Origin of the sequence: Microbacterium sp. zg.Y1084, from assembly GCF_024623595.1 — a bacterium.
Taxonomy (GTDB): Bacteria; Actinomycetota; Actinomycetes; order Actinomycetales; family Microbacteriaceae; genus Microbacterium; species Microbacterium wangruii.
Genome location: NZ_JANJGV010000001.1, coordinates 57463 through 243150, shown reverse-complemented (window position 1 = coordinate 243150; position 185688 = coordinate 57463). Strand labels below are relative to the sequence as shown.

The following is a 185688-nucleotide window of genomic DNA, read 5'->3' as shown; positions in this document are numbered from 1 at the left end:
GGGGGGCTGGACCTCTGCTGGGCGTGCTTGGCCGGGGGGCCGCGGCCGGCCCCCCGCCCCCCCCGCGGCGGAAACCGTGCGGAGTTACTCGGCGGCCTTGTCGGCGGCGTCGGCCTCGGCGACCGGGGCCTCCTCGGCAGCAGGAGCCTCCTCGGCCGGAGCCTCGGCGGCGATCGCGTCGTGAGCCTCAGCGCCGGCCTTGTCCGCGTCGGACTCGGTGGCGATGGTCTCGACCTCGGCGACGTCGGTGACGACGGGGGTCTCGAGCAGCTCGCGCTCCCAGTCGGCCAGCGGCTCGGCGTCGGCAGCCTCACCGGCGGGCTGGTGACGCTGGATGAGGCCCTCAGCGGCGGCGTCGGCGATCACGCGGGTCAGCAGACCCACGGCGCGGATCGCGTCGTCGTTGCCGGGGATCGGGTACTGGAACTCGTCCGGGTCGGCGTTGGTGTCGAGGATGCCGATGACGGGGATGCCGAGCTTGCGGGCCTCGTCGATGGCGAGGTGCTCGCGCTTGGCGTCGACGACCCAGATCGCCGAGGGGGTCTTCTGCAGGTTGCGGATACCGCCCAGCGACTTGTGGAGCTTGTCCAGCTCGCGCTTCTTGAGCAGCAGCTCCTTCTTGGTGAAGCCGCTGTTGGCCGGGGTCTCGTAGTCGAGCTCCTCGAGTTCCTTCATGCGGGCGAGGCGCTTGGAGATGGTGCTGAAGTTGGTCAGCAGACCACCGAGCCAGCGCTGGTTCACGTAGGGCTGGCCGACGCGGGTCGCCTGCTCGGCGATGACTTCCTGCGCCTGCTTCTTGGTGCCGACGAAGAGGATGGTGCCGCCGTGCGCGACGGTCTCCTTCACGAATTCGTAGGCCTTGTCGATGTACCCGAGCGACTGCTGCAGGTCGATGATGTGGATGCCGCTGCGCTCGGTGAGGATGAAGCGCTTGACCTTCGGGTTCCACCGGCGGGTCTGGTGTCCGAAGTGCACGCCGCTGTCGAGCAGCTGGCGAATGGTGACGACGGCCATGGCCGTTCTCCTGTTCTCGGCGCAGTGCGCCGTTGTTTCGGTTGTCCACGCCTGGTCGAATGACCGGCGAGCCTGGTGCCCGGCGCACACCCGCCACCCGCTGATGCGGGAGGACCTGGGGTGTGGATGCCGCGTCGCGCCCGCCGGAGCGGGTGCAGTGCTGTGGGCACGCGGAGTCACCCCGCCGAAGCGGAGTGCGACCTCCATGCTATCAGTCACCGCCTTCTCCCCGGTGCGGAAGCCTGCGCGCGTTGTCCACGGACCGCCGGTGTGCCGGACCGCGTGCGGGACGCGGCGTGCACCATGGCGGAATGAACCGGACCAGACGCGCGTGGGCAGCGCACGCCGTGATCCTGCTCGCCCTGCTGGTCGGGTCGGGTGTGCCCGCACCGGGCGGCGCCCGGGCGCTCGAAGCGACGGCATCGCCGGCGATCGACTCCCCCCTCGAACGCGAGCTCCCCGGCGACGTGCCGTGGCTCTGGCCGCTCCCCGGCGCGGGCGTGACCGACCCGTTCCGCGCGCCCCCTCACCGCTACGGACCGGGTCACCGCGGCATGGATCTGGCGGGCGCGGTCGGCACGGCGGTGGTCTCCCCCGCCGATGGTGTCATCGCCTTCGCCGGGCCGGTCGCCGGCCGCACCCTGCTGACCGTCGACCACGGCTCCGGTTTCGTGACGACGCTGGAGCCGGTGGCACCGGTCGTCGCCGCCGGCCAGTCGGTCGTGCGCGGCGAGGTGCTGGGCACGATCACAACCGGCGGGCACACCCGGCGGGGCGAGGTGCACATCGGAGTGCGGCGCGATGGCGAGTACGTCAATCCGATGCTGCTGTTCGGCGACGTGCCGCGGGCGGTGCTGCTGCCCTGCTGTCAGTCGTCCCGCTCGATGCGGTTGCGGTCGCCCTCGTCGGCGACGGCATCCAGCTCGCCGGCCTCGACCTCGTTGTCGTTGCCCGCGATCACCACGGAGCCGATCGCGTCGCGCACGTCGACCGTGTTGCGGTCCCCGCGCACCGCGAGGTCGTCGACGGCGGTGGCCTCCACGTCGTTGTCCTGTCCGGCGATCGTGACCGAACCGACGTCACCCGCGTCCACCTCGTGCCGGTCGCCGGCGATGAGCAGCTCCCCCACGGTGGCGGTGGTGAGGTCCAGCTCGACATCGGTGCCCTCCACCGTCACCTGCGGGCACGACCCGGTCAGCACGCGGTCGCCGCCCGCCGAGACCGTCACGGCCGATCCGCCGCAGTCGTGGCCGGGAAGGGTGGTCGACGAGGGCGACGGGATCGCGGACGGCGTCGCCGGGACGGGGGCCGCGGGCGATGAGTCCGCCGGGGAGGTCGGGCGAACCGTCACGGCAGGGCGCGCGCCGTCGGCCGGCACCGGCGAGCACCCGCTGAAGGTGATCGCCATCGCGGCGGCGGCGAGGACGACGGAGGCTGTCAGACGGTGACGGGACATGGCTCAACGGTAGGCGGCGCGGTGAGACGTCGCCACACGACCCGTCGCGTCAGGCTCGGGGGTGCGCCAGACGATAGGCCGCGGTGAGACGTTCGCTCGAGACGTGGGTGTAGATCTGCGTCGTCCCGAGGCTCGCGTGGCCGAGCATCTCCTGCACCGCGCGCAGGTCCGCTCCCCCGTCCAGCAGGTGGGTCGCCGCCGAGTGGCGCAGGGCATGAGGCCCCACGGTCTCCGCGCCCACCAGGGGCGCGATCTCCCGCGCGACGACGTCGTACACCGCCCGCGGCCCGATGCGCGCCCCGCGGAGGCCGAGGAACACCGCCGGGGGCGGGGATTCGCCGCGAGCCGCGAGCGCGGGCCGCCCCCGCACCAGGTAGGCATCGAGAGCGCGCGCAGCGGGGGCGCCGTAGGGCACCACCCGGTCTTTCGAGCCTTTGCCCAGCACCCGAACGGTGGCGGCGGAACGGTCGAGGTCGCCGACGTCGATGCCGCACAGCTCCGACACCCGCAGTCCGGCTCCGTACAGCAGCTCCAGCACCGCCGCATCGCGCAGATCCCGGGGGTCTCCGGCGGCAGCACGGGCGTGCACGCCGTCGAGCACGTCGGCGAGACCGTCGGCCGCGGCGACGCGCGGCAGTGTGCGTCCCCGCTTCGGAGCGACCAGGCGCAGACTGGGGTCGGTCGGCAGGTGGCCGTACTCGACCGCCCATCCGAACAAGCCGCGAGCGGCGGCCGTGCGCCGGGCGAGGGTGGCACGTGCGTCGCCCCGGCGGGTCGCCGCCCACAGCCATTCCCGCAGGGCCTCGAGGTCCACCTCGGTCAGCGGGAGATCGCCGACGGAGGCGGTCATGTCCGCCAGGTCGGAACGATATGCCCGCACGGTGGCCTGCGACAGGCGGCGCACATCGACGAGGTGCCGCGTGTAGACCTCGACCGCCTCGGAGATGCGCATGTGTCCAGGATGCCGTCCGCATCGATCGTTGCGCCGCCGACCCTCCGATCACCGCCGCGTCACCACGAGCCGCCACCCGGCAGGTCCGTGCTGCGCCCGCCCGTGCAGGAGCAGCAGGCCGAGGCCCCGTTCGACCTGCGTGGTGCTCTGGCCGCACCTGCGCGCGATGTCGTCCACCGGCCGCCAGGCACGGGTGCTCAGCGCATCGCGCAGGGCGGTGGCCTCGTCGATCCACTCCTCCGCCCCCGGCAGCCGGTCGTCGTGCATGCCGAGCAGCTCGCGCACATCGTCCGCATCCGTGATGCAGCGGGCGTCGTACTCGCGCAGCAGGCGGTGGCACCCGGCCGAGGAGGGACTCGTCACCGGGCCGGGAACCGCGCCGAGCCCCCGACCGAGCGACGCCGCGTGCCCGGCCGTGTTGAGCGATCCGCTGCGGTGGCCCGCTTCGACGACGACCACCGCATCCGACAGCGCGGCGATGAGACGGTTGCGCGCCAAGAACCTCCACTTCGTCGGTGCCGCGCCGCAGGGCAGTTCACTGATCACCGCACCCGATCGGGCGACGCGGCGCAGCAGATCTTCGTGGCCGGACGGATAAGGGCGGTCCACTCCCCCGGCGAGGAAGGCGTCCGTGTGCCCACCAGCGGCGAGGGCGGCGCGGTGCGCGGCGCCGTCGATGCCGTAGGCGGCGCCGGAGACGATGCGCACCCCGTCCCCGGCGAGATCCGCCGCCAGCTCCATCGCGACGTGCTCGCCGTACGAGGTCGCGGCGCGCGCGCCGACGATCGCCACGGCCAGGCCCCGCTGCTCGGGGAGTGCGCCCCGCACCCACAGCGCCAGCGGCGCGTGGGGGCCGAGGTCGTCCATTCGGGCCGGCCACCGCGCGTCGCCGGGCACGACGAGACGGGCCGTCACGCGGCGCGCGGTGTCGAAGGCGGCCCTCAGCGGGCCGGGTGCGAGTCGCGGTCGCCAGCGGTCGAGCGCATCCTGCGCGCGGGCGGGATCGATCCCTGCGGCCGCCGCGATGCCCCGGGCGTCTCCGGTGACGACGGACCCCAGCGCGGCGGCCGCACCCACCTCGCCGACCAGCAGCCCGGCGTCGCCGTCGCCCGGCTCGCACAGCGCCGACCAGACGGCGCGCGCATAGCGCTCGACGACGACGCCGTCGTCGAGCTCGCCCGGCACGAGTCCGAGCAGCGCCGCACGAGCGGCGTTCGCGGAGAGAGGGAGGGTGGAGTTCACAGTGGGGTCGCCCCTTTCTTCAGATACAGCGCCCGGCCGATGTCGTCGATCTCGAGGCGGTCGCGCCCGGCCAGGTCAGCGTGCGTCCACGCCACACGCAGCACACGGTCGTACCCGCGCAGCGTGAGCGCGCCGCGGTGCAGGGCCGCGTCCAGCGGACGGCGCACCAGCGGCGGCGGCGCGCACGGACCCTGCCGCAGCCACGCCCCCGAGACCTCCGCATTGGTGCGCCAGGGCGTGGCGCGCAGTCGACCGGCCGCGAGGTGGCGGGCCGCCGCGACCCGTGCGCGCGCCTCTGCGGTCGTGATGCCGCGCTGCCCTGCGGCCTGCGTGTGCGCGACGGAGACGCGCCTCACCGACAGCTCGATGTCGATGCGGTCGCGGATCGGTCCGGACAGCCGACCGAGGTAACGGCGGATGCCGGCCGGCGGGCAGACGCAGTCGCCCCCGGGCACCCCGTAGGAGCCGCAGGGGCACGGGTTCGTCGCGAGGACGAGCTGGAATCGTGCGGGAAAGACCGCGCTCGCACCGGCCCGCTGAATCTGGATGACCCCGTTCTCCAGCGGCTCGCGCAGTGCGTCGAGGGCGCCGCCGGCGAACTCGCCCGCCTCATCGAGGAACAGCACGCCACCGCTGGCCCGCGCGATCGCCCCGGGACGGATCACACGGCTTCCCCCGCCGACGAGGGCGGCGACGCTGGCGGTGTGGTGCGGCGCCTCAAACGGCGGTGTGCGCTCCAGCCGCACGACCCCGGCACCACTGAGCGAGCGCACCGACGCCGCCTGAAGTGCCGCAGCGTCATCGAGGTCGGGCAGGATGCCGGGTAGCCGACGCGCCAGCATGGTCTTTCCCGCGCCCGGCGGCCCGCTCATCAGCACGTGGTGGCCACCGGCGGCGGCGAGCACGATCGCGTCGACCGCATCCCGCTGCCCGATCACCTCGGCCAGCTCGAGCACCGGCGCGGGCGCGTCGGCGGGTTCGGCGGCGCCGACCGGCACGAGGTCACGGTCTTCGACGTCGAGGCCGTGCCAGCGCAGCACCTGCAGCAGGCTGACAGCGCCGAGCACCTCCATCCCCTCGACCAGCTCCGCCTCGGCGCGGTTCGCGTGCGGCACGGCCACGCGGGTGATGCCGGCGCGCGCCGCGGCGAGCACGGCCGGCAGCACCCCGGGGACCGGTCGCAGCCGTCCGTCCAGCCCCAGCTCCCCGAGGTGCACGGTGGCCCGAAGCGATCGGGGGTCGAGGCTCTGTTCGGTGGCCAGCGCCGCGACGGCGATGGCCAGGTCGAACCCGGCGCCCTGCTTGGGCAGGCTCGCCGGTGAGAGGTTCACTGTGATCCGCCGCCGCGGCAGCTGCACGCCGCTGTTCTCGCAGGCATTGTGCACGCGCTGGTGCGCCTCACCGAGCGCCTTGTCCGGGAGTCCGATGATCTTGAAGTCCGGCGTCTGGCGTGACAGGTCGGCCTCGACCTCGACGAGTGCGCCGTCGAGCCCGGTGAGGGCGACGGACCAGGTGCGCGCGACGGTCATCGCAGGTCCTGCAGATGCTCGAGCACCGCCGTGGCCGGATCGTCCCCCGTGATCGCGATCACATCGAGTCGGAGCATCCGCCCCTGCACGACATCGGGATGGGCGGCCATCCACGCGTACGCCACCTGCCAGAGGCGCCGGCGCTTGCGTTCGTCCACCGCTTCCAACGGGTGCCCGAAGGCGTCGGAGCGCCGGGTCTTCACCTCGACGAGGATCAGCTCGCCGCCTCGGGCTGCGATCAGATCCAGCTCGCCCTGCGCGCACCGCCAGTTGCGGTCGAGCACCTGCCACCCGGCATCCTGCAGGTGCCGCGCCGCTCGCGCCTCACCCGCTCGCCCACGCTCGTCCTTGGCTGCCATGCAGCGATCGTGGCGCGCTGTGGCCGGCCGCGCGGGGGCGCATCGGCGCGCCGTGGACGCTCAGGTCCGATCGGCGCCTGAGGAGAAGGCGCCGGCCTCAGGAATCGAGCGAGAGCTCCTCGGGCAGGTGGAAGTCCCGCCGCGTCAGCTCCTCGACGTTGACGTCCTTGAATGTCAGCACACGCACCGACTTCACGAACCGGTCGGCGCGGTAGATGTCCCACACCCACACGTCGGTCATCGAGATCTCGAAGTAGAAGTCGTGCTCGGTGTCACGACGCACCACGTTCACCTCGTTGGCGAGGTAGAACCGGCGCTCGGTCTCGATGACGTACGCGAACTGCGACACGACATCGCGGTACTCGCGATACAGCGCCAGCTCAAGTTCGCGGTCGTAGTCCTCGAAGCCCTCGTCATCCATGGTGACTCCATCCTAGGCCCGGGTCAGAACAGCGTCGGCGCTTCCGCGATCGCCCACGACGCTCGGTGATGGGAGCTCAGGCCGATGGCACGGATCGCCTCCCGGTGTTCCAGGCTCGCGTAGCCCTTGTTGCGCGCCCACTGATAGTCCGGCCACTCGTCGTGGAGGGTCGTCATGTGCGCGTCGCGGGCCACCTTGGCGATGACGGATGCCGCGGCGGCGCTCGCACAGTCGCGGTCGGCCTTCACCACCGGTCGCACGTTCAGTCCGGTTCCCCCGGCGGGGGTGATGTAGTCGTGGTTGCCGTCGAGCAGCACCAGCGCCTCCTCTGCGACGACGCCGTGCGCGGTCAGCTGCGTGATGGCGCGCAGTGCCGCCAGGCCCAGGGCGCGGATGATGCCGACCTGGTCGACCTCGGCGGGACTGGCCCAGCCCACGGCCGAGGCCTGCACCCAGCCGGCGGCGCGCGCGGCGACGTCGGCACGGCGCGCGGCGGGCACGAGCTTGGAATCGCGCAGCCCCTCGGGGATGCGACGGCGGGCGCGCGCCGCATCCATCGCCACGGCACCGACGGCCACAGGACCGGCGAGGGCACCTCGGCCGACCTCGTCGCACGCGATCACCAGCGGGTGCTCGCGCAGCAGACGTCGCTCGAGGGTCAGTCGGGGCTCGACGACGGTCACGGCTCGGTCGACTCCGGATCAGAGCTCGGGATGCCGGCGAACACGTCGTGCTGGCCGTCGATCAGCCCGAGCCGGTCCAGCGGCCACGTGATGAGGAACGCCCGGCCGACGACGTTCTCGATCGGAACGAAACCCTTGCCGGGCTGGTCCACGTTGTACCGCGAGTCGCGGGAGTGGTCGCGGTTGTCGCCCAGCACCCAGAGAGATCCTTCGGGCACGACGACGTCGAACTCCACCACCTTCGGGGCGTTCTCGCCGGCGAGCAGATTCAGGTAGGGCTTCTCGTCGATCGGCACGCCGTTGACGGTCAGCTGCCCGAGCACGTTGCAGCACACCACCCTGTCTCCGGGAAGCCCGACGATGCGCTTGATCAGGTGATCCTTGCTATCGGGCGCAGAGAGGCCGATGAAGCCCATGGCAGCGTCCACCGCAGCCGCCAGCGGAGCGCGCTCCGGTTCCGGCGTGACGGGGAGCCAGCCGCCCGGGTCGCGGAAGACCACGACGTCGCCGCGGTCGTAGCCGCCGAACCGTGGCGACAGCTCATCGACCAGGATGCGGTCCTCGATCTGCAGCGTCTGCTGCATCGACCCCGACGGGATGTAGAACGAGCGGACGACGAAGGTCTTCACCAGGAACGACACGACGACCGCGATCAGCACGATGACGAGCACATCGCGCAGGAACGGCCACCATCCTCGGCGGCGATGCGCCGCAGGTTCCTGTGGCGGCACCATCTGCTCAGCCGTCATCGACATTCCTCTTCCGCCGCCCGCCGACCACGGGCGTTCGCGCGCTCAAGCGTCGCACATTCCACCTGGACCCGCGGTGTACGACGCGGGCGGAGACGACGGATGCCCCGGGCACGAGACCCAGGGCATCCGTCGTGAGAGCACGATCAGCGGTCGCGCTTCTCCTTGATCTTGGCCTTCTTGCCGCGGAGGTTGCGCAGGTAGTACAGCTTCGCGCGACGCACGTCACCACGGGTGACGACCTCGATGTGGTCGATCACCGGGCTGTGCACCGGGAAGGTGCGCTCCACGCCGACCTGGAAGCTGATCTTGCGGACGGTGAAGGTCTCGCGCACACCATCTCCCGAGCGACCGAGCACGACGCCCTGGAAGATCTGGATACGCGAGCGGTTTCCCTCGGTGATGTTGACGTGCACCTTGACGGTGTCACCGGGGCCGAACTGGGGGATGTCCGAGCGCAGGGATGCTGCGTCGACAGAGTCGAGGATCTGCATGATCGTCACTTCCTGCAGCCGCCACAGGTCGACCGCGAGATAGAGGAGTAAAAGAAAGTCGGTGCCCCGGGACCGACTGCGCGGTCCGCTCCCCTGAGGCAGAGACCTTCAGGGCACGAAGATCCATTCTGCCATGCCGCGACCCCCCGGCCAAACCATCAGACGCTCGGGGGCGTGCGCTTCTCCTCGATGACGACCACCTCGGGGGCCTCGGGCTCCACGCGCTCCTCCGGAGCAGGGATGAACGCGGCGCCGCCCTGGGTGCGCATCAGCGTGATGCGGGGGCCGCTCTCGGACCACAGCTGCCACAGCAGCAGCCAGAACAGACCGACCGCGAGGGCGGCGGAGCCGAACGCCTGGGCGATCCACGCCGGGCCGTACCAGCCGAGTGAGATCACCGACAGGTGCCAGAGGCCGAAGCCGAGCACGTCCCACCACGACACCGCCCGCTCCGCGCGCACCGTCCCCCGCGCCCGCACCAGCAGCATCAGGGCCAGTTCGACGAGGAAGACCGCGGGTACGGCGATGAACAGGGCCCACACGAAGGCGAAGCCGCCGGCATCGAAGACGCCCCAGCCGACCAGCAGCCACAGCGGCAGCACGAAGGCCGCAGGCAGCAGCCAGAGAAAGAACGCCCGTCGCAGCCACATGTCTCCGATGCTACGCCTGCCCCGCATGCCGGGCACCGTATGCGCCCGCGGCGTGCGCATCATCGGCGAGAATGGAAGACGACGGAAGGAAACCGATGATCGAGCTGCGCACACCCGCCGAGATCGACGCGATGCGCCCCGCCGGCCGATTCGTGGCGGAGGTGCTCACGACCCTGCGCGACGAGACGAAGGTGGGCACGAACCTGCTCGCGATCGACCGCCGCGCCCACGACATGATCCGCCGCGCCGGCGCGGAGTCCTGCTACATCGACTACCACCCCTCGTTCGGCGCCAGTCCATTCGGCAAGGTCATCTGCACCTCGGTCAACGACGCGGTGCTGCACGGTCTCCCCCACGACTACGCGCTGCGCGACGGCGATCTCGTGACGCTGGACTTCGCCGTCGCCGTCGACGGCTGGGTCGCCGATTCGGCCGTGTCGTTCGTGGTGGGCACGCCGCGCGACGAGGACCTCGCCCTCATCGACACCACCGAGCGGGCGCTGGATGCGGCGATCGCCGCCGCCACCGTCGGCAACCGGGTGGGCGACATCTCCCACGCCGTGGCCCAGGTCGCTCACGGCGACGGATATTCCATCAACACCGACTTCGGCGGGCACGGCGTCGGGCGCACCATGCACGGCGACCCCCACGTGCCCAATGACGGCAAGCCCGGTCGCGGCTATCCGCTGCGCCCCGGGCTCGTGCTCGCGCTGGAGCCCTGGTTCCTGCAGACCACCGACGAGCTCATCACCGACCCGGACGGCTGGACGCTGCGCAGCGTCGACGGTTCCCGAGGCGCGCACTCCGAGCACACCATCGCGGTCACCGCGGAGGGTCCGATCGTGCTGACTGACCGCTCCTTCCTCGGCGTCGACTGAGAGCGGACGCGCCGCGCCTCAGGCGGCGACCGCCATCCGTCCGTAGCCGAGTGCGATCAGCAGGCTGAGCGCGGCGAGCACGGCCGCGACGGGCACCATCGTGTAGCGCTCCGGCCGGCTGCGTGAGACGCCGTTCATCACGATCCCGACCGCGAAGTACGCCGTGATGACCCACATCGCGATGGTCGAGAACGTCGAGGGCACCACGTCGATCATGTCGACGCGGTCGAAGGCGATCACGACGATGACGGCGTAGATCACGATCGCCACGATGCTTCCCATGCGCAGCCGCGCCGGCAGGACCCGGTGCTGCCCGCCCCAGGCGAAGCGCCCGATCGGCGCGCCGAGCGCGAGTGCGAGCTGGAACAGGGCCAGCGCGGCCAGCACGATCGTCAGCGCAAGGGCGAAGGGCATTTCGCCACCCTAGCGGGGCGGCGGGTCGGACCCCGTCAGGCGAGCAGGTCCGGGCGCCGTTCGCGCGTGCGCTCAACCTGCTGCTCGTGCCGCCAGGCGGCGATGGCGCCGTGGTTGCCGCTGAGCAGGATCGGCGGGACGGTGCGCCCGCGCCATTCAGAGGGCTTGGTGTACGACGGGTACTCCAGCAGCCCGTCCTCGTGGGATTCCTCCACGAGGCTCTCGGGGTTGCCCACGACGCCGGGGATGAGCCGGCCGATGGCCTCGATCATGGCCATCGCGGCGACCTCGCCGCCGTTGAGCACGTAGTCGCCCAGGCTCACCAGCCGCACCTCGCCGAGGGTCGCCGCGTAGTCGAACACCCGCTCGTCGATGCCCTCGTAGCGTCCGCACCCGAACACCAGCTGCGGCTGCTGCGCGAATTCGCGGGCGGTGGCCTGCGTGAACCGCTCGCCGGCGGGCGAGGGGAAGACGAAGACGGGACGGATGCCGGCTTCGGCGGCCTCGGCGGCGATGGCATCCAGCGCCTCGCCCCACGGCTCGGGCTTCATGACCATGCCGGCGCCGCCCCCGTAGGGCGTGTCGTCGACGGTGCGGTGACGGTCGTGCGTGTGCTCGCGCAGGTCGTGCACGCGCACGTCGAGCAGTCCCGCGCCGCGGGCCTTCCCCAGAAGGGAGACCTCGAGCACGTCGAAGAACGCCGGGAAGATCGTGACGACGTCGATGCGCACGTCAGCCCTCGGAGCGCGGCGCCTCAGGAGCGTCCGCCTCGGGCGCGGCGATGTCGGCGACCGGCGCAGCGCCGGCGGCATCTGCGGCGGCGTCGACATCGGCGGCATCCGCCTCAGCGACGGTATCCGCGTCGGCGGGCTCGGGCTGCGCCTCGGGTTCGGCGGGCAGGTCCTCGAGCAGTCCGGCCGGCGGCGTGACGATGACGCGGCCGGCAGCGAGGTCGACCTCGGGGACGATCGCCTTGACGAAGGGGACGAGGATCTCGGCGTCGTCGGAGCCCGTGGGACGCACGATCAGCAGGTCCTGCGCGGGGAGGTGGTCCACGCGGACCACGCGACCGAAGACCTGGCCGTCGCGGACGACGTCGAGGCCGACGAGCTGATGGTCGTACCAGGCGTCGGGCTCGGGAGCCTCGTCGGTGTCGTCCTGGTCGATCCAGAGGATGGCCCGCACGAGGGTCTCCGCACCCTCGCGGTCCTCGACATCGTCGAAGAACACCACGGGGTGGGAGTTCATCCACCGGAACTCACGCACGGTGACGGTCTTGCCATGCCAGGGCGACGTCTCGGGCACCTGCAGCGTGAACTGCGCGCCGGGGACGAAGCGCCGGTCCGGGTCGTCGGTGTACAGCTCCAGCTTCAGCGCACCCTTGAGGCCGTGCGCCTTGACCAGGCGCCCGACCCGCAGCTGGGCACGCGGGGTCTTCGCAGCGGACACGTCAGTCATCCGCGACGTCTACCCGCACGCGGCGCCCGTCGGCCAGTGCCGACACGACGGTGCGCAGCGCTTTGGCCGTGCGTCCGCCGCGCCCGATGACGCGCCCCCGGTCATCCGGGTGCACGCGCACCTCCAGCACATCACCACGGGGCGAGGTGGAGGAATGGATCTTCACGTCGTCCGGGTGATCGACGATCCCCTTGACGACGTGCTCGAGCGCGGCGGCCAGCAACGGATTACTCTGCGTCGGTCGAGGCGGCCTCAGCCGACTCGTCGGACGCGGCGTCGGCGGCAGGCGCGTCGGCCTTCTTCTCCGCCTTCGGCTTGACGACGGACTTCTTCGCGGCGTCGATCTCGAACGGCGCCTTCGGCTCGGCCGTCTTCACGGTCGAAACGGCGTTCTTGTCGCCCTTGAAGGTGCCCCAGTCGCCGGTCAGCTTGAGGATCGCGGCGACCTGCTCGGTGGGCTGGGCGCCCACGGAGAGCCAGTACTGCGCGCGCTCGGAGTCGACCTCGATGAACGAGGGCTCCTCGGTCGGGTGGTACTTGCCGATCTCCTCGATGACGCGACCGTCACGCTTGGTGCGCGAGTCGGCGACGACGATGCGGTAGTACGGGGCACGGATCTTGCCGAGCCGCTTGAGACGGATCTTGACAGCCACAATTCTCCTGAATGTGTCGGAAGGATGAACGTCGCCTGGAGCGTGGGGTGCACACCCGGCAAAAGCTCTGAGGGTGGATCGTGGGCTGGATAGAGGGTCGAGCACACGGTCCGACCTTCTATTTTGCCAGATGCCGGGCCATGCCGCGAACCACCCTCCTGTGCGTGCCAGACTGTGCGCATGACGGTGCCCTTCGCGACATCCGCCCGCTCGTCCGTGGGACTGGAATGGGAGCTGATGCTCGCCGACGGCGAGACCGGCGACCTCGTCCCCCGCGCCCCGGAGGTGATCGCCGCCCTCGAGGAGTCGACAGCCCATGAGCGCTTCACGGTGACGGGCGAGCTGCTGACCAACACCCTCGAAGTGACCAGCGGCATCGGCAGCACGGTCGCCGCCGCCGTCGACGACATCGCCGACGCCATCGCGGCGGTGCGCAGCGTCACCGACCCCCTCGGACTGGAGCTGCTGTGCGCGGGCAGCCACCCCTTCGCGCAGTGGTACGACCAGGGCGTGACGGACAAGACCCGCTACAACACGCTCATCGAGCGCACGCAGTGGTGGGGGCGCAACATGATGATCTGGGGCATCCACGTGCACGTCGGCGTCGACCACGTCGACAAGGTGCTGCCGATCGTCAACGCCCTCGCGACCTACCTGCCGCACCTGCAGGCGCTGTCGGCGTCGAGCCCCTTCTGGGCAGGCGAATCCACCGGCTACGCCTCCAACCGCGCGCTGGTCTTCCAGCAGCTGCCGACCGCGGGCCTCCCCTGGCCCCTGCAGAACTGGGCGGAGTACGAGGCCTACCTCGACGACATGGTCGCCACGGGCGTCATGGCGGATGCCACCGAGGTGCGCTGGGACGTGCGCCCGGCGCCGCGCTGGGGAACCGTAGAGGTGCGCGCCTGCGACGGCATGTCGACCCTGCCGGAGCTCGCCGCCGTCGCCGCGCTGGTGCAGGTGCTGGTGGAGCACTTCTCCCGGGAGCTGGATGCCGGGCGCGAGCTGCCCATCCTGCAGCCGTGGTTCGTGCGCGAGAACAAGTGGCGCGCGGCCCGGTACGGCTTGGACGCTCGTCTGATCGTCGACCGCGAGGGCACCCAGGCGCCCGTCGCCGAGCACCTGCGCGAGACGCTGGACCGCCTCGCCGACATCGCCGTCGAGCTGAAATGCGCGCGGGAGTTCGCCGAAGTCGACACGATCCTCGCCGGCGGAGCGAGCTATGCCCGGCAGCTGACGGTGGCCGAGGCGGCCGATGGCGACCTGCGCGAGGTCGTGCAGCACCTCATCCGGGAGTTCCGCAACGGTCCGACCCTGCGCGAGCACCTGCGCCAGCTGCGCACCTGACGCGACCTCCCCCGGACACCGCCGCCGACGGCGGGGCGGGGGTACGCCGGCGCGCCGAGCCGAGCGGATGCCGCCGGTCGCGTTCGAGCGATCAGGCCTTGCCGAACAGCTTCTGGATCTCGGCGAGCTCCGCCTCGGTGGGCGGGGTCTGCGGCGCGCCCAGGCCGAAGCCCGATCCCGACGCGGCCGGGGCGGCCGCCGCCAGGCCCGCGGCCTCGGCGGCACGCTTGGCGGGGTTGCCCGAGCGAGGGACGTTGCGCTTCTTCGCGGCCTTGTTCCCGCGCTTGCTCGATGCGCCGGGCTTGCCGCCGACCGCGCCCATGCCGGGGATGTTGGGGACACCGCCGCGCGCGACGGTCTTCATCATCTTCGCGGCCTGCTCGAAGCGCTGCACGAGCTGGTTGACGTCGGTGACCGTCATGCCCGAACCCCGCGCGATGCGCAGGCGGCGGGAGCCGTTGAGCAGCTTGGGGTTGCGTCGCTCAGCGGGGGTCATCGAGCGGATGATGGCCTCGGTGCGGTCGATCTCGCGCTCGTCGAAGTCGTCGAGCTGTTGCTTCATCTGCCCCATGCCCGGGAGCATCCCGAGCATCTTCTTCATCGAGCCCATCTTCTTGAGCTGCTGCATCTGCTCGAGGAAGTCTTCGAGGGTGAAGGTCTCGGTCGCGAGCTTCTGCGCGACCTTCTGGGCCTCTTCCTCGTCGAACGCCTGCTGCGCCTGCTCGATCAGGGTGAGGATGTCACCGAGGTCGAGGATGCGGCTGGCCATGCGGTCGGGGTGGAAGGCCTCGAGGTCGTCCAGACCCTCACCGGTCGACGCGTAGATGATCGGGCGGCCGGTGACCGATGCGACCGACAGCGCGGCACCACCACGCGCGTCGCCGTCGAGCTTCGACAGCACGACACCCGTGAAGTCGACACCCTCCTGGAAGGCCTTGGCCGTGTTGACGGCGTCCTGACCGATCATCGCGTCGATGACGAACAGCACCTCGTCGGGGTCGGTCGCCTTGCGGATGTCGGAGGCCTGCTTCATCAGCTCGGCATCGACGCCCAGCCGTCCGGCGGTGTCGATGATGACCACGTCGTGCTGCTGGCGGCGGGCGGTCTCCACGCCGTCCCGGGCGACCTGCACGGGGTTGCCGACGCCGTTGCCCGGTTCGGGCGCGTAGATGGCGGCACCGGCCTGCTTCGCCACGACCTGCAGCTGGTTCACGGCGTTGGGGCGCTGGAGATCGGCGGCCACCAGCAGCGGCGTGTGGCCGTCCTTCTCGAGCTGCTTCGCCAGCTTGCCGGCGAACGTCGTCTTACCGGAGCCCTGGAGCCCCGCGAGCATGATGACCGTCGGCGGGTTCTTCGCGAACTGCAGGCGACGCTGCTGCCCGCCGAGGATCGCGACGAGCTCCTCGTTGACGATCTGCACGACCTGCTGCGCCGGATTCAGCGCGCGATTGACCTCGTCGCCGAGCGCCCGCTCACGCACCTTGGCGGTGAACTCCTTGACCACGGGCAGCGCGACGTCGGCATCCAGCAGCGCCCGGCGGATCTCGCGGACGGTCCCGTCGACATCGGCGGCGGTGAGCTTGCCTTTGGTGCGGAGGTTGCGGAAGGTCTCTGTGAGACGATCTGAGAGCGTGCCGAAGGTAGCCATGATTCCCCGATTCTACGCGGACGCGCGACCCACCCGCCGACCCTGCTAGGCGGTCGGCTCCTGGAAGAGGGTCAGCTGCAGTCCGGCGGGTGCGCGCAGCCGCGCGTTGACCGAGCGCCACGGCGTCACGCGGGCGGATGCCTGCAGCTGCGCCCCGGCACGGACGAGCGCGGATGCCGCGGCGTCGGCGTCGCCGACTTCGAGTCCGATCCGCAGCGGGTCACTGGGGGCATCGCCGTCGGTCTCGACGGCGTCGATGTACCCCACCTGCGCCGGGTTGGCCAGCTCCAGCGTGGCGCGGCCGGCGTCGAGGATCGCCACGCGCGCACCGCCCTCCGCGTCGTAGGCCGCCGCCTGCGGCATTCCGAGGGCATCCCGGTAGAACTCCAGCGCCTCGTCGAACCGTTCGGCCCGCACCACGAGTCGCAGCTGCCGCACCGGGCCCGCCGTGTCGGGCACCGCCGACAGCGCTGATTCCAGCAGCGGCGCGAGCGCCGCTCCCCCCGGCCCGTCGCCCGCCCACGCCCAGACAGCCGCGAAGACCGCGCCCGCGTAGGCGCTGCCGGTCACCTCGGCCTGCAGGGGCGCCCGGCCGTCGCCGACCAGCCTGTCCGTCACGGCCGTTCCCAGGCGCAGCTGACGCACGGCGCGCTCACGGTGCAGATCGGCAGCCAGCCCCATCGCGGCTTCGTGGATGATCGCCAGCGCGAGGTGATCGGGAGCGAAGTCGTCGCCGATCGCGGCCAGCGTCTCGCGCACCGCCGCACCCGCGCCGAGCGCTGCCGTCGCGGCATCCAGTCGTTCGTCCAGCCCCGACCAGAGCACGTCCGCCTTCGAGGCGAAGTAGTTGAAGAAGCTCGACCTGCTCACGCCGGCGCGCCTGGTGATGTCGGCGACCGACGTGGCGTCGTAACCCTGCTCCAGGAACAGCTCGCATGCCGCCTCGGCGAGAGTGTGGCGCGAGGAGGCTCTGGGTCTACCCACCCGGTTCATATGCTCAGCGTACGGATCTCTCCGCGCCGTCGCGCACGCGGTGCCGCCTGGGCTATTCGGCGCTGGTGACCGACTGCACGTGACCGTCGGATGCGAGGTTCACCAGCAGCACGTCGTCGGTGGCATCCGGATCGAGCGCGTACTCCAGCACGGCGAACGGATCGCTGCCGCCGTGCTCGTCGGCCAGGATCGTCATGCTCATCAGCTGCAGCGACCGGATGACGTCGACGTGGACGTCGCCGGAGATGTCGACGAGGTACTCCTCGATGTCCTCGCCCAGACGGTCCTGCTGCTGCAGGATGTACTCCGTCACCTCGCTGGTGCGATCGTCGAGCTCGGTGACCATCGCGTTGCGGGAAGTGAGGTCGATGCTCTCGAGCGCCGTGATCATGGCCGCGGCGATGTCGAGGGCAGCCGTCGACACGTCGTCCTGATCGGGCGCGGTGAGGTCCACCGTCACGACCTGGTCGGCGAACTCCACGTTCTCGGACCAGAAGATCGACCCGTCGGGGCCGGTCTCCAGGAGTCCGAAGTAGTCGTGCTCGATGGCCATGTGTCTATGAAACCAGTCCCGCCGGTGTGGCGATAGTGCGGCAACCCATGCCCGTCAGTCGACCAGCGAAGCGGCGAAGACGTGCGGGGTGAAACCGGTGAGGTCGTTGATGCCCTCGCCCTGCCCGAGGAGCTTGACGGGGATGCCGGTGCGCTCCTGCACCGCGAGGACGAATCCGCCCTTGGCGGACCCGTCGAGCTTGGTCAGCACGAGGCCGGTGACCCCGGCATGCTGCAGGAAGGCCTCCGCCTGCATGACACCGTTCTGGCCGGTGGTGGCATCCAGCACCAGCAGCACCTCGCTGATCGGCGCCTGCTTCTCGATGACGCGGCGGATCTTGGTGAGCTCATCCATCAGTCCGCCCTTGGTGTGCAGGCGTCCGGCGGTGTCCACCAGCACGATCTCGGTGCCGGTGCGCTTGGCGTACTCGATGGTCTGGAACGCGACGGAGGCCGGGTCCTGACCCTCCTGCTGCGGGCGCACGATCGCCGCTCCCCCGCGCTCGGCCCACGTGGCCAGCTGGTCGACGGCGGCGGCGCGGAAGGTGTCGGCTGCTCCGACGACGACGCTGCGACCGTAGCGCTGCAGGAACTTGGCGAACTTGCCGATCGTGGTGGTCTTTCCCACGCCGTTCACGCCGACGACCAGAACCACGGCGGGACGCTCGGTCAGCCGCAGCGTCGTGTCGAACTTCGCGAAGTGCTCCTCGAGCGTCTCCTTCAGCATGCGCTGCAGGTCGCGCGGATCCGTCGTGCGGTAGCGCTCGACCTTCTCCTGCAGCTCCTCGACGATGCGCTCGGTGATGTCGGGACCGAAGTCGGCGGTCAGCAGCGCGGTCTCGAGGTCCTCCCACGTGTTCTCATCGATCGTGGGCTTGACGAACATGCCGCGCAGGGCGCGGCCGAGCGACCAGGAGTTCTCCGCCATGGCTCCAGCCTAGGCCGACTGCGCGCTCTCCCTGTCCCGCACGCGCTGCCCGACCACCGCGGAGACGCCGTCCTGGCGCATCGACACGCCGTAGAGCGCGTCGGCGATCTCCATCGTGCGCTTCTGGTGGGTGATGACGATGAGCTGGCTGGATTCGCGCAGCTGCTCGAACACGCCCAGCAGGCGGCCGAGGTTGGCGTCGTCCAGCGCCGCCTCCACTTCGTCGAGGATGTAGAACGGGCTGGGACGGGCCTTGAAGATTGCGGTCAGCAGCGCCACGGCTGCGAGCGAGCGCTCCCCGCCGGACAGCAGCGACAGCCGTTCGATCTTCTTGCCCACCGGCCGAACGGTCACCTCGATCCCGGTGGTGAGCGGGTGCTCCGGATCGGTGAGGGCGATGTTGCCCGTCCCGCCGGGGAAGAGGATGGGGAACACCTCGCCGAACGCGGTGCGGGTGTCCTCGAACGCGGCGAGGAAGATCGTCTGCATCCGCTCGTCGAGCTCATCGATGATGGTCATCAGATCGGCCCGGGTCTGGGAGAGGTCGGCGAGCTGCTCGGTGAGGAACCGGTGGCGCTGCTCGAGCGCGGCGTACTCCTCCAGCGCCAGCGGGTTCACGCGCCCCAGCTGTCCGAGCTTGCGCTCGGCGTCCTGCAGACGGCGGCGCTGCGCGGCGCGGTCGTACGCCTCGACGCGCGCGTCATCGTCGGCCGTCGGCGCCGGAACGGGCTGATCGGGACCGTATTCCGAAATGAGAATGTTCTCGTCGAGTCCGAGTTCTGATGACACCCGCTCAAGCAGGCTCGTGACGTGCAGGCGCTTCTCGTGGATCTGCAGTTCGAGACCGTGCACGCTCTCGGTCAGCCCCGCGAGCCGTTCGCGCACGGTGGCCTCCTGCGCGCGCAGGTCAGCGAGTTCGGCGGTGACGGCCGTGCGCGCCGACTCGGCGGCGGCCAGCTCCACGCGGGCCTGCGACACCGAGCGGTCGACGGAGTCCAGCAGCGGCGGCAGCTGAGCGGCGACCTCGGCGGCGACGGCACGCTGCGCCCGGCGGATCACGGTGCGCCGCGCGGTCTCTTCCGCCGCCGCCCGCTCGCGCTCGCGCTGGCGCTCCAGCTGGACCACCTGCTGCTCCCCCGCCCGGATGCGCTCGCGGAGCGTCTCCACGTCCAGGCGCGCGCGCATCTCCGCCTCCCGCGCGTGCTCCAGTGCGGCGAGCATCTCCTCGCGCGCCGAGGCGTCGAGGATCGGCCGCGGCGTCTCGAGCGCCTGCTGCAGCGCTTCCTCGGCCGTGCGCACCCGCACCTCGGCTTCGGCCACGGCCGACTGCGCCGGGCGCAGACCCGCCTCGAGCCGCTCGCACTCGGCCACGGCGGCCTCGAGCCGCACCGTGGCACGGTTCACCTGCTCGGAATGGGCGGCCAGGGCCGCGTCGTGAGCGCGCAGCGTCTCGAGCGCGGTCTTGGTGCGATGACGCGCCGCCTCCAGTTCGCTCTTCGCATCGTGCAGGGCGTCGCGCAGCGAATCGGCGACCACCACGATTTCGCTGAGCCGGTCGACGGCGGCGTCTCGCTCGGCCGCGAGTTCCAGTCGCGAGCGACCGCCGCCGCTGCCGGCGCGCACTGTGTGGGCGGTGACGACTTCACCGGACCGCGTCACGACGGTGACCCCGGCGGGGATCGACGGCAGAGCCGCGGCGGCGTCGAGATCGTCGACGATGACCGCGGAGGCGAGGAGGCCGAGCACCCCCGCGGGTGCGGTGACCACCTCGGCGGCGGCGACCGTGCCGGGCAGGGAGACGGGGGTGGTCTCGGCATCCACCTCGGCGATCGCGATGTCGACCGTGCCGAGGTCGGATTCCCGCGCGACGCGCGCGACGGCGTACGCGTCACCGGCGCTGGTCGTCAGTACGCCTTCGGCCAGCGCCCCCAGCGCAGCGGCGATGGCCGCCTCGTACCCCGCGGTCACCTTGACCGCGTCGCCGACGAGGCCGACGATGCCCTCTCCCCCGCGCATGATCAGCTCCGCCGCGGCGTTGCGCACATCCAGGGCACGACCGAGGGCAGCCGTCTGCGCGGTCAGCGCCTCCACTTCCCGCTCGGCGGCGTGGAGACGTTCGCGGATGCCGGCGACAGCGGTCTCCGCATCGTGCGCGTCGCGCTGGGCGCGTTCATACAGGCCGGCGTACTCCGCCGACGAACCCTCGGGAACCAGATGGGGGTTCACGCCCTCGAGGGCCTGCGCCGCCTCCGCGCGGCGGGCCAGCGCTGCGTCGAGGGCTTTCTGCTGGCGCTCCACGGCGGCGCGGCCGGCTGCCAGACCGGAACGCGCGGCATCGGCGGCTCCCCGCAGCTTGGTCAACCGCATGTCGTGCTCGGATACCAGCGCGCTCTGCGCGGAGATGTCGGCGTCGAGGGCGTCGAGTTCGGCGCGGGCGCGGATCACGTCGCGCCCCGCGGCCGCTGCGGCATCCTGCGCCGCGCCCAGCCCTGCGGCGACCTCGTCGATCTCGGCACGGGCATCGTCGATGGTCGTCTGCGAGACCGTTGTGCGGTCGAACAGCGGCTCCTCGTCGCTCGAGAGGAGCGCCAGTCGTTGACCGGTCAGCGAATACAGTCCGCGCAGGCGCTCCTGCACCTGCTCGAGCGCGAAGGCGGTGCGGCGCGCGCGGTCGACGGACTCGGAGCGCTGCTCGGCCTCCAGCTTCTCGATGCGGGCACGCACCTGCTCGGCCTGGTCCTGCAGCACGAGACGCTCGGAGTGGCGCTCCTGCTCGCTGCGGGCGTGGTCGGCCAGCTGCGTGCGCAGGGTGACCAGGTCGTCCGCGAACAGGCGCGCCTTCGCGTCGCGCACGACCGCGGCGATGGTCGCGGCTTCGCGGGCGATCTCGGCCTGCTTGCCGAGCGGCTTCAGCTGGCGGCGCAGTTCACCGGCGAGATCCGACAGCCGGGTGAGGTTCGCCTCCATCGCGGCGAGCTTGCGCAGGGTCTTCTCTTTGCGCCGGCGGTGCTTGAGGATGCCGGCGGCCTCCTCGATGAAGCCGCGCCGTTCCTCGGGCGAGGCCTGCAGCACGGTGTCGAGACGGCCCTGCCCGACGATGACGTGCATCTCCCGCCCCAGGCCGGAATCGCTGAGCAGCTCCTGCACGTCCAGCAGGCGGCAGCTCTGGCCGTTGATGGCGTACTCGCTCGTGCCGTTGCGGAAGAGGGTGCGGCTGATCGTCACTTCGCTGTACTCGATCGGCAGGGCCCCGTCGGAGTTGTCGATGGTCAGCTGCACCTCGGCGCGGCCGAGCGGACCACGCGTGGCGGTGCCGGCGAAGATGACGTCTTCCATCTTGCCGCCGCGCAGGGTCTTCGCGCCCTGCTCCCCCATCACCCACGCGAGGGCGTCGACGACGTTGGACTTCCCCGACCCGTTGGGGCCGACGATGCAGGTGACCCCGGGTTCGAGGGCGAACGTCGTCGGCTGGGCGAACGACTTGAACCCTTTGAGCGTCAGGCTCTTCAGGTGCATGGGCACGCCCTCCGTCACGGGTTACCCCGCCCACGCTACCGTGACCCGGTCTTGACGTGCGCACCGGCACGCGCTAAGTTCCTTGATCGCGTCAGAAGTTGAGAGGAGGTTCCCACGTGTTTTACATCAGCAACCCAGCTTTGACCCCCGCGTTCACCGCGCCCGCGTCGCTGCGCTGCCCCATGGGAACCGCCGTCTCCTTCGGAGCCGGCTCCGCCGGCAGCACGCCGGCCGCCGCCTGACCTGAGCCTGCGACGACTCTGCCCTTCGGCAGATCTTTGTGCACTCCTCGGCCGCCCCATCTGCAGGGCCGCCACTCCCATCCCTCGTGCCCGGCACGATTCCGCCGCTGCCGCGGCCACCTCTCTCGGAGAAACCATGAACACCCTCACCGTCTCGCGTGCCGCCCGCGCGCTGGACACCGTACGAACGACAGATCGCCAGTCGCAACCCTCGCTGCCGGACCGCGTCGCCATGCGCGTGGCGCTGGCGCTGCTGCTGTGGAGCACCCGGCCCCGACGGTCGAAGCCCACCTTCCACGACCTCGTCCGACGCGAGCGTCTGCTCGCCGCCGCTGAGCGCGAACGCGCGTGGCTGCTGCTGAGCCACGTCACCTCCTCCCGTTGAACCTCTCTTCTCAGGCCCGTCACGACGGACCGGATCGGATCACCCCATGAGCACCCTTCTCGCCGATGTGCGGCTGCGGCCCCTCACCGTGCCGGCGTCGATGCACGCCGCGGATGCCGCAGACTTCGCCGCCATGGTCGACGTGCGCAACCGCGTGTACGAGCAGATCTCCGGACACGCGGATCACTCGATCACCGCGCCGGAGCTGCTGCCCAACTTCCAGGACACCGAGGACGAGGAGCGCTTCATGTGGCTCGTCGAGGCCGACGGTGCTCTGGTTGGCCGCGTCGGCGTCGACCTGCCCCGCGAACGGGGCTCACGCACCGCGTACTGGCTGATCGAGCTGCTGCGCGAGGCGTGGGGGCGCGGCATCGGATCGCACGCCTATGAGCTTGTCGAGCGCACCGCCCGCGAGCACGGGCGCACCGTGCTGCAGGCATGGGCCGAGCAGCCTGCGACCGGGGAGGGCGAGGTGCTCGCACCGCCCACCGGGTTCGGAGAGGTGCCGCTCGATCACATCGCACGGTTCTTCCTGCGCCACGGCTACACCCTCGAGCAGGTCGAGCGCGCGAGCGCCCTGGATCTGACGAGGCCACTGGACCGCGTCGAGCAGCTCCACGCCGAGGCGCAGGCCGCGGCGAAGGACTACCGCGTGGTGCAGTGGCACGCTCCGACACCGCCGGAGTTCGTCGAGGGCTACGCCTGGATGAAGTCGCGGATGTCCACGGATGTCCCCGCGGGCGCGTTGGAGTTCGATGAGGAGACGTGGGATGCCGCGCGCGTGGAGCGCCACGACCGTCGCTACCTCGACGGCGGCCGCGCCCTGCAGGTGACCGCCGCGCAGCACATCGCGACCGGCGAGCTGTGCGCGTTCAACGAACTGGTCATCGGTCAGGACCCCACCGCCGCGTCGCATCAGGAGGACACCCTCGTGCTGAAGGAGCACCGGGGGCACCGGCTCGGCATGCTCGTGAAGTGCGCAGGGCTGCTGTCGTGGCGGGGTCTCCACCCGCGGTCCCCGCGGGTGATGACCTACAACGCCGAGGAGAACCGTCCGATGCTCGACATCAACGAGGCGATCGGCTTCGTGCCGATCTCCTACGAAGGCGCCTGGAAGAAGACGCTGCAGGAGTGATGCCGCCCCGCGGCCGCGGACTCAGCTCCGCGGCCGCGGCGGCTTCTGGCAGCGCGGGCAGAAGTGGCTCGAGCGGTTGGTGAACGACACCCGCACGATCGCCGCACCGCACCGCGGGCACGGCTGCCCCGTGCGACCGTAGGCGTTGAGCGAGTGCGCGAAGTACCCCGCCTGGCCGTTGACGTTGACGTACTGGGCGTCGAAGCTCGTGCCCCCCTCGGCCAGCGCCTTCTCGAGCACGAAACGGATCTCGTGCAGCAGGCGGTTCGCCGTGCGCGATGACAGCGCCGTCGCGGGCGTCTCGGGGTGCACCCGCGCCGCCCACAGTGCCTCGTCGGCGTAGATGTTGCCGACGCCGCTGAGCACGGTCTGGTCCAGCAGCACCCGTTTGACCGCAGACGCCTTGCGGGCGAGCGTGCGTCGCAGCGCCGCGTCGTCGAAAGCCGGGTCCAGTGGATCGCGCGCGATGTGCGCCACCTGGGTCGGCACCTTGGCGGCATCCGTCCCCCACCCGCCGGGCGCGCCGTCCGGGGTGGGGATCAGCGGGTCGACGGCGAGGGATCCGAACGTGCGCTGGTCGGCGAAGACCACGGCCAGGTCGCCGTGCGTGGGGTGGGCGATATCGAGACGGATGCGCTCGTGCCGTTCGTGGGGCGCGCCGGGTTCGCGCAGCAGCAGCTGCCCGCTCATGCCGAGATGGGCGATCATCGCATCGGCATCACCCTCTAGCGGAAGCCAGAGGAACTTGCCCCGACGGGCCGCCGTGACGATGCGGCGTCCGAGCAGGGCGGCTTCGAACGAGGCGGCATCGCCGCGGTGGCGGGTGAGTGCACGGTCGTCGGCGACGGTGACCCCGGTGATCCGTGCACCGGTCACCGCGGGAGCCAGGCCCGCGCGGACCACCTCGACTTCTGGAAGCTCAGGCACGGGCGCTGAGCTCGCGCCACGCCGTGAGCGCGGCCGCCATCTCCGCCTGCTTCTTGCTGGTGCCGGACCCGGTCGCGCTGAGGTCTCCCACGGTGACGGTCGCCGTGAAGACGCGGTCGTGATCGGGACCGGACGCCTCGATGGCGTACACCGGCGGATCGAAGGAGTTGCGCGCGGCGAGCTCCTGAAGACTGGTCTTCGGATCCATCGCGGCGCCGTAGCGATCGGGGTCCTGCAGCAGCGGCTCGACCAGGCGCAGCACGAGGTCCGTCGCCGCTTCGGGTCCGGCGGAGATGTAGGTGGCGCCGATCACGGCTTCCATGGTGTCGGCGAGGATCGAGTCCTTGTCGCGACCGCCGGTCTGCTGCTCGCCCCGGCCCAGCAGGAGATGATCGCCGAGGCCGATGCCGCGGGCGACTTCCGCCAGAGCCACCGTCGACACCACGCTCGCCCGCCGCTTGGCGAGGGATCCCTCGTCGAGCTCGGGGTGCGCGGTGAACAGCCGCACGGTGACGGCCTGTCCCAGCACGGAGTCGCCCAGGAACTCGAGGCGCTCGTTGTGCGGGATGCCGCCGGCCTCGTACGCGTACGAGCGGTGGGTCAGTGCAAGCGACAGAAGCTCGGGGTCGATCTCGACCCCGAGCTTGTCGACGAGCGTTGCCCGCTCGCTGGTGACGTCCGTCACGTCATCCGCCGATCGCGGATCAGACGTCGGCGACCTTGCGGCCCTTGTACTCCAGGAACAGCTCGGTGCCCTGCGAGTCGGTGACGACCTTGGCCTGGTGGGGACGGCTGTAGACGACCTTGCCGTTCTCGATGGTCTTGACCAGCGCGGGGGCCTCGGCCTTCCACTGCGCACGGCGCGAGCGGGTGTTGGAACGCGAAACCTTGCGCTTCGGGGGGTTGCCTGCCATGGCTAGCTCTCTTCTGTGTTCTCGGCGCCGCGGTCATCCGCCGCGTCGTCGTGGGTAAAGGTCCTCAGGGCGGCCCAGCGCGGATCGACGGGTTCGCGAGGCTCATGCGACGCTTCCGCAGTCAGCCTCTCACCCGTGATCGGGTCGAGCCCGGGGCAGTCCGGCTGACACACCGGCTGGAACGGAAGCGACAGGACGATTGCGTCCCTGATCAGATCCTCCGTGTCGACATCGTCGCCCTGGAGCTCGAAATCAATCGCTTCCTCCCCAGGATAACCGAAGAGCTCCTGAAACTCGACTTCGACCGGCTGAGCGATGTCTCGGAGGCACCGGCCGCACACGCCGCGATAGGTGGTGTCGGCTGTGCCGGTGACGAGGATGCCCTCGTGGACGGACTCCAGGCGCACGTCCAGGTGGACGTTCTCGCCCTTCTCGACGGCGACGAGGGACTCGCCCCATCGCTGCGGTGCGGGTGCATCGACGACGAACTCGCGCATCTCCCCCGGTCGGCGCACGATGTCGCGCGCGGGGAACACGAAGGGGCCGCTCACATGCTTTTTCACCACGGTCGTCAATCGTACCCGCGTGACGGGCGGCAGGCGCGACCGGTCAGATGTCGCGGGCCCCCGTGTCGAGGAACCGCGCGACCGGTCCGGGGACGAAGGGGGCCACGTCTCCGCCGAGCGCGGCCACCTGGCGCACCAGCGAGCTGGAGACGAGGGCGTGCGCCGGGTCGGGCAGGAGGAAGACGGTCTCGATCCGCGCCAGGTGGCGGTTCACGATGGCCATCGGCGTCTCGTAGGCGACGTCGACCTGCGAGCGGATGCCCTTCACCAGCACTCCGGCGCCCACATCGGTCGCATAGTCCACGAGCAGTCCCATGCTCCAGCTGGCCACCACGACGTCGCCGGGAATCTCGGCCTCGGCGATGGACTGCTCAAGCAGGCTGAGGCGCTGCGCGATGGGGAGCATGGCTTCTTTGCCCGGGTTGTGCACCACGAGCACGTGCAGTTGGTCGTACAGCGCGGCGGCTCGCCGGATCACGTCGAGGTGACCGAGGGTGGGAGGGTCGAAGGAACCGGGAACAACGGCGATCCGAGGGTTCATGGATCCAGCGTATCGCCGCTCGGAAGCCGCTCCGTACGCCGGTCAGCTCTTGGCGAGGGCCGCGCGCTCCTGCTGCCCCAGACGGCGCTCGATCGCGGCGGCCAGGCCGGGGTGCGCCTGGAGCTGGGGATCCGCCGACAGCACCTTCTCGGCCTCCTGGCGGGCGACCGCGATGAGGTCGGCGTCGGTCACCACGCGCAGCAGGCGCAGCGACGAGCGCGCCCCCGACTGCAGGTCGCCCAGCACATCGCCCTCGCCGCGCAGCTCGAGGTCGACCTCGGCGAGTTCGAATCCGTCGGTCGTCGCGGCCACGGCCTCCACACGCTCACGCGCCGGAGTGCCGGCAGGCGCCTCGGTCACGAGCAGGCACAGGCCCGGCACCCCGCCTCGGCCGACGCGCCCGCGCAGCTGATGCAGCTGCGAGACGCCGAACCGATCGGCTTCGAGGATCACCATCGTCGAGGCGTTGGGCACGTCCACCCCCACCTCGATGACCGTCGTGGCCACCAGCACGTCGATCTCGCCGCGCGCGAAGGCCTGCATGACGGCGTCCTTCTCGTCTCCCGGCATGCGCCCGTGCAGGATCGACACCCGCAGGTCCGCGAAAGCGGGATGCCCGGCCAGCAGCTCCTGCACCTGCACGACTCCCCACCGGGTGCGCTCGGGTGCGCCGTCGGCCTCCGCCACGGGCTCGTCGGCGGTGTCGTCCTTGACGGCGGCCTCCGCGTCGATGGCGGCGCACACGACGAACGCCTGACGCCCGAGCGCGACTTCCTCGGCGATGCGCTCCCAGACCCTGGCGAACCAGCCGGGCTTCTCCGCCAGCGGTGCGACGAAAGTGGAGACGCCGGCGCGACCGGCCGGCATGGTGCGGATCGTGGAGACGTCGAGGTCGCCGAAGACGGTCATGGCCACCGTGCGCGGGATCGGGGTTGCGGTGAGCACGAGCACGTGCGGCGCCGTGCCCTTGGCCCGCAGCGTCTCGCGCTGCTCCACGCCGAAGCGGTGCTGCTCATCGACGACGACGAGTCCGAGGTCGGCGAAGGTGGTCGATGCGCTCAGCAGCGCGTGCGTGCCCACGATGATGCGCGCCTGACCGGACGCGGCGCGCAGCGCGGCCTTGCGGCGCTCGGCGGCGGGCATCTGGCCGGTGAGGAGCGTGGGCATCAGCTCCGGCGCCAGGCGGGGTCCGAGCATGCGTGCGATGGAACGCAGGTGCTGCGCCGCGAGCACCTCGGTGGGTGCGATGAGGGCGGCCTGACCGCCGGTCTCGGCGACCTGCAGCATGGCCCGCAGCGCCACCAGGGTCTTGCCCGAGCCCACTTCGCCCTGCACCAGCCGGTTCATCGGCCACGCGCCTTCGAGGTCGGCGGCGACGCGCTCCCCCACCGTCACCTGGTCGTCCGTCAGCGCGAACGGGAGCGCGGCGTCGAACTGCGCCAGCAGGCCGTCGGCGGCGGCGGGGCGCGATGTCGCCGCCAGCGCCCGCACCTCTGCGCGCTGCTGCAGGAGGGCCGCCTGCAGCACGAACGCCTCATGGGTGCGCAGCGTCTCCTGGGCCTGGCCGATCTGCTCGAAGGTCTCCGGGCAGTGGATGCGCTCCAGCGCGGTGCGGGCGTCGAGCAGGTCGCGGGCGATCCGGAACTCCTCCGGAAGCGGGTCGGGCACCTCGTCGAGCATGTCGAGCACGGTGTCGACGGTCTTCTTCACCTGCCAGCTCGCAACGGTGCCCGTCGCGGGGTAGATGGGCACCGGCTCGGTCGAGCGGGTCTGCGCGGTCACGCGGGCGACCGCTTCGTCCTCGAACAGCTGGTAGTCGGGGTGGGCGAACTGCTGCGCACCCCGGTAGATGCCCACCTTGCCGGAGAAGATCCCCCGGCGCCCCGGGGTGAGCTCGTTCAGACGCCAGGCCTGGTTGAAGAACGTCAGGGTCAGGGCGCCCTGGCCGTCGCTGATGACCACCTCGAGGATCGAGCCTCGGCGGTTGCGCATGCGCCGCTCGGTGGCGGAGCGCACCTCGGCGACGATCGTGACCTGCTCCCCCAGCGGCAGCGAGTCGATCGGGGTCAGCTCGCCGCGCTTGGCGTAGCGGCGCGGGTAGTGGACCAGCAGGTCGCCGACGGTCTGCATCCCGAACGCGCGCTCGAGCGCACCAGCGGTCTTGTCGCCGACCGCGGCGCGCAGACGCGTCTCGAGCGACACCATGAGGGAGATTCTAGGCGGCACGGCGGACACGCCCGGCGTTCGTGGAGGCGGCGCCGCCGTATCGTGGAACGGTGACCCGACGCACACTCGCCCGCATCTACTGGGCCCTCAGCCGTTGGCGCCTGGACACCGCACCGGCGCCGGAGCGTCCCGGCGTGCTCATCGGCGCCCCGCACACCTCCAACTGGGACTTCGTCATCATGCTCGCCATCGCGTGGCGCCTGGGCATCCCGGTGCGCTGGCTGGGCAAAGACAGCCTGTTCCGCGGCTGGCGCGGTCCGATCATGCGCCGGCTCGGCGGCATCCCCGTCGACCGCGACAACCCCGCCGGCCTCGTCGCGGACGTCGTCGCGCGCGTGCAGGCGGGCGAGGTCTTCGGCCTCGTCGTCACTCCGGAGGGCACGCGCGGGGCAGGAAACCACTGGAAGTCCGGGTTCTACCGGATCGCCCGCGAAGCCGGCCTGCCGGTGACCCTCGGCTACGTCGACCGCACCACCATGACCGCGGGTCTCGGCATCACGGTGGAGCTCACCGGCGACGTCCGCGCCGACATGGACCGCATTCGCGCCTTCTACGCCGACAAGTCCGGCCTGCGCCCTCATCTGCGCACCGAACCCCGACTGCGGGATGAGTCGTCGACGACGGTAGCGTGAGCGTGTGACTCGCATCATCGCCGGTGCCGCCGGCTCGCTGACGCTCGTGGTCCCCGACGCGGGCACCCGCCCGACCAGCGACCGCGTGCGCGAGGCGCTGTTCAGCTCGCTCGAAGCCGCCGATCTCGTGCGCGATGCCCGTGTGCTGGACCTGTACGCCGGTTCCGGGGCGCTGGGACTGGAGGCGCTCAGTCGCGGCGCGGGCTCGGTGGACCTCGTCGAGAAGTCGCCGCGCGCGGCGGCGACCGCCCAGCGCAACGCCGTCGCGGTGGCGAAGGCCGTGCGCGCGTCGTCTGCCGCCTGGCGGGTGCACCGCTCCTCGGCCGACGCGTTCCTGCGCACCGGCGGCGTGCCCTTCGACCTGGTGTTCCTCGACCCGCCGTACGACGTGGGCGAGGCGGAGCTCACGCAGACCCTCGCCCTGCTGGTTCCGCTGCTGGCCCCCGACGCGACCGTCGTGGTGGAGCGGGCGCGCCGCTCACCGCAGCCCACGCTCCCCGACGGGCTCGTCGCCACACGGGACAAGCGCTACGGCGACACCACGCTGTGGTGGGCGACCACCGCCTGACTCAGCCCGCCTGATGATCCCAGTCGCGATAGGGGTCCCACCCGCCGGGCCCGTCGTACGGCGCACCGTCGAGCTGCACCGCCGCCGCGCCCGCCTGCGCGACACCGCCGATGACGCGGAAGCCGCCGGGAAGGGGCGCCCCGGGCGGGAAGGTCGCCAACAGCGCATGGTCTTCGCCGCCCTCCAGCGCTGCGACGGGATCCGGGCCGAGCGCGGCGGATGACAGCACCAGGGTGACCCCGGATGCCGCGGCCAGCCGCCGCGCGTCCAGAGCCAGTCCGTCGGAGACGTCCATCATCGCCGTCGCACCCGCGGCGGCGGCCTGCGGGCCGAGCGCGATCGGCGGGTGCGGGCGCAGCTGCGCGTCGAGGGCGAGGAGTTCCCCCGCCGTGAGCGCGCTTCTGTCCACCGGCAGCGCAGCGCCCGCGTCGTCGCGGAAGCGGGAGAAGAGCAGTGCCAGACCCGCCGCGGCGTGTCCGGCATGGCCGGCGAGGGCGACGACATCGCCCGGGCGCGCGCCGCCACGGCGCACCGGCTCGACCCCGTCGAGCACGCCGACGGCGGTGACGGCGATGGTGAGGGTGTCCGAGATGGTGAGGTCGCCGCCCTCGACGGCGCACCCGGGCGCGAGCGCGTCGCACGCTTCGCGCAGACCCGCGGCGAGGTCGGTCACGAAGTCGACGGTGGTGTCTGCGGGCATCGCCAGGGCGACGAACAGCGCGGTCGGGCGCGCGCCCATCGCCGCGACGTCGGCGAGGTTCACTGCGGCCGCCTTGAAGCCGAGATCGACACCTCCCGACCACGCCAGACGGAAGTCCGGCCCCTGCACGAGCGTGTCGGTGGTCACGACCGCGCGGCCGCCGGGAACGGCGAGCACCGCGGCATCATCGCCGGGGCCGATGACTGCCCCCGACGAGCCGGCGAGCACCTTCAGCAGCGCCTGCAGCACCACGCTCTCCCCCACGTCTCCGACGGTTCCGCCTGGTGCACTGCTCACCCGTCCACCGTACGGGACGCTCCGGCGGCGTGACCCGAGGCCGGGCCCGCACGCGCGCTCGATTACGCTGGAGGGGTGTCCCGCCTCCGCCCTTCCGCCGCGCTCACGGCCGTCCTGGGGCTTCTCCTCCTCACCGGCTGCGGCACCTCGTCCGTGTCGCTCACCGCAGCCCCCGACGCGAACGACCCGCTGTGCGCGGAGGTGACCGTGCGGCTTCCCTCCACCGTCGACGGCGCCGACCGGCGCTGGACCGACGCGCAGGCGACCGCCGCGTGGGGCGATCCGACGGCTGTCATCCTCACCTGCGGCGTCACGCCGCCGGGACCCACCGAGGCCCGCTGCATCACCATCGGCGGCGTGGACTGGATCGTCGACGAGTCGCAGGCGCCGCGCTACCGCATCACGACGTACGGCCGCACTCCCGCGGTGGAGGTGTTCGTCGACAACGAGCAGGTCTCGCCGAACGAAGTGCTCTCGCGGTTCGCCCCGTACATCGTCGACACGCTCCCGCGTGAGCGGCAGTGCACCGAGACGGCCGAGCTGCTCAGCTGACCCGGTCGCCCGCCAGTTCGATCAGCTCGGTGATCAGCTCGGGATAGGTCATGCCCGACGCGATCCAGCAGCGTGGGAACATCGAGATCGGCGTGAACCCGGGCATGGTGTTCACCTCGTTCACGAAGAACTCGGTGCCGGTGTAGAAGAAGTCCACCCGCGCGAGCCCTTCCCCGCCCAGCGCCTCGAACGCGCGCGCCGCCACGCGCTGCATCTCGGCGAGCTCGCCCTCGTAGAGCTCTGCCGGGCAGACCAGGTCGACACCCGCGGCGTCGAGGTACTTCGCCTCGAAGTCGTAGAACGCGCGACCGGTGACGACGATCTCACCGGGCACGCTCACCCGCACGGGGCCACCGTCGCGCCCGGGCAGCACGCCGCATTCGACCTCGCGGCCCACCACCGCCTGCTCGATCAGGGCGGTGGAATCCTCCGCGAACGCCACCTCGAGGGCTGTGTCGAGCTCGTCCCAGCTCTCCACCTTCGACACTCCGACGCTGGAGCCGGCGCGGTTGGGCTTGACGAACACGGGAAGCCCCAGCGAGCGCACCTGAGGCATCCACCGGGAACGGTCACGGTCGTACTCGACGCGGCTCAGGTGACGCCAGGGAACGACCGGAACCCCGGCAGCCTGCAGCACGCTCTTGGTGACGTGCTTGTCCATGCCGATCGCGGACATCAGCACGCCCCCGCCGACGTAGGGAAGGCCCAGCAGCTCCAGCATCCCCTGGATCGTGCCGTCCTCGCCGAAGCGGCCGTGCAGGATCGGGAACACCACATCGACGTCGCCGAGGCTCTCCTCGGTGCCGTCCGGGCGCACCACCCGCAGCTCGCGGGACAGCGTGGAATCCGGCCACCGGATGCGGGTGCCGTTGTCGGCGACCACGGGCAGGGCGCCGTGGGTCAGGGTGAAGCGGTCGGGGTCGTCGTGCTCGAGCACGAACGCGCCGTCGTGCGTGATCCCGATCGGAATGACCCGGAAGCGGTCGCGGTCAATCGCCCGCAGCACTCCTCCCGCCGTTGCGCAGCTGATCGAGTGCTCGCTGGAGCGACCTCCAAAAAGCACCGCCACTGCCGGCTTGTCCATGCTGCGTCCTCTCGCCCTGGGGCTGATCGTCGTCGGTGGTGAGGTGGGGGGCGATGTCGCGCGGCTGCATCGTGCCGTCGAGCACCATCTTCACCTGTTCCACGATGGGCATCGGGATGCCCGCCTCGCGGGCCAGCTGCAGGACCGGCGCGACCGAGCCGAGACCCTCGGCCGTCTGATCCATCTGCCTGACCACGTCCTGGAAGCTGTACCCCTGGCCGAGCAGTCGCCCGGCGGTGTTGTTGCGGCTCAGCGGCGACTGGCACGTGGCGATGAGGTCGCCGAGCCCCGCCAGTCCCTGCAGCGTCTCGGGCTGCGCCCCCTGCGCCACCGCGAAGTCGGTCATCTCGACCAGTCCGCGCGTGATGATCGACGCCTTCGTGTTCTCGCCGTACCCCACGCCGTCGACGATGCCGATCGCCACGGCGATGAGGTTCTTCAGCACGCCGCCGAACTCGGTGCCGATGACATCGGTGTTCACGAACGTGCGGAAATAGCGGTTGCGGGCACGGCGGGCCACCGCGTCGGCGGTCTCCCGGCTGATGGAGGAGATGACGGCGGCCGTGGGCTGCTCACGGGCGATCTCGAGGGCGAGGTTGGGGCCGGATGCCACAGCGATGCGCATCGGGTCGCAGCGCAGCTCCTGCTCGATCACCTGGCTCATCCGCAGGCCCGTGCGCTTCTCGACGCCCTTCATCAGCGAAACGATCGGCACGTCGGTGCCCGCGACGAGCGGGCGCAGCGCCTTGAGGTTCGCGCGCGCCGTCTGGCTCGGGATCGACAGGTAGACCTGCGTCGCCCCGTCCAGCGCCTCGGCGAGGTGGTGCGTGGCCGACATGCTGCGGGGCAGGTTGATGCCGGGGAGGTACTGGCTGTTGCGCTTGGCCTCATCGATCTCATGCGCAAGCTCGGGCCGGCGCGCCCACATCACGACGTGGGCGCCGCCGTCGGCGAGGATCTTGCCGAAAGTGGTGCCCCAGCTGCCGGCGCCGATGACCGCGACGCGCGGCGCGGCATCCGTTCTACGACTCAAGGCGACCTGTCTCCTTCTGCCCGTGGATCGCCGGATCCCACCGTTCGGCGGGCGGGGTCTCCCCGCGCAGGCGCCCCTGGAGCTCGGCGATGTCGGACATCACGACGTCGGTCGCCTCGACGAGGGCGGTGTGCTGAGTCGCACGCCCGGCGTAGGCGCTGAGGTCGACGGGCGGGCCGACCAGGATGCGCACGCGCTTGCGCGGCGGCCAGAGGCTCAGCTTGCCGTACCGCGGCAGGATGCGCTGCACGCCCCAGGTGGCCATCGGGATCACGGGGAGCCCACCGGCCAGGGCCACCCGCACTGCGCCGGTCTTGCCGCGCATGGGCCACAGGTCGGGGTCTCGCGTGAGCGACCCCTCCGGGTACACGATCACGCCGTTGCCCTCGGAGATGAGCCGCTCGGCCGTCTCGATCGTCTGCTTGGCGGTGCTGGCGGAGCCTGCTCGCGAGACCGGGACCATACCGGTCGCGCGCAGCGCCCAGCCCAGCACCGGGACGCGGAAGAGTCCTTCCTTCACCATGAAGCGCGGCGCGCGGCCCAGTCGCCAGGTCGCGACGGCCACGACGACCGGGTCGAACTCGCTGTAGTGGTTCGGGGCGAGGACGTAGGCGCCTTCCATCGGGAGGTTCTCGCCTCCCTCGATCTCGATGCGCGCCATCAGCCCCGCGATGGGCACGACGACGCCCGCGAGCGGCCAGAAGACGCTGGGACGCGTCTTCTCCGGCGATGCGCGACGTGTACGGGCCACGGTCATCCGATGACGTCGAAGTCGGCGCCCAGCGCGCGCAGCTTGTCGAAGAGGTTCTCGTAGCCGCGCCGGATGATCCCGACGTTGTGCACGATCGACTCCCCCGAGGCGGTCAGGGCGGCGATGACGTGGCTGTAGCCCCCACGCAGATCGGGCACCACGATCTCGGCGCCGTGCAGGGGCGTCGGACCGGTGATGACCGCGGCCTGCTCCAGCGCCCGGCGCGGCACGCGACGGTACTCGCCTTCCAGCCCCTCGGGGTGCACGACGATGTCGGCGCCCATCTTCACCAGGGCGTCGGTGAACCCGAACCGGTTCTCGTACACCGTCTCGTGCACGACCGAAGTGCCCTCGGCCTGGGTGAGCGCCACGATGAGCGGCTGCTGCCAGTCGGTCATGAAGCCGGGGTGCACGTCGGTCTCGACCACGACGGGCTTGAGGGGTCCACCGCGGTAGAAGCGGATGCCCTCCTCGCCGATGTCGAACGCGCCGCCGGCCTTGCGGAAGATGTTGAGGAACGTCAGCATGTCCTGCTGCCGGGCGCCGCCGACGAAGATGTCGCCGTCGGTGGCCAGGGCGGCCGCCGCCCACGATGCGGCCTCGTTGCGGTCGAAGATGCAGCGGTGGTCGTAGCCGGTGAGCGTGTCGACGCCCTCGATGAAGATGACCCGGTTGGGCTCGTACGAGATGATGGCGCCCATCTTCTGCAGTACGCCGATGAGGTCCATGATCTCGGGCTCGATGGCGGCGTTGCGCAGCTCGGTGGTCCCCTTCGCACGCACAGCCGTCAGCAGCACCTGCTCGGTCGCGCCCACGCTCGGGTACGGCAGCTCGATGTCGGCTCCGTGCAGTCCGTCCGGAGCGGACAGGCGGATGCCGCTGGGCAGCTTCTCCACGACTGCGCCGAAGCGGCGCAGCGCGTCGAGGTGGAAGTTGATGGGACGGTCGCCGATACGGCATCCGCCGAGGTCCGGGATGAACGCCTGCCCCAGCAGGTGCAGCAGCGGCCCGCAGAAGAGGATCGGGATGCGCGAGGACCCGGCGTGCGCGTCGATCTCCTCGAAGTGCGCGGACTTCGCCGCACTCGGGTCGAGAACGAGACTGCCCGCCTCTTCGCCGTCCTCGACGCGCACCCCGTGCACCTCGAGGAGCGAGCGCACGACCTGCACATCGCTGATGTCCGGCACGTCGCGCAGGACGCTGACGCTCTCCCCGAGCAGGGCGGCGACCATCGCCTTCGTGGCGAGGTTCTTCGCCCCGGTCACGTCGACGCGTCCCACCAGCGCGCGTCCCCCGCGGATGGCGATCGTATCGCCGGTCACTGCCTGCAACTGTCCTTCCGACTCCTCTGTCGCCGACCGGTTCTCGCTGCGGAGTGACTTCATGCGGTGGACCTCACTTGGTAGCTACCGGACCGGAAGGGTCCGTGGGCGCCACGCCTCGCGGCGGGCTTCGAACTGTGCGATGGCTTCTTCGTCGCGCAGCGTCAGCCCGATGTCATCCAGACCTTCGAGCAGGCGCCATCTAGTGTAATCATCGATGTCGAACGCGAGCTCCAGGTCACCGATGGTGGCCGTTCGCGCCGTGAGATCGACGGTCATGGTCGCTCCGGGCTGCGCCTGGGCGACCGCCCAGATCGCCTCGATGCCCGCCTCGTCGATGACGCCCGTCACCAGTCCCTGCTTGCCCGCGTTGCCGCGGAAGATGTCGGCGAACCGCGGGCTGAGCACGACGCGGAACCCGTAGTCGCGCAGCGCCCAGACGGCGTGCTCGCGACTCGAACCGGTGCCGAAGTCGGGCCCGGCGACGAGGATCGATGCGCTGCGGTACGCGGGCTGGTTGAGCACGAAGTCGGGGTCCTGCCGCCAGCTGGAGAACAGCGCATCCTCGAAGCCGGTCTTCGTGACCCGCTTGAGGTAGACCGCGGGGATGATCTGGTCGGTGTCGACGGCGGAGCGCGTCAGCGGGGCGACGATACCGGTGTGGGTGGTGAACTTCTCCATGTCAGACCTCCACTGACTCGAACGCCGGCAGATCGCTGGGGCTCGCGAGGCGACCCAGCACGGCGGTGGCCGCGGCCACCAGGGGCGACACCAGGTGGGTGCGTCCGCCCTTGCCCTGCCGTCCCTCGAAGTTGCGGTTGCTGGTCGAGGCGCAGCGCTCGCCCGGAGCCAGCTGGTCGGGGTTCATGCCCAGGCACATCGAGCAGCCGGCGAAGCGCCACTCGGCGCCGAAATCGAGGAAGATCTGGTGCAGTCCCTCGGCCTCCGCTTCGAGCCGCACCCGTGCGGACCCGGGGACGACCATGACGCGCACTCCCTCGGCCTTCGTCCGGCCCTGCACGACCGAGGCGAACGCGCGCAGATCCTCGATGCGGCTGTTGGTGCAGGAGCCCATGAAGACGGCATCCACCGGCACCTCCTTGAGCGGAGTGCCGGGGACGAGGTCCATGTACTCCAGCGCACGGCGCGCGGCGGCCTGCTCGTTCGGGTCCGGGAAGTCCTCGGGCGCCGGAACGACGTCACTGAGCGACACGCCCTGACCAGGGTTGGTGCCCCAGGTCACGAACGGCTCGAGGGCATCGGCGTCGAGGAAGACCTCGGCGTCGTAGACGGCGCCCTCGTCGCTCGGGAGCGTGCGCCAGTAGGCGACCGCATCCTCCCAGTCCTGGCCGGTCGGAGCGTGCTGCCGGCCCTTCAGGTAGGCGAACGTCGTCTCGTCGGGAGCGACCATGCCGGCGCGGGCGCCCGCCTCGATCGACATGTTGCAGATCGTCATGCGGCCCTCCATGGAGAGGGAGCGGATCGCGCTGCCGCGGAACTCGAGCACGTAGCCCTGTCCCCCGTTGGTGCCGATCTTGGCGATGACGGCGAGGATGATGTCCTTCGCCGTGACGCCGGGCTTGAGCTCGCCCTCCACGGTGATCGCCATGGTCTTGAACGGCTTCAGCGGCAGCGTCTGGGTGGCCAGCACGTGCTCCACCTCGCTGGTGCCGATGCCGAACGCCATCGCGCCGAACGCGCCGTGGGTCGACGTGTGCGAGTCGCCGCAGACGACGGTGATGCCCGGCATGGTCAGCCCGAGCTGGGGACCCACCACGTGCACGATCCCCTGCTCCTTGTCGCCGAGCGGATGCAGTCGCACCCCGAACTCGGCGGCGTTGCGCCGCAGGGTCTCGATCTGGGTGCGGCTGGTGAGGTCGGCGATCGGCTTGTCGATGTCGAGCGTCGGGGTGTTGTGGTCCTCGGTGGCGATGGTGAGGTCGAGGCGGCGCACCGGGCGCCCCTCGGCGCGCAGACCGTCGAAGGCCTGCGGGCTCGTCACCTCGTGCACCAGGTGCAGGTCGATGTAGATGAGGTCGGGTCGACCGTCCTCGCCTTTGACCACGACGTGGTCGTCCCACACCTTCTCGGCCAGGGTGCGGGGGGTGTCGGGGATCGACGGGGCGGCTGTGCTCATGACTGCGCTGCTCTCCTTGCGAAGCGGATCAAGCCCACCATGGACTCCGCGACGAGGAAGGGCTCAGGACGAGGCCTCGTCGCGGCCGCTAAGGAGAAGGCGAGCGATCCGCACGGGGCCACATTAGCACCGTGCGGATCGCTCGCCGCGTCATGTGTCAGCGCTCCGTGCGCTCCGTGCGCTCGTCGGTCGTCGGGTCGGCCGGTTCCGCCGGCTCCTCGACCGTCGGCGGCGTGCGGTGCTCGGCCGCCACGGCGGCGGCGGCGTCGACGGGGGTCTCCGCCTTGCGCTCCCGCGACGACGCGATGAGGCTCGCGACGGTGGCGACGGTCATCGAGGCGACGATGACGCCCAGCGACATCCAGGTGGAGATGTCGGGCACCCACTCGATGTGCTCACCGCCGTTGATGAACGGGAGCTCGTTCTCGTGCATCGCGTGGAAGATGAGCTTGACCCCGATGAAGGCGAGGATGAACGCGATGCCGTAGTGCAGGTACTTCAAGCGGTCGAGCAGGCCGCCCAGCAGGAAGTACAGCTGGCGCAGGCCCATGAGGGCGAAGATGTTCGCGGTGAAGACGATGAACGGGTCCTGCGTGATGCCGAAGATCGCGGGGATCGAGTCCAGCGCGAAGAGCAGGTCGGTCATTCCGATCGCGACGAAGACGATGATCATGGGCGTGAAGATGCGCTTGCCGTCCACGACCGTGCGCACCTTGGCGCCGTCGTACTCGTCGCTGATGGCCACGCGCCGGCGGACCAGCCGCACGACGAAGCTCTCCTTCTTCTCCTCGTCATCGTGGTCGCCGCCCGGGAAGGCCTGCTTCCACGCGGTGTAGATGAGGAACGCGCCGAACAGGTAGAAGATCGGCAGGAACTGCTCGATGATCACCGCACCGAGCAGGATGAAGATGCCGCGCAGCACCAGCGCGATGATGATGCCGACCATCAGCACCTTCTGCTGGTACTGCCGCGGGACGGCGAACTGACCCATGATCAGCACGAAGACGAAGAGGTTGTCGATCGACAGGCTGTACTCGGTCAGCCAGCCGGCGACGAACTGCCCGGTGACATCGGGGCTTCCCGTGACGCCGAACAGGATGAATGCGAACACGATCGCCAGCGCGACGTAGAAGACGACCCAGAGGGTGGACTCCTTCGTCGAGGGGATGTGCGGCCGCTTGATGATCAGCAGCAGATCGGCGATGAGGATCGTGAGCAGCACGACGAACGCGCTGATCTCGAACCAAAGGGGGATCTCGAAGCCCATGGAAGCCTTTCGGAGGGTGCGGTGGATGCCGAAAGTCTCTCCCCCGCAGAATGCGGCGCGCACCCGGGGCCACTCGATCGGGGCCCGTGATGACGGAGGCGCGAGGACGGGATACTCCCTCTCGTTCGCACAAGGATACAGCCGTGTCGCATCCGGCATCCCCCATCTGAGACGATCGGCGCACGGCCGACACTGAACCGGTGAGAGACGAGAGGGTGCGCATGGGCGACGAACGCGACGACGCGGCGCTGGTGGCCGCCGCCGCAGGGGGGTCGGAAGAGGCGTTCCGCGCGCTCTACCGCGCCTATGTGCGGCCGGTGTACTGGCTCGCGCACGGCCTGGTGGGCAGTGTGGCCGACGCCGAAGACGTCACGCAGGAGACCTTCCTCACGGCCTGGCGCAAGCTCCCCGAGCTGCAGCTGGCCGGCGACTCGCTGCTGCCGTGGCTCGTGACGATCTGCCGCTTCCAGTGCGCGAACCGCGTGCGACGACTGCGTCGCGACCGCGAGCGTGCCGCCGGCACGGTCGACGAGACGCTTCCGGACACGGTCGACGTCACGGAGCTGGTGATCGGCCGCGACCTCGCCGAGCGCATCGTCGGCGCGGTGGCCGGGATGTCGGCGCTCGACCGGGAGATCTTCCGGCTCTGCGCTGCCGAGGGACACGCCTACCAGGCCGCGGCGCAGCAGCTGGGCGTCGGTCACGGCGTCGTGCGCAACCGTCTCTCCCGCATTCGCATGAGACTGCGGACCGAACTGGGAACGGAGAGCGCATGACCCCCACGACACCCCCCGGGACGGATGCCGCCCCGGGCCTGCCCACCCTGGATGACGCGACGGTGGCACGCATGGAGGAGGACCTGTTCGCGCGGATCCACGGCGAACCCCGCGTAGAGGCGGGCGTTCGCCCCGCCGCAGGCGGACGCACGGCCGCGCAGCGCCGGCGAAGCTGGCTGGTCGCCGGCGGAGCCGCGGCGGCCGTCGTGATCGTGGCCGCGGTGATCGCACCGGGCGTGACCGGTCTGCTGCGGGGCGACTCGGCCGCGGACAGCGGGGCGATCGACGGCGCCTGGTCGACGACGACCGAGAGCGATGCGGTCATGCCCGCTCCCGGTGCGGTCGACGACAGCGCGGAGGTCGCGCGCGACGACGCCGCCGGCGCCGCGGGCGAGGCCGCTCAGGGGCGCGAGGTGATCGCGACTGCCTCGGCGACGCTCGAGGTCGGCTCGGGCGCGAGGGCCGCCGCCGACGCGCTCGCGGCGATCTCCGCCGGGGCCGAGGCCTCCGGCGGCTTCGTGGAATCGCTCAGCGTGGGCCGCGCCGGTTCCGTCATGGAGTCCGACGGCGGGTACGTCGACGAGTACGGCGATGTCGCACGGTACTCCGACCCGTACCTGCCGGTCGTGTCGGACACCTGGATCACGGTGCGGGTGCCTGCGGCGGAGCTGACCGCCACGATGGAGGGCCTCGACGAGCTCGGCGAGGTCACGGCATCCCGCGTGTCGCGTCAGGACGTCACGACCGAGGCGGTGGACCTGCGCGCGCGGGTGGCATCCGCCGAGGCGTCGGTGGAGCGCCTCACCGCGCTGTTGACCGAGTCGGGGTCGCTGGCGGATCTGATCGCCGCGGAGGACGCGCTCGCCGAGCGCCAGGCGGAGCTGGAGTCGCTGCGGGGCCAGCTGGAATACCTCGACGCCCAGGTCTCGCTGTCGTCGCTGACGGTCAGCATCGTGACCCCCGCCGAGCGCGTCGAAGCCGACCCGGCGGGGTTCACCGACGGCGTGCTGGCGGGGTGGAACGGCCTCGTGGCCGCGCTGAACGGCCTCGTGCTCGCGCTGGGCTTCCTGCTGCCGTGGCTGGCCGTCATCGGGGTGGCCGCCGTCGCGGTGTGGCTCATCCGTCGCGCTGTGCTCCGCCGGCGTTCCCCCACCCCACCCTCCGCCGAGCGCTGAGCGCTGAGCGCTGAGCGCCGAGCGCCGAGCGCCGAGCGCCGAGCGCTGAGCGCTGAGCGCTGAGCGCTGAGCGCTGAGACAGCATCACGGTGCGCGGGGCGGGGCGGCGGTGGGCGTCGGGGCGTCGGAGGATGCCGGTATGCCGGAGGCGGGGGCGCGCAGGGCGCGGAGGGCGTAGAGGATCGTCGCGAGGTCGACCAGTTCCTGCACGAGTGCACCGACGACGGCGGGGATCACCCCCGTCATCGCGACGATCATCAGTGCGACGCTCAAGCCGATGCCGATCCAGATGGCGGTGAGCGCGACGCGCAGCGTGTGGCGGCCGATGACGACCGCCTCCGCCACGCGCGCCAGCGAGTCGACGGTGATGACCACGTCCGCGGCATCCCCCGCCGCCGTCGCGCCGCGCGCCCCCATCGCGACGCCGATGTCGGATGCCGCGAGCGCCGGGGCATCGTTGATGCCGTCGCCGACCATCATCGTCGGACGCGGGGTGAACGAGGCGACGAGGTGCACCTTCTCGGGCGGCAGCAGGTCGGCGTGCACCTCGTCGATCCCCAGCCGGTGCGCGATCGCCTCCGCGGTCGGCGCGGCGTCCCCCGTCAGCATCGCCACGCGCTCGATGCCGTGCGTGCGCAGCCACGCCACGACGTCGCGCGACTCCTCCCGTGCCGCGTCGGCGAGCAGCAGGGCGCCGGCGAACCGGCCGTCGACGGCGACGTACGCCGCCACCTGGCCGGGTTGCAGCTGCGGGCGCTCCACCGCCCCGGCGACGCCGGCCACGAACGCGGCCTTGCCCACGGCGACCTGGCGACCCGCCAGCACCGCGGACACGCCGTTGGTCGCGACCTCGCTGGCCTCCTGGGCGGGGAGCAGGGCCAGCCCGCGGGCGTCGGCGGCGGCGCGGATGCCCTCGGCGAGCACGTGCGAGGAGTACTGCTCCGCCGAAGCGGCCAGCTGCAGCACCTCGTCCGCGGTGAATCCCGGCGCCGGGAGCACGTCGACCAGCTCCGGGCGCCCCGCGGTGAGCGTGCCGGTCTTGTCGAAGCACACCGAGCGCACCCGGGCGAGCCGTTCGATCTGCGCCCCGCCCTTCACGATGATCCCGGACTTCGCGGCGCGCGACAGCCCGCCGAGGAACGCGATCGGCGCCGCCAGCAGCAGCGGGCACGGGGTCGCGAGCACCAGGACCTCTGCGAAGCGGGTCGAGTCGCCCGACAGCGCCCACGCGGTTCCCGCGAGCACCAGCGACACCGCGGTGAACGGCACGGCGAACCGGTCCGCGAGGCGCACGATGGGCGCCCGCGAGGTCTGCGCCGCCTCCACGAGCGCCACGATCTGCTGGTACTGACTGTCGGCGCTGCGCCGCACGGCCCGCAGCCGCACCGCCCGCGTGCCGTTGACGGCGCCGGAGTACACCTCCTCGCCGTCGGCACGGGTGACCGGAAGGCTCTCGCCGGTGAGCGAGGATTCGTCGAACGTGCCGGCATCCCCCACCACCACGCCGTCGACGGGGACGACCTCCGAGGGACGAACGACAAGCAGATCGCCGATCTCCACGTCGTCGACCGGGACGTCCCGTAGTTGCTCGCCATCGGTCCCGGCCGCGCCCGTGACGATGTGCGCCGTCCGCGGCGACCGGTCCAGCAGCGCCGTCAGGTCCCGCTGCGCGCGACGTGCGGCGAACTCCTCGAGCGCCTCGCCGCCGGAGAGCATCAGCACGATGATGAGCGAGGCGACGTACTCCCCCACCGCGAGGGTCGCCACCATGGCGACGACGGCGAGGATGTCCAGTCCCACGTGGCCCTGCAGCACGTCGCGCACCATGCGCACGAGGGTGAAGACGACGAAGGCGGCCACATAGACGGTCGCGACGACACGGGCCGCGCCGTCCGCGCCGCCCGCGGCCAGCGCCAGCACGACCCCGAGCGCCACGACGGAGAGCACGATCGCGCCGTACCGTCCCACCGTTCGCAACGTCATGCCGTCAGCATGCTCCGCGCGTGCACCGGCCGCCAGTGCGCACACCCGTGGAAAACCCGCGCGGGGAGGAGTCGCCTGCAGCCGGAGACGACAGAACCCCCCGGCGGTGACCGGGGGGTTCTGGGTGTTGTGACCCCAGCGGGATTCGAACCCGCGTTACCGCCGTGAGAGGGCGGCGTACTAGGCCGCTATACGATGGGGCCGTTTCGACAACCGTTAAAGTATGCCACGGACTGAATGTCCCGGCCAAATCGAGGCGCGCCCCGTTGCCCCCGGGCGTGTCGCACGGTTGACTGCCTGCATGCGAGTGACCAAGCACGAACACGCCTGCCTCCGCCTCGAGCGCGACGGGAAGACCCTCATCATCGACCCGGGCTCCTTCACGCTCCCCCTCACCGACGTGCGCGACCTCGTCGCGATCGTGCTGACGCACGAGCACCCCGACCACTGGACCCCCGACCACCTGGACCGGCTGCTGGCCGACGCTCCGGGAACGCCCATCCTGGCCCCGCAGGGGGTGGCGGCCGCCGCTCCGGGCTACGACATCACCGTCGTCTCCCCCGGCGACACCGTCACGGTCGAGCCGTTCCGCCTGACCTTCCACGGCGGCCGCCACGCGGTGATCCACGAGTCGATCCCGGTCATCGACAACGTGGGGGTGATGGTGGACGACGAGTTCTACTACCCGGGCGATTCGTACGCCGTGCCGAAGGGCGCCGACGTTCGGCTGCTGGCAGCGCCCGTCGGTGCGCCGTGGCTCAAGATCGGCGAGGCGATGGATTTCGTCCTGGCGGTGAAGCCGCACCGCGCCTTCGGCACGCACGACATGACCCTCTCCCGCATCGGTCTGCAGATGGGCCGCGCCCGACTGCAGTGGGCGACGGAGCAGGGTGGCGGCGAGTTCCTCGAGCTCGATCCAGGCGGCACCGCCGACCTGTGACAGCCACGGGCGGCTGACGCACCGCCCGTAGACGACGGATGCCGCGGGGTCTCCCCCGCGGCATCCGCATGTCCGGCGCGAGCCGGTGTCAGTGAGACATCACTGCGCGTCGAGATCCGTCTCCAGCAGCTGGACGAGCTCGTCCAGCGCCTGCTCGGCGCCGTCACCCTCTGCCTTCAGCGTCACGACGGTGCCGTGCGAGGCGCCCAGACCCATGAGCGACAGGATGCTGCCGGCGTTGAGGTCCGGTCCGCCCTCGACCGCGATGGTGACCGGGACGCTCTTCTCCTGCACCGCCTGCACGAAGAGCTTCGCGGGGCGGGCGTGCAGTCCGGAGCTGCTGGCGATCGTGGCCTGGCGTTCTGCCATGGGGTCCTCCTTGTGGGTGTCAAACGGTCGCCGGGACCCGGGCGGCAGGAGCAGCCTCGGCCTCGGCGTACTCCTTCGGCGCGACCCACTTCTTGAGGGCCACGACGATGAGCGCACTCACGACGGTACCTGCCGCCAGGGCGACCAGGAACCCCCAGATGGGGTCGATGGCGAAGAAGACGAAGATACCGCCGTGCGGGGCCCGCGACTCCACCGCGAAGAGCATGCTCAGGGCACCGGTGACGGCACCGCCGACCATCGTGGCGGGGATGACCCGCAGCGGGTCGGCCGCCGCGAACGGAATGGCTCCCTCGGAGATGAACGACGCGCCCAGCAGCCAGGCCGCCTTGCCGTTCTCCCGCTCGACCGGGGTGAACAGGTTGCGCGCCAGCACGGTCGACGCCAGCGCCATGGCCAGCGGCGGAACCATGCCCGCACACATCACGGCGGCCATGATCAGGTACGGCGTGGTGTTCGTCGCCGACGCGGTGCCGAGGCCGGCGACGGCGAACGCGTACGCCACCTTGTTCACCGGTCCGCCGAGGTCGAAGCACATCATGAGACCGACGATGACGCCCACCACCACGATGAGACCGGTGGCGGCGAGATCGTTGAGGCCGTTGGTCATCTGCTCCATCAGCCACGCGATCGGCCGGCCGAGGAACAGCACCATCAGTCCGGATGCCACGATCGAGCCGAGCAGCGGGATGATCACCACCGGCATGAGGCCGCGCAGCCAGCGCGGAGCGTCGAGACGCCCGAGCCACCACGCCACACCACCGGCGAGCAGACCGCCGACGATACCGCCGATGAAGCCCGCGTTCATGAGCACCGCCACCGCACCGGCGACGAAACCCGGCGCGATACCCGGCCGGTCGGCGATCGCGAAGGCGATGTAGCCGGCCAGCGCGGCGACGAGGAAGCTCATCGACGTGTTGCCGATCATGAAGAAGACCGAGCCCAGATACTGCCCGAGACCCCCCGCGGGAAGCTCCCACAGCGAGTTGGCGATGATCACGTTCGCCGCGTCGTTGCTGACCTCGTACCCGCCGAGGAGGAACCCGAGGGCCATCAGCAGACCGCCGCCGGCGACGAACGGGATCATGTAGCTGACGCCGGTCAGCAGCCACCGCTGGATGCTGGCGCCGGCGCCGGGGCGCTCGGCGGAGCCGCTGTCTGAGGAAGAGGAGGAGGCGGCGGCGCTCGAAACGCGGGAGGCGTTCGGATCCTTCGCCGCGGCGACGGCCTCTTCGATCATCTGCACCGGCTGCTCGATGCCGCGCTTCACGCCGGAGCGCACCACGGGCTTGCCGGCGAACCGCTGCGGCTCGCGCACGTCGACGTCGGTCGCGAAGATGACCGCGTCGGCGTTGTCGATGACGTCCTTGGGCAGTGCTTTGTAGCCGCTGGAGCCCTGCGGCTCGACGACGAGGTCGATGCCGGTCTTCTTTCCGGCGGCGCTGAGCGCGTCGGCCGCCATGAAGGTGTGGGCGATGCCTGTGGCGCACGCGGTGACCGCGACGATGCGGGCGGGCCGCCCGTCGACGGTGAGCTCGGGCGCGACACCGGAGTTCTGCGGGGCGGGGGGAACGGCGCCCTCCGCCTGGGGAGCGGTCGCCGGGGCGGCCGTCGACGACGCTGCTGCAGACGCGGCGACCGGTGTCGGCTCCTCAGCGGCCTCCTCCCCGATCGCACGACGCACGATGTGCACCACGTCCTCCGCGCTGGCGGCGGATCGCAGCGCCGAGGTGAAGTCCTCCTGCATCAGCGAACGGGCGAGCTTGGACAGCACGGCCAGGTGCGCCTCTGCCGCCCCTTCGGGCGCGGCGATGAGGAACACCAGATCGGCGGGACCGTCGGGGGCGCCGAACGGCACGCCCGGGTTCAGCCGGGCGAATGCCAGCGATGCCTGCGTCACCGCGGCGCTCTTGGCGTGCGGGATGGCGATGCCGCCGGGAAGCCCGGTCTCGTCCTTCTGCTCACGGGCCCACGCGTCGGCCGCGAGGGCGTCGGGGTCGGTCGCGCGTCCCTGCGCCGCGACACGCGCGGCGAGGGCTTGGATGACGGCGCGCTTGTCGTCGCCCAGCGGTTCGTCGAGGCTGACGAGGTCGGCGGTGATGGTATCGGTCATGATGACCTCCAAGGGTCGGAAGGTGGGTCAGTCGTCGATGGTCCGCACCGGCACCTCGCCGGTGGGAAGGTCGGAGGGCCGGGGCGCTTGCGTGCCCGGCAGGGAGGCGGCGGCGGCGCCGTAGCGGATCGAGCTGCGCAGCCGCTCGCCGGGTTCGGCGCCGCGGGAGTCGGCGATGAGATAGCCCGCCAGCGAGCTGTCGCCGGCGCCGACCGTGGAGTGCACGCGGATGCGCGGCGGCCGCCCCGCCCATGCCCCTTCGCCGGTGACGAGCACCGCACCGTCGCCGCCGAGCGTCACCAGCGCCGCGCCGACCCGCTCCGGGACCAGTCGCCGGGCGACCGGCAGCACGGCGGTGACGAGATCGGCCTCGGGGTCCAGGGCGATGCCGGCGAGGTCGGCGAGCTCGTGCTCGTTCGGCTTGATGAGATCGGGCCGACCGTGCGCCACGACCGCGGCCAGCGCCGGCCCCGAGGTGTCGACGGCGATGCGGGGTGCGGCATCAGCCCAGCGCCGCCGAACGGCGTCGATGACCTCCACGTAGAAGTCGTCGGGAACCCCGGGGGGAAGCGATCCCGCCAGCACGAGCCACTGCGCGCCCGCCGTGGCCTCGACGACCGCGTCGACCACGGCCGCGCGCTCGTCGTCACGGAGCGAGGCGCCGCGGAGGTTCACCTTGGTGGTCTCGCCCTCCGGGTCGGTGATCGTGATGTTCGCGCGGGCATGACCGACGACGGGCACCGTGACGACGGGGATCCCGGTGCCGTGGAGCGCGACCGCGAACGGGTCGTCGGCCGCCAGCGGCAGCAGCGCCAGAGTGGGCACATCGGATGCCGCGGCCACCCGCGAGACGTTGATGCCCTTGCCGCCGGCATCCTCCCGAGCGCCCCGTGCGACCTGCACGCCCCCGACCTCGAGCGGGGCGGCGAGCTCGACGGTGCGGTCCAATGAGGGATTGGCGGTGAGTGTGACGATCATGCGGTCCACACCTCCGTTCCCGCTTCCTCCAGCGCCGCGCCGAGCGCGGCGCCGGGGGTTCGGTCGGCTACGACCACGTCGATGTCGTCCAGACCGGCGAAGGCGACCAGCAGCTCGGCGTCGAACTTCTGGGCATCGCTGACGACGACCACGCGGCGCGCGCTCTGAACGATCGCCCGCTTGACGGCCGCCTCCTCGGGGTCGGGCGTGCTGAGCCCGAACCCGGCGGAGATCCCGTTGGTGCCGATGAAGGCGACATCGGGCCGCAGCCCTTCTACGGCGCGCACGGTGTGGGAACCGACAGCGGCCCCTGTCAGGCCGCGCACCCGACCGCCGATGACGGTGAGCGAGAGACGGGGTGAGCCGGCGAGCACGGCGGCGATGGTCATCGCGTGGGTGACGACCTCGGCGGTGCCGTCGGTCTCGGCCAGCCGGGTGGGCAGGAGAGCAGCCAGCGCGGCGGTGGTGGTGCCTGCGTCGAGGTAGATCGAGCCACGGAACCCGTCGCCCAGCACGTCGAGCGCGCGTTCCGCGATCTCCTGCTTCGCCGCACCTCGGACGGACGCCCGCTCGGCGAGTGACGGCTCGGCCAGGCTCATCCGCTCGCGGGCGACCGCGCCGCCGTGCACCCGCCGCAGGGCACCTGCCCGCTCGAGCTGGTCGAGGTCGCGCCGCACCGTCTCGGTGGTCACGCCGAAGCGCTCCGCGAGATCGACCACGGCGACACGGCCGTCCTGCGAGACCATTCGCTCGATGAGCTGGTGGCGTTCCATCGCGTACACGGCGGTCCTTTCGAGGGGCTGGCCACACGTTACAACACAACCACAGACAGTAACAAGAGCATCCATCTGTGTTTATGTGGGAGTTTGCTGGACATCTCTGGACGGCTCCGCACGGTCCCATCCGCGACACGCGGCGAGGTTTGTACATTTCCTCTAAGCAACTGAGTCCCGGCATCTGTGGAACTTAGTCCCAGCGTGCAGATCCTCACAGATGGAGTTCGCGTGCGACACCGCACTGCTACGTTCGGGCCACCCTTACGGGCGAACCAGTGTCGGTCGTCCTTCGTCCCGCCTGTCCTGCAGGCGCACACACCCGGAGTCTCAATGTCGAGAACCTCACAGCACACCCATGGCCTGGGGCTGCGCATCAGCGTCGCGGTCCTGGCCTTCCTCCTGGCCGCCATGACCGTGCTCTACCTCGTCACGGTCAACAAGCTCAGCGACGGCGCGATGCAGCTGGCATCCGGCGCATCGCAGGCCGACGACGGTTCGCGTCAGCTGAGCGAAGGCGCGACGACGCTTTCGCAGGGCGCGCGCACGCTGGCCGACGGCGCCTCAGAGCTCGATGCGGGTGCGGCCCGCGCCGCCGCCGGCGCGAAGTCGCTCGCCGACGGCGCGACCTCGGCGGCAGAGGGCGCCACGACCCTCGCCGACGGTGCGTCGTCGCTGTCGACCGGCGCCGCCACCGCCGCCTCCGGCGCCTCCCGAGTCGCCTCCGGTGCCGCGAACGCCGCGGCCGGGGCCGCTCGTCTGCAGGCAGGGGCCGGCGACGCCGCCGTCGGGGCGAACACCCTCGCCACGGGCGCGGACGACCTCGAGACGGGCGCCCAGCGCCTGTTCAACGGCGCGGCGGATGCCGTGGCCGGCAGCGAGGAACTGCAGGTGGGCGCGGCAGAGGCCGCAGTCGGAGCCGGAGACCTGGCAGCGAAGAGCAAGGACCTCGCCGCCGCCGTCGTCGGTGCCCAGTCCTATGCCCAGGGGATTCTGGACGTGTCGACCCCGCTCCGTGGCAACGTCGGCAGCGCGAAGACGCTCGCGAACGAGCTGGCCACGCTGCTCGCGGCCAGCCCGAGCGACCCGGCGGCCATCAACAGCACACTCACCGCCCTGCTCACCGAGATCGGGACCGCCGACGCACGAGCCACAGGCGTTGCGGGCACGGCACATCTCCTGGTCAACGGAGACTCGGCAACACGCTTCCCGGGCACGGCCGACCTCGCCCACATCGAGCGCGGTGCGCCCGCGCTGGCGACCGGCGCAGAGCGACTCTCGGTCGGCGCGGGTCGGGTCAGTGCGGGTGCGACGAAGCTGAACGCGGGAATCGACCAGCTGCACGCGGGTGCCGCCGCTCTGGCTACGGGGAGCGCGCGGGTCAGCGCCGGCGCGGACACTCTTGCGGCGGGCGTCCGCACCCTCGCCGACGGCGCCTCCGCCCTCGCTACCGGAACCGGCACCCTCGCCTCAGGCGCCGCAACGCTGGATGCCGGCACGCAGAACCTGTGGACGGGAGCCGATCGTCTGCTCGCCGGTGCAGGAAACCTTGCGACCGGCACGGACACGCTCGCCACGGGCGCAGGAAGCCTCGTCGAGGGCGTCACGACGCTTGCCGACGGTTCCACCGCGGTGGCGGACGGTGCCCAGTCGCTGGCGTCGGGCAGCGCCGAGCTCACCACCGGCGCGGGCGCACTCGCCGACGGCAACGGGCGGCTCGCCGCCGGCAGCGACGAGCTGCACGCCGGAGCCTCGGGCGCCGTGCCTGGCCTCATGCCCTGGGTGCTCGGCATCGGCCTGGCGGGCCTCGTCGCCCTCGGCTTCTGGGTCGGGCACCGCCTCACCTACCGCGGTCGCATGACCGCGACCGCGTAACCCGTCCCGGGGTGCCGGCCCGCATGCGCCGGCACCCCGGGAGGAGCTGACCGTCGACCGGCGGGTGCCCGATTCGGGGCGCCCGCCGGTCGACGTGCCGGCGGGGTCACCGCCCCCGGTCAGGGCTGCTCGAGCCACACCTCGACGGTGCCGTCCCGGGCAAGGAGGCGAGCGAACGAACCGTCGACAGATCCGTGGGCGGGGCCCGTCGGGCCTCTCCGCCCCAGCATCAGATCGACCGTCGGGTGCACCCGTCCGCGGCCGCATCCGAAGTCCACGAAGCCGTGCTCCCCGCCCACGATCAGGCACTCATCACCCCGGGAGCCGGTGAACGTGTAGACCTGCATTCCGCGATAGACCTCGTAGGCGACCAGATCCGTGCTGCGGCCGAACCCGAGGAAGTCGAGGATGCCGGTCTGCTCGATCTCCTCCGACATCTCGGCGTGCGCCCCGGGCAGGAGGACCGCGTCGGGACCCGGCGGCGTGAACTCGACCGACAGCCCGCCACCGATGAGCGCACAGCCGAGCACCGCGGCGGCTGCGATCCCTCCGCTCCGACGCGAAGGTCGCACGGAACGAGGCGCCGGCGCGCCCGCCGGCGGACCCGCCTCCTCTGCGGGCGCCTCGGCCGGGACGGGCGTCGGAGGTTCCTCCGCCCGCGGCTCACCGGGTGCGCGGGGCGGCGCCTCGAGTTCGCGCAGGCGCGCCAGGCCCGCGGCGTCTAGCGCTTCGGCGGCGGGACCATAGGCGCGCCGCTGGAGGGCGAGCAGCTCATCGGGCTCTTCGGGCAGCGTCGTCCGGGCGGGCACGTGCCCATTATGGCGGGTCGGCACCCACGGTGCAGAGGCCACGGGCACAGGTTGTACGTTTCTACGATCTCCCGTACGTTGGCAGCATGGATGACGACCCCGCGGACCTCCGCGACACGGTGACCGAGCTGATGGCGCGCGTGACGGCGCTGGAGGCGCGGCTGTCGCGACGAGACGAGCCCACCTCTCCCCCGCCCGATCCCGACAGCGCAGACGCCTTCTGGGCACTGCGCGGCGTTGAGGCCGAGCGCGCCGAGAATCCCTCTCTGGCCGACGGCATCGTCATGATCGTCGGGTCGCTGACCCTGCCCACCGGCGCCCCGGTCGCCTGGCAGCAGGGGGTCGCCACCGAAGGGCTGCTCGAGGCCGACTGGTCCGAGCATGCCGCCGCCTTGCAAGCGCTCGCGCACCCCGTGCGCCTGGAGCTGCTGCGCCGCATCCTCACCGGCACGACGACGACGGCGGAGCTCGCAGGCATCGACTCCCTCGGCACCACCGGCCAGCTGCACCACCACCTGCGTCAGCTCGTCTCCTCGGGATGGGTGCGCCAGAGCGGGCGCGGCAGCTACGAAGTGCCGGCGGCGCGCGTCGTGCCGCTGCTGTCGAGCCTGCTCGGGACCGGACGATGACCGCCGTCGGGCGTGCGCTGTATCGCGTGCGCGGACCGCTCTACTACGCCGCGGCACTGGTGCTGATCAGCGGCGTGGTGTGGGGTCTCCTCGTCGATGAGGGACCGGCCGATCGTGTCCGCCGCGCCCTCATGGGCATCGCGCTCGTGGTGGGCGTCGGGTGCGCCCTGCTGGCCTGGCTCGGCCCTCGCCTGCTGGTCGAGCAGTCCCCCCGCCGCGTGCGGGCACCCGTACGGGGCCGATGGGTCGCCGTCAACAGCCCCGCCTCCGCCGTCCCCAGCCACGGGGTGCGCGCATACGGCCAGGCGTATGCGATCGATCTCGTCTTCGACCCGCCCGAGCGGCCGCGGCCGGCATTCGGCGGCCCGCGGGCGATGCCCCCGGCATCGGACTACCCCGCCCTCGGCGAACCCGTGCACGCAATGATCGACGGGGTCGTCGTGCGGGCATCGGACTGGCGGCGCGACCACCGCGCCCGCGCGAACACCGCCGGGCTGGCGTACATGATCGCCGAAGGGATGCTGCGGGAGATCGGCGGCCCGGGATTCATCGTCGGCAACCACGTCACCATCCGAGGCGATGACGGCGTCTACGCACTCGTGGCCCACCTGCAGCAGGACTCGGTGACCGTTCGCCGGGGTGAGCGCGTGATCGCGGGGCAGCAGATCGGCCGCTGCGGAAACTCGGGCAACACGAGCGAGCCGCACGTGCACGCCCAGCTGATGGACCGCGCGTCGCTGTGGACCGCGCAAGGTGTGCCCCTCGCGTTCGCCGGCATCCACACCTCAGGCGCCTCGGAGCCGTTCGACGGTGTTCCCGCGAACGAGGAGTACCTGCTGGCGAGATGACGGCGTGAATCCGAAAGGGCGGTGCGCGACCGGCGCGCACCGCCCTTTCGGATTGTTCAGAGGGTCCACCTCCAGTCGTGCTGCCACACGCGGATCCGCTCATCGATGAACGTCTTCGATGGGAAGGGCAGCTTGAACTTCCAGATCTCGAGCTTTCCGAACACGCGCCCGGTGGCCCCGACCCCCATCTCCACGTGCAGGTCCACCATGCGGCCCGACGGCAGCATGTTGGTGTGGGTGAGCGTGCCCCGGGCGTCGGCTCGCGGCTTGAACTCCAGCTGCGGTCCGAGGTAGCCGTAGATCATCGAGCTGACCAGCACGGTGGGACCTGCGCTGAGCGACCCGCTCAGCTCAGCCGTGCCCGCAGCATCCACTCCGTCCACGATGGGCGAGAGCGTCTGCGAGCCGTGACGGGTGAGGTAGACGTACGAGTCGAGCCCCCGATAGCGGAAGCCCACTTCGTCCTGGCGCCGGAAGCCCACGTCCGTCACGTGCACGTTCGCCTGCAGGTCCACCTCCATGTCCACCGTCACGGTGATGGTGTTTTTGAAGACGACCGGCACCGGCCCGATCCACACCGTGAACTCACCGAGCGACACCTTGTCCAGCGGCTTGGCCAGCTGCAGCTTGCGCTTGACCGAGCCGTTCGCGGCGAGCTCGACGTCGACCGAGGTGTCCGCCACTGCGCTGACGGACAGCTCGCGCACGTCCACCCCCTTGGGGATGTACTTCCACTTGTACGAGACCCGGATGTCGACCACGGTGTGGATGTCGACCGTCAGGTCGAGCTCGACGTGCAGGAACGCCTCGAACAGCTGCGGGACGTTCTGCCTGATGACGCGCTCACGGACCGTGTCGATCTGCGCAGGCGTGTACTCGCCGGTCGACTGCACAACCACGTTGCCTGAGCCTGACCCGGAGCCCGCGATGATGTAGAACCCGGGGGTGGCCCGGTACCGCACCTTCTTGTCGCTCACGCCCTGCAACGGCGGGTCCTCGACCAGCACGCCGCCGCCCGAGGCGTCGTCGCGCACCTCGACGTCGAGCAGCTCGCCCGTCGCGGGGTCGGTCGCCGTCGCGGCGAGGGGCTCATCGAGCGCGGTCAGCGAGGGAGCGGTGTCCTCGGTCGCCGTCATGGGCGTGGTGGCGACGTGCTGCGCATCGAGGATGGCATCGACGATCTGCGCCGCCACGGTGGTGACGACCCACACGTCGTCGCGTCGTTCGATGCGCTGCACTTCACCCAGGAAGCCGTCCGTGAAACCGGGGGCGACCGGCGATACCAGGATGGCGCCGGGGAACACCTCCTCGGAGAGCTCGGCGAACTCGACGACGAACGGCTGCGCGGCGTTCGGGCGCGTCATGACGGGCACGCCGCTGTCGCCGGTGTTCACGATGAGCACGTCGGGGTGCACGGTGACGGTCGCGTCGCCCTCCACGATGGCGGAGATCCGCAGCGTCGCCGATGCGGCGTGCGAGGCCCCCGAGCGGTCGAAGACCGTGGCGGTGTAACGGTAGGTCCCATCCACGGGAGCACCGATCGTCGCCTCCCAGAGCAGGTCGCTCTCGCCCGCCGTAGCGGTGAGGTCGGCGTAGGTGATGAAGCCCCCGTCGGCGAGCTGGGAACGCTGCTCAGCGGTGATCGCCGGGGCATCGAGGATGTCGACCGCGATCTCGACCCGGTCGATCGCGGTGTCGCCCGGGGTGACCGTGCCGGCGAACGTGAAGAACCCGGTGGCGTTGAGGTCGACGCTCGCGTCGTCGGCGTGCGAGACGATGGCGATGGATGCCGCTTCGTCGCCCGCGGCGGGTTCGCCGAGGATCTCCCCCACCACGGTGACGGTGGCTGATGCGGCGCCGCGGCTCATGGTGAGCTGGGCCGGCGCGTCGGCGGGGATGAGCGCGAGCTGCGGGAGCGCACCGGCGCGCGGGTCGACCGCGATGCCGGCGGCTCGGCCGGAGACCCGGTCGCCGACCGAGATCGCCCCGAGCTTCGTGGCGGCCTCGGCCTGCACCAGCGCGACCGTGTAGGCCACGTCCGCACCGGGATCCACCTCCAGCGGCACGCCCACCCCGGCACGCACCGCGACCTGCTCCGACGAGCAGTCGCACACGACCTCGAGCCCGCCCGCGGTGCTGACGGAGTCATGGTCGTCGTCGGCATCCGGTACCCAGCCGAGCGCCCAGACGCCCAGCGCGGCCTCGCCGGCGGTGACGGACGCCGCCACCGAGCCGAGCAGGTCGGGGGTGGCGATCGTGGTGAACACCGACATGCCCGCCGGAAGGTCCATCGCGACGTCGTCGAACGTCAGGGTCGTCGCCTCGCTCAGACCCACGGAAACCGTCACGTACGCCGCGCGCACGTTGTCGGCGGGGATGCCGCCGATACCGGTGAGCGTGATGTGCGCGGGGTCCCCCGGCGTGATGACGCCGCCCCCGCCGCCCGTGCTCGCGTCCGCCAGGGCGACGGGACGGTCGAGTGTGACGGTCGAACCTGGAAGCCCCGGTGTGAGCAAGGTGTCGTCCTCGTCGTACACGGCGCCACGGCCGGAGACGCCGGCGATGAGCTCCACGCGCGCATCGACGGGCGTCGTCGCCCACAGCGGCGCCTCTCCGCCCGAGACACGTACCAGTGTCGTGGTGGAGCGAACGAGGCCGGGCTCCACGGACAGCACGGGGATCGAGTCGCCGGCGCCGCCGGTGAAGACCGTCACCGGATCGGTTCCTGCGGCCACGGTGATGCGCACGAGCGCGCCGGTGTGGCCGTGCACGCCCGCACCGAGCGCGACGCGCCCGGTGTCGTCGGTCGCCAGGGCCGATCCGAGCCCCAGAGCGGGCTCGACGGCGGGAAGCGTGCCGGTGTGGGCGGAGAAGACGACGGGGCCGACGCCCGTCGTCGCCGACGCCGGTGAGGCCGCGCCGCCGATGACGAGGGCGCCGGCGGCCGCGACGGCGAGAAGCCGCCTGATCGAGCGGGTGCGGGGAGCGCTCATGCCTGCGCCTCCCCTGTGCGGGCGCGGCGGGCACGGGCGACGAGGGTCGCCGCTCCGGCCGCGATGGCGCCGGCGCCGAGCGCCAGCCAGCCCAACGGCGCCTCGCCGCCGGTGCGCGCGAGGTCGCCCGTCGCGGCCGCCGGAGCGGCGCCGGAGGACCCTCCGTCTGCCGAACCGCCCCCGGAGCCGCCGTCGGTGGAGCCGCCCCCACCTCCGCCGCCCGAACCGCCGCCGTCGGCAGGCAGCTCGTGCCGGGTCTGGCCGATCACGGCTCCGGCGGCGTCGACGAACGTGAACGCCAGCGAAGCCGAGTCGGCCTGCGTGCTCACCTGAACCCCCACGCGCGCGGAGGCCACCGGCGTGATGACGGCGGACCGCCCGTACGGGGTGACGCCAAGGCTGAGCGGCGTGAGCGCGTCGTCATCGCGCCAGCGCAGCGCCAGTGCGGAGGTGGCCGCCGGCGCACCCTCCAGATCGACGATGATGCGCTCCGTCCCGGCGGGGACGGCGTCGACGACGATCTCGTCGACCGGCGCCGCAAGCGCGGCGGCCGGGGCGGCGACCGCGAGGCCGACCCCCAGCACGAGCGCGCTCGGCAGACAGATGTTGCGAGCCACGGTTCTCCTTTGCAGCGGTGAGGGACGACTGTGCCGATGCACTGCATCCAACTTTGGACTATACCCACTTTTAGCAACCGCTGCGTGGCAGGGACTCCGAGCACCGGACGTCCGCGCCGTGCTGACCATCCGCCCCCCTCGCGGCCCGACGACGTGCGGAGGCCGCGGCCACGGCACGTTGACGTGGCGAGGTGCAACGGACGGAGGCGGAGAAGCGGAGGCGCACTCGACACGGGCGTCACGAAGGAAAGCAAGAAGCCCGGTACTCCGCTAAGACGCGGATTCCCGGGCTTCTATTTCTTGCTGGGGTACCTGGACTCGAACCAAGAACAACGGAACCAGAAACCGCCGTGTTGCCAATTACACCATACCCCATCGGTGTGAAGTCGCCCTCGCACCGAAGATCAAGCATAGCCGATTCCGGACGCTCGCACGAACCGGCGGGGCGCCGGGCGTGGCGGTGACCGTCCGGCTCAGGCGCGGCGCTCGACCAGCGCGCCCAGGCGGCGGAGGGTCTCGGTCTTGCCCAGCAGCTCCATCGACTCGAACAGCGGCGGCGAGATGCGCCGGCCGCTGAGGGCGACGCGCAGCGGACCATAGGCGACGCGCGGCTTGAGTCCCAGGCCTTCGATGAGCGCCTCGGCCAGGGCCTCCTGCACGGCGGCGGCCGTGAACCCCGGCTCGGGCACGAGCTCGAGCGCGCCGACCGAGGCGACGAGCACCTCGTTCGCGTTGGCGGGAAGGCCGGCGACGGCATCCTCGTCGTAGGTGACGTCATCGGTGAAGAGGAAGCCGAGCAGTCCCGGCACCTCCCCCAGCAGCTGCACGCGCTCCTGCACGAGCGGGGCCGATGCCGTGATCATCTTCTGCTGCTCGGGCGTCGGCGGGTCGGAGACGACACCGGAACCCACGAGGTACGGCACAATGCGCGCAGCGAAGTCGTCAGCATCCAGCATGCGGATGTGGTCACCGTTGATCGACTCGGCCTTCTTCTGGTCGAACCGGGCCGGGTTGGGGTTGACGTCGGCGATGTCGAAGGCGGCGATGAACTCCTCGAGGGAGAACACATCGCGGTCGTGCGACAGCGACCAGCCCAGCAGCGCCAGGTAGTTCAGCAGCCCCTCGTGGATGAAGCCCTTCTCGCGCTGCAGGAACAGGTCGGCCTTCGGGTCGCGCTTGGAGAGCTTCTTGTTGCCCACCTCTCCCAGCACGAGCGGCATGTGGCCGAACCGGGGCACGAACGTCGTGACGCCGGCGTCGATGAGTGCGGCGTAGAGCGCCAGCTGACGGGCCGTCGAGGGCATGAGGTCCTCGCCGCGGATGACGTGGGTGATGCCCATGAGCGCGTCGTCGACCGGGTTGGTGAAGGTGTACAGCGGCTGTCCACCCGCCCGCACGACGACGAAGTCGGGGAACGACCCGGCGGGGAAGGTCACCTCGCCCCGGATGAGGTCGACGTAGGTGACGTCTTCGTCGGGCACGCGCAGGCGCCACGCCGGTTCGCGACCCTCGGCGCGGAAGGCCGCCTTCTGCTCGTCGGTGAGCGTGCGGTCGTAGTTGTCGTAGCCGAGCTGCTTGGCACGCCCGTTGGCCTCGTTGCGCGCGTCGATCTCCTCGGCCGTCGAATACGACTCGTACACGGCGCCCGCGTCGATGAGCTGCTGCAGCACCCCGGCGTAGATGTCGCCGCGCTGAGACTGCCGGTAGGGCGCGTGCGGGCCACCCTTCTCGACGCCCTCGTCCCAGTCGATCTCGAGCCAGGTGAGCGCGTCGACGAGCTGACGGTAGCTCTCCTCGCTGTCGCGGGCCGCGTCGGTGTCCTCCACCCGGAAGATCATCTTTCCGCCGGTGTGACGCGCGTAGCCCCAGTTGTACAGGGCGGTGCGCACCATGCCGACGTGCGGAAGACCGGTCGGCGAGGGGCAGAAGCGGACGCGGACGTCGGCGCCGGAAGCGGTCGTGGTCAGGGGGTGCGGTGCAGAGGACATCGCTGTCCATTCTAGGTGCGCGCCCTCGCCCGCCGCGGGTCACCGGTGTCGGGCGGGCTCAGCGGCGCCCGAGGGGCGCCAGCACGACTACCACCGCGACCGCCGCCAGCGCCACGAGGGCCAGCCCGCCGTAGCCGATCGCCCCGAGCACGGCGCCGGCGCCGATCGCGCCGGCGGCGCCCACGAGGTTCATCGCGAGGTCGCTGCGGCCCTGCCGCGCTGTGCGGTGCTGCTCGTCGCTGGCCTCGGTCAGCAATGCCGCTCCGGCCACGGTCGCCGCGCTCCATCCCAGCCCCAGCAGCACGAGGGCGACGGTCACGGCCACGGCCGAGTCCTGGCCGACCGCGGCCAGCAGCAAGGCGGCGGTCAGCAGGGCCTGCCCGACGAGCACCGTCGGCACCCGACCGAGCCGATCGGCGAGGATGCCGAAGACCGGCGACAGCGCGTACATGCCGGCCACGTGCAGGCTGATCGTGAATCCCACGACCGACAGGTCGGCGCCCTGATGCAGCAGGTGCACGGGAGTCATCGCCATGACGGCGACCATGACGCCGTGGCCGGCGGCGATGGCCGTGATCGCATAGCGGGCGGCGACGGGGCGGTCTGCGCGGGCGATGGCCCGCCCCGCCGTCGCGGGCTGCCGCGCCAGCCGCTGGGCCACCAGCAGCGGATCGGGGCGCAGCGCGACCAGATACAGCGCGATCCCCAGCGCCTGTGCCACCACGGTGAACACGTACGCACCGGTGAGCTGCGGCATCCCGAGCGCCGCGCCGACCGACTCGCCGGGACCGACCAGGTTGGGGCCGAGCACCGCACCGACGGTCGTCGCCCACACCACGAGGGACAGATCACGGCCGCGCGACGAGTCGGTGGCCAGGTCCGCGGCGGCGAAGCGCGACTGCAGGTTGGCCGCCTGGCCCGCGCCGATGAGGGCGAACGCGCACAGCAGCAGGGGGAAGAGCCCGATCGCGGCAGCGACCACCACCAGACCGACACCGACGAGGGCCACAGCCATGCCGCCCGCGAGCGCCGGCCGTCGCCCGTGCCGGTGCGCCAGCGCCGCCAGCGGCACCGCCAGAGCGGCGGCGCCGAGGGTCACCGCCGCCGTGGCGAGTCCCGACAGGGTCTCGTCACCCGACACCTCGGCCGCCAGCACGGCGCCGAGCGAGATGGTCGCGCCGAACGCGATGCCGCCGAGCACCTGGCCGGTCGCGAGCACGCCGACCGTGCGGCGCCGCAGCCGATCGAGGTCGAGGCCGCCAGGCGCCTGGGGTTCAGGCATCCCGTGCGGTGTTGCGCAGGATGCCGAGTCCCGAGATCTCCACCTCCACCACGTCGCCTGCGGCGAACGGGCCGACACCGGCCGGGGTGCCGGTGAGGACCACGTCACCGGGAAGCAGCGTGAAGGCCGCGGAGGCGTAGGCGATGACGTCGGCCACCGCGTGCACCATGTCGGCGATGGCGCCGTCCTGGCGCACCTCCCCGTTCAGGCGCGTCACCACGCGGGCGTCGCCGGTCGGGTCGAACTCGGTCTCGATCGCGGGGCCGAGCGGGCAGAACGTGTCGAAGCCTTTGGCGCGTGCCCACTGTCCGTCGGAGCGCTGCAGGTCGCGGGCGGTGACGTCGTTGGCGATCGTGTAGCCGAAGACGTAGTCCAGAGCGCGCTCGGCGGGGACGTTCTTGGCCACCCGTCCGATCACGGCGGCCAGCTCACCCTCGAAGTCGGTCTGCTGAGACTGCGCGGGACGCACGATCGTGTCGTCCGGTCCGATCACGGAGGTGTTCGGCTTGAAGAACAGCAGCGGCTCCGCCGGTGCCTCGCCGCCCATCTCTGCGGCGTGGTCGCGGTAGTTCTTGCCGACGCACACGATCTTCGAGCGCGGGATCACCGGCGCGAGCAACGTCACCTCCGCCAGCGGCACACGCTCGTCCGTGGTCTCGAAACCGACGAACAGCGGATCGCCGGCGAGCACGACGAGCTCGGGGCCGTCGACGATGCCGAAGGAGATGGTGTCCTGGTGACTGAAGCGCGCGATTCTCACGCCCTCAGCCTAGACGGGCGGCGCCGTCAGGCGTCGAGGCGCGTGAGCCACCCGTGGCGGTCGGGCGTGCGGCCGTACTGGATGTCGGTGAGCTCCTGGCGCAGCGACAGCGCGAGCTCGCCGGTGGGCTGCTCGTCGATGAAGTCCGCGCCCTTGAGCCACCCGATCGGGGCGACGACCGCTGCGGTCCCGCACGCGAACACCTCGACGATGTCGCCGGATGCCACGCCCTGACGCCATTCGTCGATCGGCACGTGACGGCCCTCGACCCGGTGGCCGCGGTCGGCCGCGAGCTGCAGCAGCGAGTCGCGCGTGATCCCCTCGAGGATCGACGGCGACTGCGGCGTGACGATCGTGCCGTCCTTGTAGACGAAGACGATGTTCATGCCGCCGAGCTCCTCGACGTTGCGGTCGGAGTCGAGGAAGACCACCTGGTCGCAGCCCTCCTCCACGGCCTGCGCCTGCGGCAGCAGGCTGGCGGCGTAGTTGCCGCCGGTCTTGGCCGCCCCGGTGCCACCCTTGCCGGCGCGCGCATAGTCCTCGCTCAGCCAGATCGACACCGGCTTCGCCCCGCCCTTGAAGTAGGAGGCCACCGGGCTCGCGATGACGTAGTAGGCGACCTTCGTGGCCGGGCGCACGCCGAGGAAGGCTTCCTTGGCGAACATGAACGGCCGCAGATACAGGCTCTGGTCATCGCCGGAGGGCACCCACGCCCCGTCGACGGCGATGAGCTCGCGCAACGACTGCAGGAAGTACTCGACCGGCAGCTCGGGCAGCGCCAGGCGCCGGGCGCTGCGCTGCAGACGCAGGGCGTTCTGCTCGGGACGGAAGGTGTGGATCGAGCCGTCGGCGTGACGGTAGGCCTTGATGCCCTCGAAGACCTCCTGGCCGTAGTGCAGCACCGCGGCAGCCGGGTCGAGCGAGATCGGGCCGTAGGGCTGCACGCGCGGCCGGTGCCAGCCGCCGCGCGCCGACCAGCAGATGTCGACCATATGGTCGGTGAAGACGGTGCCGAAGGACGGGTCCTGCAGGATCTGCTCGCGCTGGGCGGAGGTCTTGGCTGCGAGGTTGCGGGTGAGCGCGAACTCCAGGGGGGCGAGTCCGGCGTCGGGTTCGAGAAGGGTCATATCAGGTCCTGTCGCGTGGGGCGCTGCGGCGCCGGTCATCAGCGTACGCCCGACCTCAGACGAGGCGGGCGGCGATCGCGTCGCCGATCTGCGTGGTGGTGCGGGCACGGCCGTCGCGGGTGGCGATGTCGTCCTCGGCCGCGCGCACGACACGCTGCGCGGCGTCTCCCAGCCCGAGGTGGTCGAGCATCAGGGCGACGGAGAGGATCGCAGCGGTGGGGTCGGCCTTCTGCTGCCCGGCGATGTCGGGTGCCGAGCCGTGCACGGGCTCGAACATCGACGGAAAGGCCCCGTCGGGGTTGATGTTCCCCGAGGCCGCCAGGCCGATGCCGCCGGTGACGGCTCCCGCCAGATCGGTGAGGATGTCGCCGAAGAGGTTGTCGGTGACGATGACGTCGAAGCGATCAGGGTTCGTGACCAGGAAGATCGTCGCTGCGTCGACGTGAAGGTAGTCTACGTCCACCTCGGGGTGCTCCGCCGCCACCGCGTCGACGATGCGCTTCCACATGCCGCCGGCGTGCACGAGCACGTTGGTCTTGTGCACCAGGGTGAGGCGCTTGCGCCGACGCTCGGCCAGGTCGAACGCGTAGTGGACGACCCGCTCCACGCCATAGGCCGTGTTCACGCTCGTCTCGTTGGCGACCTCGTGCGCGGTGCCGGTGCGGATCGACCCGCCGTTGCCGACGTACGGACCCTCGGTGCCCTCGCGCACGACGACGAAATCGATGTCGCCCGGGTCCGCCAGGGGTCCGGCGGCGCCGGGATAGAGCTTCGAGGGGCGCAGGTTCACGTAGTGGTCCAGCGCGAAGCGCAGTTTCAGCAGCAGGCCGCGCTCGATGTTGGCATCCTTCAGTCGCGGATCGCCGGGCACTCCCCCGACCGCCCCGAGCAGGATCGCATCGTGCGCGGCGATGGCGGCGAGGTCCTCGTCGGTGAGCGTGTCACCCGTGGCGAGGTACCGGCCGGCGCCGAGCGAGAAGCGCGTCCGCTCGAACGTGACGCCGCTGCCGGCGGTGGCGGCGTCGAGCACCTTCTCCGCCTCGGCGACGACCTCCGGACCGATGCCGTCACCGGGGATGACGGCCAGGTTCACGACGCGCGACATGGCACTCCTTCACGTCAGGGCCGCGCCGGCAGGTCAGCGGTCGACGTGCTCGGGCGCGGGGCGGGATGTTCCCAGGGTAGTGGCCGCGACCACGGCGGCGACGACGACGAGCCCCGCGCCGATGAGCGAGGTCACCCCCACCCCCGCGTCGAAGGCGGCGGCCGCGGCATCGCTCAGAGCCTCGGCGACGGCAGGGCTGAGCCCCTGGGCGGCCGACACGGCGCCGGCGAGGGTCTCCCTGGCCGCGGCGGCGACGCCCTCGGACAGCCCGTCGGGCAGCACGATGCCGCCGCGGTACAGAGCGGTGAGGATGCCGCCCAGCACGGCCGTCCCGAGCACCGCGCCCAGCTCGTACGCGGTCTCCGACACGGCGCTGGCCGCACCGGCCTTGGCCGGAGGGACGCTCGCGAGGATGAGGTCGTTGGAGACCGTCTCGGCCGCGCCGATGCCGATCCCCAGCAGCACGAAGGCGAGGACGATCGGCTGCAGGGCGTCGGGGGCGGCCGTCAGGCCGACCGTGACATACCCGGCGACCGAGAACAGCAGCGCCACGCTCACCACCAGGCGGGCGTCGACTCTGCGGGCGATGGGGACGACCAGAAGTCCCGCGACGATCATGGCCGCCATTCCGGGCACCAGCGCGAGACCGGCATCCAGCGGCGACAGCCCGATGATCAGCTGCAGGTGCTGGGAGACGAAGAAGAGGAATCCGACGAGGGCGACGACGCTCAGCAGGTTCACCACCAGCGCCCCGCTGAAGGTGCCGCGGGAGAACAGCCGCATGTCGAGCATCGGCGAGGACGACCGCAGCTGCCGGCGCACGAACAGCACGCCGAACAGCACCCCGGCGAGCAGGAGCACGAGGGGCAGGACTCCCGCACCGTGCACCGCGAACTCCTTGATGGCGTAGACGATCGGCACCATCGTCGCCAGCGAGAGCGCGATGCTCAGCGGATCGATGCGGCCGGGGTGCGGGTCGCGGCTCTCGGGGACGAGCAGGGGCGCCAGCACCAGCAGCGGCACCAGCACGGGCACCGACATCAGGAAGACCGAGCCCCACCAGAAGTACTCGAGCAGGATGCCGCCGACGATCGGGCCCAGCGCCGCGCCGGCGGAGAACATCGACGCCCAGACGGCGATGGCGAAGCGCCGCTGGTTGCGGTCGGTGAAGATGCTGCGCAGGAGCGAGAGGGTCGACGGCATGAGCATGGCGCCGAAGACGCCCATGCCGGCGCGCGCTGCGATGAGCAGTCCGGCGGTGGGCGCGAAGGCGGCGATGGCCGACACCGCGGCGAACCCGGTGGCGCCGATCAGCAGCATCCGTCGCCGTCCGAATCGGTCGCCCAGCGTGCCCATGGTCACCAGCAGCCCTGCCAGCACGAGGGGATACGCGTCGATGATCCACAGCTGCTCGGCGCTGGTGGGCGCCAGGTCGCGGGCGATGTCGGGCAGCGCGAAGCTCAGCACCGTGTTGTCCACCGAGACCAGCAGCACGGGCAGCATCAGCACGACCAGCGCGGCCCAGCCGCGCCAGCCGACCCTGCGCCCCCGGCTGTCGGCGAGAGCGATCTCCTGAGTGAGTGTCATCATGTTTGTTTACCGTCCAGCCGGTATAGTAACAGGCGCCGACGGCGAGAGGACACCCGCATGAGCCGCCCACCCCGCGCCCGCGAGAGCGTGCTGGATGCATTCGAGACGCTGCTCATCGACGACGGCCCGCGCGCGGCGACCATGGAGGCGGCCGCGTCTGCGGCCGGGGTCTCCAAGGGCGGGCTGCTGTATCACTTCGCCTCGAAGGACGCCCTCGAAGCCGGTCTGCTGGAACGCATGGAGCAGCTGGCCCACGACGACGTGGCGCAGCTGGTCGCCGCACCTGAGGGCCCGGTGGCGGCGTTCCTGCGGTCGAGCATCATGGACGACTCGGCCCTCGATCGCGCGCTCATCGCCGGATCGAGGCTCGCGCAGGGCGGCTCCCCCGCCGCGACCGCCGCACTGCGGCGCGTGCGAGAGATGTGGGAGCAGGCGCTGCGCCCCCACACCCGCGACGAGACCACCCTGCAGCTCGTGCTGCTGGTCAGCGACGGCCTCTACTTCAACAATGCCCTCGGCGCCGGCGCCGTGCCCGGCCCGGTGCCGCGCGGCGACGACATGGACGCGCTCATCGCGCTCGTGGAGCGAGCCGTCGCCCCGTGACGATCAGGACTCGGTGATCTCGATCTGGCGGAACAGGTCGGCCTGGATCGCCGAGCTCACCGCGTCGAGCACGTCATCGCCGACGGGAGAGTCGACCGTCAGCACCGACAGCGCCTGACCACCGGCCGCGCGACGCGCGATCTGCATGCCGGCGATGTTGATGCCGGCCTCGCCGAACTTCTGCCCGTAGACCGCGACGATGCCGGGACGGTCGGTGTAGAGCATGACGATGTGGTGGCGCTCGATGGGCAGCTCGACGGCGTAGTCGTTGATGCCGACGAGCTTCTCGATCTGCTTGGTGCCGGTGAGTGTCCCCGAGACCGACAGCTGGGAGCCGTCGGAGAGGGCGCCGCGCAGCGTGATCACGTTGCGGTATTCGTCGGACTGGTCGTCCACGATCAGCCGCGCCTCGACCCCGCGCTGCTCGGCCAGCAGCGGGGCGTTGACGTACGACACGCTCTCGCTGACGACGTTGGTGAACACGCCCTTGAGCGCCGCGAGCTTGAGCACGCTGACGTCGTAGCCGCTGAGGTCGCCGTGCACCTCGACATCGAGGCTGGTCAGCGGCGAGTGGGCGAGGGCGCTGAAGATCTGCCCGAGCTTCTCGACCAGGGGGATGCCGGGACGCACGTACGGGTCGATGACGCCACCCGCGACGTTGACGGCGTCGGGCACGAGCTCGCCGCCCAGGGCGAGACGCACCGACTTCGCCACCGAGACGCCCGCCTTCTCCTGCGCCTCGTCGGTGGAGGCGCCCAGGTGAGGGGTCACCACCACGTTGGGCAGGTCCAGCAGGGCGTGGGCGGTTCCGCCTTCGACAGGCGGCTCGGTCGTGAAGACGTCGAGGCCGGCTCCGGCGATCTCCCCCGTCGTCAGGGCGGTGTGCAGCGCCTCCTCGTCGATCAGTCCGCCACGGGCGACGTTGACGATGTAGGCCGACGGCTTCATCAGGCGGAACTGCTCGGTGGAGATCATGCCCGTGGTCTCGGGGGTCTTGGGCATGTGGATCGTGATGAAGTCGCTCTGCTGCAGCAGGTCGTCGAGTGAGAGCAGCTGCACGCCCAGCTGCTGGGCGCGCGCACTCGTGACGTAGGGGTCGTAGGCCACCACGTTCATGCCGAACGCCTGCAGCCGCGCGGCGATGAGAGCGCCGATGCGGCCGAGGCCGATGATGCCGACGGTCTTCTCGAAGAGCTCGACGCCGGTGTAGGCGCTGCGCTTCCACTGTCCGGCCGCGAGCGAGGCGTGGGCGGCGGGGATGCGACGGGCCAGGCTCAGGATGTGCCCGATGGTGAGCTCGGCCGCGGAGACGATGTTGGAGGTCGGGGCGTTGACGACCATGACGCCGGCGGTGGTGGCGGTCTTGATGTCGACGTTGTCCAGGCCCACCCCTGCCCGGGCGATGACCTTCAGCTGCGGCGCGGCGGCGATCGCCTCGGCATCCATCTTCGTCGCCGAGCGGATGAGCACCGCGTGCGCGTCGGCGAGGGCCGGCAGCAGCTGCGCCCGGTCGGCCCCGTCGACGTGCCGCACGTCGAAGTCGGGCCCGAGGGCGTCGATCGTGGCGGGAGAGAGTTCTTCGGCGATGAGCACGACGGGCTGAGGCACGCTGGATCCTTCGGGGCGGCGGCACACGCCGAGCGCGTTCCGCGACTGAGGGGAAGCCCCGTCGCAGCCGGTGCACGGGGCCTGCTCAGCCTATCGCGCGGTCGCAGCGCGCCCTGACCGTGTGACGGCGTGCGACGGCCGGCGCGATGTGGCGACGTCAGGCGCCGTAGAGGGCGGGGGTGGCGGCGGCGTAGGCGAGCACATCGAGCCAGAAGACCGCGACGAAGGCCAGACCCGCCAGCATGACGGCGGTGAACGGCAGCGCCGGTCGGCGCCATCCCACCGCGAAGGCCGCGGCGAACACCAGCGGGGGGACGATCACGGGCAGCAGCAGCACGAACCAGCCGAGCCCGGTCAGGCCCGCCATGCCCCCTGCCTGCTGCAGCAGGAAGCCCAGCGCCGTCCAGAAGACGAAGGCGTAGAGCAGCAGGAACCCGCCGGCGATCACGGCGATGAGCCAGGTCGGCAGGGCGGTGCGCCGCGGGGCGGCCTCGGACACGGTCACAGGGTCACCCCCGCCAGCACGAAGGGCCACGGCACCAGCAGCACGGCGCCGGCGGCGAGCAGCACCATGCGCACCCACACGCGCGAGGCGCGGGTGAGGAGGAAGACGGTGCCGAACCAGATCGGCGGGGCGAGCACGGCCATCCAGAGCGTGATCTGGAAGGCGACGGGGTCGAGGAAGAGCTGGGCGACCAGTTGCAGCCGCGCACCGCCGAGGAGCCACCCGATCGACAGCAGCAGGTAGACGCCGGCGAACACCCCGACTCCGACGAGCGCCGCGTTGCTCATGCCGGGCGCGGCCGCGTCAGCGGTGTCGAGCAGACCCTCCGCGGCATCAGCGTCGGAGTCGGCGCCCACCTGCTCGCTGCCCTTGCCGACGGCGCGGTAGCCGTCGGGAAGCGCGGGGGCGGCGGGGCCGGGCGCAAGCGTCGGATCGTCGTCGCCCTCCCAGGAGAGCGCCTCGTCGTCGGTTCGGGCCATGCCCTCAGAGTAGCGTTCTTCGCCCCGCCGCTCCCCTGGTCGCCGTGCGACGCGCACCTCGATCCCTCGTGACGCGTGAGCGCGGTCAGACGCCGTCGCGGGCGCGTCGCAGCCACTGCTCGACGCCGGCGATGTGGGCGGTCGCGAGGGAGGTGGCCAGCTCGACGTCGTGGGCGGCGATCGCCGAGACGATGGCCGCGTGCTCGCGCAGCGTGCGCTCGACCGCGTCGGCCTCGGTCAACCCGCGCCAGACGCGGGCGCGGACGGTCTGGCTGGTGAGACTGTCGACGAGACTCGCGAGATAGCGGTTGCCCCCGAGCGCCACGATGGCCCCGTGGAATCGCAGATCGTGCGCGACGAGCGTCTGCACGTCGGTGTCGCTGGCGACGGTGCGCAGCTCCGCCTCGAGCGCGGCGATCTCGTCGTCGTCGGCCCGTTGCGCCGCAGCGCCGGTGGCGTGGGCTTCGAGGATGCGGCGCACCTGGAAGACCTCCAGCAGCGAATCGTCGTCGTGCATGTCCATGGCGAAGGACGTCGCCTCCAGCAGCAGCCGCGGTTCGAGGCTCGTGACATACGTCCCGTCGCCGCGTCGCACATCGAGCACCCGGATGACCTCCAGGGCCTTCACCGCCTCGCGCATCGAGTTGCGCGACAGCCCCAGCCGCTCGGCCAGCTCCTTCTCCGGCGGCAGCCGGTCACCCGGCGCCAGCTCGCCGGACACGATCATCGCCTTGATCTTCTCGATCGCCTCGTCGGTCACCGCCATGGCGCCATGCTAGGCGCAAAGACGCAGACATCCCATGTTCTGGCGCGGCTCGGCCAGAATGAAGAGGTGCGCATCCTCGACAGTCACCTGCATCTGTGGGACCCCGAACGCCTCGACTATCCCTGGCTGACGGGGCGACTGCTCGGACGTTTCGGAGTAGCGCAGTGGCAGGACGCGACGGCAGAGGCCAGCAGCGCCGAGCGCGCCGCCGTGTTCGTGCAGGCGGAGGCGGTCGCAGCGCAGAGCATCGATGAGGTCGACTGGGTCAGCGCGTCCGCCGCGGCGGCCGGTGTGCGGGGCATCGTCGCGCGGCTGACGATGGAGGATGCCGCCGCGGCCCGCCGTGAACTCGCGCTGCTGCGCGCGCGCCCGCTCGTGGTCGGCGTGCGCAGGCTCCTCCAGGGGGAGGAGGCCGGGTTCGCGACCTCGCGTGACTTCCTCGCCTCCGCCCGCGCCGTGGCCGATGCCGGGTACGTCTTCGATGCGTGCGTGCGCTCCGGGCAGCTGCGCGAGCTCGCTGCCCTGGCCGAAGCCGTGCCGTCGCTGACGATCGTCCTCGACCACCTCGGCAAGCCCGACGTGTCCGGCGCCCCCGCCCCGGCGTGGCGGGCGGATCTTCAGCGCCTGGCCGACCTGCCGCAGGTGTCGTGCAAGCTCTCGGGTCTGCCCGCCGAATCGCCGGAGGGCTGGACGTCGCTGCAGTTCACGCCGTTCCTCGACGCCGCCCTGGAGGCCTTCGGCCCGGAGCGCCTGCTCTTCGGAGGCGACTGGCCGGTGTCGTGGCCGTACGCGTCGTGGGAGCGGTTCGTGCGGGACTGGGCGACGTCCGCCGCCCCGTCCCACACCGCCGCGATCCTCTGGGACAACGCCCAGCGGACGTACCGCCTGCGCTGAGGCCTCAGGCCGGGCGCAGCCGGAGCGCCGACATGCCCCCGTCGACCTCGATGTACGTGCCCGTCGTCGAACCCGCCTGCGGGCCGACCAGGTAGCGCACCGCGGCGGCGACCTCGTCGGCGGTGACCAGCCGCCCGTGCGGCTGCCGCGCTTCGAGGGCGGCACGCTCCGCCGCAGGATCGTCGGCCGTGTCGAGCAGCCTGCCCACCCAGGGGGTGTCGGCCGTGCCGGGGTTGACGGCGTTCACCCGGATGCCCTCGCGCAGGTGGTCAGCGGCCATCGCGCGGGTCAGCGAGAGCACCGCGCCCTTCGAGGCGCTGTACAGGGCACGCTGCGGCAGTCCGGCCGTAGCGGCGATCGACGAGGTGTTGCACACCGCGGCGGCCGGCGAGCGGCGCAGCCACGGGAGCGCGGCGGAGGTGACCCGCGCGATCCCTGTGACGTTGACCGAGAGCACGCGCCCCCACTCCGCGTCGTCATTGGCGGCGATGTCGCCCTGCGCGCCGATCCCGGCGTTGTTGACCACGATGTCGATGCGACCGAAGCGCTCTCCCACCGCGCTGATCGCCGCCGTCACGCTGTCGCGGTCCGACACGTCGGCGGCGACGGCCAGGAAACGCTCGTCGGCGGCGGAGGGGTCGAGGTCGAGCACCGCCACCCGCGCGCCGCCGTCGTGCAGGTGCCGGGCGATGGCGGCACCGATCCCGGACGCGCCTCCCGTCACCACGGCCACCAACGAGTCCAGTTCGCGCGTCATCGCGTCGCCTCCCATGCCCGGAACGTCTGGCGCTGACGGCCGAGTCCCTCGATCTCCACCTCTACCACGTCTCCCGGTGCCAGATACGGGAATCGGCCGGACAGCGCCACCCCTTCCGGCGTGCCCGTGAGGACCAGATCACCGGGCTCGAGGGCGAGGTACTGCGAGAGATGCCAGATGATGTGCTCGACGGAGAAGATCATGTCGGCCGTCGTGGAGTCCTGCCGCGGCGCGCCGTTGACCCGGCTGCGCAGCCGCAGTCCGGTGTGGTCGACGTCGTCCGGGGTGACCAGCCACGGTCCCGTGGGGTTGAAGCCCGGCGCGCACTTGCCTTTGGACCACTGGCCTCCCGAGACCGCCATCTGGAAATCACGCTCGGAGACGTCGTTGGCCGTCACGAATCCCGCGATGTGGGCACGCGCCTGGGCCGGCGAGTCGAGATACGACGCACGCCGCCCGATCACGACGCCGAGCTCCACCTCCCAGTCGGTCTTGGTCGAGCCGCGCGGGATCTGCACGTCGTCGTCCGGGCCGACCACCGTGTTGGGCGTCTTCAGGAACATGATCGGGATCTCCGGCGGGGCCGAGCCGGACTCGGCCGCATGCGCGGCGTAGTTCATCCCGATGCAGACGACCGCGCTCGGTCGCGCGATCGGCGCCCCCACCCGCAGCTCCGAGACATCGCCGAGGTCGGGCAGCAGCTCCGCCGCCATCGCCTGCGCGGTGCGACCGACGGGGTCATCGGCGAGGAAGGCACCGTCGACATCGGAGGTGATCGGACGCAAGTCGAGGTGCCGATCTCCGTCGATCACGACGGGGATCTCTTGGCCGACGGGCCCGAGACGCGCGAACTTCATGTTTCTCCTGTCCTGCCGGACCGTGCAGCCCCTCGGCCGCCGCGGCATCCCGACGCGATTGACAGTATAAACATCGGATGTTTAGTGTGGGAGATCCACGACACCGTGGCGCGGAAACAAGGAGTGACAGTGACCCGCATCGTCGCGCTCGAAACGGCCGACATCCGTTTTCCCACCTCGCTGAGCCTCGACGGCTCGGATGCGATGAACCCCGACCCGGACTACTCGGCGGCGTATCTGCGAATCACGACCGACGCCGCGGACGACCTCGAGGGCCACGCGTTCGTGTTCACCATCGGGCGCGGCAACGACGTGCAGGTCGCAGCCGTCGACGCCCTCGCCGGACACCTGGTCGGCCGCGAGCTCGAACCGCTCCTCGCCGACATGGGCGCGACGAACCGCACCCTCATGGACGACTCGCAGCTGCGGTGGCTGGGGCCGGAGAAGGGCGTGATGCACATGGCGATCGGCGCCGTCATCAACGCCCTGTGGGATCTGAAGGCCAAGCGCGCGGGCCTGCCGCTCTGGCAGCTGCTGGCACGGATGACGCCCGAGGAGCTCGTCGACCTGGTCGACTTCCGCTACCTCACCAACGCCCTCACCCGCGAGGATGCGCTGGAGATCCTGCGCGCTGCGGTGCCGGGACGCGCCGCGCGGGAGGCGGAGCTGCTGGCGACGGGCTACCCCGCCTACACCACGACCCCCGGCTGGCTCGGCTACTCCGACGAGAAGCTGGCCCGTCTCTGCCGCGAGGCGCTGGCGGAGGGCTTCGGTCAGATCAAGCTCAAGGTCGGCGCCGACCTCGACGACGACATCCGGCGCATGCGCATCGCCCGCGAGGTGTGCGGTGAGGGCTTCCCCATCGCCGTCGACGCGAACCAGCGCTGGGAGGTCGCCGAGGCCATCGAATGGATGCGGGCGCTCGCCCCGTTCGACCCCGCGTGGATCGAGGAGCCGACGAGCCCCGACGACGTGCTCGGTCACGCCGAGATCGCCCGCGCGATCGCGCCGGTCCGGGTCGCGACCGGCGAGCACGCCCACAACCGGGTGATGTTCAAGCAGCTGCTGCAGGCCGAGGCCATCGCGGTGATGCAGATCGACGCCGTGCGCGTGGCCGGCGTCAACGAGAACATCGCGAACCTGCTGCTGGCGGCCCGCTTCGGCGTGCCCGTGTGCCCGCACGCCGGCGGCGTGGGTCTGTGCGAGGCCGTGCAGCACTTGTCGATGTTCGACTTCGTCGCCGTCAGCGCCACCCGGGAGGGTCGGATGATCGAATACGTCGACCACCTGCACGAGCACTTCACCGTCCCCACCGACGTGCGCGAGGGCAGCTACCGCGCCCCCCTGGCGCCCGGGGCGGGCATGGAGATGCGCGCCGAGAGCCGGGAGCTCTACGCCTGGCACGGGGAGGCCGTCGGTGTCTGACCGCGCGACGGCGGCGACGCCCGCACTCACGCCGCTCGGCTACGGCGCGGCGAACCTCGGCAACATGTTCCGCCCTCTCGGGGACGATGAGGCGTGGGAGATCCTCGAAGCGGCATGGGATGCCGGCATCCGCTACTTCGACACCGCACCGCACTACGGTCTCGGTCTCTCCGAACGTCGGCTGGGGGCGTTCCTGCGCACGAAGCCGCGGGACGAGTACGTGCTGTCGACGAAGGTCGGGCGGCTGCTGCGCCCCAATCCTGACGACGACGGCGGACTCGACACCGCCAACGACTTCCACGTGCGCACCGACCTGCACCGGGTGTGGGACTTCTCCGAGGACGGCGTGCGCGCCGGGGTCGCCGAATCCCTCGAGCGCATGGGCCTGGACCGGGTCGACGTGGTGTACCTGCACGACCCCGAACGACACGATCTCGACCTCGCCCTGGCCGAGGCCCTGCCCGCCCTCACGGCGCTCCGTGACGACGGCACCGTCACTGCTGTCGGAATCGGATCGATGGTCAGCTCCGCGCTGGCGGCGTGCGTGGGCGCCGCCGACCTCGACGTCATCATGATCGCCGGCAGGTACACGCTGCTCGAGCAGCCGGCCGTCGCCGACACCCTGCCGGCGTGCCGCGCGACCGGCACCGACGTGGTCGCCGCCTCCGTGTTCAACTCGGGATTGCTGGCCCGGCCACGTCCCGACCGCGAGGGTCGTTACGAGTACGGCCGGCTGCCGGACGCACTGTGGGAGCGCCTGCAGGCGATCATGGCGGTGTGCGATGCGCACGAGGTGCCGCTGCCGGCGGCCGCGGTGCAATTCCCGCTGCGCGAGACGACCGTGCGGTCGGTCGTCGTCGGCGGCAGCCGGCCGAGCCAGCTGCGCCAGAATGCCGAATGGATGGCGCAGGATCTGCCCGACGACTTCTGGGCGGAGCTCGCCGAGCGCGAGCTCATCGCCCCCTGATCCGAAAGGACCCCCTCTCATGCTCGAAGGGATCGATCCGCTGCTGACCGGTGAGCTGCTGTGGCATCTCGATGCGATGGGCCATTCCGACGCGGTCGTGATCGCCGACGCCCATTTCCCCGCCGCGTCGTTGAGCACGCGGCTGATCGATCTGCCCGGGGTCGGCACTCCCGCGGTGCTGGCGGCGGTGCGCAGCGTGCTGCCGCTCGACGACGCGCCGGCGCTGGAGCTCATGACCTCGGCAGACGGCACGGTGCTCGACGTGCAGCGCGAACTGATGACCGCCGCCGGCGTCGACGAGTCGGGCACCCGGTTCGTCGACCGCTTCGCCTACTACGAGCGCGCCAGAGGCGCCTTCGTCATCGTCCGCACCGGCGAGACCCGCGTCTACGCCAACGCGCTGCTGCGCAAGGGCGTGGTCGGCCGCGCCTGAGGCGCCGACCGCACGCTAGCGGACGCCGGGGCGCGCGGCGGCGACGGCGGCCGCGACGATCGATGCGTCGGTGACGTCGTGGCCACCCGCACCACCGCCGGGCCCGGCCGGGGCATCCAGACCGGCACGCGCACGCGCCGACAGGTGCACGGCGCCCACGCCCGATGCCGCGAGGACGGCGATGTCTTCGGGCCGCACTCCCCCGCCGGCCGTGATCTCCATGGCGCCGCCGACCCGGCGGACGTAGTCGGCCAGCCGGGCGGCACCATCGATGCTGCGCACGGCGCCACCCGAGGTCAGCACGCGCTCGACGCCCTCCTCCCTCAGCGCGTCGAGCACCTCGTCGCCGCGAGGGCTGGCGTCGATCGCACGGTGGAAGACCAGGGTCGCGTCGCCTGCGGCATCGCGCCACCGCCGCAGTGCCTCACGGTCGACACGGCCGTCGGGGTCGAGCGCGCCCACCACCACGCCTCCGACACCGCGGGCGACGACGGCGCGAACGTCGGCCGCGACGAGCGCGACCTCGTCGTCGTCGTAGACGAAGCCGCCGCCCCGCGGGCGGACGAGCACGTTGACGCGGTCGGCGCCCACGGCCTCGCACACCGCATCGACGAGCCCGATCGACGGTGTCAGGCCACCGACCTCGAGCGCCTCGCACAGTTCGAGCCTGTCGGCGCCGGCGCTCATCGCGATGCGGGCGCCGGCTGCGGACTGCACGGCGATCTCGACGATCACACTCACGGGTTCATCGTAATCGACACCGCCGCCGCAGCATCGCCGCGGAGCGCATCGGGGATCACGACGTCGACACCGCCGTCGGCGCGCCGCTCGAACCCAGCCAGACTGCCGTCGGCCCAGCGCGCCGTGCCTTCGGCGAGGTCGACGGGCAGGTCGAGCAGGCCGGCCGCGGGATCGAGGGCGATGACGTTCACGATGCCCGGACGGGCCGTGTAGGCGCGGGGCGCGCCGGTCTCCTCCGCCGCGCGCACCCAGGGACGGGTGCCGTAGACGGCGTCGCCGTCCCGGCGCAGCCACGCACCGAGTTCGCGCATCGCCGCCAGCTGCAGGTCGGGGATCGAGCCGTCGGCCCGGGGACCCACATTGATCAACAGGTTGCCGTTCTTGCTCACCACGTCGGCGAGCAGCCGGATGAGCGCCGCGCCCGACAGGGAGTGGGTGGCATCCTCGGCCTGGTTGTAGCCGAAGGAGTAGCCGAGACCGCGGGTGGACTCCCACGGGGTGTCGAGCACCCCCTCGACATGCGTGTACTCGCGGGTCAGGTACCCGTGCCGCGGCACGCCCCAGCGGTCGTTGATCGCCCCGTCGGGGACGGCCTCGAAGTAGCGGCGGAAGAGCGCGGCGAGGCCGTGCTCTTGCGCGCCCTTGCCGCCGTCGGGCCACTCGATGTCGTTCCACAGGACGTCGGGGCGGAAACGCGTCACGAGCTCCTCGAGCTGGGCGGCGGCGTACCGCGCGAACGCGTCGTCGTGACGACGGAAGCGGAACAGGTCGGTGTCGGACTCGATCGGCGGGAAGTCGCCCACGTGCCAGTCCAGCGCCCCCGAGTAGTACACCCCGAACCGCGCCCCTGCGCGGCGGGTGGCGTCGTGGAATTCGCCGATCAGGTCGCGACGAGGTCCGCGCCGCGCCGCGTTGAACGTGGTGGTCGCGGTGTCCCACAGGCAGAAGCCGTCGTGGTGCTTGGTGGTGGGCACGACGTACCGTGCGCCGGCCCCCACGAGCTCGCCCACGAAGGCGTCGGCGTCGAAGCCACCCGCGTCCCACCGATCGGCGAGGTCCTCGTAGCTGCACCCCGGTCCGTAGATCTCCTGGTGGCGGCGCCACGTGGGGCTGCCGGGGATGCGCACGGTGTTGGCGTACCACTCCGCATACTGGTGATGCGCGTAGGCGTCTTCTGCGGGCACACCGCCCGGCGGGTGGGCGGGAGCCCAGGCGGGCACGGAGTACAGCCCCCAGTGCACGAAGAATCCGAGCTTGGCGTCGCGGTACCACTCGGGCACGGTGGCGGCCGGGTACACCGGCGCCGCGTCGCCCAGGTCCGGGCCGGTGCGGGTCTCGAAGTTCATGTGCGGGCCTCCGTGGCGGTGCGGCGGGTGATGACGGGGGCGAGATCGGGCGTCGCGCCGTCGTCGTCGAACGGATACACCCCGGGACGCAGCCGGCGATGCCCGAGCCGCAGCAGGTCCTGGTCGACGCCGCCCGGGGTGAGGGCGATGGTCCAGCCTGCGGCGAGGTCGTACAGCTCCGGCTCGAGGTAGCCGATCTTCACGATCACGATGTCCGCCGCCTCGGGGTCCAGGCCCAGCATGCGGAAGTCGTCGAGGTGGTGGAACGGCTTGCGGCGCTCGGTGACGATCGCGTGCACGCCACCTGCCCGCAGCACGACCTGCGTGCCGGCGACCGGATCGCCCGGTGTCACCGACACCACTTCGCCGGTGATGCGCACGGGTCCGCGGGGCCCGGCATCCACCCGGGCTCCGACCGGCAGCGTGACCGTCTCGCCCACGCCGGCCGCCGCAGCCGCCGCGACGGCGTCGGGATCGAACACGGAGGCGACGAGTACGGTGACGGACGGATCGGCGAGGTCCGCCCGCTCCAGCAGTCGTCCGAGCGTCCATGTGACGTCGCCGGCGCCGCCGGCGGTGGGGTTGTCGCCGGAGTCGGAGATCACATACGGGCGCGGGGCGCCGGGAGCCAGCGCGGTGTCGAGGGCGTCGTCGAGTGTCGCGGTGGGGCCGACGAAGGCGAAGTCCGCCCGCGCGTCCCAGTAGGCGCTCGCGAGACGGGCCGCTTCTTCGGCGATGGCCGACTCGTCGTCGCCCGTGACGATCACCGTGGCATGGCAGCGGGGCTCGTCGGCCCAGGCGTAGCCGACCCAGATCGCGGCATCCACGACGCCGTCGCGGTCCTCGGCCTCGGGGACGAGCGCGTACACCGAGCGCGCGGGATCGATGCGCGTGCTGGTCTTCTCCCCCGGCAGCAGCACCGGCACCCGCACCCATGCCTTCAGCGGCCGTCGTGCGAGAGGGTCGGCCCCGGAGGCGCCGCGCAGCCGGGTGAGCAGATTGTGCACCGCGCGCTGCTTGGTGTTGAGCCAGTCCTCGTGCGGAGCCATGCGGTAGCAGGTGATCAGGTCGACCGCGTCGAACAGGGCATCGGAGACGTTGCCGTGCAGGTCCATGGATGCCGACACCAGCGTGTCCGGGCCGAGGGCCTCGCGCACCGCGGCGGCGAGGTCGCCCTCGGCATCGTCCATGCCGACGACGCTCATCGCGCCGTGGATGTCGAAGAAGAATCCGTCGAACGGGCCCTCGACTCGGATCCCGGCGACGATCGCGGCCTTCATCCGCTCATAGGTCTCCCGCGCGACGGCGCCGCCGGGCAGCGACCGACCGTGGGTCAGGGGGACCCAGTCCGCGGCTTCGCCCAGATCCTCACCTGCGTCGAGGAACGGGTAGTACTCCCGCAGCGATGCGCCCGTGCGCACCGTGAACGCCTCGTCGCCGGAGATGTGCGGCGAGAAGGTGCTCGATTCGATCGAGATGCCGCCGATCCCGATGCGAGGGCGGGCGATGCCCTCGGGGTGGACGGGATCCAGCGCGCCCTTCCAGACGCGATCGGGGTCAGGACGCGTCGTCACGGCGCGGCTCGCTTTCTGCGGGGGGAACGGAAACGGGATGGGCCACCAGCGCCGCGGCGCCGAGGACGACGGCGTCGGCGCGGAGGGTGCCGGGAACGATGCGCAGCGGCACCCCGGAGACCGGCGGGTCGCTGGCGAGCGTCGTCTGCACCGCCGGAGCGAGCAGGTCCCACGCCTCGACCACCCCGCCGCCGACGACGACCAGCGGAAGGTCGACGAGCGTTGCCGCCGAGACGCAGGCCAGGGCGACCGCCTGACCGGCGTCCGCGAACACCGCCCGCGCCGCCGGGTCGCCGCCGCGCGCACGCTGCGCCACGATCCGCGCCGGCTCGAGCGGCCGGTCCGTGGCCTCCGCGTAGCGGCGGGCGATGGAGGTGCCGGATGCCAGGGTCTCGAGGTGGCCCGTGCGGCCGCACGTGCAGCGCAGCTCGCCATAGCCCGGGGTGTGGCCGATCTCTCCCGCGGCCCCGTGCGGTCCGTGGCGCAGCCGGCCGTCCATCACGAGCGCGCCGCCGACACCGGTGCCGAGCATGACGCCGAGCACGTCGGAACCGCGCGCAGCGCCCCAGGCCGTCTCGCCCAGAAGGAACGCGTTGACGTCGTTCTCTACCTGCACCGGCAGCGACAGGCGCTCGGCGAGCCGCTCCCCCAGCGGGAAGCCGGTCCATCCGACGAAGGTGGCGGATGCCGCGCGGATCGTGCCGGTGTCATGCTCCACGACACCGGCTGCGCCGACGCCCACGGCGTCGGCGCGCACGCCGGCGCGGCCGTAGAGCTCCTCCACGACCCGCGCGGCGGTCTCGGCCATCGCGGCGCCGCCGTCGCGGGCGGGGGTCTCCCGCGACGCGCGCGCCAGCACCGTGCCGTCCGCGGCGACGAGCGCCCCGGCCGTCTTGGTGCCTCCGATGTCGACACCCGCGACGACGCGGGACGAAGCGTCCGCGCTCATCGGCCGCCCAGCCCGGCCATCGCGATGCCCTTGATGAGGTGCTTCTGCAGGACGATCACGAGCAGCGTCGTGGGGATCATCGAGATGATCGCCGCGGCCATCTGCAGATCCCAGCGCGTACCGGTCAAGCCGGAGAAGCTGGCCAGACCCACCGGCAGCGTGCCGAGCGTGGCGTAGTCCACCGTGACGATCAGCGGCCACAGGTAGCTGTTCCAGAAGGAGAGGAACGTGAACACGGACAGCACGGCCACGGCGGACTTCGACAGCGGCAGGATGATCCGCAGGAAGGTGCGCACCGGCCCCGCGCCGTCCATCCGGGCCGCTTCTTCCAGCTCGAAGGGGATGCCGCGGAAGAACTGCCGCATGAGGAAGGTCCCGAACGCGCCGAACGCGAAGGGGAAGATGAGGGCAGGGTAGGTGTTGACCCAGCCGAACCACTGCATCACCTGGAACATCGGGATCACGAGCACCTCGGCGGGCACCATGAGGGTGGCCAGGAACAGCACGAACACCACGTCGCGTCCCTTCCACCGCAGGCGCCCGAAAGCGTAGCCGGCGGCGGTGGACACGATGAGGACCACGAGCGTTCCCGCCACGGCGACGAACAGCGAGTTGCCGATGTAGGTCCAGAACGGGCCGTAGGCGAACACCTCGGCGAAGTTCTGCCACTTGATCTGCGACCCGATGAGGGTCGGCGGCATCGAGAAGATCTCGATGTTGGGCTTCAGCGCCGAGAAGAACGCGTAGACCAGCGGCGACACGAACACGAGCGCGGCGAGGTAGATGAAGACATGGGCGATGACGAGGCGCATCCGCTCGCCGCGGGTCTTCGGGGCGACACGGCGGCGGCCCGAGGGGTCGGGGGTAACGGCGTCCTCGCCGAGCACGAGCGTGCGGGTCGCGGTCACGGACTCAGTGCTCATAGTGCACCCACTTGCGCTGGGCGGCGAACTGCGCGCCGGTGATGAGGATGATGATGGCGAAGAGGATCCACGCCGCCGCCGCGGCCAGACCGAGGTCGCCGAAGGTGAAGCCCTGCTCCCAGATGAACATCACGAGGGGCTTGGTGGCGTTGCCCGGTCCGCCGCCGGTGAGCAGCTGCGGCTGCGCGAACACCTGGAGCGACGTGATCATGGTCATGATCGAGGCGAAGAAGATCGCGGGCGAGATCATGGGGATCATCACGCTCCACACCAGCCGCATCCCGCGGGCTCCGTCGATGCTCGCCGCTTCGAGCACACTGTCGGGCAGCTGCTCGAGGGCGGCGGAGAAGATGAGCATGTTGTAGCCGAGCCCCTGCCAGACGCTCATGGCGACGACCATCATCATCGCCCAGAACGGGTCCGCCAGGAAGTTGGGCAGGGTGACGCCGAACCAGCTCTGCGCGATGCCGTTGAACAGGCCCTGCGGCTGCAGCATCATCTTCCACACCAGCACGTTGGCGACCATCGGCACCACGACGGGAATGAAGAAGAGCACCCGCAGCGCGCCGCGGCCGCGGATGCGCGGCCCGAGCCCGATGGCCAGGACGAGCGAGAGCGCGACGCTGAGTGGGACGTACAGCACCGTGAACACCGCGGAGTTGCGCAGCGCCGGCCAGAAGTCGGGGCTGGAGGTGAACAGCGCGGCGTAGTTGTCGAGACCGGTGAAGGTGCGGGCGCCGAACGTGGGCCAGTCGAAGACGCTCATCACGATCGACAGCCCTACGGGCACGATCGTGAACAGGGCGAGTCCCACCAGGGCCGGGCTTGCAAAGCCCAGCGCCTGGCGGGCCTCGGCCCTGGCGAGCGACCCGCGACGTTTCGTCGTGGTCGTCATTGTGTAGCTCTCTTGCTCAGGAAAGGGTGTTCCGAACGGAACCGATCAGTTGCCGAACTGGGCCTGGGCGGTCTCCAGGAGCTCCGCCATCGTCATCTGTCCGTTGTAGACGCTGACGAGGTTCGGCTGGATGTAGGCCTCGAGCTTCGCCCAGTTCTGGGTCATGTACAGCGGCACCGTGCTGGAGAACGCAGCTTCGAAGACCGTCTGGACGTGCTCGCGGTACTCCTCGTCGATCGACTCGAAGTACAGCGGCTGCGACACCGACAGGGCGGGGTACGACCGGCCGGACGACGCGATGTAGTCCTGCGCGTCCTTGCTCAGCAGCGACCCGAGCACCTTCAGCGCCTCTTCGGGGTGCTCGCAGGTGGCCGAGATGCCGTAGCCCGAGCCGAGGATCGGACCGGCGTTGCCGTGGGGTCCGGTCGGCAGCGGCGCCATGCCGGCGGCGAAGCCGGACTCGTTGTCGAGGTAGCCCACGGCGTTCCAGGTTCCGTCGACGGCCATCGCCGCGTTGCCGCCGGTGTACTGGGTCTCGCCCCAGCCGGTGTCCGAGGCCGATGCCACGGGGGCGGCCACGCCCAGGTCCGTCACGAGGCCCGAGAACCACGATGCGGCATCCACGAACTCGGGGTCATCGATGCGCAGCGAGCCGTCCTCGTCGGCCGGCTGGGTGCCGGAGAGGGCGATCGGAAGCGACATCCACTGGTACGCGCCCATGCCCATGCCGAACCCGAAGCTGCCGTCCGTGGTGGCGGCGGCGGCGGTCTGCTCGAAGTCGTCGAACGTCCAGCCGATGCCGGGAGCCTCGACGCCTGCGGCGTCGAGCTTGTCCTGGTTGTAGTACACGAGCATCGTGGCGACGTCGAACGGCAGGCCGTACAGCTCACCCTCGAAGCTCAGGATGCCCTCGGCACCGGGGTTGAAGTCGGCGAGGTCGAGTCCGGCGGTGGCGAGGTCCTCGTCGCTGAGGGCCCGGAAGCCGTCGGTGTAGCCGCCCAGCTGAGCGCCGCTCATGCCGGTCACACACGCCATGTTGCCGCTGGCCATGTTCGTGGTGAGCTTCGTGAAGAAGTCGCCCCACGGAGCTGTCTGCAGCTTGACCGTGACATCGGGGTTCTGCTCCTGGGCGATGGCGACCTGGGCCTCCAGCGCCGCGATGTCGGACTCGCTGCCCGCCCACATGTCCAGGACGATCGTGGGCTTGTCGCCGCCGGCGTCGCCTGCGTTGCCGCCTCCCGCGCAACCCGTGAGCACCATCGCGACGCCGGTGGCCGCAGCCACACCGCCGATGCGCATCTTTTTCATCGAATGCCTCCTATGGCAATGCTGTGTCCTCACCACTTATTTCGAGGGGCGAATCAAGTGTGTAAGGTTCTGTTTCAAGTCAAGATGGCAGAGATCTCGCATCCCTGCAACACGAACATCCGATGTTTATCGATCAGTGATCTCTCGTAACATTCCTGACACACACGCCGACCGAGAGCTGGCCATGGCCCCGCAGAATGCACGCACTCCCAGTGACGACGATGTCAGCCGGAGCATCCTCGACCTCGTGGCACGCGGCGAGGCACGATCGAGGGTCGACCTCGCCACGGAGCTGGGGGTCGCGGCGTCGACGGTGGGCGTGCGGGTGAAGGCCCTCACCGACAGCGGGCTGCTGCATGAGCGAGGCGACGGTCCTTCCCGCGGCGGGCGCCGTCCGCGCATCCTCGCGGTCCCCGATGACGCCGGCGTCGTGCTCTCCGCAGACCTCGGCGGGCAGCACGCGAGGATCGGCATCCATCGCCTGAGCGGAGCGCTCGTGCGCACCCGCGCGATCCCGGTGGAGCTGGCCGCGGGCCCCGAGCCCACCCTCGCGGCGATCGCCGCGGTCTTCGACGAACTCGCCGCCGGCGACACCGTGCGCGCGATCGGCATGAGCCTGCCCGGACCGGTCGACATCGCAGCCGGGACCGTGCACCAGCCGTCCCGCATGCCCGGGTGGCCGGGCTTCGGTGTGGGCGCGCACCTGCGCGATCGATACAGGGTCACCGTCGCCGTCGACAACGACGCCAACCTCGCCGCGCTCGGCGAGCACCGCGCCCGCTTCGGGGCCGCGGGGCACAGCATCACGGTCAAGGCGGGCACCGCGATCGGCAGCGGCATCATCGTCGGCGGCCAGGTGCATCGCGGCGCGACCTCAGCCGCCGGTGACATCACCCACACCCGCATCGACGGCAGCGGCGACATCCCCTGCTCCTGCGGCAACACGGGATGCCTCGAAACCGTGGCCAGCGGGGCGAGCCTCGTGCGTCAGATGCGCGAACGGGGACGCACCGACATCACGAGCACCACGGACGTCCTGGCGCTGGCGCGCGACGCCGACCCCGAGGCGACGACCCTCGTGCGCACGGCGGGGACGCACCTCGGTCAGGCGCTGTCCGGTGTCGTCAACTTCTTCAACCCTGCCGCGGTCTTCCTCACCGGCAGCATGAGCGCATCCGAGCCGTTCCTCGCCGCGGTGCGCAGCCGCGTCTACGAAGCATGCCATCCGCTGGCCACGCAGCGCCTGCGCATCGAGGCGGCGCAGACGGGCGCCGATGCCATCCTGCTCGGCGCGGCCCGGTGGGCGCTGGACAACCTCGAGCTGCCCGCGCCCACCGGCTGACGCTCAGCGGTCGCCGACGAGGGTGAGCTCGACCACGGGCAGCACGACGTCGGGACGGGTCACGGGCAGATGCACCGTGAGCGTGCCTTCCGCCTCCCCCTCGGGTGTCATCAGATCCGCCACCTGCTCGGGATCGCTCACCGACGTGCGCAGCCACGACCCGTCGTGCAGCAGGCGAGCGTACGCGACCTTGCCGGCGAGCCCGGGCAGGTGGACGAAGCCGAGCGGCCACGAGAACAGGTGGAGGTACAGCTTGTCGCCGCGGCGGGTGTAGACCCCTTCGCGAGGCGGCTCGGCGTCGGCGTGCCCGGCCCCGACGATCGCGTCGCGGTGCAGCTGCATCCATTCGCCGATCCGCTCCAGCGCCTCCGCGTCGCGGGGGGCGATCGCCCCCCGCCCGTCCGGCCCGATGTTCAGCAGCATGTTGCCGTCCATCGACACCGAGTCCACGAGCATGCGCACCAGCAGTCCCACAGACTTCTGGTCGCTGTTGTCGCGGTGGTAGCCCCAGGAGCCGTTCATGGTCTGGCAGGCCTCCCACACCAGCGGCCGGCCGTCCCGGGTCAGCGGCGATGTGGGCTGGTACTGCTCGGGGGTCACGAAGTCGGCGGGAATGCCCAAGCGATCGTTGACGAGCATCTGCGGCTGCAGCTCCCGACACATCGCCAGCAGGGCGTGCGCATCCCAGTCCTCCGGGCCCTTGCCGGGCAGTCCGTCGCGCTCGTGCGGATAGGTGAAGTCGAAGAAGAGGTAGTCGATGGGTCCGTACGCGGTGAGCAGCTCCCGCACCTGGCCGTGCAGGAACTCCCGATAGCGCTGCATGTCGCGCCCGGCGTTGAGCGCGGCGACGTCCGCGTCGCCACGGCGCGGGTGGTTCCAGTCGACGGTGAAGTCGGGGTGGTGCCAGTCGATCACGGAGTGGTAGAAACCCACGCGCAGCCCTTCGTCGCGCAGCGCTTCGACGTACTCGCGCACCAGGTCGCGGCCGCACGCCGCCACCGCGTTGAAGTCGCTGAGCGCGGTGTCCCACAGGGCGAAGCCCTCGTGATGCTTGGTCGTCAGCACGACGTACCCCATGCCTGCGCGCTTGGCCTGCCGTGCCAGCGCGCGTGCGTCGAACCGGTCGGGATCGAAGTGCTCGAAGTACTGTCGGTACTCCTCGTCGGTCAGGCGCTCGTAGTTCTGCACCCACTCATGCCGGGCGGCTCCGCTGTACAAACCGAAATGCACGAACATGCCGAATCGCGCCTCGTCGAACCACTGCTGTCGCATCATCGCCTTTCCCTCGGGTGTCGACTCCATCCTGACACAGACATCCGATGTCTAAACACACCGCGGGCCCGGCACTCGATCGAGGCCGGGCCCGCGGGGGCGATGCGATCAGCGTGCCGACTTCTTCCGCGGCGGGCCCGCGGGCGCAGCCACCGGCTCCGCCTGTTCGGACACCGGCACGACCGCCGACTCCGCCGCGGCGGCCGCCTGGGCCCGCCGGGTGCGGACCGCGTCGTACGACGTTCCGTAGTAGGCGGCTTCCATCAGCGTGCGCATGTCCGCGAGCAGCGGCATACGCGGGTTGGCCGGGGCGCACTGGTCGCCGTACGCGGCCATGGCGAGCTCCTCGAGGCGCCCGATGAAGGATTCCTCCGGCACTCCCTGAGCCTGGAACGAGTCCTCGATGCCCACCGCGGCACGCAGCCGCTCGACCGCGCGGGCGTAGGACTCGACGCCCTCGTCCGGCGTGGCGGCCGGCAGTCCCAGGTGGGCGGCGATCTGCTGGTACCGCTCGGGGGCCACGTAGCGCTCGTACTTCGGCCACCCGGTGACCTTCGCCGGGACCTGGCCGTTGTAGCGGATCACGTGGGGCAGGTAGATCGCGTTGGTCCGCCCGTGCACGAGGTGGAACTTCGACCCGGTGACGTGGGCCATCGCGTGCACGATCCCGAGGAACGCGTTGCCGAACGCCATGCCGGCGATCGCCGCGGCGTTGTGCATCTTCTCCCGAGCCTCCACGTCCGCGGCGTTCTTGCTGCCCGGCTGCGCCTGAGAGCTGCGCACGATGTTCTCGAAGATGAGCTTGATCGCGTGCAGGGCCAGCCCGTCGGTGAAGTCGTTCGCGTAGACGGACACGTAGGCCTCCGTCGCGTGGGTCAGAGCGTCGAACCCGGCATCCGCGACGAGGAACGCGGGAAGCGCCGCCGTCAGCAGCGGGTCCACGATCGCCACGGAGGGGGTCAGCGCGTAGTCCGCGAGCGGGTACTTCATGCCGGTCTCGTCATCGGTGATCACCGCGAAGGGCGTCATCTCCGATCCGGTTCCCGACGTCGTCGGCACGCACACGAGCTTGGCCTTCGCGCCGAGCTCGGGGAACCGGAACGCACGCTTGCGCACGTCGAAGAACTTCTCCCGCATGTCGGAGAAGTGCACGTCCGGGTTCTCGTAGAGCAGCCACATGACCTTCGCGGCATCCATCGGCGACCCGCCGCCGAGCGCGATGATGGTGTCGGGCTGGAACTCCCGCATCTTGGCGGCGCCGCGCTGCACGCTGACGACCGTCGGCTCGGGGAGGACGTCGTCGATGATCTGCAGGTGCACACGGCGGGGACGGCGGCCGAGCACGTCGAGCACCCGGTCCACGAAGCCCATCTTGGTCATCGTCGCATCGGTGACGATCGTCACCCGTTCGATGCCCTTCATGTCGATGAGGTACCGCAGCGCGTTCGGCTCGAAGTAGGTCTTGGCCGGCACCTTGAACCACTGCAGGTTGTTGTTGCGACGCCCCACGCGCTTGATGTTGAGCAGGTGCACCGCCGAGACGTTGTCCGCGACCGAGTTGCGCCCGTACGAGCCGCACCCGAGGGTCAGCGAAGGCATGAAGGCGTTGTAGATGTCGCCGATGCCGCCGAGCGCCGCCGGAGCGTTCTCGATGATGCGCACGGCCTTCACGCGGTCGGCGAAGTCGGCGATGACGGCAGGATCGCTGCTGTGCACGGCGCCGGAGTGCCCGAGTCCGTCGAAGGCGACCATCTGCTCTGCCAGGTCGATGCCCTCCTGGGCGTCGGCCGCGTGCAGCACCGCCAGCACGGGAGCCAGCTTCTCGCGGGTCAGCGGCTCGTGGGGTCCGACCCCGCTGACCTCGGCGAGCAGGATCGACGTGTCCTCGGGCACGGTGAACCCGGCCATCTGCGCGATCTTCGCCGCGGGCTGCCCCACGACGGCGGCGTTGAGCTTGGCTTCGGCGCACGAGGCGTCCTGCGCGCTGACGCCGAAGATCAACTCCTCCAGCATGCGCTTCTCGTCGGCGTTCACGAGGTAGGCGTGCAGCCGGACGAACTCCGCCATCGCCTCCTCCGCGATGGGCGCGTCGAGGATGACCGCCTGCTCGCTGGCGCACACCATGCCGTTGTCGAACGACTTCGACAGCACGACGTCGTTGACGGCGCGGCCGACCTTGGCGCTGCGCTCGATGAGGGCCGGCACGTTGCCCGCGCCGACACCGAGGGCGGGCTTGCCGCAGGAGTAGGCGGCCCGCACCATGCCGTTGCCACCGGTGGCGAGGATGAGGGCGACCCCGGGGTGGTTCATCAGCTCACCGGATGCCGCCAGTGACGGCTCCGTGATCCATTGGATGCAGTCGGTCGGCGCCCCCGCGGCGATGGCCGCGTCGCGCACGACGGTGGCGGCAGCCACAGAGCAGCGCTGCGCCGACGGGTGGAAGGCGAAGACGATGGGGTTACGTGTCTTCAGCGCGATGAGGGCCTTGAAGATCGTCGTGGAGGTGGGGTTGGTGACCGGCGTGATGCCGCACACGACCCCGACGGGCTCGGCGATCTCGGTGATCCCGGTGATCTCGTCCACCGAGATGACGCCGACCGTGCGCTGCTTGATGATCGAGTGCGTGACGTGCTCGCAGGCGAACATGTTCTTCACGGCCTTGTCTTCGAACAGGCCGCGTCCCGTCTCTTCGACGGCCATCACCGCGAGGTCCGCGTGCCGGCTCAGTGCCGCCACCGATGCCTTGCGCACGATGTGGTCGACCTGCTCCTGCGTGTAGGGCGCGTAGGCGGTCAGCGCAGCCTGTGCGCGGGCGACCAGTGCGTCGATCTCAGGGGACATCTCTCTCCAACCCGGCACGGGCGCAGTACCCGCGCCTTTGCTCTTGGCCTCAGCATAGACCTGTGGTCAGACCACAGGAAGGGGCAAAGAGAAAACCCGGTCGCCGCTCCCCCGTTTCCGGGGGGCGACGACCGGGTCAGGGTCGGCGGGGATCAGCGCGCGGCGCTGCCCTCGACGTAGTCGCTGTCCTGCTGCTTCCACGAGAACAGGGCGCGCAGGTCCTTGCCCACGGCCTCGATCGCGTGGGCGGCGGCCTTCTCACGCAGCTCGCCGAACTCCACGGCACCGGCGTCCTGGTCGTTGATGAAGCGCTCGGCGAACGCGCCGGAGCGGATGTCGGCGAGAACGGCCTGCATGTTCTCCTTGACGTGCGGGTCGATCACACGCGGCCCCGAGACGTAGTCGCCGTACTCGGCGGTGTCCGACACCGACCAGCGCTGCTTGGCGATGCCGCCCTCCCACATGAGGTCGACGATCAGCTTCAGCTCGTGCAGCACCTCGAAGTAGGCGATCTGCGGCTGGTAGCCCGCCTCGGTGAGGGTCTCGAACCCGTACTGCACCAGCTGCGAGACGCCACCGCACAGCACGGCCTGCTCGCCGAACAGGTCGGTCTCGGTCTCTTCGGTGAAGGTCGTCTTGATGACGCCCGCGCGGGTGCCGCCGATCGCCTTGGCGTAGGCCAGCGCGACGTCCCAGGCCTGGCCCGATGCGTCGTTCTCGACGGCGATGATGTCGGGGATGCCACGGCCGGCGACGAACTCGCGCCGCACGGTGTGTCCGGGAGCCTTGGGGGCGACGAGGATGACATCGACGTCCTCGGGGGCCTGGATGTAGCCGAAGCGGATGTTGAACCCGTGCGCGAAGGCCAGGGTCTTGCCCGCCGTGAGGTGCGGCTTGATCTCGTCGTTGTAGATCGTGCGCTGGTGCTGGTCGGGAGCCAGGATCATGATGAGGTCGGCCCACTGCGCGGCTTCCGCGACGGGCTTGACCTCGAAGCCGTCCTCCTGCGCCTTCGGGATGGACGTGCTGCCCTCCTTGAGGGCGATGACGACCTCGACACCCGAGTCACGCAGGTTCTGGGCGTGGGCGTGGCCCTGCGAGCCGTAACCGACGATCGCGACCTTCTTGCCCTGGATGAGCGACAGGTCGGCGTCGGAGTCGTAGAAGATCTCGGCCATGGTGTGTGTTTCTCCTTGGGTGGGGGTTCTGTATGGTCAGCCGCGCAGGACGCGCTCGGTGATGCTCTTGCCGCCGCGACCCATCGCGACCATGCCCGACTGGGCGAGTTCCTTGATGCCGAACGGCTCGACGGCGCGCAGGAACGCGTCGACCTTGCCGCGGTCGCCGGTCACCTCGACCACGACCGCGTCGGTGGCGTAGTCCACCACCGAGGCGCGGAAGAGGTTGACGACCTCGATGACGTTCGAGCGCGTCTGGTTGTCGGCGCGCACCTTCACGAGCATGTGCTCACGCTGCACGGATGCCGCGGGGTCGAGCTCGACGATCTTGATGACGTTGATCAGCTTGTTCAGCTGCTTGGTCACCTGTTCGAGCGGCAGCTCCTCGACGTCGACGACGACCGTGATCCGCGACAGACCGGGGACCTCGGTCACCCCCACGGCGAGGGAGTCGATGTTGAACCCGCGCCGGGCGAACAGGCCCGCCACTCGGGTCAGCAGACCGGGTTTGTCCTCCACGAGGAGGCTGAGGACGTGCTTGCTCATGTCAGGCCTCCTGGTCGAACGTCGGGGCGTGCTCGCGGGCGTACTGGATGCTGCTGTTGCTGCGGCCCTGCTGCACCATCGGCCACACCATGGAATCGGCACTGACCACGAAGTCGATCACGACCGGACGGTCGTTCGTCGCCAGCGCGAGCTGCACCGCGGCATCCACGTCCTCTTCCTTCTCGACGCGGATCGCAAGGCAGCCGTACGCCTCGGCGAGCTTGACGAAGTCGGGGACGCGCATGGAGTTGTGGCCCGTGTTGAGGTCGGTGTTGGAGTAGCGACCGTTGTAGACCAGCGTCTGCCACTGCCGCACCATGCCGAGCGACGAGTTGTTGATGATCGCGACCTTGATCGGGATGTTGTTGATGACGCAGGTGGCGAGCTCCTGGTTGGTCATCTGGAAGCAGCCGTCGCCGTCGATCGCCCAGACCACGCGATCGGGCTCGGCGACCTTGGCGCCCATGGCCGCGGGCACCGCGTAGCCCATGGTGCCGGCGCCGCCGGAGTTGAGCCACGAGTTGGGACGCTCGTACTTGATGAACTGCGCGGCCCACATCTGGTGCTGTCCCACGCCTGCGGCGAAGACACCCTCGGGCCCGGTGAGCTCACCGATACGCTGGATGACGTACTGCGGCGCCATGAGCCCGTCCGTCGGCTGCGCATAGCCGAGCGGGAACTCGTCGCGCAGGCCGTCGAGGTACGACCACCATTCGGTGATGTCTGCGCGGTGCTCCGCCGCCGCGAAGGCCGCCTCGAGGTCACCCAGCACGTCCTTGAGATCACCGACGATCGGCACATCGGCCGTGCGGATCTTGGAGATCTCGGCCGGATCGATGTCGACGTGGACGACCTTGGCGTGGGGCGCGAACAACGACGCCTTGCCGGTGACGCGATCGTCGAAACGGGCGCCGAGCGACACGATGAGGTCACTCTCCTGCAGGGCGAGCACGGCGGGCACGGTGCCGTGCATGCCGGGCATGCCGAGCTGCTGGGGGTGCGAGTCGGGGAAGGCGCCGCGGGCCATGAGCGTCGTCACCACCGGCGCTCCCGTCGCCTCGGCCAGGCGCAGCAGCTCCGCCGACGCCTGCGAACGGATGACCCCGCCGCCGACGTAGAGCACGGGCTTCTCCGCCGCCGCCAGCAGCTGGGCGGCCGCCTGGATCTGCTTGCCGTGGGCCTTGGTGACCGGCCGGTAGCCGGGCAGGTCGACGCGCGGCGGCCAGACGAACGGCGCCTCCTGCTGCTGCGCATCCTTGGTGATGTCCACCAGCACCGGACCCGGGCGCCCCGTGCCGGCGATCTCGAAGGCCGCGGCGATGGCGCCGGGGATCTCCTCGGCGCGCTTGACCAGGATCGAGTGCTTGGTGATCGGCATGGTGATGCCGACGATGTCGGCTTCCTGGAACGCATCCGTGCCCATGAGGGTCGAGAAGACCTGGCCGGTGATGCAGACGATCGGGACCGAGTCCATGTAGGCGTCCGCGATCGCGGTCACGAGGTTGGTTGCGCCCGGGCCGCTCGTGGCGATCGCCACGCCGGTCTTGTTCGACGCCGACGCGTACCCCTCGGCGGCGTGGCCGGCCCCCTGCTCGTGGCGCACCAGGATGTGCCGGATCTCCGAGGTGTCCATGAGCGGGTCGTAAACGGGCAGGATCGCGCCACCGGGCAGACCGAACACGTCGGTCACCCCCAGCAGTTCGAGCGAGCGGACGACCGCCTGTGCGCCGGTGAGGACGGGGGCGGATGCCGCGCGGGCCGGAGGCCGGGGCACGGCGGAAACGGTGTCTGAGGACATGGGTGACTACCTCGAGATCAAGGGTTGCTGACGGGACTACCCCGTCACCGCGCCCTCTGCAGCAGAGCGCACGAGTTTGGAGTACTTGGCCAGAACGCCACGGGTATAGCGCGGGGGAAGGGGCTCCCAGCCGTCTCGGCGGGAACTCAGCTCTGCGTCGCCGACGAGTAGGTCGAGAGTGCGAGCCGCGATATCGACCCGTATCAGATCACCATCGCGCACGAAGGCGATGGGACCAGCGTCCACCGCTTCGGGTGCTATGTGGCCGATGCACAGGCCGGTTGTGCCGCCTGAGAATCGTCCGTCCGTCAACAGTAGTACATCTTTTCCGAGGCCGGCTCCCTTGATCGCGGCCGTGATGGCGAGCATCTCGCGCATGCCGGGGCCACCCTTGGGGCCTTCGTAGCGGATCACGATGACGTCGCCCGGGTTGATGTCGCCGGCCTCGAGAGCGTCCATCGCGGCGCGCTCGCGCTCGAACACGCGCGCGGGCCCCTCGAACACCGATGCGTCGAAGCCGGCGGTCTTCACCACGGCTCCTTCCGGGGCGAGCGAGCCGTGCAGGATCGTGATGCCGCCGGTCGCGTGGATCGGGTCGGCGAACGTGTGGATGACCTCGCCGTCGATCGGGTCGGGATCGAGGTCGCGCAGGTTCTCGGCGAGCGTCTTGCCCGTGACCGTCAGCGCGTCGCCGTGCAGCAGGCCCTCGTCGAGCATGGCCTTCATGATCACCGGGATGCCGCCGTGGCGGTCGACGTCGTTCATGACGTACTTGCCGAACGGCTTCATGTCGGCCACGTGCGGCACCTTGTCGCCGATGCGGTTGAAGTCGTGGAGTGTGAGCTCGACCTCGGCCTCGTTCGCGATGGCGAGCAGGTGGAGCACGACGTTGGTCGAGCCGCCGAGAGCCATGGCCAGGGCGATGGCGTTCTCGAACGCCTCCTTGGTGAGGATGTCGCGGGTGGTGATGCCCTGCCGCAGGAGGTTGACCACGGCCTCGCCCGAGCGGTGCGCGTAGTAGTCGCGACGACGGTCGGCCGACGGCGGGGCGGCCGATCCGGGCAGGCTCAGGCCGAGCGCCTCGGCGACGGAGGCCATCGTGTTGGCGGTGTACATGCCGCCGCAGGCGCCCTCGCCCGGGGCGATGGCGCACTCGATGCGCTTGAGGTCGGCCTCGCTCATCTTGCCCGCCAGGCACGCGCCGACCGCCTCGAACGAGTCGATGATCGTGACGTCCTTCTCCGTGCCGTCGGACAGCTTGACCCAGCCGGGTGCAATCGAGCCGGCGTAGAGGAAGACGCTGGACAGGTCGAGGCGTGCCGAGGCCATCAGCATGCCGGGGATGGACTTGTCGCAGCCGGCCAGCAGCACGCTGCCGTCGAGGCGCTCGGCCATCATCACGGTCTCGACCGAGTCGGCGATGACCTCGCGGCTGACCAGGGAGAAATGCATGCCCTCGTGCCCCATCGAGATGCCGTCCGAGACGGAGATGGTGCCGAACTGCAGCGGGTAGCCGCCACCGGCGTGCACGCCCTCCTTCGCGCCCTGGGCGAGCCGGTCGAGGCTCAGGTTGCAGGGGGTGATCTCGTTCCAGCTCGAGGCGATCCCGATCTGCGGCTTGTCCCAGTCCTCGTCGCCCATGCCCACCGCACGGAGCATGCCCCGGGAGGTGGTGGCTTCGATGCCGTCGGTGACGACGCGGCTGCGCGGCTTGATGTCGATGGTTTCGTCGGGATTGCTCACGCGTGAATTCTATGGCCGTCGCCGCTCGCCCACGGTCGTGTGTCGCGACACCCCTGGTGTGTGTTGGACGTGCGGTCTAGCATCCCCATCTACGACGGTGTCGCAACTGGCACATCGCCCCACCTGGTTGGAGAGCGAATGCACGTTCCAGACGGATTCTTGGACATCCCCACCTCTGTCGCGACGGGAGCCGTCGCCGTCGCGGCGGTCGCCATCGCCCTGCCGAGGGCCCGCAAGGAGGCGGTCGACGACCGCAAGGCGCCGATGGTGGGCATCGTGGCCACCCTCATCTTCGCGGTGCAGATGATCAACTTCCCCGTCGGGGCGGGCACGAGCGGCCATCTGATGGGAGGTGCGTTGGCTGCCGTGCTGGTGGGCCCGGCGACGGGGGTGCTGTGTCTCACGGTCGTGCTCATCGTGCAGGCCTTCCTCTTCGCCGACGGCGGGCTCACGGCCCTCGGCACGAACATCACCCTCATCGGCGTCGTCACCGTCGTGGTGGGATGGTGGGTCTTCCGCGGCGTCGTGGTCCTCGCACCCCGTCGCACCTGGGCGGTGCCGTTCGGCGCCTCGCTGGGGGCGTTCATCTCGGTGCCCGTCGCGGCCGGGGTGTTCGCCGCGCTCTTCACCATCGGCGGAACGGTGGCGGTGCCGGCGGGCACGGTGTTCGCCGCGATGGTCGGCTGGCATGCCGTGATCGGGGTGGGTGAGGCGGTCATCACCGCTCTCGTCGTCTCGGCGGTGGTGGCCACCCGGCCCGACCTCGTCTACGGGATGCGGTTCGTACGCGTGCCGGCCGCACGCGCCAGTGAGGGAGCGACGGTATGAGCGGGACACCGCAGTCCGACGGGAAAAGGCGCATCTCGACCCGCGCCTTCACGATCGCCTCCTTCGCGATCATCCTGCTGATCGCCTGCGTCGTGAGCTTCTGGGCCTCGAGCCGGCCTGACGGGCTGGAGTTCGTCGCCGAGAGCAACGGCTTCATCGGCGCCGCCGAGGACAGCGCGACCGCGACGAGTCCCTTCGCCGACTACGGCGCGGTGTTCGTCGACAACCCGTGGCTCTCGCTGGCACTGGCCGGCGCGATCGGCTGCCTCGTGACGTTCGGCCTCGCCTGGATCATCGGAGGCGCCGCGCGGCGCCGCGCAGTGGCCGAGCCGGCGCGGCGATGAGGAGCTTCGCCGCTGCTCCCCCCGCGCAGGGCGCCCGGTGGCTGCGCACGGCACCGGCGCGTCTGAAGCTGCTCGCCGTGCTGCTCTTCGCCGTGATCGTGGTGGCCACCCCCCGCGAGTGGTTCGCCGCGTTCGCGCTGTACGCGGCCGTCGTCGCCGGTTTCCTCCTCGCCGCGCGGGTGACGCCGCGCACCCTGCTGGCGCGCATGGGCATCGAGATCCCGTTCCTCGTCTTCGCCGTGCTCATGCCCTTCGTCGCCACGGGCCCGCGCGTCGACGTGTGGGGTCTGCAGCTGTCCGTCGAAGGACTCTGGGGAGGGTGGGGGCTGCTCGCCAAGGCGACGCTGGCGCTCATGGCATCCATCGTGCTGGTCAGCACCACCGAGCCCCGCGCGATCATCCTGGCGCTCGAGCAGCTGCATCTCCCCCGGCAGCTCACCGCCATCGCGGGGTTCATGCTGCGCTACCTCGACGTCATCGTGGGTGAGTGGCGGCGCATGCGCGTGGCCCAGGACTCGCGGGGGTTCGGTGCCCGCGGCCACCGGTCCTGGCCGGTGCTGGCCCGCGGGGTGGGCGCGCTGTTCACACGTTCCCACGGCCGCGGCGAGCGCGTGCACCTGGCGATGCTCTCGCGCGGATACCTGGAACCGGCGCGGGCATGAGCTCTGCCGCCGTCTCGGTGCGCTCCCTGCACTACCGCTACCCCGGCACGCGGGCGCAATCGGTGCTGGCCGGTGTCGACTTCGACATCACCGCCGGCGAGCGGGTGGCGATCCTCGGTCCGAACGGCGCCGGCAAGACCACCCTCATGCTGCACCTCAACGGCATCCTGATGCCCGACGAGGGCTGGGTGGACGTCGACGGCACGCGCATCGACCGCGATACGGTGCGCGAGGTGCGCCGCCGCGTCGGTCTGGTGTTCCAGGATCCGGACGACCAGCTGTTCATGCCGACCGTGGGTGAGGACGTCGCGTTCGGCCCGGCCAACTACGGCGTCGCGGCGGCGGAGCTGAGGGCGCGCGTGGACGGCGCCCTCGCGACGGTCGGGCTGCACGACGTCGCGGACCGGCAGCCGCAGCACCTCTCGCTGGGCCAGCGGCGCCGCGCGGCGATCGCCACGATCCTGTCGATGGACGTGGACGTGATGGTGCTGGACGAGCCGACCTCCAACCTGGACCCCGGCTCCCGACGGGAACTGTCGGCGACCCTCGCCGCGCTCCCCGCGACCCAGATCGTCGTGACCCACGACCTGCCCTACGCGCTGGAACTGTGCCCTCGGGCACTCATCCTCGACGGCGGCAGGATCGTCGCCGACGGACCGACCCGCTCACTGCTGTCGGATGCCGCGCTCATGGCGGCCCACGGTCTGGAGCTGCCGTGGGGGTTCGACCCGTCCTACGGCCGGCGCTGACGACACCGCGCTGAGACGAATGCCACCGGACGAGAGCGCGGGTGATGACCACCGTCTCGTCCGTCAGGATTCGTCTCGACTTCGGGGCGGGGCGGGGCGGCGGGGCGGGGCGTGGCGGGGGCTACCGGCGGGCGCGGGCGGCGGCGAGGCGCGTGAGCAGGTCGGCGAGCTCCGGGATGCCGGGAACCGTCACATCCGCGGCGGTGGGGCCCTCCCCCACACGCACGCCCAGGTCGCCGGACTGCAGGCTGCGCAGCGCGTCTTCGTCGGTGACGTCGTCGCCGGCGAAGAGCACGGCGGTCGCCCGCGTGCGTTCGCGCAGCACCGCGACCGCGGAATCCTTGCCCTCGTGCCGGAAGGCGTACTCGACGATGTCGCGTCCTGCCCGCCGGCGCCAGGACGGCGCCTCGGCGGCGACGATCTCGTCGACGAGCCCGTTCGCCTCGACGGCGGTCGCGGCGTCCGCCCGGCGCGTGTGCACGCCGAGACCGAACGCCTTCGGCTCGATCCAGACACCGGGCAGGTGCGCCGTCGCCGCCTCCGCGCGTTGCTGCAGGCGGTCGCGCAGCTCGGTGGCGTCCGCGTCGTCCTCGTCGGAGCGCAGCCCGGAACGGGGCTCCCAGTACTCCGCACCGTGCGACCCCGCCAGCCAGAGCGGCGAGTCGTCGAGGTGCTCGGCGATCAGCCGCAGATCCTTCATGCTGCGGCCGGAGACCAGTGCCACCACGGTGTCGGGCAGGGCGGACAGCGCCTCGACGGCATCCCGCGCCGCCGGCAGCATGCGCGAGGCCATCGGGTCGTCCTGCAGCGGTGAGAGCGTGCCGTCGAAGTCGAGCGCGACCAGCAGGCGGGGCGTGGCTGCCAGCGCCGACAGCGCCTGCCCCTGGTCGGCGCTCACGAGCGGGCCCGTCGCACGGCGTCGAGCGATTCCAGGAACTCGCGCGACCAGTCGTTGACATCGTGCTCGCGCACCTTGCGGCGCAGGCTCCGCATGCGGCGGCCCTGCTCGGCGGCGGGCATCTCCACCGCGCGCACGATCGATTCCTTGAGCCCCTCGATGTCGTGCGGGTTGATGCGCAGCGCGGTGCCCAGTTCATCTGCCGCGCCGGCGAACTCGCTGAGCACCAGCACCCCGCGGTTGTCGATGCGGGAGGCGACGTACTCCTTCGCGACGAGGTTCATTCCGTCGCGCAGCGCAGTGACGAGCATCACGTCGGCGGCGAGGTAGAGGGCCACCATCTCCTCACGGGGGAACGCCTGATGCAGGTAGCGGATGGCGGTGTGGTCCATCGTGTCGTGATCGCCATTGATGCGGCCCACGGTCTGCTCGATCTCATCGCGCAGCTGCATGTAGGCGGCGACGCGCTCGCGGCTGGGGCTGGCCACCTGCACCAGGGTGACATCCTCTACCGAGAGCCGGCCGTCCTCCAGCAGCTCGCCGAACGCCTTGAGGCGATGACGGATGCCCTTGGTGTAGTCGAGCCGGTCGACGCCCAGCAGCACCTTCTTGGGATTGCCGAGGCTCTCGCGGATCTCGGCCGCGCGCGCCTGGATGTCCGGACGCTCGGCGAGGGCGATGTAGTCGTCGGCGTCGATGGAGATCGGGAACGCCTTCGCCAGCGCCATGCGCTCACGCCCGTCTTCTGTGGGCACCCGGATGCCGCTGGCCTTGGTCTCGTACCGCAGCTGGCGCCGCACCGCGCGGGCGAAGTTGGAGGCGTCGGCGACCCGCTGGAACCCGATGACGTCCGCGCCCAGCAGCCCTTCCAGCACCTGGCGCCGCCACGGCAGTTGCGAATAGAGGCCGTACGCGGGGAACGGGATGTGGTGGAAGTACCCGATCACGAGATCGGGCCGCAGCTCCCTCAGCATGCGGGGAACAAGCTGCAGCTGATAGTCCTGCACCCACACGGTCGCGCCGTCTGCGGCCACCGCCGCGGCGGCCTCGGCGAAGCGGCGGTTGACCCGCACATAGGCCTGCCACCACTCGCGGCGATAGCGGGGGGCGGCGATCACGTCATGGTAGAGCGGCCAGATGGTGTCGTTGGCGAAGCCCTCGTAGTAGAGCTCCACGTCCTCGGACGTCAGGTGGACGGGCACCAGGTGCATGCCCTCGAAGTCGAACGGGCCGACCTCGACGTCTGCCTGGCCCGGCCAGCCCACCCACGCGCCCTCGGTCGCGCGCATCACCGGGGCCAAGGCGGTCACCAGCCCGCCCGGCGACGTGCGCCACTGCTCCTCGCCATCCCCGGTTCCCGATCTGTCCACCGGAAGACGGTTGGCGACGACGACGAAATCGGCAGTACTCATGAGGATCCTCCGTGCGGCGGGCGGATTATCCAGGCTATCGCCCGACCACGGGCGCCTCCCGGGGTTGCGCCGCCGACGCGGTTCTGTCAATACCCGCTTTCCGGCGCCGGTCTGCGCGGTAGCGTTGCGGGATGCGCGGCTATCTCTTCGGCTCCGGACTCATCACCAGCATCACCAGCGGCATCACGCTGCTGCGCGGACTGCGCAACGACGAGCCCTTCACGTGGCGCACGGCGCTCGCCTGGGCGAGTTGGGGCATCTCGCTCGCCCTCGCCATCGGCGCCGTCGTCGACATGCGCCGCGCCAAGCGGGGGCACCTGGTCGCCGGCGACTCCCCGGTGAAGGGCAAGGAGCAGAAGCTCATGAAGCAGCGCCTGCACAAGGCCGACTGACCGTCGGCGCGTCCGCGCCGCCCGATCAGCGCGTCAGGATGAGCGCATCGCCCTGACCGCCGCCACCGCAGAGCGCCACGCCGGCCGTGCCGCTCCCCCGGCGCACGAGCTCGTGCACGGCGTGCACCACCAGACGGTTGCCGCTCGCCCCGATCGGGTGGCCGATCGCGATGCCTCCGCCGTGGATGTTGACGATGTCCTCGTCGATCCCGAGTTCGGACTGGGACTGCGCGACGACGGCGCCGAACGCCTCGTTGATCTCGACGAAGTCGAGGTCGCCTGCCGACATCCCCTGCTTGCGCAGCGCCTGCTCCATCGCCCGCGCCGGCTGCGCGTGCAGGGAGTTGTCGGGCCCGGCGACCTGACCGGCCGCACCGACGACCGCCAGCACGTCCCAGCCCTGGTCATCGGCGTGGCTGCGGGTGGTGAGCACCACGGCCGAGGCGCCGTCGGAGATCTGCGAGGCGTTGCCGGCGGTGATGGTCCCCTCCGAGGCGAACGCGGGCCGCAGGCGCGCGAGGGTGTCCACCGTCGTGTCGGGGCGCACGCCCTCGTCGCGGGTGACGACCAGCGGGTCGCCCTTGCGCTGCGGCACCTCGACGGGGACGATCTCGTCGTCGAAGACGCCGGCATCCTGTGCCGCGGCGGCCCGCTGATGCGAGAGCGCCGCGACGTGATCCTGCGTCTCCCGGGTGATGCCGAGCCCGCCGTTGTGGCGCTCGGTCGACGCGCCCATGCTCTCGCGGTCGTAGGCGTCGGTGAGGCCGTCGTGCGCCATGTGGTCCAGCACCTCGACGCTCCCGTAGGACCAGCCGTCGCGGGATCCCGTGAGCAGGTGCGGAGCGCGGGTCATCGACTCCATGCCGGCCGCCACGACGACGCGCGCATCGCCGGTCTGGATCATGCGCTTGGCGTCGATCACGGCCGACAGGCCTGAGAGGCACACCTTGTTGACCGAGGATGCCGGCACGTCCCAGCCGATGCCCGCGGCGACGGCCGCCTGACGTGCGGGGTTCTGTCCCGACCCGGCGGGAAGCACCTGCCCGACGATGACGGCGTCGATGGCGTCCGCGGGGATGCCGCCGCGCTCGAGGGCGCCGCGGATGGCGAGGGCGCCGAGTTCGGGAGCGGTGAAGGAGGCGAGCTGGCCCTTGAGGCGTCCCTGCGGGGTGCGGGCGGCGGCGACGATGACGACGTCTTCGTGGTTCATGCTTCCACCCTAAGAGTGTCGGAGACGGCCAGCGGCGGCTCGGTGGCGGCCCGCACCTCGGCGACGGTCACGCCCGGGGCCGTCTCGACGAGCACGAGCCCGTCGGGCGTGACGTCGATGACGGCGAGGTCGGTGATGATGCGGTCGACGACTCCGCGGCCGGTGAGGGGCAGCGAGCAGGCGTCGACGATCTTGGGCGAGCCGTCGCGGGCGACATGCTCCATCAGCACGATGACCCGCGCCGCGCCGTGGACGAGGTCCATCGCGCCGCCGGGGCCCTTCACCATCTTTCCGGGGATCATCCAGTTCGCGAGGTCCCCGGTGGCCGAGACCTGCATCGCTCCCAGGATGGCGGCGTCGATCTTGCCGCCGCGGATCATGCCGAAGCTCGTCGCGGAGTCGAAGTAGGCCGCACCCGGCAGCACCGTGACGGTCTCCTTGCCCGCGTTGATGAGGTCGGGGTCGACGTGCTCCTCGGTCGGATACGGCCCGACACCGAGGATGCCGTTCTCGGACTGCAGCACGACCGTCACGCCGTCCGGGACGTGATTGGGAACCAGGGTGGGAAGACCGATGCCGAGGTTGACGTACGAGCCGTCGGTGAGCTCCCGGGCCGCGCGGGCGGCCATCTCATTGCGAGTCAGCGCCACGGGTCACTTCCCTTCTGCACGCACGGTGCGTCGTTCGATGCGTTTGGGGATGTCGCCGCCGACCTCGACCAGCCGATGGACGTACACGCCGGGGAGGTGCACGTCGTCGGGGTCGATCTCGCCCGGCTGCACGAGCTGCTCGACCTGCGCGATGCAGACTCTGCCCGCCATCGCCGCGAGCGGGTTGAAATTGCGCGCCGCCTTGTTGAACACCAGGTTGCCGTGGGTGTCGCCGCGCAGCGCGTGGACGAGGGCGAAGTCGGTGACGATCGCCTCTTCGAGCACGTAGGGCAACGGCCGGCCGGTGGTGTCGAACGTGCGCACGTCCTTCGCCGGTGACGCCACGGCGATGCCGCCGGAGCCGTCATAACGGCGGGGCAGTCCGCCCTCGGCCACCTGGGTGCCGACGCCGGTCTGCGTGTAGAACGCGGCGATGCCGGCACCACCGGCGCGCAGCTTCTCGGCGAGCGTGCCCTGCGGCGTCAGTTCGAGCTCCAGCTCACCGCTGAGGAACTGCCGCTCGAACTCCTTGTTCTCCCCCACGTACGACGACGTCATCTTGCGGATGCGTCCGGCGCCCAGCAGCACGCCGAGCCCCCAGTCGTCGACCCCGCAGTTGTTGGAGACGACGGAGAGGTCGGTGGTGCCCTGCGCGAGCAGCGCCTCGATGAGCGCGATCGGGTTGCCCGAGAGACCGAAACCTCCGACGGCCAGCGACGCCCCGTCGGGGATGTCGGCGACCGCGGCGGCCGCGGAGGGGAAGGTCTTGTCGATCACGGGCACTCCTTCGTGAGCCGGGTGTCCTGCCACCATGCGCGCCGTCGCTGTGGCGCGGCAACCCGGTTCTTGTGATGTGGGCGCCGCTGCGTCTATGTTCCACTATGTGGACACCCCGCCCCGTTCTGCCGTTCCTGGAGCCCAGACCGTCGCCCGCGCGGCGCGCCTGCTGCGCCTCGTCACGGCGGCGGCGGGTGGAGGTGGGGCCGCGTTGCACCAGCTCGCCCACGATGCGGGACTCTCACGGTCGACCGCCCACCGTCTGCTCTCGGCGCTGCGCGTCGAGGGCCTCGTGGACCAGGACGAGAGCTCCTCGCGGTGGATGCCGGGGCCCGAGCTCTTCCTGATGGGCTCGGTGGCCGCCGCGCGCTACGACATCACCGACCTCGCACGCGACATCGTGCGTTCCCTCGCGGTGAAGACCGAGGAGAGCGCGTTCCTGTCGGTGCGTCGCGGCGATGAGACGGTGTGCCTCGTCCGCGAGGACGGTGCCTTCCCCATCCGCTCTTTCGTGCTGAGCGAAGGAGTGCGGTTCCCGCTGGGCGTGGCATCCGCGGGGCTGGCGATCCTCGCCTTCCTCCCCGACGACGACGCGGACGCGTACCTGGCGCGGCATCCCGAGCTCGCCGACCGGTTCGGCGCGCGGCATGCGCCGGCCGCGCTGCGCACCCGCGTAGCCGACACCCGCGACCGCGGCTACGCGGTCAATCCGGGGCTCATCGTCGAAGGCTCGTGGGGACTGGGCGCGGCGGTGTTCGACCGTGCCGGACGGCCGGAGTGGGCGCTGAGCCTCACCGGCGTGGAATTCCGATTCTCCCCCGAACGCCTGCCGGCGCTCGGCCGCACCCTGCTCGCGCACGCGCACCAGCTGTCCTCCCGCATCGCCGCCGCGCGCGGGTAGGGGCCGGCCCCACGGCCGAGCCCCCGTCACGACGCGCGCGCCGACCGCGCTCAACCGGCCGGCGCGAGAGCCTCCCTCACGTGCCCGGCGACAGCGGCGGCGCCGTCGCGCGAGAGCACGATCGTGTAGTGGTTGAACCCGTCGATGCGGTGATGGCGCACCTGCGGCATCCGGTCGAGCACCGCACGCAGGTGGGGCGGCGGATACAGCCCGGGCACCTCGTCGCGCAGGCCACGCGGCACCGTCAGCAGCACGGTCGTGTGGGCCAGCGCGGCGAGCGCGGCGGGAAGGGTCGGGCCGCTGTTCATGTCGACGGTGTCGTCGGCCATGGTGCGGTAGCTGGTGGCCGGGCGCTGGCGGTCGCCGTCGGGTGACAGGTCGTAGGCGAAGTAGTCCTCCAGCTCGGCGGACCACGCCTCGCGGAAGGCGGGGTGGTCGCGCCAGAAGTCCACGTAGGCCGCCTCGTCGGCGAAGCGCAGGTTCAGCCGCTCCGCCGTCGATCCCAGGATGTGGGAGACGACCGTGTCGGCATCGAGTCCCGCCGGAACGTCCAACGGCAGTCCGCCGTCGACGAGCAGCAGCGAGGAGACGCGCTCCGGATGCCGGTGCGCGAGGGCCACGGCGACGAACGCGCCCATCGAATGGCCGACGACGAGGGTGCGCTGCACCCCGGCGGCGTCGAGCACGGCGGCCATGTCGTCGGCGTGCGCGGCGAGGCCGCCCGCACCGGTCACCCCGTTGCTGCGGCCACGACCCCGCAGGTCCGGGGCGATCAGGCGCACACCCGGCAGCTGCTCGGCCAGCCACGGCCATGCCCGGTGCGACGAGGTCACCCCGTGGATCAGCAGTGCGGTCGGGGCGTCGGGCGCGTCCGCCTCCCACACCCCCACGCGCAGGGCTCCCCCGGGCACCGGCACGTCGAGGGTGCGGTAATCGCGGCTCATCGCGCCGTCCATCCGCCGTCGATCGTGTACGACGCTCCGGTGACCATGCCGGCTTTGTCCGACACGAGCCATCCGGCGAGCGAGGCGACCTCGTCCGCTTCGACCAGGCGCTTCACGGCGATCTCGGTGAGCATCACCTTCTCCACGACCTCGGCCTCCGGGATGCCGTGCACGCGCGCCTGATCGGCGATCTGGCGCTCCACGAGCGGCGTGCGCACGTACGCCGGGTTGATGCAGTTGCTCGTGACCCCGTGCGGTCCCCCCTCGAGGGCGGTGACCTTCGACAGCCCCTCGAGGGCATGCTTCGCGGTGACGTACGCGGATTTGAACGGGCTCGCCCGCAGCCCGTGGGCGCTGGAGACGTTGACGATGCGCCCCCATCCCCGGGCGTACATCCCCGGCAGCGCGGCGCGGATGAGCAGAAAGGGCGACTCGACCATGAGGCGCTGGATGAGGCGGAACGTCTCCTGCTCGAACTCCTCGATGGGCGCGACCCGCTGGATGCCGGCGTTGTTGACGAGGATGTCGACGTCGAGGGAGAGGTCCTCCTGCGCGGCGGTGACGGCGAGGTCCACCACCCAGGCCTCTCCCCCGGCGGCGTCGGCGGCCGCGGCAGCCGCATCGGCGTCGCGGTCGGCGACGATGACGTGGGCACCGCGCGCGGCGAACTCCTGCACGCAGGCCAGCCCGATGCCGCTGCCGCCGCCGGTCACGAGCGCGCGACGGCCCATCAGATCGCGGTCAGTCATCGCCATTCCCCTCGCGGACGGCGAGCGCGTTGCGCACGAATCGCATCATGTGATCGACCACCGCGGTCGGGATCTCGGCGGGCGGCGCGCCCGTGGCACCCCGCTCCCACAGCAGGTACCGCATGCCGATGAGCTCGCCGGCGCCCATGAGCGCCCACGCCGTGACCTCGGGGTCGAGCCCGGGATCGACCTCCCCCTGACCCTGGGCCGCCCGCAGGCCCGCCTCGTACCCGTCGACGATGCGCGTGTAGTGCAGCCGCAGCATCTCGGGCGAGACGAACTCCGCCTCGCGCACGATGCGGTACAGCGCCGGATGCGCCGCCGTGAACCGGAAGAACCCCTCGAAGCCCGCACGCTCGGCCTCGACGCGCGACGACGTCGTGGCCATCGCCTCGGCCATCGCGTGACGGACGCGGCGGTTGAGGTCGACGACCAGCTCCTCGAAGATCTGCTGCTTGCTGTCGAAGTAGAGATAGAAGGTGCCGAGGCCGATGCCGGCGTGCTCGGTGATCTTCACGATCGACGCCTCGTGGTAGCCGGACGCGGCGAAGACGGCCTCCGCCGCTTCGAGCAGCCGGCGCCGGGTGGCCTCTCCCCGCTTGGTCAAGGGGCGGCCGCTCGTGGACAGTGCCGCATCCGGCGGCTCGAACGCCTCGATGGTGCTCATGCGGGGTCTCCTTCGAGGGTGGGGATCGGTGTCGGTGCAGACGCGCAGACGGATGCCGTGGCGGCGGGTGCCGCCACCAGAGCCGCCGCCTGGGCACGCAGCTGGGTGCGGGCGAGTTTGTCGATCGTGCTGCGCGGCAGCGCGTCGACGAACGCCACGCGGGCGGGCACCTTGTAGGCGGCCAGCTCGCGGCGCGCGTGCGCCAGCAGCTCATCCGCGCCGAGGAGGGCACCGGGCGCGCGCACGACGAACGCGACGCCGCGCTCGCCCCAGACCGGGTCGGGCGCTCCGACCACCGCGACCTCGGCGACGGCCGGGTGCCCGCCCAGCGCCCGCTCCACCTCTGCGGGCGCGACGTTCTCGCCGCCCGAGATGAAGATGTCCTTCAGCCTGTCGACGATGCGGTAGACCCCGTCGGCGTCGCGTGCGGCGATGTCGCCGGTGCGCAGCCACGCGCCGGCGCGGGCACGGTCCGTCGCGGCGGGGTCGTCGAGGTACCCGGCGAAGACGCTCGGGCCACGCACCCACAGCTCGCCCGTGGCGGCGCCCTGCAGTTCCAGCCCGGTCTCCGGGTCGGCGAGCATGACCTCGACGTGCGGGTAGGGGCGGCCGACGGCGCCGGAGTGCGCGGCAGCCTGCCCGGCGGGAAGGCACAGCACGTTCGGCGCCGCCTCGGTCAGTCCGTATCCCTGGGTGAGGGTCACACCGGTATCCGCCCACCGGTCCGCCGTGTCGGGCGACATCGTCGCGCCGCCGACGAGGGCGAGGCGCAGGCTGCCGAGGCCCTCCGGCCCGAAGCGGGGGTCGTCGGCGAGCTGCCGGTACTGCGTCGGCACGCCCATCATCGCGGTGACCCCTCGCTCGGCGATGAGCTGCAGCACGCGGCCCGGCTGGAACGAGCGCTCCAGCACGACGGTGGCGCCCACCCACCAGGCGAGCAGGGGCTGCACGTTCCAGGCGGCCACATGGAACTGCGGCAGGATCGCCAGCACGACGTCGTCGGCGGTGAGCTGCAGGGCACCCGACAGCGCGAGGTTGTTCCAGAAGCAGTTGGCATGGGTGAGCACCACGCCCTTGGGTGCCGCTTCGCTGCCGGAGGTGAAGATGACCAGCAGCGGGTCGTCGTCACGCACCGGGCGGGGCGCGGCATCCGACGCGTCGGCCGGGGGCGGTGCCGCGGCCTCCACCCCTGTCGTGCCCAGCGCCGCCACGGGCGGCCGCCTCGTCAGCCGGCCGAAGGCGTCGTCCGCGAGAGCGGCGTACTCGTCGTCGACGAGCACGAGCGCAGGCGCGGCGCGGTCGATCAGCTCCGCGAGCTCGCGCGGGGCGAGTCGCCACGACAGCGGAACGAACGCCAGCCCGCTGCGGGCGCAGGCGAAGAACGCCGCGACGTGGTCGATGGAGTTGCCCGAGATGGTCGCGATGCGCTGCCCCGCCCGGTAGCCCGCGCCCTCGAGCCGCTGCGCAAGAGCCGCAGCGCGCTGTTCGAGCTCGCCGTAGGTGATCGTCACGCCCCGGTCGTCGATGGCGATGCGCGCGGGTGACGCACCGGCGCGATCGGTGAGCCACCGGCCGACGGTGTGCGGGCCGTCGGCGCCCCGTGCGTCGGCGCTCACACCCGCACCGGCGTCGGCTCGTCAAGCGTCTCGCTGTCGTCGAGCCGGTGCAGGCTCGCCCGGGTGCGCTCGCCGCGACGACGGCGCACGGCGGCATCGACGGTGCCGGCGATCCCGCCGGGGAGGAACATCACCACGAGGATGAACAGCACCCCGAGCAGGAACATCGGCTCCGACAGCGGCACGCGCAGGATGTCCGGAAGCGCGTCGATCGCGTCGGAGCGGGCCAGCACCGTCAGGCGCTGGTCGAGCAGGGTGTACAGCACGCCTCCCACGATGGCACCCCAGCGGAATCCGACGCCACCGAGCACGACCATCACCAGCACGGTGATCGTGAGATCCGCCGACACCGACGCGGGCTGCGTCCCGGACTGCAGCAGCAGGTAGGCCATGCCGGCGAGCCCGGCGCACAGGGCGGCGACGACGAACACGAGCAACTTCGCACGGTAGGGAGACAGCCCCAGCACCTGCACCCGCAGCTCGTTCTCGCGCGTCGCCTCGGCGAGGTGTCCCAGCCGCGAGCGGTCGACCCACAGCACGATCAGGTACACCACCACCACGACGGCCAGCGTCAGCCAGTACAGGTTGCGGGTGTTGACCACCCCGACCAGCCAGTCCGGCACCTGCGCGGTGGCCAGCCCCAGGCCCTCCTCGCCGCCGGTGACCTGCTGATTGCGACGCACCAGCACCGAACCCGCCTGCGCGAAGGCGAGGGTGACCATCGCGAAGGGGATGCCGGAGACCCGCATCGCCACCGAGCCGGTGATGAGCGCCACCACGAGCCCGCCGATGAGAGCCAGCGGCACGGCCGCGACCAGCGGCAGCGCGGCCGCCTTCAGCAGGATGCCGAGCCCGTAGGCCCCGGCACCGAACGACAGGGCATGGCCGAACGACAGCATGCCGGCGGTCCCCAGCAGCAGGTTGTACGACAGCGCCAGCGCGGCGAACACCATGCACAGCGACATCAGCGCGAGGCTGCCGGGGGTGTAGGTGGCGCCGGGCAGGATGCCGGGGATCGAGAGGTTCAGCAGCGGCAGCACCGCCAGCAGCACGACGAGGGCGCCGCCCAGGGCGGGCGGCAGCATCCGTCCTGCGCGCCCGCGGACCAGGGTGGGGATGCCGGTGGTGGTGGTCATGTCATGCCCGCTTTCCGAGGAGCCCCGAGGGTCGCACCAGCAGCACGACCGCGAGGAGGATCACGACGATGAAATCGCCCGTGCCCTGCAGATAGGTGTTGGCCACCTGCTGCAGCACCGCCACCACGACGGAGGCGATCGCGGCGCCGGTCAGCGACCCGAGGCCTCCCACGACGGTCACGATGAAGGCGAAGATGAGCAGCGTCGAACCGAGGTGGGCCGACACGAACGTCTGCGCGTGCATGGCCAGCACGCCGCCGATGCCCGCCGCCGCCCCGCCGATCGCGAACACGACGGTGAACGAGCGGCGCACGTCGATGCCGAGCGCCGTCACCATCGCGCGGTTCTCGACGCCGGCGCGGATGATCATGCCGTAGCGGGACCTGCGCAGGAACAGCACGAGGGCCAGCAGCACGAGGACGGCCGCGATGATCAGCACCCAGTATTTGTTGGGAATGCTCGCCCCCAGCACCGGGGTGGTCGCCGCCAGCCACGGCGGGCCGGAGATGTTGATGGCATCCGTCCCCCAGATCCCCTCGAACAGGGCCACGGCGGCGAAGGAGAGCCCGACCGTGACGAGCACCTGTTCGATGTGCCGTTCGTAGAGCGGGCGGATGAGAACGAGCTCGGTGAGGGTGGCGAACAGCGCCCCGACGCCGGCGCCGACCAGCAGCGAGGCGAGGAACCCGCCCCATGACTGCGTGCCCAGCGCCTGCGCCACCTGCCAGCCGACGAACGCGCTCAAGGTGAGGAACGCGCCGTGGGCGAAGTTCAGCACATGCATGAGGCCGTAGATCAGGCTCAGTCCGCTGGCGACGAGGAAGTACAGCGCCCCGAGACCGACGCCGGTGATGAGGGTGAGGACGAGGGTGCTCATGCGTGGGCCTCCGCACTGACGCCGAGGAGCCGGGTGGTGAGGGCGGGGTCGTCGAGGATGCCGCGGGCGCTGCCGGTGTGCACGACGCGTCCGCCGGCGATGACGACGGCGTCGCCGGCCAGCGCGCGCACCACCTCGAGGTTCTGCTCCACGAGCAGGATGGGCACCACCTTCGACGCCTCCCGCAGGGCCTCTGTCACCTGAGCGACGATCATCGGGGCCAGGCCCTTGGTGGGTTCGTCCACCAGCAGCAGCCGGTTGTCGTTGAGCAGTGCCCGGGCGACGGAGACCATCTGCTGCTGCCCGCCCGAGAGGGTGCCGGCGCGCTGGTCGCGCCGCTGCACGAGGTCGGGGAAGAGCGCGTCGACGAACTCGCGGCGCGGGTTGCGCTGCCGTTCCGCGAGGGCCAGGTTCTCGGCGACGGTGAGGCCCGCGAACACCTCACGGTCTTCCGGGACGTACCCGACGCCGCGCTGCACGATGCGGTGCGTCGGCAGGGAGTCGATGCGCTCCCCCGCAAGCACCACGGTCCCGCGCCGGTGGATGAGGCCGAGCACCGCCCGCAGCGTCGAGGTCTTGCCGACGCCGTTGCGGCCGAGCACCGCGGTGATGCCGGTGGACGGCACCTGGAAGGTCACGGATTCCACGACCTGCTGCCCGGCGATGGTGGCCGACAGGTCGGTCACCTCGAGGATCGGCTCGGCGCTCATGCGGCCGTCCCCGTCCCGAGGTAGGCGCTCTGCACGGTGGGGTTCGCCATGATGCGCTCCGGGGTGTCCAATGCGATGATGGTGCCGAAGTACAGCACGGCCACGAGGTCCACCAGTCCCATCAGCACGTCGATGTGATGCTCGACCATCAGCACGGTGCAGTTCTTTTCGCGGTGCATCCGGCGGATGTTCTCCACGAGCCCCGCCACGTCCCCCGACGCGACCCCGGCCATCGGCTCGTCCAGCAGCACCAGCCGCGCGTCGGTCGCCAGCAGCACCGCGATCTCGAGCTTGCGCTTGTCCCCGTGCCCCATGTCCCCTGCCGGGGTGTCGAGACGGTGCCCGAGCCCCACCTCCTCCAGCATCGCCACGGCCCGCTCGGTCGCGGCATCCGTTCGCCGGGGGAAGCGCAGCAACGAGTAGTCGCCGCCCTCGCCGACCTGCGCGGCGAGGCGCACGTTCTCCAGCACACTCAGGCGCGGGAACAGGCTGGACGTCTGGAAGGTGCGTCCCAGCCCCGCCCGCGCCCGGGCGGGCACCGACAGCGACGTGATGTCCGCGCCGTCCATCAGGATGCGACCGGCCGTGGGCTTGACGATGCCGGAGACCGCGTTGAACAGCGTGGTCTTCCCGGCGCCGTTGGGCCCGATCACGCCGACGAGACGTCCGGGCGGGATCTCGAGGTCGACGTCGTGGAGGATGGTCGCGCCGCCGATCTGCAGGCCGAGGCCTTCGATGCTCAGCGCGGCGGGAGCGGCGTCGGTGCGGGGCGCGGACGGGACGGGGATGCTCATGCCTGCGTCCGCTCAGCCGGCTTCGGCGGGGGCGACCGCGTCGGCGGGAGCGGTGTCGACGAGTTCGGGAACCAGCGCCCCGTCGGCGGCGACGAGCTTCACCTGGTACATCTCCTGCAGCAGGGCGTGGTCGGAGGCGCGCACCGTCGTCGGGCCCTTCGGGCCGTCGAACGAATAGCCCTCGAGGGCGGCGATCATCGCGTCGACGTCCCCGGCTCCCTCCCGCACCGCCTGCACCAGCATGAGCGCGGCGGTGAAGCCGTCGGGGGTGAAGAGGTCCGGCGTGCCGCCATCGGCTTCGACCCGCTCGATCATCGCGGCGTTGACCTCGTTGTCGGGCCCGCCGGCGAAGTAGTGGTTGAGGAAGCTGATCTTCTCGGATGCCTCGCCGTAGGCGCCGAACGTCGCCGCATCACCGAGACCGGTGACGACCGGGATCGCGTCGAGCACGCCCTGCTGGCTCATCGCCTGCCACATCGCGCCGGAGGTGGCCCCTGCCCACGCGACGAACACGAGGTCGGGGCTGCCGGCGATCACCTGCTGGGCGAACGGCGTGAACTCGGTGACGTCCTCGGCGACGAGCACGCTGTCGACCTCGGCCCCCTGGGCGCCGAGGATCGCCGAGACGGCGGCCTCGTTGCCCTGACCGAAGGCGTTGTTCTGCGCGAAGACGGTGATCTTCTTGCCCTCGATGTCGTCGAGGAAGGTGCCGGCGGTGGCGACGTCCTGCGCGCTCTGCCGGCCGGTGCGGAACGTGTACTCGTTGATGCCCGTCACCGCGTCGGCGGCGGCGGGGCCGGAGAGGAACAGCACCTGGTTCTGCGCGGCCTGCTCGGCCAGTGCGAGCGCGACACCCGACGATGCGCTGCCGGCGAGGATGTTCACGCCTTCGCCGATGAGCTCCTTGGCGATGGTGACGGCGGTGTCGGGGTCGCCGGCGTCGTCGCGGTACTCGATCACGAGCGCCGTGCCGTCGACCTCGTTGGTGCCGTCGGTGGCGTAGTCGAGTCCGGCGCGGAATCCCTCGAGGTACTGCTTGCCGTACCCGGCGAGCGGTCCGGTCTCGCTGGTGATGACGCCGACGGTGACCTCCGCGGGTCCTTCGGCGCCGGGTTCGGCCGCGCCGCCGGCGGCATCCGGCGAGGGCGCGCACGCCGAGAGGACGAGGGCGGCCGCGGCGACCACGGAGCCCAGGAGCAACTTCTTCGTAACGCGCATGTGCGTGCCTTTCACCATTGAGAGGATGCAAACCTGAGATGTGATTCAGGTATTGCGAATCTAGGGACCGGGCAGGGCGAAGTCAAGGGTCGGAACCACCGGGCGGCGATCACCCGCCGGACTTGCGTGTGTTCCCACCACAGGGTGTCTGCTGTCTGCAGCGGATGCCGTCGCCCGAGGCGATGCACCCCGAGACGGAAAGGACCTGCATCATGAAAGCCCTCAGAGTCACGATCGTGATCGTCGTCGTCATCGCATGGGTCGCCGCGGCGGGAAGCCTGATCACGGCCTTTGTCGACCTCTCCTCGCTCCCCGCGTTCGCGCGCGGCGCGCTCGGGCTGTGGCCGGACCCCGGCACGCCGGCATCCCTGGCGGTGCGGTTCGGGGCGATCGGCGTGGTCGTGGCCGGGATCGTGGCGCTGCGCGTCCTGGGCAAGGCGATGGAGCGCCGGAACAGCTCCCGCGCCGCCGCCGAAGCGTAGCGTCGCGCCCGGATTCGGCTGCGCCGACCGTCCTACCGCCGCGATCAGCGGGACCGTTGTTCAGGTGACCGGCGAGGGTCTGAAACGGCAGGCGGCGCGTAAGTGCGGCAAGGGCTTGTGGTGACCCTCCCCCGGTTCACCGTCGATATGCTCCTGCGTCGTCGGTCGAGAGCACCCCGAGTCCGTACGCGTTTCCGAGCGAGACGGGAGGGCTTCGTTCCCCGAATAGCTGGCGGCGCATCTGGCGCGAGTTCAAAGCCGATATGGGGTACTCCGACGACCTCAGCCCGCACGACTTCCGCAAGACAGTCGCGACGATCCTGGACCGCGAGCACGGGCGAGCGATTCCGCGAAGGTTCTCGGACACAGTTCGCCCGTCATGACGGGGAGCACTACATCCAGCACAAAGCCATCGCGCCGGACGTCTCCGAGACCCTGCAACGGTTCGCTGAGGCGTCGTAGATCCCCGCTGTCGTTGATCGGTCCGAGGCGCGTGAGCCGGTCAGTGCAATTTCGTTGCGGCGTGATTTCCCCTGATGTCAAGCTATGCGCATGTCGAGCGACCCAGGTCGGAACATCCCGGCCCCGATCAAGCGCCAAGTCCGTCAACGCTGCGGTTTCGGTTGTGTCATCTGTGGCGACTACCCGTACCAGTACCACCACATGATCCCGTATGCGGTTGACCCTGCACATAAGGAAGAGAACCTGACTCTGTTGTGCGACAAGCATCACAAGAAGGTGACGAATCGCCTTCTGACGGACGCAACTGTCTCGGCCCACAATGCTGACCCCTACAACCAGCACCGCGACGTGACGAATCCCGATCCGCTCGATTTCAGCGGCGCGGTCGCCACGATCTCGATGGGTTCCTGCGAGTTCATCGCTGAGCGTCGTGATTTTGTCGCGTTCTCTGTCGATGCTCAACCGATCATCGGGTTTCACTATGTGGATGACCGCTACATGCTCTGTGCAGACCTACGGGATGAGCAGAACGTACCCCTGATCACAATCGTCGATAACGAGCTGACGCACACGACCAAGGCATTCGACGTCGAGCGAATCGCGAACCGGCTCATCCTCCGTGACCGGCCGCGGAGGGTGTCCATCGAGCTGGAGTTTGATGCTCCGTCGCGCGTGACGGTGACTCGGGGTCAGTTCTGGATGAACGGCGTCCGAGTTTGGATCGATGATCGCGCGATCCGAATAGACGATGAGGCGGCGATCATCGATTTCAACCGGTTTCGTAACATCCCGGTCGGTGTCTCGGTCGGCCGTCAGATCCCCGGCACCGTCTCAGCAATCGCGCTTGATGGAGGGTGGCGGCCGCAAGGCTCGATGGACGCTGTCATGGACGCCGTCATGGACGCGCTGCGTGACTTCAACAGCCGCCATCGTCAGTAGAACCCGGCCACGCGCAGACACGACATCCAGCAGGACGCCCTCGCGCCAGACGTTTCGGAACCGTGCAACGTTCGCGGATCGCGCCAAAGGGATGGGTCAAAACGCGGTGAAAACGCGGGATTGACTGCGGCAGAGAAAAGAAGAAGCCCCGCACACTGGCGAGAGTGTGCGGGGCTGCCGTGCACCCCCTGGGACTCGAACCCAGAACCCACTGATTAAGAGTCAGTTGCTCTGCCGATTGAGCTAGAGGTGCAGATTCGCACGGGGCGAACCGAGGAGCAACGTTACCATCCCGACACCGCACTTCGCCAATCGGGCCCTCTCCGCCCCGGTATCGTTGTGGTCGTGCCTCCCGCCTCCCCGACCTCGCCATGGTCGACGCCGTTCGACGGCGACCTCGCGGAGGACCTGGCTCTCGCCCTGCGGCTGGCCGACGCCGCCGATGCCGTCTCGATGGCGCGCTTCGACTCCCCCGACCTCGACGTGCAGACGAAGGCCGACGCGACGCACGTGACCGAGGCCGATCTCGCCACCGAGCGCGCGATCCGCTCGCTCCTCGAGCTCGAGCGCCCCGCCGACGGCGTGTTCGGCGAGGAGTACGGCACCAGCGGGGATGCCGCCCGCCAGTGGATCATCGATCCGATCGACGGCACGGCGAACTACCTCAAGGGCATCCCGATGTGGACGACCCTCATCGCGCTCGCGGTGGACGGTGTGCCGCGCGTCGGCGTGGCCAGCCAGCCGGCGATCGGCCGGCGCTGGTGGGCCGCGACCGGCCTCGGCGCCTGGACCGACTCCCCCGACGGCGCGGCCCGCCGCCTGTCGGTCTCACCGGTCGACCGCATCGATCGCGCCAGCGCCAGCTTCCAGAGCATCTCGCAGTGGGATGACGCCGGCCACCTCGACGCCCTGCTGCGCCTCTCGCGGGCGGTCTGGCGCGACCGCGGCTACGGGGATGCCTGGCCGTACATGCTGTTGGCAGAGGGCCGCCTGGAGTTCGTCGCCGAGTTCGACGTCAAGGAGTACGACATCGCCGCGCTGGTGCCGATCGTCACCGAGGCCGGCGGACGGTTCACCGCATTCGACGGTACCGAGTCGATCGCCGAGCGCTCGTCGCTCGCGACGAACGGCGTCCTGCACGACGACTTCCTGCGCCTGCTGCACCCCCCCACCACCCCCTGACACCACGACCGACGGAACCCCCGATGCCTTCGCCGCGCCTGCTCTTCACCGCCGCCCCGCTCCTGCTCGCCACCGCGCTCGCCCTCACCGGGTGCAGCGGGGCCGCCGCCGAGCCCGAGACGACCTCCACCCCCGCCCCCACGGTCGGAGCCGGGGAGACGATCGTGCCGTCGGCGGAGCCGGAGCCCGACGACACCCCCCAGGCGGCCCCGCCGACCCCGACCTGCACCGAGATCGTCTCCGCCGCGACGATCGCAGGGTTCGAGAGCGTCGGCTGGACGCACCGCGAGGAGCCGTTCCGCATCGGGTCGATGGTCGTCGAAGACGGCATCCAGTGCTCGTGGGCCGATTTCGCCGTCCCCGGCGGACCCCTGCAGGTCTTCGGATGGGCTCCCCTCGAGGGCTCGGACGCGAAGGCAGCGCAGCGGGATCTCACCGCGGCCGGCTGGCTGCGCGAGAGCGGCGACGAGGGCGTGTACATCACTGAGAACCCGCAGATGGCTCTCACCCGCGACGAGGACGGGTACGGGATGACCTACCTCTTCGGCGACGGCTGGGTCACCCTCGCCGACACCAAGCAGAGTCTCGTGCTCGTGGAGCGACCGCAGGCCTGATCGGCGCACCTCCGGCTTCCCCCGTCATCGCCGCCACGCGCTTGTCAATCCGGTGACGTCGGAGCCCAGCGGGGCGTAGGTTGGCATCTCCGACGGAGGGAGACACACATGGACAGCAACGCTTCGGCCGACCAGAACACGGACGGCGAGGGCACGACCAAGCCCGGCGGGCTCGGCCAGGACGGCACCATCCCCGCCAACCCCGATGGCGTCGCAGCTGGGGTCACGGACGAGGCGTCGACCTTCGAACCGGAGGAAGACGAGCAGGCCTGATCGTCCGCAGGACACAAGGAAACCCCCGGGAGGACCCCGGGGGTTTCCTGCTGCCGGCGCTCAGCCAGCGGGGAAATATGCCGCGTCGCCCGCGATGCCGGGCTTGACCGCGATCAGATCGCCCTCGGACGCGTCGACCGGGGCGAGGAGCGCGACGTTGCCCGTGCGGGTCTCGCCGCCGACCAGGGGCCCCGCCGTGCCCAGTCCGTCCGGCACGGTCACAGTGGCCACGTCGGTGGGTTCCCCGCCGGCCGGGAGATAGTCGGTGACGACGAACGAGGGGTACTCGCCCTCGTCGGCGTCGCCCGTGTAGGTGACGGTGAGGTTGGCGAGGACGTACTCATACCCCTCGGCCGGCGGCGCGTTGACGGCGTTCTCGGCGAGCACCGCATCGGTCTGTCCCGCCGTGACGCTGTTGACGGCGATGTCCCACTCCGCGAAGGCGACGGTCGTCCCCCACGGCAGCGGCTCGTCGCGGGAGGTCTCCGCCACCGCGACGACATCCCCGGTGCGCGCAGTCTCCGGCTCCTCGGATGCCTGGGTGACGGCGAAGCCGACCATGATGAAGAAGGCGATGAAGCCGATGATGGTGCCCACCGCCGAGGTGATGAGCGCGGCGATGCCGAGCGCTTTGCCCTGCCCCCTGCGGAACAGCGAGACGATTCCCGCGACGAAGGCGATCGGCAGCAGGATCCAGCCGACGAACATGATGCCGGGGATGCAGGCGAGCACCGTTCCCACGACGGCGGCGATGAGCGCGGCGAGCCCCAGGACGTTGAGCGGACGCCCGCCCGGGGTCGGGGCGGGATCAGCGGGACGGGTCTGGTGAGGCGGAGGCGTGGGCGCACCGATGGTCGGCGCCTGCCCCTCGGGATGGGGAGAAGTCATCCCTCCACTCTGTCAGCGACGGTCGAGGCCGACCGAGGGTTGCGCCAGCGAGGGGATCACCGCGATACTCCTCCCCCGCGCGGCGGAGCCGTGCGTGCGCACCCGACCGTCGGGGCGTGTCAAGTCCCTCTGCAGGCTGTCGCCTGCGAGTGCACAGTGGCCTCATGACTTCTGAGAACACCGGCCTGTCCGAGCCCGACGCCGTCCGCAAGGACATGTCCTACAGCCCTGCGAGTGAGACCGAGACGCAGCGCAAGCAGGAGGACCCCCTCCCCGACACCATCGACGACGAGATCGACGCCGACCAGGTGGTCGTGGCCCCCGGTACCGGCGGGCCCGATGACGCCGGCGAGGTCGAGGTCGACCCTGCCGACCTCCACATGCCGGGGCGGCCCGCGCAGGACTGACGCGTCGGCACGGGTCACGGCGCGTTCCCGCCCCTGTCCGCTCCCCCTGCTGAGGGCTAAGGTCCTGGCAGGCGAGAGGAGTGACGGTGGTGGATGCGGCATCCGACGGCCGCGGCCCCTGGCATCGCGCCGGCGCCCGCGTCGCGGCGACCTTCACGCTGCTGGCGGTCGTGACGGCCCTCACCTGGCTCCTCGGAGCCCCGCTCATCGCGCCCGCCGTGGGGTGGACGGTCGCAGCCGGGACCTACGCGGTCTGGTCGTGGATCGCTGTCAGGGGGATGGATGCCGAAGCCACCGCCGCCCATGCGACCCGAGAGGATCCGACGCGGCGAACGGGCCACACCCTGCTGATCCTCGCCAGCATCGCGAGCTTCGGAGTGATCGGCGTGCTGCTGGCCGAGAGCGGCCGCGCCGGCGGCGCGGAGACGATCTTCCTCATCGCAGCCGGCTTGATGACGGTCACCGCCTCGTGGTTCCTGATCCACATCCTCTTCATGCTGCGCTACGCCGCCACGTACTATCTCGCCGGCGGCACCGGCATCGACTTCAACCAGAGCGAGCCGCCGTGCTATCGGGACTTCGCCTACCTCGCCTTCACGCTGGGCATGACCTACCAGGTGTCCGACACCGATCTGACGAGCCACGAGATGCGCCGCGAGGCGCTGCGGCACGCCCTCCTGTCCTTTCTCTGGGGCGTGGTGGTGCTGGCGACCACCATCAGCCTCATCACCAACATCGCGACCTGAGCGCGAAGGGTACGACGGCCTTCTACCGCGCGACGCGGACGCGACGCTCTTCGAAGCCGACGACGTCGCCGATCTGCAGCTGCCGTCCGCGGCGGCGGTCGACCTCGCCGTTCACCGTGACGTAGCCGTCGATGATGGCTTCCTTCACGTCGCCGCCGCTGTCGAGGACGCTCGCGAACTTGAGGAACTGGCCGAGGCGGATGGATTCCCCGCCGATCGAGACGTCTTCGACCGCACCCGGATTGCTCATCGTCCCATGCTAGGCGACGGGCCGGTGCCCAAAGAGTGTGACCGTGAGCGGCGGAGGCCACCCCCTACCAAAAGAAAAGAGGCTCAGAGCCCGCGGGGTTCCGCGGGCTCTGAGCCTCTTCCGTGACAACGGTCTGGTGGAGATGGGGGGAATCGAACCCCCGTCCATCGCTGGGATACTGCGTTTTCTCCGGGCGCAGTCTGTAGAGACGTTCTGCTCGGCTCCGACCTTTGTCACAGACACCTAAGTCGACGAGCCCAGTCTGGAAAAAGTCCCGCGTGACGTCCAGACGCCGTCACACAGCAAGATCCCTAGATGACGCCAGGGTCCGTGTCGGGATCACACACGGTCTGACGGACTATCGGGCTCGCTTACGCAGCGAGGGCGAAGTCAGTGCGCTTGGATTCGGCACTTATTGGTTTTGCAGAGATCGTTAACGAGATAACCCTGCATCCTCGGCCCGCTTCTCGCAGAGACTCAGGCGATGTCGAAACCGATCATCCCCGTGAATCCCTCTTTCGAAGGAACCGCTGTCACGCTGTGGAGTTGCCAATCGGATGCCGAAGCACCCGAGCATCTCAGACTATAACGGATGCCACCCCCACACCATTCCGCGGCGCCCGGGAACCGCGTGCGAGGCGTCCGCGTAGAGTCTGTGCATGAGCGACGTCATCATCTCCGTCCGCGGCGAGCACGAGCGCCGGGTGGCCCCCGAGCACGGCGTGGTCAGCCTCAACGTGACCACCGAGGGCCCCGACCGGTCGGAGGTCGTCGGTCGCGTGACCGCCTTGACCGAGCCGCTCACCGCCGCCCTCGACGCCGGACGTGCGGAGGGCCGCATCGTGGAGTGGTCCAGCGGCCGTGTGACGGTGTGGACGGAGCGACCCTGGAACGACGGGCAGCGTCTCGCGCCGGTCCACCACGCCAGCGTCGAGCTGTCGGTGACCTTCGACGACGCCGCACTGCTGTCGACCTGGGTGACCGACACCGCGGAGCGCGACGGCGTGCAGATCGCCGGTGTCGACTGGCAGCTGACGCCGGCGACGCGGGGGGCGGTCGAGCGCGACGTGGCATCCGAAGCAGTCGGTGTGGCCGTGGACCGCGCGACGGCCTACGCCGCAGCGCTGGGGCGCGGCACCGTCACGCCGCTGGAGGTCGCCGATGTCGGCCTGCTCGTCACGCCCGACCACGCCGACTCACCGCGGATGATGCGCGCGTCGTTCGCCGTCGACGAGAGCGCCGGCCCGGCTCTGCGCCTGCAGCCCGAGGACATCGTCGTGAGCGCAGCCGTCGAGGCACGCTTCAGCGCGCACTGACCGGCGCGCCGCACACCCGGCCGCTCTCGGTCAGTCGCCCAGACGGTTGCGCGAGCGCATGGCCCGCTCGGCCTCGCGCTTGTCCTCGCGCTCGCGGATCGTCTGGCGCTTCTCGTACTCGCGCTTGCCCTTCGCGACCGCGATCTCCACCTTGGCGCGGCCGTCGGAGAAGTACAGACGCAACGGCACCAGCGTGTAGCCACCCGCCGAGACGGCATGGGAGATCTTCACGATCTCGTCCTTGTGCAGCAGCAGCTTGCGGGTGCGCTTGGACGCGTGGTTGGTCCAGTGGCCCTGCGAGTACTCCGGGATGTGCACGGAGTCGAGGAAAGCCTCTCCCCCGTCGATGTACGCATACCCGTCGGTGAGATTGGCGCGACCCTGCCGCAGCGACTTCACCTCGGTACCGGTGAGCACGAGGCCCGCCTCGTACGTCTTCTCGATGGCGTAGTCGTGGCGCGCGCGACGATTGGTCGCGACGACCTTCTCCCCGCGTTCCCTGGGCATGATCACTCCTCTTGGTCAGCCGCGACGGGCGCGCGACAGCCCACCAGCATAGCGGGTTCGAGAACGGGCCCGTCCGTGGAGGCTAGGTGCGCAGCCAGCGACGGATGGCGAAGCCCGCCGATCCCGCGGCGAGCACGACGCCGATCAGGATCACGATGGGCAGCACGACGGCGGCATCCCCGAGGTTCACCCAGGTGGTCACGAACTCGACCCGGCCGCGCAGGTAATCGTTCACGCCGAACTGCACCCCGGCAATGATCGTGGCACAGGCCAGCAGGGATCCGATGAACGCCGCAAAGACGCCCTCGAGGATGAACGGCGTCTGGATGAACCGGTTCGACGCACCCACCAGGCGCATGATGCCGAGCTCTCTGCGCCGCGCGTAGGCCGACAGCCGGATCGTCGTCGCGATCAGCAGCACCGCGGCGACCAGCATGAGCGCGGCGATGCCGACGGCCAGGTACGTCGCAACGGTGAGCGCTGAGAACAGCGGGTCGAGGTACTGCAGCTGGTCGGCGACCTCTTCCACGCCGGCCATGCCGCCGAAGGCCTCGATCATGACCTCGGACTGGGTCTGGTCGACCAGGTTGATCCAGAAGGTCTGGTTGAGCTGATCGGCGGTGACGATGCTGGCGTAGTCCTCCCCCAGCAGGTCGATGACGTTCTGGTACGCCTCGTCCTGCGTCTCGAACCGCACGTCGCGGATGAGAGGGCTCAGCGCCGGGCTGTCGAGCTTCTCCTGCACCTGCGCGACCTGCTCCTCGCCGGCCACGCCCTCGACGCACGTGGGGGCGAGGGAGTTGCCGGTGCACATATACACGGCGACCTGGGCACGGTCCACCCAGTAGTCCTGCATCTTGCCGATCTGCATCTGGATGAGCATCGCGGCGCCGACGAAGGTCAGCGAGACGAAGGTCACCAGCACGACGGAGATGACCATCGACACGTTGCGGCGCAGGCCGGACAGCGCCTCGCCCAGGATGAGGCCCATTCTCACGAGGTCGGTCCCACTTCGTCGTCTGCGGTGCGTCCACCCAAGCCCAGCCGGTCGGCGAGGCCGAGTTCGTCGAGCTCCACAGGAGGCAGCTCGATCGTGACGGGGTTCGTGCGGGTCGGCGGCTCGACCGGCGCGGCCCCCGCGTCGGATGCCGGAGAGTCGGCGGATGCCGCGGCCGTCTCGGCCGGCGTCGCGAGGGCGACGGAGGCGGTCGGCGCCGACTCCTGCGTGGCTTCGCGCGCCTCGGTCGCCCGCGGCTGCCGCACCCGGCGGTCGGAGGTCTGCGTGGGCGTCTGATCGCCCGCGGGAACCGTGGGCGTGACGGGGGTCGTGGACGTGGCGGGCGTCACGGGCGTGACGCCTGCGGCGGCGGCAGCGGCGGGCTGGGCCGATGCGGCAACGTCACCCCGCGCGGCCGCGCGAGCGCGGTCCGTCGTGCCGGTGAACGGCGTGGCCTCCCCGCCCGCGGTGCCGATGATCTCGCGCTGCAGCTCCAGCACCGCGGTGAGGGCGGCGACGGCCGCCGCGCCCTTCTCCTGAGCGGGCTGCAGCGTGGGGATGTCGGAGATGTCGCCGTAGCCGCCGTGCCGCTCGTCGCGCACCATGACACCACCCCGCAGCTCGATGACACGTCGCTGCATCTGATCGACGAATCCGGCCTCGTGGGTGGCCATGACCACCGTCGTGCCACCGGCGTTGATGCGTGCCAGCAGCTGCATGATGTCGACGGAGGTGGCGGGGTCGAGGTTTCCGGTGGGCTCGTCGGCCAGCAGGATCTGCGGCCGGTTCACCAGCGCACGGGCGATGGCGACGCGCTGCTGCTCACCGCCGGAGAGCTCGTGCGGCAGCCGCTTCTGCTTGCCCTCGAGGCCGACGAGGGCGAGCACCTCGGGCACGGCCTGCTGGATGAACGCCCGAGACGACCCGATCACCTGCAGGGTGAAGGCGACGTTCTGGAAGACGGTCTTGTTCGGCAGCAGCCGGAAGTCCTGGAACACCGACCCGATGTGGCGGCGGAAGTAGGGCACCTTGCGGTTGGACAGGGTGCGCAGGTCGCGGCCGAGCACGACGACGCGGCCCTCGCTGGGGCCGTCCTCGCGCAGGATGAGCCTGAGGCACGACGACTTCCCCGAGCCCGACGCCCCCACGAGGAACACGAACTCGCCGCGCTGCACCTCGAAGTCGACATCGTTGAGAGCGGGTTTCGTGGTGCCGCGATAGCGCTTCGTGACGTTCTCGAACCGGATCATGACCCACCGAGCCTAAGCCGAGTGGATGCCGCAGCCGCGCGCGACACCCGCAGGTCACGGCATCCGTGCTGCGGGTGTCGCAGGCGGTTCAGGCGGGCTGCAGCGCGCCGCGCACGATCGAGTCGCCGGAGTGGGCGGGGTTGCCGTCCTCCTCCTCCTGCGAGATGTCGACGAGGCGGAACGTGTCGAGGTCGACGTCGGCCGGCACATCGAACTCGCCTTCGCGTCCTTCGAGCACGCCCAGGCTCACGAGATCGGAGCCGTCCTCCGCGATCAGCCACACCTCTCGGTAGCCGTCGTCGGGCACGGATGCGTCAAGGCTGACCACCACGCGATTGTGCCCGTCGACGTCCTCCAGCACAGCAGCGCCCACCGCGCCCTCGTGACCGGGGAAGCCATCGAGGGTCGCCTCGGCGACGATCCTCGGAGTGCGCGCGGCGTCCACCGAAGCCCAGACACCCACCACGACCGCGACGGCTGCGAAAGCACCCACCAGGGCGAGCAGGATCGGCAGTCGCCGGGATCGGCGGGGTGCACGGCCCCCGGCGGACGGCCGCGCGGGTGGCCGGTCGCCGGCCCGCGGCATCCTGTCCGCCCGGCGGGTGGTGTGCGCGGCCGCGGTCCCCTGCACGCCGGAAGCGGTGTGGGCTGACTCGGAGGGCGTGACGGCGTCCGCGTGCGGCGCGGGCTCGTCGGCGTGCGCGACCGAGGGCGTGTCGACGTGTGCAACCGGCGCCGCCGGAGAAGCCGTGGGGCCGTGCGGGGTGATGCCCACTTCGGCACTGATGGCCTCCCACACCCGCGGGGGCGGCGTCAGCAGCGGCTCCTGGGCGAAGGCGCCGCGGGCGGCACCCGCGGCCATCGCGAACGCCGCGATCTCGTCGGCGCACTCGGCGCAGCCTTCGAGGTGCTCGAGGTCCTGCGCCGACACGGCGTCGGTGTCGCCGATCGCGATGAGGGCGGCGACGTCGGGGTCAAGGTGCGACATCTGCGGCCTCCAATCGTGTGCGCAGTCTGACCAGACTTCTTCGGATGTGACTCTTCACCGTACCCAGCGGCATGGCGAGCCTTTCGCTGATCTGCGAGTGGGTGAGATCGTCGAAGAACGCCAGCCTGATCACCTGTTGCGCATCCGGATCGAGATTCGCGATCTCCTGCGCGATCATCAGGGTGTCCTCCACGTCGACCGGTTCGACCTCGGGGACGAGGGCCTCGGACATCGCGGCCTGTTCCAGACGCGCGGTACGTGACCGCGCCTCGTGCGCGTCGGCGATGCGGCGGCGCGCGATGCCGACCAGCCATCCGGGGAGGTTGCCCCGGTCGGGCCTGAAGGACTCACGAGAGGTCCAGGCGGACACGAAGGTGCGCTGGGTGACGTCTTCCGCCTCGGCCAGGTCTCCCAGTGACCGCACCGCGATCGTGTAGACCAGCCGGGACCAGCGGTCGTACATCTCCTTCAGCGCCTGCGGATCGCCGGCGCCATACCTTCTCGCGAGGTCGCCGTCGTCTTCGATGTGCCTCTCCTTCCGCACGTCGCGGCCGGCGGCATCCTTGACGAAGGTCATGGCGACGCTCGGGCGACGAGCACAACGTTATCGCTGTACGTGCGTGTCTGCTCATCGAAATCACCACCGCACGTGATCAGGACGAGGCTGCGCGGACCGTCGCGGTCGAACAGCTCGTCGACGGGCAGAGCCGCCCGGGGGATGTAGGTGACGCTCTCGACGGTGTAGGAGCTGGTGGCCCCCGCCGCGTCGGTGACCTGAACGGTCTGCCCCGGCTGGGCCTCGCGCAGCCGGGCGAGCGGACCGATGCCGTAGACGCGGGAGTCCACGTGGGCGGCGATGACGGTGGTCCCGTCGTCGTCACCGGGCGCCGACCCGTATCGGTACCAGCCACCCACGGCCGGGTCGGTGGGGATCTCCATCGAGCCGTCGTCCTGCACGCCGACCGGCGCCACCGGCATATCGACCTGCAGATCCGGCACGACCAGCCGTTCCGGCGCGGCACTGCCCTCCTTGACGGGCGGCGGCGTGGCGGCGGTGACGGGAACGTCGACCGCAGCGGTGGGCCGCGGCGTCTCGCTGGGAGCCGCCACGGAGGGCGGAGCCGAAGCCCCGCCCTCCGCGTCGGGGGGTGAGCAGGCCGCGAGAGCCGTCATGGCCGTCAGAGCTACGACGAGCATCAGCCCTCGCGACGCCTTCATGTCAGCGGCGCTTGGCCGTGGCGGTACGCACAGCCACGACGGAACCGGCCGCCAGTGCCAGCAGCAGTCCACCACCGAGGGCCATGGTCCACACCGGCTGGTTCTCGGCCACGAGGCCCGCAGAACCGGTGTTCACGCCACCGGGGTTCGAGTGCAGGCCGGTCACGGTCTGCACGGCGAGGGCGAGGTTGCCGTCCTCAGCGCTGCCCCACGCGTAAGCAATCGTCAGCACGCCTTCCTGCACGTCGACGTCTGCCGGGCCGATCACCGGGTCGGTGGTGCCTTCCAGAGCGACGGCGGCCGAGACCACACCCGCGGGGAGGTTCAGCGTCGCCTCTTCGGGGTTGACCAGGCCGGTCACGACGGGCGAGCCGCCGGCGAGGATGTCCACGGCCGGGGCGGCTGCCACGTGGCGGACGGTCAGGCGACCTTCGCCGGGTGCGGTCGGGGCGGTGTCGTTGGTGAACAGCGTCGCGGAGGGCTCGCCGGCTTCGGTGAGGTGCGCCACCGCGGTGTAGCTCTTGTTCGCCTCGAGCGTCAGGGTGATCGGACCGAGCACGGGCGCCGAGTCGTCTGCGGCATCCGTCGCCGTCAGCGCGACCTCGTAGTCCCCGGCGGGCAGGTCCAGCGGACCGGCGAGGTCGCCGGGCTGGAAGTCGTCGAGCGTGAGCTCGCCGTTGACGTACACATCGACCGGTGTGTCGGGGATGCCGTGAAGTACCGACAGGTCGGCCGTGGTCTCCGAGATGGCGTACGCCGGGGAGAGCGCCGCGAAGGCGGCGAGTGCGCCGACCACCACGCCGGCTGAGAGTGTCTTACGCACGAGGAACTCCTTCTGCTGTTGCGCGACCGTTTCGCGCTTCACAGAGGTATTCCGCCCGGACGTCCCGTTTGGATGCAGCTGAATGAAAAAACTTCCTCAGCGCATCCGAGGGGGTCAGTCCTCGATCTTGCGCTTGCGCCAGCGGATGCCGGCCGCGATCAGCCCGTCGAGGTCGCCGTCGAACACGGCCGCCGGGTTTCCGACCTCGTAGCCGGTGCGCAGGTCCTTCACGAGCTGCTGACCATAGAGGAAGTACGAGCGCATCTGGTCGCCCCAGCTGGCGGTGATGGTGCCGGCCAGCTCCTTCTTCTTGGCCGCCTCCTCCTCGCGCTTGAGCAGCAGCAGGCGGGTCTGCAGCACGCGCATGGCGACCGCGCGGTTCTGGATCTGGCTCTTCTCGTTCTGCATCGACACGACGATCCCGGTCGGGATGTGCGTGATGCGCACGGCCGAGTCGGTGGTGTTGACCGACTGGCCGCCGGGGCCGGACGAACGGAAGACATCCACCCGGATGTCACCCTCGGGCACGTCGACCTCCTTGGCCTCCTCCATCACCGGGATGACCTCGACGGCGGCGAAGCTGGTCTGGCGCTTGTCCGCCGAGCCGAACGGGCTGATGCGGGCGAGGCGGTGCGTGCCGGCTTCGACCGACAGCGTGCCGTAGGCGTAGGGGGCGTCGACTTCGAACGTGGCCGACTTGATGCCCGCTCCCTCGGCGTAGGAGGTGTCGAGGATCTTCACGGGGTACTTGTGACGCTCGGCCCAGCGCAGGTACATGCGCAGCAGCATCTCGGCGAAGTCGGTCGCGTCGTCGCCGCCGGCGCCGGAGCGGATCGTGACCACCGCGGCGCGGTCGTCGTACTCGCCGTCGAGCAGCGTCTGCACCTCGAGCTGGCCGATGACGTCTTCGAGCTCGGCGAGCTCTTTACGCGCCTCATCGGCGGCGTCCTCGTCGCCCATCTCCGTCGCGAGTTCGACGAGCACGTCGAGGTCGTCGAGCCGGCTCTCGATGTCGGTGATGCGCTTCAGCTCGCTCTGGCGGTGGCTGAGGGCGCTGGTGACCTTCTGGGCCTTCTCGACGTCGTCCCAGAGGTTCGGGGCGCCGGCCGCTTCGGAGAGGCGCGCGATCTCCGCGGTCAGCGACTCGACGTCCACCACCGCCTGGATGTCGGAGAAGGTGGAACGCAGCGCCTGGATGTCGGCGGACAGATCGAGTTCAAACATCACCCTCCAGACTAACGTGGATGCCGATGACTCACGGCGAAGACGATCCCCGCATCGCCGCAACGCTCTGGCGTCTGGCGCCGATGATCTACGGCCCGACGGTGCTGTTCGCGCTGGGCGAGGGCGCGGTCCTCCCCCTGCTGCCCATCTTCGCCGCCCAGCTGGGAGCGGATGTCGCCACGGCGGCCCTCGTGGCATCCGCCCTCGTCGTCGGCCAGCTGTGCGGCAACATCCCCGCCGGGTGGGTGGTCGCGCGATTCGGTGAGCGCGTCACGATGACGCTCGCCGGCACCCTGTCGCTGGGAGCGGCGGCCGCGCTGCTCGTCGCGCCGAGCCTCGTGACGCTCGCCGCGGGCGTCTTCCTCGTCGGCTTCTGCGCGGCGGCGTTCGGGCTGGCGCGCCACTCGTTCATGACCACGCGGGTTCCGCTGGCCTTCCGCGCGCGGGCGCTCTCGCTGCTGGGCGGCACGTTCCGGCTCGGCATGTTCATCGGCCCGTTCGTCGCGGCGGCGCTGCTGGCGCTGTTCGGCGACGCCCATGCGACGATCTGGTTCTTCGGCGTATGCCTGGTCGCCACGGTGCTGCTCGTGCTGCTGGGACCCGACCCCGAGACCGCGCTGACCGGGCGCGGCGGAACGCGAGCCACGCGCCGGCCGGCTGCGGCAGACACCGGCGAACCGGTGACCGGCGCGGTGCCGGTGCCCGGGCGGGCCCCTCGGCCAGGGGTCTTCCGCACGATGTGGCGCCACCGCGGCGTGCTCGGCCGGCTGGGGATCGCGGCGGCGATGCTGTCGGCGATGCGCTCGGCCCGCCAGGTGGTGCTGCCGCTGTGGGGCGTGTCGATCGGACTCGACGCGCAGACCATCGCCTTGGTCGTGGGCGTCTCCGGCGCGATCGACTTCGCCCTGTTCTATGCCAGCGGCCAGGTGATGGACCGGTTCGGCCGCCTGTGGGCCGCGCTTCCGGCGATGGTGCTCATGGGCGCCGGATTCCTGGCGCTGTCCTTCACGCACGATGGTGATCAGGCGGCGATGTGGTTCGCGATGTTCGCCGCCGTGCTGGGCGTGGGCAACGGCCTGTCCAGCGGCATCCTGCTCACCCTCGGCGCCGACACCGCGCCGAAGGACGACCCGGCGCCCTACCTCGGGTCGTGGCGCACGCTGACGGATGCCGGTGGTGCGGCTGCGCCCCTGATCGTCTCCGCGCTGGCGACCTTCTCGCTGTCGGTCGCCGCCGGGGCGATGGGCGTGCTGGGCCTGGTCGGGGCGCTCGCCTTCGTGCGCTGGGTGCCGCGGTTCGTGCCGAGGGAGCGGGCGTGAGGGCGGGGATGGGGCGCGGCGGCGGTTCGGGCTGCTGAGGCGGTGCGGGCCGGGCTGAGGCGGTGCGGGCCGGGCTGAGGGCGCACGGGTCTGGGTCCGGGTCCGGGTCCGGGTCCGGGTCCGGGTCTGGGTCGCGTGAGCGCGCCTTCTCCCCATCCTCGACAGAGGATGAGTTGTCCACAATTTGCCTCTGACCGGGGATTCCCCGGATCAGAATGTCGGAGGCCCCCGGGAGAATGGATGCATGATCCTCTCCCCCGCACCGACCGACATCGCCGACGGCGACGTGTCCCTCGGCGCGGTGGTGGCACTGCTGCAGGACGCACGCCGCAAGGTCGCCGCCGCTCAGGCCGACGAGATCCGCCTGCTGGCGCGGGCGCACGCGATCGCCTCCGAGCAGACCGCCCGGGTCCCGTCCAGCGAAGGCCGCGAGCGCGAGATGCCGGCGCGGTCGATCGCCGCCGAGATCGCCGCAGCCCTGCGGCGACCCGACCGCGGCATGCAGAACCGCATGCACGACGCGGCGGGGCTCGTGTCGGGCTTCGCCGCGACCGTCGCGGCGCTGCACGCGGGCGCCATCGAGGTCGGGCATGTGCGGGCGATCCACGACGCCGGCGCCGGCATCACCGATCCCGAGTCGCGCGCCCGGTTCGAGCAGGCCGCGTTGGCCGTCGCCGAACGCGAGACGGTCGGGCGCGCCAAGCCGATCGTCGCCGTGCTCGCTGCGCGCATCCACCCCGTTCCGCTCGCCGAGCGCCACGTCCAGGCGGCAGCGCAGCGGCGGGTCTGGGTGCGCGACCTCGACGAGGGGATGGCCGAGCTGGTGGCACTGCTGCCGGCCGAGCTCGCGCACGGCATCCGTGACCGGCTCACGCAGCATGCCCGCGCACTGGTCGCGGCCACCCGGGAGCGCGCGGCGGACGTCGCCGTGGCTCGGGCGTGTCCGGATGACGAGAGCGGCGGCGCTTCCCTCGTCCCTGACACGATCGCGACCGACAGCCGCACGACCGACCAGATCCGCGCTGATGTGCTGACCGATCTGCTGCTGACCGCTCAGGCGACCTCTCCGGCGCAGACGGGAGCCCTCCCGCCCGGCGCCGCCATCCGCGCACGCGTGCAGGTCGTGATCCCCGCCGCGACGCTCTGCGGCGCCGGGGACGAGCCGGCCGAACTCGTCGGTTTCGGTCCGATCAGTCCCGCCATCGCGCGGCGGATCGCCGCAGGAACCGAGATCTGGGACCGCGTTTTCGTCTCCCCCACGACGGGGATCGTCGAACAGGTCGACCGCTACCGGCCGACGCCGGCGCAGCGACGCCTCCTCGACAGTCGCGACGAGCACTGCCGATTCCCCGGGTGCCGCCGCGCAGCGCGCGACTGCGATCTCGACCACACCGTCGACGCGGCGCGCGGCGGCCCGACGGCGCTCGCGAATCTCGCAAACCTCTGCCCGCGACATCATCGCCTCAAGCACGCCACTGCGTGGAGCGTTCAGCAGCTGCCGCACGGCGTCCTGATCTGGACGAGCCCCACGGGACGGGTCCACCCCGATGTTCCACGACGGGCTGTGGAGTTCGACGCTCGCTCCGCGGATCCCCCGCCTTTCTGAGCCGGCTCATGCGCTCCGCGGCCCGGCCCTCACGTCCCCGCGGGCACCTATAGTTGGACGTGGTACAGAAACCCATGCAACGGTGACCTGACGACGAGAGGCGACGCGAGGCGATGGCGGAGGATGAGGGCGCGATCGTCGAGTTCCGCCACACCACGAAGCGTTTCAGCACGCGGTCCGAGCATGCTCCGGCGCTTGAGGACGTCAGCTTCGCGATCCGCCGGAGCGAGGTGTTCGGCGTCATCGGCGAAAGCGGCGCCGGCAAGACCACGCTCCTCGAACTCGTCAACGGACTGAGCGCGCCCACCTCCGGCTCCGTCACCGTGCAGGGCATCGATGTCGCCGGGCTCGGGCGGTCGGGCCTGCGGAGGCTGCGACAGGACATCGGCGTCGTCTTCCAAGGCATCCACCTGCTCAGCAACCGGACGGTGCGCGCGAACGTCACCCTCCCCCTGCAGCTGGCACGGGGTCGCGCGGGCAGCGCCACGCGGGCAGAGCAGCGCCGAGCCGTCGACGACATCCTCGCGTTCGTCGGCCTCTCCCACCGGGCCGACCACTTCCCCGCGCAGCTGAGCGGCGGCGAGCGCCAGCGCGTCGGCCTCGCCCGCGCGCTGGTCACCCGTCCGGCGCTGCTGCTGTGCGATGAGCCGACCTCCTCGCTCGACGCCACGACGACGGCCGAGATCCTCCGCGTGCTGGCGGACGCCCGCGACACGTTCGGAACCACCGTGGTGGTGATCACCCATGACCTCGACGTGGTCAAGGCGATCTGCGACCGCGCGGCACTGCTGGAGCACGGGCGCCTGCGCGAGCTCTTCCCCGTGACCAAGACCGACTACCGCACCCTGCCCAGCTATCACGAGCAGGTCAGGCGGGAGCTGATGTCGTGAACGCGATCAGCGAGCTCCTCGCCGAGTACGGCGAGGACATCCTCGAGGCGCTCGGCGAGACCGGATACATGATGCTCGTCTCGACTCTCGCCGCCGTCGTGATCGGGTTGCCGCTCGGGATGGTCGTCTTCCTCACGCAGCGCGGCGGCATCGCCGAGAGCCGAGCCGTCTGGTCGGCGGCGAACATGTACATCAACATCGTCCGCTCCTTCCCGTTCCTGCTCCTGGTGGTCTTCCTCATCCCCTTCACCCGGGCGGTGATCGGCACCAGCTTCGGCACGCAGGCGGCCACCCTGCCGCTGTGCTTCGTCGCCGTCGCGATCTACGCGCGGCTGGTCGAGCAGATCCTGCGGGAGATCCCTCCCGGCATCTCCCGCGTGGCCCGGTCGATGGGCGCCACGGTGCCGCAGGCGGTGTTCCGGGTCTATCTGCCCGAGGCGCGGCCCGGGCTCGTCTACGCCCTCACATCCGCGGCGATCAGCCTGCTGTCGTACTCCACCGTGCTCGGCGTCGTCGGGGGCGGCGGCATCGGCGACTTCGCGATGCGGTACGGCTACCAGGAGTACAACGACGCCCTCATGTACCTCACCATCGCCGTCATCGTCGTCTGCGTGCTGACGATCCAGGCGATCGGCAACCGCACCTCCGTCCGGCTGGATCACCGGTGATCCCGGCAGCACGGGCACATCCCCACCCAGGAAAGCAGGAACCCATGAGATCGTCCCGATTCCGCATCGCCGCCGTCGCACTCGCGGCCGTCACCGTCCTCGCCGGCTGCGCCACCACAGCAGGCGACGGAGCGGGTGACGCCGCTCCCACCACCCTGCAGGTCGCCGCGGTGACCTCGCCGATGACCGACGTGGTCGAGGCGGCCGCCGGCGCCATCGAAGACGGCTACGAGATCGAACTCGTCGAGGTCGCCGACTACATCACGGCCAACACGATCCTCGACGACGGCGACGTCTACGCGAACTTCTCGCAGCACCAGCCCTACATGCAGACCTTCAACGAGGGCAACGACGGCTCGCTGGTCGCGGTCCAGCCGGTCTACAACTTCGTCATCGCGTTCTACTCCAAGACGCTCGACGACATCGCCGACCTCCCCGCCGGCGCCACCGTCGCGATGCCGGACGACCCCTCCAACACGGGTCGCGCGCTCAAGCTGCTGGCCTCAGAGGGCATCGTGACCCTCGACCCCGCGGTCGATCCGTATGACGCGCGCGTCGACGACATCGTCGAGAACCCGAAGGACGTGCAGTTCCTGCAGGTGCCGATCAGCTCCCTCAATGCCGCCTACGAAGAGGCCGACCTCGTGTTCCAGTGGCCCTCCCACATCGCGGCGCTCGGGCTGAACCCGCAGGACGACGGTCTGCTGACCGAGCTGGACGATGTCTTCGCGCTCCACCTCGCCGTGGGTGAGGCGGATGCCGACTCCGAGGCCACCGCAGCATTGCAGCGGGCCTTCACCAGCGATGCCGTGCGAGAGGTCATCGAGTCGAACCCCACCATCGAGGTGGCGTTCTGACGGGCGGCTCGCCCGCCGCCCCCACCGGTCGGGCGCTCCCGTCGCGCTACGGCATCAGCAACCGGCGGCGGGGCAGGGAACGGGCGCGTCACACGGCGGTAACGCGAGGGACCGAACCGGAAACACGGGTTTCCTACGCTCGTGCCACCGGCGGAAAACAGCCGGAAGCACCACCGATAGGAGACCCCATGACCCGCGAACTCGTTGCCCCGGACGAGATGCTCCACCTTGTTGAGCGCTTCAACTACGCGCCCGCCGTCAAGGTCGGGAACCTGATCTACTGCGCGGGACAGGTGGGACGTGACGCGAACATGAAGGTGATCGACTCGAGTCTCGAGGACCACTTCGTGGCGGCGTTCGAGAACCTCGGCGCCGTGCTGCGCGCGGCCGGCTCCGACTTCGAGCACATCGTTGAGATGACCACGTTCCACGTCGGCCTGCAGGACCATCTGCCGCTCTTCCTCGAGGTGCGCGAGCGCTTCATCCCCCGGGGACCGGTGCCGCACGCCTGGAGCGCCATCGGCGTCACCGAGCTCACGTTCCCCGGTCAGCTCGTCGAGCTGAAGGCGATCGCGCTCGTTCCCTGACGACTGCGCTGTCGATGGCCGGCCCCGGGTTCTCCCGGGCCCGGCCATCCGCGCTCTGGCGGCGGTGCGGGCCCGACGACGGCGAGCGGGCACCACCGCACAGCTGCGGTCGATTGCGACGGTTCCGGCCCCCGAAGGCTCCCCGGTCACCCGGGCCGAGCCCGAGCGATACCGTCGATGTATACGAAAGGACACCGCCATGCCGTCTGGCTTCGATGTCTCGCCCATGAGCGGCTCCTCCTTCCCACCCCGCTACCGCGCGCCCGTCACGGGGATGGCCGAAGTCTTCCGCGTCTGGCTTCCTGGCGAGGATGAGGACGACCGGCGCACCGTCGGCCACCTCATCCGCCAGGAGCCCGACGGTCTGGCCTTCATGTCCGGCGTGGGCTCCGATGACGGCGACGCCATGCAAGGCAACCGTCGTCTCATCCAAGAGCTCCTCCGCGAGGGCTTCGCCGCCGGCACGAGCGTCACCGAGATGCGCGACGCGGTCTACCGGGCGAGCCTCACCGACGACATCGCATGGGTCGACCTCGACGACTTCTACGCCACGATCCGCGAGGAGTGGTATGGCGACCGCGCGACGGGAGCCCTCGGCGGCGGCGGGACAGGACGCCGCGACGCTGAAGGTCGCTCCTGACCGGCAGGACTCTTCAGCCGATTCCAGCCTCTGGCATGCTCTCCAGCTCGGCGAGCAGCTCCGCGTTCTGCGCCTCCATGGCCTCCCACTCCCCGACAAAGGCCACGAGAAGCCCCGCGCGTACCGACGAAGGCACCCCCGCGCGCTGCGCCTTGAGCACGGTGGCTTAGGCGGCGGCAGCAGCCGCCTCTCGCAAGCTCTCCGAGGCGGGGCGCCCGGCTGTCAGCGCCCTGATCTCGTGCCGCTCCATGCGACAAGGCTATCCGGCCGATTCCCGAGCCCGCGCGGGCGCACGGGCGGTCCGCGGGTCTGTCCTCAGCGTCGGATGAACCCCTCGTCGCCGGCCGGGATGCCGCCCTCGTCGGACACGAAACGTTCGACCTTCATATGCAGGTCGTGCACGTCTCTGAGTTTCGCGATCTGCGCCATCATCGGCGATGCATGATGGCGGTCGATGGCCGCCTGGTCGGTCCAGCTGTCGATCAGCAGCACCGTCTCGGCATCGTCCATCGGGAAGAAGTACTCGTAGCGCAGGTTGCCTTCGGCGGCGCGGATCGCCGCGACCGTGCCCGACGACACCATCTGCTCGGCGAACGCCCTCGCGTTGCCGCCGACTCCCGTGTAGTAGATGTTCACCGTCACGCTCATACATCCTCCTGTTCTGCGTGGAGAATGCTCTCGCACAGGATGATCCTCCTCCGACTCGGCGGTCAGCGCAGCGCGTTGCGGCTCGTTGCGGTCGTCTCCAGCCGGACGCCGGCGGGCACGAACACGGTGGCGATCGGCGGATGCCACACCGTTGCGACCGTCACCCGGGCCGAGACCCCGTCGGGAGTCCCCGCCTCGACGAGGGTGGCGGTGCCGACGACCCCCACGAGGTCGGCCGCCTGCGCGAAGACGCCGGCGTCGGTGAGGTCGGCGCGCGGCTCCCCCGCCGTCACCGTCAGCGTGAAGCCGTCCGCACCGGCGAGCGCCGCGGCATCGGCCACGGACTCCAGCCGCTTCTGCGCGAGGTACAGGCTCGTGGCATCCACGCAGACGAGGATCAACGCGAGGGCGAGCACGGCGTAGCCGAGGGTCAGCAGCATGATGCTGCCCTCGTCGCCGGGCGTGCCCTGCCCGGCCGGCGTCGAGGCACGCGTCCTCATGGCCCGCTCCAGAAGCGCGACACCTTCTGCACGGCCGTCGCCTCCACGGGCACGGCCGCGAGGTGCTCCCATCCCAGCACGGCCGGGACGAGGGGCAGCGTCACTCGCGTGGCGATCGTTACGCGCAGCGTCGCGCCCGCCGCTGGGCACGCGACGCCGACCGGGACGCACGTGATGGAGACGTCGACGGCATCCGCCGAGAGCGCGTACTCGTCGACGACCGAAGCCAGAACCCGCTCGGTGCGCGCGGCGGCCGTCGCGGCATCCGGCGCCGTCGCCACCGCGCGGGCGATGTGGCGCGCCCCGGCCTCCGCCCCCAGGGTCTGGGACTGCACAGCACCGAGTGCCACCACGAGATACACCAGCGGCACCAGCAGGATGACACCCACGAGGATGAACTCCAGCGCCGCCGCCCCGTCGTCTTCGGCGACCGCGTCACTCCAGGGTCTCCGCCGGGGCATGCGCGCTCACCTCCAGCGCCTCCGGTGCTCCCAGGAGCCCGGCCAGAGGCAGCGTCGCGCGCACCGTCACCTGCACCGCGGGATGTCCGAGGTGCGTCGTGGAAGACACCTCCACCGTCTCGGCGAAACCCTCACCGACGGTGCGCGCGATGATCGCTCGCGTGCGCGCGGCTCCGTCGGCGAGCGTGGTGTCGGCGAGCGCCGCGTGGAAGGCCCCCTCGACCGCGGCGTCATGCACGACGTTGCGCACGTACACGGCCACCCCCAGCTGCAGCACCGCCAGGGTCAGCACCGTCAGGAGCGCCCCCACGAGCACGAACTCCACCGGGCTCGACCCGCTGTCGTCGTCGAGCCCGGGCGGGGCGACGCCGATCAGAGCCCGGAGACGCTGTTGATCGCCTGCTCGAACAGCCCGGCGAGCGCCGGGCCCGCCACCGCCCAGATCACCACGACCAGCCCGGCCGTCATCAGCGTCACCAGCACCCAGCCGGGCACGTCGCCGCGTTCGTCGCTGCACAGCGTCCCCCACGCATTGCGCAACCGCATCGTGCCTTGTTGTTCGCGGAACATCTCCGCCTCCTTCCGACCGCACCGCGGTCACCCGAATCCGACTCGAAGCATGAACACGCCAGGGAAGATCGCGAACAGCACCGACAGCGGGAGGATGAGGAAGACCAGCGGGAGCATCATGAGGATCTCCTTCCTGCCGGCCTGCTCGATCAGCATCCGCTTCGCGTCCTCGCGCGTATCCCCGGCCTGCGCCTGCAGCACGTGCGCCAGCGGCGCCCCGCGGTCCAGTGCTGCCACGAGGTGATCCAGGCTGCGGGTCAGGGCGGGGATGTCCAGGTCGCGGGCCAGCGCCAGCAGCGCGTCGGGCAGGGTCGAACCCGTGCGCACGGCCAGCACCACCCGCCGCAGTTCGCCCGGCAATTCACCCGATCCGACATCGCCCACGCGCCGCAGCGCATCGAGCACGCTCTCCCCCGCCGACAGGCACAGCGACAGGAACTCCAGCACGGTGGGCAGCTCCTCCTGCGCCCGCGCCACCCGAGCCCCCGCCGCGCGCGTCAGCCGCATGTCGTACAGCGCCGCGGCCATGACCGCGGCGATCGGCGGCAGGACGACGGACCCGACCCAGAAGCGCCCTGCGACCGCCAGCGCGACCACCGTCAGCGCACCGGCGATGAGCCCGGCCAGCGCCCAGATGAGCTGCCGTCCGCGGAACTGCACCGGGTCGCCCGCCCATCCCGCCTGGCGCAGCCGCCGCTCGATCACGGCCGACCCGCCGAGCGCGGTGGCGAGCCGATCCCGCCACCCGCGCCACCAGGCTGCGAGGTCGAGATCGACGCCGGGGCCGGAGAGGGGGGTGAGCCCCAGCGGATCTGCCGTGTCCCGCAGGTAGGGCGCGATGCGGTCCGCCAGCCGAAGCGCACCCCATCGCGGCATCCGCTGCACAACCAGGACGATGCCCAGGGCCAGCGCGCCCCCGAGGATGACCGCGAGGGCGATCTCGGTCACCCCGCTCATCCGAACCACCGCCGCGGCTCCGGGAGTCGGCCGATCTGCACCATGATCCGATACGCCACCACCGAGATCGCCGCGCCCGCCAGCACCACGACGACTCCCTCGGCGGTGCCGTACGCCCGGGCTCCTTCGGGCCGCAGGGCGAGCAGGCCGAGGATCACCCACGGCGCGATCACACCCAGCGTCGCGGCACCCCGGATCCACGACTGCCGGGCCTCCACCTCGGCGCGGAGGGCGGCGTCGGCACGCACCGACGCCGACAGGGCTCGCAGCACGGTCGGGAGTTCGGTGCCACCCACCTGCCGGGTCATCCGCAGCGTCTCCACGATGCGGTCGGCGACGGGGTCGGCGAGAGTGTGCTTCAGCCGCTGCACTGCAGAGTCGAAGTGTCCTGAGGCGTCGAGATCGCGGGCGAACACGGTGAACGCGGGGCGCAGCTCCGCCGGCGCGGACTGGGCCAGGCTCGCCACCGCGTCAGGCAGCGACATGCCCGCGCGCACCGAGGCGATCAGCAGGTCGCAGATGTCGGGCCACAGCGCACGGCGGCCGCGGCGGCGCCGCGCGGCGCGCGCCCGCACCCACACCAGCGGCGCGGCCGCCCCGGCCGCCCCTGCGACGAACGCCAGCGCGGGCAGCGCGGTGATCAGCCATGCGACGGATGCCGCGACGAGCGCCAGGGCGACCGTCGCCGCGCCGAGCGAGCGCGGGGGCACCCGCGCGAACCCCGCGGCAGCGAGCAGCCGGGCAGCGCGGCCGGAGACGGCCGGGCGCACGCGCCCGGGCTGCGGCGGCCACATCCACGGCGACATCACCAGCAGGATGCCGGCAGCGAGCGTCCCACCCCAGACGAACGTCACGGCTCGCCCGCACGGTACAGCGTGTGCGCCTCGACGACGCCGTCGACCACCCGACCGGTCGGGGCGATGATCTCCGCCACGCGCCGGCGGCCGTCTGGAACACGCTCGCAGTGCGCGACCAGATGCACCGACGACGCGACCGCGGGCAGCACGAACCCCGGATCGATGTTGCGCCCGGCCAGCAGCGGCAGGGCGGCGAGCTTGGCGAGAGCCTCACGCGCCGAATTGGCGTGGATACTCGCAGCCCCTGGAACCCCGGTGTTCAGGGCCAGCAACAGGTCCAGCGCCTCCGCGTCGCGCACCTCCCCCACGATCAGCCGGTCGGGGCGCATTCGCAGGGCTTCTTTGACCAGCCGCCGCAGCGTCACCTCGCCCGTCCCCTCCAAGCTCGGCTGCCGCCCCTGCATGCCGACGATGTCCTCGGCATCCACCGCCAGCTCGAACGTCTCCTCCACGGTGACGATGCGCTGCTGCGGCGGGCAGGCGGCGATCAAGGCGCCGAGCAGGGTGGTCTTTCCCGTGTGCGTCGCTCCCGACACCAGCACGCTGCGTCCCGCCGCCATGGCTCCGCGCAGCATGTCGGCCGCGCGGTCGGTCAGCGATCGCGCCTCGACGAGCCGCGCCAGGTCGCGGTACATCGGCAGGAACCGGCGGATGTTCACCGACCAGTGCCGCCGGGTGATGTCGGGGATGACCACGTGCAGGCGCGATCCGTCCGGCAGCGAGGCGTCGACGAACGGCTGACTCAAGTCCACCCGGCGCCCGGTGGCGTGCAGCATCCGCTCGACGAGGTCGCGCACCGCGCTGTCGGTGAGGGTCAACGGCAGCCGCTCCGCGCGACCGGCGCGGGCGACGAAGACGCGGTCAGGAGAATTGAGCCACAGCTCCTCGACGGTCGGGTCATCGAGGTACGGCTGCAGCGGCCCGAACCCCGACACCGCGGCCAGCACCTCCCGCACGCAGGCAGCCTCGTCATCGACGGTGGCAAGGCCACGCGCCAGCGCATAGTCGTTGTGTCGTCGCACCTCCGTCCGCGCGAACTCCGCTGCCGCCTCGCTGACCCGGCCAGGCTCGACCTGCTCCGTCCGTAGCCGGTCGCGCACGCGCTCGGTGACCGCCGCGGTCACATGGGCGGCGCCGGTCGGCGCGAAGGCGAGGCTCACGCGAGGCATCCTCGCAATGACCGGGTGCGGTCGTCGGGAGTTATCCACAGCGCCGCGACGGGCCCGCGCCCGCGGGACTTACCGCACGTGTGCAGTCGAATGCAAACGGTTCCTGCGCCTCGGGGCGACCCGCAAGGCTCGAGTGCATGGTCTTCCTCGGTTTCCACGCATCGCATGAGCAGATCCCGCCCGGCAGGCTCCTCCAAGACGTCGTCGCGGCGGAGGCTGCCGGTTTCGACGGCGCGATGTGCTCCGACCACGTTGCGCCATGGGGCGTGCGGCAGGGCGAGTCGGGCTTCGCTCCGAGCTGGCTCGGCGCCGCCCTCGCGCGCACCGGCTTCTCGATCGGCTTCGTCAACGCCCCCGGGCAGCGGTACCACCCGGTGATCGCCGCGCAGGCGTACGCGACGCTGGAGGAGATGTTCCCCGGCCGTTTCTGGGCGGCGCTCGGCAGCGGCGAGGCGATGAACGAGCACGTCACAGGCGACCCCTGGCCGCCCAAGGCCGAGCGCAACGACCGGCTCGCCGAGACCGTCTCGATCATCCGTCGGCTGCTGGCCGGCGAAGAGGTCGACCACGAGGGCCTCGTGCGGGCGCACCGCGCGCGTCTGTGGTCGCTCCCCGACGCGCCGCCACCCCTGTTCGCCACCGCGATCAGCCCCGAGACCGCCGGGTGGGCGGCGTCGTGGGCCGATGGCCTCGTGACCGCGCTCCAGCCGCCGCCCGCGCTCGAGAAGGTGCTCGGGGCCTACGGGGCCGCGGGTGGAACCGGGCCGCGCGTGCTGCAGGTGCACGTCAGCTGGGCGCCGACCGACGCCGAGGCGCTCGCGATCGCGCGGGATCAGTGGGCCCATGCCGTGCTGAGCCCGCCCACCATCTGGGACCTCGAGCAGCCGGAGGACTTCGACGCCGCCGCGGGCGACCCGAGCGACCAGCAGATGCGCGACGCGCTGCTCATCTCGAGCGACCTCGACGAGCTCGCCGTGCGCATCGCCGACCACGCCCGGCTCGGCTTCGACCGCATCTACCTGCACCACGTGGGCCAGGACCAGCGGCCGTTCCTGAACGCGGCGCGCGACCATCTGCTGCCTCGATTGAAGGAGCTGCTGTGAGGATCACCGATACGAGCGACCTGTGGTGGAAGTCCGCGGTCATCTACTGCCTCGACGTCGAGACGTTCCTCGACTCCAACGGGGACGGCGTGGGCGACCTGCAGGGGCTGGCCTCGCGCATCGACTATCTCGCCCAGCTCGGCGTCACCTGTCTGTGGCTCATGCCCTTCTATCCGACGCCCGACCGCGACGACGGGTACGACGTGACGGACTTCTACGGCGTCGACCCGCGCCTGGGCACGCACGGCGACCTCGTCGAGGTGATCCGCACGGCGCGTGACAGAGGCATCCGCGTGATCGTCGACCTCGTCGTGAACCACACCTCCGACCGGCATCCCTGGTTCCAGTCCGCCAAGCGCAGCCCCTCGTCGCCGTACCGCGACTTCTACGTGTGGCGCTCCGACCCGCCGCCCAAGGGGCAGAAGAACGAGGTCTTCCCCGGCGAGGCCGACGGCATCTGGACGCGCGAGGACAAGTCGGGCAAGTGGTACATGCACAGCTTCTACCCGCACCAGCCCGACCTGAACATCGCGAACCCCGCGGTGCGCGACGAGATCGCCAAGACGGTCGGCTTCTGGCTGCAGCTGGGCATCTCCGGATTCCGCGTCGACGCCGTCCCGTTCCTGCTCGAGGTGCAGGAAGGCGCCGAGATGGCCGACCCGCACGACATGCTGCGCGACATCCGCCGCTTTCTGCAGCGGCGCTCGAGCGAAGCGGTGCTGCTGGGCGAGGTGAACCTCCCCTACGAGCAGCAGGCCGCGTACTTCGGCGCAGGCAACGACGGCCAGGAACTGACGATGCAGTTCGACTTCGCCGGGATGCAGGCGTTCTACCTGTCGCTCGTCCGCCAGGATCCCGAGCCCCTCGCCACGGCGCTCTCCTCGCGCCCCGCGCTTCCCGTCGAAGCGCAGTGGGCGAACTTCCTGCGCAACCACGACGAGCTCACGCTCGACCAGCTCACCGACGACGAGCGACAGGAGGTGTTCGAGGCCTTCGCGCCCGACGAGCACCAGCGCGTGTACGGGCGGGGAATCACCCGTCGCCTGCCGACCATGCTCGAAGGCGACCCCCGCCGCATCCGCATGGCGTACAGCCTGCTGTTCACCCTCCCGGGCACGCCGGCGCTGTTCTACGGCGAGGAGATCGGCATGGGCGAGAACGCCGAGCTCGACAAGCGTCATGCCGTGCGCACCCCCATGCAGTGGTCGGCGGAACGCCATGGCGGGTTCTCGACCGCGCCGCCTTCTCGTCTCGTGGCCCAGCCGCCCGGCGACGGGTACTCGCCGCTGCACGTCAACGTCGCCGACCAGCTCGAAGACCGCGATTCGCTCCTGCACTTCTTCCGCGACCTCACCTCCCGCTACCGCATCTCACCCGAGCTCGGATGGGGCGAACTGGAGATCATCGCGCATGACGCGTCGGGCGTTCTGGTGCATTCCCTGCGCGCCGATGTCGGCCGCACGGTCGCCGTGCACAACTTCACCGATGTCCCGGCGGTGGTCGCGTTCGCTCTCGCGGACGACCCCGAGGGGACGACACTGGTCGACGTGCTCGACTCCGAGCGGCTCCCGCTCGACGACCGCGGTCGCGTCGAATTCACCCTCCCCGCGTACGGCTACCGCTGGCTGCGGGTGTCGCGCCCCGGAGACGGCCGGGTGACCTGAGTCGCTTCCGTGGCTCCCGCGGCGGATGCCGGGACCCGGACCCGCACAGGGATCTCCGCCCGCGTTTCAGCGGGTGTCGCGCGTCAGAAGGGCAGCAGCGGGTCGACGGCGATCGCGATGAACAGCAGCGTCAGGTACGTGATCGACGCGTGGAAGACCCGCATCGGCTTGGGCTCCGTGCCGCGCACGGCGCGGGCGTAGAGCACGTGGGACTCGTAGACGAACCAGCCGCCGAAGACCAGCGCCGAGACGGTGTACACCAGGCCCATGCCCGCCACCGGGATCAGCAGCAGCGAGCATGCCACGGTGGCCCAGGCGTAGAGGATGACCTGCAGGCCCACCTGCGTGCCGTTGCGGGTCGCCCCGAGCATCGGCACGGACACGTCGGCGTAGTCGACCTTGTACTTCATCGACAGCGGCCAGTAGTGCGGCGGGGTCCACAGGAACACCAGCACGAACAGGATCGCAGCGCTCCACGACAGCGAGCCGGTCACGGCCGACCAGCCGATGAGCACCGGGAAGCACCCGGCGATGCCGCCCCACACGATGTTCTGCTCGGTGCGGCGCTTGAGGATCATCGTGTAGATCACGACGTAGAAGAAGATGGCGGCCACCGACAGCGATGCGGCGACCCAGTTTGTCGTGGCCAGCAGCCACAGCGTGGATGCCACGGCGAGCACCCAGGAGAAGATGAGCGCGCCACGGGCGGAGACCTCGCCGGTGACGATCGGCCGACCCGCGGTGCGCTTCATGTGCGCGTCGATGTCGCGATCGAGGTACATGTTGAACGCGGCGGCCGACCCGGCGCTCATCGAGCCGCCGATGACGGTGGCCAGCACCAGCCAGACGTTCGGGAACCCGCCTTCGGCGAGGATCATCACCGGCACCGTGGTGACGAGCAGCAGCTCGAGGACGCGCGGCTTCGTCAAGGCGATGTACGCGCGCACCGTCCGCCGGAACGACGGGGTCGCCGTCTGCGCGCTGCCCGACGTCGTCGTGATGTCCATTTTCCCCGCTATCGCTGCTTGCACTACCACCTCAGTCTAGGCCATGGCCCCGCGGGCCCTTCCGCGCGCGCGATCGTCATACAGCGCGCGGACCGCCCTCGCGGGTACCCCACTTCGCTATGCTGAACGCACACGCGCGCCGGTGCCGCCGGCCCCCGCCACCTCTCCCGGATGAGGGCAGCGGGCTGGCCTCGACACGAAGCGCATCCCCTCGAGAAAGGCGACCGAGTGTCGGAATTGCAGTGGGACGAGATCGATCGGCGCGCGGTGGACACCGCTCGGGTGCTGGCAGCCGATGCCGTTGAGAAGGTCGGCAACGGCCACCCCGGAACCGCCATGAGCCTGGCGCCGGCGGCGTACCTGCTGTACCAGAAGGTGATGCGCCACGACCCGGCCAACACCCACTGGCTCGGCCGTGACCGCTTCATCCTCTCGGTCGGCCACTCGTCGCTCACCCAGTACGTGCAGCTGTACCTCGGGGGCTTCGGCCTCGAGCTCGACGACCTCAAGGCGCTCCGCACATGGGGCTCCAAGACGCCCGGCCACCCCGAGTACGGGCACACCGACGGCGTGGAGATCACGACCGGCCCGCTCGGTCAGGGACTGGCATCCGCCGTCGGCTTCGCCTATGCGGCGCGCTACGAGCGCGGCCTGTTCGACCCGGAGACCCCGGCCGGGCAGTCGCCCTTCGACCACGACATCTACGTCATCGCCGGTGACGGCGACCTGCAGGAGGGCGTCACCAGCGAGGCATCCTCGCTGGCGGGTCACCAGCAGCTGGGCAACCTCATCGCGATCTACGACTCCAACCAGATCTCGATCGAAGACGATACGAACGTCGCCTTCACCGAGGACGTCGCGGCGCGCTACGAGGCCTACGGCTGGCACGTGCAGACGGTCGACTGGAAGCGCACCGGCGAGTACGTCGAGGATGTCGCGGAGCTCCACGCCGCGATCGAGGCGGCCAAGGGCGAGACCGACAAGCCGTCGCTGATCATCCTCAAGACCATCATCGGATGGCCGTCGCCCGGCAAGCAGAACACCGGCAAGATCCACGGCTCCGCCCTCGGCGCCGACGAGCTGGCCGCCACGAAGAAGGTGCTCGGGTTCGATCCCGAGCAGAGCTTCGTCGTGGCCGAGGACGTGCTTGCGCGCACCCGCTCCCTCGCCGAGCGTGCCGCGACCGCCCGCGCCGAGTGGCAGACCGCGTTCGACGCCTGGGCCGACGCCCACCCCGAGCGCAAGGCGCTGCTCGACCGGCTCGAAGCCGGTGAGCTGCCCACGGACATCGCCGACGCGCTGCCGACGTTCGAAGCCGGCAAGGACGTCTCCACCCGCGCAGCGTCGGGCCTGGTCATCAACGCCCTCGCCGCAGAGCTCCCCGAGCTGTGGGGTGGATCGGCCGACCTCGCCGAGTCGAACCTCACCACCATCAAGGACGCCAAGAGCTTCATCCCCGAAGAGTGGTCGACCCATGAGTGGTCGGGCTCCCCCTACGGTCGGGTGCTGCACTTCGGCATCCGCGAGCACGCCATGGGCGCGATCGTCAACGGCATCAAGCTGCACGGTCCCACCCGCCCGTTCGGCGGCACGTTCCTCATCTTCAGCGACTACATGCGCCCCGCGGTGCGCCTGGCCGCGCTGATGGGCATCCCCTCGATCTTCGTCTGGACGCACGACTCGGTCGCCCTCGGCGAGGACGGCCCCACGCACCAGCCGATCGAGCAGCTGGCGACGCTGCGGGCCATCCCGAACTTCACGGTGGTGCGCCCGGCGGATGCCAACGAGACGGCCACCGCGTGGCTGGAGATCCTGCGCCGCCAGGACGGCCCCACCGGCATCGCCCTGACGCGTCAGAACATCCCGGTGTTCGAGCGCGGCACCGGCGACGCCGACGGCGACGTGTTCGCCTCGGCCGACAACGTCGCCAAGGGCGCGTACATCCTGGCGGAGGCCCCCGGCGGCACGCCCGACGTGATCCTCATCGCCACCGGCTCCGAGGTGCAGGTGGCCGTCGCCGCCCGCGAAACGCTCGCCGCCGAGGGGGTCAACGCCCGTGTGGTGTCGGCACCGTCGCTCGAATGGTTCGCCGAGCAGGATGCCGCCTACCGCGAGCAGGTTCTGCCGGCCGCAGTGAAGGCACGCGTGTCGGTCGAGGCCGGCTCACCGCTCACGTGGCGCGGCATCGTCGGCGACGCCGGTCGTTCGGTCGGCATCGACCACTTCGGCGCATCCGCCGACTACCACACCCTGTACGAGAAGTTCGGCATCACCGCCGAGGCCGTGGTCACCGCGGCACGCGAGACCCTCAAGGAGACGCGCGCATGACAACTCCCACCCAGGCCCTGTCCGACGCAGGCGTGAGCATCTGGCTCGACGACCTGTCCCGCCAGCGCATCACCACCGGCAACCTGCAGCAGCTCATCGACACCCGAAACGTCGTGGGGGTGACCACCAACCCGACGATCTTCCAGGGCGCGATCTCGGCCGGAATCGGCTATGAAGAGGCCATCGCCGCGCAGGCGGCCAAGGGCGCCTCGACCGACGACACGATCTTCTCGCTGACCACCACCGACGTGCAGAGTGCGTGCGACATCTTCCGCCCCATCTACGACGCCACCAAGGGCGTCGACGGCCGGGTGTCGATCGAGGTCTCCCCCGACCTCGCACACGACACCGCGGCGACCGTCGCCCAGGCCAAGGAGCTGGCGGCGGCCGTCGACCGCCCGAATGTGCTGATCAAGATCCCCGCCACCAAGGCGGGGCTGCCCGCGATCACCGAGGTCATCGCGGCGGGCATCTCGGTCAACGTCACGCTCATCTTCTCGCTGGAGCGGTACGCCGAGGTCATCGACGCGTACCTCGACGGCCTGGAGCGGGCGCACAGCGCGGACTTCGACCTGTCGCACATCCACTCCGTCGCGTCCTTCTTCGTCTCGAGAGTCGACACCGAGATCAACAAGCGTCTCGAGGCCGTGGGCACCGGCGAGGCCGAAGGACTCATGTCGCTCGCAGGCGTCGCCAACGCGCGCCTCGCGTACGAGCTGTTCGAGCAGAAGTTCGCTGAGAAGCGGGCGACCGACCTCGTCGGGATCGGCGCCAACGTGCAGCGGCCGCTGTGGGCGTCCACGGGGGTCAAGGACCCGAAGCTTCCCGACACGCTCTACGTCACCGAGCTCGTCGCGCCCGGCACCGTCAACACGATGCCGGAGAAGACGCTCGAGGCCACCTTCGACCACGGTCAGATCGTCGGCGACAGCATCAGCGGCACCTACGACGCCGCACGCAAGGTCTTCGCCGACCTCGACCGGCTCGGCATCGACCTCGTCGAGGTCACGCAGCTGCTCGAGGACGAGGGCGTCGACAAGTTCATCGCCTCGTGGCACGACCTGCAGGGCACCGTCACCGAGGCTCTCGAAGGGGCCAAGGCCAACGCATGACCTTCGACATCCGGGTCACCGGGCGCGCCAAGGCGGCGGTCGACCGCGTCCTGCCGACGCTGATCGCCGACCTCGTCGCCAGCGGCATCACCGCCGGTGACGCCGCCCTGTGGGGTCCCGCCGCCGAGGCGGACGCCGCTCAGCGTCTGGGCTGGGTGCAGGCGGTCAGCGTCTCGCGTCCGCTGGTCCCCGAGATCCTCGCCCTGCGCGAGCAGCTCATGGCGCGCGGCATCACCCGGGTCGTCCTCGCGGGGATGGGCGGGTCGTCCCTCGCCCCCGAGGTCATCGCGCAGACGGCAGGCGTGCCGCTGGTGATCCTGGATTCCACCGCGCCCGGCCAGGTGCTCGCCGCGATCGACGGCGACGGCGAGACCGGCGGCCTGGCCGAGACGGTGCTGGTCGTGTCGTCGAAGTCGGGCTCCACGGTCGAGACGGATGCCGCACGGCGCGCGTTCGAGGCCGCCTGGCGCGACCTCGGCATGGACCCGGCCGAGCACATCGTCGTCGTGACCGACCCGGGCTCGCCGCTGGACGAGTCGGCTCGTGCCGCCGGGTACCGTGTGTTCCCGGCCGACCCGACCGTGGGCGGCCGCTACTCGGCCCTCACCGCGTTCGGGCTCGTGCCCACGGGGCTCGCGGGCGTCGACATCAGCGAGCTGCTCGACGAAGCGGAGGCGACGCTGCTGGAAGTGGCGATCGACAGCCCCGACAACCCCGCGCTCGTGCTGGCCGCAGCCATCGCCGGCAGCGACCCGCTGCGCGACAAGCTGGGCCTGGTCAGCGACGGCACCCACATCGTGGGCCTGCCGGACTGGATCGAGCAGCTCGTGGCCGAGTCCACCGGCAAGGACGGCACCGGCATCCTGCCGGTCGCGCTGCTGCCGGTGTCCCCCGAGCTGGATTCCCGTCCCGAGGACCTGCAGATCCTGCGCCTGGTCGACGAGGCGCGCGAGTTCCACCTGGTCGAGCCGCACGAGGACGAGATCCTCGTCAGCGGGTCCCTCGGCGCCCAGCTGCTGGTGTGGGAGTACGCCACCGCGATCGCCGGTCGCCTGCTCGGCATCAACCCGTTCGACCAGCCCGATGTGGAGTCCGCCAAGGTCGCCGCCCGTGCGCTGCTCGACGCCCGACCCGCGCCGACGGAGCCGTCCTTCACGGAGCACGGCGTCGAGGTGCGGGTCTCCGACCCGGCTCTCGCGGCGTCCGGAACGATCGCCGGCGTGCTCGAGGCCCTCTGGGACCGCATCCCGCCGGACGGCTATGTGTCGCTGCAGGCATATGTCGACCGTCGCGAGCTGTCGCAGCTCGCGGGGCTGCGCGAGATGGTCGCCGCCGACAGCGGGCGTCCGACCACCTTCGGCTGGGGTCCGCGGTTCCTGCACTCGACCGGGCAGTACCATAAGGGCGGCCCGGCCACCGGTGTGTTCGTGCAGATCCTCGACGCCGGCGAGGTCGACCTGGAGATCCCGGGCCGGCCGTTCACGTTCGGGCAGCTGATCCGCGCCCAGGCCGCCGGCGACGCCGCCGTCCTTTCCGAGACGCACGGTCGCCCCGTCGTCACCCTCACGCTCACCGAACCGCAGCCCGACGTGCTGACGCTGTTCGAAGCCGTCCTGGAGGACTGAACCCCCCGATGACCGTCGAGATCCGGCGCGGCCACAATCCGCTGCGCGATCCTCACGACCGCCGCCTCAACCGCATCGCCGGCCCGAGCGCACTGGTCATCTTCGGCGTGACAGGCGACCTGTCGCGCAAGAAGCTCATGCCCGCCGTCTACGACCTGGCCAACCGCGGCCTGCTGCCGCCCGGTTTCGCGCTGGTCGGCTTCGCACGCCGTGACTGGGCGGACGAGGACTTCGCCCGCGTCGTCTACGACGCGGTGAAGCAGCACGCGCGCACACCCTTCCGCGAGGAGACGTGGAAGCAGCTGCTCCAGGGCATCCGCTTCGTCTCCGGCGAGTTCGACGACCCGGAGGCGTTCCGTCGCCTGCGCGACACCGTGCACGCCCTCGACGTGGAGCGCGGAACAATGGGCAACCACGCCTACTACCTGTCGATCCCGCCCAAGGACTTCCCTCTGGTGGCGAAGCAGCTGAAGTCGTCGGGACTCGTCGACGACACCGCGGCGGGCGACTCGAGCTGGCGCCGCGTCGTCATCGAGAAGCCGTTCGGCAGCAACCTGCAGACCGCCCGCGCCCTCAACGAGGCGCTGGAGGTCGCGTTCCCGGCCGACTCGATCTTCCGCATCGACCACTACCTCGGCAAGGAGACGGTCCAGAACATCCTGGCGCTCCGCTTCGCCAACGAGCTGTATGAGCCGATCTGGAACCGCAACTACGTCGATCACGTGCAGATCACCATGGCCGAGGACATCGGCGTGGGCGGGCGGGCCGGCTACTACGACGGCATCGGCGCGGCGCGCGACGTGATCCAGAACCACCTGCTGCAGCTCCTGGCGCTCACCGCGATGGAAGAGCCCATCTCCCTGGATGCCACGCACCTGCGTGCCGAGAAGGAGAAGGTCCTCGCCGCGGTGCGGCTGCCCGAGGATCTGTCGACGGCGACCGCGCGCGGCCAGTACGCCGGCGGGTGGCAGGGCGGCGAGAAGGTCACCAGCTTTCTCGACGAGGACGGCATGGACCCGGCATCCACCACCGAGACCTACGCCGCGGTGAAGCTGGAGATCGCCACACGCCGCTGGGCCGGGGTGCCGTTCTATCTGCGCACCGGAAAACGGCTGGGCCGACGCGTCACCGAGATCGCCGTGGTGTTCAAGCGCGCCCCGCAGCACCTGTTCCTGCGCAACCAGACCACCGAGCAGGGCCAGAACGCGCTCGTCATCCGCGTGCAGCCCGACGAGGGCGTGACCATCCGCTTCGGCTCCAAGGTCCCCGGCGCCGCCACCGAGGTGCGGGATGTGACGATGGACTTCGGCTACGGCCACGCCTTCACCGAATCGAGCCCGGAGGCTTACGAGCGGCTGATCCTCGACGTTCTGCTCGGCGATCCTCCGCTGTTCCCCCGGCATGAGGAGGTCGAGCTGAGCTGGCGGATCCTCGATCCGATCGAGCAGTACTGGAGCGAGCAGGGCGGGCCGCTCGAACAGTACTCCCCCGGATCCTGGGGTCCCCCGTCGGCCGATGAGCTGCTGGCCCGTGACGGCCGCGTCTGGAGGCGCCCATGATCCTCGACATCCCCGACACCACGGTGTCCCAGGTGGCCCGCTCGCTGGTGAAGGTGCGCGAAGAAGGCGGCGCGGTCGCCCTCGGGCGCGTGCTGACGCTCGTCATCGCCAGTTCCCACGGGCTCGAGGAGGACGCCATCGACGCCGCGAACGCGGCCTCGCGCGAGCACCCGATGCGCGTGATCGTGCTCATCAGCGAGCCCGACGGCGAACCCCGTCTCGATGCGCAGATCCGCGTCGGCGGGGATGCCGGGGCGAGCGAGGTCATTGTGCTGCGCGCTCACGGCGACGCCGCCAGCAACCCCGACAGCCTCATCACCGGGCTCCTGCTGCCGGACGCCCCGGTCGTGGCCTGGTGGCCGGACCACCCGCCGGCCGTCCCCGCCGAGTCCGGGATCGGACGCATCGCGCAACGGCGCATCACCGACGCCTCGAGCAAGCCGTACAACTCCGACCGCCTCAGCGCCCTGGCGCGCACGTACGCCCCTGGCGACACGGACCTCGCCTGGACGCGGCTGACCCACTGGCGCGAGCAGCTCGCCGCCGTGCTGGACCAGCCGCCCTACGAGCCCGTGACCGACGTCGAGGTCGTGGGCGCCGGCAGCTCTCCGTCCACGGCCCTCCTCGCGGCCTGGCTTCGGCTGAAGCTGGAAGTCCCGGTCACGTGGCGCTACGCCGACCCCGACGAGTGGGACCACGGCATCCGCTCCGTGCGTCTCACGCGCGCCTCCGGCGACATCGTGCTCGAGCGCAGCAACGACATCGACGCGAAGCTGGCGCAGCCTCAACAGCCCGAGCACGAGATCGTCCTCCCCCGCCGCACCCTGCGCGAGTGCCTCGCCGAGGAGCTGCGTCGCCTCGACCCGGACGTCCTGTATGGTCGGGTGATCACACGCGGCTGGGAGCTGCTCGGCCCTGCGGTGACACGGGAGTCGCATGGCTGAGTTCTACGCCGAGAAGCGGGTCGTCGTGCGCCCCGACCGGGAGCACATCGCACGGTCGGTCGCGACGCGCTTCCTCTCGCGGCTGACCAAGCGCGGGCGCGAGGGACAGGTCACCCACGTGTCCCTCACCGGAGGCGCCATGGGCGCCGCCGTGCTGCGTGCGGCCGGCGCGCATGCCAAGCGCGACAGCGTCGACTGGTCTCTCGTGCACTTCTGGTGGAGCGACGAGCGCTTCGTCCCCGCCGACAGCGGGGAACGCAACGAGGCGATGGCGCGCGAGGCCCTGCTCGGGCGCATCCCCGTCCCCGCCGAGAACGTCCACGCCATGCCCGCCTCCGATTCCGGGCTCGACCTCGACGGGGCCGCGACCGCCTACGAGCGCGAGCTGGCGCGTTTCGCCGACGTGGATGCCGGCCTCGCCTGGCCGACGTTCCACATCACCTTCCTCGGCGTCGGCGCCGACGGGCATATCGCGTCACTGTTCCCCGACCGGCCGGAGATCCAGATCACGGACCGCGCCGTCGTCGGCGTCCGCGACTCGCCGGTCCCGCCCGCGGAGCGGCTCACCCTCACCCGGCCGGTCATCAACTCCTCCGCGCGCGTGTGGATGGTCGTCGCGGGCACGGACAAGGCCGCCGCGCTGGGCCTGGTGCTCGCAGGCGCGAGCTACGACAGCGTGCCGGCAGCGGGAGCGAAGGGGCGCAAGCGCACCATCATCTTCGTCGACCAGGATGCGGCGGCACAGGTGCCGCCGGAGCTGATCGACGGCGAGTACTGACGGCAGCGCCGGCGTTCCGGCGCCCGCAGGTCAGTCAGCGGCGCCGGGCTTTCCGGCGCCCGCAGATATCAGAGGCCGCGGCGCTCGCGCAGCTGCGTGAGGGCGTCCTCGAGGAGGGACTCGGCCTCTTCCTCGGTGCGACGCTCCTTCACATACGCGAGGTGCGTCTTGTACGGCTCCGGCTTGGCCAGCGCCGGGGGGTTCTCCTTGTCGCGACCGGCGGGAAGGCCGGAGTGCGGGGAGTCGATCGTCTCGGGGATCTCCTCATCGGAGATGCCGGCGGCGAAGTAGCGCACCGTCTCGTTGCCGAGGGCGTCCCAGTACGAGATCGCGACGCGGTCGGCGTGGAAGCCGTGGTCCTGCTCGCCCATGGGGCCTGCGCCCACCCTCGTGCCGCGGATCGCGTTTCCACCTGTAGCCATGTCAGATTCCCTGGAACTTGGTGATCAGGCCCAGGGCCACGATCGAGACGAACCACGCAAGGGCGAGGATGACGGTGAAGCGGTTGAGGTTGCGCTCGGCCAGGCCGGACGATCCCATCGCCGACGTCATGCCGCCGCCGAACATGTCGGACAGGCCGCCGCCGCGCCCCTTGTGGAGAAGGATGAGCAGGGTCAGCAGCAGGCTGGTGATGCCGAGCATCACCTGCATGACGAACTCGAGAATGGGCACTGTCGTGTAAGCCTTTCGCTGTGGTCACTGCCGGACCGCACAAGGGTCGAGTATACCGGGCGGGAGCCGCGCGGCGGGTTCAGCGGCCGGTGTGGCCGCTGAACCCGCGCACGGTCAGACTCCGACGTGCTTCTGGTAGCGGATGATCGCGGCGAACTCGTCGACCAGCAGGCTTGCACCGCCGACCAGGGCACCGTCGACATCGGGCTCGCGCATGAAGCTGGCGATGTTGCTCGACTTCACCGAGCCGCCGTAGAGCACGCGCGTGCGCTCGGCCGCCTCGGCGCCGAGCTTCGCCGCCACCACGTCACGGAGCTTCGCGCAGACATCCTGCGCCTGCTCGGGCGTGGCCGCCTGGCCGGAGCCGATGGCCCAGACCGGCTCGTAGGCCACGACGATGTCGGCATCCGCCGCCACCGACTCCAGGGCGACCTCAAGCTGGCCGACGGGCACGGCGCTGGCGCCGTGCGTCTCCAGGTCCTCGGCGGTCTCGCCGACGCAGATCACCGGCACGAGGCCGTGCCGCAGCGCCGCCTGCACCTTCGAGGCCACGACCTCATCGGTCTCGGCGTGATACTGACGCCGCTCCGAGTGACCGATGATGACGTACCGGCAGTCGAGCTTCGACAGGAACGCGCCGGAGATCTCCCCCGTGTACGCGCCCGCATCGTGCGCCGACAGGTCCTGCGCGCCCAGGGCGAACTCGATCTTGTCGGCATCCAGCAGCGTCTGCACGGCGCGCAGATCGGTGAACGGCGGGAAGACCGCCACCTCGACGCTGGCGCTGTCGTGCTTGGCATCCTTGAGCGTCCACGCGAGCTTCTGGACGAACGCGATCGCCTGCAGGTGATCGAGGTTCATCTTCCAGTTGCCGGCGATGAGCGGGGTGCGGTTCACTGCCATCCGAGGACCTCCAGTCCGGGCAGGCGCTTGCCTTCGAGGAACTCCAGGCTCGCGCCGCCACCGGTGGAGATGTGACCGAACTGGTCATCCGAGAATCCGAGCTGACGCACGGCCGCAGCCGAGTCGCCGCCGCCGACGACCGACAGGCCGTCGACCTCGGTGAGAGCCTGCGCGACGGCCTTCGTACCGGCGGCGAACGCCGGCATCTCGAACACGCCCATGGGGCCGTTCCAGAAGACCGTCTTGCTGCTGCGGATCGCATCGGCGAAGAGCCCTGCGGTCTTCGGCCCGATGTCCAGACCCATCCCGTCGGCTCCGAACGCGGTGTCCTCCAGTGCGTCGACGTCGGCCACCACGTGGTCGGCGTCGGCAGCGAAGGATGCCGCCATGACGGCGTCGACGGGCAGCACGATCTCCACGCCACGCTCGGTCGCGTCGGCGAGGTAGCCGCGCACGGTCTCCAGCTGGTCCTCTTCGAGCAGGCTCTTGCCCACCTTGTGGCCCTGCGCGGCGAGGAAGGTGTACATCATGCCGCCGCCGATGCAGAGCTTCTGCACGCGGGGCAGCAGGTGCGCGATGACGCCCAGCTTGTCGCTGACCTTCGATCCCCCCAGCACGACCGTGTACGGCCGCTCGGGCTTCTCGGTCAGACGGTCGAGGACATCGACCTCCTTCTCGATGAGGTAGCCCGCCGCGGACGGCAGGATCTGGGCGAGGTCGTAGACCGAAGCCTGCTTGCGGTGCACGACCCCGAAGCCGTCGGAGACGAGCACGTCGCCGAGCTCCGCCAGCTGCTCGGCGAAGGCGCGGCGCTCGGCCTCGTCCTTGGCCGTCTCACCGGGGTTGAACCGCAGGTTCTCGATCACCGCGACGTCGCCGTCCTCCAGCGCGGCCACGGCCTCCTTCGCCGAGTCGCCCACGGTGTCCCGCGCGAAGGCGACCGGCTTGCCGAGCAGTTCCGACAGCCGCTGGGCCACGGGGGCCAGGCTGTACTTCTCCTCGGGGGCGCCGGCGGGCCGGCCCAGGTGCGAGCACGCGATGACGCGCGCTCCCTGGTTGATGAGTTCGTTCAGCGTGGGAAGCGCGGCCCGCACGCGGCCATCGTCCGTGATGACGCCGTCCCCCAGGGGGACGTTGAAATCAGCACGGACGATGACACGCTTGCCGGCCAGCGAACCCAGCGAGTCGAGGGTGCGCAGGGCCATGGCCGTCAGAGCTTGCTTGCGACGAGCTCGGTGAGGTCGACGAGGCGGTTGGAGTAGCCCCACTCGTTGTCGTACCAGCCGACGATCTTGACCTGGTTGCCCATCACGCGGATGAGGCCGGCGTCGAAGATGCACGAGTGCGGGTCGGTGACGATGTCGCTCGAGACGATGTCGTCCTCGGTGTACTTGAGGATGCCCTTGAGCGGACCCTCGGCAGCAGCCTTGAACGCGGCCTTGATCTCGTCGACCGTGATGCCGTCACGCGTCTGGACGGTCAGGTCGGTGGCGGAGCCGGTGGGAACCGGCACGCGCAGCGCGAAGCCGTCGAGCTTGCCCTTGAGCTCGGGCAGCACCAGGCCGATGGCCTTGGCGGCACCGGTCGAGGTCGGCACGATGTTCAGGGCCGCGGCGCGAGCGCGACGCAGGTCCTTGTGGGGGCCGTCCTGCAGGTTCTGGTCGGCGGTGTAGGCGTGAACCGTGGTCATCAGGCCGCGCTCGATGCCGAAGTGGTCGTTGAACACCTTCGCCATGGGGGCGAGGCAGTTCGTGGTGCACGACGCGTTGGAGATGATGTGGTGGTTCTCGGGGTCGTAGTCGCCCTCGTTCACACCGATGACGAAGGTCGCGTCCTCACCGGTGGCCGGAGCGGAGATGAGGACCTTCTTGGCGCCGCCGGCGATGTGCTTGCGGGCGTCCTCGGCCTTGGTGAAGCGGCCCGTGGACTCGATGACGATGTCCACGCCCAGCTCGCCCCAGGGGAGGTTCGCGGGGTCGCGCTCTTCGAAGACCTTGATCTTCTTGTCGCCGACCGTGATCGAGTCCGCGTCGTACGTCACGTCGGCGTCGAGGCGGCCGAGGATCGAGTCGTACTTGAGCAGATGCGCAAGCGTCTTGTTGTCGGTGAGGTCGTTCACCGCCACGATGTCGAGGTCCGCACCCTGCGCGAGTGCGGCGCGAAGGTAGTTGCGTCCGATGCGGCCGAAGCCGTTGATGCCGATTTTGACAGACACGATGTCTCCCGGTTTCCGTCGCGCCGGCGACGCCTGCTCGGCGTTCCAGACACGCGATCTCTTTGACAGAAGAGGATGCCGGAATCCACCCGTTTCCGAGGAGGATTCAGGCATCCTCACCTGAGTTTGACCCTACAGCAGACCGGCCGTCTTCTCACGGGCCGTGCTAAACCGGTCCGCCACATTCGCCCAGTTCGCGATGTTCCAGAACGCCTTGACGTAGTCGGCGCGCACGTTCTGGTAATCGAGGTAGTACGCGTGCTCCCAGACGTCCAGCAGCAGCAGCGGGACGGTGCCTGCGGCGAACTGCGACTGCTGGTCGAAGAACTGCTGGATGATCAGGTTCTGGCCCACGGAGTCCCAGAAGAGTCCTGCCCAGCCCGAGCCCTGCACGCCGAGCGCGGCGGCGGAGAAGTGCGCCTGGAACTTGTCGAACGAGCCGAAGTGGTCGTCGATCGCGGAGGCGAGGTCGCCGACCGGCTTGTCTCCCCCGTCCGGCGACAGGTTGGTCCAGAAGATCGAGTGGTTGACGTGGCCACCGAGGTTGAACGCGAGGTCCTTCTCGAGCTTGTTGACGTTGGCGAAGTTGCCGGTGTCGCGGGCCTCGGCGAGCTGCTCGAGGGCGGTGTTCGCACCGGTCACATAGGCCTGGTGGTGCTTGTCGTGGTGAAGCTGCATGATCTTGCCGCTGATGCTGGGCTCCAGCGCGGCGTAGTCGTACGGCAGCTCGGGCAGGGTGTATTTCGCCATGTTCGCTTCTTCCTGTCGGCGCCGAACCGAAGTCCTCGGAGCGGCGAGGGGACGGAGTTCATCCTAGTGAGCGACAACACGGCGCGCCCCGGGTTGCTTCCCCGGGGACGGGCATGTAACCGAGTCAGTCTTCGTCGCCGACGGGCACGGCTGACTCGGTGTCGGGGATGCCCTCGACTTCGGCCTTCTTGTCGGCCATCGCCAGCAGGCGCCGGATGCGGCCGGCGACGGCATCCTTGGTCAGCTGCGGCTCGGCGTGATGCCCCAGCTCATCCAGGCTCGCGTCACGGTGGGCCAGGCGCAGCTCGCCGGCCTGACGCAGGTGCGGGGGCACCTCGTCGCCGAGGATCTCCAGCGCGCGCTCCACGCGGGCGCAGGCGGCGACGGCGGCCTGCGCCGAGCGGCGCAGGTTGGCGTCGTCGAAGTTGACCAGGCGGTTCACCCCTGCGCGCACCTCGCGGCGCTGGCGCAGCTGCTCCCACTCGGCGGCGGTGCGCACGGCCCCCATCTCCGCGAGCGTGGCGCGGATGGCCTCACCGTCGCGCACGACGACGCGGGGAACGCCTCGCACCTCGCGCGCCTTCGCCGCGATCCCGAGCCGGTGGGCGGCGCCGACGAGCGCCATCGCGGCCTCGCCCGACGGGCAGGCGATCTCGAGGGCGGCGGAGCGGCCGGGGTCGCTCAGGCTGCCGGCGGCCAGGAACGCCCCACGCCAGACGGCGGCGAGATCGGGGCGGGCGCCGGTGGTGAGCTTGTTGGGAAGGCCTCGCACCGGGCGGCGCCGCTGGTCGAGCAGACCGGTCTGGCGCGCGAGGGTCTCGCCACCGTCGATCACCCGCACGGCGTAGTGGCCGCCGGCACGGCCGCCGGATGCCTGCACGTGGGCGAGCTCGGGGCGGACGCCGTAGATCTCCATGAGGTCGCGGGCCACGCGGCGCGCGAGGCCGTCGGATTCCAGTTCCGCCTCCACGGCGACGCGTCCGGCGATGGAGTGCAGACCGCCCGAGAACCGCAGCAGCGCCGTCAGCTCGGCGACGCGCGCGGTGGGGCGCGGGTCGCGGATGGCGGCCAACTCGGCCTTCACGTCAGCGGTCAGGGGCACGGGATTCCTTCCGGAGGGGCGCAGGGGACGATCGTCCAGTTTACTCCCGGCCGAGGTCCCGATGCTTCACGCGCACGGCCACCCCCGGCAGCGCCGAGAGCCGGCGGGCGAGTTCCTCCGCTGTCGCCACCGACCGGTGCTTCCCCCCGGTGCATCCGACCGCGATGGTCGAGTGAGGCTTGTTCTCCCGCTGGTAGCCCGCCAGCACCGGCTGGAGGGCGGCGACGTAGGCGTCGAGGAACTCCTGTGCGCCCTCTTGCGAGAACACGAAGTCGCGCACGGCCTGGTCTTTGCCGCTGAGGGACTTGAGTTCCTCCACCCAGAACGGGTTGGGGAGGAACCGCATGTCCGCGACGAGATCGGCGTCGGTGGGCAGTCCGTACTTGAACCCGAAGCTCATCACCGTCAGCGTGTGGCGGCTGGAGCCCTCCGTCGCGAACAGGTCCACGATGCGCGTGGCGAGCTGGTGGATGTTGTTGTTCGAGGTGTCGACGATGACGTCGGCGCTCTCGCGCACACCCTCCAGCCGCTTGCGCTCGCGATGGATGCCGTCCAGCAGCGTGCCCTCGCCCTGCAGCGGGTGCGGGCGCCGAACGGATTCGAAGCGGCGCACCAGCACGTCGTCCGAGGCGTCGAGGAACAGCACCCGCAGGTGGCGGCCGTCGCGCAGCGACTGCGTGATGCGCGGCAGCTCGGAGAAGAGGTCCCGCCCGCGCACGTCGACGACTGCGGCCACCTTCGGCAGCGAGCCGCCCGCGAGTTCGCTCAAGTCCAGCAGCGGACGCAGCATCTGCGGCGGCAGGTTGTCCACCACGTACCAGCCGAGGTCTTCCAGCGCGTTCGCGGCCGTCGTGCGTCCCGCGCCGGACATGCCCGTCACGATGAGGACTTCGCCGGCGTCCTGCGTGCCCACCATCAACGTTCCCCTATCGTCGGGACCAGCCTACCGACGCGCCAGGTGCTCGTGGACCGTCGTCGCGAGCTTGGGGCCGATGCCGGGGAGCTCGGCGATCTGCTCGGGGGTCGCCTGGCTCAGCGCGGCGACGGAGCCGAAGTGGCGCAGCAGCGCCTTGATGCGCGTCTCCCCCAGCCCGGGGACCTCGCTCAGCACGCTCTGGATGTCGCGGCGGCGGCGCTTGCGCTGGTGGGTGATGGCGAAGCGGTGCGCCTCGTCGCGCAGGCGCTGCAGCAGATACAGCGCCTCCGACGTGCGCGGCAGGATGACGGGGTACTCCTCGCCCGGCAGCCACACCTCCTCGAGCCTCTTGGCGATGCCGCACAGCGCGATCTCCTCGTGTCCGGCATCGGCCAGCGCGCGGGCGGCGGCTTCGACCTGCGGCTTTCCGCCGTCGACGACCAGCAGCTGCGGAGGGTAGGCGAAGCGCGGCTTCTTGCGCGCGGGCGCCACCACTTCGCCGTCGTCGGTGGGTGCCGGATCGGGCTCGTCCTGTTCCTCCGGCCGGTCGAGATACGCCACGCGCCGCGTGATGACCTGGTGGATCGAGTCGGTGTCGTCGGTCGTCTCGGGAACACCGAACGTGCGGTACTGGTCCTTGCGCGGCAGGCCGTCCTCGAAGACGACCATCGAGGCGACGACGTTCGTCCCGCTCAGGTGCGACACGTCGTAGCACTCGATGCGCAACGGCGCTTGGGAGAGGCCCAGCGCCTCCTGCAGGTCGTTCAGCGCCTGGCTGCGCGCCACGTAGTCACTCGTGCGCCGGGTCTTGAAGAGCATCAGCGCCTGCTGCGCGTTGAGGGTCGCGGTGCGCATCAGGTCGGCCTTGCGACCGCGCTGCGCGACCTGGATGGTCACGCGCTTGCCGCGCCGCGAGCACAGCCACTCCTCGAGGTCGGCACTGGCGTCGGGCAGCACGGGCACGAGCACCTGGCGGGGGATGTCCGCCGGGGCGGCATCGCCGTACGTCCGCTGCAGCACCTGGTCGACGAGGTCCGCGCCGGAGATGTCGATCTCCTTCTCGATGGTGGTCGCCCGGACGCCCCGCACGCGCCCGCCGCGCACGACGAAGTGCTGGACGGTGGCCGCCAGTTCGTCTTCGGCGATGCCGAAGAGGTCGGCGTCGGTGTCGTCGGCGAGCACCAGGGCGCTCTTGCCCAGCACCGCCTCGATGGCCTGCAGCTTGTCGCGGTACATCGCGGCGCTCTCGTAGTCCAGTGCCGCGGCGGACTCCTTCATGCGCGCCGTGAGTTCCCGCGCGAAGCGCTGGTCTCCCCCGGACATGAACGCCACGAAGTCGTCGACCATCGCCCGGTGCTCTTCGATCGTCACCTTCATCGAGCACGGGCCCCCACATCGGCCGATCTGACCGGGGAAGCAGGGACGCCCGGTCGCCATCGCCTTCTTGTAGGACGCATCGGAGCAGGTGCGGATCGGGAACACCTTGATCATGAGGTCGATGGTGTCGTGCACGGCCCATACCTTCGGGTACGGACCGAAGTACTTCGCTCCCGGAATGCGCCGGTTGCGGGTGACGATCACGCGCGGCGCCTCGTCCGCCAGCGTGACGGCCAGGAACGGATAGGACTTGTCGTCGCGGTAGCGCACGTTGAAGGGCGGATCGAACTCCTTGATCCACATGTACTCCAGCTGCAGCGAGTCCACGTCGCTGGCGACCACCGTCCACTCCACGGATGCCGCGGTGGTCACCATGCGCCGCGTGCGCTCGTGCAGCGTGTGCAGCGGCGCGAAGTAGTTCGACAGCCGCGCGCGCAGGTTCTTCGCCTTGCCGACGTACAGCACGCGCCCGTCCGCGTCGCGGAAGCGGTACACCCCGGGGTTGGTCGGAATCTCCCCCGGCTTCGGCTTGTAGGGGAGCGTGGGAGCGGAGCGCGGCATCCGCTCAGCCCGCCTTGCGGACCGCCTGCGCGTCGCCGAGCACCTCGGCCAGGAACGCGCCGGTGTGGCTGCCGGCGGTGCGGGCCACCTTCTCGGGCGTGCCGGTGGCGACGATCTGCCCGCCCCCTGACCCGCCTTCCGGGCCGAGGTCGATGACCCAGTCCGCCGACTTGATCACGTCGAGGTTGTGCTCGATGACGATGACGGTGTTGCCCTTGTCGACGAGACCGCCCAGCACCTCCAGCAGGCGGGCCACGTCTTCGAAGTGCAGACCGGTGGTCGGCTCGTCGAGCACGTAGACGCTGCGCCCGTTGGAGCGGCGCTGCAGCTCGGTCGCGAGCTTCACGCGCTGCGCCTCGCCACCCGAGAGGGTCGTCGCCGACTGTCCCAGCCGCACGTAGCCCAGGCCCACGTCCACGAGCGTCTTGAGGTAGCGGTGGATCGCCTGGATGGGCTCGAAGAACTCCGCAGCCTCCGAGATGGGCATCTCCAGCACCTCGGCGATGTTCTTGCCCTTGTAGTGCACGGCCAGGGTGTCGCGGTTGTACCGCTTTCCGTGACAGACCTCGCAGTCGACGTAGACGTCGGGAAGGAAGTTCATCTCGATCTTGATCGTGCCGTCACCCGAGCACGCCTCGCAGCGGCCGCCCTTGACGTTGAAGCTGAAGCGGCCGGGCTGGTAGCCGCGCACCTTCGCCTCGGGGGTCTCGCTGAACAGCGTGCGGATGCGGTCGAACACGCCGGTGTAGGTGGCCGGGTTCGAGCGGGGGGTGCGGCCGATCGGGGCCTGGTCGACGTGGACCACCTTGTCGAGGTTGTCGAGCCCGGTGACGCGCGTGTGCTTGCCGGCGACGCGGCGCGCGCCGTTGAGCCGGGTGGCGAGCACCTCGTACAGGATGCCGTTGACGAGCGTGGACTTGCCCGAGCCGCTGACGCCGGTGACCGCCGTCAGCACGCCGAGCGGGAACTCCGCCGTGACGTTCTTGAGGTTGTTCTCGCGCGCACCGACCACGGTCAGCATGCGCTTCTTGTCGATGGGGCGACGCTTGGCCGGGGTCGGGATGGAGCGACGCCCCGACAGGTACTCACCGGTGAGCGAGTTGCGGTCCTCCAGCAGGGACGCCAGCGGTCCGGAGTGCACGACGTGCCCCCCGTCGACGCCGGCGCGGGGTCCGATGTCGACCACCCAGTCGGCGGCGTGGATCGTCTCCTCGTCGTGTTCGACGACGATGAGGGTGTTTCCGAGGCTCTTCAGCTTGAGCAGGGTCTCGATGAGCCGACGGTTGTCGCGCTGGTGCAGCCCGATGGACGGCTCGTCGAGCACGTAGAGCACCCCGGTGAGGCCGGAGCCGATCTGGGTCGCGAGCCGGATGCGCTGGGCTTCTCCGCCGGAGAGGGATCCGGCGGCACGGCTGAGGGTGAGGTAGTTGAGGCCCACCTGCACGAGGAAGTCCAGACGTGCGCGGATCTCGCGCAGCACGGCGGCGGCGATCCGGGCCTCACGGTCGGTCAGTTCGAGCTGCGCGAAGTACTCCTGCGCCTCGGCAAGGCTCAGCCGGGAGGCGTCGGCGATGGAGTGGCCGTGAACGAGCACGGCGAGCACCTCGGGCTTCAGCCGGTCGCCGTTGCAGACCTGGCAGGGGACTTCGCGCAGGTACTCCGACCAGCGCTGGCGCTGGCTGTCGGATTCGGCCTGGGCGTACTGCCGCTCGATGTACGGCACGACGCCTTCGAACCCCGACGCGTAGCGCATCTCGCGCCCGTAGCGGTTCTTCCACTTGACGGTGACCTGGTAGTTCTCCCCGCGCAGCACCGCGTCCTTGATGTCCTGCGGCAGCTTTCGCCACGGCGTGTCCAGCGAGAACTTGAGGTCCCTCGCCAGACCCTCGAGGAGCCGCTCGTAGTACTGGTACAGGCCCTTGCCCTGGGTCGTCCACGGGATCAGCACGCCTTCGCTGATGGAGAGATCCTCGTCGCCGATCATGAGGTCGACGTCGACCGACATCTTGGTGCCGAGCCCCGAGCAGGCCGGGCAGGCGCCGAAGGGCGCGTTGAACGAGAACGTGCGCGGCTCGATTTCGGTGAGCTGGATCGGGTGGCCGTTCGGGCAGGCGAGCTTCTCGGAGAACGACTGCCAGGCGTCGTCTCCTTCTTCGTCGACGAAGTTGACCTGCATGATCCCGCCGGCCAGCCCCAGAGCGGTCTCGACCGAGTCGGTCACGCGGCTGAGGATGTCGGGGCCGGCCACCAGCCGGTCGACCACCACGGCGATGTCGTGCTTGTAGCTCTTCTTGAGCTTGGGGGCCTCCGCCAGCTGCACGAGGTCACCGTCGACGACGGCGCGCGCGTAGCCCTTCGCGCTCAGCTCCTTGAACAGGTCGGCGAATTCGCCCTTCTTCTGCGAGACGACGGGAGCCACCACCTGATACCGCGTGCCGTCGGGCAGCTCCATGAGCTGGTCGGCGATCTGCTGCACCGTCTGACGCTGGATGCGCTCACCGCACTCGGGGCAGTGCGGCACGCCGATGCGCGCCCAGAGCAGGCGCATGTAGTCGTGGATCTCGGTGATGGTGCCCACGGTCGACCGTGGGTTGCGGTTGGTCGACTTCTGGTCGATCGAGACGGCAGGGCTCAGCCCTTCGATGAAATCGACGTCGGGCCGGTCGACCTGACCGAGGAACTGGCGGGCGTACGAGCTCAACGACTCGACGTAGCGGCGCTGGCCCTCGGCGAAGATGGTGTCGAACGCCAGACTCGACTTTCCCGACCCCGACAGACCGGTGAAGACCACGAGCGAGTCGCGCGGAATGTCGAGGTCGACGTTCTTCAGGTTGTGTACGCGGGCACCGCGAACGCTGAGCGTTCCGCGGGAGTTTCCGGGCGCGGGGACAGAGACGATGGGCACTCCTCAAGTCTAGGCGGGGCCTCGGACACCGGCTCGGAGAAGCCTGCGAGACCGCCCTGTAGGGCACCTCCGCCGCCCGCGTCAACAGCCTCCCGCCGGTGTGCCCGCCACCGTAGCGTGGCACGACCACGCCCCGACGATGGAGGACAGACATGCCCCAGGACGACCTGACCGCCCCCGACGACATCGTGATCCCCGGCGCCCCGGCTCCTGTGCCTCCGTCGCTCGCGGAACCCACCGAGCCCGTGGACCCGCTGCCGCCCCAGCCCGATCAGGCCGGCCCCGAGACGGTCTCCCCCACCGGCGCCGAGACCGGTCTTCCGGCGGCGACCGTCGCCCAGCAGGGCAGCCGCCTCACGACCGCCCAGGGCGTGCGGCTGCGCGACACCGACCACTCGCTGAAGGCCGGTCCGCGCGGACCGGTGCTGCTGCAGGACCACCATCTGCGCGAGAAGATCACGCACTTCGACCATGAGCGCATCCCCGAGCGGGCCGTGCACGCTCGCGGCGCGGCCGCCCACGGCGTGTTCCGCTCCAACGGCGCTGCGGCGTCGGTCACCCGCGCGCACTTCCTGCAGCCGGGCGTCACCACACGCGTGTTCACCCGGTTCTCCACCGTGCTCGGCTCGCGCGGCTCGGCCGACACCGTGCGCGACACCCGTGGCTTCTCGACGAAGTTCTACACCGAGGAGGGCGTCTACGACCTGGTGGGCAACAACATCCCCGTCTTCTTCATCCAGGACGCGATCAAGTTCCCCGACGTGATCCACGCCGGAAAGCCCCACCCCGACCGAGAGATCCCGCAGGCGCAGTCCGCGCACGACACGTTCTGGGACTTCGTCTCGTTGCACACCGAGGCCCAGAACCACACGATGTGGAACATGTCCGATCGCGGCATCCCGCGCTCGTACCGCATGATGCAGGGCTTCGGCGTGCACACGTTCCGCATGGTCAACGCGCAGGGCGACACGTCGCTGGTGAAGTTCCACTGGCGCCCCAAGCTCGGCACCCACGCACTCACCTGGGAGGAGGCGCAGCTGGCGGCAGGCAAGGACCCCGACTTCCACCGGCGCGACCTCGCCGACGCCATCGAGTCCGGCGCATTCCCGGAGTGGGACCTCGCGCTGCAGGTCATGCCGGACACGGTCGACGAGACCTTCGAGGGCATCGACCTGCTCGACCCGACGAAGATCGTGCCCGAGGAGCTCGCCCCGTTGCAGGTGGTGGGCACCATGACCCTCAACGCGAATCCGACGAACTACTTCGCCGAGACCGAGCAGGTCGCGTTCCACCCCGGTCACCTCGTGCCGGGGATCGACGTGACCAACGACCCGCTGCTGCAGGGCCGGCTGTTCTCCTACCTCGACACCCAGATCAGTCGTCTGGGCGGGCCGAACTTCGCCCAGCTGCCGATCAACCGGCCCCACGCCGACGTCAACGACATGCTGCGCGACGGCATGCACCAGACGGCGGTGCATTCCGGGGTCGCGCCGTACAAGCCCAACTCGCTCGACGGCGGCTGCCCGTTCCACGCCGGTGCCGACGAGGCGGCGTTCACCGACCTGCCCGTGCGGGTCGCCGAGTCCGTGAAGGAGCGCGCGCAGCCGGCCGGCTTCGACGACCACTACTCGCAGGCGCGGCTGTTCTACCGGTCGCTCACGCCCATCGAGCAGCTGCACGTCGCCGAGGCGTACGCGTTCGAGCTGGCAAAGTGCTACGAGCAGGCGATCAAGGAGCGTCAGCTGCAGGCGCTGGCGAACATCGACGCCGACCTGTGCGCCACGGTCGCCGACGCGCTGGGGCTGCCCGCGCCGGCTCCCACGGTGGAGGTCCCGGATGCCCCGGTGAGCCCCGCGCTGGCGATGGTCGGCGACACCTGGCCGATCGACGGCCGCATCGTCGGGCTGTTCGCCGACGAGCAGACCGATCCGGGCGCACTGGCCCGTGCCCGTGCCGCCGTGCACGCAGCGGGGGCTCTCCCCCTCGTCGTCGCACCCCGGGGCGGCATGCTCGGCGGCATCCCGGTGCAGCGCACCGCGCACACCGCCGCGAGCATCGAGTTCGATGCGGTGGTCGCCCTGACCGCCGCGGCCGATCCGCGCACGGCGCGGCTGTTCGACGAGGCGTTCCGCCATGGCAAGGCGATCGGCGCGACTTCGGCGGCCGAGGCCGTCCTCAGTGGCGCCCGCATCCCCGCCGACGCCCCCGGCGTCGTGGTCGGCACGCCCGAGGAGGTCGTCGCCGCGGTGCTCGACCTGCTCCCCGCCCACCGGGTGTGGGAGCGCTGGCAGGCGCCGCTGCGCTGACCCCGGCGCTCAGGCTCGCCCCGTCGCCGTCGCGGTGAACGGGGCGAGCCCGTCTCGCACGGCCGCGACCTGGGCGGCATCCATCCCCACCCGCGCCATGATCTGCTCGGGGACGCGGCGCGCCTCCGCACGCAGCGCCCGGCCCTCCGGCGTGAGGGTGATGTCGAGCACCCGCTCGTCGTCGCGGCGGCGCGTGCGCGTGACCCGCCCGTGGGCCTCCAGTCGCTTGATGATGGGCGACAGCGTCGCCGGCTCCATCGCCAACTGCTCGGCCAGCTCGCCGAGCGACTGCGGATCGCGTTCCCACAGCGCCAGCAGCACCAGGTACTGGGGATGCGTGAGACCCAGCGACTCGAGCACCGGGCGGTAGATCGCCACCACATTGCGCGCCGCGGTCACGATGGCGAAGCAGAGCTGATTCTCCAGCTTGAGCACGTCGTCGTCAGCATCCATGCCCTGCAGTCTACTTATCCGTTAGTACACTAATGATCATGACGCGAAACGATCCGGACCGCCCTCCCCTGCGCGAGCGCGTGCGAGCGGCCGGCGGGTGGTACGCGTATCTCAACACGCGCCTCATCAAGGTGGCCGGTCCCGCCTCGGTCGGACCGTACGACGTCGAGCCCGAGCCCTCCCGCGTGGAGCGCGCCTGCCCACTGTGCGGCAAGCCGATGTCGCAGCACACCTTCGACCGCAGCGGGCCGAAGCCGCTGATGACCTGCCCCTGACTCAGCGCAGGCGCACCGAACCATCGGGGTCCAGCGGCCAGCCGGGATTGACCGCCACCTCCCACGGGTGTCCGTCGACGTCCACGAAGACTCCCGAGTAGCCGCCCCACTCGGTCTCAGCCGCCGGTCGCGCGATGCGGGCGCCGGCCTGCTGCGCTGCGCTCAGGACAGCGTCGACCTCCGTGCGCGACTCCACATTGTGGGCGAGGGTCACTCCGCCCCAGCCGCCGTTGTCGGCCATGCCGGAGTCCGCCGCCAGGGCTGCCCGTGACCACAGTGCCATGACCATGCCGCCGGCCTGGAAGAAGGCGATGTCGCCGGGAACCGAGCGACGGTGCGGTTCCCAGCCGAGCGCACGATAGAACGCGATCGCCCGATCCAGGTCCGAGACCCCGAGGGTGATCAGCGACACCCGCTGCTGCATGGCCTCTCCCGTCTCACGCGTGGCCGGCGCGCTCCATGGCGCGCAGTTCCTTCTTGAGGTCCTGCACCTCGTCGCGCAGCCGCGCCGCGAGTTCGAACTTCAGCTCGCCGGCTGCGGCGAGCATCTGGTTCGACAGGTCTTCGATCGTCGCCTCCAGCTGGTTGGCTCCCTCCGCGGCGATGCCCACGCGGCGCAGCTGCGGCGTGGGGCTCTTGCCCTTGCCGCTCTTGAGCGGGCCGGAGCGCTTCTTGGACAGCAGCTCCTGCGTGTCCGAGGCCTCGCGGTTGAGAGCGTCGGTGATGTCGGCGATGCGCTTGCGAAGCGGCTGCGGGTCGACGCCGTGGGCGACGTTGTAGGCGATCTGCTTCTCGCGGCGGCGCTCGGTCTCGTCGATGGCCTTGCGCATCGAGTCGGTCATGTTGTCGGCGTACATGTGCACCTCGCCCGACACGTTGCGCGCCGCGCGACCGATCGTCTGAATGAGCGACGTGCCCGAGCGCAGGAACCCCTCCTTGTCGGCATCCAGGATCGCCACGAGCGACACCTCGGGCAGGTCGAGGCCCTCCCGCAGCAGGTTGATGCCGACCAGCACGTCGTACACGCCGGCGCGCAGTTCGCTGAGCAGCTCCACACGCCGCAGCGTGTCGACGTCGGAGTGCAGATACCGCACCCGCACCCCATGCTCGCCGAGGAAGTCGGTGAGCTCCTCGGCCATCTTCTTCGTGAGCGTCGTCACGAGCACGCGCTCGTCGCGGCCGACCCGCACGCGGATCTGCTCGAGAAGGTCGTCGATCTGCCCCTTCGACGGCTTCACCACGATCTGCGGGTCGACCAGGCCGGTCGGACGGATGATCTGCTCCACGACGCCGTCGGCGATGCCCATCTCGTAGCGGCCGGGGGTCGCCGAGAGGTACACGGTCTGGCCGACGCGCTCCTTGAACTCATCCCACCGCAGCGGGCGGTTGTCCAGCGCGCTGGGGAGGCGGAAGCCGTGGTCGACGAGTGTGCGCTTGCGGGACGCGTCGCCCTCGTACATGGCGCCGATCTGCGGCACCGTGACATGCGACTCGTCGATGACCATGAGGAAGTCGTCGGGGAAGAAGTCCAGCAGGGTGTGCGGCGGCTCCCCCGGCATGCGGCCGTCGAGGTGACGCGAGTAGTTCTCGATGCCCGAGCAGAACCCGAGCTGCTGCAGCATCTCGATGTCGAACGTCGTGCGCATGCGCAGCCGCTGTGCCTCGAGCAGCTTCCCCTGACCCTCGAGTTCCTTCAGCCGTTCGGCCAGTTCGTGCTCGATGGTGCCGATGGCCCGTTGCACCGTGTCGGTGCCCGCCACGTAATGGGACGCCGGGAAGATCGGCACGCTGTCCATGCGGTTGATCACATCGCCCGTCAGGGGATGCAGCATGTACAGCGCTTCGATCTCGTCACCGAACATCTCGATGCGGATCGCGAACTCCTCGTAGACGGGGATGATCTCGATGGTGTCGCCCCGCACACGGAAGTTGCCGCGTGAGAAGTCGACGTCGTTGCGGTTGTACTGCATCGCGATCAGCTTGCGGATGAGGGCGTCGCGGTCGTACCGCTCCCCCACCTGCAGCGCCACCATCGCCCGCAGGTACTCCTCGGGCGAGCCCAGGCCGTAGATGCAGGACACGGTCGACACCACCACTACATCGCGCCGGCTCAGCAGTGAGTTGGTCGTGGAGTGTCGCAGCCGCTCGACCTCGGCGTTGATGGACGAGTCCTTCTCGATGAAGGTGTCGGTCTGCGGAACGTACGCCTCGGGCTGGTAGTAGTCGTAGTAGCTGACGAAGTACTCGACCGCGTTGTTCGGCATGAGCTCGCGGAACTCGTTGGCCAGCTGCGCCGCGAGCGTCTTGTTGTGGGCGAGCACGAGAGTGGGCCGTTGCACCTTCTCGATGAGCCACGCGGTCGTCGCCGACTTGCCGGTGCCCGTGGCTCCGAGCAGCACGACATCGGTCTCGCCGGCGTTGATGCGGGCGGCGAGCTGCTCGATGGCCTGGGGCTGGTCGCCGCTGGGCGTGTATTCGCTGACGACCTCGAAAGGCCGGACGGCACGAGTGGTCTGCATCCTCCCAGCGTAGGCCGCACCGTCGACACGCGGCGGGGCGTTCGCCCGCGGCATACCGGCGGCGGCACGCCGGTGGGCTCACAGCGCGGGCGATGGGGCGCCGGTCCCGTACGATGGCGGCGGAAGCGAGGCAGATGTGAACCGTACGGCGGTCGTCCTGGAGGACGAGGAAGACATCCGCGCGCTCATCACGACGGTGCTCAGCGGCGCCGGATACGAGGTGTACGGCACCGCCAACGGTCTGGATGCCGTCGACCTCGTGGCCGCCCACAACCCTGTCCTGACCACGCTGGACGTCAATGTCCCCGGGATCGACGGATTCGAGGCGGCCCGCCGCATCCGCGAGGTCAGCGACACCTACGTGATCATGATCTCCGCGTTCGTCGAGGCCGCCGATGCCGAGCGGGGACGGCTCGCCGGCGCGGACGAGTACCTCGGCAAGCCCTTCCGCCCGCGCGAGCTGCGGGCGCGCCTGGAGATGGTGCCCGACCGTCGCCGGCGGCCGGAGCAGGGCTAGGCGCTCGGCTCGGCCACGAGCACGGCGGACGCTGAGCTCGACGCCGCGCGCAGCGACGCGACACGCGCCTCCTCCAGGAGCGCACCGGCATCGTGCGCGCGTGAGGACCCGACGGCGATCCCGATGCCCAGCGAAGGCAGCACGCCGCCGCTGACCGAGTTCAGTGCGTCGAACAGCTCGCGGTACACCGCCATGCCCACTCGCCGCGCCTCGCCCGAGGAGCGGACGGTGGTGATGACGGCCAGGCGGCCCTCGCCGTCCTCTCCCACGATCGCCAGCGGGGGCACCGCCCGCAGCACGGCGGCGCGTCCCGCAGCGACGAGCTCATCGGCCAGCTCGATGCCGAAGGCCGTGGCGATGTAGTCGAGCTCGGCCGTGCGGATCACGAGCACGGCGGGGAGGTCGTCCTGAGGCCGCGACGCCTGCACTATGTGCTGGAGCGCGGTCACGACGTCTCCGCGGGAACGGACGCCGAACATCGCTCCGTCCGACGCGGCGGCCCAGCCGCGCAGCTGAGCGCGGTCGGTGCGCAGCACCGACATGGCGACCACGGCCGTGATGGTGAGGACCACCGTCAGTCCGGACGCCGTCGTGGTGCCGAACCAGACGCTGAACAGCTCGCTGTCGGGGCCGCTCGTGGAGAAAACCACGATCCGCACGAAGTAGAACGCCCCCTGCAGCGCGAACACCACGGTGAGCGGGATGGCGTTGGGAGCCCGGCGCATCGCGCCGGAGCGGGTCGCGACCGCGCCGGCGATGCCGAAGCCGCACAGCGGCACGAACATCCACAGCGCGCCGGCCCAGCCCCCGATATCGGGACCCTCCACCACGACGGCGACCGACGCCGCCACGGACGCAGCCGCCACGATCCATCCGGGCAGCCGCATGCTCTGGTCGTTGTACCTGCGACACCCCAGCCAAAGCAGGCCCGCGGATGCCACCATCGTCCCGTTGCCCGCGGCAACGGCCCACCACGCGCCCGGATCGGCCGCCCACGCGAGGTACAGCAGCGTCGTCGCGCCCCCACCGAGGAACCCGAGCGCCCACAGCCTCCCCGTCGGGTCTTCGCGACGCAGGAACGTCTCGATGATGAACAGCAGAGCGCAGACGAGCACGACCAGCGCCGTGACGGCCGCGAGAGTGTCGCCGCCCATCAGCGCACTGCCTCCCTGTCTGCGCCGAGCGACTCCTCGACCGCCGATCCCGGCTTGACGGCCGGGATCGAGACGGTGAACGTCGAGCCGACTCCGAGCGTGCTGTGCACGGAGATGTCCCCGCCGAGGCGGCGGACGATGTCTCGGCTGATCGACAGCCCCAAGCCGCTGCCCACCACACTGGACCGGCGGACGGCTGTGCCGCGGTAGAACCTCTGGAAGATGTTGGAGAGATCCTCCTCATCCAGTCCCACGCCGGTGTCCTCCACGAGGATGAGGGTCTTGCGTCCGCGGGTCGCGGTCACCAATGACACCCGGCCGCCTTCCCTGTTGTACTTGATCGCGTTCGCGAGCAGGTTGTCCACGACCTGACGCAGCCGCAGCGGGTCGGCGTAAGCGCGCGCCGGCAGCGCCCGGGACAGGTCGATGGTGACGTTGCGGCTGCCGCCGCCGGTGACGAACGACTGGGCGGAGGCCTTCACGATCTCGAACACGTCGACGTCCTCGGGCTCCATCGGCAGCGCCACCGTTGCCGCGCGACTCGACGCCGCCAGCACGTCCGCCACGAGCGCGAGCAGCCGGTCGGCGTTGCGGTCGGCGATCTCGAGGCTCGATGCCGCGGCGGGGGGCAGCCCGGGCTCGTCGAGGGCGAGCTCGATGTGGCCGATGATCGACGTCAGCGGCGTGCGCAGCTCATGCGACACCGACGACACCAGGGTGTCGCGTTCCTGCATCGCCGACATCTCGGCGGTCACGTCCCGCGAGACCAGCACCGCACCACCGTCGGCGGCATTCGCCGCCGGAAGGCGACGCACGGTGATGCTGAGCGCCCGCCGCTCGCCCTGCTCCGACTCGACCCACAGCCGCTCGTCGGAGAACTCCTCCCCGGCCAGCGCGCGTGCGAGCGGCCATCGGTCGGGCGGCAGCGGGGTCGCGCCGTCGGCCCGATAGACCGACGGCGGCGGCCCCTGCCGCTCGGGCAGGAGCTCATGCAGGTGAGAGTGCGCGCCGCCGGTGATGGCGGTGGCGCCGTCGCGGTCGATGCGCACCACCTCGAAGTCGACGGTGTCGAAGATCTCGGAGAGCATCTGCTCCTGCCGGCGTGAGCGCTCGAGCGCCTGCGCCAGCACCTCCGCCTGCCGCCGCAGCAGCCGCCGCTGGGCACCCGCGCGTCGCGCCCCGGCGTATGCCGTCGCGCCGACGGCCACGAGGATCACGGGGAACAGGAGCGTCGTGAAGCGCGGCGCCGGGTCGGGGCCGAGCACCACGGAGACGACATAGCACGCCATGGTCAGGCCGAGACCGCCGATGAATCCGGGGAGGGCGAACGCAGAGGACAGCCACAGGACGGGGAACGCCCACAGCAGGCCGGTTCCGGCTTCCGGGTCGGCGAGCCGCATCAGCAGGATCGCCACGATGTCGCCCAGCGGGATCAGCGCCGCCCACCCCGAGGGGATCCGATGCCAGGGGACCGCCATCGCGACGGCGGTCAGTACGAAGACGAGGATGACTCCGGCGAGGTAGACACCCGCGTCGCGGAAGACATCCCCGGCGAAGCGCAGCAGCGTGAGCGCCAGGATGACACCGGCCAGCAGCACCTGGTTCAGCGCGATCGAGCGCGACCGTGTGTGGTCAGCGGCGGGGATCTCGGGAAGGGTGGGCCAGGGCGTGCGGCGGCGCTCGCCCTCGGGTCGGGGCGCAGAAGACTGCATAGAACGACGCTACCGCGACTCGCCGTCGCCGCCGTGCGTGCCGGTGTCAGCGTGCGCCTCGCCGCCGTCGCCGGCCAGGCGGCGCCACAGGTCGTCGGTCTGCGCGCGGGTGTCGGCCAGGGTGCCGGTGGTGTCGATCACGACATCCGCGATCGCGAGGCGGCGCGCGTCGGGCACCTGGGCCGCCAGGCGCGCCTGCGCGTCGGCCTCGTTCATCCCGCGCAATTCCACCAGGCGCCGCACGCGCACATCCGCGGGCGCGTGCGCGACGACGATGAGGTCCCACGGGTCGTCGGCGCGCGCATCCACCAGCAGCGGCACGTCGTAGACGACCACCGCAGCCGGGTCGGCCTCCCGGGCTGCGGCGAACCTGCGGGCCGACTCCTGGCGCACGGCGGGGTGCACGATGGCGTTGAGCCGGGCCAGCGCCTCGTCGTCCCCGAACACGAGGGATGCCAGCCGCGCGCGATTGAGCGAGCCGTCGGCACCCAGCACATCGGGGCCGAACTGCGCGGCGATCTCGTCGAGCACCGGCGAACCGGGGGTCTGCACGTCACGGACGATGCGATCGGCATCCACCACGATCGCGCCGTGTTCGGCGAGCCGCTGGGCGATCGTGGATTTCCCCGACGCGATTCCCCCGGTGAGCGCGATGAGAGGCATGGGTTCGAGCATGCCAGATCGGCGGCGCCGGTGCCGGGTGCGGAAACGACGAAGGGCCGCCACTGCGAACAGTGACGGCCCTCCGAAACGGATCAGCGACCCGAGAGCTTCTCCCGCAGAGCGGCGAGAGCCTCGTCGTCGGCCAGCGTGCCGGCAGAACCGCTGTCGGACGAGTACGTGCCCGCACCCGCGTCGACGCCGGCTGCAGCCTCGGCCTCGAGGGCCTTGGCGACGGCGGCCTTGTGAGCCTCCCAGCGGCCCTGGGCGGCGGCGTACTCGGCCTCCCAGGCCAGACGCTGCTCGTCGAAGCCTTCCTTCCACTGGTTGGTCTCGGCGTCGAAGCCCTCGGGGTACTTGTACTCCCCGTTCTCGTCGTACTCCGTGACCATGCCGTAGAGGGCGGGGTCGAACTCGGTGCCGTTCGGGTCGACCGACTCGTTGGCCTGCTTGAGCGACAGCGAGATGCGGCGACGCTCGAGGTCGATGTCGATGATCTTCACGAAGACCTCTTCACCGACCGAGACGACCTGCTCGGCGAGCTCGACGTGCTTGCCCGACAGCTCGGAGATGTGCACGAGGCCCTCGATGCCGTCGGCGACGCGGACGAACGCACCGAACGGAACCAGCTTGGTGACCTTGCCCGGAGCGACCTGACCGATCGCGTGGGTGCGGGCGAAGACCTGCCAGGGGTCCTCCTGCGTCGCCTTGAGCGACAGCGAGACGCGCTCGCGGTCCAGGTCCACCTCGAGGATCTCGACGGTGACTTCCTGGCCCACCTCGACGACCTCGGAGGCGTGCTCGATGTGCTTCCACGACAGCTCGGAGACGTGCACCAGACCGTCGACGCCGCCGAGGTCGACGAACGCGCCGAAGTTGACGATCGACGAGACCGTGCCCTTGCGGACCTGGCCCTTGTGCAGGTTGTTGAGGAACGTGGTGCGCGACTCGGACTGCGTCTGCTCGAGCAGGGCGCGGCGCGACAGCACGACGTTGTTGCGGTTCTTGTCCAGCTCGAGGATCTTGGCCTCGATCTCCTGGCCCAGGTACGGGGTCAGGTCGCGGACGCGGCGCAGCTCGATGAGCGATGCCGGCAGGAAGCCGCGCAGGCCGATGTCGACGATCAGGCCGCCCTTGACGACCTCGATCACCTGACCGGTGACGACGCCGTCGCTCTCCTTGATCTTCTCCACATCGCCCCAGGCGCGCTCGTACTGGGCGCGCTTCTTGGACAGGATGAGGCGGCCTTCCTTGTCCTCCTTCTGGAGAACCAGGGCCTCGACCTCGTCGCCGACCTTGACGACCTCGTTGGGGTCGACGTCGTGCTTGATCGAAAGCTCGCGCGAGGGGATGACACCCTCGGTCTTGTAGCCGACGTCGAGGAGGACCTCGTCGCGGTCGATCTTCACCACGGTGCCTTCGATGAGGTCGCCGTCGTTGAAGAACTTCAGAGTCTTCTCGACCGCGGCCAGGAAGTCCTCGGCAGATCCGATGTCGTTGATCGCGACCTGCTTGGTGGCCGGGGCGGTCGTTGCGGTAGTCATGTAGTGGGTTGTCCTTGTGGGTTTGGGTATCGGGCCTCGCATCGTCTTCGGACCGAACGCGCGGGCGCGGGCGGAACCTCGGAGGGAGGCGGAGCGGATTGTGTGATGCCATGCCATTCGCGGACGCCGAAAGGTCGGCCACACGAATGACACTTCAGGATACCAGAGAACCGCGCCGTTCCGCGAGGATCGTGGGCGCCCTCACGCGCCCGCGGCGCTCGCACAGGAGACGCAGCGGTCGGCCTCGGGCCGCGCCTGCAGTCTCTCGATCGGGATGGGGCGGCCGCACGATACGCACGCGCCGTAGGTGTGCGCGGCGAGGCGTTCCCGCGCGGCATCCAATCGATCCCGCTCGGCCACCGCGGCGCGTCGCAGCGCGTCGATCTGCGCCCACTCCCCGCTGAGGGTCGAGCCCTCGGGGTCGTGCTCGTCGTCGGCGGTGCCGTCCGCCCGGTCGCGGCGCAGCAGCGCGTCATCGCCGTCGAGCCGCGCGAGGCGCACCTCGACGTCCGCCCGGCGGCGCTCGATCACCGACGCCAGCGCGGCGATGTCCGCGGCGCGGTCGCTCACCGCGTGCGCAGCGCCTCGGCGATGGGCATGTCGCCGTTTCCGAAGCGCAGCGTGCGTCCGATGGTCGCCGGCTCGGCGAGGGATGCCGCGACGACGGCTGCCACGTCGGCGCGCGAGACGGCGCCGTCACCGTCGGGGTCGAGGCGGATGCGACCGGTGGGCGGGTCGTCGGTGAGGGCCCCGGGCGCGACGATGGTCCAGTCCAGCCCGCTGTCGTGCAGGTGGGCGTCGGCGGCCCACTTGGCATCGGCGTAGGCGAAGAAGGAGTTGTCGGGGTCGACGCCGTGGTCGGCGCGCGAGCCGATCCACGACACCATCACGAATCGGCGTACGCCCGCCGCCCGCGCGGCATCGATCGCGCGCATCGCGGCGTCCCGGTCGACGGCGTAGGTGCGGGAGGCGTCTCCACCGCCTGCGCCCGCCGCCCAGACGACCGCGTGGTTGCCGGCCACGAGGTTGGTCAGCTGGTCGAGGTCGAAGCGCTCCACGTCCGCCACGACGGGGGCGGCGGCGGTCGCGGTGACGTCGACGGCGTGATCGGGGTTGCGGATGACGGCGCTGACGGTGTCGCCGCGCTCGGCGAGGATCGGCTCGAGCAGTCGGGCCACCTTGCCGTGGCCGCCGATGATCAGGATGCGGGCCATGAGGGCCTCCTTCCGGGTCGGGGCTCCCACGTTACGTGCCCGGTGTCCTCAGCGGGCCGGATCAGCTTCCTCTGTCATCGTTCGCGGGCTCCCCTGGGCGAGCCTGCTGTGACGGCGCCCCCAGAGCAGATAGAACGCCAGCACCACGGCCAGCCAGACGGCGAACCAGACGTACGTCGACCAGCCCAGACCCGAGATGAGGTACAGGCAGGCGACGATCGAGAGCACCGGCGTCACCGGATAGCCGGGCACGCGGAAGGCGCGCGGCAGGTCGGGGCGCGTGCGGCGCAGCACGAGCACGCCCACCGACACCACGATGAAGGCGACGAGGGTGCCCATCGACACCAGATCCCACAGGCTCGACAGCGGCACGAACCCCGCGAGCACGGCAACGACGCCCGCCACCACCACGGTGGAGAACACCGGAGTGTGCGTGCGCGGGTCGACACGCGCGAACGCCCGTGGCAGCAGACCGTCGCGCCCGATGGCGTAGAGGATGCGGGTCTGCCCGAACAGGATCACCAGCGTGACCGAGAAGATCGACACCACCGCGCCGGCAGCGAGCAGGGTCGCCGGCCACGAGGCTCCCAGCACGTCCGACAGGATCACGGCGAGCCCGGCGCTCTGCTGGCCGGGGTCGGAGAAGTCCTGCCACGGCTGCGCGCCGACAGCGGCGACGGCGACGAACAGATACACGGTCACCACGATGGCCAGCGCGATCAGGATGGCGCGCGGCATCGACCGTTGCGGGTCGCGCACCTCGTCGCCCGCCGTCGATACGGCATCCAGTCCGATGAAGGTGAAGAAGATGGTGCCGGCCGCCGCCGTGACACCGGCGGCGCCGTGGGGGGCGAAGTCGGCGAAGTTGTCGACGGTGAAGGCGGTGACCGCGATCGCGGCGAACATCAGGAGCACCGCCACCTTGATGACGACCATGACGGTGTTGACGACGGCGGACTCACGGGTGCCGCGCACGAGCAGCACAGCGCACAGGAGCACGAGCACGACGGCGGGCAGGTTGACGATGCCGCCCTCGCCGGGGGCCATGGTCAGCTCAGCGGGCAGGTTCCATCCGAACAGCGCATGGATGAGGTGGTCGAGGTATCCACTCCATCCCGAGGAGACCGCGGCGGCCGAAACGCCGTACTCGAGCACGAGGCACGCGGCCACGCCCATCGCGACGATCTCGCCGAGGGTCACGTAGGCGTAGGAGTAGGTGGACCCGGAGATCGGCACCGCCGAGGCCATCTCGGCGTAGCAGACCGCCGACAGCCCGGCGGCGATCGCGGCGATGACGAACGAGAGGAGCACCGCGGGCCCCGCCAGCGGCACGGACTCGTGCATCACGAAGAAGACGCCGGTGCCGACGGTGGCACCCACTCCCAGCATCGCGAGCTGGAAGGTGCCGAGCCGGCGCACCAGTCCCCCGGTGTCCGCGGGTGCGTCGCCGGGTGCGACGATCGGCTTGCGACGGAACAATTCACGCATCGCGCTCCCTGAAGGAGGCATGGTCCCCTCCTTGCTGACGGCCGGGAACGATTGTAAACCCGGCTGCCTGAGTGCCCTTCCCAGGCCAGGTGGATCCATGCAGCGGAATACACAGCGGAGCGTGGACGTTGTGACGATCACCCGAAACCCGCTGGAGAATCGCATGACCGCCCCCGCAGACGAACGCCACCTGAACGCCGACACCACGATGGGCGCGGTGACCCTGCGCGTCGCCGACCTCGAGACGATGAGCGGCTACTACGCCGCGGCCTTCGCCATGGAGCCCCTGGAGGACCGGGCGCGCGGGCGCGAGGTGCACCGGGTGCTCGGTCGCGGCACCACCCCGCTCGTGCGCCTCGTGCACACCCCCGACCTCCCCGTTGCGGCCCCCGGTCAGGCGGGACTGTTCCACACCGCCTTCCTTTTCGACGATGCCGCCGCCCTGGCGGCGACGGTGTACCGCGCCGCGCAGCATCCGCTCAGCCGCTTCACCGGGTCGGCCGACCACCTCGTCAGCGAGGCGTTCTACTTCACTGACCCCGAGGGCAACGGCGTCGAGCTGTACACCGACCGCGACCGCTCTGAGTGGGTGCACGAGAACGGCCAGATCCGCATGGACACGATCGCGCTCGACCCGAACGAGTACCTGACCCGGCACCTGACGCAGGACGTGGTGGATGCCGGCCCCTCACGTTCCGGCACCGTCGGCCACGTGCACCTGCAGGTGGGCGACATCGCCACGGCCCGCGGCTTCTACGTCGACGGGCTGGGGTTCGACGCGACCCTGTCGGCCTACCCGGGCGCGCTCTTCGCCTCGGCCGGCGGCTACCACCACCACGTCGCGATGAACATCTGGAACAGCCGCGGCGCCGGTCCGCGCGCCGCCGCGCTCGGGCTCGGGGACGTCGCGGTGACCGTTCCGGGCCGCGACGACCTCGACGCACTCGCCGCCAGACTGCGCGGCCGTGGCATCCGCTTCGACGCCGACGGGCGCTCGGTGCGCGTCGACGACCCGTGGGGCACCCGCGTGACCGTCGCGCTGGCCGACGCGACCACCGACGAGGTGCTGTCGCGCTGACGTCGCAATTCCCGGCCCTCGCACTGACGCCGCGACGCCCCGCGGCCTAGCGTGGTGCGCGTGCCCGTGTCATTCCGCTTCGCCTCAGCTGTGCGCGCCGACCGCCGGCTGCCGCTCGTGCTGCTGTCGAAGGCGGCGCTGGCGACGGTCGCGGCGTGGGTGATCACGGGAGCGATCCTCCCCGGTTCGCCGCCGGTGTTCGCTTCCATCGCGGCACTGCTGATCGTGCAGCCGAGCGCCAACCAGTCGGCGACCAAGGCCGTCGAGCGCAGCGTCGGGGTGACCGCGGGTGTCGCGATCGGCTCGTCTCTGGGACTCGCCTTCGGGACGCAGCCGTGGGTCGTGCCGGCGGCGATCGTGACCGCTCTGCTGTTCGCGTGGATTCTGCGCATGACCCCGGGGGTCAGCAACCAGACGGTCATCAGCGCGATCCTCGTGCTGGCTCTGGGCGTGTCGACACCGGGGTACGCCGGCGCCCGCATCGTCGAGACGATCATCGGCGCGCTCATCGGGCTGACGGTGAGCGTGGCGCTCGCCCCCACCGTCCCCGTCGCAGAAGCGCGCGAGCGCGTGGACGCGCTGGGGCTGGAGATCGCCGCGACGCTCGACCGGCTCGCCGAGGCGTTCGAGAACAAGCACTCCGCGCAGGAGCTCGAAGGGATGCTGCTGACGGCGCGGCTGCTGCGGCCCATGCGCGAGGCGGCGACGACCGCCATGAAGGCGGCGACCGACGCCCTCACCCTCAACCCGCGGGCGCCGCGCTACCGCGACCAGTTGGCGCAGCTGCAGGATCTGCTGGAGCGCTTCTCCGGCATCGTGATCCAGGTCATCGGCATGACGAGGGCCGTCCGCGACCACGGACCCGACGACCTCGCCCGCGAGCCGGCGTCACCGGCGATCGCCGAGCAGCTGCGCCGGGCGGCCCACGACCTGCGCCTTCTCACGAGCGCCCCCGACGACATGGTCGCCCCCGACGAGGAGCCCGCGCTGACGCGGCCGCTGCAGATCCAGACCCCCTCGTCGGGCAACTGGGCGCTGATCGGCTCGATCCTCGTCGACCTGCGCCGCGTGCATCAGGCGATCACCGATCCGCTGTGACCGGCGGGTCGATGACCCCGTCGAGGTACCACCAGCGCTCGCTCTGACGCACGAACCGACTGCGCTCGTGCAGCACGCCGCGCGCGCCGCCCTGGCTCCACGACGCGCGGAACTCCACGGTTCCGCGCTTGTCCCCCGCCTCGGCCGAGACGATCTCGAGCCCGCGCCACCGCAGACCGGGTTCGAGGTCGAGGTTCTCGGGACGGGTGCCGGGATGCCAGGTCTGCGCGAGATACGCGGCATCGCCGACGGCGAAGGCGGTGTAGCGCGAGCGCATGAGGGCTTCGGGTGTCGGTGCGGGGATGCCGCCGAGGTACCGGCCGCAGCAGGCGGCGAGCGCCGCACCGCTTCCGCAGGGGCAGGGCTGGTCGTCACGCATGGTGCTGCCAGTCTCGCACTGCTTTGACACCTCTCCTCCCCCGGCCTAGCGTTCAGGCGCAGCCGCATCGTGAGGAGCACTGTGACCGCAGCGAACCGCGCGCACGTCGTGCGCAGCCCGCAGTTCTGGTGGCGGGTCGCGACGCTCGCCGCCTGCCTGGTGGGGCTGTCGACCGGCAACCACCGCCTGGTGTTCTTCACGATCCAGAGCAACGTGATCGTCTTCGCCTACGTCGCCGGCGCCCTGTACTGGATGCTGCGGCGCGGCACCACCGACGCCCCCGCCCCGCGACTGCGCGGTGGAGTGGTCACCTGGATCCTCACCACGGCTCTGGTCTCCCACGTCTTGCTGAACCTCGGCGCGAACCCGCTGCCCGGGCTCGTCGTCGCCGACCCCGACACCGCGCTGGCGAACCGCTCACTGTTCCTGCTGCACTACGTCGTGCCGGCCATGGTGCTCGTGGACTGGCTGCTGTTCGGCCCGCGGCGCGCGGTGCGCTGGCGGGATGCCGCGCTGTGGCTGCTGTACCCCGCCGCCTACGCCGTGGTCACCCTGGCGCGCGGTGTCTTGTTCCCCACCATCGCCGACCGGTTCCCGTACCCCTTCCTCGACATCGACGCCCTCGGACCCGGAGGCGTCGCCCTCGGCATCGTGCAGGTCGTCGTGGTGATCGCCGTGATCGCGATCGGGGTGATCGCGCTCGACCGGGCGTCGGCCGCCGTGGGCGATCTCGTGCAGCGTCGGCGCTAGCCGCCTGCTGTGGATAACCGGATGCCGCGCCGCGCCTGGCCGGTAGCGTGTGCGCATGAACTCACGGAGCGTCGTCGCTGCGGTGGGTGCGGCCGTGATCGTCGCCCTGCTGACGGCCTGCACGCCCGAGCCGCAACCCGCGCCCACGCCCACTTCCACGGGCTTCGCGAGCGAGGCGGACGCGTTCGCCGCCGCCGAGGAGACGTACCGCGCGTACGTCGACGCCCTGAACCAGGTGGATCTGAGCGACCCGGCGACGTTCGAGGCCGTGTACGCGTGGACGACGGGAGAGGCGAATGCGAACGAACGACAGACCCTCTCGACAATGCATGCGGAATCGCTCGCGAAGACCGGAAGCAATGAACTGATCAGCTTTCGTGGCGATACGGGCTCGTCTTCCCTACCCACGGAGATCGCTGCGGTCGCTTGTGTTGATGTGAGCACTGTTGAGGTTATTGACCTGGCGGGCGATTCGGTTGTGTCTGCCTCCAGGCCAGATCGCTATGCCCTTCAGCTAGAACTCATTGCGAGCCCTACGACACCGACAGGACTGCAAATCGCGTCTAGCAACGCCATCGAGGACCCAGCATGCGCCCCAGTGCCTTGACCCTCGCCGTCACGGTCACCTTCACATCTCTGGGCGTAATGTCCGCAACCGGAACATCCACGTGCGATGGGGCCAATACCTGGACGGCCTGCGACGTCGCCAACACCGGATCCACGGTCGAGGTCGGCGGCTCCTACGGCGAGGGCGGGGCCGGTGGTGGCCGAGGCGGGGGCGGCGGGAGCGGCATCCGGCCTGAACCGCCCGCTCCTGCACCCGCGCCGGCACCCGCGCCGGCACCCGCGCCCACGTGCAATCCGGTCGTCGGGTGCCGTGGCACCTACACGGTGTGGACGCCGCCCGAGGTCACGATCAGCGACCTCGCGTCGTTCACGCCGGCGCGACCGTCGTTCTCCGGCGAGCCGGCGGGCATCGCCGTGCGCGGCATGGCGGCGAACTTCGTCGCTTCGGCGACCGAGCAGCAGCTCACCGGTGAGCTGTTCGACCTGCCCGTGACGGTGAGGTTCGTCCCGGCATCCTTCGTGTTCGACTACGGCGACGGCACCGTGCGCGCCACCCGGTCCGGCGGCGCCTCCTGGCCGCAGCTGGGGCAGGCGCAGTTCACCCAGACGCCGACCAGCCACGCCTACGCCCAGCGCGGCACCTACACGGCATCCGTCACCGTCCGCTACGCCGCCGCGGTCGACTTCGGCACCGGCACCTGGCGCGAGGTGCCGGGATTCGTCGATGCGACCACAGGCGGGTACGACGTGCGGGTGGTGGAGGTGCTCACCGCACTCGTCGACCGCACCTGCATCGAGAACCCCGCGGGTCCCGGCTGCTGACGGGGTCTACCCCTCTGGCCGCACGGCCCCACGCAGCTCCATCGCGGCGCGCGCGTACCGGACGGTGAGAACACCGGACACGAAGAGGATCCCCGCCCCGGCGATGACCCCGAAGCCGTCGCGCCCGTTCACGACCTGAGCGACCAGGATCGACGCCCCCGAGAGGGCGGCGAGACCGTACAGCGCGACCAGGCCGACAGCGGTGCGGAGCGTGAGAGCCGACATGAGCATGGCGACAACCTACATGCGCCGTTACTCCGCCCCGCTGCGCAGCGGCGAGCCGACGACCTCGAATCGTTGCCCACCCATCGCGCCGGACAGCAAGGGACGGGCTTCGGAGATCGCTGCCCGCACAGACGGCAGATCGAGCGATGCCCGGTGGGCGTCGGCCGATGTCCAGAGTTCGACCACGAAGACCGTGTCCGGCTCCTCCTCGGAGATGCCGACCTCGTAGAGCAGGCAGCCGACGGCGGCAAGGTCGGCGGAGGGGCGCGTGAGCAGGGCGACCAGCTCGTCGCGCTTGCCCGGGATCGTCCCCAGGGTGCCGGTGTTCGCGAATGTCATGCGCGAAGCCTGCCGGCAGCCTCCGACATCCGCTCCGACCGATCGGCGCCCGTGCCAGGATGAGCCCGTGACTGACCGCCTCATGTTGCTCGACACCGCGTCGCTGTACTTCCGCGCGTTCTACGGCGTGCCCGACAAGGTGCGCTCCCCCGACGGAACTCCCATCAACGCCGTGCGCGGGCTGCTCGACATGATCGCCAAGCTCACGACGACCTACGACCCGACCGACATGGTCGCCTGCTGGGATGACGACTGGCGTCCGCAGTGGCGCGTCGACCTCATCCCGACGTACAAGACGCACCGCGTCGCCGAAACGGTCACCGGAGCGCCCGACGTCGAGCAGGTGCCCGACCCGCTGGAGGCGCAGATCCCGGTGATTCGCGACGCCCTCGCCCTGCTGGGCATCCCGGTCGTCGGGCTTGCCGACCACGAGGCCGACGACGTCATCGGCACGCTCGCGACCCGGGCGACCATGCCGGTCGACATCGTCACCGGCGACCGCGACCTCTTCCAGCTCGTCGACGACGCCCGCGGCGTGCGGGTGATCTACACCGCCCGCGGCATGAGCAACCTCGAAGTCGTCACCGATGCGACCGTCGTGACCAAGTACCGCATCCTGCCGACCCAGTACGCCGACTACGCCACACTGCGCGGCGACGCCTCCGACGGCCTGCCGGGGGTCGCCGGAATCGGCGAGAAGACCGCCGCGACGCTGCTCGCCGCGCACGGGGACCTCGAGGGCATCCGGGCCGCCGCCGCCGCGAGCGAGGGGATGTCCGCCACCGTCGCGAGCCGCATCCTCGCCGCCGCCGACTACCTCGACGTCGCCCCGACGGTGGTGAAGGTCGTCACCGACCTCGCCATCGCGGCCCCCGCGTCGCGGCTGCGCGCACCGGATGCCGCGGCGCGCGAGGCGGCACAGGCGTTCGCCGAACGGTGGGGGCTCGGCACCTCGATGACGCGCGCCCTGGACGCGCTCGCCACCCGCGGCTGAGACCCGCGCGGTTCAGCGCCGCCGGCCGGTCCACTCCCGCAGACGATCCAGCGGCCACGTCGTGACGATGCGGTCGGCGGGCACCCCTGCGCGCTCGGCCCGCGCCGCGCCGTGATCGATCAGGGAGAGCTGCCCGGGCGCGTGGGCGTCGGAGTCGATCGAGAACAGGCATCCGAGCTCGAGCGCGAGCGCAAGCAGGTCATCGGGCGGGTCCTGCCTCTCCGGGCGGGAGTTGATCTCCACCGCCACCCCATGCTCGGCGCAGGCGGTGAACACCGCGCGGGCATCGAACTGCGACGGCGGGCGCGTGCCGCGCGAGCCTTCGACGAGCCGGCCGGTCACATGGCCGAGAACGTCCACCTGAGGGTCGGATGCCGCGGCGACGAGGCGGCGCGTCATCGGGCCCCGCTCCATTCGCAGCTTCGAATGCGCCGACGCGACCACGATGTCGAGATCGGCGAGGAGATCCTCCTGCTGGTCGAGCGCACCGTCGTCGAGGATGTCGACCTCGATGCCGCTGAGCAGGGTGAACCCCTCACCGCTGAACTCCGGGAGCAGGGCGAGCTGCTCGCGCAGCCGTTCCGCCGACAGCCCGTTGGCGACCCGCAGGCGTGGCGAATGGTCGGTGAGCGCCAGATACTCGTGGCCCAGTGCACGGCCGGCCTGGGCCATGAGGTCGATCGACGTCAAGCCGTCCGACCAGTCGGAGTGGCTGTGCAGGTCGCCACGCAGCAGCGCCCGCAGGCCCGAGCCCACGGGTGCGACGCCGGCGCTCTCGCGCAGTTCGGCGAGATACGCCGGAACGTCGCCTGCGAGGGCCTCCTGGATGACGGCGAAGGTCGACTCGCCGATCCCCTTGCGCCGCCGCAGCGCCGGGGTGTCACGCAGCTCGGCGTCGTCGAGGCCTTCGATCGCAGCCGCGGCAGCGCGGAACGCCTTCGACCGGTAGCGGGAGGCGCGCTCGCGCTCGAGCAGCGAGGCGATCTCACTCAGCGCGTCATACGGATGCATGGCGACAGAGTACGGGCCCGCACCGACGTGGTGCGGGCCCGTAGCGCCAGAAGGTCAGACCGAGGCGACCGACGACCGCTTCACGACGACCGGAACCGAGGCGAGGCGGTGGATCGCCCAGCCGAAGATGATCGACAGCACGCCGACGCCCATCGCGAAGGCCGAGACGCCGAACGAGACGACCGAGGTGAACAGCGAGGCACGCAGGAACGATGCGTTCATCATCGTCGCCCGCACCGGGTCCTCCTTGTCGAGCTCGGCGTAGGTCATGCCGTCGCTGGCCTGCAGCGCGTGGTGCTGGATGATGTCGGCCTGCACGAAGGCGGTGAACGGCCCTGCGACGGTCTGGCCCTGGAAGGCCATCGCGTCGTCGGGGATCGTGATGTTCTCGGCGCGCAGCTGGCTGGAGACCATGATCCAGACCACCAGGCCGACGACGATCAGCGCGATGCCACCGAGGATGCCGACGATGCCTGCTGCCTTGATGAGACCGGTCTTGCGGACGGGGGGCTCGATGGTGTCGGCCGTGGTGGCCGGTGCGTTCGACATGGGAGGTTTCTCCTAGAAGTGACGGGATGAAACCTCAACGTATCGTGAGCGCGCTCCCCCGCCGACCCGCCGGGCCGGAAGTAAACGTCTCAGCCCGCGAGCACCTGCGTCGCACCGACCCACGCCTGCAGGGTGGCGGCCGCCGCGCCCGAGTCGATGGCGTCCGCTGCGGCATCCTTCGCCTCCGCGAGCCGCTCCAGAATGGGCCGCTGCACCTGCGTCGGGTCGAGCGAGAGCCGGTAGGCGACCATGCCGGCGGCGGTGTTGAGCAGCACGATGTCGCGCACCGCGCCGGTCTCGCCGTCGAGCGTGCGGCGCACCACCTCTGCATTGTGCTCGGGCTCGCCGCCCAGGAGATCGTCGATGTCCGCCAGCGGGATGCCGAGGTCGCGCGGGTCCAGGTCGTGCTCGTGCACGTCGCCGAGGCTGATCTCCCACAGGCGGCTGTGCCCGGTGGTCGTCAGCTCGTCGAGGCCATCGTCGCCGCGGAAGACCAGTGCGGTCGCGCCGCGCGTGCGGAAGACCCCCGTGATCAGGGGCACGCGGTCGAGCTGGGCCACGCCGACGGCATTGGCCTCGGCGCGCGCCGGGTTGCACAGCGGGCCCAGGAAGTTGAACACCGTCGGCACGCCCAGCTCGCCGCGCGTGGCCGCCGCGTGGCGGAAGCCCGGGTGGAACGCGGAGGCGAACGCGAACGTGATGCCGGTGCGCTCGAGCGTCTCGGCGACAGCCTGCGGCGACAGCGTGAGGTCGACCCCCAGCGCCCGCAGCACGTCCGAGGACCCCGACTTCGAACTCGCCGCCTTGTTGCCGTGCTTGACGACGGGGATCCCGGATGCCGCGGCCACGATAGCCGACATCGTGGAGATGTTCACCGTGCCGAACCGGTCGCCACCGGTGCCGACGATGTCGAGCACCGCCGCGGGCACCGGCAGCGGCACCGCCGCTTCGAGGATCGCATCGCGGAAGCCGACGATCTCGTCGATCGTCTCCCCCTTCGCCCTGAGCGCGACGAGGAAACCGGCGAGCTGCGAGGGACTCGCCGCGCCGGTCATCACCTGTCGCATCGCCCATGTCGACTCGGACACGCTGAGGTCGCGGTCATCGAGAAGCGTGGTGAGGATTTCGGGCCAAGAAGTGAGCTCCGCCATGAGGGACGATCCTATCCTGGCGCGACCAGCGGATTCCGACGGCTTGTTAGGGTGGCCTAACCAACATTCGGGCCACACTCGGCTCTTCGATGCGAAACTCACGGGCCACTTTCAGCCATAATGAATGTGTGACGAGCACCTCTACGAGCTATCCCCAGGCCATGCGGTCGGTCAAGCGACCAGACCCGGTCGCTGTCGGCACCATCGTCTGGCTCGGCAGCGAAGTCATGTTCTTCGCCGGCCTTTTCGCGATCTTCTTCACGCTGCGCAGCACCTCGCCTGAGCTGTTCGCCGAGCGATCCGAGATCCTGAACGTCCCCTTCGCAGCGATCAACACGTTCATCCTCGTGATGTCGTCGTTCGCGTGCCAGGCGGGCGTGTTCGCCGCCGAGCGTTTCCAGTCCTACCGCACCGGCAGCCTCTGGAACGTGCGCAAGTGGGGCATGGTCGAGTGGTTCTTCCTCACGTTCGTCATGGGCGCCGTCTTCGTCTCCGGTCAGATCTGGGAGTACGCCACCCTCGTCGCCGAGGGCCTGCCGATCAGCGCGGACCCCTACGCGTCGGCCTTCTACATCACCACCGGATTCCACGCCATTCACGTCACCGGCGGGCTCATCGCCTTCCTCCTGGTGATCGGCCGCGCGTACGCCGTCAAGAACTTCGGCCGCAAGGAGATGACCACCGCGATCGTGGTCTCCTACTACTGGCACTTCGTCGACGTCGTGTGGATCGTGCTGTTCGCCGTCATCTACCTGCTGCCCTTCGTAAGCTGAGAGCGAGCTGAAAACCGACATGGCACGACACACCTCCCGTCGCCCGAACGGACGCCGCAGCCCCTGGGCCGCCGCCGCTCTCATCGGCATCGGCCTGCTGGTCACCGGCGGCGTCTACGCCGGAGCCTCCGCAGCGGTCGCCGCGGCCGAGCCGCAGACCGTCGCCTCCACCCTCACCGTCGAAGACGGCAAGAAGCTCTTCCAGGCCAACTGCGCCACCTGCCACGGTCTCGACCTGCAGGGCTCCGAGAACGGCCCGTCGCTGTACGGCGTCGGCGAGCTCTCCGTCGAGTTCCAGATGGCCACAGGTCGCATGCCGCTGCAGATGCAGGGACCGCAGGCGCCGCAGAAGCCCGTCCAGTTCACGCAGGAGCAGATCGAGGCGATCGCCGCCTTCACGCAGTCGGTGGCCCCCGGCCCCACGTACCCCGACGCGAACATCATCGACGGCGACGGCGACGTCTCCAACGGTGCCGAGCTCTTCCGCATCAACTGCGCCATGTGCCACAACGTGGCCGCGGCCGGCGGTGCCCTCACCGAGGGCAAGTACGCTCCCCCCCTGACCGACACCAGCGCGCTGCACATCTACGCGGCGATGGTCACCGGACCGCAGAACATGCCGGTCTTCAACGACATGACCCTCAGCACCGACGAGAAGCGCGACATCATCTCCGCGCTGATGTACATGCAGGAGAACCCGTCGCCCGGCGGCTTCTCCCTCGGCTCGCTCGGCCCCGTCTCGGAGGGTCTCTTCATCTGGATCTTCGGTATCGGCAGCCTCATCGCCCTCACCGTGTGGATCACGGCGAAGTCGAACTGATCGATCACTGACACAGCATCACGGAACGCACGAGGAGCACCATGACACACGAGGACGACGCGCTCGAGCACGAGAGGGCTTCCTGGAAGCCCTCCCCGGGGCTCGCGGTCGCGGTTTCCGACCCCGTGCAGAACCCCGGACTGCCGCCGCACCGCGCGCGCGTCACCGACAAGGACCCCGCCGCCATGCAGCGGGCCGTGCGCACGGTCTACACCCTGTTCTATCTGTCCCTCGCCGGGAGCATCTGGGCGGTCGCCGCCTACATGATCTTCCCGATCGAGAGCGGGCAGATGATCGACATCCGCAACAACAACCTCTTCATCGGTCTGGGTATCGCCCTGGCACTCCTGGCGATCGGCATCGGCGCCATCCACTGGTCCAAGGCGATCATGTCGGACAAGGAGTTCATCGAGCCCCGTCACGCCACCCGCGGCCGTGACAGCACCCGCGAGGCTGCTGTCGAGGTCTTCCGCGAGGCGAACGAGGAGTCCGGCTTCGGCCGCCGCGCGATGATCCGCAACTCGCTGATCGCCGCCGTCGTGGCATCCGTGGTGCCCGGTATCACGCTCTTCCGCGGCCTCGCCCCGGAGAGCAGCCCCGAGCACCCGCACGCCGGCGACCCGGTCTATCTGCTCAGCCACACCATGTGGAAGAAGGGCGAGCGTCTCGCGCACGACCCCAGTGGTCTGCCGATCCGCGCCGCCGACCTGACCCTCGGCTCCGCCGTGCAGGTGATCCCCGAGTCGCTCGCGACCATGAGCCACCACGACGGCTATCTCGAGGAGAAGGCCAAGGCCATCGTGCTGCTGGTGCGTCTGCTCCCCGAGCAGCTCAAGGAGACCCCGGAGCGCCGTGACTGGTCGTACAACGGCATCGTCGCGTACTCCAAGGTCTGCACGCACGTCGGTTGCCCCGTTGCGCTCTACGAGCAGCAGACCCATCACCTGCTGTGCCCCTGCCACCAGTCGCAGTTCGACGTCTCCGACGGCGCGGCTGTCATCTTCGGCCCCGCGGCCCGTCCGCTGCCGCAGCTGCCCATCATGGTCGACGACGAGGGCTACCTCGTCGCCCGCAGCGACTTCACCGAGCCGGTCGGCCCGAGCTTCTGGGAGCGTCATTGAGCACCGCAACTGTCACTGAGGAAACGACCGAGAGGCCGAAGAACTCCGACGAGAAGCCGCTGGGCGGTCGTTTCGTCGCGGGTGCGGCCAACTACCTCGACGAGCGCACGAGCATCTCGGGCCTGGTCAAGGAGCTCGGACGCAAGATCTTCCCCGACCACTGGTCGTTCATGCTCGGCGAGATCGCTCTGTGGAGCTTCGTCGTCGTGCTCATCTCGGGTACCTTCCTGACGTTCTTCTTCCAGGCGTCGATGGTCGAGACCCACTACTACGGCGCCTATCCCCCCATGCGCGGCATCGAGATGTCCGCCGCGCTGGAGTCGACCCTGCGGCTGTCCTTCGACATCCGCGGCGGCCTGCTGGTGCGCCAGATCCACCACTGGGCTGCGCTGGTGTTCGTCGCCGGCATCGGCGTGCACATGCTCCGCGTGTTCTTCACCGGTGCGTTCCGCAAGCCGCGCGAGCTGAACTGGGTGATCGGCTTCGTGCTGTTCGTCCTGGCCATGGGTGAGGGCTTCACCGGCTACTCGCTCCCCGACGACCTGCTCTCGGGCAACGGCCTGCGCATCATCGACGGCATGGTCAAGGGAATCCCGCTGATCGGCACATGGACGTCGTTCCTGCTGTTCGGCGGCGAGTTCCCGGGTGTCGACATCGTCGGCCGCCTGTACGTGCTGCACATCCTGCTGCTGCCCGCCATCCTGGTGGCACTGCTGGCGCTGCATCTCATGCTCATGATCATCAACAAGCACACGCAGTTCGCCGGCCCCGGCCGCACGAACAGCAACGTCGTGGGCTACCCGATGGTCCCCGTCTACATGTCGAAGATGGGCGGGTTCTTCTTCGTCACCTTCGGTGTGATCGTGCTGATCGCGTCGCTGTTCACGATCAACCCGGTGTGGAACTACGGTCCGTACGACCCGTCGCCGGTGTCCGCAGGAACCCAGCCCGACTGGTACATCGGCTTCGCCGACGGCGCGCTGCGCCTGGTCCCGCCGCACCTGGAGTCGGTCTTCCTCGATCGCACGTGGTCGTGGAACATCATCCTGCCGCTCGGCGTGCTGGTCGTCTTCATCCTGCTGGTCGCCATCTACCCCTTCCTCGAGGCG

The 185688-nt window shown here is 70.7% G+C and carries 190 protein-coding genes, 3 tRNA genes, 1 other RNA gene and 1 pseudogene (1 of these 195 only partly in view); 62 read left to right on the top strand and 133 right to left on the bottom strand.

The genetic code is table 11. From position 1 onward, the window contains the following. Positions 1–84: 84 nt before the first annotated feature. Positions 85–1014, bottom strand: a complete 930-nt coding sequence (rpsB, locus tag NQ165_RS01235; RefSeq protein WP_257530497.1) for a 30S ribosomal protein S2 — start codon at positions 1012–1014, stop codon at positions 85–87. A gap of 311 nt (positions 1015–1325) precedes the next feature. On the opposite strand from rpsB, the pseudogene NQ165_RS14495 reads away from it, so the two are divergent. Further along, positions 1326–1775: pseudogene (locus NQ165_RS14495) on the top strand (murein hydrolase activator EnvC family protein); the annotation flags it as partial. Between the two features lie 107 nt (positions 1776–1882). Here the strand turns inward: NQ165_RS14495 and NQ165_RS01225 are convergent. From NQ165_RS01225 to NQ165_RS01180, 10 genes are all read right to left on the bottom strand, one after another. Further along, the gene (locus tag NQ165_RS01225) at positions 1883–2470 is read right to left on the bottom strand and encodes a DUF3060 domain-containing protein (protein ID WP_257530495.1); all 588 of its coding nucleotides are present in this window, start codon (positions 2468–2470) and stop codon (positions 1883–1885) included. A gap of 49 nt (positions 2471–2519) precedes the next feature. Then, positions 2520–3422 carry a tyrosine-type recombinase/integrase gene (locus NQ165_RS01220; protein WP_257530493.1) on the bottom strand — a complete coding sequence of 301 codons (903 nt, stop codon included), beginning with the start codon at positions 3420–3422 and terminating at the stop codon, positions 2520–2522. A 48-nt stretch (positions 3423–3470) separates the two neighbouring features. Continuing rightward, entirely contained in the window at positions 3471–4664 is a 1194-nt protein-coding gene (dprA, locus tag NQ165_RS01215; RefSeq protein ID WP_257530491.1) for a DNA-processing protein DprA, read from the bottom strand. Continuing rightward, on the bottom strand, positions 4661–6193 hold the full coding sequence (locus NQ165_RS01210) for a YifB family Mg chelatase-like AAA ATPase (protein WP_257530490.1): 1533 nt from the start codon (positions 6191–6193) through the stop codon (positions 4661–4663). The genes dprA and NQ165_RS01210 overlap by 4 nt, the downstream gene beginning before the upstream one ends. After that, positions 6190–6552 carry a YraN family protein gene (locus tag NQ165_RS01205; protein WP_257530488.1) on the bottom strand — a complete coding sequence of 121 codons (363 nt, stop codon included), beginning with the start codon at positions 6550–6552 and terminating at the stop codon, positions 6190–6192. Before NQ165_RS01205 ends, NQ165_RS01210 begins: the two co-directional genes overlap by 4 nt. 97 nt (positions 6553–6649) lie before the next feature. Beyond that, positions 6650–6973 carry a DUF2469 domain-containing protein gene (locus NQ165_RS01200; RefSeq protein WP_257493299.1) on the bottom strand — a complete coding sequence of 108 codons (324 nt, stop codon included), beginning with the start codon at positions 6971–6973 and terminating at the stop codon, positions 6650–6652. A 23-nt stretch (positions 6974–6996) separates the two neighbouring features. Beyond that, entirely contained in the window at positions 6997–7656 is a 660-nt protein-coding gene (locus tag NQ165_RS01195; RefSeq protein WP_257530486.1) for a ribonuclease HII, read from the bottom strand. Further along, positions 7653–8411 carry a signal peptidase I gene (gene lepB, locus NQ165_RS01190; RefSeq protein WP_374679374.1) on the bottom strand — a complete coding sequence of 253 codons (759 nt, stop codon included), beginning with the start codon at positions 8409–8411 and terminating at the stop codon, positions 7653–7655. The genes NQ165_RS01195 and lepB overlap by 4 nt, the downstream gene beginning before the upstream one ends. A 140-nt stretch (positions 8412–8551) precedes the next feature. Continuing rightward, positions 8552–8899 (bottom strand): 50S ribosomal protein L19, encoded by a 348-nt coding sequence (rplS, locus tag NQ165_RS01185; RefSeq protein ID WP_257530519.1) that lies wholly within the window; start codon positions 8897–8899, stop codon positions 8552–8554. A 158-nt stretch (positions 8900–9057) separates the two neighbouring features. Continuing rightward, complete coding sequence (locus tag NQ165_RS01180) at positions 9058–9549, bottom strand: MFS transporter permease (protein WP_257530482.1); 492 nt, start codon at positions 9547–9549, stop codon at positions 9058–9060. 95 nt (positions 9550–9644) lie between these two features. On the opposite strand from NQ165_RS01180, the gene map reads away from it, so the two are divergent. After that, positions 9645–10427 (top strand): type I methionyl aminopeptidase, encoded by a 783-nt coding sequence (map, locus tag NQ165_RS01175; RefSeq protein ID WP_257530480.1) that lies wholly within the window; start codon positions 9645–9647, stop codon positions 10425–10427. A gap of 18 nt (positions 10428–10445) precedes the next feature. On the opposite strand, the gene NQ165_RS01170 is transcribed toward map, so the two are convergent. The 5 genes from NQ165_RS01170 to rpsP are packed head-to-tail and all read right to left on the bottom strand — an operon-like array spanning position 10446 to position 12952. Continuing rightward, complete coding sequence (locus NQ165_RS01170; protein ID WP_257530478.1) at positions 10446–10841, bottom strand: hypothetical protein; 396 nt, start codon at positions 10839–10841, stop codon at positions 10446–10448. A gap of 35 nt (positions 10842–10876) precedes the next feature. Next, complete coding sequence (gene trmD / locus NQ165_RS01165) at positions 10877–11572, bottom strand: tRNA (guanosine(37)-N1)-methyltransferase TrmD (RefSeq protein ID WP_257530476.1); 696 nt, start codon at positions 11570–11572, stop codon at positions 10877–10879. 1 nt (position 11573) lies between these two features. Beyond that, on the bottom strand, positions 11574–12299 hold the full coding sequence (gene rimM, locus NQ165_RS01160) for a ribosome maturation factor RimM (RefSeq protein ID WP_257530474.1): 726 nt from the start codon (positions 12297–12299) through the stop codon (positions 11574–11576). Next, positions 12292–12522 (bottom strand): RNA-binding protein, encoded by a 231-nt coding sequence (locus NQ165_RS01155; RefSeq protein ID WP_257530472.1) that lies wholly within the window; start codon positions 12520–12522, stop codon positions 12292–12294. Before NQ165_RS01155 ends, rimM begins: the two co-directional genes overlap by 8 nt. A 4-nt stretch (positions 12523–12526) precedes the next feature. Continuing rightward, the gene (gene rpsP / locus NQ165_RS01150; protein ID WP_257530470.1) at positions 12527–12952 is read right to left on the bottom strand and encodes a 30S ribosomal protein S16; all 426 of its coding nucleotides are present in this window, start codon (positions 12950–12952) and stop codon (positions 12527–12529) included. Positions 12953–13132: 180 nt separating this feature from the next. Between rpsP and NQ165_RS01145 the strand changes: the two genes are divergently transcribed. After that, positions 13133–14296, top strand: a complete 1164-nt coding sequence (locus tag NQ165_RS01145; RefSeq protein WP_257530468.1) for a glutamate--cysteine ligase — start codon at positions 13133–13135, stop codon at positions 14294–14296. 91 nt (positions 14297–14387) lie between these two features. On the opposite strand, the gene ffh is transcribed toward NQ165_RS01145, so the two are convergent. From ffh to smc, 5 genes are read right to left on the bottom strand one after another with little or no spacing between them, the layout of a single operon-like run. Continuing rightward, the gene (ffh, locus tag NQ165_RS01140; protein ID WP_257530467.1) at positions 14388–15944 is read right to left on the bottom strand and encodes a signal recognition particle protein; all 1557 of its coding nucleotides are present in this window, start codon (positions 15942–15944) and stop codon (positions 14388–14390) included. 45 nt (positions 15945–15989) lie between these two features. Next, entirely contained in the window at positions 15990–16937 is a 948-nt protein-coding gene (locus tag NQ165_RS01135; RefSeq protein WP_257530464.1) for a TetR family transcriptional regulator, read from the bottom strand. Positions 16938–16989: 52 nt separating this feature from the next. Continuing rightward, positions 16990–17490 (bottom strand): DUF2004 domain-containing protein, encoded by a 501-nt coding sequence (locus tag NQ165_RS01130; protein WP_257530462.1) that lies wholly within the window; start codon positions 17488–17490, stop codon positions 16990–16992. A 54-nt stretch (positions 17491–17544) separates the two neighbouring features. Further along, entirely contained in the window at positions 17545–18417 is an 873-nt protein-coding gene (ftsY, locus tag NQ165_RS01125; RefSeq protein ID WP_257530459.1) for a signal recognition particle-docking protein FtsY, read from the bottom strand. Positions 18418–18426: 9 nt separating this feature from the next. Then, entirely contained in the window at positions 18427–21933 is a 3507-nt protein-coding gene (gene smc, locus NQ165_RS01120) for a chromosome segregation protein SMC (protein ID WP_257530457.1), read from the bottom strand. A gap of 378 nt (positions 21934–22311) precedes the next feature. Here smc and NQ165_RS01115 point away from each other — a divergent pair, with 378 nt between their 5' ends. Both NQ165_RS01115 and NQ165_RS01110 read left to right on the top strand, forming a co-directional pair. Continuing rightward, positions 22312–22560: a hypothetical protein gene (locus tag NQ165_RS01115; RefSeq protein ID WP_257530455.1), complete on the top strand. Its 249-nt coding sequence runs from the start codon at positions 22312–22314 to the stop codon at positions 22558–22560. Positions 22561–22606: 46 nt separating this feature from the next. Further along, complete coding sequence (locus tag NQ165_RS01110) at positions 22607–23695, top strand: GNAT family N-acetyltransferase (protein WP_257530453.1); 1089 nt, start codon at positions 22607–22609, stop codon at positions 23693–23695. A 21-nt stretch (positions 23696–23716) separates the two neighbouring features. Here NQ165_RS01110 and mutM read toward each other — a convergent pair whose 3' ends face one another. Genes mutM through NQ165_RS01080 form a run of 6 tightly spaced genes read right to left on the bottom strand, consistent with a single transcriptional unit; the run spans position 23717 to position 28848 of the window. After that, the gene (mutM, locus tag NQ165_RS01105) at positions 23717–24622 is read right to left on the bottom strand and encodes a bifunctional DNA-formamidopyrimidine glycosylase/DNA-(apurinic or apyrimidinic site) lyase (protein ID WP_257530451.1); all 906 of its coding nucleotides are present in this window, start codon (positions 24620–24622) and stop codon (positions 23717–23719) included. Further along, on the bottom strand, positions 24615–25307 hold the full coding sequence (gene rnc, locus NQ165_RS01100) for a ribonuclease III (protein ID WP_257530449.1): 693 nt from the start codon (positions 25305–25307) through the stop codon (positions 24615–24617). Before rnc ends, mutM begins: the two co-directional genes overlap by 8 nt. A 19-nt stretch (positions 25308–25326) precedes the next feature. Beyond that, positions 25327–25536 carry a 50S ribosomal protein L32 gene (gene rpmF / locus NQ165_RS01095; RefSeq protein ID WP_013586329.1) on the bottom strand — a complete coding sequence of 70 codons (210 nt, stop codon included), beginning with the start codon at positions 25534–25536 and terminating at the stop codon, positions 25327–25329. A gap of 2 nt (positions 25537–25538) precedes the next feature. Beyond that, entirely contained in the window at positions 25539–26087 is a 549-nt protein-coding gene (locus NQ165_RS01090; protein WP_257530517.1) for a DUF177 domain-containing protein, read from the bottom strand. Between the two features lie 58 nt (positions 26088–26145). After that, positions 26146–26643, bottom strand: coding sequence for a pantetheine-phosphate adenylyltransferase (coaD, locus tag NQ165_RS01085; RefSeq protein WP_257530447.1), 498 nt, complete (start codon positions 26641–26643; stop codon positions 26146–26148). A 42-nt stretch (positions 26644–26685) separates the two neighbouring features. Further along, the gene (locus NQ165_RS01080; protein WP_257530445.1) at positions 26686–28848 is read right to left on the bottom strand and encodes an ATP-dependent DNA helicase RecG; all 2163 of its coding nucleotides are present in this window, start codon (positions 28846–28848) and stop codon (positions 26686–26688) included. Positions 28849–28919: 71 nt separating this feature from the next. Between NQ165_RS01080 and NQ165_RS01075 the strand changes: the two genes are divergently transcribed. Both NQ165_RS01075 and rsmD read left to right on the top strand, forming a co-directional pair. Further along, positions 28920–29501: a 1-acyl-sn-glycerol-3-phosphate acyltransferase gene (locus tag NQ165_RS01075; RefSeq protein ID WP_257530443.1), complete on the top strand. Its 582-nt coding sequence runs from the start codon at positions 28920–28922 to the stop codon at positions 29499–29501. 4 nt (positions 29502–29505) lie between these two features. Beyond that, the gene (rsmD, locus tag NQ165_RS01070; protein ID WP_257530441.1) at positions 29506–30069 is read left to right on the top strand and encodes a 16S rRNA (guanine(966)-N(2))-methyltransferase RsmD; all 564 of its coding nucleotides are present in this window, start codon (positions 29506–29508) and stop codon (positions 30067–30069) included. 1 nt (position 30070) lies between these two features. On the opposite strand, the gene thiL is transcribed toward rsmD, so the two are convergent. Continuing rightward, the gene (gene thiL / locus NQ165_RS01065; protein WP_257530439.1) at positions 30071–31066 is read right to left on the bottom strand and encodes a thiamine-phosphate kinase; all 996 of its coding nucleotides are present in this window, start codon (positions 31064–31066) and stop codon (positions 30071–30073) included. A gap of 75 nt (positions 31067–31141) precedes the next feature. Here thiL and NQ165_RS01060 point away from each other — a divergent pair, with 75 nt between their 5' ends. Then, positions 31142–31618, top strand: a complete 477-nt coding sequence (locus tag NQ165_RS01060) for a DUF3515 domain-containing protein (RefSeq protein ID WP_257530437.1) — start codon at positions 31142–31144, stop codon at positions 31616–31618. On the opposite strand, the gene NQ165_RS01055 is transcribed toward NQ165_RS01060, so the two are convergent. The 7 genes from NQ165_RS01055 to NQ165_RS01025 form a co-directional block, all read right to left on the bottom strand. Then, positions 31611–32702 carry a D-alanine--D-alanine ligase family protein gene (locus tag NQ165_RS01055; RefSeq protein ID WP_257530435.1) on the bottom strand — a complete coding sequence of 364 codons (1092 nt, stop codon included), beginning with the start codon at positions 32700–32702 and terminating at the stop codon, positions 31611–31613. The genes NQ165_RS01060 and NQ165_RS01055 overlap by 8 nt on opposite strands. After that, entirely contained in the window at positions 32608–33735 is a 1128-nt protein-coding gene (locus tag NQ165_RS01050) for an NAD(P)H-dependent glycerol-3-phosphate dehydrogenase (protein ID WP_257530433.1), read from the bottom strand. The genes NQ165_RS01055 and NQ165_RS01050 overlap by 95 nt, the downstream gene beginning before the upstream one ends. Continuing rightward, positions 33725–34492, bottom strand: coding sequence for a 1-acyl-sn-glycerol-3-phosphate acyltransferase (locus tag NQ165_RS01045; protein ID WP_257530431.1), 768 nt, complete (start codon positions 34490–34492; stop codon positions 33725–33727). The genes NQ165_RS01050 and NQ165_RS01045 overlap by 11 nt, the downstream gene beginning before the upstream one ends. Next, on the bottom strand, positions 34489–35871 hold the full coding sequence (gene murA / locus NQ165_RS01040; RefSeq protein WP_257530429.1) for a UDP-N-acetylglucosamine 1-carboxyvinyltransferase: 1383 nt from the start codon (positions 35869–35871) through the stop codon (positions 34489–34491). Before murA ends, NQ165_RS01045 begins: the two co-directional genes overlap by 4 nt. A gap of 21 nt (positions 35872–35892) precedes the next feature. Continuing rightward, positions 35893–36489 (bottom strand): 3-isopropylmalate dehydratase small subunit, encoded by a 597-nt coding sequence (gene leuD, locus NQ165_RS01035; RefSeq protein ID WP_257530427.1) that lies wholly within the window; start codon positions 36487–36489, stop codon positions 35893–35895. A 1-nt stretch (position 36490) separates the two neighbouring features. Beyond that, positions 36491–37945 carry a 3-isopropylmalate dehydratase large subunit gene (gene leuC / locus NQ165_RS01030; RefSeq protein ID WP_257530425.1) on the bottom strand — a complete coding sequence of 485 codons (1455 nt, stop codon included), beginning with the start codon at positions 37943–37945 and terminating at the stop codon, positions 36491–36493. 157 nt (positions 37946–38102) lie between these two features. Continuing rightward, positions 38103–39212 carry a TerC family protein gene (locus NQ165_RS01025; protein WP_257530423.1) on the bottom strand — a complete coding sequence of 370 codons (1110 nt, stop codon included), beginning with the start codon at positions 39210–39212 and terminating at the stop codon, positions 38103–38105. Positions 39213–39433: 221 nt separating this feature from the next. On the opposite strand from NQ165_RS01025, the gene NQ165_RS01020 reads away from it, so the two are divergent. Further along, entirely contained in the window at positions 39434–39988 is a 555-nt protein-coding gene (locus tag NQ165_RS01020) for an RNA polymerase sigma factor (RefSeq protein ID WP_257530421.1), read from the top strand. Further along, positions 39985–41163, top strand: a complete 1179-nt coding sequence (locus NQ165_RS01015) for a DUF4349 domain-containing protein (protein WP_257530419.1) — start codon at positions 39985–39987, stop codon at positions 41161–41163. The genes NQ165_RS01020 and NQ165_RS01015 overlap by 4 nt, the downstream gene beginning before the upstream one ends. An 84-nt stretch (positions 41164–41247) precedes the next feature. On the opposite strand, the gene NQ165_RS01010 is transcribed toward NQ165_RS01015, so the two are convergent. Further along, complete coding sequence (locus tag NQ165_RS01010) at positions 41248–43146, bottom strand: heavy metal translocating P-type ATPase (RefSeq protein ID WP_257530417.1); 1899 nt, start codon at positions 43144–43146, stop codon at positions 41248–41250. Between the two features lie 130 nt (positions 43147–43276). Continuing rightward, a tRNA-Glu gene (locus NQ165_RS01005) sits at positions 43277–43349 on the bottom strand. Positions 43350–43447: 98 nt separating this feature from the next. On the opposite strand from NQ165_RS01005, the gene NQ165_RS01000 reads away from it, so the two are divergent. Continuing rightward, positions 43448–44086 carry an MBL fold metallo-hydrolase gene (locus tag NQ165_RS01000; protein WP_257530415.1) on the top strand — a complete coding sequence of 213 codons (639 nt, stop codon included), beginning with the start codon at positions 43448–43450 and terminating at the stop codon, positions 44084–44086. Between the two features lie 99 nt (positions 44087–44185). Here the strand turns inward: NQ165_RS01000 and NQ165_RS00995 are convergent, their stop codons facing one another. Genes NQ165_RS00995 through NQ165_RS14700 form a run of 5 tightly spaced genes read right to left on the bottom strand, consistent with a single transcriptional unit; the run spans position 44186 to position 48441 of the window. Beyond that, complete coding sequence (locus tag NQ165_RS00995; RefSeq protein ID WP_191717675.1) at positions 44186–44455, bottom strand: HPr family phosphocarrier protein; 270 nt, start codon at positions 44453–44455, stop codon at positions 44186–44188. Positions 44456–44474: 19 nt separating this feature from the next. Next, positions 44475–46586, bottom strand: a complete 2112-nt coding sequence (locus NQ165_RS00990; protein WP_257530411.1) for a fructose-specific PTS transporter subunit EIIC — start codon at positions 46584–46586, stop codon at positions 44475–44477. A gap of 27 nt (positions 46587–46613) precedes the next feature. Then, on the bottom strand, positions 46614–47564 hold the full coding sequence (locus NQ165_RS00985) for a 1-phosphofructokinase family hexose kinase (protein ID WP_257530409.1): 951 nt from the start codon (positions 47562–47564) through the stop codon (positions 46614–46616). After that, entirely contained in the window at positions 47561–48346 is a 786-nt protein-coding gene (locus NQ165_RS00980) for a DeoR/GlpR family DNA-binding transcription regulator (protein ID WP_257530408.1), read from the bottom strand. Before NQ165_RS00980 ends, NQ165_RS00985 begins: the two co-directional genes overlap by 4 nt. Before the next feature lie 29 nt (positions 48347–48375). Next, on the bottom strand, positions 48376–48441 hold the full coding sequence (locus tag NQ165_RS14700; protein ID WP_374940920.1) for an OapA N-terminal domain-containing protein: 66 nt from the start codon (positions 48439–48441) through the stop codon (positions 48376–48378). Between the two features lie 229 nt (positions 48442–48670). On the opposite strand from NQ165_RS14700, the gene NQ165_RS00975 reads away from it, so the two are divergent. Further along, positions 48671–50212, top strand: coding sequence for a hypothetical protein (locus NQ165_RS00975; RefSeq protein WP_257530406.1), 1542 nt, complete (start codon positions 48671–48673; stop codon positions 50210–50212). Positions 50213–50331: 119 nt separating this feature from the next. Here the strand turns inward: NQ165_RS00975 and NQ165_RS00970 are convergent, their stop codons facing one another. After that, positions 50332–51021 (bottom strand): hypothetical protein, encoded by a 690-nt coding sequence (locus NQ165_RS00970; RefSeq protein WP_257530404.1) that lies wholly within the window; start codon positions 51019–51021, stop codon positions 50332–50334. A gap of 86 nt (positions 51022–51107) precedes the next feature. Between NQ165_RS00970 and NQ165_RS00965 the strand changes: the two genes are divergently transcribed. Together NQ165_RS00965 and NQ165_RS00960 are read left to right on the top strand one after the other, a co-directional pair. Further along, positions 51108–51650: a helix-turn-helix domain-containing protein gene (locus NQ165_RS00965; protein ID WP_257530402.1), complete on the top strand. Its 543-nt coding sequence runs from the start codon at positions 51108–51110 to the stop codon at positions 51648–51650. After that, entirely contained in the window at positions 51647–52498 is an 852-nt protein-coding gene (locus NQ165_RS00960; protein WP_257530400.1) for a M23 family metallopeptidase, read from the top strand. The genes NQ165_RS00965 and NQ165_RS00960 overlap by 4 nt, the downstream gene beginning before the upstream one ends. A 56-nt stretch (positions 52499–52554) precedes the next feature. On the opposite strand, the gene NQ165_RS00955 is transcribed toward NQ165_RS00960, so the two are convergent. The 9 genes from NQ165_RS00955 to NQ165_RS00915 all read right to left on the bottom strand — a co-directional run bounded on the left by NQ165_RS00955 (position 52555) and on the right by NQ165_RS00915 (position 63957). Further along, positions 52555–55491, bottom strand: coding sequence for a hypothetical protein (locus tag NQ165_RS00955; protein WP_257530398.1), 2937 nt, complete (start codon positions 55489–55491; stop codon positions 52555–52557). Beyond that, positions 55488–56108, bottom strand: a complete 621-nt coding sequence (locus tag NQ165_RS00950; protein ID WP_257530396.1) for a hypothetical protein — start codon at positions 56106–56108, stop codon at positions 55488–55490. The genes NQ165_RS00955 and NQ165_RS00950 overlap by 4 nt, the downstream gene beginning before the upstream one ends. Before the next feature lie 303 nt (positions 56109–56411). Beyond that, positions 56412–56483: transfer RNA gene (locus tag NQ165_RS00945), tRNA-Gln, on the bottom strand. 98 nt (positions 56484–56581) lie between these two features. Continuing rightward, the gene (gltX, locus tag NQ165_RS00940; protein WP_257530394.1) at positions 56582–58096 is read right to left on the bottom strand and encodes a glutamate--tRNA ligase; all 1515 of its coding nucleotides are present in this window, start codon (positions 58094–58096) and stop codon (positions 56582–56584) included. Between the two features lie 58 nt (positions 58097–58154). Continuing rightward, positions 58155–59378, bottom strand: coding sequence for an MFS transporter (locus tag NQ165_RS00935; protein WP_257530392.1), 1224 nt, complete (start codon positions 59376–59378; stop codon positions 58155–58157). Continuing rightward, positions 59371–60138, bottom strand: a complete 768-nt coding sequence (locus NQ165_RS00930) for a fumarylacetoacetate hydrolase family protein (RefSeq protein WP_257530390.1) — start codon at positions 60136–60138, stop codon at positions 59371–59373. The genes NQ165_RS00935 and NQ165_RS00930 overlap by 8 nt, the downstream gene beginning before the upstream one ends. A gap of 26 nt (positions 60139–60164) precedes the next feature. Then, entirely contained in the window at positions 60165–61265 is a 1101-nt protein-coding gene (locus tag NQ165_RS00925) for a branched-chain amino acid aminotransferase (protein WP_257530387.1), read from the bottom strand. Positions 61266–61320: 55 nt separating this feature from the next. Continuing rightward, positions 61321–62370: a 3-isopropylmalate dehydrogenase gene (locus NQ165_RS00920; RefSeq protein WP_257530385.1), complete on the bottom strand. Its 1050-nt coding sequence runs from the start codon at positions 62368–62370 to the stop codon at positions 61321–61323. 33 nt (positions 62371–62403) lie between these two features. Further along, positions 62404–63957 carry an MFS transporter gene (locus NQ165_RS00915; RefSeq protein ID WP_374679375.1) on the bottom strand — a complete coding sequence of 518 codons (1554 nt, stop codon included), beginning with the start codon at positions 63955–63957 and terminating at the stop codon, positions 62404–62406. A gap of 60 nt (positions 63958–64017) precedes the next feature. Here NQ165_RS00915 and NQ165_RS00910 point away from each other — a divergent pair, with 60 nt between their 5' ends. Beyond that, positions 64018–64563 (top strand): TetR/AcrR family transcriptional regulator, encoded by a 546-nt coding sequence (locus tag NQ165_RS00910; protein ID WP_257530381.1) that lies wholly within the window; start codon positions 64018–64020, stop codon positions 64561–64563. A gap of 3 nt (positions 64564–64566) precedes the next feature. Here NQ165_RS00910 and serA read toward each other — a convergent pair whose 3' ends face one another. The 4 genes from serA to NQ165_RS00890 form a co-directional block, all read right to left on the bottom strand. Then, positions 64567–66171, bottom strand: coding sequence for a phosphoglycerate dehydrogenase (serA, locus tag NQ165_RS00905; RefSeq protein WP_257530379.1), 1605 nt, complete (start codon positions 66169–66171; stop codon positions 64567–64569). 157 nt (positions 66172–66328) lie between these two features. Continuing rightward, a complete protein-coding gene (locus NQ165_RS00900) occupies positions 66329–66676 on the bottom strand; it encodes a bacitracin resistance protein (RefSeq protein ID WP_257530377.1) in 348 nt (115 codons plus the stop codon). Further along, positions 66673–67155 (bottom strand): DNA polymerase III subunit gamma/tau, encoded by a 483-nt coding sequence (locus NQ165_RS00895; RefSeq protein WP_257530375.1) that lies wholly within the window; start codon positions 67153–67155, stop codon positions 66673–66675. The genes NQ165_RS00900 and NQ165_RS00895 overlap by 4 nt, the downstream gene beginning before the upstream one ends. Before the next feature lie 85 nt (positions 67156–67240). Then, entirely contained in the window at positions 67241–67921 is a 681-nt protein-coding gene (locus NQ165_RS00890) for a FadR/GntR family transcriptional regulator (protein ID WP_257530373.1), read from the bottom strand. A gap of 66 nt (positions 67922–67987) precedes the next feature. Here NQ165_RS00890 and NQ165_RS00885 point away from each other — a divergent pair, with 66 nt between their 5' ends. Further along, positions 67988–68815, top strand: coding sequence for an amidohydrolase (locus tag NQ165_RS00885; RefSeq protein WP_257530371.1), 828 nt, complete (start codon positions 67988–67990; stop codon positions 68813–68815). A gap of 4 nt (positions 68816–68819) precedes the next feature. Here NQ165_RS00885 and NQ165_RS00880 read toward each other — a convergent pair whose 3' ends face one another. Beyond that, entirely contained in the window at positions 68820–69572 is a 753-nt protein-coding gene (locus NQ165_RS00880) for an SDR family NAD(P)-dependent oxidoreductase (RefSeq protein ID WP_257530369.1), read from the bottom strand. After that, positions 69569–70429: a fumarylacetoacetate hydrolase family protein gene (locus tag NQ165_RS00875; RefSeq protein ID WP_257530367.1), complete on the bottom strand. Its 861-nt coding sequence runs from the start codon at positions 70427–70429 to the stop codon at positions 69569–69571. Before NQ165_RS00875 ends, NQ165_RS00880 begins: the two co-directional genes overlap by 4 nt. Before the next feature lie 129 nt (positions 70430–70558). Here NQ165_RS00875 and NQ165_RS00870 point away from each other — a divergent pair, with 129 nt between their 5' ends. Genes NQ165_RS00870 through NQ165_RS00860 form a run of 3 tightly spaced genes read left to right on the top strand, consistent with a single transcriptional unit; the run spans position 70559 to position 73254 of the window. Continuing rightward, complete coding sequence (locus tag NQ165_RS00870; RefSeq protein ID WP_257530365.1) at positions 70559–71854, top strand: enolase C-terminal domain-like protein; 1296 nt, start codon at positions 70559–70561, stop codon at positions 71852–71854. Beyond that, positions 71847–72821: an aldo/keto reductase gene (locus NQ165_RS00865; protein ID WP_257530363.1), complete on the top strand. Its 975-nt coding sequence runs from the start codon at positions 71847–71849 to the stop codon at positions 72819–72821. Before NQ165_RS00870 ends, NQ165_RS00865 begins: the two co-directional genes overlap by 8 nt. A gap of 19 nt (positions 72822–72840) precedes the next feature. After that, positions 72841–73254, top strand: a complete 414-nt coding sequence (locus tag NQ165_RS00860) for an RbsD/FucU family protein (RefSeq protein WP_257530361.1) — start codon at positions 72841–72843, stop codon at positions 73252–73254. Positions 73255–73269: 15 nt separating this feature from the next. Here the strand turns inward: NQ165_RS00860 and NQ165_RS00855 are convergent, their stop codons facing one another. Genes NQ165_RS00855 through NQ165_RS00825 form a run of 7 tightly spaced genes read right to left on the bottom strand, consistent with a single transcriptional unit; the run spans position 73270 to position 80990 of the window. After that, a complete protein-coding gene (locus tag NQ165_RS00855; RefSeq protein ID WP_257530359.1) occupies positions 73270–73995 on the bottom strand; it encodes a copper homeostasis protein CutC in 726 nt (241 codons plus the stop codon). After that, positions 73992–75341, bottom strand: a complete 1350-nt coding sequence (locus NQ165_RS00850; RefSeq protein ID WP_257530357.1) for an alpha-L-fucosidase — start codon at positions 75339–75341, stop codon at positions 73992–73994. Before NQ165_RS00850 ends, NQ165_RS00855 begins: the two co-directional genes overlap by 4 nt. Then, positions 75338–76849: a M81 family metallopeptidase gene (locus NQ165_RS00845; protein ID WP_374679380.1), complete on the bottom strand. Its 1512-nt coding sequence runs from the start codon at positions 76847–76849 to the stop codon at positions 75338–75340. The genes NQ165_RS00850 and NQ165_RS00845 overlap by 4 nt, the downstream gene beginning before the upstream one ends. Before the next feature lie 49 nt (positions 76850–76898). Beyond that, positions 76899–77864, bottom strand: a complete 966-nt coding sequence (locus tag NQ165_RS00840) for an ROK family protein (protein ID WP_257530353.1) — start codon at positions 77862–77864, stop codon at positions 76899–76901. Continuing rightward, positions 77861–78787 (bottom strand): carbohydrate ABC transporter permease, encoded by a 927-nt coding sequence (locus tag NQ165_RS00835; protein WP_257530351.1) that lies wholly within the window; start codon positions 78785–78787, stop codon positions 77861–77863. The genes NQ165_RS00840 and NQ165_RS00835 overlap by 4 nt, the downstream gene beginning before the upstream one ends. Next, on the bottom strand, positions 78777–79682 hold the full coding sequence (locus tag NQ165_RS00830; RefSeq protein ID WP_257530349.1) for a carbohydrate ABC transporter permease: 906 nt from the start codon (positions 79680–79682) through the stop codon (positions 78777–78779). Before NQ165_RS00830 ends, NQ165_RS00835 begins: the two co-directional genes overlap by 11 nt. Positions 79683–79727: 45 nt before the next feature. Beyond that, positions 79728–80990 (bottom strand): ABC transporter substrate-binding protein, encoded by a 1263-nt coding sequence (locus tag NQ165_RS00825; RefSeq protein ID WP_257530348.1) that lies wholly within the window; start codon positions 80988–80990, stop codon positions 79728–79730. A gap of 184 nt (positions 80991–81174) precedes the next feature. On the opposite strand from NQ165_RS00825, the gene NQ165_RS00820 reads away from it, so the two are divergent. Continuing rightward, positions 81175–82332: an ROK family transcriptional regulator gene (locus NQ165_RS00820; RefSeq protein WP_257530347.1), complete on the top strand. Its 1158-nt coding sequence runs from the start codon at positions 81175–81177 to the stop codon at positions 82330–82332. Between the two features lie 3 nt (positions 82333–82335). Here the strand turns inward: NQ165_RS00820 and NQ165_RS00815 are convergent, their stop codons facing one another. The 6 genes from NQ165_RS00815 to ilvD form a co-directional block, all read right to left on the bottom strand. Beyond that, positions 82336–83607, bottom strand: coding sequence for an alpha-L-fucosidase (locus tag NQ165_RS00815; RefSeq protein ID WP_257530346.1), 1272 nt, complete (start codon positions 83605–83607; stop codon positions 82336–82338). Positions 83608–83712: 105 nt separating this feature from the next. Then, positions 83713–86445 (bottom strand): bifunctional acetaldehyde-CoA/alcohol dehydrogenase, encoded by a 2733-nt coding sequence (gene adhE, locus NQ165_RS00810; RefSeq protein ID WP_257530344.1) that lies wholly within the window; start codon positions 86443–86445, stop codon positions 83713–83715. A 152-nt stretch (positions 86446–86597) separates the two neighbouring features. Continuing rightward, positions 86598–87623, bottom strand: a complete 1026-nt coding sequence (gene ilvC, locus NQ165_RS00805; RefSeq protein WP_257530342.1) for a ketol-acid reductoisomerase — start codon at positions 87621–87623, stop codon at positions 86598–86600. A gap of 36 nt (positions 87624–87659) precedes the next feature. Further along, positions 87660–88169 (bottom strand): acetolactate synthase small subunit, encoded by a 510-nt coding sequence (gene ilvN, locus NQ165_RS00800; protein ID WP_257530341.1) that lies wholly within the window; start codon positions 88167–88169, stop codon positions 87660–87662. Position 88170: 1 nt separating this feature from the next. Further along, positions 88171–89967 carry an acetolactate synthase large subunit gene (locus tag NQ165_RS00795; protein ID WP_257530339.1) on the bottom strand — a complete coding sequence of 599 codons (1797 nt, stop codon included), beginning with the start codon at positions 89965–89967 and terminating at the stop codon, positions 88171–88173. Between the two features lie 36 nt (positions 89968–90003). Continuing rightward, positions 90004–91710, bottom strand: a complete 1707-nt coding sequence (ilvD, locus tag NQ165_RS00790) for a dihydroxy-acid dehydratase (protein ID WP_257530337.1) — start codon at positions 91708–91710, stop codon at positions 90004–90006. A gap of 138 nt (positions 91711–91848) precedes the next feature. On the opposite strand from ilvD, the gene NQ165_RS00785 reads away from it, so the two are divergent. Genes NQ165_RS00785 through NQ165_RS00770 form a run of 4 tightly spaced genes read left to right on the top strand, consistent with a single transcriptional unit; the run spans position 91849 to position 94293 of the window. Next, a complete protein-coding gene (locus NQ165_RS00785; protein ID WP_257530335.1) occupies positions 91849–92538 on the top strand; it encodes an energy-coupling factor ABC transporter permease in 690 nt (229 codons plus the stop codon). After that, positions 92535–92882, top strand: coding sequence for a PDGLE domain-containing protein (locus NQ165_RS00780; protein WP_257530333.1), 348 nt, complete (start codon positions 92535–92537; stop codon positions 92880–92882). Before NQ165_RS00785 ends, NQ165_RS00780 begins: the two co-directional genes overlap by 4 nt. Beyond that, a complete protein-coding gene (gene cbiQ / locus NQ165_RS00775) occupies positions 92879–93544 on the top strand; it encodes a cobalt ECF transporter T component CbiQ (RefSeq protein WP_257530330.1) in 666 nt (221 codons plus the stop codon). The genes NQ165_RS00780 and cbiQ overlap by 4 nt, the downstream gene beginning before the upstream one ends. Beyond that, positions 93541–94293: an energy-coupling factor ABC transporter ATP-binding protein gene (locus tag NQ165_RS00770; protein WP_257530328.1), complete on the top strand. Its 753-nt coding sequence runs from the start codon at positions 93541–93543 to the stop codon at positions 94291–94293. The genes cbiQ and NQ165_RS00770 overlap by 4 nt, the downstream gene beginning before the upstream one ends. A 121-nt stretch (positions 94294–94414) precedes the next feature. Here NQ165_RS00770 and otsB read toward each other — a convergent pair whose 3' ends face one another. Both otsB and otsA read right to left on the bottom strand, forming a co-directional pair. Continuing rightward, on the bottom strand, positions 94415–95191 hold the full coding sequence (otsB, locus tag NQ165_RS00765) for a trehalose-phosphatase (protein WP_257530326.1): 777 nt from the start codon (positions 95189–95191) through the stop codon (positions 94415–94417). Further along, positions 95188–96603 carry an alpha,alpha-trehalose-phosphate synthase (UDP-forming) gene (gene otsA, locus NQ165_RS00760; protein WP_257530324.1) on the bottom strand — a complete coding sequence of 472 codons (1416 nt, stop codon included), beginning with the start codon at positions 96601–96603 and terminating at the stop codon, positions 95188–95190. Before otsA ends, otsB begins: the two co-directional genes overlap by 4 nt. 131 nt (positions 96604–96734) lie before the next feature. Between otsA and NQ165_RS00755 the strand changes: the two genes are divergently transcribed. After that, a complete protein-coding gene (locus NQ165_RS00755; protein ID WP_257530323.1) occupies positions 96735–96995 on the top strand; it encodes a hypothetical protein in 261 nt (86 codons plus the stop codon). Positions 96996–97020: 25 nt separating this feature from the next. On the opposite strand, the gene NQ165_RS00750 is transcribed toward NQ165_RS00755, so the two are convergent. Genes NQ165_RS00750 through NQ165_RS00740 form a run of 3 tightly spaced genes read right to left on the bottom strand, consistent with a single transcriptional unit; the run spans position 97021 to position 99632 of the window. Next, complete coding sequence (locus NQ165_RS00750; protein WP_257530321.1) at positions 97021–98205, bottom strand: acetyl-CoA C-acetyltransferase; 1185 nt, start codon at positions 98203–98205, stop codon at positions 97021–97023. After that, positions 98202–98855 (bottom strand): CoA transferase subunit B, encoded by a 654-nt coding sequence (locus NQ165_RS00745; protein WP_257530319.1) that lies wholly within the window; start codon positions 98853–98855, stop codon positions 98202–98204. The genes NQ165_RS00750 and NQ165_RS00745 overlap by 4 nt, the downstream gene beginning before the upstream one ends. Before the next feature lie 3 nt (positions 98856–98858). Then, positions 98859–99632 carry a CoA transferase subunit A gene (locus tag NQ165_RS00740; RefSeq protein ID WP_257530317.1) on the bottom strand — a complete coding sequence of 258 codons (774 nt, stop codon included), beginning with the start codon at positions 99630–99632 and terminating at the stop codon, positions 98859–98861. 106 nt (positions 99633–99738) lie between these two features. Between NQ165_RS00740 and NQ165_RS00735 the strand changes: the two genes are divergently transcribed. Further along, positions 99739–100533 (top strand): IclR family transcriptional regulator, encoded by a 795-nt coding sequence (locus NQ165_RS00735; protein WP_374679376.1) that lies wholly within the window; start codon positions 99739–99741, stop codon positions 100531–100533. A gap of 50 nt (positions 100534–100583) precedes the next feature. On the opposite strand, the gene NQ165_RS00730 is transcribed toward NQ165_RS00735, so the two are convergent. The 9 genes from NQ165_RS00730 to NQ165_RS00690 are packed head-to-tail and all read right to left on the bottom strand — an operon-like array spanning position 100584 to position 109244. Then, the gene (locus tag NQ165_RS00730; protein ID WP_257530314.1) at positions 100584–101477 is read right to left on the bottom strand and encodes an alpha/beta fold hydrolase; all 894 of its coding nucleotides are present in this window, start codon (positions 101475–101477) and stop codon (positions 100584–100586) included. Continuing rightward, entirely contained in the window at positions 101474–102226 is a 753-nt protein-coding gene (locus NQ165_RS00725; protein WP_257530312.1) for a 3-hydroxybutyrate dehydrogenase, read from the bottom strand. Before NQ165_RS00725 ends, NQ165_RS00730 begins: the two co-directional genes overlap by 4 nt. Beyond that, positions 102219–102893: a TetR/AcrR family transcriptional regulator gene (locus NQ165_RS00720; protein ID WP_257530310.1), complete on the bottom strand. Its 675-nt coding sequence runs from the start codon at positions 102891–102893 to the stop codon at positions 102219–102221. The genes NQ165_RS00725 and NQ165_RS00720 overlap by 8 nt, the downstream gene beginning before the upstream one ends. After that, entirely contained in the window at positions 102890–104509 is a 1620-nt protein-coding gene (locus NQ165_RS00715; protein WP_257530308.1) for a class I adenylate-forming enzyme family protein, read from the bottom strand. The genes NQ165_RS00720 and NQ165_RS00715 overlap by 4 nt, the downstream gene beginning before the upstream one ends. Beyond that, positions 104506–105645 carry a branched-chain amino acid ABC transporter permease gene (locus NQ165_RS00710; RefSeq protein WP_257530305.1) on the bottom strand — a complete coding sequence of 380 codons (1140 nt, stop codon included), beginning with the start codon at positions 105643–105645 and terminating at the stop codon, positions 104506–104508. Before NQ165_RS00710 ends, NQ165_RS00715 begins: the two co-directional genes overlap by 4 nt. A gap of 1 nt (position 105646) precedes the next feature. Next, positions 105647–106522, bottom strand: a complete 876-nt coding sequence (locus tag NQ165_RS00705) for a branched-chain amino acid ABC transporter permease (RefSeq protein ID WP_257530303.1) — start codon at positions 106520–106522, stop codon at positions 105647–105649. Then, a complete protein-coding gene (locus NQ165_RS00700) occupies positions 106519–107232 on the bottom strand; it encodes an ABC transporter ATP-binding protein (RefSeq protein WP_257530301.1) in 714 nt (237 codons plus the stop codon). The genes NQ165_RS00705 and NQ165_RS00700 overlap by 4 nt, the downstream gene beginning before the upstream one ends. Further along, positions 107229–108026, bottom strand: a complete 798-nt coding sequence (locus NQ165_RS00695) for an ABC transporter ATP-binding protein (protein ID WP_257530299.1) — start codon at positions 108024–108026, stop codon at positions 107229–107231. Before NQ165_RS00695 ends, NQ165_RS00700 begins: the two co-directional genes overlap by 4 nt. Before the next feature lie 12 nt (positions 108027–108038). Next, the gene (locus tag NQ165_RS00690) at positions 108039–109244 is read right to left on the bottom strand and encodes a substrate-binding domain-containing protein (protein WP_257530514.1); all 1206 of its coding nucleotides are present in this window, start codon (positions 109242–109244) and stop codon (positions 108039–108041) included. Positions 109245–109456: 212 nt separating this feature from the next. On the opposite strand from NQ165_RS00690, the gene NQ165_RS00685 reads away from it, so the two are divergent. Both NQ165_RS00685 and NQ165_RS00680 read left to right on the top strand, forming a co-directional pair. After that, positions 109457–109726 (top strand): hypothetical protein, encoded by a 270-nt coding sequence (locus NQ165_RS00685; protein WP_257530297.1) that lies wholly within the window; start codon positions 109457–109459, stop codon positions 109724–109726. 552 nt (positions 109727–110278) lie between these two features. Further along, positions 110279–111127 (top strand): HNH endonuclease, encoded by an 849-nt coding sequence (locus NQ165_RS00680; protein ID WP_257530295.1) that lies wholly within the window; start codon positions 110279–110281, stop codon positions 111125–111127. Positions 111128–111307: 180 nt separating this feature from the next. On the opposite strand, the gene NQ165_RS00675 is transcribed toward NQ165_RS00680, so the two are convergent. Continuing rightward, positions 111308–111380: transfer RNA gene (locus NQ165_RS00675), tRNA-Lys, on the bottom strand. Positions 111381–111472: 92 nt separating this feature from the next. On the opposite strand from NQ165_RS00675, the gene NQ165_RS00670 reads away from it, so the two are divergent. From NQ165_RS00670 to NQ165_RS00660, 3 genes are all read left to right on the top strand, one after another. Further along, positions 111473–112309, top strand: a complete 837-nt coding sequence (locus tag NQ165_RS00670) for an inositol monophosphatase family protein (RefSeq protein WP_374940919.1) — start codon at positions 111473–111475, stop codon at positions 112307–112309. A 23-nt stretch (positions 112310–112332) separates the two neighbouring features. Next, positions 112333–112923: a hypothetical protein gene (locus NQ165_RS00665; RefSeq protein WP_257530291.1), complete on the top strand. Its 591-nt coding sequence runs from the start codon at positions 112333–112335 to the stop codon at positions 112921–112923. A gap of 108 nt (positions 112924–113031) precedes the next feature. Beyond that, positions 113032–113196: a hypothetical protein gene (locus tag NQ165_RS00660; protein WP_257530289.1), complete on the top strand. Its 165-nt coding sequence runs from the start codon at positions 113032–113034 to the stop codon at positions 113194–113196. A gap of 60 nt (positions 113197–113256) precedes the next feature. Here NQ165_RS00660 and NQ165_RS00655 read toward each other — a convergent pair whose 3' ends face one another. Continuing rightward, positions 113257–114084 (bottom strand): hypothetical protein, encoded by an 828-nt coding sequence (locus NQ165_RS00655; RefSeq protein ID WP_257530288.1) that lies wholly within the window; start codon positions 114082–114084, stop codon positions 113257–113259. A 164-nt stretch (positions 114085–114248) separates the two neighbouring features. Between NQ165_RS00655 and NQ165_RS00650 the strand changes: the two genes are divergently transcribed. Beyond that, positions 114249–114491 (top strand): hypothetical protein, encoded by a 243-nt coding sequence (locus tag NQ165_RS00650; RefSeq protein ID WP_257530286.1) that lies wholly within the window; start codon positions 114249–114251, stop codon positions 114489–114491. An 80-nt stretch (positions 114492–114571) separates the two neighbouring features. Then, on the top strand, positions 114572–115237 hold the full coding sequence (locus NQ165_RS00645) for a DUF1345 domain-containing protein (protein ID WP_257530284.1): 666 nt from the start codon (positions 114572–114574) through the stop codon (positions 115235–115237). Positions 115238–115259: 22 nt separating this feature from the next. Here the strand turns inward: NQ165_RS00645 and NQ165_RS00640 are convergent, their stop codons facing one another. Together NQ165_RS00640 and ssrA are read right to left on the bottom strand one after the other, a co-directional pair. Next, the gene (locus tag NQ165_RS00640) at positions 115260–115487 is read right to left on the bottom strand and encodes an RNA-binding S4 domain-containing protein (protein ID WP_257530282.1); all 228 of its coding nucleotides are present in this window, start codon (positions 115485–115487) and stop codon (positions 115260–115262) included. 134 nt (positions 115488–115621) lie between these two features. Further along, positions 115622–115992: a transfer-messenger RNA gene (gene ssrA / locus NQ165_RS00635) on the bottom strand. A gap of 154 nt (positions 115993–116146) precedes the next feature. Here ssrA and NQ165_RS00630 point away from each other — a divergent pair. Further along, positions 116147–116803, top strand: a complete 657-nt coding sequence (locus NQ165_RS00630) for an SIMPL domain-containing protein (protein WP_257530280.1) — start codon at positions 116147–116149, stop codon at positions 116801–116803. A gap of 30 nt (positions 116804–116833) precedes the next feature. On the opposite strand, the gene smpB is transcribed toward NQ165_RS00630, so the two are convergent. From smpB to prfB, 8 genes are all read right to left on the bottom strand, one after another. Next, a complete protein-coding gene (smpB, locus tag NQ165_RS00625) occupies positions 116834–117310 on the bottom strand; it encodes an SsrA-binding protein SmpB (protein ID WP_257530278.1) in 477 nt (158 codons plus the stop codon). A gap of 82 nt (positions 117311–117392) precedes the next feature. Then, positions 117393–118307: a permease-like cell division protein FtsX gene (gene ftsX / locus NQ165_RS00620; RefSeq protein WP_257530276.1), complete on the bottom strand. Its 915-nt coding sequence runs from the start codon at positions 118305–118307 to the stop codon at positions 117393–117395. Continuing rightward, positions 118304–119557 (bottom strand): cell division ATP-binding protein FtsE, encoded by a 1254-nt coding sequence (gene ftsE, locus NQ165_RS00615; RefSeq protein ID WP_257530274.1) that lies wholly within the window; start codon positions 119555–119557, stop codon positions 118304–118306. The genes ftsX and ftsE overlap by 4 nt, the downstream gene beginning before the upstream one ends. Before the next feature lie 88 nt (positions 119558–119645). After that, complete coding sequence (locus tag NQ165_RS00610) at positions 119646–120545, bottom strand: anti-sigma factor (protein WP_257530272.1); 900 nt, start codon at positions 120543–120545, stop codon at positions 119646–119648. Then, the gene (locus NQ165_RS00605) at positions 120532–121122 is read right to left on the bottom strand and encodes an RNA polymerase sigma factor (protein ID WP_257530270.1); all 591 of its coding nucleotides are present in this window, start codon (positions 121120–121122) and stop codon (positions 120532–120534) included. Before NQ165_RS00605 ends, NQ165_RS00610 begins: the two co-directional genes overlap by 14 nt. Beyond that, positions 121119–121742, bottom strand: coding sequence for a class F sortase (locus tag NQ165_RS00600; protein ID WP_257530268.1), 624 nt, complete (start codon positions 121740–121742; stop codon positions 121119–121121). Before NQ165_RS00600 ends, NQ165_RS00605 begins: the two co-directional genes overlap by 4 nt. A 22-nt stretch (positions 121743–121764) precedes the next feature. Next, positions 121765–122586 carry a DUF4397 domain-containing protein gene (locus tag NQ165_RS00595; RefSeq protein ID WP_257530266.1) on the bottom strand — a complete coding sequence of 274 codons (822 nt, stop codon included), beginning with the start codon at positions 122584–122586 and terminating at the stop codon, positions 121765–121767. 114 nt (positions 122587–122700) lie between these two features. Next, a complete protein-coding gene (gene prfB, locus NQ165_RS00590; protein WP_257530264.1) occupies positions 122701–123810 on the bottom strand; it encodes a peptide chain release factor 2 in 1110 nt (369 codons plus the stop codon). Between the two features lie 26 nt (positions 123811–123836). Here prfB and NQ165_RS00585 point away from each other — a divergent pair, with 26 nt between their 5' ends. From NQ165_RS00585 to NQ165_RS00555, 7 genes are all read left to right on the top strand, one after another. Further along, complete coding sequence (locus NQ165_RS00585; RefSeq protein ID WP_257530512.1) at positions 123837–125129, top strand: MFS transporter; 1293 nt, start codon at positions 123837–123839, stop codon at positions 125127–125129. Between the two features lie 244 nt (positions 125130–125373). After that, entirely contained in the window at positions 125374–126735 is a 1362-nt protein-coding gene (locus NQ165_RS00580) for an HNH endonuclease signature motif containing protein (RefSeq protein ID WP_257530262.1), read from the top strand. A gap of 113 nt (positions 126736–126848) precedes the next feature. Beyond that, positions 126849–127625, top strand: coding sequence for a methionine ABC transporter ATP-binding protein (locus NQ165_RS00575; protein WP_257530260.1), 777 nt, complete (start codon positions 126849–126851; stop codon positions 127623–127625). Next, positions 127622–128293, top strand: coding sequence for a methionine ABC transporter permease (locus NQ165_RS00570; protein WP_257530258.1), 672 nt, complete (start codon positions 127622–127624; stop codon positions 128291–128293). Before NQ165_RS00575 ends, NQ165_RS00570 begins: the two co-directional genes overlap by 4 nt. A gap of 44 nt (positions 128294–128337) precedes the next feature. After that, the gene (locus NQ165_RS00565) at positions 128338–129150 is read left to right on the top strand and encodes a MetQ/NlpA family ABC transporter substrate-binding protein (protein ID WP_257530256.1); all 813 of its coding nucleotides are present in this window, start codon (positions 128338–128340) and stop codon (positions 129148–129150) included. A gap of 188 nt (positions 129151–129338) precedes the next feature. Beyond that, entirely contained in the window at positions 129339–129737 is a 399-nt protein-coding gene (locus NQ165_RS00560; RefSeq protein WP_257530254.1) for a RidA family protein, read from the top strand. A gap of 199 nt (positions 129738–129936) precedes the next feature. Beyond that, positions 129937–130377: a hypothetical protein gene (locus tag NQ165_RS00555; protein ID WP_257530252.1), complete on the top strand. Its 441-nt coding sequence runs from the start codon at positions 129937–129939 to the stop codon at positions 130375–130377. A 13-nt stretch (positions 130378–130390) separates the two neighbouring features. Here the strand turns inward: NQ165_RS00555 and NQ165_RS00550 are convergent, their stop codons facing one another. The 9 genes from NQ165_RS00550 to NQ165_RS00510 all read right to left on the bottom strand — a co-directional run bounded on the left by NQ165_RS00550 (position 130391) and on the right by NQ165_RS00510 (position 135530). Beyond that, positions 130391–130537 carry a hypothetical protein gene (locus NQ165_RS00550; protein ID WP_257530251.1) on the bottom strand — a complete coding sequence of 49 codons (147 nt, stop codon included), beginning with the start codon at positions 130535–130537 and terminating at the stop codon, positions 130391–130393. Positions 130538–130692: 155 nt separating this feature from the next. Next, complete coding sequence (locus NQ165_RS00545; RefSeq protein WP_257530249.1) at positions 130693–131025, bottom strand: antibiotic biosynthesis monooxygenase family protein; 333 nt, start codon at positions 131023–131025, stop codon at positions 130693–130695. Between the two features lie 62 nt (positions 131026–131087). Beyond that, the gene (locus NQ165_RS00540) at positions 131088–131525 is read right to left on the bottom strand and encodes a pilus assembly protein TadG-related protein (RefSeq protein ID WP_257530246.1); all 438 of its coding nucleotides are present in this window, start codon (positions 131523–131525) and stop codon (positions 131088–131090) included. Further along, positions 131522–131986 (bottom strand): TadE family protein, encoded by a 465-nt coding sequence (locus NQ165_RS00535; RefSeq protein ID WP_257530245.1) that lies wholly within the window; start codon positions 131984–131986, stop codon positions 131522–131524. Before NQ165_RS00535 ends, NQ165_RS00540 begins: the two co-directional genes overlap by 4 nt. Beyond that, positions 131961–132311: a TadE/TadG family type IV pilus assembly protein gene (locus NQ165_RS00530; protein WP_257530243.1), complete on the bottom strand. Its 351-nt coding sequence runs from the start codon at positions 132309–132311 to the stop codon at positions 131961–131963. Before NQ165_RS00530 ends, NQ165_RS00535 begins: the two co-directional genes overlap by 26 nt. A gap of 47 nt (positions 132312–132358) precedes the next feature. Then, on the bottom strand, positions 132359–132556 hold the full coding sequence (locus tag NQ165_RS00525) for a hypothetical protein (protein ID WP_257530521.1): 198 nt from the start codon (positions 132554–132556) through the stop codon (positions 132359–132361). Positions 132557–132583: 27 nt separating this feature from the next. Continuing rightward, on the bottom strand, positions 132584–133513 hold the full coding sequence (locus NQ165_RS00520) for a type II secretion system F family protein (RefSeq protein WP_257530241.1): 930 nt from the start codon (positions 133511–133513) through the stop codon (positions 132584–132586). Next, positions 133510–134367, bottom strand: coding sequence for a type II secretion system F family protein (locus NQ165_RS00515; RefSeq protein WP_257530239.1), 858 nt, complete (start codon positions 134365–134367; stop codon positions 133510–133512). The genes NQ165_RS00520 and NQ165_RS00515 overlap by 4 nt, the downstream gene beginning before the upstream one ends. Next, a complete protein-coding gene (locus NQ165_RS00510; RefSeq protein WP_257530237.1) occupies positions 134364–135530 on the bottom strand; it encodes an ATPase, T2SS/T4P/T4SS family in 1167 nt (388 codons plus the stop codon). Before NQ165_RS00510 ends, NQ165_RS00515 begins: the two co-directional genes overlap by 4 nt. A 146-nt stretch (positions 135531–135676) precedes the next feature. On the opposite strand from NQ165_RS00510, the gene NQ165_RS00505 reads away from it, so the two are divergent. Together NQ165_RS00505 and NQ165_RS00500 are read left to right on the top strand one after the other, a co-directional pair. Further along, the gene (locus NQ165_RS00505; RefSeq protein WP_257530235.1) at positions 135677–136642 is read left to right on the top strand and encodes a TIGR03885 family FMN-dependent LLM class oxidoreductase; all 966 of its coding nucleotides are present in this window, start codon (positions 135677–135679) and stop codon (positions 136640–136642) included. Further along, positions 136639–138306, top strand: a complete 1668-nt coding sequence (locus NQ165_RS00500; protein WP_257530232.1) for an alpha-amylase family protein — start codon at positions 136639–136641, stop codon at positions 138304–138306. The genes NQ165_RS00505 and NQ165_RS00500 overlap by 4 nt, the downstream gene beginning before the upstream one ends. A gap of 83 nt (positions 138307–138389) precedes the next feature. Here the strand turns inward: NQ165_RS00500 and NQ165_RS00495 are convergent, their stop codons facing one another. Then, positions 138390–139313, bottom strand: coding sequence for a heme o synthase (locus NQ165_RS00495; RefSeq protein WP_257530231.1), 924 nt, complete (start codon positions 139311–139313; stop codon positions 138390–138392). A 228-nt stretch (positions 139314–139541) separates the two neighbouring features. Between NQ165_RS00495 and tkt the strand changes: the two genes are divergently transcribed. Genes tkt through pgl form a run of 6 tightly spaced genes read left to right on the top strand, consistent with a single transcriptional unit; the run spans position 139542 to position 147659 of the window. After that, positions 139542–141641, top strand: coding sequence for a transketolase (gene tkt, locus NQ165_RS00490; RefSeq protein ID WP_257530229.1), 2100 nt, complete (start codon positions 139542–139544; stop codon positions 141639–141641). Further along, complete coding sequence (tal, locus tag NQ165_RS00485) at positions 141638–142753, top strand: transaldolase (protein ID WP_257530227.1); 1116 nt, start codon at positions 141638–141640, stop codon at positions 142751–142753. Before tkt ends, tal begins: the two co-directional genes overlap by 4 nt. Next, positions 142750–144378: a glucose-6-phosphate isomerase gene (locus NQ165_RS00480; protein WP_257530225.1), complete on the top strand. Its 1629-nt coding sequence runs from the start codon at positions 142750–142752 to the stop codon at positions 144376–144378. The genes tal and NQ165_RS00480 overlap by 4 nt, the downstream gene beginning before the upstream one ends. 8 nt (positions 144379–144386) lie before the next feature. Then, a complete protein-coding gene (gene zwf, locus NQ165_RS00475) occupies positions 144387–145937 on the top strand; it encodes a glucose-6-phosphate dehydrogenase (protein ID WP_257530223.1) in 1551 nt (516 codons plus the stop codon). Continuing rightward, a complete protein-coding gene (locus tag NQ165_RS00470) occupies positions 145934–146881 on the top strand; it encodes a glucose-6-phosphate dehydrogenase assembly protein OpcA (RefSeq protein ID WP_257530221.1) in 948 nt (315 codons plus the stop codon). The genes zwf and NQ165_RS00470 overlap by 4 nt, the downstream gene beginning before the upstream one ends. Beyond that, positions 146874–147659 carry a 6-phosphogluconolactonase gene (pgl, locus tag NQ165_RS00465; RefSeq protein WP_257530219.1) on the top strand — a complete coding sequence of 262 codons (786 nt, stop codon included), beginning with the start codon at positions 146874–146876 and terminating at the stop codon, positions 147657–147659. The genes NQ165_RS00470 and pgl overlap by 8 nt, the downstream gene beginning before the upstream one ends. 68 nt (positions 147660–147727) lie before the next feature. On the opposite strand, the gene NQ165_RS00460 is transcribed toward pgl, so the two are convergent. The 10 genes from NQ165_RS00460 to uvrA all read right to left on the bottom strand — a co-directional run bounded on the left by NQ165_RS00460 (position 147728) and on the right by uvrA (position 159060). Further along, a complete protein-coding gene (locus NQ165_RS00460; RefSeq protein ID WP_257530217.1) occupies positions 147728–148081 on the bottom strand; it encodes an RNA polymerase-binding protein RbpA in 354 nt (117 codons plus the stop codon). 1 nt (position 148082) lies between these two features. After that, positions 148083–148331, bottom strand: coding sequence for a preprotein translocase subunit SecG (gene secG / locus NQ165_RS00455; RefSeq protein ID WP_257530215.1), 249 nt, complete (start codon positions 148329–148331; stop codon positions 148083–148085). A 114-nt stretch (positions 148332–148445) separates the two neighbouring features. Further along, positions 148446–149234, bottom strand: coding sequence for a triose-phosphate isomerase (tpiA, locus tag NQ165_RS00450; RefSeq protein ID WP_257530213.1), 789 nt, complete (start codon positions 149232–149234; stop codon positions 148446–148448). After that, complete coding sequence (locus tag NQ165_RS00445; protein ID WP_257530211.1) at positions 149225–150439, bottom strand: phosphoglycerate kinase; 1215 nt, start codon at positions 150437–150439, stop codon at positions 149225–149227. Before NQ165_RS00445 ends, tpiA begins: the two co-directional genes overlap by 10 nt. 5 nt (positions 150440–150444) lie before the next feature. Beyond that, the gene (gene gap, locus NQ165_RS00440; protein WP_257530209.1) at positions 150445–151449 is read right to left on the bottom strand and encodes a type I glyceraldehyde-3-phosphate dehydrogenase; all 1005 of its coding nucleotides are present in this window, start codon (positions 151447–151449) and stop codon (positions 150445–150447) included. A gap of 132 nt (positions 151450–151581) precedes the next feature. Beyond that, the gene (locus tag NQ165_RS00435) at positions 151582–152199 is read right to left on the bottom strand and encodes a superoxide dismutase (RefSeq protein ID WP_257530208.1); all 618 of its coding nucleotides are present in this window, start codon (positions 152197–152199) and stop codon (positions 151582–151584) included. A gap of 124 nt (positions 152200–152323) precedes the next feature. After that, the gene (gene whiA / locus NQ165_RS00430) at positions 152324–153301 is read right to left on the bottom strand and encodes a DNA-binding protein WhiA (protein WP_257530206.1); all 978 of its coding nucleotides are present in this window, start codon (positions 153299–153301) and stop codon (positions 152324–152326) included. Between the two features lie 40 nt (positions 153302–153341). Then, positions 153342–154217 (bottom strand): RNase adapter RapZ, encoded by an 876-nt coding sequence (gene rapZ, locus NQ165_RS00425; RefSeq protein ID WP_257530203.1) that lies wholly within the window; start codon positions 154215–154217, stop codon positions 153342–153344. A gap of 27 nt (positions 154218–154244) precedes the next feature. Continuing rightward, positions 154245–156155, bottom strand: a complete 1911-nt coding sequence (gene uvrC / locus NQ165_RS00420; protein WP_257530201.1) for an excinuclease ABC subunit UvrC — start codon at positions 156153–156155, stop codon at positions 154245–154247. Between the two features lie 4 nt (positions 156156–156159). Next, positions 156160–159060: an excinuclease ABC subunit UvrA gene (gene uvrA / locus NQ165_RS00415; protein WP_257530199.1), complete on the bottom strand. Its 2901-nt coding sequence runs from the start codon at positions 159058–159060 to the stop codon at positions 156160–156162. Positions 159061–159212: 152 nt separating this feature from the next. On the opposite strand from uvrA, the gene NQ165_RS00410 reads away from it, so the two are divergent. Further along, on the top strand, positions 159213–161366 hold the full coding sequence (locus NQ165_RS00410; RefSeq protein WP_257530197.1) for a catalase: 2154 nt from the start codon (positions 159213–159215) through the stop codon (positions 161364–161366). 9 nt (positions 161367–161375) lie between these two features. Here the strand turns inward: NQ165_RS00410 and NQ165_RS00405 are convergent, their stop codons facing one another. Beyond that, positions 161376–161819: a MarR family winged helix-turn-helix transcriptional regulator gene (locus tag NQ165_RS00405; RefSeq protein WP_257530196.1), complete on the bottom strand. Its 444-nt coding sequence runs from the start codon at positions 161817–161819 to the stop codon at positions 161376–161378. Between the two features lie 32 nt (positions 161820–161851). Here NQ165_RS00405 and NQ165_RS00400 point away from each other — a divergent pair, with 32 nt between their 5' ends. After that, positions 161852–162094 (top strand): hypothetical protein, encoded by a 243-nt coding sequence (locus NQ165_RS00400; protein WP_257530194.1) that lies wholly within the window; start codon positions 161852–161854, stop codon positions 162092–162094. Position 162095: 1 nt separating this feature from the next. Here NQ165_RS00400 and NQ165_RS00395 read toward each other — a convergent pair whose 3' ends face one another. Continuing rightward, positions 162096–162518 (bottom strand): VOC family protein, encoded by a 423-nt coding sequence (locus NQ165_RS00395; RefSeq protein ID WP_257530192.1) that lies wholly within the window; start codon positions 162516–162518, stop codon positions 162096–162098. Positions 162519–162531: 13 nt separating this feature from the next. Then, positions 162532–164613, bottom strand: a complete 2082-nt coding sequence (gene uvrB, locus NQ165_RS00390; protein ID WP_257530190.1) for an excinuclease ABC subunit UvrB — start codon at positions 164611–164613, stop codon at positions 162532–162534. Between the two features lie 136 nt (positions 164614–164749). On the opposite strand from uvrB, the gene NQ165_RS00385 reads away from it, so the two are divergent. Next, complete coding sequence (locus NQ165_RS00385; protein WP_257530188.1) at positions 164750–165130, top strand: response regulator transcription factor; 381 nt, start codon at positions 164750–164752, stop codon at positions 165128–165130. On the opposite strand, the gene NQ165_RS00380 is transcribed toward NQ165_RS00385, so the two are convergent. From NQ165_RS00380 to NQ165_RS00350, 7 genes are all read right to left on the bottom strand, one after another. Further along, complete coding sequence (locus NQ165_RS00380; protein ID WP_257530185.1) at positions 165127–166284, bottom strand: hypothetical protein; 1158 nt, start codon at positions 166282–166284, stop codon at positions 165127–165129. The genes NQ165_RS00385 and NQ165_RS00380 overlap by 4 nt on opposite strands. Continuing rightward, the gene (locus NQ165_RS00375) at positions 166284–167996 is read right to left on the bottom strand and encodes a cell wall metabolism sensor histidine kinase WalK (RefSeq protein ID WP_257530183.1); all 1713 of its coding nucleotides are present in this window, start codon (positions 167994–167996) and stop codon (positions 166284–166286) included. Before NQ165_RS00375 ends, NQ165_RS00380 begins: the two co-directional genes overlap by 1 nt. 9 nt (positions 167997–168005) lie before the next feature. Continuing rightward, a complete protein-coding gene (gene coaE / locus NQ165_RS00370; protein ID WP_257530181.1) occupies positions 168006–168659 on the bottom strand; it encodes a dephospho-CoA kinase in 654 nt (217 codons plus the stop codon). A 92-nt stretch (positions 168660–168751) separates the two neighbouring features. After that, the gene (gene rpsA / locus NQ165_RS00365) at positions 168752–170200 is read right to left on the bottom strand and encodes a 30S ribosomal protein S1 (protein ID WP_257530179.1); all 1449 of its coding nucleotides are present in this window, start codon (positions 170198–170200) and stop codon (positions 168752–168754) included. 201 nt (positions 170201–170401) lie between these two features. Then, a complete protein-coding gene (locus NQ165_RS00360) occupies positions 170402–170770 on the bottom strand; it encodes a TraR/DksA C4-type zinc finger protein (RefSeq protein ID WP_257530177.1) in 369 nt (122 codons plus the stop codon). Beyond that, positions 170767–171414 (bottom strand): NAD(P)H-binding protein, encoded by a 648-nt coding sequence (locus NQ165_RS00355; RefSeq protein WP_257530176.1) that lies wholly within the window; start codon positions 171412–171414, stop codon positions 170767–170769. Before NQ165_RS00355 ends, NQ165_RS00360 begins: the two co-directional genes overlap by 4 nt. Before the next feature lie 48 nt (positions 171415–171462). Beyond that, positions 171463–172902, bottom strand: coding sequence for an APC family permease (locus tag NQ165_RS00350; protein ID WP_257530174.1), 1440 nt, complete (start codon positions 172900–172902; stop codon positions 171463–171465). 163 nt (positions 172903–173065) lie between these two features. Between NQ165_RS00350 and NQ165_RS00345 the strand changes: the two genes are divergently transcribed. Together NQ165_RS00345 and NQ165_RS00340 are read left to right on the top strand one after the other, a co-directional pair. Then, positions 173066–173980, top strand: a complete 915-nt coding sequence (locus tag NQ165_RS00345) for a VOC family protein (protein ID WP_257530172.1) — start codon at positions 173066–173068, stop codon at positions 173978–173980. A gap of 60 nt (positions 173981–174040) precedes the next feature. Beyond that, positions 174041–175078: an aromatic acid exporter family protein gene (locus NQ165_RS00340; RefSeq protein WP_257530170.1), complete on the top strand. Its 1038-nt coding sequence runs from the start codon at positions 174041–174043 to the stop codon at positions 175076–175078. Here the strand turns inward: NQ165_RS00340 and NQ165_RS00335 are convergent. Beyond that, positions 175062–175457, bottom strand: coding sequence for a YchJ family protein (locus NQ165_RS00335; protein ID WP_257530168.1), 396 nt, complete (start codon positions 175455–175457; stop codon positions 175062–175064). The genes NQ165_RS00340 and NQ165_RS00335 overlap by 17 nt on opposite strands. An 81-nt stretch (positions 175458–175538) precedes the next feature. Here NQ165_RS00335 and NQ165_RS00330 point away from each other — a divergent pair, with 81 nt between their 5' ends. The 3 genes from NQ165_RS00330 (at position 175539) to NQ165_RS00320 (ending at position 177596) form a co-directional block, all read left to right on the top strand. Then, positions 175539–176207: a Pr6Pr family membrane protein gene (locus NQ165_RS00330; RefSeq protein WP_257530166.1), complete on the top strand. Its 669-nt coding sequence runs from the start codon at positions 175539–175541 to the stop codon at positions 176205–176207. A 55-nt stretch (positions 176208–176262) separates the two neighbouring features. Continuing rightward, entirely contained in the window at positions 176263–176814 is a 552-nt protein-coding gene (locus NQ165_RS00325) for a hypothetical protein (protein ID WP_257530164.1), read from the top strand. A 284-nt stretch (positions 176815–177098) separates the two neighbouring features. Then, positions 177099–177596: a hypothetical protein gene (locus tag NQ165_RS00320; protein WP_257530162.1), complete on the top strand. Its 498-nt coding sequence runs from the start codon at positions 177099–177101 to the stop codon at positions 177594–177596. 6 nt (positions 177597–177602) lie between these two features. Here NQ165_RS00320 and NQ165_RS00315 read toward each other — a convergent pair whose 3' ends face one another. Beyond that, positions 177603–177827 (bottom strand): hypothetical protein, encoded by a 225-nt coding sequence (locus tag NQ165_RS00315; protein ID WP_257530160.1) that lies wholly within the window; start codon positions 177825–177827, stop codon positions 177603–177605. A gap of 21 nt (positions 177828–177848) precedes the next feature. After that, positions 177849–178160, bottom strand: a complete 312-nt coding sequence (locus NQ165_RS00310) for a putative quinol monooxygenase (RefSeq protein ID WP_257530158.1) — start codon at positions 178158–178160, stop codon at positions 177849–177851. 67 nt (positions 178161–178227) lie between these two features. Between NQ165_RS00310 and NQ165_RS00305 the strand changes: the two genes are divergently transcribed. Beyond that, on the top strand, positions 178228–179154 hold the full coding sequence (locus tag NQ165_RS00305; protein ID WP_257530156.1) for a 5'-3' exonuclease: 927 nt from the start codon (positions 178228–178230) through the stop codon (positions 179152–179154). A gap of 12 nt (positions 179155–179166) precedes the next feature. Here NQ165_RS00305 and NQ165_RS00300 read toward each other — a convergent pair whose 3' ends face one another. From NQ165_RS00300 to trpD, 3 genes are all read right to left on the bottom strand, one after another. Beyond that, positions 179167–180165: a PHP domain-containing protein gene (locus NQ165_RS00300; protein ID WP_257530154.1), complete on the bottom strand. Its 999-nt coding sequence runs from the start codon at positions 180163–180165 to the stop codon at positions 179167–179169. 54 nt (positions 180166–180219) lie between these two features. Then, positions 180220–180714, bottom strand: coding sequence for an aromatic ring-opening dioxygenase LigA (locus NQ165_RS00295; protein WP_257530151.1), 495 nt, complete (start codon positions 180712–180714; stop codon positions 180220–180222). An 89-nt stretch (positions 180715–180803) separates the two neighbouring features. After that, on the bottom strand, positions 180804–181865 hold the full coding sequence (gene trpD, locus NQ165_RS00290) for an anthranilate phosphoribosyltransferase (protein WP_257530149.1): 1062 nt from the start codon (positions 181863–181865) through the stop codon (positions 180804–180806). A gap of 161 nt (positions 181866–182026) precedes the next feature. Between trpD and NQ165_RS00285 the strand changes: the two genes are divergently transcribed. The 4 genes in view from NQ165_RS00285 to NQ165_RS00270 are tightly spaced (at most 41 nt apart) and all read left to right on the top strand, a layout consistent with a single transcriptional unit that may run on beyond the window. Next, on the top strand, positions 182027–182638 hold the full coding sequence (locus NQ165_RS00285; RefSeq protein WP_257530510.1) for a heme-copper oxidase subunit III: 612 nt from the start codon (positions 182027–182029) through the stop codon (positions 182636–182638). A 19-nt stretch (positions 182639–182657) separates the two neighbouring features. After that, positions 182658–183458 carry a c-type cytochrome gene (locus tag NQ165_RS00280; RefSeq protein ID WP_257530147.1) on the top strand — a complete coding sequence of 267 codons (801 nt, stop codon included), beginning with the start codon at positions 182658–182660 and terminating at the stop codon, positions 183456–183458. Between the two features lie 41 nt (positions 183459–183499). Next, positions 183500–184579, top strand: a complete 1080-nt coding sequence (locus NQ165_RS00275; RefSeq protein ID WP_257530145.1) for a ubiquinol-cytochrome c reductase iron-sulfur subunit — start codon at positions 183500–183502, stop codon at positions 184577–184579. Beyond that, positions 184576–185688: the 5' portion of a ubiquinol-cytochrome c reductase cytochrome b subunit gene (locus NQ165_RS00270; RefSeq protein WP_257530143.1), read on the top strand. It continues 699 nt past the right edge of the window; only the first 1113 of its 1812 coding nucleotides appear in the window; it begins with the start codon at positions 184576–184578; the stop codon falls past the right edge of the window. The genes NQ165_RS00275 and NQ165_RS00270 overlap by 4 nt, the downstream gene beginning before the upstream one ends.

What these genes read in the sequence shown, in the direction of transcription:
- rpsB (WP_257530497.1), bottom strand. Translation starts at nt 1,014, where the DNA reads ATGGCCGTCGTCACCATTCGCCAGCTGCTCGACAGCGGCGTGCACTTC.
- NQ165_RS01225 (WP_257530495.1), bottom strand. Translation starts at nt 2,470, where the DNA reads ATGTCCCGTCACCGTCTGACAGCCTCCGTCGTCCTCGCCGCCGCCGCG.
- NQ165_RS01220 (WP_257530493.1), bottom strand. Translation starts at nt 3,422, where the DNA reads ATGCGCATCTCCGAGGCGGTCGAGGTCTACACGCGGCACCTCGTCGAT.
- NQ165_RS01210 (WP_257530490.1), bottom strand. Translation starts at nt 6,193, where the DNA reads ATGACCGTCGCGCGCACCTGGTCCGTCGCCCTCACCGGGCTCGACGGC.
- NQ165_RS01205 (WP_257530488.1), bottom strand. Translation starts at nt 6,552, where the DNA reads ATGGCAGCCAAGGACGAGCGTGGGCGAGCGGGTGAGGCGCGAGCGGCG.
- NQ165_RS01200 (WP_257493299.1), bottom strand. Translation starts at nt 6,973, where the DNA reads ATGGATGACGAGGGCTTCGAGGACTACGACCGCGAACTTGAGCTGGCG.
- lepB (WP_374679374.1), bottom strand. Translation starts at nt 8,411, where the DNA reads ATGTCGATGACGGCTGAGCAGATGGTGCCGCCACAGGAACCTGCGGCG.
- rplS (WP_257530519.1), bottom strand. Translation starts at nt 8,899, where the DNA reads ATGCAGATCCTCGACTCTGTCGACGCAGCATCCCTGCGCTCGGACATC.
- NQ165_RS01180 (WP_257530482.1), bottom strand. Translation starts at nt 9,549, where the DNA reads ATGTGGCTGCGACGGGCGTTCTTTCTCTGGCTGCTGCCTGCGGCCTTC.
- map (WP_257530480.1), top strand. Translation starts at nt 9,645, where the DNA reads ATGATCGAGCTGCGCACACCCGCCGAGATCGACGCGATGCGCCCCGCC.
- NQ165_RS01170 (WP_257530478.1), bottom strand. Translation starts at nt 10,841, where the DNA reads ATGCCCTTCGCCCTTGCGCTGACGATCGTGCTGGCCGCGCTGGCCCTG.
- rimM (WP_257530474.1), bottom strand. Translation starts at nt 12,299, where the DNA reads ATGACTGACGTGTCCGCTGCGAAGACCCCGCGTGCCCAGCTGCGGGTC.
- NQ165_RS01145 (WP_257530468.1), top strand. Translation starts at nt 13,133, where the DNA reads ATGACGGTGCCCTTCGCGACATCCGCCCGCTCGTCCGTGGGACTGGAA.
- ffh (WP_257530467.1), bottom strand. Translation starts at nt 15,944, where the DNA reads ATGGCTACCTTCGGCACGCTCTCAGATCGTCTCACAGAGACCTTCCGC.
- NQ165_RS01135 (WP_257530464.1), bottom strand. Translation starts at nt 16,937, where the DNA reads ATGAACCGGGTGGGTAGACCCAGAGCCTCCTCGCGCCACACTCTCGCC.
- NQ165_RS01130 (WP_257530462.1), bottom strand. Translation starts at nt 17,490, where the DNA reads ATGGCCATCGAGCACGACTACTTCGGACTCCTGGAGACCGGCCCCGAC.
- ftsY (WP_257530459.1), bottom strand. Translation starts at nt 18,417, where the DNA reads ATGGCGGAGAACTCCTGGTCGCTCGGCCGCGCCCTGCGCGGCATGTTC.
- smc (WP_257530457.1), bottom strand. Translation starts at nt 21,933, where the DNA reads ATGCACCTGAAGAGCCTGACGCTCAAAGGGTTCAAGTCGTTCGCCCAG.
- NQ165_RS01115 (WP_257530455.1), top strand. Translation starts at nt 22,312, where the DNA reads ATGAACACCCTCACCGTCTCGCGTGCCGCCCGCGCGCTGGACACCGTA.
- NQ165_RS01110 (WP_257530453.1), top strand. Translation starts at nt 22,607, where the DNA reads ATGAGCACCCTTCTCGCCGATGTGCGGCTGCGGCCCCTCACCGTGCCG.
- rpmF (WP_013586329.1), bottom strand. Translation starts at nt 25,536, where the DNA reads ATGGCAGGCAACCCCCCGAAGCGCAAGGTTTCGCGTTCCAACACCCGC.
- coaD (WP_257530447.1), bottom strand. Translation starts at nt 26,643, where the DNA reads ATGAACCCTCGGATCGCCGTTGTTCCCGGTTCCTTCGACCCTCCCACC.
- NQ165_RS01080 (WP_257530445.1), bottom strand. Translation starts at nt 28,848, where the DNA reads ATGGTGTCGCTCGAGACGCGTCTGCGCGCCGCGGTCGGCGACAAGACC.
- NQ165_RS01055 (WP_257530435.1), bottom strand. Translation starts at nt 32,702, where the DNA reads ATGGACAAGCCGGCAGTGGCGGTGCTTTTTGGAGGTCGCTCCAGCGAG.
- NQ165_RS01045 (WP_257530431.1), bottom strand. Translation starts at nt 34,492, where the DNA reads ATGACCGTGGCCCGTACACGTCGCGCATCGCCGGAGAAGACGCGTCCC.
- murA (WP_257530429.1), bottom strand. Translation starts at nt 35,871, where the DNA reads ATGAAGTCACTCCGCAGCGAGAACCGGTCGGCGACAGAGGAGTCGGAA.
- leuD (WP_257530427.1), bottom strand. Translation starts at nt 36,489, where the DNA reads ATGGAGAAGTTCACCACCCACACCGGTATCGTCGCCCCGCTGACGCGC.
- leuC (WP_257530425.1), bottom strand. Translation starts at nt 37,945, where the DNA reads ATGAGCACAGCCGCCCCGTCGATCCCCGACACCCCCCGCACCCTGGCC.
- NQ165_RS01025 (WP_257530423.1), bottom strand. Translation starts at nt 39,212, where the DNA reads ATGGGCTTCGAGATCCCCCTTTGGTTCGAGATCAGCGCGTTCGTCGTG.
- NQ165_RS01020 (WP_257530421.1), top strand. Translation starts at nt 39,434, where the DNA reads ATGGGCGACGAACGCGACGACGCGGCGCTGGTGGCCGCCGCCGCAGGG.
- NQ165_RS01015 (WP_257530419.1), top strand. Translation starts at nt 39,985, where the DNA reads ATGACCCCCACGACACCCCCCGGGACGGATGCCGCCCCGGGCCTGCCC.
- NQ165_RS01010 (WP_257530417.1), bottom strand. Translation starts at nt 43,146, where the DNA reads ATGACGTTGCGAACGGTGGGACGGTACGGCGCGATCGTGCTCTCCGTC.
- NQ165_RS01000 (WP_257530415.1), top strand. Translation starts at nt 43,448, where the DNA reads ATGCGAGTGACCAAGCACGAACACGCCTGCCTCCGCCTCGAGCGCGAC.
- NQ165_RS00995 (WP_191717675.1), bottom strand. Translation starts at nt 44,455, where the DNA reads ATGGCAGAACGCCAGGCCACGATCGCCAGCAGCTCCGGACTGCACGCC.
- NQ165_RS00990 (WP_257530411.1), bottom strand. Translation starts at nt 46,586, where the DNA reads ATGACCGATACCATCACCGCCGACCTCGTCAGCCTCGACGAACCGCTG.
- NQ165_RS00985 (WP_257530409.1), bottom strand. Translation starts at nt 47,564, where the DNA reads ATGATCGTCACACTCACCGCCAATCCCTCATTGGACCGCACCGTCGAG.
- NQ165_RS00975 (WP_257530406.1), top strand. Translation starts at nt 48,671, where the DNA reads ATGTCGAGAACCTCACAGCACACCCATGGCCTGGGGCTGCGCATCAGC.
- NQ165_RS00965 (WP_257530402.1), top strand. Translation starts at nt 51,108, where the DNA reads ATGGATGACGACCCCGCGGACCTCCGCGACACGGTGACCGAGCTGATG.
- NQ165_RS00960 (WP_257530400.1), top strand. Translation starts at nt 51,647, where the DNA reads ATGACCGCCGTCGGGCGTGCGCTGTATCGCGTGCGCGGACCGCTCTAC.
- NQ165_RS00955 (WP_257530398.1), bottom strand. Translation starts at nt 55,491, where the DNA reads ATGAGCGCTCCCCGCACCCGCTCGATCAGGCGGCTTCTCGCCGTCGCG.
- gltX (WP_257530394.1), bottom strand. Translation starts at nt 58,096, where the DNA reads ATGTCCTCTGCACCGCACCCCCTGACCACGACCGCTTCCGGCGCCGAC.
- NQ165_RS00935 (WP_257530392.1), bottom strand. Translation starts at nt 59,378, where the DNA reads ATGCCTGAACCCCAGGCGCCTGGCGGCCTCGACCTCGATCGGCTGCGG.
- NQ165_RS00925 (WP_257530387.1), bottom strand. Translation starts at nt 61,265, where the DNA reads ATGACCCTTCTCGAACCCGACGCCGGACTCGCCCCCCTGGAGTTCGCG.
- NQ165_RS00920 (WP_257530385.1), bottom strand. Translation starts at nt 62,370, where the DNA reads ATGTCGCGCGTCGTGAACCTGGCCGTCATCCCCGGTGACGGCATCGGT.
- NQ165_RS00915 (WP_374679375.1), bottom strand. Translation starts at nt 63,957, where the DNA reads ATGACACTCACTCAGGAGATCGCTCTCGCCGACAGCCGGGGGCGCAGG.
- NQ165_RS00910 (WP_257530381.1), top strand. Translation starts at nt 64,018, where the DNA reads ATGAGCCGCCCACCCCGCGCCCGCGAGAGCGTGCTGGATGCATTCGAG.
- NQ165_RS00895 (WP_257530375.1), bottom strand. Translation starts at nt 67,155, where the DNA reads ATGGCCCGAACCGACGACGAGGCGCTCTCCTGGGAGGGCGACGACGAT.
- NQ165_RS00890 (WP_257530373.1), bottom strand. Translation starts at nt 67,921, where the DNA reads ATGGCGGTGACCGACGAGGCGATCGAGAAGATCAAGGCGATGATCGTG.
- NQ165_RS00880 (WP_257530369.1), bottom strand. Translation starts at nt 69,572, where the DNA reads ATGACGCGCGAACTGGACTCGTTGGTGGCCGTGGTGACGGGAGGCGCG.
- NQ165_RS00875 (WP_257530367.1), bottom strand. Translation starts at nt 70,429, where the DNA reads ATGAAGTTCGCGCGTCTCGGGCCCGTCGGCCAAGAGATCCCCGTCGTG.
- NQ165_RS00860 (WP_257530361.1), top strand. Translation starts at nt 72,841, where the DNA reads ATGCTCGAAGGGATCGATCCGCTGCTGACCGGTGAGCTGCTGTGGCAT.
- NQ165_RS00850 (WP_257530357.1), bottom strand. Translation starts at nt 75,341, where the DNA reads ATGAACTTCGAGACCCGCACCGGCCCGGACCTGGGCGACGCGGCGCCG.
- NQ165_RS00840 (WP_257530353.1), bottom strand. Translation starts at nt 77,864, where the DNA reads ATGAGCGCGGACGCTTCGTCCCGCGTCGTCGCGGGTGTCGACATCGGA.
- NQ165_RS00835 (WP_257530351.1), bottom strand. Translation starts at nt 78,787, where the DNA reads ATGAGCACTGAGTCCGTGACCGCGACCCGCACGCTCGTGCTCGGCGAG.
- NQ165_RS00830 (WP_257530349.1), bottom strand. Translation starts at nt 79,682, where the DNA reads ATGACGACCACGACGAAACGTCGCGGGTCGCTCGCCAGGGCCGAGGCC.
- NQ165_RS00825 (WP_257530348.1), bottom strand. Translation starts at nt 80,990, where the DNA reads ATGAAAAAGATGCGCATCGGCGGTGTGGCTGCGGCCACCGGCGTCGCG.
- NQ165_RS00820 (WP_257530347.1), top strand. Translation starts at nt 81,175, where the DNA reads ATGGCCCCGCAGAATGCACGCACTCCCAGTGACGACGATGTCAGCCGG.
- NQ165_RS00815 (WP_257530346.1), bottom strand. Translation starts at nt 83,607, where the DNA reads ATGATGCGACAGCAGTGGTTCGACGAGGCGCGATTCGGCATGTTCGTG.
- adhE (WP_257530344.1), bottom strand. Translation starts at nt 86,445, where the DNA reads ATGTCCCCTGAGATCGACGCACTGGTCGCCCGCGCACAGGCTGCGCTG.
- ilvC (WP_257530342.1), bottom strand. Translation starts at nt 87,623, where the DNA reads ATGGCCGAGATCTTCTACGACTCCGACGCCGACCTGTCGCTCATCCAG.
- ilvN (WP_257530341.1), bottom strand. Translation starts at nt 88,169, where the DNA reads ATGAGCAAGCACGTCCTCAGCCTCCTCGTGGAGGACAAACCCGGTCTG.
- NQ165_RS00795 (WP_257530339.1), bottom strand. Translation starts at nt 89,967, where the DNA reads ATGTCCTCAGACACCGTTTCCGCCGTGCCCCGGCCTCCGGCCCGCGCG.
- NQ165_RS00785 (WP_257530335.1), top strand. Translation starts at nt 91,849, where the DNA reads ATGCACGTTCCAGACGGATTCTTGGACATCCCCACCTCTGTCGCGACG.
- NQ165_RS00780 (WP_257530333.1), top strand. Translation starts at nt 92,535, where the DNA reads ATGAGCGGGACACCGCAGTCCGACGGGAAAAGGCGCATCTCGACCCGC.
- cbiQ (WP_257530330.1), top strand. Translation starts at nt 92,879, where the DNA reads ATGAGGAGCTTCGCCGCTGCTCCCCCCGCGCAGGGCGCCCGGTGGCTG.
- NQ165_RS00770 (WP_257530328.1), top strand. Translation starts at nt 93,541, where the DNA reads ATGAGCTCTGCCGCCGTCTCGGTGCGCTCCCTGCACTACCGCTACCCC.
- otsA (WP_257530324.1), bottom strand. Translation starts at nt 96,603, where the DNA reads ATGAGTACTGCCGATTTCGTCGTCGTCGCCAACCGTCTTCCGGTGGAC.
- NQ165_RS00755 (WP_257530323.1), top strand. Translation starts at nt 96,735, where the DNA reads ATGCGCGGCTATCTCTTCGGCTCCGGACTCATCACCAGCATCACCAGC.
- NQ165_RS00750 (WP_257530321.1), bottom strand. Translation starts at nt 98,205, where the DNA reads ATGAACCACGAAGACGTCGTCATCGTCGCCGCCGCCCGCACCCCGCAG.
- NQ165_RS00730 (WP_257530314.1), bottom strand. Translation starts at nt 101,477, where the DNA reads ATGAGCCGCGATTACCGCACCCTCGACGTGCCGGTGCCCGGGGGAGCC.
- NQ165_RS00725 (WP_257530312.1), bottom strand. Translation starts at nt 102,226, where the DNA reads ATGACTGACCGCGATCTGATGGGCCGTCGCGCGCTCGTGACCGGCGGC.
- NQ165_RS00720 (WP_257530310.1), bottom strand. Translation starts at nt 102,893, where the DNA reads ATGAGCACCATCGAGGCGTTCGAGCCGCCGGATGCGGCACTGTCCACG.
- NQ165_RS00710 (WP_257530305.1), bottom strand. Translation starts at nt 105,645, where the DNA reads ATGACCACCACCACCGGCATCCCCACCCTGGTCCGCGGGCGCGCAGGA.
- NQ165_RS00705 (WP_257530303.1), bottom strand. Translation starts at nt 106,522, where the DNA reads ATGAGCACCCTCGTCCTCACCCTCATCACCGGCGTCGGTCTCGGGGCG.
- NQ165_RS00700 (WP_257530301.1), bottom strand. Translation starts at nt 107,232, where the DNA reads ATGAGCGCCGAGCCGATCCTCGAGGTGACCGACCTGTCGGCCACCATC.
- NQ165_RS00695 (WP_257530299.1), bottom strand. Translation starts at nt 108,026, where the DNA reads ATGAGCATCCCCGTCCCGTCCGCGCCCCGCACCGACGCCGCTCCCGCC.
- NQ165_RS00690 (WP_257530514.1), bottom strand. Translation starts at nt 109,244, where the DNA reads ATGCGCGTTACGAAGAAGTTGCTCCTGGGCTCCGTGGTCGCCGCGGCC.
- NQ165_RS00685 (WP_257530297.1), top strand. Translation starts at nt 109,457, where the DNA reads ATGAAAGCCCTCAGAGTCACGATCGTGATCGTCGTCGTCATCGCATGG.
- NQ165_RS00680 (WP_257530295.1), top strand. Translation starts at nt 110,279, where the DNA reads ATGTCGAGCGACCCAGGTCGGAACATCCCGGCCCCGATCAAGCGCCAA.
- NQ165_RS00665 (WP_257530291.1), top strand. Translation starts at nt 112,333, where the DNA reads ATGCCTTCGCCGCGCCTGCTCTTCACCGCCGCCCCGCTCCTGCTCGCC.
- NQ165_RS00660 (WP_257530289.1), top strand. Translation starts at nt 113,032, where the DNA reads ATGGACAGCAACGCTTCGGCCGACCAGAACACGGACGGCGAGGGCACG.
- NQ165_RS00655 (WP_257530288.1), bottom strand. Translation starts at nt 114,084, where the DNA reads ATGACTTCTCCCCATCCCGAGGGGCAGGCGCCGACCATCGGTGCGCCC.
- NQ165_RS00650 (WP_257530286.1), top strand. Translation starts at nt 114,249, where the DNA reads ATGACTTCTGAGAACACCGGCCTGTCCGAGCCCGACGCCGTCCGCAAG.
- NQ165_RS00640 (WP_257530282.1), bottom strand. Translation starts at nt 115,487, where the DNA reads ATGAGCAATCCGGGTGCGGTCGAAGACGTCTCGATCGGCGGGGAATCC.
- NQ165_RS00630 (WP_257530280.1), top strand. Translation starts at nt 116,147, where the DNA reads ATGAGCGACGTCATCATCTCCGTCCGCGGCGAGCACGAGCGCCGGGTG.
- smpB (WP_257530278.1), bottom strand. Translation starts at nt 117,310, where the DNA reads ATGCCCAGGGAACGCGGGGAGAAGGTCGTCGCGACCAATCGTCGCGCG.
- ftsE (WP_257530274.1), bottom strand. Translation starts at nt 119,557, where the DNA reads ATGATCCGGTTCGAGAACGTCACGAAGCGCTATCGCGGCACCACGAAA.
- NQ165_RS00610 (WP_257530272.1), bottom strand. Translation starts at nt 120,545, where the DNA reads ATGTCGCACCTTGACCCCGACGTCGCCGCCCTCATCGCGATCGGCGAC.
- NQ165_RS00605 (WP_257530270.1), bottom strand. Translation starts at nt 121,122, where the DNA reads ATGACCTTCGTCAAGGATGCCGCCGGCCGCGACGTGCGGAAGGAGAGG.
- NQ165_RS00600 (WP_257530268.1), bottom strand. Translation starts at nt 121,742, where the DNA reads ATGCTCGTCGTAGCTCTGACGGCCATGACGGCTCTCGCGGCCTGCTCA.
- prfB (WP_257530264.1), bottom strand. Translation starts at nt 123,810, where the DNA reads ATGTTTGAACTCGATCTGTCCGCCGACATCCAGGCGCTGCGTTCCACC.
- NQ165_RS00585 (WP_257530512.1), top strand. Translation starts at nt 123,837, where the DNA reads ATGACTCACGGCGAAGACGATCCCCGCATCGCCGCAACGCTCTGGCGT.
- NQ165_RS00580 (WP_257530262.1), top strand. Translation starts at nt 125,374, where the DNA reads ATGATCCTCTCCCCCGCACCGACCGACATCGCCGACGGCGACGTGTCC.
- NQ165_RS00575 (WP_257530260.1), top strand. Translation starts at nt 126,849, where the DNA reads ATGGCGGAGGATGAGGGCGCGATCGTCGAGTTCCGCCACACCACGAAG.
- NQ165_RS00565 (WP_257530256.1), top strand. Translation starts at nt 128,338, where the DNA reads ATGAGATCGTCCCGATTCCGCATCGCCGCCGTCGCACTCGCGGCCGTC.
- NQ165_RS00560 (WP_257530254.1), top strand. Translation starts at nt 129,339, where the DNA reads ATGACCCGCGAACTCGTTGCCCCGGACGAGATGCTCCACCTTGTTGAG.
- NQ165_RS00555 (WP_257530252.1), top strand. Translation starts at nt 129,937, where the DNA reads ATGCCGTCTGGCTTCGATGTCTCGCCCATGAGCGGCTCCTCCTTCCCA.
- NQ165_RS00545 (WP_257530249.1), bottom strand. Translation starts at nt 131,025, where the DNA reads ATGAGCGTGACGGTGAACATCTACTACACGGGAGTCGGCGGCAACGCG.
- NQ165_RS00540 (WP_257530246.1), bottom strand. Translation starts at nt 131,525, where the DNA reads ATGAGGACGCGTGCCTCGACGCCGGCCGGGCAGGGCACGCCCGGCGAC.
- NQ165_RS00535 (WP_257530245.1), bottom strand. Translation starts at nt 131,986, where the DNA reads ATGCCCCGGCGGAGACCCTGGAGTGACGCGGTCGCCGAAGACGACGGG.
- NQ165_RS00525 (WP_257530521.1), bottom strand. Translation starts at nt 132,556, where the DNA reads ATGTTCCGCGAACAACAAGGCACGATGCGGTTGCGCAATGCGTGGGGG.
- NQ165_RS00520 (WP_257530241.1), bottom strand. Translation starts at nt 133,513, where the DNA reads ATGAGCGGGGTGACCGAGATCGCCCTCGCGGTCATCCTCGGGGGCGCG.
- NQ165_RS00505 (WP_257530235.1), top strand. Translation starts at nt 135,677, where the DNA reads ATGGTCTTCCTCGGTTTCCACGCATCGCATGAGCAGATCCCGCCCGGC.
- NQ165_RS00495 (WP_257530231.1), bottom strand. Translation starts at nt 139,313, where the DNA reads ATGGACATCACGACGACGTCGGGCAGCGCGCAGACGGCGACCCCGTCG.
- tal (WP_257530227.1), top strand. Translation starts at nt 141,638, where the DNA reads ATGACAACTCCCACCCAGGCCCTGTCCGACGCAGGCGTGAGCATCTGG.
- NQ165_RS00480 (WP_257530225.1), top strand. Translation starts at nt 142,750, where the DNA reads ATGACCTTCGACATCCGGGTCACCGGGCGCGCCAAGGCGGCGGTCGAC.
- zwf (WP_257530223.1), top strand. Translation starts at nt 144,387, where the DNA reads ATGACCGTCGAGATCCGGCGCGGCCACAATCCGCTGCGCGATCCTCAC.
- NQ165_RS00470 (WP_257530221.1), top strand. Translation starts at nt 145,934, where the DNA reads ATGATCCTCGACATCCCCGACACCACGGTGTCCCAGGTGGCCCGCTCG.
- pgl (WP_257530219.1), top strand. Translation starts at nt 146,874, where the DNA reads ATGGCTGAGTTCTACGCCGAGAAGCGGGTCGTCGTGCGCCCCGACCGG.
- NQ165_RS00460 (WP_257530217.1), bottom strand. Translation starts at nt 148,081, where the DNA reads ATGGCTACAGGTGGAAACGCGATCCGCGGCACGAGGGTGGGCGCAGGC.
- tpiA (WP_257530213.1), bottom strand. Translation starts at nt 149,234, where the DNA reads ATGGCAGTGAACCGCACCCCGCTCATCGCCGGCAACTGGAAGATGAAC.
- NQ165_RS00445 (WP_257530211.1), bottom strand. Translation starts at nt 150,439, where the DNA reads ATGGCCCTGCGCACCCTCGACTCGCTGGGTTCGCTGGCCGGCAAGCGT.
- NQ165_RS00435 (WP_257530208.1), bottom strand. Translation starts at nt 152,199, where the DNA reads ATGGCGAAATACACCCTGCCCGAGCTGCCGTACGACTACGCCGCGCTG.
- rapZ (WP_257530203.1), bottom strand. Translation starts at nt 154,217, where the DNA reads ATGGTGGGCACGCAGGACGCCGGCGAAGTCCTCATCGTGACGGGCATG.
- uvrC (WP_257530201.1), bottom strand. Translation starts at nt 156,155, where the DNA reads ATGCCGCGCTCCGCTCCCACGCTCCCCTACAAGCCGAAGCCGGGGGAG.
- NQ165_RS00410 (WP_257530197.1), top strand. Translation starts at nt 159,213, where the DNA reads ATGCCCCAGGACGACCTGACCGCCCCCGACGACATCGTGATCCCCGGC.
- NQ165_RS00405 (WP_257530196.1), bottom strand. Translation starts at nt 161,819, where the DNA reads ATGGATGCTGACGACGACGTGCTCAAGCTGGAGAATCAGCTCTGCTTC.
- NQ165_RS00400 (WP_257530194.1), top strand. Translation starts at nt 161,852, where the DNA reads ATGATCATGACGCGAAACGATCCGGACCGCCCTCCCCTGCGCGAGCGC.
- NQ165_RS00395 (WP_257530192.1), bottom strand. Translation starts at nt 162,518, where the DNA reads ATGCAGCAGCGGGTGTCGCTGATCACCCTCGGGGTCTCGGACCTGGAT.
- uvrB (WP_257530190.1), bottom strand. Translation starts at nt 164,613, where the DNA reads ATGCAGACCACTCGTGCCGTCCGGCCTTTCGAGGTCGTCAGCGAATAC.
- NQ165_RS00380 (WP_257530185.1), bottom strand. Translation starts at nt 166,284, where the DNA reads ATGGGCGGCGACACTCTCGCGGCCGTCACGGCGCTGGTCGTGCTCGTC.
- NQ165_RS00375 (WP_257530183.1), bottom strand. Translation starts at nt 167,996, where the DNA reads ATGCAGTCTTCTGCGCCCCGACCCGAGGGCGAGCGCCGCCGCACGCCC.
- coaE (WP_257530181.1), bottom strand. Translation starts at nt 168,659, where the DNA reads ATGCCTCTCATCGCGCTCACCGGGGGAATCGCGTCGGGGAAATCCACG.
- rpsA (WP_257530179.1), bottom strand. Translation starts at nt 170,200, where the DNA reads ATGACTACCGCAACGACCGCCCCGGCCACCAAGCAGGTCGCGATCAAC.
- NQ165_RS00355 (WP_257530176.1), bottom strand. Translation starts at nt 171,414, where the DNA reads ATGGCCCGCATCCTGATCATCGGCGGCCACGGCAAGGTGGCCCGACTG.
- NQ165_RS00350 (WP_257530174.1), bottom strand. Translation starts at nt 172,902, where the DNA reads ATGCGTGAATTGTTCCGTCGCAAGCCGATCGTCGCACCCGGCGACGCA.
- NQ165_RS00345 (WP_257530172.1), top strand. Translation starts at nt 173,066, where the DNA reads ATGACCGCCCCCGCAGACGAACGCCACCTGAACGCCGACACCACGATG.
- NQ165_RS00335 (WP_257530168.1), bottom strand. Translation starts at nt 175,457, where the DNA reads ATGCGTGACGACCAGCCCTGCCCCTGCGGAAGCGGTGCGGCGCTCGCC.
- NQ165_RS00325 (WP_257530164.1), top strand. Translation starts at nt 176,263, where the DNA reads ATGAACTCACGGAGCGTCGTCGCTGCGGTGGGTGCGGCCGTGATCGTC.
- NQ165_RS00315 (WP_257530160.1), bottom strand. Translation starts at nt 177,827, where the DNA reads ATGCTCATGTCGGCTCTCACGCTCCGCACCGCTGTCGGCCTGGTCGCG.
- NQ165_RS00310 (WP_257530158.1), bottom strand. Translation starts at nt 178,160, where the DNA reads ATGACATTCGCGAACACCGGCACCCTGGGGACGATCCCGGGCAAGCGC.
- NQ165_RS00300 (WP_257530154.1), bottom strand. Translation starts at nt 180,165, where the DNA reads ATGCATCCGTATGACGCGCTGAGTGAGATCGCCTCGCTGCTCGAGCGC.
- NQ165_RS00295 (WP_257530151.1), bottom strand. Translation starts at nt 180,714, where the DNA reads ATGTCGAACGCACCGGCCACCACGGCCGACACCATCGAGCCCCCCGTC.
- trpD (WP_257530149.1), bottom strand. Translation starts at nt 181,865, where the DNA reads ATGGCGGAGCTCACTTCTTGGCCCGAAATCCTCACCACGCTTCTCGAT.
- NQ165_RS00285 (WP_257530510.1), top strand. Translation starts at nt 182,027, where the DNA reads ATGCGGTCGGTCAAGCGACCAGACCCGGTCGCTGTCGGCACCATCGTC.
- NQ165_RS00280 (WP_257530147.1), top strand. Translation starts at nt 182,658, where the DNA reads ATGGCACGACACACCTCCCGTCGCCCGAACGGACGCCGCAGCCCCTGG.
- NQ165_RS00275 (WP_257530145.1), top strand. Translation starts at nt 183,500, where the DNA reads ATGACACACGAGGACGACGCGCTCGAGCACGAGAGGGCTTCCTGGAAG.